This is a genomic window from Pseudomonas sp. E1MeOHC2 (assembly GCF_058745025.1).
The window spans coordinates 4,400,427-4,623,047 of record NZ_CP196675.1 but is presented as its reverse complement, the minus strand read 5'-3'; the positions used below and the strand labels follow the sequence as shown (position 1 = coordinate 4,623,047).

Annotated in this window: 224 protein-coding genes, 5 tRNA genes and 8 pseudogenes (2 of these 237 running past the window's edge); 107 read left to right on the top strand and 130 right to left on the bottom strand. The window is 60.2% G+C overall.

Annotated elements, in window-relative coordinates:
* The 7 genes from ACSSU5_RS21090 to ACSSU5_RS21060 form a co-directional block, all read right to left on the bottom strand.
* A protein-coding gene (locus ACSSU5_RS21090; protein ID WP_492559725.1) for a type II toxin-antitoxin system HipA family toxin crosses the window boundary here: on the bottom strand, window positions 1-553 show its start. Its footprint begins 644 nt before the window's first position; only the first 553 of its 1,197 coding nucleotides appear in the window; its start codon is at window positions 551-553; the stop codon falls past the left edge of the window.
* Entirely contained in the window at window positions 553-804 is a 252-nt protein-coding gene (locus tag ACSSU5_RS21085) for a helix-turn-helix transcriptional regulator (RefSeq protein WP_264313799.1), read from the bottom strand. The genes ACSSU5_RS21090 and ACSSU5_RS21085 overlap by 1 nt, the downstream gene beginning before the upstream one ends.
* Before the next feature lie 62 nt (window positions 805-866).
* Entirely contained in the window at window positions 867-1,856 is a 990-nt protein-coding gene (locus ACSSU5_RS21080) for a hypothetical protein (protein ID WP_264313800.1), read from the bottom strand.
* A 3-nt stretch (window positions 1,857-1,859) separates the two neighbouring features.
* Complete coding sequence (locus ACSSU5_RS21075) at window positions 1,860-3,341, bottom strand: GIY-YIG nuclease family protein (RefSeq protein WP_492559724.1); 1,482 nt, start codon at window positions 3,339-3,341, stop codon at window positions 1,860-1,862.
* 132 nt (window positions 3,342-3,473) lie between these two features.
* Complete coding sequence (locus ACSSU5_RS21070) at window positions 3,474-3,803, bottom strand: hypothetical protein (protein ID WP_264313802.1); 330 nt, start codon at window positions 3,801-3,803, stop codon at window positions 3,474-3,476.
* A gap of 85 nt (window positions 3,804-3,888) precedes the next feature.
* Window positions 3,889-5,559 (bottom strand): ankyrin repeat domain-containing protein, encoded by a 1,671-nt coding sequence (locus ACSSU5_RS21065; RefSeq protein WP_264313803.1) that lies wholly within the window; start codon window positions 5,557-5,559, stop codon window positions 3,889-3,891.
* 360 nt (window positions 5,560-5,919) lie between these two features.
* Window positions 5,920-6,798 carry a helix-turn-helix transcriptional regulator gene (locus tag ACSSU5_RS21060; protein ID WP_264313804.1) on the bottom strand — a complete coding sequence of 293 codons (879 nt, stop codon included), beginning with the start codon at window positions 6,796-6,798 and terminating at the stop codon, window positions 5,920-5,922.
* 349 nt (window positions 6,799-7,147) lie between these two features.
* On the opposite strand from ACSSU5_RS21060, the gene ACSSU5_RS21055 reads away from it, so the two are divergent.
* Window positions 7,148-7,393 carry a hypothetical protein gene (locus ACSSU5_RS21055; protein ID WP_264313805.1) on the top strand — a complete coding sequence of 82 codons (246 nt, stop codon included), beginning with the start codon at window positions 7,148-7,150 and terminating at the stop codon, window positions 7,391-7,393.
* Window positions 7,394-7,453: 60 nt separating this feature from the next.
* Window positions 7,454-8,461: a 5'-nucleotidase gene (locus ACSSU5_RS21050; protein WP_264313806.1), complete on the top strand. Its 1,008-nt coding sequence runs from the start codon at window positions 7,454-7,456 to the stop codon at window positions 8,459-8,461.
* Here ACSSU5_RS21050 and ACSSU5_RS21045 read toward each other — a convergent pair.
* The 3 genes from ACSSU5_RS21045 to ACSSU5_RS21035 are packed head-to-tail and all read right to left on the bottom strand — an operon-like array spanning window position 8,448 to window position 14,211.
* Window positions 8,448-9,491 (bottom strand): hypothetical protein, encoded by a 1,044-nt coding sequence (locus tag ACSSU5_RS21045; protein WP_264313807.1) that lies wholly within the window; start codon window positions 9,489-9,491, stop codon window positions 8,448-8,450. The two genes, ACSSU5_RS21050 and ACSSU5_RS21045, sit on opposite strands and share 14 nt — an antisense overlap.
* Window positions 9,492-9,513: 22 nt before the next feature.
* Complete coding sequence (locus ACSSU5_RS21040; RefSeq protein ID WP_264313808.1) at window positions 9,514-10,677, bottom strand: hypothetical protein; 1,164 nt, start codon at window positions 10,675-10,677, stop codon at window positions 9,514-9,516.
* Between the two features lie 18 nt (window positions 10,678-10,695).
* Entirely contained in the window at window positions 10,696-14,211 is a 3,516-nt protein-coding gene (locus ACSSU5_RS21035) for a hypothetical protein (RefSeq protein ID WP_492559723.1), read from the bottom strand.
* Window positions 14,212-14,433: 222 nt separating this feature from the next.
* Between ACSSU5_RS21035 and ACSSU5_RS21030 the strand changes: the two genes are divergently transcribed.
* The 3 genes from ACSSU5_RS21030 to ACSSU5_RS21020 all read left to right on the top strand — a co-directional run bounded on the left by ACSSU5_RS21030 (window position 14,434) and on the right by ACSSU5_RS21020 (window position 19,303).
* Window positions 14,434-14,892 (top strand): GNAT family N-acetyltransferase, encoded by a 459-nt coding sequence (locus ACSSU5_RS21030; RefSeq protein WP_492559722.1) that lies wholly within the window; start codon window positions 14,434-14,436, stop codon window positions 14,890-14,892.
* 206 nt (window positions 14,893-15,098) lie between these two features.
* A complete protein-coding gene (locus ACSSU5_RS21025) occupies window positions 15,099-16,895 on the top strand; it encodes a DUF262 domain-containing protein (RefSeq protein ID WP_492559721.1) in 1,797 nt (598 codons plus the stop codon).
* Entirely contained in the window at window positions 16,892-19,303 is a 2,412-nt protein-coding gene (locus ACSSU5_RS21020) for a DUF262 domain-containing protein (RefSeq protein ID WP_492559720.1), read from the top strand. Before ACSSU5_RS21025 ends, ACSSU5_RS21020 begins: the two co-directional genes overlap by 4 nt.
* Before the next feature lie 160 nt (window positions 19,304-19,463).
* Here ACSSU5_RS21020 and ACSSU5_RS21015 read toward each other — a convergent pair whose 3' ends face one another.
* Together ACSSU5_RS21015 and ACSSU5_RS21010 are read right to left on the bottom strand one after the other, a co-directional pair.
* Entirely contained in the window at window positions 19,464-19,937 is a 474-nt protein-coding gene (locus ACSSU5_RS21015; protein WP_264313813.1) for an OsmC family protein, read from the bottom strand.
* A 65-nt stretch (window positions 19,938-20,002) separates the two neighbouring features.
* Window positions 20,003-20,719, bottom strand: coding sequence for a hypothetical protein (locus ACSSU5_RS21010; RefSeq protein WP_264313814.1), 717 nt, complete (start codon window positions 20,717-20,719; stop codon window positions 20,003-20,005).
* 255 nt (window positions 20,720-20,974) lie between these two features.
* Here ACSSU5_RS21010 and ACSSU5_RS21005 point away from each other — a divergent pair, with 255 nt between their 5' ends.
* Window positions 20,975-23,020 carry a TonB-dependent receptor domain-containing protein gene (locus ACSSU5_RS21005; protein ID WP_492559719.1) on the top strand — a complete coding sequence of 682 codons (2,046 nt, stop codon included), beginning with the start codon at window positions 20,975-20,977 and terminating at the stop codon, window positions 23,018-23,020.
* A 79-nt stretch (window positions 23,021-23,099) separates the two neighbouring features.
* On the opposite strand, the gene ACSSU5_RS21000 is transcribed toward ACSSU5_RS21005, so the two are convergent.
* Both ACSSU5_RS21000 and ACSSU5_RS20995 read right to left on the bottom strand, forming a co-directional pair.
* Window positions 23,100-23,318 (bottom strand): HNH endonuclease, encoded by a 219-nt coding sequence (locus ACSSU5_RS21000; RefSeq protein ID WP_492559718.1) that lies wholly within the window; start codon window positions 23,316-23,318, stop codon window positions 23,100-23,102.
* A 10-nt stretch (window positions 23,319-23,328) separates the two neighbouring features.
* Window positions 23,329-23,874, bottom strand: coding sequence for a GNAT family N-acetyltransferase (locus tag ACSSU5_RS20995; protein WP_492561348.1), 546 nt, complete (start codon window positions 23,872-23,874; stop codon window positions 23,329-23,331).
* A 365-nt stretch (window positions 23,875-24,239) separates the two neighbouring features.
* On the opposite strand from ACSSU5_RS20995, the gene ACSSU5_RS20990 reads away from it, so the two are divergent.
* The 4 genes and pseudogenes from ACSSU5_RS20990 (at window position 24,240) to ACSSU5_RS20975 (ending at window position 26,440) form a co-directional block, all read left to right on the top strand.
* A complete protein-coding gene (locus tag ACSSU5_RS20990; protein ID WP_492559717.1) occupies window positions 24,240-24,482 on the top strand; it encodes a hypothetical protein in 243 nt (80 codons plus the stop codon).
* A 14-nt stretch (window positions 24,483-24,496) separates the two neighbouring features.
* Window positions 24,497-24,766 (top strand): DUF3077 domain-containing protein, encoded by a 270-nt coding sequence (locus ACSSU5_RS20985; RefSeq protein ID WP_492559716.1) that lies wholly within the window; start codon window positions 24,497-24,499, stop codon window positions 24,764-24,766.
* 258 nt (window positions 24,767-25,024) lie between these two features.
* A pseudogene (locus tag ACSSU5_RS20980) lies at window positions 25,025-25,183 on the top strand (AAA family ATPase); the annotation flags it as partial.
* A gap of 171 nt (window positions 25,184-25,354) precedes the next feature.
* Window positions 25,355-26,440 carry an SRA domain-containing endonuclease gene (locus ACSSU5_RS20975; RefSeq protein WP_492559715.1) on the top strand — a complete coding sequence of 362 codons (1,086 nt, stop codon included), beginning with the start codon at window positions 25,355-25,357 and terminating at the stop codon, window positions 26,438-26,440.
* 507 nt (window positions 26,441-26,947) lie between these two features.
* Here ACSSU5_RS20975 and ACSSU5_RS20970 read toward each other — a convergent pair.
* From ACSSU5_RS20970 to ACSSU5_RS20960, 3 genes and pseudogenes are all read right to left on the bottom strand, one after another.
* A complete protein-coding gene (locus ACSSU5_RS20970) occupies window positions 26,948-28,051 on the bottom strand; it encodes an acyltransferase family protein (RefSeq protein ID WP_492559714.1) in 1,104 nt (367 codons plus the stop codon).
* A 65-nt stretch (window positions 28,052-28,116) separates the two neighbouring features.
* Entirely contained in the window at window positions 28,117-29,262 is a 1,146-nt protein-coding gene (locus tag ACSSU5_RS20965) for an acyltransferase family protein (RefSeq protein ID WP_492559713.1), read from the bottom strand.
* A gap of 401 nt (window positions 29,263-29,663) precedes the next feature.
* Window positions 29,664-29,900, bottom strand: a pseudogene (locus ACSSU5_RS20960) (hypothetical protein); the annotation flags it as partial.
* 39 nt (window positions 29,901-29,939) lie between these two features.
* On the opposite strand from ACSSU5_RS20960, the gene ssb reads away from it, so the two are divergent.
* The gene (ssb, locus tag ACSSU5_RS20955) at window positions 29,940-30,518 is read left to right on the top strand and encodes a single-stranded DNA-binding protein (RefSeq protein ID WP_492559712.1); all 579 of its coding nucleotides are present in this window, start codon (window positions 29,940-29,942) and stop codon (window positions 30,516-30,518) included.
* A 410-nt stretch (window positions 30,519-30,928) separates the two neighbouring features.
* Here the strand turns inward: ssb and ACSSU5_RS20950 are convergent, their stop codons facing one another.
* Window positions 30,929-32,056, bottom strand: coding sequence for an MFS transporter (locus tag ACSSU5_RS20950; RefSeq protein ID WP_492559711.1), 1,128 nt, complete (start codon window positions 32,054-32,056; stop codon window positions 30,929-30,931).
* A gap of 97 nt (window positions 32,057-32,153) precedes the next feature.
* Between ACSSU5_RS20950 and ACSSU5_RS20945 the strand changes: the two genes are divergently transcribed.
* Window positions 32,154-32,918, top strand: coding sequence for an AraC family transcriptional regulator (locus tag ACSSU5_RS20945; RefSeq protein WP_492559710.1), 765 nt, complete (start codon window positions 32,154-32,156; stop codon window positions 32,916-32,918).
* Window positions 32,919-33,630: 712 nt separating this feature from the next.
* Window positions 33,631-33,750, top strand: a pseudogene (locus ACSSU5_RS20940) (DNA cytosine methyltransferase); the annotation flags it as partial.
* Window positions 33,751-33,908: 158 nt separating this feature from the next.
* On the opposite strand, the pseudogene ACSSU5_RS20935 reads toward ACSSU5_RS20940, so the two are convergent.
* Window positions 33,909-34,232 (bottom strand): annotated as a pseudogene (locus tag ACSSU5_RS20935) (DUF3224 domain-containing protein); the annotation flags it as partial.
* 99 nt (window positions 34,233-34,331) lie between these two features.
* Between ACSSU5_RS20935 and ACSSU5_RS20930 the strand changes: the two are divergent.
* Both ACSSU5_RS20930 and ACSSU5_RS20925 read left to right on the top strand, forming a co-directional pair.
* Window positions 34,332-34,515: pseudogene (locus ACSSU5_RS20930) on the top strand (nucleoid-associated protein YejK); the annotation flags it as partial.
* A gap of 420 nt (window positions 34,516-34,935) precedes the next feature.
* Window positions 34,936-35,196 (top strand): hypothetical protein, encoded by a 261-nt coding sequence (locus tag ACSSU5_RS20925; RefSeq protein ID WP_492559709.1) that lies wholly within the window; start codon window positions 34,936-34,938, stop codon window positions 35,194-35,196.
* A gap of 25 nt (window positions 35,197-35,221) precedes the next feature.
* Here the strand turns inward: ACSSU5_RS20925 and ACSSU5_RS20920 are convergent, their stop codons facing one another.
* Window positions 35,222-35,518, bottom strand: a complete 297-nt coding sequence (locus ACSSU5_RS20920; RefSeq protein WP_492559708.1) for a hypothetical protein — start codon at window positions 35,516-35,518, stop codon at window positions 35,222-35,224.
* A gap of 184 nt (window positions 35,519-35,702) precedes the next feature.
* Here ACSSU5_RS20920 and ACSSU5_RS20915 point away from each other — a divergent pair, with 184 nt between their 5' ends.
* Entirely contained in the window at window positions 35,703-36,335 is a 633-nt protein-coding gene (locus ACSSU5_RS20915; RefSeq protein WP_492559707.1) for a polysaccharide lyase family 7 protein, read from the top strand.
* A 143-nt stretch (window positions 36,336-36,478) separates the two neighbouring features.
* Window positions 36,479-36,862, top strand: a complete 384-nt coding sequence (locus ACSSU5_RS20910; RefSeq protein ID WP_492559706.1) for a hypothetical protein — start codon at window positions 36,479-36,481, stop codon at window positions 36,860-36,862.
* A gap of 30 nt (window positions 36,863-36,892) precedes the next feature.
* On the opposite strand, the gene ACSSU5_RS20905 is transcribed toward ACSSU5_RS20910, so the two are convergent.
* Window positions 36,893-37,153, bottom strand: coding sequence for a hypothetical protein (locus ACSSU5_RS20905; protein WP_492559705.1), 261 nt, complete (start codon window positions 37,151-37,153; stop codon window positions 36,893-36,895).
* Window positions 37,154-37,847: 694 nt separating this feature from the next.
* On the opposite strand from ACSSU5_RS20905, the gene ACSSU5_RS20900 reads away from it, so the two are divergent.
* The 4 genes and pseudogenes from ACSSU5_RS20900 to ACSSU5_RS20885 all read left to right on the top strand — a co-directional run bounded on the left by ACSSU5_RS20900 (window position 37,848) and on the right by ACSSU5_RS20885 (window position 40,226).
* Window positions 37,848-38,093, top strand: coding sequence for a hypothetical protein (locus ACSSU5_RS20900; protein WP_492561347.1), 246 nt, complete (start codon window positions 37,848-37,850; stop codon window positions 38,091-38,093).
* Window positions 38,090-38,515, top strand: coding sequence for a hypothetical protein (locus tag ACSSU5_RS20895; RefSeq protein ID WP_492559704.1), 426 nt, complete (start codon window positions 38,090-38,092; stop codon window positions 38,513-38,515). Before ACSSU5_RS20900 ends, ACSSU5_RS20895 begins: the two co-directional genes overlap by 4 nt.
* Before the next feature lie 49 nt (window positions 38,516-38,564).
* Window positions 38,565-38,741: a hypothetical protein gene (locus ACSSU5_RS20890; protein WP_492559703.1), complete on the top strand. Its 177-nt coding sequence runs from the start codon at window positions 38,565-38,567 to the stop codon at window positions 38,739-38,741.
* Window positions 38,742-39,030: 289 nt separating this feature from the next.
* Window positions 39,031-40,226 (top strand): annotated as a pseudogene (locus tag ACSSU5_RS20885) (tyrosine-type recombinase/integrase).
* A 317-nt stretch (window positions 40,227-40,543) separates the two neighbouring features.
* Here ACSSU5_RS20885 and ACSSU5_RS20880 read toward each other — a convergent pair.
* Both ACSSU5_RS20880 and ACSSU5_RS20875 read right to left on the bottom strand, forming a co-directional pair.
* The gene (locus ACSSU5_RS20880; RefSeq protein WP_492559702.1) at window positions 40,544-40,819 is read right to left on the bottom strand and encodes a hypothetical protein; all 276 of its coding nucleotides are present in this window, start codon (window positions 40,817-40,819) and stop codon (window positions 40,544-40,546) included.
* On the bottom strand, window positions 40,816-41,109 hold the full coding sequence (locus ACSSU5_RS20875) for a hypothetical protein (protein ID WP_492559701.1): 294 nt from the start codon (window positions 41,107-41,109) through the stop codon (window positions 40,816-40,818). Before ACSSU5_RS20875 ends, ACSSU5_RS20880 begins: the two co-directional genes overlap by 4 nt.
* 531 nt (window positions 41,110-41,640) lie before the next feature.
* On the opposite strand from ACSSU5_RS20875, the gene ACSSU5_RS20870 reads away from it, so the two are divergent.
* A complete protein-coding gene (locus ACSSU5_RS20870; protein WP_492559700.1) occupies window positions 41,641-41,931 on the top strand; it encodes a hypothetical protein in 291 nt (96 codons plus the stop codon).
* An 8-nt stretch (window positions 41,932-41,939) separates the two neighbouring features.
* On the opposite strand, the gene ACSSU5_RS20865 is transcribed toward ACSSU5_RS20870, so the two are convergent.
* From ACSSU5_RS20865 to ACSSU5_RS20850, 4 genes are read right to left on the bottom strand one after another with little or no spacing between them, the layout of a single operon-like run.
* Window positions 41,940-42,224 carry a hypothetical protein gene (locus tag ACSSU5_RS20865; RefSeq protein ID WP_492561346.1) on the bottom strand — a complete coding sequence of 95 codons (285 nt, stop codon included), beginning with the start codon at window positions 42,222-42,224 and terminating at the stop codon, window positions 41,940-41,942.
* A 47-nt stretch (window positions 42,225-42,271) separates the two neighbouring features.
* On the bottom strand, window positions 42,272-42,634 hold the full coding sequence (locus tag ACSSU5_RS20860) for a hypothetical protein (RefSeq protein WP_492559699.1): 363 nt from the start codon (window positions 42,632-42,634) through the stop codon (window positions 42,272-42,274).
* Window positions 42,619-42,936 (bottom strand): ubiquitination-like system serine protease family protein, encoded by a 318-nt coding sequence (locus ACSSU5_RS20855; RefSeq protein WP_492559698.1) that lies wholly within the window; start codon window positions 42,934-42,936, stop codon window positions 42,619-42,621. Before ACSSU5_RS20855 ends, ACSSU5_RS20860 begins: the two co-directional genes overlap by 16 nt.
* Complete coding sequence (locus ACSSU5_RS20850) at window positions 42,933-43,379, bottom strand: structural protein P5 (protein WP_492559697.1); 447 nt, start codon at window positions 43,377-43,379, stop codon at window positions 42,933-42,935. The genes ACSSU5_RS20855 and ACSSU5_RS20850 overlap by 4 nt, the downstream gene beginning before the upstream one ends.
* A gap of 92 nt (window positions 43,380-43,471) precedes the next feature.
* Between ACSSU5_RS20850 and ACSSU5_RS20845 the strand changes: the two genes are divergently transcribed.
* Complete coding sequence (locus tag ACSSU5_RS20845) at window positions 43,472-45,442, top strand: acyltransferase family protein (RefSeq protein WP_492559696.1); 1,971 nt, start codon at window positions 43,472-43,474, stop codon at window positions 45,440-45,442.
* A 17-nt stretch (window positions 45,443-45,459) separates the two neighbouring features.
* On the opposite strand, the gene ACSSU5_RS20840 is transcribed toward ACSSU5_RS20845, so the two are convergent.
* From ACSSU5_RS20840 to ACSSU5_RS20790, 11 genes and pseudogenes are all read right to left on the bottom strand, one after another.
* Window positions 45,460-47,139, bottom strand: a complete 1,680-nt coding sequence (locus ACSSU5_RS20840) for a hypothetical protein (RefSeq protein ID WP_492559695.1) — start codon at window positions 47,137-47,139, stop codon at window positions 45,460-45,462.
* A gap of 56 nt (window positions 47,140-47,195) precedes the next feature.
* Window positions 47,196-47,630: a hypothetical protein gene (locus ACSSU5_RS20835; protein ID WP_492559694.1), complete on the bottom strand. Its 435-nt coding sequence runs from the start codon at window positions 47,628-47,630 to the stop codon at window positions 47,196-47,198.
* A 17-nt stretch (window positions 47,631-47,647) separates the two neighbouring features.
* A pseudogene (locus ACSSU5_RS20830) lies at window positions 47,648-49,468 on the bottom strand (host specificity factor TipJ family phage tail protein); the annotation flags it as partial.
* A complete protein-coding gene (locus tag ACSSU5_RS20825; protein ID WP_492559693.1) occupies window positions 49,437-49,841 on the bottom strand; it encodes a hypothetical protein in 405 nt (134 codons plus the stop codon). The gene ACSSU5_RS20825 and the pseudogene ACSSU5_RS20830, both read right to left, overlap by 32 nt.
* A gap of 2 nt (window positions 49,842-49,843) precedes the next feature.
* Window positions 49,844-50,323: a DUF1833 family protein gene (locus ACSSU5_RS20820; protein ID WP_060709479.1), complete on the bottom strand. Its 480-nt coding sequence runs from the start codon at window positions 50,321-50,323 to the stop codon at window positions 49,844-49,846.
* On the bottom strand, window positions 50,320-50,772 hold the full coding sequence (locus tag ACSSU5_RS20815) for a transposase (RefSeq protein WP_492559692.1): 453 nt from the start codon (window positions 50,770-50,772) through the stop codon (window positions 50,320-50,322). Before ACSSU5_RS20815 ends, ACSSU5_RS20820 begins: the two co-directional genes overlap by 4 nt.
* Window positions 50,773-50,784: 12 nt before the next feature.
* Window positions 50,785-54,366, bottom strand: a complete 3,582-nt coding sequence (locus ACSSU5_RS20810) for a phage tail length tape measure family protein (protein WP_492559691.1) — start codon at window positions 54,364-54,366, stop codon at window positions 50,785-50,787.
* 56 nt (window positions 54,367-54,422) lie between these two features.
* Window positions 54,423-54,737 (bottom strand): hypothetical protein, encoded by a 315-nt coding sequence (locus ACSSU5_RS20805; RefSeq protein WP_492559690.1) that lies wholly within the window; start codon window positions 54,735-54,737, stop codon window positions 54,423-54,425.
* Between the two features lie 93 nt (window positions 54,738-54,830).
* On the bottom strand, window positions 54,831-55,637 hold the full coding sequence (locus ACSSU5_RS20800) for a KilA-N domain-containing protein (RefSeq protein ID WP_492559689.1): 807 nt from the start codon (window positions 55,635-55,637) through the stop codon (window positions 54,831-54,833).
* Complete coding sequence (locus ACSSU5_RS20795) at window positions 55,634-56,479, bottom strand: BRO-N domain-containing protein (protein WP_492559688.1); 846 nt, start codon at window positions 56,477-56,479, stop codon at window positions 55,634-55,636. Before ACSSU5_RS20795 ends, ACSSU5_RS20800 begins: the two co-directional genes overlap by 4 nt.
* Window positions 56,457-56,705, bottom strand: a complete 249-nt coding sequence (locus ACSSU5_RS20790) for an Arc family DNA-binding protein (protein WP_492559687.1) — start codon at window positions 56,703-56,705, stop codon at window positions 56,457-56,459. The genes ACSSU5_RS20795 and ACSSU5_RS20790 overlap by 23 nt, the downstream gene beginning before the upstream one ends.
* A gap of 32 nt (window positions 56,706-56,737) precedes the next feature.
* Here ACSSU5_RS20790 and ACSSU5_RS20785 point away from each other — a divergent pair, with 32 nt between their 5' ends.
* Entirely contained in the window at window positions 56,738-57,145 is a 408-nt protein-coding gene (locus ACSSU5_RS20785; RefSeq protein ID WP_492559686.1) for a helix-turn-helix domain-containing protein, read from the top strand.
* Window positions 57,146-57,357: 212 nt separating this feature from the next.
* Window positions 57,358-57,645, top strand: a complete 288-nt coding sequence (locus ACSSU5_RS20780) for a hypothetical protein (protein ID WP_492559685.1) — start codon at window positions 57,358-57,360, stop codon at window positions 57,643-57,645.
* A gap of 138 nt (window positions 57,646-57,783) precedes the next feature.
* Here ACSSU5_RS20780 and ACSSU5_RS20775 read toward each other — a convergent pair whose 3' ends face one another.
* Both ACSSU5_RS20775 and ACSSU5_RS20770 read right to left on the bottom strand, forming a co-directional pair.
* Complete coding sequence (locus ACSSU5_RS20775) at window positions 57,784-57,954, bottom strand: hypothetical protein (protein WP_492559684.1); 171 nt, start codon at window positions 57,952-57,954, stop codon at window positions 57,784-57,786.
* Between the two features lie 119 nt (window positions 57,955-58,073).
* Window positions 58,074-58,391, bottom strand: a complete 318-nt coding sequence (locus tag ACSSU5_RS20770; protein WP_492559683.1) for a hypothetical protein — start codon at window positions 58,389-58,391, stop codon at window positions 58,074-58,076.
* Window positions 58,392-58,415: 24 nt separating this feature from the next.
* On the opposite strand from ACSSU5_RS20770, the gene ACSSU5_RS20765 reads away from it, so the two are divergent.
* A complete protein-coding gene (locus ACSSU5_RS20765) occupies window positions 58,416-58,907 on the top strand; it encodes a hypothetical protein (protein ID WP_492559682.1) in 492 nt (163 codons plus the stop codon).
* Between the two features lie 177 nt (window positions 58,908-59,084).
* Here the strand turns inward: ACSSU5_RS20765 and ACSSU5_RS20760 are convergent, their stop codons facing one another.
* The 11 genes from ACSSU5_RS20760 to ACSSU5_RS20710 form a co-directional block, all read right to left on the bottom strand.
* Entirely contained in the window at window positions 59,085-59,306 is a 222-nt protein-coding gene (locus ACSSU5_RS20760; RefSeq protein WP_492559681.1) for a hypothetical protein, read from the bottom strand.
* A gap of 47 nt (window positions 59,307-59,353) precedes the next feature.
* Window positions 59,354-59,827, bottom strand: a complete 474-nt coding sequence (locus ACSSU5_RS20755; RefSeq protein WP_492559680.1) for a phage-derived protein YdaY family protein — start codon at window positions 59,825-59,827, stop codon at window positions 59,354-59,356.
* 76 nt (window positions 59,828-59,903) lie between these two features.
* On the bottom strand, window positions 59,904-61,067 hold the full coding sequence (locus tag ACSSU5_RS20750) for a phage tail tube protein (protein WP_492559679.1): 1,164 nt from the start codon (window positions 61,065-61,067) through the stop codon (window positions 59,904-59,906).
* Window positions 61,068-61,133: 66 nt separating this feature from the next.
* Entirely contained in the window at window positions 61,134-61,655 is a 522-nt protein-coding gene (locus ACSSU5_RS20745) for a KilA-N domain-containing protein (protein ID WP_492559678.1), read from the bottom strand.
* A gap of 121 nt (window positions 61,656-61,776) precedes the next feature.
* Window positions 61,777-62,190: a hypothetical protein gene (locus ACSSU5_RS20740; RefSeq protein WP_492559677.1), complete on the bottom strand. Its 414-nt coding sequence runs from the start codon at window positions 62,188-62,190 to the stop codon at window positions 61,777-61,779.
* Window positions 62,187-62,606: an HK97 gp10 family phage protein gene (locus ACSSU5_RS20735; RefSeq protein WP_492559676.1), complete on the bottom strand. Its 420-nt coding sequence runs from the start codon at window positions 62,604-62,606 to the stop codon at window positions 62,187-62,189. The genes ACSSU5_RS20740 and ACSSU5_RS20735 overlap by 4 nt, the downstream gene beginning before the upstream one ends.
* Window positions 62,606-62,992: a glutamate 5-kinase gene (locus ACSSU5_RS20730; protein ID WP_492559675.1), complete on the bottom strand. Its 387-nt coding sequence runs from the start codon at window positions 62,990-62,992 to the stop codon at window positions 62,606-62,608. Before ACSSU5_RS20730 ends, ACSSU5_RS20735 begins: the two co-directional genes overlap by 1 nt.
* A gap of 1 nt (window position 62,993) precedes the next feature.
* A complete protein-coding gene (locus tag ACSSU5_RS20725; RefSeq protein WP_492559674.1) occupies window positions 62,994-63,365 on the bottom strand; it encodes a hypothetical protein in 372 nt (123 codons plus the stop codon).
* Window positions 63,365-63,709: a HeH/LEM domain-containing protein gene (locus ACSSU5_RS20720; RefSeq protein ID WP_492559673.1), complete on the bottom strand. Its 345-nt coding sequence runs from the start codon at window positions 63,707-63,709 to the stop codon at window positions 63,365-63,367. The genes ACSSU5_RS20725 and ACSSU5_RS20720 overlap by 1 nt, the downstream gene beginning before the upstream one ends.
* Before the next feature lie 59 nt (window positions 63,710-63,768).
* On the bottom strand, window positions 63,769-64,923 hold the full coding sequence (locus ACSSU5_RS20715; protein ID WP_492559672.1) for a major capsid protein: 1,155 nt from the start codon (window positions 64,921-64,923) through the stop codon (window positions 63,769-63,771).
* A gap of 65 nt (window positions 64,924-64,988) precedes the next feature.
* Window positions 64,989-65,231, bottom strand: a complete 243-nt coding sequence (locus tag ACSSU5_RS20710; protein ID WP_492559671.1) for a hypothetical protein — start codon at window positions 65,229-65,231, stop codon at window positions 64,989-64,991.
* A gap of 49 nt (window positions 65,232-65,280) precedes the next feature.
* Between ACSSU5_RS20710 and ACSSU5_RS20705 the strand changes: the two genes are divergently transcribed.
* The 3 genes from ACSSU5_RS20705 (at window position 65,281) to ACSSU5_RS20695 (ending at window position 67,172) form a co-directional block, all read left to right on the top strand.
* The gene (locus ACSSU5_RS20705) at window positions 65,281-65,514 is read left to right on the top strand and encodes a hypothetical protein (RefSeq protein ID WP_492559670.1); all 234 of its coding nucleotides are present in this window, start codon (window positions 65,281-65,283) and stop codon (window positions 65,512-65,514) included.
* Entirely contained in the window at window positions 65,511-65,687 is a 177-nt protein-coding gene (locus tag ACSSU5_RS20700) for a hypothetical protein (protein WP_492559669.1), read from the top strand. Before ACSSU5_RS20705 ends, ACSSU5_RS20700 begins: the two co-directional genes overlap by 4 nt.
* A 303-nt stretch (window positions 65,688-65,990) precedes the next feature.
* Complete coding sequence (locus ACSSU5_RS20695) at window positions 65,991-67,172, top strand: tyrosine-type recombinase/integrase (protein WP_492559668.1); 1,182 nt, start codon at window positions 65,991-65,993, stop codon at window positions 67,170-67,172.
* 79 nt (window positions 67,173-67,251) lie between these two features.
* On the opposite strand, the gene ACSSU5_RS20690 is transcribed toward ACSSU5_RS20695, so the two are convergent.
* The 9 genes from ACSSU5_RS20690 to thrS form a co-directional block, all read right to left on the bottom strand.
* Window positions 67,252-67,328: transfer RNA gene (locus tag ACSSU5_RS20690), tRNA-Pro, on the bottom strand.
* Window positions 67,329-67,427: 99 nt separating this feature from the next.
* Window positions 67,428-67,784 carry a MerR family transcriptional regulator gene (locus ACSSU5_RS20685; RefSeq protein ID WP_008100384.1) on the bottom strand — a complete coding sequence of 119 codons (357 nt, stop codon included), beginning with the start codon at window positions 67,782-67,784 and terminating at the stop codon, window positions 67,428-67,430.
* On the bottom strand, window positions 67,765-68,067 hold the full coding sequence (ihfA, locus tag ACSSU5_RS20680) for an integration host factor subunit alpha (RefSeq protein ID WP_003250679.1): 303 nt from the start codon (window positions 68,065-68,067) through the stop codon (window positions 67,765-67,767). The genes ACSSU5_RS20685 and ihfA overlap by 20 nt, the downstream gene beginning before the upstream one ends.
* A gap of 4 nt (window positions 68,068-68,071) precedes the next feature.
* Window positions 68,072-70,453: a phenylalanine--tRNA ligase subunit beta gene (gene pheT, locus ACSSU5_RS20675; RefSeq protein ID WP_492559667.1), complete on the bottom strand. Its 2,382-nt coding sequence runs from the start codon at window positions 70,451-70,453 to the stop codon at window positions 68,072-68,074.
* 31 nt (window positions 70,454-70,484) lie between these two features.
* A complete protein-coding gene (gene pheS / locus ACSSU5_RS20670) occupies window positions 70,485-71,501 on the bottom strand; it encodes a phenylalanine--tRNA ligase subunit alpha (protein ID WP_264313821.1) in 1,017 nt (338 codons plus the stop codon).
* Window positions 71,502-71,610: 109 nt separating this feature from the next.
* A complete protein-coding gene (gene rplT, locus ACSSU5_RS20665; RefSeq protein WP_009394046.1) occupies window positions 71,611-71,967 on the bottom strand; it encodes a 50S ribosomal protein L20 in 357 nt (118 codons plus the stop codon).
* Window positions 71,968-71,995: 28 nt separating this feature from the next.
* Window positions 71,996-72,190, bottom strand: a complete 195-nt coding sequence (rpmI, locus tag ACSSU5_RS20660) for a 50S ribosomal protein L35 (RefSeq protein WP_028696462.1) — start codon at window positions 72,188-72,190, stop codon at window positions 71,996-71,998.
* Window positions 72,191-72,250: 60 nt separating this feature from the next.
* Window positions 72,251-72,802, bottom strand: a complete 552-nt coding sequence (infC, locus tag ACSSU5_RS20655) for a translation initiation factor IF-3 (protein ID WP_264313822.1) — start codon at window positions 72,800-72,802, stop codon at window positions 72,251-72,253.
* Window positions 72,802-74,724, bottom strand: a complete 1,923-nt coding sequence (gene thrS, locus ACSSU5_RS20650) for a threonine--tRNA ligase (RefSeq protein WP_264313823.1) — start codon at window positions 74,722-74,724, stop codon at window positions 72,802-72,804. The genes infC and thrS overlap by 1 nt, the downstream gene beginning before the upstream one ends.
* 334 nt (window positions 74,725-75,058) lie before the next feature.
* On the opposite strand from thrS, the gene ACSSU5_RS20645 reads away from it, so the two are divergent.
* The gene (locus ACSSU5_RS20645; RefSeq protein WP_492559666.1) at window positions 75,059-75,361 is read left to right on the top strand and encodes a hypothetical protein; all 303 of its coding nucleotides are present in this window, start codon (window positions 75,059-75,061) and stop codon (window positions 75,359-75,361) included.
* A gap of 161 nt (window positions 75,362-75,522) precedes the next feature.
* Window positions 75,523-75,735 carry a cold-shock protein gene (locus ACSSU5_RS20640; RefSeq protein WP_264313825.1) on the top strand — a complete coding sequence of 71 codons (213 nt, stop codon included), beginning with the start codon at window positions 75,523-75,525 and terminating at the stop codon, window positions 75,733-75,735.
* A gap of 61 nt (window positions 75,736-75,796) precedes the next feature.
* Here the strand turns inward: ACSSU5_RS20640 and ACSSU5_RS20635 are convergent, their stop codons facing one another.
* Window positions 75,797-76,114: an I78 family peptidase inhibitor gene (locus ACSSU5_RS20635; protein WP_264313826.1), complete on the bottom strand. Its 318-nt coding sequence runs from the start codon at window positions 76,112-76,114 to the stop codon at window positions 75,797-75,799.
* A gap of 285 nt (window positions 76,115-76,399) precedes the next feature.
* Here ACSSU5_RS20635 and ACSSU5_RS20630 point away from each other — a divergent pair, with 285 nt between their 5' ends.
* Complete coding sequence (locus ACSSU5_RS20630; RefSeq protein WP_264313827.1) at window positions 76,400-76,612, top strand: hypothetical protein; 213 nt, start codon at window positions 76,400-76,402, stop codon at window positions 76,610-76,612.
* Here the strand turns inward: ACSSU5_RS20630 and ACSSU5_RS20625 are convergent.
* The 7 genes from ACSSU5_RS20625 to ACSSU5_RS20595 form a co-directional block, all read right to left on the bottom strand.
* On the bottom strand, window positions 76,584-77,591 hold the full coding sequence (locus ACSSU5_RS20625) for a nucleoside hydrolase (protein WP_492559665.1): 1,008 nt from the start codon (window positions 77,589-77,591) through the stop codon (window positions 76,584-76,586). The two genes, ACSSU5_RS20630 and ACSSU5_RS20625, sit on opposite strands and share 29 nt — an antisense overlap.
* Before the next feature lie 85 nt (window positions 77,592-77,676).
* Complete coding sequence (gene rbsD / locus ACSSU5_RS20620; RefSeq protein WP_492559664.1) at window positions 77,677-78,075, bottom strand: D-ribose pyranase; 399 nt, start codon at window positions 78,073-78,075, stop codon at window positions 77,677-77,679.
* A complete protein-coding gene (gene rbsK, locus ACSSU5_RS20615) occupies window positions 78,072-78,980 on the bottom strand; it encodes a ribokinase (RefSeq protein ID WP_264313830.1) in 909 nt (302 codons plus the stop codon). The genes rbsD and rbsK overlap by 4 nt, the downstream gene beginning before the upstream one ends.
* Window positions 78,981-78,989: 9 nt before the next feature.
* Window positions 78,990-80,012 carry a LacI family DNA-binding transcriptional regulator gene (locus ACSSU5_RS20610; RefSeq protein ID WP_264313831.1) on the bottom strand — a complete coding sequence of 341 codons (1,023 nt, stop codon included), beginning with the start codon at window positions 80,010-80,012 and terminating at the stop codon, window positions 78,990-78,992.
* Window positions 80,013-80,016: 4 nt separating this feature from the next.
* Window positions 80,017-81,012 (bottom strand): ABC transporter permease, encoded by a 996-nt coding sequence (locus ACSSU5_RS20605; protein WP_264313832.1) that lies wholly within the window; start codon window positions 81,010-81,012, stop codon window positions 80,017-80,019.
* Window positions 81,009-82,562 carry a sugar ABC transporter ATP-binding protein gene (locus ACSSU5_RS20600; RefSeq protein ID WP_492559663.1) on the bottom strand — a complete coding sequence of 518 codons (1,554 nt, stop codon included), beginning with the start codon at window positions 82,560-82,562 and terminating at the stop codon, window positions 81,009-81,011. The genes ACSSU5_RS20605 and ACSSU5_RS20600 overlap by 4 nt, the downstream gene beginning before the upstream one ends.
* A 20-nt stretch (window positions 82,563-82,582) precedes the next feature.
* The gene (locus ACSSU5_RS20595) at window positions 82,583-83,539 is read right to left on the bottom strand and encodes a sugar ABC transporter substrate-binding protein (RefSeq protein WP_264313834.1); all 957 of its coding nucleotides are present in this window, start codon (window positions 83,537-83,539) and stop codon (window positions 82,583-82,585) included.
* 343 nt (window positions 83,540-83,882) lie between these two features.
* Here ACSSU5_RS20595 and ACSSU5_RS20590 point away from each other — a divergent pair, with 343 nt between their 5' ends.
* Window positions 83,883-84,971, top strand: a complete 1,089-nt coding sequence (locus ACSSU5_RS20590) for an asparaginase (RefSeq protein ID WP_492559662.1) — start codon at window positions 83,883-83,885, stop codon at window positions 84,969-84,971.
* Window positions 84,972-85,023: 52 nt separating this feature from the next.
* On the opposite strand, the gene hpaR (ACSSU5_RS20585) is transcribed toward ACSSU5_RS20590, so the two are convergent.
* Window positions 85,024-85,446 carry a homoprotocatechuate degradation operon regulator HpaR gene (gene hpaR, locus ACSSU5_RS20585; RefSeq protein WP_492559661.1) on the bottom strand — a complete coding sequence of 141 codons (423 nt, stop codon included), beginning with the start codon at window positions 85,444-85,446 and terminating at the stop codon, window positions 85,024-85,026.
* Window positions 85,447-85,621: 175 nt separating this feature from the next.
* Window positions 85,622-86,527, bottom strand: a complete 906-nt coding sequence (gene hpaA, locus ACSSU5_RS20580) for a 4-hydroxyphenylacetate catabolism regulatory protein HpaA (RefSeq protein WP_492559660.1) — start codon at window positions 86,525-86,527, stop codon at window positions 85,622-85,624.
* 172 nt (window positions 86,528-86,699) lie between these two features.
* Here hpaA and ACSSU5_RS20575 point away from each other — a divergent pair, with 172 nt between their 5' ends.
* The 8 genes from ACSSU5_RS20575 (at window position 86,700) to hpaI (ending at window position 94,172) form a co-directional block, all read left to right on the top strand.
* Window positions 86,700-87,359: a fumarylacetoacetate hydrolase family protein gene (locus ACSSU5_RS20575; RefSeq protein ID WP_264313838.1), complete on the top strand. Its 660-nt coding sequence runs from the start codon at window positions 86,700-86,702 to the stop codon at window positions 87,357-87,359.
* A gap of 11 nt (window positions 87,360-87,370) precedes the next feature.
* On the top strand, window positions 87,371-88,135 hold the full coding sequence (locus ACSSU5_RS20570) for a fumarylacetoacetate hydrolase family protein (protein WP_264313839.1): 765 nt from the start codon (window positions 87,371-87,373) through the stop codon (window positions 88,133-88,135).
* Between the two features lie 5 nt (window positions 88,136-88,140).
* The gene (hpaE, locus tag ACSSU5_RS20565) at window positions 88,141-89,601 is read left to right on the top strand and encodes a 5-carboxymethyl-2-hydroxymuconate semialdehyde dehydrogenase (protein WP_264313940.1); all 1,461 of its coding nucleotides are present in this window, start codon (window positions 88,141-88,143) and stop codon (window positions 89,599-89,601) included.
* Between the two features lie 190 nt (window positions 89,602-89,791).
* A complete protein-coding gene (gene hpaD / locus ACSSU5_RS20560; protein ID WP_264313840.1) occupies window positions 89,792-90,715 on the top strand; it encodes a 3,4-dihydroxyphenylacetate 2,3-dioxygenase in 924 nt (307 codons plus the stop codon).
* A 59-nt stretch (window positions 90,716-90,774) separates the two neighbouring features.
* A complete protein-coding gene (locus tag ACSSU5_RS20555; RefSeq protein WP_492559659.1) occupies window positions 90,775-91,185 on the top strand; it encodes a 5-carboxymethyl-2-hydroxymuconate isomerase in 411 nt (136 codons plus the stop codon).
* A gap of 44 nt (window positions 91,186-91,229) precedes the next feature.
* The gene (locus tag ACSSU5_RS20550) at window positions 91,230-92,537 is read left to right on the top strand and encodes an MFS transporter (protein WP_492559658.1); all 1,308 of its coding nucleotides are present in this window, start codon (window positions 91,230-91,232) and stop codon (window positions 92,535-92,537) included.
* Between the two features lie 17 nt (window positions 92,538-92,554).
* The gene (hpaH, locus tag ACSSU5_RS20545; RefSeq protein ID WP_492559657.1) at window positions 92,555-93,358 is read left to right on the top strand and encodes a 2-oxo-hept-4-ene-1,7-dioate hydratase; all 804 of its coding nucleotides are present in this window, start codon (window positions 92,555-92,557) and stop codon (window positions 93,356-93,358) included.
* Window positions 93,359-93,368: 10 nt separating this feature from the next.
* Entirely contained in the window at window positions 93,369-94,172 is an 804-nt protein-coding gene (hpaI, locus tag ACSSU5_RS20540; protein WP_264313844.1) for a 4-hydroxy-2-oxoheptanedioate aldolase, read from the top strand.
* Window positions 94,173-94,212: 40 nt separating this feature from the next.
* Here hpaI and ACSSU5_RS20535 read toward each other — a convergent pair whose 3' ends face one another.
* From ACSSU5_RS20535 to hpaR (ACSSU5_RS20525), 3 genes are all read right to left on the bottom strand, one after another.
* Entirely contained in the window at window positions 94,213-95,151 is a 939-nt protein-coding gene (locus tag ACSSU5_RS20535) for a p-hydroxyphenylacetate 3-hydroxylase reductase component (protein ID WP_492559656.1), read from the bottom strand.
* A gap of 75 nt (window positions 95,152-95,226) precedes the next feature.
* Window positions 95,227-96,396 (bottom strand): p-hydroxyphenylacetate 3-hydroxylase oxygenase component, encoded by a 1,170-nt coding sequence (locus tag ACSSU5_RS20530; RefSeq protein WP_264313846.1) that lies wholly within the window; start codon window positions 96,394-96,396, stop codon window positions 95,227-95,229.
* Window positions 96,397-96,576: 180 nt separating this feature from the next.
* A complete protein-coding gene (gene hpaR / locus ACSSU5_RS20525; protein WP_264313847.1) occupies window positions 96,577-96,999 on the bottom strand; it encodes a homoprotocatechuate degradation operon regulator HpaR in 423 nt (140 codons plus the stop codon).
* Between the two features lie 241 nt (window positions 97,000-97,240).
* Here hpaR (ACSSU5_RS20525) and ACSSU5_RS20520 point away from each other — a divergent pair, with 241 nt between their 5' ends.
* Together ACSSU5_RS20520 and ACSSU5_RS20515 are read left to right on the top strand one after the other, a co-directional pair.
* Window positions 97,241-98,539 carry an NAD(P)/FAD-dependent oxidoreductase gene (locus tag ACSSU5_RS20520; RefSeq protein ID WP_492559655.1) on the top strand — a complete coding sequence of 433 codons (1,299 nt, stop codon included), beginning with the start codon at window positions 97,241-97,243 and terminating at the stop codon, window positions 98,537-98,539.
* Window positions 98,540-98,568: 29 nt separating this feature from the next.
* Window positions 98,569-98,934: a cupin domain-containing protein gene (locus ACSSU5_RS20515; protein ID WP_492559654.1), complete on the top strand. Its 366-nt coding sequence runs from the start codon at window positions 98,569-98,571 to the stop codon at window positions 98,932-98,934.
* 163 nt (window positions 98,935-99,097) lie between these two features.
* Here ACSSU5_RS20515 and feaR read toward each other — a convergent pair whose 3' ends face one another.
* The 3 genes from feaR to ACSSU5_RS20500 form a co-directional block, all read right to left on the bottom strand.
* Window positions 99,098-100,039: a transcriptional regulator FeaR gene (gene feaR, locus ACSSU5_RS20510; protein ID WP_264313850.1), complete on the bottom strand. Its 942-nt coding sequence runs from the start codon at window positions 100,037-100,039 to the stop codon at window positions 99,098-99,100.
* Window positions 100,040-100,153: 114 nt separating this feature from the next.
* On the bottom strand, window positions 100,154-100,738 hold the full coding sequence (locus tag ACSSU5_RS20505) for a DUF3156 family protein (protein WP_492559653.1): 585 nt from the start codon (window positions 100,736-100,738) through the stop codon (window positions 100,154-100,156).
* Window positions 100,719-102,215 (bottom strand): APC family permease, encoded by a 1,497-nt coding sequence (locus tag ACSSU5_RS20500; RefSeq protein ID WP_492559652.1) that lies wholly within the window; start codon window positions 102,213-102,215, stop codon window positions 100,719-100,721. Before ACSSU5_RS20500 ends, ACSSU5_RS20505 begins: the two co-directional genes overlap by 20 nt.
* A 277-nt stretch (window positions 102,216-102,492) precedes the next feature.
* Here ACSSU5_RS20500 and ACSSU5_RS20495 point away from each other — a divergent pair, with 277 nt between their 5' ends.
* From ACSSU5_RS20495 to ACSSU5_RS20440, 12 genes are all read left to right on the top strand, one after another.
* Window positions 102,493-103,980 carry an aldehyde dehydrogenase family protein gene (locus ACSSU5_RS20495; RefSeq protein WP_492559651.1) on the top strand — a complete coding sequence of 496 codons (1,488 nt, stop codon included), beginning with the start codon at window positions 102,493-102,495 and terminating at the stop codon, window positions 103,978-103,980.
* A gap of 189 nt (window positions 103,981-104,169) precedes the next feature.
* Entirely contained in the window at window positions 104,170-105,480 is a 1,311-nt protein-coding gene (locus tag ACSSU5_RS20490; RefSeq protein WP_492559650.1) for an alginate export family protein, read from the top strand.
* 274 nt (window positions 105,481-105,754) lie between these two features.
* Complete coding sequence (locus ACSSU5_RS20485) at window positions 105,755-106,894, top strand: ornithine cyclodeaminase family protein (protein ID WP_492559649.1); 1,140 nt, start codon at window positions 105,755-105,757, stop codon at window positions 106,892-106,894.
* Between the two features lie 27 nt (window positions 106,895-106,921).
* Window positions 106,922-107,344 (top strand): RidA family protein, encoded by a 423-nt coding sequence (locus ACSSU5_RS20480; RefSeq protein WP_492559648.1) that lies wholly within the window; start codon window positions 106,922-106,924, stop codon window positions 107,342-107,344.
* A 53-nt stretch (window positions 107,345-107,397) separates the two neighbouring features.
* Complete coding sequence (locus tag ACSSU5_RS20475) at window positions 107,398-108,693, top strand: NAD(P)/FAD-dependent oxidoreductase (protein ID WP_264313857.1); 1,296 nt, start codon at window positions 107,398-107,400, stop codon at window positions 108,691-108,693.
* A 133-nt stretch (window positions 108,694-108,826) separates the two neighbouring features.
* Window positions 108,827-109,546, top strand: a complete 720-nt coding sequence (locus ACSSU5_RS20470) for a B3/B4 domain-containing protein (protein ID WP_492559647.1) — start codon at window positions 108,827-108,829, stop codon at window positions 109,544-109,546.
* An 8-nt stretch (window positions 109,547-109,554) separates the two neighbouring features.
* Window positions 109,555-110,484 carry a LysR family transcriptional regulator gene (locus ACSSU5_RS20465; protein WP_492559646.1) on the top strand — a complete coding sequence of 310 codons (930 nt, stop codon included), beginning with the start codon at window positions 109,555-109,557 and terminating at the stop codon, window positions 110,482-110,484.
* Between the two features lie 219 nt (window positions 110,485-110,703).
* Window positions 110,704-112,116, top strand: coding sequence for an amino acid permease (locus ACSSU5_RS20460; protein WP_492559645.1), 1,413 nt, complete (start codon window positions 110,704-110,706; stop codon window positions 112,114-112,116).
* An 11-nt stretch (window positions 112,117-112,127) separates the two neighbouring features.
* Window positions 112,128-113,774 (top strand): thiamine pyrophosphate-dependent enzyme, encoded by a 1,647-nt coding sequence (locus tag ACSSU5_RS20455; RefSeq protein WP_492559644.1) that lies wholly within the window; start codon window positions 112,128-112,130, stop codon window positions 113,772-113,774.
* Between the two features lie 17 nt (window positions 113,775-113,791).
* Window positions 113,792-114,988, top strand: a complete 1,197-nt coding sequence (locus tag ACSSU5_RS20450; protein WP_492559643.1) for an amino acid aminotransferase — start codon at window positions 113,792-113,794, stop codon at window positions 114,986-114,988.
* Between the two features lie 150 nt (window positions 114,989-115,138).
* On the top strand, window positions 115,139-115,381 hold the full coding sequence (locus ACSSU5_RS20445) for a DUF1654 domain-containing protein (protein ID WP_027596110.1): 243 nt from the start codon (window positions 115,139-115,141) through the stop codon (window positions 115,379-115,381).
* Between the two features lie 6 nt (window positions 115,382-115,387).
* Window positions 115,388-116,080: an endonuclease I family protein gene (locus ACSSU5_RS20440; RefSeq protein WP_264313863.1), complete on the top strand. Its 693-nt coding sequence runs from the start codon at window positions 115,388-115,390 to the stop codon at window positions 116,078-116,080.
* A 3-nt stretch (window positions 116,081-116,083) separates the two neighbouring features.
* Here the strand turns inward: ACSSU5_RS20440 and ACSSU5_RS20435 are convergent, their stop codons facing one another.
* The 4 genes from ACSSU5_RS20435 to ACSSU5_RS20420 form a co-directional block, all read right to left on the bottom strand.
* Entirely contained in the window at window positions 116,084-116,509 is a 426-nt protein-coding gene (locus tag ACSSU5_RS20435; RefSeq protein WP_264309257.1) for a GTP pyrophosphokinase, read from the bottom strand.
* Between the two features lie 130 nt (window positions 116,510-116,639).
* Window positions 116,640-117,209: an SPOR domain-containing protein gene (locus ACSSU5_RS20430; protein ID WP_264309258.1), complete on the bottom strand. Its 570-nt coding sequence runs from the start codon at window positions 117,207-117,209 to the stop codon at window positions 116,640-116,642.
* A gap of 168 nt (window positions 117,210-117,377) precedes the next feature.
* Window positions 117,378-117,454 (bottom strand) — tRNA-Val (locus ACSSU5_RS20425).
* A gap of 170 nt (window positions 117,455-117,624) precedes the next feature.
* Window positions 117,625-117,701: transfer RNA gene (locus tag ACSSU5_RS20420), tRNA-Val, on the bottom strand.
* 201 nt (window positions 117,702-117,902) lie between these two features.
* Here ACSSU5_RS20420 and ACSSU5_RS20415 point away from each other — a divergent pair.
* A complete protein-coding gene (locus ACSSU5_RS20415; protein WP_264309259.1) occupies window positions 117,903-119,186 on the top strand; it encodes an NAD(P)/FAD-dependent oxidoreductase in 1,284 nt (427 codons plus the stop codon).
* Between the two features lie 50 nt (window positions 119,187-119,236).
* Here the strand turns inward: ACSSU5_RS20415 and ACSSU5_RS20410 are convergent, their stop codons facing one another.
* The gene (locus ACSSU5_RS20410) at window positions 119,237-119,980 is read right to left on the bottom strand and encodes a peptidase C39 family protein (protein ID WP_264309260.1); all 744 of its coding nucleotides are present in this window, start codon (window positions 119,978-119,980) and stop codon (window positions 119,237-119,239) included.
* 166 nt (window positions 119,981-120,146) lie between these two features.
* On the opposite strand from ACSSU5_RS20410, the gene ACSSU5_RS20405 reads away from it, so the two are divergent.
* On the top strand, window positions 120,147-120,326 hold the full coding sequence (locus tag ACSSU5_RS20405; protein ID WP_264309261.1) for a hypothetical protein: 180 nt from the start codon (window positions 120,147-120,149) through the stop codon (window positions 120,324-120,326).
* A gap of 127 nt (window positions 120,327-120,453) precedes the next feature.
* On the opposite strand, the gene ACSSU5_RS20400 is transcribed toward ACSSU5_RS20405, so the two are convergent.
* Window positions 120,454-121,206, bottom strand: a complete 753-nt coding sequence (locus ACSSU5_RS20400; protein ID WP_264309262.1) for a TerC family protein — start codon at window positions 121,204-121,206, stop codon at window positions 120,454-120,456.
* Between the two features lie 28 nt (window positions 121,207-121,234).
* Window positions 121,235-121,474 (bottom strand): hypothetical protein, encoded by a 240-nt coding sequence (locus tag ACSSU5_RS20395; protein ID WP_264309263.1) that lies wholly within the window; start codon window positions 121,472-121,474, stop codon window positions 121,235-121,237.
* Between the two features lie 135 nt (window positions 121,475-121,609).
* On the opposite strand from ACSSU5_RS20395, the gene nhaR reads away from it, so the two are divergent.
* From nhaR to ACSSU5_RS20380, 3 genes are all read left to right on the top strand, one after another.
* Window positions 121,610-122,503: a transcriptional activator NhaR gene (gene nhaR / locus ACSSU5_RS20390; protein ID WP_264309264.1), complete on the top strand. Its 894-nt coding sequence runs from the start codon at window positions 121,610-121,612 to the stop codon at window positions 122,501-122,503.
* An 82-nt stretch (window positions 122,504-122,585) separates the two neighbouring features.
* Window positions 122,586-123,797 (top strand): serine/threonine transporter SstT, encoded by a 1,212-nt coding sequence (gene sstT, locus ACSSU5_RS20385; protein WP_264309265.1) that lies wholly within the window; start codon window positions 122,586-122,588, stop codon window positions 123,795-123,797.
* An 88-nt stretch (window positions 123,798-123,885) separates the two neighbouring features.
* Window positions 123,886-124,533 (top strand): YceH family protein, encoded by a 648-nt coding sequence (locus ACSSU5_RS20380; RefSeq protein ID WP_264309266.1) that lies wholly within the window; start codon window positions 123,886-123,888, stop codon window positions 124,531-124,533.
* Window positions 124,534-124,538: 5 nt separating this feature from the next.
* Here ACSSU5_RS20380 and ACSSU5_RS20375 read toward each other — a convergent pair whose 3' ends face one another.
* From ACSSU5_RS20375 to ACSSU5_RS20335, 9 genes are all read right to left on the bottom strand, one after another.
* The gene (locus ACSSU5_RS20375) at window positions 124,539-124,727 is read right to left on the bottom strand and encodes a hypothetical protein (protein WP_264309267.1); all 189 of its coding nucleotides are present in this window, start codon (window positions 124,725-124,727) and stop codon (window positions 124,539-124,541) included.
* A gap of 59 nt (window positions 124,728-124,786) precedes the next feature.
* A complete protein-coding gene (gene ahpF, locus ACSSU5_RS20370; RefSeq protein WP_492559642.1) occupies window positions 124,787-126,349 on the bottom strand; it encodes an alkyl hydroperoxide reductase subunit F in 1,563 nt (520 codons plus the stop codon).
* 124 nt (window positions 126,350-126,473) lie between these two features.
* A complete protein-coding gene (ahpC, locus tag ACSSU5_RS20365) occupies window positions 126,474-127,037 on the bottom strand; it encodes an alkyl hydroperoxide reductase subunit C (RefSeq protein WP_428632760.1) in 564 nt (187 codons plus the stop codon).
* A gap of 285 nt (window positions 127,038-127,322) precedes the next feature.
* Window positions 127,323-128,678 carry a glutathione-disulfide reductase gene (gene gorA, locus ACSSU5_RS20360; protein WP_264309270.1) on the bottom strand — a complete coding sequence of 452 codons (1,356 nt, stop codon included), beginning with the start codon at window positions 128,676-128,678 and terminating at the stop codon, window positions 127,323-127,325.
* 97 nt (window positions 128,679-128,775) lie between these two features.
* A complete protein-coding gene (gene galU, locus ACSSU5_RS20355) occupies window positions 128,776-129,615 on the bottom strand; it encodes a UTP--glucose-1-phosphate uridylyltransferase GalU (protein WP_492559641.1) in 840 nt (279 codons plus the stop codon).
* Between the two features lie 48 nt (window positions 129,616-129,663).
* Window positions 129,664-131,025, bottom strand: a complete 1,362-nt coding sequence (locus tag ACSSU5_RS20350) for a UDP-glucose dehydrogenase family protein (RefSeq protein WP_492559640.1) — start codon at window positions 131,023-131,025, stop codon at window positions 129,664-129,666.
* Window positions 131,026-131,229: 204 nt separating this feature from the next.
* Window positions 131,230-132,078, bottom strand: coding sequence for a c-type cytochrome (locus ACSSU5_RS20345; RefSeq protein WP_264313941.1), 849 nt, complete (start codon window positions 132,076-132,078; stop codon window positions 131,230-131,232).
* Between the two features lie 62 nt (window positions 132,079-132,140).
* Complete coding sequence (locus tag ACSSU5_RS20340; RefSeq protein ID WP_264309272.1) at window positions 132,141-132,791, bottom strand: c-type cytochrome; 651 nt, start codon at window positions 132,789-132,791, stop codon at window positions 132,141-132,143.
* Window positions 132,792-132,935: 144 nt separating this feature from the next.
* Complete coding sequence (locus ACSSU5_RS20335) at window positions 132,936-133,295, bottom strand: hypothetical protein (RefSeq protein ID WP_264309273.1); 360 nt, start codon at window positions 133,293-133,295, stop codon at window positions 132,936-132,938.
* Between the two features lie 161 nt (window positions 133,296-133,456).
* On the opposite strand from ACSSU5_RS20335, the gene ACSSU5_RS20330 reads away from it, so the two are divergent.
* The 8 genes from ACSSU5_RS20330 to csrA all read left to right on the top strand — a co-directional run bounded on the left by ACSSU5_RS20330 (window position 133,457) and on the right by csrA (window position 139,234).
* The gene (locus tag ACSSU5_RS20330) at window positions 133,457-133,759 is read left to right on the top strand and encodes a DUF1883 domain-containing protein (protein ID WP_033696846.1); all 303 of its coding nucleotides are present in this window, start codon (window positions 133,457-133,459) and stop codon (window positions 133,757-133,759) included.
* Between the two features lie 7 nt (window positions 133,760-133,766).
* Window positions 133,767-133,937, top strand: a complete 171-nt coding sequence (locus ACSSU5_RS20325) for a hypothetical protein (protein ID WP_264309274.1) — start codon at window positions 133,767-133,769, stop codon at window positions 133,935-133,937.
* Window positions 133,938-133,988: 51 nt separating this feature from the next.
* Window positions 133,989-135,065: an NAD(P)H-dependent flavin oxidoreductase gene (locus ACSSU5_RS20320; protein WP_492559639.1), complete on the top strand. Its 1,077-nt coding sequence runs from the start codon at window positions 133,989-133,991 to the stop codon at window positions 135,063-135,065.
* A 106-nt stretch (window positions 135,066-135,171) separates the two neighbouring features.
* Window positions 135,172-135,930 carry a molybdate ABC transporter substrate-binding protein gene (gene modA, locus ACSSU5_RS20315; protein WP_264309276.1) on the top strand — a complete coding sequence of 253 codons (759 nt, stop codon included), beginning with the start codon at window positions 135,172-135,174 and terminating at the stop codon, window positions 135,928-135,930.
* Window positions 135,930-136,610 (top strand): molybdate ABC transporter permease subunit, encoded by a 681-nt coding sequence (gene modB / locus ACSSU5_RS20310; RefSeq protein ID WP_264309277.1) that lies wholly within the window; start codon window positions 135,930-135,932, stop codon window positions 136,608-136,610. Before modA ends, modB begins: the two co-directional genes overlap by 1 nt.
* Window position 136,611: 1 nt before the next feature.
* The gene (gene modC / locus ACSSU5_RS20305; RefSeq protein WP_492559638.1) at window positions 136,612-137,703 is read left to right on the top strand and encodes a molybdenum ABC transporter ATP-binding protein; all 1,092 of its coding nucleotides are present in this window, start codon (window positions 136,612-136,614) and stop codon (window positions 137,701-137,703) included.
* Window positions 137,704-137,760: 57 nt separating this feature from the next.
* Window positions 137,761-138,783 carry a DNA topoisomerase IB gene (locus ACSSU5_RS20300; RefSeq protein WP_492559637.1) on the top strand — a complete coding sequence of 341 codons (1,023 nt, stop codon included), beginning with the start codon at window positions 137,761-137,763 and terminating at the stop codon, window positions 138,781-138,783.
* Window positions 138,784-139,036: 253 nt separating this feature from the next.
* Entirely contained in the window at window positions 139,037-139,234 is a 198-nt protein-coding gene (csrA, locus tag ACSSU5_RS20295) for a carbon storage regulator CsrA (protein WP_004375914.1), read from the top strand.
* A 45-nt stretch (window positions 139,235-139,279) separates the two neighbouring features.
* Here the strand turns inward: csrA and ACSSU5_RS20290 are convergent, their stop codons facing one another.
* The 3 genes from ACSSU5_RS20290 to ACSSU5_RS20280 are packed head-to-tail and all read right to left on the bottom strand — an operon-like array spanning window position 139,280 to window position 142,257.
* The gene (locus ACSSU5_RS20290) at window positions 139,280-139,633 is read right to left on the bottom strand and encodes a response regulator (protein ID WP_264309280.1); all 354 of its coding nucleotides are present in this window, start codon (window positions 139,631-139,633) and stop codon (window positions 139,280-139,282) included.
* A gap of 12 nt (window positions 139,634-139,645) precedes the next feature.
* A complete protein-coding gene (locus ACSSU5_RS20285) occupies window positions 139,646-141,091 on the bottom strand; it encodes an ATPase domain-containing protein (RefSeq protein WP_492559636.1) in 1,446 nt (481 codons plus the stop codon).
* A 5-nt stretch (window positions 141,092-141,096) separates the two neighbouring features.
* Window positions 141,097-142,257, bottom strand: a complete 1,161-nt coding sequence (locus ACSSU5_RS20280; protein WP_264309282.1) for a two-component system sensor histidine kinase NtrB — start codon at window positions 142,255-142,257, stop codon at window positions 141,097-141,099.
* 327 nt (window positions 142,258-142,584) lie between these two features.
* On the opposite strand from ACSSU5_RS20280, the gene ACSSU5_RS20275 reads away from it, so the two are divergent.
* Together ACSSU5_RS20275 and ACSSU5_RS20270 are read left to right on the top strand one after the other, a co-directional pair.
* A tRNA-Leu gene (locus ACSSU5_RS20275) sits at window positions 142,585-142,669 on the top strand.
* A gap of 103 nt (window positions 142,670-142,772) precedes the next feature.
* Window positions 142,773-143,186, top strand: coding sequence for a DoxX family protein (locus tag ACSSU5_RS20270; protein WP_264309283.1), 414 nt, complete (start codon window positions 142,773-142,775; stop codon window positions 143,184-143,186).
* 1 nt (window position 143,187) lies between these two features.
* Here the strand turns inward: ACSSU5_RS20270 and ACSSU5_RS20265 are convergent, their stop codons facing one another.
* Entirely contained in the window at window positions 143,188-143,385 is a 198-nt protein-coding gene (locus tag ACSSU5_RS20265) for a hypothetical protein (RefSeq protein ID WP_264309284.1), read from the bottom strand.
* A gap of 558 nt (window positions 143,386-143,943) precedes the next feature.
* On the opposite strand from ACSSU5_RS20265, the gene ACSSU5_RS20260 reads away from it, so the two are divergent.
* The 4 genes from ACSSU5_RS20260 (at window position 143,944) to ACSSU5_RS20245 (ending at window position 148,511) form a co-directional block, all read left to right on the top strand.
* Complete coding sequence (locus tag ACSSU5_RS20260) at window positions 143,944-144,471, top strand: sigma-70 family RNA polymerase sigma factor (RefSeq protein ID WP_492559635.1); 528 nt, start codon at window positions 143,944-143,946, stop codon at window positions 144,469-144,471.
* Window positions 144,468-145,403, top strand: coding sequence for a FecR domain-containing protein (locus ACSSU5_RS20255; protein ID WP_492559634.1), 936 nt, complete (start codon window positions 144,468-144,470; stop codon window positions 145,401-145,403). The genes ACSSU5_RS20260 and ACSSU5_RS20255 overlap by 4 nt, the downstream gene beginning before the upstream one ends.
* Before the next feature lie 93 nt (window positions 145,404-145,496).
* The gene (locus ACSSU5_RS20250; protein WP_492559633.1) at window positions 145,497-148,019 is read left to right on the top strand and encodes a TonB-dependent siderophore receptor; all 2,523 of its coding nucleotides are present in this window, start codon (window positions 145,497-145,499) and stop codon (window positions 148,017-148,019) included.
* Window positions 148,020-148,232: 213 nt separating this feature from the next.
* Window positions 148,233-148,511, top strand: a complete 279-nt coding sequence (locus ACSSU5_RS20245; protein WP_492559632.1) for a hypothetical protein — start codon at window positions 148,233-148,235, stop codon at window positions 148,509-148,511.
* A gap of 56 nt (window positions 148,512-148,567) precedes the next feature.
* On the opposite strand, the gene ACSSU5_RS20240 is transcribed toward ACSSU5_RS20245, so the two are convergent.
* The 6 genes from ACSSU5_RS20240 to ACSSU5_RS20215 form a co-directional block, all read right to left on the bottom strand.
* The gene (locus tag ACSSU5_RS20240; protein WP_413470101.1) at window positions 148,568-148,741 is read right to left on the bottom strand and encodes a hypothetical protein; all 174 of its coding nucleotides are present in this window, start codon (window positions 148,739-148,741) and stop codon (window positions 148,568-148,570) included.
* Between the two features lie 90 nt (window positions 148,742-148,831).
* Window positions 148,832-149,056 (bottom strand): hypothetical protein, encoded by a 225-nt coding sequence (locus ACSSU5_RS20235; protein ID WP_264309289.1) that lies wholly within the window; start codon window positions 149,054-149,056, stop codon window positions 148,832-148,834.
* A gap of 1,018 nt (window positions 149,057-150,074) precedes the next feature.
* Entirely contained in the window at window positions 150,075-151,700 is a 1,626-nt protein-coding gene (locus ACSSU5_RS20230) for a hypothetical protein (RefSeq protein WP_492559631.1), read from the bottom strand.
* Between the two features lie 462 nt (window positions 151,701-152,162).
* Window positions 152,163-155,003: a hypothetical protein gene (locus tag ACSSU5_RS20225; RefSeq protein WP_492559630.1), complete on the bottom strand. Its 2,841-nt coding sequence runs from the start codon at window positions 155,001-155,003 to the stop codon at window positions 152,163-152,165.
* A 59-nt stretch (window positions 155,004-155,062) separates the two neighbouring features.
* Window positions 155,063-155,206, bottom strand: a complete 144-nt coding sequence (locus ACSSU5_RS20220) for a hypothetical protein (protein ID WP_492559629.1) — start codon at window positions 155,204-155,206, stop codon at window positions 155,063-155,065.
* 164 nt (window positions 155,207-155,370) lie between these two features.
* Window positions 155,371-155,607 (bottom strand): hypothetical protein, encoded by a 237-nt coding sequence (locus ACSSU5_RS20215; RefSeq protein WP_492559628.1) that lies wholly within the window; start codon window positions 155,605-155,607, stop codon window positions 155,371-155,373.
* 110 nt (window positions 155,608-155,717) lie between these two features.
* Here ACSSU5_RS20215 and ACSSU5_RS20210 point away from each other — a divergent pair, with 110 nt between their 5' ends.
* Window positions 155,718-155,900 (top strand): hypothetical protein, encoded by a 183-nt coding sequence (locus tag ACSSU5_RS20210; RefSeq protein ID WP_492559627.1) that lies wholly within the window; start codon window positions 155,718-155,720, stop codon window positions 155,898-155,900.
* A gap of 680 nt (window positions 155,901-156,580) precedes the next feature.
* Here ACSSU5_RS20210 and ACSSU5_RS20205 read toward each other — a convergent pair.
* A tRNA-Cys gene (locus ACSSU5_RS20205) sits at window positions 156,581-156,654 on the bottom strand.
* Window positions 156,655-156,808: 154 nt separating this feature from the next.
* Window positions 156,809-157,828 carry a protease SohB gene (sohB, locus tag ACSSU5_RS20200; protein ID WP_264309305.1) on the bottom strand — a complete coding sequence of 340 codons (1,020 nt, stop codon included), beginning with the start codon at window positions 157,826-157,828 and terminating at the stop codon, window positions 156,809-156,811.
* 232 nt (window positions 157,829-158,060) lie between these two features.
* Between sohB and ACSSU5_RS20195 the strand changes: the two genes are divergently transcribed.
* The 7 genes from ACSSU5_RS20195 to ACSSU5_RS20165 all read left to right on the top strand — a co-directional run bounded on the left by ACSSU5_RS20195 (window position 158,061) and on the right by ACSSU5_RS20165 (window position 164,989).
* The gene (locus ACSSU5_RS20195; protein WP_492559626.1) at window positions 158,061-158,714 is read left to right on the top strand and encodes a helix-turn-helix domain-containing protein; all 654 of its coding nucleotides are present in this window, start codon (window positions 158,061-158,063) and stop codon (window positions 158,712-158,714) included.
* A gap of 404 nt (window positions 158,715-159,118) precedes the next feature.
* On the top strand, window positions 159,119-160,480 hold the full coding sequence (locus ACSSU5_RS20190) for an amino acid permease (RefSeq protein WP_264309307.1): 1,362 nt from the start codon (window positions 159,119-159,121) through the stop codon (window positions 160,478-160,480).
* Window positions 160,481-161,752, top strand: a complete 1,272-nt coding sequence (locus ACSSU5_RS20185; RefSeq protein ID WP_492559625.1) for an FAD-dependent oxidoreductase — start codon at window positions 160,481-160,483, stop codon at window positions 161,750-161,752. It begins immediately after the preceding gene.
* A gap of 107 nt (window positions 161,753-161,859) precedes the next feature.
* Window positions 161,860-162,570 carry a histidine phosphatase family protein gene (locus ACSSU5_RS20180; protein WP_264309309.1) on the top strand — a complete coding sequence of 237 codons (711 nt, stop codon included), beginning with the start codon at window positions 161,860-161,862 and terminating at the stop codon, window positions 162,568-162,570.
* A 54-nt stretch (window positions 162,571-162,624) separates the two neighbouring features.
* A complete protein-coding gene (locus tag ACSSU5_RS20175) occupies window positions 162,625-162,942 on the top strand; it encodes an SCP2 sterol-binding domain-containing protein (RefSeq protein WP_264309310.1) in 318 nt (105 codons plus the stop codon).
* A gap of 188 nt (window positions 162,943-163,130) precedes the next feature.
* Window positions 163,131-164,198: a phosphotransferase family protein gene (locus ACSSU5_RS20170; protein WP_264309311.1), complete on the top strand. Its 1,068-nt coding sequence runs from the start codon at window positions 163,131-163,133 to the stop codon at window positions 164,196-164,198.
* Window positions 164,199-164,221: 23 nt separating this feature from the next.
* Window positions 164,222-164,989, top strand: coding sequence for an SDR family oxidoreductase (locus tag ACSSU5_RS20165; RefSeq protein ID WP_492559624.1), 768 nt, complete (start codon window positions 164,222-164,224; stop codon window positions 164,987-164,989).
* Here the strand turns inward: ACSSU5_RS20165 and ACSSU5_RS20160 are convergent, their stop codons facing one another.
* The 3 genes from ACSSU5_RS20160 to ACSSU5_RS20150 form a co-directional block, all read right to left on the bottom strand.
* Window positions 164,990-165,811, bottom strand: coding sequence for a class I SAM-dependent methyltransferase (locus tag ACSSU5_RS20160; RefSeq protein WP_264309313.1), 822 nt, complete (start codon window positions 165,809-165,811; stop codon window positions 164,990-164,992).
* 33 nt (window positions 165,812-165,844) lie between these two features.
* Window positions 165,845-166,195 carry a hypothetical protein gene (locus tag ACSSU5_RS20155; protein WP_264309314.1) on the bottom strand — a complete coding sequence of 117 codons (351 nt, stop codon included), beginning with the start codon at window positions 166,193-166,195 and terminating at the stop codon, window positions 165,845-165,847.
* 70 nt (window positions 166,196-166,265) lie between these two features.
* Window positions 166,266-167,426 carry a GGDEF domain-containing protein gene (locus ACSSU5_RS20150; protein WP_492559623.1) on the bottom strand — a complete coding sequence of 387 codons (1,161 nt, stop codon included), beginning with the start codon at window positions 167,424-167,426 and terminating at the stop codon, window positions 166,266-166,268.
* Between the two features lie 224 nt (window positions 167,427-167,650).
* On the opposite strand from ACSSU5_RS20150, the gene ACSSU5_RS20145 reads away from it, so the two are divergent.
* The 4 genes from ACSSU5_RS20145 to ACSSU5_RS20130 all read left to right on the top strand — a co-directional run bounded on the left by ACSSU5_RS20145 (window position 167,651) and on the right by ACSSU5_RS20130 (window position 171,831).
* Window positions 167,651-167,839: a hypothetical protein gene (locus ACSSU5_RS20145; protein ID WP_264309316.1), complete on the top strand. Its 189-nt coding sequence runs from the start codon at window positions 167,651-167,653 to the stop codon at window positions 167,837-167,839.
* Between the two features lie 74 nt (window positions 167,840-167,913).
* Window positions 167,914-168,300, top strand: coding sequence for a glycine zipper domain-containing protein (locus ACSSU5_RS20140; protein WP_492559622.1), 387 nt, complete (start codon window positions 167,914-167,916; stop codon window positions 168,298-168,300).
* A gap of 138 nt (window positions 168,301-168,438) precedes the next feature.
* Window positions 168,439-170,268, top strand: coding sequence for an SLC13 family permease (locus tag ACSSU5_RS20135; protein ID WP_492559621.1), 1,830 nt, complete (start codon window positions 168,439-168,441; stop codon window positions 170,266-170,268).
* Window positions 170,269-170,406: 138 nt separating this feature from the next.
* Complete coding sequence (locus ACSSU5_RS20130; protein WP_264309319.1) at window positions 170,407-171,831, top strand: GGDEF domain-containing protein; 1,425 nt, start codon at window positions 170,407-170,409, stop codon at window positions 171,829-171,831.
* Window position 171,832: 1 nt separating this feature from the next.
* Here the strand turns inward: ACSSU5_RS20130 and ACSSU5_RS20125 are convergent, their stop codons facing one another.
* A complete protein-coding gene (locus ACSSU5_RS20125) occupies window positions 171,833-172,594 on the bottom strand; it encodes a sulfite exporter TauE/SafE family protein (RefSeq protein ID WP_492559620.1) in 762 nt (253 codons plus the stop codon).
* Between the two features lie 98 nt (window positions 172,595-172,692).
* On the opposite strand from ACSSU5_RS20125, the gene ACSSU5_RS20120 reads away from it, so the two are divergent.
* Window positions 172,693-173,598 (top strand): LysR family transcriptional regulator, encoded by a 906-nt coding sequence (locus ACSSU5_RS20120; RefSeq protein ID WP_492559619.1) that lies wholly within the window; start codon window positions 172,693-172,695, stop codon window positions 173,596-173,598.
* Window positions 173,599-173,730: 132 nt separating this feature from the next.
* Here the strand turns inward: ACSSU5_RS20120 and ACSSU5_RS20115 are convergent, their stop codons facing one another.
* The 3 genes and pseudogenes from ACSSU5_RS20115 to ACSSU5_RS20105 form a co-directional block, all read right to left on the bottom strand.
* Window positions 173,731-173,925, bottom strand: a complete 195-nt coding sequence (locus ACSSU5_RS20115) for a hypothetical protein (RefSeq protein ID WP_264309322.1) — start codon at window positions 173,923-173,925, stop codon at window positions 173,731-173,733.
* Window positions 173,926-174,378: 453 nt separating this feature from the next.
* Window positions 174,379-174,786 (bottom strand): annotated as a pseudogene (locus tag ACSSU5_RS20110) (class I SAM-dependent methyltransferase); the annotation flags it as partial.
* 41 nt (window positions 174,787-174,827) lie between these two features.
* Window positions 174,828-175,247 carry a DUF892 family protein gene (locus ACSSU5_RS20105; RefSeq protein ID WP_492559618.1) on the bottom strand — a complete coding sequence of 140 codons (420 nt, stop codon included), beginning with the start codon at window positions 175,245-175,247 and terminating at the stop codon, window positions 174,828-174,830.
* A gap of 491 nt (window positions 175,248-175,738) precedes the next feature.
* On the opposite strand from ACSSU5_RS20105, the gene ACSSU5_RS20100 reads away from it, so the two are divergent.
* Both ACSSU5_RS20100 and ACSSU5_RS20095 read left to right on the top strand, forming a co-directional pair.
* Window positions 175,739-175,924 (top strand): hypothetical protein, encoded by a 186-nt coding sequence (locus ACSSU5_RS20100; RefSeq protein ID WP_492559617.1) that lies wholly within the window; start codon window positions 175,739-175,741, stop codon window positions 175,922-175,924.
* 103 nt (window positions 175,925-176,027) lie between these two features.
* Complete coding sequence (locus tag ACSSU5_RS20095) at window positions 176,028-176,435, top strand: MerR family transcriptional regulator (protein ID WP_264309325.1); 408 nt, start codon at window positions 176,028-176,030, stop codon at window positions 176,433-176,435.
* On the opposite strand, the gene ACSSU5_RS20090 is transcribed toward ACSSU5_RS20095, so the two are convergent.
* Window positions 176,350-177,393, bottom strand: a complete 1,044-nt coding sequence (locus ACSSU5_RS20090; protein ID WP_264309326.1) for an NAD-dependent epimerase/dehydratase family protein — start codon at window positions 177,391-177,393, stop codon at window positions 176,350-176,352. The genes ACSSU5_RS20095 and ACSSU5_RS20090 overlap by 86 nt on opposite strands.
* A gap of 514 nt (window positions 177,394-177,907) precedes the next feature.
* Here ACSSU5_RS20090 and ACSSU5_RS20085 point away from each other — a divergent pair.
* The 12 genes from ACSSU5_RS20085 (at window position 177,908) to ACSSU5_RS20030 (ending at window position 202,551) form a co-directional block, all read left to right on the top strand.
* Window positions 177,908-179,236 (top strand): DUF1302 family protein, encoded by a 1,329-nt coding sequence (locus tag ACSSU5_RS20085; RefSeq protein WP_492559616.1) that lies wholly within the window; start codon window positions 177,908-177,910, stop codon window positions 179,234-179,236.
* A gap of 51 nt (window positions 179,237-179,287) precedes the next feature.
* On the top strand, window positions 179,288-180,967 hold the full coding sequence (locus tag ACSSU5_RS20080) for an AMP-binding protein (protein WP_492559615.1): 1,680 nt from the start codon (window positions 179,288-179,290) through the stop codon (window positions 180,965-180,967).
* Window positions 180,968-181,031: 64 nt separating this feature from the next.
* Window positions 181,032-181,454, top strand: a complete 423-nt coding sequence (locus tag ACSSU5_RS20075; protein ID WP_264309329.1) for an acyl carrier protein — start codon at window positions 181,032-181,034, stop codon at window positions 181,452-181,454.
* 194 nt (window positions 181,455-181,648) lie between these two features.
* On the top strand, window positions 181,649-191,641 hold the full coding sequence (locus tag ACSSU5_RS20070) for an SDR family NAD(P)-dependent oxidoreductase (protein ID WP_492559614.1): 9,993 nt from the start codon (window positions 181,649-181,651) through the stop codon (window positions 191,639-191,641).
* A gap of 34 nt (window positions 191,642-191,675) precedes the next feature.
* A complete protein-coding gene (locus ACSSU5_RS20065) occupies window positions 191,676-194,957 on the top strand; it encodes a beta-ketoacyl synthase N-terminal-like domain-containing protein (protein WP_492559613.1) in 3,282 nt (1,093 codons plus the stop codon).
* 30 nt (window positions 194,958-194,987) lie between these two features.
* A complete protein-coding gene (locus ACSSU5_RS20060; protein WP_264309332.1) occupies window positions 194,988-195,614 on the top strand; it encodes an HAD-IB family hydrolase in 627 nt (208 codons plus the stop codon).
* Between the two features lie 15 nt (window positions 195,615-195,629).
* Window positions 195,630-197,315, top strand: coding sequence for an FAD-dependent monooxygenase (locus ACSSU5_RS20055; protein WP_264309333.1), 1,686 nt, complete (start codon window positions 195,630-195,632; stop codon window positions 197,313-197,315).
* A 52-nt stretch (window positions 197,316-197,367) separates the two neighbouring features.
* Window positions 197,368-199,908: an efflux RND transporter permease subunit gene (locus ACSSU5_RS20050; protein ID WP_492559612.1), complete on the top strand. Its 2,541-nt coding sequence runs from the start codon at window positions 197,368-197,370 to the stop codon at window positions 199,906-199,908.
* Window positions 199,889-200,695: a thioesterase II family protein gene (locus ACSSU5_RS20045; RefSeq protein WP_492559611.1), complete on the top strand. Its 807-nt coding sequence runs from the start codon at window positions 199,889-199,891 to the stop codon at window positions 200,693-200,695. Before ACSSU5_RS20050 ends, ACSSU5_RS20045 begins: the two co-directional genes overlap by 20 nt.
* Window positions 200,696-200,699: 4 nt before the next feature.
* Window positions 200,700-201,527, top strand: coding sequence for an outer membrane lipoprotein-sorting protein (locus tag ACSSU5_RS20040; protein ID WP_264309336.1), 828 nt, complete (start codon window positions 200,700-200,702; stop codon window positions 201,525-201,527).
* A gap of 216 nt (window positions 201,528-201,743) precedes the next feature.
* Window positions 201,744-202,328, top strand: coding sequence for a class I SAM-dependent methyltransferase (locus ACSSU5_RS20035; RefSeq protein ID WP_492559610.1), 585 nt, complete (start codon window positions 201,744-201,746; stop codon window positions 202,326-202,328).
* A gap of 43 nt (window positions 202,329-202,371) precedes the next feature.
* A complete protein-coding gene (locus ACSSU5_RS20030) occupies window positions 202,372-202,551 on the top strand; it encodes a hypothetical protein (protein WP_264309338.1) in 180 nt (59 codons plus the stop codon).
* An 80-nt stretch (window positions 202,552-202,631) separates the two neighbouring features.
* Here ACSSU5_RS20030 and ACSSU5_RS20025 read toward each other — a convergent pair whose 3' ends face one another.
* From ACSSU5_RS20025 to ACSSU5_RS19945, 17 genes are all read right to left on the bottom strand, one after another.
* Entirely contained in the window at window positions 202,632-203,561 is a 930-nt protein-coding gene (locus tag ACSSU5_RS20025) for a LysR family transcriptional regulator (protein ID WP_492559609.1), read from the bottom strand.
* Window positions 203,562-203,567: 6 nt separating this feature from the next.
* Window positions 203,568-204,077, bottom strand: a complete 510-nt coding sequence (locus tag ACSSU5_RS20020) for a flavin reductase family protein (protein WP_492559608.1) — start codon at window positions 204,075-204,077, stop codon at window positions 203,568-203,570.
* A gap of 98 nt (window positions 204,078-204,175) precedes the next feature.
* Window positions 204,176-205,210 carry a methionine synthase gene (locus ACSSU5_RS20015; protein ID WP_264309341.1) on the bottom strand — a complete coding sequence of 345 codons (1,035 nt, stop codon included), beginning with the start codon at window positions 205,208-205,210 and terminating at the stop codon, window positions 204,176-204,178.
* A 28-nt stretch (window positions 205,211-205,238) separates the two neighbouring features.
* A complete protein-coding gene (locus ACSSU5_RS20010; protein WP_492559607.1) occupies window positions 205,239-206,222 on the bottom strand; it encodes a DUF1852 domain-containing protein in 984 nt (327 codons plus the stop codon).
* A gap of 317 nt (window positions 206,223-206,539) precedes the next feature.
* Window positions 206,540-207,211: an epoxyqueuosine reductase QueH gene (locus ACSSU5_RS20005; RefSeq protein WP_492559606.1), complete on the bottom strand. Its 672-nt coding sequence runs from the start codon at window positions 207,209-207,211 to the stop codon at window positions 206,540-206,542.
* A 460-nt stretch (window positions 207,212-207,671) separates the two neighbouring features.
* Complete coding sequence (locus ACSSU5_RS20000) at window positions 207,672-208,148, bottom strand: DUF1566 domain-containing protein (RefSeq protein ID WP_492559605.1); 477 nt, start codon at window positions 208,146-208,148, stop codon at window positions 207,672-207,674.
* Window positions 208,149-208,158: 10 nt separating this feature from the next.
* Entirely contained in the window at window positions 208,159-209,919 is a 1,761-nt protein-coding gene (locus ACSSU5_RS19995; protein ID WP_492559604.1) for a right-handed parallel beta-helix repeat-containing protein, read from the bottom strand.
* Entirely contained in the window at window positions 209,916-210,179 is a 264-nt protein-coding gene (locus ACSSU5_RS19990) for a hypothetical protein (RefSeq protein ID WP_492559603.1), read from the bottom strand. Before ACSSU5_RS19990 ends, ACSSU5_RS19995 begins: the two co-directional genes overlap by 4 nt.
* Window positions 210,146-210,598, bottom strand: a complete 453-nt coding sequence (locus tag ACSSU5_RS19985) for a lysis system i-spanin subunit Rz (protein WP_492559602.1) — start codon at window positions 210,596-210,598, stop codon at window positions 210,146-210,148. The genes ACSSU5_RS19990 and ACSSU5_RS19985 overlap by 34 nt, the downstream gene beginning before the upstream one ends.
* Window positions 210,595-211,041, bottom strand: coding sequence for a structural protein P5 (locus ACSSU5_RS19980; RefSeq protein ID WP_492559601.1), 447 nt, complete (start codon window positions 211,039-211,041; stop codon window positions 210,595-210,597). The genes ACSSU5_RS19985 and ACSSU5_RS19980 overlap by 4 nt, the downstream gene beginning before the upstream one ends.
* 150 nt (window positions 211,042-211,191) lie before the next feature.
* A complete protein-coding gene (locus ACSSU5_RS19975; RefSeq protein WP_492559600.1) occupies window positions 211,192-211,515 on the bottom strand; it encodes a phage holin, lambda family in 324 nt (107 codons plus the stop codon).
* 69 nt (window positions 211,516-211,584) lie between these two features.
* Window positions 211,585-213,417, bottom strand: a complete 1,833-nt coding sequence (locus ACSSU5_RS19970) for a right-handed parallel beta-helix repeat-containing protein (RefSeq protein ID WP_492559599.1) — start codon at window positions 213,415-213,417, stop codon at window positions 211,585-211,587.
* Window positions 213,418-214,107: 690 nt separating this feature from the next.
* Window positions 214,108-214,686, bottom strand: coding sequence for a hypothetical protein (locus ACSSU5_RS19965; RefSeq protein WP_492559598.1), 579 nt, complete (start codon window positions 214,684-214,686; stop codon window positions 214,108-214,110).
* Window positions 214,687-214,709: 23 nt separating this feature from the next.
* Window positions 214,710-214,937: a hypothetical protein gene (locus ACSSU5_RS19960; protein WP_492559597.1), complete on the bottom strand. Its 228-nt coding sequence runs from the start codon at window positions 214,935-214,937 to the stop codon at window positions 214,710-214,712.
* Window positions 214,938-214,939: 2 nt separating this feature from the next.
* Window positions 214,940-215,734 (bottom strand): ATP-binding protein, encoded by a 795-nt coding sequence (locus tag ACSSU5_RS19955; RefSeq protein ID WP_492559596.1) that lies wholly within the window; start codon window positions 215,732-215,734, stop codon window positions 214,940-214,942.
* A complete protein-coding gene (locus ACSSU5_RS19950) occupies window positions 215,724-216,596 on the bottom strand; it encodes a phage replication initiator YdaU family protein (RefSeq protein WP_492559595.1) in 873 nt (290 codons plus the stop codon). The genes ACSSU5_RS19955 and ACSSU5_RS19950 overlap by 11 nt, the downstream gene beginning before the upstream one ends.
* A 13-nt stretch (window positions 216,597-216,609) precedes the next feature.
* On the bottom strand, window positions 216,610-216,816 hold the full coding sequence (locus tag ACSSU5_RS19945) for a YdaS family helix-turn-helix protein (RefSeq protein WP_492559594.1): 207 nt from the start codon (window positions 216,814-216,816) through the stop codon (window positions 216,610-216,612).
* Window positions 216,817-216,888: 72 nt separating this feature from the next.
* Between ACSSU5_RS19945 and ACSSU5_RS19940 the strand changes: the two genes are divergently transcribed.
* The 4 genes from ACSSU5_RS19940 to ACSSU5_RS19925 all read left to right on the top strand — a co-directional run bounded on the left by ACSSU5_RS19940 (window position 216,889) and on the right by ACSSU5_RS19925 (window position 219,705).
* Entirely contained in the window at window positions 216,889-217,578 is a 690-nt protein-coding gene (locus ACSSU5_RS19940) for a LexA family protein (RefSeq protein WP_492561345.1), read from the top strand.
* A gap of 167 nt (window positions 217,579-217,745) precedes the next feature.
* Window positions 217,746-217,994: a DUF1654 domain-containing protein gene (locus ACSSU5_RS19935; protein ID WP_492559593.1), complete on the top strand. Its 249-nt coding sequence runs from the start codon at window positions 217,746-217,748 to the stop codon at window positions 217,992-217,994.
* Between the two features lie 1,052 nt (window positions 217,995-219,046).
* Complete coding sequence (locus ACSSU5_RS19930) at window positions 219,047-219,259, top strand: Arm DNA-binding domain-containing protein (RefSeq protein ID WP_492559592.1); 213 nt, start codon at window positions 219,047-219,049, stop codon at window positions 219,257-219,259.
* Window positions 219,202-219,705, top strand: a complete 504-nt coding sequence (locus ACSSU5_RS19925) for a tyrosine-type recombinase/integrase (protein ID WP_492559591.1) — start codon at window positions 219,202-219,204, stop codon at window positions 219,703-219,705. Before ACSSU5_RS19930 ends, ACSSU5_RS19925 begins: the two co-directional genes overlap by 58 nt.
* A 296-nt stretch (window positions 219,706-220,001) precedes the next feature.
* Here the strand turns inward: ACSSU5_RS19925 and ACSSU5_RS19920 are convergent, their stop codons facing one another.
* Window positions 220,002-221,435, bottom strand: a complete 1,434-nt coding sequence (locus ACSSU5_RS19920; RefSeq protein WP_492559590.1) for an NAD-dependent succinate-semialdehyde dehydrogenase — start codon at window positions 221,433-221,435, stop codon at window positions 220,002-220,004.
* Window positions 221,436-221,589: 154 nt separating this feature from the next.
* Between ACSSU5_RS19920 and ACSSU5_RS19915 the strand changes: the two genes are divergently transcribed.
* Both ACSSU5_RS19915 and ACSSU5_RS19910 read left to right on the top strand, forming a co-directional pair.
* On the top strand, window positions 221,590-222,513 hold the full coding sequence (locus ACSSU5_RS19915) for a hydroxymethylglutaryl-CoA lyase (protein WP_492559589.1): 924 nt from the start codon (window positions 221,590-221,592) through the stop codon (window positions 222,511-222,513).
* A gap of 33 nt (window positions 222,514-222,546) precedes the next feature.
* A protein-coding gene (locus ACSSU5_RS19910; protein WP_492559588.1) for a cupin domain-containing protein crosses the window boundary here: on the top strand, window positions 222,547-222,621 show its beginning. 738 nt of this gene lie beyond the right edge of the window; 75 of the gene's 813 nt are visible here — the first part of the coding sequence; it begins with the start codon at window positions 222,547-222,549; its stop codon lies beyond the right edge, outside the window.

Here is a 222,621-nt window from a genome sequence, read left to right as displayed (position 1 = left end):
GCCCCGGGAACTCGTCCCGCCCGCTTTTGATAATCAGATCAGATGTTTTTGAGGTGAATCGCTGCGGCGTACCGCTGTGCTCCTCTGGCACCAAAACCTTGGGCTGCACGCCCGAAATTCCAGCGCGTAGGATGTAGCGGTCCACGAGACCAGCAAATATGTCTTCTGCACCATCCCAGGTCAGGATTTCCTCCAGTCGCTCGCCAGGGAACTGCTGGCGACGCAAGAGCGCATCCACCTCAGGTGAACTCACTGCTACCCGCCCGATTGGCGAGCTACTACCCGAGAGCGCCAACAGCAGCATCGGATCAACATTCACGACCTTGGCCAGACGGTTACGCAATTGCTCCAGAACATAGCCCTCAGGCAAATTCATCTGGAAGATCGGGTGCAGTTCTCGGTGACGGTATTCATCCAGGCGCAACGGCATCAGAAGACTGATCGCAGCATGAGCCGCAGCGTCTTCACGGTAACGAAACAGGTAGTCGCCAGCGGAACTGAAGACTGTCCCGCTCTCCCCTCCTGGTGTTGCAACCCGCAGCATGGCCGTCATCAGTCGAACACTCCCTGAATCTCATCCAACGTTGGCATGGCCGCAGGCTCTAGCGCGAATTCGCAGTCCAAGGCGCCCACCACTCGAGCATAAGCAGCCATCCCTACAGAGGGGTCGCCTCGCTCGATTGCGATAACCTTCTGCCGAGTAACGCCGGCCAACGCCGCCAGTTTGGCTTGAGTGAACCCGCGATTCAGACGGCGCTGGCGAACCTGCTGACCAAGGCGTGCGATGATAAAAGAAGAATCCATGTTCTACATACGTAACAATTTAAAGTAAATGTAACGTATACCTAACCTTGAAAAATATCAAACTACCCCCGCAGGTTCAGCCCCAGTGCAAACACCGCCGCAGCCAGCGCAACCAGCGACACGGCATTGCGACTCAGGTAGGCAACCCAGCCCGGTGCGGCCAACTGCTCCAGCTGGGCCTGGCAGTGGCGCTGGTTGTCCAGCAGCGTGGCCAGCTGGGCTTCCATGCGGTCCACGCGCTGGGCCTGGGTGCTGGTGGCCAAGGCGAGCTTTTTCAGCGCCGTGGTCACGGTGGTCGACAGGCTTTCCCTGGCTAGCGTGCTGGCGGCCAGGTGCTTTTTCAGCTCTTCGAGCTGCCCTTCCTGGGCCAGTAGCTTGTGCTGGTGCTGTTCGAGGTTTTTCCGGATCACGGCCTCTTTTTGCACGCGGGCCAGGGTGCTGGTCACCAGCTTCTGGTGCTGCGCATCGATCTTGGCGTCCAGGGCCGTCAGTTCGGTTTGCTGGTTGCCCTGGACCCAGGCCAGCCGCTCCACTTCCTGGGTGCAATAGGCGTAGCCATCGGCCAGTGCCAGCAAGTCGTCGATCTGCTGCTTGAACTCGCACAGCACCACCAGGGCCCCTTCCTGGTTGCCCTCCAGCGTCACCGCGTCCGCCTGCAGGCGTTCGATCTCCCGCACCAGCGCGTCATTGAAGCCGCGCAGCACCTTGTTGTTGGCCGTGTGCAACTGGGTCAGCAGTTGCACCACGCTCTGGGTCACCGCCAGGCTCTCGCCCACCTGCCGGACCATGTCGGCCAGGTCTTTGTCGTTTTTGCCGGTGAGGCCGCCCCAGAACGAGTCCCAGGTGCCTTGCTGCCGGAACGCCTCGAGCTGCTCACGCGCGCCCTTGTTGTTGACGATGGCCTCGTGCAGTTTGCGCAGCCCGTGCTCGAAGTCCTTGAGCTGGTCGCGCTCCTCGCGCGGGGCAGGCAGCGCATCAGTGGTGGGAACCGGCTCGATCATCCTGAGTCGACCGGTGAACTGGGTGGCGAGCTCGGTTGTAAGTTTGAACACCTGTCAGGACTCCTGGGTAATGCGGTTTTTGTTCGATTGCAGCAGCGCCGAGTAGTCGATCGCCCGCACTGCCCGATGTTGCGCCAGGCGTTCGCGGTGGGCACTGGCCTCACGGGCCAGGGTGTCCACCGACTGCGCGTATTCCATCAGCCCTTCGGCCATCAGCCACTCGTTCTCTTGCACCTGGATCAACTGCAACGCCGCCGCGCGCTTGGCCTCCAGCGCCTCGTGCCAGCCGGTCTTGAAATCCACCAGGAAGGCGACGATGGGCGGCACGACTTTTTGCAGGTGGTAACTGCACAGCCCGAAACCGATGGCCGCAATCACGCAAGACAGGTACGGCGCGGCCACGCCGACCAAGGGCAGCAGTTGCGCCTCGATGATCGGCTCGATGCCATCCCAGAAAATCAGCGTGCCGCTGACCACGACGGTCTCGACGATTTTCTGGATGAGTTCTTCCCTCGGCAGGGTCTGGGCACCCTTGTAGAGCTGCCAGGCGCCCTGGGCAAGGTCGAACAAGTTGCGGCTCAGGTTGTAGACCTGGCGCACAGCCTTGGACAGTGCGTTGACGATGAACTCGACCACACCGTTGAGCAGCTTCAGGGGCGCAGCGACAATGCGCTCCACCACGGCCCAGATCTTCTTCAGAAAGCGCTCGACACGCGCTTTGAGGCGCGTAGTGCCGCCCATGAACAGGTCGACCAGTTCATCCTTGATGGCGATGATCGCGGCGGCGGTCAGCTGCTCGAAGACCTGCCACCCCGAGTTCTTCAGGGCCTCCTTGCCCGCACCCAGGGCCACCTCGCCGGCACTGCCCATCGAGTCCTTCATTTTCTTCGCTTCGATGTTGCTGCGGATGCCCTGCTCTTCCTTCAGCTCTTCCTTGCGGTTGACCGGAGGCTTCTCGTTCTTGATCAGGAATGCTTCAAGCGCAGCTGCGGTTTCTGCCGAGTCCATGACCACGAACTTGACAGTGCACCCGGCCTCAAGCTGGTCTGCCAGCTTGTAGGGCTTGCGGTTTTCGCTCTTGGCCCGGCCGCGGTACTCGTTCATGTGCCCATCCTGCCAGCGTTGACGCATGTTGGTGCTGTCACCGATGTAGGCCAGGTTGCCGTTTGCGTCGTACACCACGTACACGCCGGGCTTGTCGGGCAGCTCGTTCAGGCTGGAAGGGTCGTTGGCGCTTACCGACAGCGCACCGTCAAATTGCAGCGTGGCCAGCGAGCCGATACCGGCCGACAGGCTCTTGAAAAGGATTTCCTTCCAGGCAACACCCCGGTTGGCAACCTGCATGGCGCTTTGCGCGGAGGTCGCGGCGAGGGTGTCCTTACCTGTTTGGCGCAGATCCGCTGACTTGGCATTGGGCTGGGAATTCTTTTTGTTGCGAAAACCGGCCACGAGCTTGCGGTTGGTGTTCTCGATCGCTCGGTCGACAATCAGGTTGGCGAGCGGCGACAGCGTCCTGTGTTCGTATGGCTGGTTCATCATCCCTATCCGGATAGCTCGGTCATGGGGCGGAAAGCTATCAAAATGACATCACTCGATCTACTGGTGGGATGCTTGAAAAGTCGAAAACTGGCGTTTTGGAGCCGCCCGGCAGCCCCAAAACACGGGTTATCAATCCACCCGCACAAACACCTGCTTGGCCATGTTGTTGCCACCGATCGACTCAAGCCGCTTGCCGTCGTCCAGAACGCGCACGTTGATCAGCGCAACCCCGTTGGCATCACGGGCCACGACCACATCGTCCTTGCGCTCCCACTCGTCGACTTTGATCTTGTTGCCCGCAGAAATGATGTAGCCACTGGAGAACTCGACCGTCTGCTTGCCTGCGCTGAAGCCCATCACGGTGGTCTCGGCCTCGTAGGTGCCATCCAGCGCATCGTTGCCGCAGCCCGCCAGTACACAGAATGGCAATGCTGCCAGCACGTATTTGAAACGACGCATAGGTATTCCTTGTCAGTAGGTCATTAAATGAAACGGTGGCACGCCTTGCGCACAGGGCGAAAGCCGCGTGCCACCTGAACGGCAATCAACCCTTGGCGGTGCCCACCAGGGAATCGATCAACATGGCCGAGGCGGTATCGCCGTTTTCCAGCACCAGTTGGCGGATGGACTTGCCGAAGCCTGCCAGCGGCGTGTCGAAGGTGAAGTCGGACTTGCCCTGGTAGCTGGCCGCGAAGCGGATCACGTTGTCGGACCAGCTGACGCGGTGCCCGCCTGCCGCCAGGTTGTAGCCATTGAAGAAGGCTGCGGCCACCGGCGTGGTGCCATCGACATCGGCAGCATTCAGGTCAGCGCCAGCCGCTACCAACGCCTCGGCATAGCTGTGGTTACGCTGGGCCATGCAGGCATGCAGGGCGGTTTCGCCACCGTAGGCCTTGGCATTCACGTCACTGCCCTTGAGCAGTGCCTGGAACAGCGCTTCAGGCTGTTGAGCGGCGCCAGGGCGACGTTGCAGGGCACCGGCTTTCTGACAGAACACCGACAGGGCGGTGTCGCCATAGACGTTGTGCGCCTTGAGGTCTTCCTTGCCCGCCAGGGTGATCATGTGGGCGAAGCTGCAAGAGCTGTAGTCGCTGCCCGCCAGGCAGTTCATCAGGCGCGTGTTGCCGTTGATATCCCGCCCCATCGGGTCGGCGCCTACCGAGACCAGGTAGTCATAGGCATTGTCGGCGACCACGGTGATCAGCGGCTTGTTCTCATAATGCAGGCGTTGATTGACATTGATGCCGGCGCTTTTGAGCAGGTAGGCAAAGGCGTCCAGGTCCTTGATTTCTTTCGCCCAGTCCGAAGTGCGTGCCTGGCCCTGCGCGGCATCCCACAGGCGCATGGCCATAGGCGAGGTGTCTGGCGGGCTGTCGAGATCCCGCACCTGGGCCGACCCAGGCTGATAGTTGACCCACACGCCTGCCTGCTCGTCGTCTTTGTAGCTGCCCTTCTCGGACACCGTGCCGGCAGGCCAGCCACGAACGAAATACACCTCATACAGGCCGTTCTTCTTGCCCGCGCTGTAGGTCACCTTTGTGGCCGGCACCGAAGTGCCATCGGTGAACGACGTCCAGGTCTCGCGCACGCCATCGAGCTCGCCAGCCTTGTAGGTCGCGCGGTCTTTCAGGACGCCCTGGTAGTCATAGTGCTCCACCAGGCCATCGAGCTTGCCGGAGCCATCGCTGGCGAAGGTCTCCAGCAGGGTGAGTTTCTGCTCGCCATTAACCACCCGCCACTCGCGCTGGGTGCCGACACGGATGGCGCCCTTGCGAAAATCAACGGTCGGGATCTGCGTGCTGTCACCGACCTGCAGGCCGGTGGCGCAATCGTAGCTTTGTTCGCTACGGCGCCCGCCTTCGAGGGTGAGGACGGTTTCCAGGTGGTCAGCGAACTCACCTTTGCACCAGGTTTTCTTGGGGCCGACGAACGCACCGTCCTGCAACTGGCCTTCTACCAGCAGCTTGCCGTCCTGGTCGAACTCCTTCCATTCCCCGACCACTTTGCCGTCTTCTACCTTGAACGACTGCAGTACCCGGTCACCCACCTTGTGCACCACGGTGCCATTGAGCCGCTCGCCCGATTTGCGCTCCAGGTACAGCGCATGCGGCGAACCGACGTTACCGGTGTAACTGGTGACTTCGTCGAAGTTGTATTCAGAGTTGCAGCCTGCCAAGGCAGACGCCAGGGCACAGAGAACGAAACGCTTTTTCATGAATATCCTTGTTGAAATGCGTGCAGCCTGTTGATGAGCATGGCTTCGCCAACGCCCAGGACTGGCCTGGGTGTAAGGGGTTTATGCAATGCGCAGGGTGGCCAGTAGTACGGCGGGAGGGGATCGCCTTTCCATGGTTGACCGCTCTAGGATGCGGGTTGTGGCGGGATTATACATAGCGGCCTAATGATGGCCAAGCTAATGATCCTGGCCTTCGAGACCCATAGGGGGCGCAATGCGGCGCCCCCCCCGCTTCAGTACGGCGCGACAGGCACTGTAGGTAGCCTCGTCACAACCGGCTGCGCGAGAAACGTGTTCCGATCCATCTGTTCACTACAGCTGTCTGTTGCGCGGGATGATTCAATCCAGATTCAACCACGGCTTCAGCTCGGCTCGGTTCGCCAACACCAACTGCTGCGCCTCAGGCCTTGCATCATGCACGTTAGGGTTTACCTGGAAGCGCTTCACCACATATTTCACCAGGGCCTGGGAGCTGCGCACCAACAGTTGGCCACCGGTCATGCCGAAGTCCACTTCGATGATTGCCCGCTGCGCCTGCGTCAGTCGCTCGTCGGGCTTGAAGATCACATCGACCGGCGTGTTCCACTCAAGGTCCTGGTCGATGCCATTGTCCGTTTCACCTTCGTGCAGCTCTGGCACGCCGCGAAAACGGCTGAGTACAAAGTCCCGGTAGGTGCGGTTTTTTTCGCAGTACGCCCGCACGTGCCAGCGCATCCCGGTGTACACCAGGGTGTGCGGCGCGATGGTGCGGCCTTCGGGGTCAGGGCTTGAGAACGACACATACTCGATATCCAGGCGCCGCTTCTCGCGGCAGGCCTTGAGCAGCGGCCGCAGCACCTCAGGCTTTACCGAGCGGTCCGGGACTTTGAGCACCTCGGTGTGGGCGTAGGCCAGGGCCAGGCCTTCGATGTGTGGTGCGCGCTCGTTGTTCTGGTTGAGCAAGTCCAGGTAGGCGCTGGCACTGTCATCGATGAACAACGGCTTGAACTGCCGCGTCGGTACGTAGCCTTTGATCTGCTTGTCGTACACCAGGTTTTTCGACGCGTAGTCGTTGATGTAGGTGTTGATGTCCTTCGACGCCTGCTGACGGCTGATGCCGAAGCTCTGCATCAGGTGATTGGTGGTCAGGCGGCCTTCCCACCACACCACCGTCTCGATCAGGCGGTAGCGCAGGGCCAGGTCCCAACGGGTTTGCTCCATGCGATGCGTGCGTTTCATCCGGGTTCCTGAATCAGGAGCACAGTGCGTGCTCAGACAATTGACGTGTCGTTAAATCCTACATGTCTAGCCAGTTTTAACGCAAGGCTGCCTCGATATGTAAAGTAACCAGGCATATGCAGCTCACGCCGTCCTTGACGCAGCCACGCCCTTGCCACCACGCGAACGCCGCGTCAGCCGCGGCACCGCGTGCCAACGCCACCGCCATGCCGGCCCCTTCACTGCCCTGAAAAAGCCCGTGGAACCTGCACCATTCCTTTACCTGTACAAGTCTCCAATATGGACATGTAGCAAAACTAGACATATTGTTTGGCTTACAGGCAAACCGCCACTACTCAAGGAAGCAACCATGGACGCCCTCGAAATCACCCTGCTTGGCACCACCGGCATTATCCTGCTGATGGTTTGCCTGACGCACGCACGCCAGGGCGAAATGTGGAGCCTGCTGCAAGGCGATCGCGAACTGGAGCGAACCGCGCGCATTCACAAGCAGGAGAACAACGAGCTGCGCAGCGCCCTGCGCGCCGAGCGCGAGCATGTGAGCCAGCTGCGGCGCCAGGTGCAGGTGTTGCTGGGGCTGGTGCCCGAAGGTTGAGGCCTTACCCCGCCTGCATGCCCGTATACTCTTCACCTGCACCCATCACGGAGCACGTTCATGCCCTACCCCATCGAACACAAACTGGTCATCGGCGTCGCCTCCAGTGCACTTTTCGACCTTACCGTGTCGGATGACATCTACAAGACCGAAGGCGTCGAGGCATACCGCCAGCACCAGGAGCAGAACCTGGACGAGCCCTTCCCGAAGGGGGTCGCCTTCCCTTTCATCCGCCGCTTCCTCAGCATCAACCAGGCGTTCCCCGATCAACTGCCGGTAGAGGTGGTGCTGCTCTCGCGCAACTCGCCCGAGACCGGCTTGCGGGTGTTTCGCTCCATCAGCCACTACACACTGGATATCACCCGTGCAGCGTTCATGTCCGGCCGCTCGCCCCACGAGTACATCCCGGCCTTCAATGCCTCGTTATTCCTCAGCGCCAATGAGGACGATGTGCAGCGCGCAATCGACGCCAGCTACCCCGCCGGCCTGGTGCTGCCGACGCGCATCTACGACGATGAGATCGACACCGAGCTGCGGGTAGCCTTCGACTTTGACGGTGTGATTGCCGATGACGAGGCAGAGAGCGTGTACAAGCAGAACGACAACCTGGATGACTTCCAGGCCCACGAGCGCGCGCGCAAAGCCATCCCCCACCAGCCAGGGCCTTTGGCGGACCTCTACCGCAAGCTTTCACACATTCGCACGCTGGAAGACCAGAAGCTGGCACAGGACCCGGGCTACAAACGCATCCTGCGCATTGCCATCGTCACCGCGCGCAACGCGCCGTCGCATGAGCGGGTGGTGACCACCCTGAAGGATTGGGGCGTGTCGCCAGATGAGTGCTTCTTCCTGGGTGGGATGGAAAAACCCAGAGTGTTGTCGATTCTCAAGCCCCATGTGTTCTTCGATGATCAGCGCAGCCACCTGCAATCGCCAGCGGGGGATTTGCCGATGGTGCATGTGCCGTTTGGGGTGGCCAACAGGGTGCCTGGCAAGAACAGTGGTGTCCGTTTGGTGGAAACACGGACACCACTGGCTGAACGCTTACCGGCCCCTAAACAAAGGTAAACGTCAGCTGACTCACAATCGCCATGGCCTTGGGCTGGATCGACGCACTGACCTTGTCATCCAGCGCACCGTGAAGGTGGAGGTTGACCAGGTTGTCGGCAATCGCCCGCTCCAGCTCCGCACCCGGGTTGATCGGGTAGCCAAAGGTCACCGACAGGCTGGCGCCTGGCGCAACCTCCTGGTTGTCCGGGTTCCAGAACTGCACGGCCAGGTTGGCCGAATAGCCGGCGGGCAGAATGAACACGGCACCGGTTTGCGTGCCATCGCTGCCAAGCGTCAGTGGCCCGAGCAGTACTGGGGTTTGTTGCGCTGTGACGGTGTCGCACAACAGGCTCACCCGGGTACCGGCCAGGCCAGAGGCGGACAGCGTGATGGTGATCGGCGAAGTGGTGAAGCTCGGCGGCACCTTAAGCTGCTGACGGCGTATCCACTGCTTGCCACTGACCTGCGCCTGGGAGCGGATACCAATGGTCGGGGTCTGGCCAATCAGCTTGGCCAGGTCGAGCCAGTCTCGCACCGCCGGGATCGGGTCGGGATGGGCCCCGGCGTTCACCTGGGCAATCAGGTTGAAGTAGCTGTTGGCTGGCAAGGCCGGGGGCGTCCAGACGAAGGCCTCCTCGCCTACACCGATATGCCCCGGTGGTGCGCTGACCGGCGTGCAGTCCAGGCCATCGGCTGTGGTCAGCGCGTTGCCTTTGAACGTTGCAGGCAACAACAGCACCTGGGCCGGCGCGTAGTACAGGGAAAACGCATTGCTCTCGGCTTTGCTGCCACCGTTCATACCACGCAGGTAGTAGTAGTTGGGCACGGCGGCGAGCGGCTGCACGTTGTAGGCCTGCTCCCAACTGCTGACCGTGCTGAACGCGTTTTGCGGGTTGTCCACCACCTGGTCGCTCTGGATGATATCCGGGCACAGGCCCAGCGGCCCCTTGAACGGCAAGCTGCCGGTGGAGGCCAGGTTGTTGCGCAGGTAGAGCGTCTGGCTGGCGGCCTGACTGCTGCTGAACAAATTGACGACTGTTTCGCTCATGATGTTTAACTCCTTGTATTCATCAAAGGACGTGCAAGCCGTCTGCACCCAGCGGTACCACCGGGCGTGGACGAATATCGGCGACTTCGGTACCGGCATAAGCCCGGTGCAGGGCATGCGACAGGGCGTAGTCCACCAGGCCGCGGTCCAGTGCTTCCTGCACTTCCAACGCCGAGCCATCAGAGAAGTACGACGGGGTGATATCGATCGCGGCGCCCGGCTGTGAGTCCGGCCCGTTGTTCTGGTACAGGTTGAGCGTGAGCAGCGCGCTGTAGCCCGGCGACAATGTGCAACGCACGCCAACGAACTGCCCCACGGCTGGCATGGCGACGTTGCTGATAGTGATCGGGTTGCCTTTCGAGTCTGGCTGGCTGCAGGTCATCGACAGCGTCCAGCCAGTGGCCGGGAAGCCCGTATTGGTGACCTGCAGCGAGTACTCGCGGCTGCCCGCAGTCACGTCGCTGGGGATGATCAACTGTGAGCTCATCTGCCGCGTCGGCGAACGCCCCGTCTGCATCGACACGTTGCGCCAACCGAACTGCAGGTTGTTTCTGATCAGCGCGGCCATGTCCAGCTGCGAGAACACATCCGGGAACGGGTTGCCGGCGTTGTTCATCCAGGTGATGAAGCAGTAGTGGTCACTGCCCCCGCCTGGCGGTTGCGGGTTGCTCCAGACAAACGTATCAGCCGCTACGCCGATACCCGACGACGCCAGATTGATGATCGATGAGTCATAGTACGGCTGCGTACCGTCCGGGTGGTCGCGGTCGGTGGGGATACCGTACTTGGCCCATTCGCTGGGCCACTGGATGGACGCGCAAGGCACGCCGTACAGCTGCACCTTGGTGGTGCTGCTGACAGCGGCGCCGTTGCGCCCGCGCACATAGATGTAGTTGGCCGTACCTTGGGTAATGGTGCCAGGCGACTGCGTTGCATAGCTGGTCGGCGTGGCCAGCGCGGTCTGGAAGTTGTACACCGGCTGCGTGCCTGCGATCCAGATATCAGGCGATGCCGACAACGGCGAGTTGGCCGGCACCGTGCCGTCGCTGCTCAGGTTGGGGCGCATGTAGATGCCCTGGTTGTAGGCCCCCTGCAGGGCAGCGACCCGGCTGGGTGGCTGGGCAGAAGGCCCGCGCAGCACCTGGCCATGGCCGACCACGGGTGGATTCTTGGTTACGATCAACATTGCCAAACTCCTTTTTGACTACATCGAACGAGTACCGGTGCGCAGCGCACTGGCATCGACGAGGGTGGGTTGTGTTGCAGCAGACACCGACACCACATTCAGCACCGTGGTCGAGGTGTAACAGATCGCATCCAGGGCCGCCTGGCCCAGCAGCGAGAAGCCTTCGGTGGCCAGCACCACCCGTTTCAAGCGCAAGGGTTTGCACACTTCAGGCAGGCACGGGACGATGTTCAGCGCCACGACCGAGCCGCTTTGCCCAAGCGATGCCGGTATGGCTGCGCCGAGGTGGCCCAGGCCATAAAGGAACGTCGCGACCACGCCTATGTCGTCGCGGTTCTCGGGCATCTTCTGCGAGAAGTAGACGAAGATCCCGTCCATCAGCACACCCAGGCAGGTGTAGATCCACAACGTGCGGCTGGCCCCATCGGCCGTGGCACACCCCGGCGCACCACTGGAGAAGATCCACGGGCAGCTGCACAGCTGCGCAGCGGTTTCCAGGGTAAGCGCCACGTAGCCAAGGATTTCGGGCGGCCCCGACTCCGGTGGCAGGCTGTCGCTCAGGGCCGTCAAACTGCCGTAGAAGAAGTAGGCAACCGAGCCCAGCACGCCGGTCACCAGCGCCAGGTCGCGTGGCAACCATCCGCTCCAGCCATCTGCCGCCTGCACCAGCACCTGGCGGCCAGCCGGTTTGAGCCCGGTGGCGACGAGCAGCGAGTCGGCATTGAACGCGGCCTTGAAGCGCAACACGCTCGCCTCGTCCGGGAACGGGGCCTTGTTTTGCAGGATCTTGAACAGCACCGTGCCCGGCACCGCCAGCACCAACGACATCAAGTCCAGCGTGGTGAGGTCCGAGCCGTTGGTGATCAGCCGGTACAGGTCACTGACGAACGGAATGTTCCACTTGGCGTTCATCAGCGTCTTGAGGCCCGTGATCAGCGTCGCGACCGTTTTCAGCATCGCGTCGATCACCGCCTGCACGCCCGACAGCACCGCCTGCAGCACGCCTTCGACAACGCTCATCAGCGCTGCCAGCAGCTTGCGGAAGATCTCGTCCGGTGCCGTGCCCAGGTCTTGCAGGTACGCCAGCGCCTGGGCAAACGCCTGGGACGACTCGGTAAAGTCGACCAACTGCGCCAGCTCTTCCAGGAACTGGCTGAACGGGCCGTCGGCCGTTTGCATCAGCGCTGCGGCGGCCATGCTCGACTGCGCTGCTGGCGCATTGTTGATCAGGCCGTTGTAGACGATGTTGTTGGCCACCGCCCTGGACGTGGCCGGGTCATCCGGCGTGTTGGCCTGCTCGTACCCTCCCAGGCTGTAACTGCCGGCCAAGGTGTTGCGGGCCTCGGCAAACCACTCCTGCAACTGGCGTTGCAAGGTGTCGATGCTGCCATCGACGATTCGCTGGATACCCCCCGTGGCGCCCACCAGGAAGTCGAAACCGCTGTTGACGATGTGGGCAATGGCCTCGTGGGTGCGCAGAATGTCGCCCCAGTTGAACAGAAACGCCAGCCACTCATAGAGCTGCTGGAAAAACACCTTCACCGCCGAGAACACCGCCTCGGCCAGGTCGAACGCTTTCTCGACCGTGTCCACCAAGGTTTCGAACAGGTACGTGACGCCGTCCACCACAAAGTGGAACGCTGCCTGTATTCCGGCACTGACCGTGGTCACCACGAAGTCGACCACCTTGATGATGCCCTGGGCGACGCCGGCGATAAAATCACCGATGTCCGTCAGCCAGCTGAACCACCCGCCCGACAGCGAACTGCTGCGCAAGGCCATCAACAGCCCCGACGCCGCATCGGCGGACAAGTCGGTAAAGCGTACCTCGCCATCGCGCACACTCAAATGCCAGTGCTGCTCCGGCACCACCGCCAGGTCGAGCAAACGGGCGCCAGCAAGCGCATCGCTGCGCACCGACACCCCGGCGCGAGGCCGGCGCGGGTCCACATAGGGGGTTGCCGCCGAGGCCTTGCGGTACACGGGGCTGGTCAACTGCAGGCTGCGGCTGACCGCCTCGGCCACCGCGTTGGCGGTGTACTGCTTGTGGTACTCATCGCGCAGCAACGGCGCACCACTGGCGAGCTTGGCGTTCATCAGCTCATCGCCCGTGGTGACACTGAGCCTGTCCTGCACCTCGGCATCCTGGCGAATTTCGATGCGCTCGCCGGGCGACATCAACGACGGCACTGCGACCAGAATCGCCGGCGCAGCCAGCGCACTGACCTGCTGGGCAATCGACAGCACCCCCGCGCTGTTGGTCAACAGGCGCACCGGCCGGCGCGGCGTGACGTAGTAGACCCCACCGTTGATGGCCAGCCGCGAAGGCTCCTCGGTCCAGACCTCGACCGGCGTGTCGCCCAGCGGTGTGCCCACCTCGCTGAACAACGTGACATCCGTGCTGTACGAAGCGAAGTCCTCGATCTTGCCACCGGCCTGAACCTCCAGCGCCGCAATATTCCAGTTACCGCTGAGGGTTTCGCGGGTCAGTTGAGTGACGGTGTTTTGCTGCGCTTGGATCGCGAACACCGCCAGGCCGCCCTCTTCCACTGTGGCCTGGAACGACTGCACGCCTTTGTACACCGGCGTCGGCTGCGCCCAGCCCGTGGCCGAAGGCGCGGTTTGGCTCGCGTGGTACAGCGTGTTGTCCACGCCCAGCAAAAGCGCATTGAGCGCCGGGCGCGATGGCAGCACGGCCACCTGCTTGAACGACGCCCCCACCGTCAACTGCGCCCAGCTGTACGGCTGCTTGCCCCCCCCGACCAGGCAATAGGCATTGCCATCGGCAAGCACCGCCAGCACCTGGGTATTGCCCACCCCATCGGTCGCCGCCGCCACGTCCAGGCTGCGAAAATTGGCGGCAATCGCCGGCCGGCTGAGCTGCCCGGTGCTGAGGGTGTATTCGAGAATGACCGTATCGAACACCGAGAACGCCACATTGGCGTCGCTGTTGCCCGTCCACACCGCGTTCAGGGTCTGCAACTGCAAGGTGGTGCCATTGAGCGAGGCAGGCGCACGGCCAGCCCACACGCCCCAGCTGAAGTTGTACAGCGTACCGACCAGGCCCTTGGCCTCGATCAGCACCCCGATGTAGAGCTTGTTGTTGATGCGAGTGGTGGTGATGCGCGCAATGCGTATGGCATTGGAAGGCAGCGGCACATCGATCATTTTCACCGCCGACCAGCGCACCGCCGATGTCGGCTGCTCGACGCAGTACAGCAAGTTGGTGCCTTGGGCGGCGAACAGCACGATGTCACCGCCCGGCGTCAGGCCGGTGGCGATCACCTCACCGGTCAGCCCGGTTTGCGTCGCGCTGTTGGCTGTGGCGCTTTGCGGGTCGGGGTAGATGTTCCAGACCTGGGTATTGCTGCCGCTGGTGAACAGCTCCACATCACCACGGCCGTTGACGATGGCCGAAGCAGAGCTGCCACCGTGCACGGCGCTGGCCATGCGGTAGTTCTGCATGAAGCGCGATTCTGGGACGACGGTGACGGGAGTACGGGCGTGCGGGGGCGACGACGCTAATCTTTCCATGATTTGCTCCGGGGGGCGGGTTGATCCATCGACGAAGAGAGTAGGAGCGATTTGGGAAGAGGCTTCGTTTATTTTGGAATACCGGGAGTAGCGATTTGCTATCAGCTTGTTTACAGAAGCTCACACGAAGCCCCGCGAACACCGGCAAAGCCGGTGCCACACCCCGCTAGTGCAAGAACTATGTTTTGATCTGCTAGGAGGCACTCCACAAGGAACCCAGTGATGAACTGCCATATCCGCTTGGCGAAGCCAGACGATGCCGACGACATGAGCCGTGTCGTGATAGCTGCATTACACCGGTCGAACGCAGCTGACTACGATGCCGACACGCTCTTGCGCGTGGAAGGATCTTTCAGCGCGACCGCCATCGTTGAACTGCTCTCTCGACGTCTGGTTTACGTGGCATTGATCGAAGGTGAAGTGATTGGTACCGCCAGCCTTGACGCCGACGTGGTCAGGAGCGTGTTCGTTGACCCTGAATTCCAGGGGCATGGGATCGGCAAACGGCTGATGGCGGTGATCGAGAATGAAGCGATTTGCCGGGGCCTTGAAGGGTTGCGTGTGCCCTCCTCCGTTACTGCAGAAGGGTTTTATGCAGGGTTGGGGTTTTACAAGGTGCGGGATGCGTTTTATGGCGAGGAACGTACGATTGTGATGCAGAAGCAGCTGCTAAGGAATTGATTGCCACACACCATTTTTAACCCCGACTAGAACTACCAGGAAGCCGTAAATTTGCAGTGAAAATCGATTGTTGGCGTATTTGGCGTGCGCTTGATGGGCAACCTTCAACTGCCACGCTTTTTTACGTGCAACTGAATGGGCATAATGATGGCAAACAGCCTTCATTCAGCGCTCTCGCAGCACTGAGCCGCCCCGAAAGGAATCGAATGAACCATTCCGATTTATGCCTCAAACCCATCCACGAACTGCTCACCGATGAACAGGGCAACCCGACCCGCTTCTGGATCCCCGCTTACCAGCGCGGCTACCGCTGGAAGCCTCTGCAGGTTACTCAGTTGCTGGAAGATGTGCGCGAGTTCAGCCGCCGCCGCAATCCCCAGCCAGAAGATTTCTATTGCCTGCAGCCACTGGTGATCAAAGCTACCGCCCAGGGTCAGCTCGAAGTGGTCGATGGCCAGCAGCGGCTCACCACGCTGCTGTTGGTTCTTCGTCATTTCAATGAGCGGCTGGCGGAAAAGTATCGGCAGAAGTTGTTCACCCTCAATTACGAAACCCGCCCAGAGCTGCTGGCGTTTCTGGAGGACCCCAATGAAGCCGATGCCGACAGCAATGTCGACTACTTCTACCTGTTCAATGCCCTGAAAACCATTGAAGACTGGTTCAGCCGCCGCGCTCACGAGGTCGATGAGATAAAGACAGCATTGCTGAACAAGACCCGAGTCATTTGGTTCGAACTGGACGCTCAGGACAATGCGGTAGACGCATTTACCCGCCTGAACGTGGGCAAGATTGCCTTGACCGATGACGAGCTCATTCGGGCACTGTTCCTCAAACGCGGGGACTGCACCGAACCCGATACCGCCGCTCGGCAATTGAAGATCGCCCACGAATGGGACCAGTTGGAAAAAGCCCTTCAGGCCGACGAGTTCTGGTTCTTCCTGAGCAATCAGCAAGGGCGCACACAGAACCGCATCGGCCTGTTGTTCGATCTGGTCGCCAAAGCCGACGGGTTGGGCAATGAGGCGGGCCAGGATGAGCATGGGGTCTTCCATGCCTATAGCCGCAAACTCGAGGAGACTGGCGCCACCTCGAAGGTGTGGCTGCGCATCAAGCAAACCTTCATGATGCTGGAAGAGTGGTTTGAAGACCGCACCCTCTACCACATTGTCGGGTTCCTGATTCATCACGGCATGGATGTCGCTGATATCTGCAAACTCTCGCAGCAAACAACCAAGAGCGCATTCGAACGCAAACTGCGCAAAGAGGTATTTGCCCGCACCGTCGGCGACGAAGACCTCGACACCCTGAAACCCGAAGCGCTGCACTTGTGCATCAGCGAACGCCTTAAAGAGCTGGAATACGGTCGCCATTCACCGGCCATTCGCTCGTTGCTGTTGCTGTTCAATCTGGCCACCCTGCTGGACAGCCCACGCTCCAACTTGCGCTTCCAGTTCGACAGTTTCAAGAACGGTGAATGGGACATCGAACACGTACGCTCGATCGCCTCCAGCCGCCCGCTGCGCCTGCACGACCAACTGAGCTGGCTGAACCTGTGTGCGGGTTACCTTGAAGCACTGCGACCCGAAGAGAAAGCGGGACTGGCCAGCCAGCTGTTGAGCAGCATTCACGCATTCATCAAACAATCAAAGAAAGCCCATTCCGACGAAGCGTTCGAAGCGCTTTACAACAAGCTGCTGGCCTTCTTCCAGGAAACCGATGAAGCGCCTACGGACCATCGTATCTGCAACCTGGCCCTGCTCGATAAAGCGACCAATCGCAGTTACAAGAACGCCGTGTTCGCGGTCAAGCGCAAAGCGCTGCTAGCCCTAGACCAATCGGGGATCTTCGTGCCGCTGTGCACCCGCAATGTATTCCTCAAATGCTACAGCCCACAAGCCGACAACGTGATGGTCTGGAGCAAGGACGATCGCGACGCCTATCAAGCTGAAATCAACCGGGCCCTGGTGGGCTTCTTCAGTGCAACCCAGGAGATTACCCGATGAGCGAGTCAGGCACTCAGATCACCCTGAAGCAGCTGATGAGCCACCATCAGCGCATTCAGATTCCGATGATCCAGCGGGACTATGCCCAGGGCCGCCCAGCCGTCGAAGATGTGCGTGAAGAGTTTCTCGGCAATCTGCAGCATGCATTCTCGTTGGCTTCAGATGATGCCGCATTGCCCCTGAACCTCGACTTCATCTACGGCAGCGTCGACATCGAAGGGCCGCCACGATTCCTGCCCCTCGACGGCCAACAGCGACTGACCACCCTCTTCTTGTTGCACTGGTACCTGGCCTGGCGTGACGACTGCCAGGCCGAGTTCTGCCGAATTTTTTGTGAAGGCACGGGCTCGCGCTTTTCTTACAGCGTACGCCCTAGCAGCGCCGAGTTCTTCGATGAGCTGGTTAATTTCTGGCCGGCGCGCAACGCCGCAGACGGCACTTCATTGGCCAAACTGATCAAGAACCAAGCCTGGTATTTCCGTTACTGGCGCCTGGATCCGACCATTCAGTCCTGCCTGATCATGCTGGATGCTATTCACCAACACTTCAGTGACGTCACCGGGGCCTACTCACGGTTGATGGACGAAGAACAACCGGTGATCACATTCCAGCTGCTTGACCTTGATCACTTCGGGCTCTCCGACGATTTGTACATAAAAATGAACGCCCGGGGTAAGTCGCTCACCGCCTTCGAGACATTCAAGGCTCGCTTCGAGCATGAATTAAAGGGCCAGTTCGGCGACGAGACTCGCGATATCGGCGACCAAGCGTTCACCGTCGCAGATTACTTCGCACGCTGCATGGATACCCGCTGGGCTGATTTCTTCTGGAGGTATCGCGACAAGGAAACTCACCTTTTCGACGATGCCATCATGAACTTTTTCCATGCAGTGGCATTTATCTGTCGTAACCCGGAGTCCGCAGGGTACCTGGAGGACATCAGCACCTTCAGGACCACGCCACTGAAGTCAGCCTATGCCTTGTACCATAAGGGTGGATGGCTGGAGCGCGAGTTCTCCACCACACTCATGTTGCTGCTGGAAACCTGGAGTGCACAAAGCACCCAGTTCACGCCGGTACTCCCACCCAATCCGTACTTTAACGAAGCGGCGATGTTCCAGCGTCTGGTCCACGAACCGATGACACTCGCCTATAACGACCTGGTGCAGATCTTTGCCTACGTCGCCTTCTTGCGTGCAGCGGGCAAGCAGCCAGAGCCAGAAGCCCTTCTGGCGTGGATGCGGGTAATCTACAACTTGTCGATTAATTCCAGCTTCGAGCGGCCAGCCGATATGCAACGTAGCCTGCTGGCGGTGCAGGCCCTGCTGCCCCATGCCAGCGACATCCTTGGCCACTTCGCGACCAGCGAGAAACCCACTACCGGCTTCTACTTGCAGCAGGTCAGTGAAGAGCAGCTTAAAGCCGAGCTGCTACTCGCCCACAGCGGGTGGCGCGCACTGATCGAGCGCGCAGAAAAACATGGCTACTTCAAAGGGCAAATCGAGTTTCTGCTTGAGTTCAGTGGCGTTCTGGACAAGCGCCGTAAGGCGGCACTGCCGCAATGGACAGCCAGCCAACATGTTGCGCTGCAGAAGCGTTTTTCCGAATACCTGAGCAAGGCGGAAAAGATGTTCAATGCGCGCGGCCTTGATAGCCGACCGGACTACCGCTGGGAACGCGCATTGCTGACATTGGGCGACTACCTGTTGCCAAGTGGCTACAACTATTCGTTCCTCGTCAACTCGGCGTCGGAGCAAGCCAGTTGGAAGCGGCTGTTGCGCGGCGGTGTTGGGGAGAACGTTCAGGAAGCGCGCGCGCTGTTACATAAGCTGCTGGATCAAATCGACCTTGACGCTTCGCTCGATGACCAACTCGATGAGTTGATAGCCAGCGCCAAAGGCCTGGAACCTTGGCGCCAGATCATGGTGCAAACGCCGGCGATCTTCCGCTACTGCGGTGAACATGCACTGCGCTGGGAGGGAAACTACATCTACATGCTCACCAAAAGCCGCATGAGTGGCATGCATGCCGAGCTGTTCAGCTATCACCTGCACCTTCAGCTTGCTGAGGAAACTGTCCAGAAATCCCTCTTGCCGCTACGAGCAGATACCTATGAGGCCGCCAGTGGCTCGGAGTTTGAACCGTTCCTGTACATCGCACTCCCCTTCCAGAACCACACCGTGTACCCCTGGATTTTTTCACGCGCAGGCGCCTTCAGAATCGAGGTAGGTCGAAAAGCGTTGAAGCCTGTGCCTGACCTGGAAAAAATGCTGATCAATACCTTTGAGTTTGAGGTGCAGAAAGAAACGTTGAAGCTAGACGTCACACAAGCCGCCATTCATTCCAAACTGCGCGCCATGGCTAAAGCGGTCAAAACCCTGGAAAAACAGATGACTGCTACCTTGTAAGGTTAAATGATCGAGGGAAAGCGGGCACAACTTCGCGACTGTGCCTGCTTGACCCGAAACACGTATTCAGTTTGATCCCGGTCGCGACAGCCACCAGTATCAGGTCCACCCCCGCCTTCCTGCAGTTGGGCAGTTCAAGCACTTTTACGGACCGAGCCGATCACCCCTGGGCAGTGATGACCGGCTCGCAGCTCACAGGGAAGTTCACCGAGTTGGCGATAAAGCACTCATGGTGCGCCTGCTCATGCAGGCGCACGGCGAAGTCCACGTCCGAGCCTGCGCTCACGGTGATATGTGGGCGCAGCACCACTGAAATGAAATGCCCTTTGCGCTCGCCATCCCCCTCGACCATCACACCCTGTGCCTGGTCGATATAAGCCAGTACCGTCACTTTGTTGACCGCACACAAGTGCAGGTACCAGAGCTTGTGGCACGCCGACAACGAGGCCAGCAGCAGGTCTTCCGGGTTCCAGCGTTGCGGGTCACCGCGAAAGGCAGGGTCCGCCGAACCAAGCAGCGCCGGCTTGCCAGAGGCCTCGATTGCGTAGTCACGGGTGTAGGCCGTATAGCTGGAGGTGCCTGTGCCCTGATTGCCTGTCCAGGTTACCGATACTTCGTATGTGTGCTTGCTCATCCTTTACCTCATCTTCATTCATGGCACCGTTCAGGGTGCTTTCCATTGCCGGTTAATGCGTGACTTCATGGCCGCATCAAAGGCTCGATACCGATCCATTTCTTCACGGGCTGGTAGCAGAGTTGGAGCGGTGGAATTGGCAGTTTCTGACCTTGGACCTCCAGTGCGCCCAGGTGGATGGTCCACTGGGAATCGGCATCGAACTTATCGGTCTGGAAGATCACATAGGCCGAGCCGTAGCGCTTGTTGTTGGTGATCCTGGGGATGTTGCGGTGCACTTCGTCGCTGTTGATGTCGTAGGGCGATGGGCGCGCGGAAGGCGGGTAAACGAGCGGATAGTCGTAGGTTTTGTTGATGCCCAGGTAAAGCTCGGGCCGCGCCTGCAGGCGTGAGCCGTCTTCGAAGGTGATATAGGCCTGGCGGCTGTCGTAGAGGATCGGGATCGGTGGCTCGCCATGGTTAGAGCCGGTCGATGGGCGCTGGCGGTTTTTGTTGTAGGCAATCAGTTGCACATAGAACTCACGTCGCGCGTATTTCTCGCCCGGGTACTCGACGTGCAGGGCTTGCTCGACTGGCCGGTCGCTCCATTGGGCAGCGTGGTCGTAGAGGTAGGTTTCCAGGTACAGGGTGCTCTCGCCCTGTGGACCTGGCACTTTGAACTGAAACTCGGATTGGCAGAGGTCTGCGTAGGCGGGGCGTTCGCGCTGCCAGGGGACGCAGGCGGTGAGGGAGGCGGCGGCCAGCAATAGCAGCAGGGAGCTTGTGCACTTGAGGTTAGTCATGGCCTTCCTTGGGGTTTTGCCAGACGGGCTAGTTTCGAACCCTGAAGGGAGAAAGTCCATGGTGAGGAACGCGGCTAGCCGTCCAAGCAGCCCTGGCCGCAAGCCTGGAATGCCCATTCGCTGGGTCATTTTTTTGTAAATTCTAGGTAAATTATTTTTCACATTTTCTTTTAAACAATTCTCATTTGCGTTAATGTCCCGCCCCGATTGCATTCTGCCCCTGGAATCCAACCGATCGACAAGGACTGTTCCACAATGCCATACCCACCTTTTTCCCGTGCCCTGCTCACCGTCGCACTGCTCGCCGCGACTGCGGTCCAGGCCGAGGAAATTCACGAGCTTGAACCGCTCCCCGCCACAGAACTGCAAGCCTCGTTCGTCACCGCCACTGGCGGCGGCACGGATGTGCGAGATGCACCGGCCAGCGTCAGCGTCATTACCCGGGAAGAGATCGAGCGCCAGCCGGTCTACGACCTAAACACCCTGCTACGCCGCATCCCCGGCGTCACAGGGGGTTACGGCCCCGTGGGCGAGCAGTCGAAGATCAAGCTGCGCGGCCTTGACGACAAATACACCTTGATCCTGGTGGACGGTAAACGCATCGGCAGTTCCGCCGACACAAACTACCGCCGTGATCTGGGTCGCCAGGACATCAACTGGATCTCGCCAAACATGATTGAGCGGATCGAGATCGTGCGCGGGCCGATGTCGTCGTTGTATGGCTCGGACGCCATGGGCGGCGTGATCAATATCATCACCCGCAAGGTATCCCGTGAGTGGAGCGGCTCGCTAAACGTCAATACCACGATCCCAGAAGACTCCGATCGTGGTCAGACCAACCAAACCAGCGTTAACCTCTCTGGCCCTGTCACCGACGCCCTGGGGCTGCGCCTGGGCGCCAACATGACCCGGCGCGCTGCCGACGAAGCCGCGCCGCGCCTCGACGCACTAGGTGACTTCGTTTACAACGACGGCGCCGGCGGTTCCAAAGACCACAGCGTCAACGCCTTGCTTAATTGGCAGATCAACGACAACCATGAGTTGTCCTTCGAGGCTGTCCAAGGCGTGGAGCGTTCGTGGTCGTCGAAGAAAACCTTCGGTGACTGGGGTGACACGGTCGGTGAGGGCTTCGGTGCCGGGCGCCTGACCCGTGATAGCTTCGTGGTCTCTCACCACGGCGACTGGGGCTTTGGTACCTCGCGTATCGACGCCTACCTGAACAAGTTCAACAACGAACTCAGCGAGGGCAAGGCCAACTCGGAAGAAAAAATCGTCGAGGGTAGCCTTAACATCCCGTTTGACCTGCTGGTAAACCAGCGCCTCACCGTTGGCGGCCAGTGGAAACGTGAGCAACTGACCAACACCGACACCCTGGGCACCGTACCGGTTGATTACCAAGGGGCAGTGGTGGGCGGCGCGGAGCTTGAGGGCGACTATTCTGCGCTGTTCATCGAGGACGAGCTGTTTCTGCTCGACAACCTATCGCTGACGTTGGGCAACCGCTTCGACCACAGCGACGAATATGGCAACCACAACAGCCCACGTGCTTACGTGGTCTATCACCCTCACCCTGACTGGACCGTACGCGGTGGTGTGTCACGAGGTTTCCGCGCCCCCAGCCTGAAAGAAGGCAGTGCTGGCGCGGCGACCAACTCTGGCGGTCGCGGTTGTACATCGCTACGCCCGCTGGGTTACGTGACCGGCAGTTGCTGGATGGCAGGCAACCCGAACCTGCGTCCGGAAATCAGCACCAACAAAGAGATTGGCGTCTCCTTCGACCACGACGGTTGGGAGGCCAGCCTCACTTACTTCCACACCGACTTCAAAGACAAAATCGAGTATGCGCCGCTGGGGTACTTCCAGGGCCGCTGGTGGACCATGCTGGAAAATGCTGACAAAGCCCGCACCCGCGGCTGGGAAGGCAGCACCAAAGTGCCGTTGTGGGAAAACGCCAGCTGGCGCACCAACGCCACCTACATGCTCGAAAGCCGCAACCTGTCGACCGGTCGCGACCTGATCAGCTCGCCGAAGCTGTCGTTGTTCAGCGCCATCGACTGGCAGATCACCGAACGAATCGGCACCGAGTTGTCAGCTCAGCACGTGGGCAAGCAACGCGGCCTGGGTACCGACTTCGTCAAGCCGTACACCACGTACGACCTGACCGCCAACTGGGCAGCCACCCGCTGGCTCACCGTGAACGTCGGCGTGCAGAACCTGTTGGATGAAGACCCCCGTGATGACTCGACCAGCTATTACGTACCCGGGCGGGCGTATTTTGCTGGGATAACCACCTACTTCTAATTGGCAGCGGACAACCCAGAATTCGCGCTTCTACGCGAATTCTGGCTTAGGTGGATAGCCACTCGCTGGCGCATGGCGCTCAGCCGAAATGCGCCTGGCGATGGCAGTTAGGACAAACTACACAGACGTTATCCAAATCATCCATGCCGCCATCCGACAGCCTGACGATGTGATGGATTTCAAGATAAGGGCTCGCGTCCGATTTCCTTTTGAAGGGCGCAGGTTTTTGGCAAACCTCGCATGAACCGTCAGCCCTGTGAAGAGCCTCAGCCACTACATCGGGATCCCTGAGCTGCATCAGGCCTGCATTATCCGGGGCGCTTCAAGTGCAGTTCCATGGGTTGCGACGTCAAAGCGGAACCTGGCCGCAAAGGCTCCGGCTCCCCGACAGGACGGAAGCCACTTGATTGATACAGATGCATTGCCGGGCTGTCTGCGAGGGTAACGCCCAAGCAGACACGCTCTGCATCGCGCGTTACAGCCCAGGCGATGGCTGCATCGAGTAAAGCTCTTCCGGCGCCTGTTCCGCGAGACGACGGGGCTACCCACATCTGGAAAAGCTCAACGACAGGGGATTCAGCGTCTAAGGATTTACACCACACCAAGCCACAGGGTTCAGTCTGCTGAAAGGCAATCAAGACTTGGGCGCTTGCGGAACTGGCAACTGCAGAGACGCGTGTTGCCCACGCTGAATCGTCTCTGGCAGCCTCATCTTCGTATCGGCTTGCGAAGGCATCGGGTGAGTCGATCAGGGCCTGTAAACGTAGGTCTCGGTAGACTCGCCATTCACTCGCCGCCAATGGGTGTATGGACACTATGCTTCCTCCGGGTGATTTCCATATGCACGTGTACATGAGAACCGGCGAGCTTGTCGAAGTGTGTGAGCTGATTGCCGGATTTCGCGCGACACATACAGTTACGCGTAATGGCAGAAAAATCAGATTCAGCCCCTTTCCTGTAGGGCATTTCCCAAAGATACTCCCGGCGCCTGTTTTTCGTTGCGGTCGATTTTTCAGCGTTCTAGTCTCGGCGGGTCGTTGCACATAAACGACTAGCTTTGACAGGCTGATGACGACCAAACACGCGGCTTTGCCCTATGGCAGTTGTGTGTGGGGCACCCTGTGTGCGCCGGTTTGGTCTTCACCGGTCTGTCAACCCATGCACAGCTGCCACCACTTGTTTGACAGCAAGCGCTGGTCGCTCTACTGAGGACCAAAAAATGCTGAAGATAGTCCCCGACCCACCCCACAACTTCCACTCCCTGGAAGACACGCTGATGATGGCCGCAGACTACGCACTCTGTGCCGAAGCCGTTGCCCAGCAGGCGATGTTGATGCAACCCAAGTCGCCCTCCTCCTTGTTGATCATGACCTCAGTGCATGAGCTAGAAGCCCTGCGCAGAATACTTGAAGTGGCATTGGCGCAGCTGCAAATGCCGTCGGATCCGACGAGCCAGCACTGAAGGGAGATCAAACAATGGCCACCGAAGAATCCAAATTCACTGTCGGCAAAACCACCTTCTACCAAGGTGAGAACCAGACCCACCCCTTGTTCCGCATCGAACCCGGCATCCCCTGCCAGAGCGCCCGCGAACAAGCCTCGGAACTGATGGGCTACGCCCGCGACCTGTCCATCGACGGCCTCATGGAAGACAAACCCCAACTGCTCTGGGCCTCGCACTACCTCTGCGCCCTGGCCAAGGCACTGCTCGACGATGCTGAACTGGGCATGCTTACAACTTCTTGAATACAACCCCTCTACACGCCCAACGCCGCCCCCTGTAGGAGCGGCCTTGTGTCGCGAAAGGGCCGCATAGCGGCCCCAGCGATCCATGCCCTTCGTAGACGACTTCCAAGAGCCCCATTAATGCCGAAAGACGGCATCGCAACCGTCGCTCGTGAATGCAATCCATATTCCTCCTACGGCCTACCTCAACAGCTCTTCACCGCCGCCCCCCCCCGGAACCACCCAGCATGCCAAAAACCAAGCCTCCAAACTGATGGACTGCGCCTGCTCGCCGAAATTGCCCAGGGCGGCGTGATCGAAGCGCTCGCCCGCGAAGGCGGATTAGATTCGACCTGGTGGGCCGGGCCAGAGATGAGCGCACGCATGAAGCGCGGTGAAGTGCCCATCAAAGACCATCATCCTTGCAGGTTGAGCCGGGCAACACCGCGCTGAGGACTCCTGCATGCCTTTGAGCCCGCCGGTCAAAGCAATCAGCACACCCTCGGGCTCTTCGGTGGTGGCTCTTCGCCTGTTAAACGTTGAATCCCTTTGCTACTTTGGTGACGATAGGACATTTCCTACAACACTCGTCGACAAAGGGCGGCAATCGTGGCGATCAAAGCGGTATCGAAGGAACGAATTCATGAAGCCTTGCGAGAATTTGACCGTGAGCTGAGGAGCAAGCAAGAGTGGCTGGGCTGGGAAGTAAACTCGGCACACCGTTACTCCATCGACCTAGAGGGGGTTCAGTACCCAGCCAAACAAATTGTATCTCTCGCTACCGGCGTACCCGTTAGTGAGTTCTCAGGTAGTGCGACTAACAGCTACTTAGAGAAAAGAGGCTTCAAGGTTGTTCTACTGCGGGTGGATAGCGAAGTTGCTTTGCAATTCACCCCTGGAGCTGTTTATGACCGTAAGACAGAGATAAATGGCCCGTTCGGTGGCAGCCGGCAAAGCGGTATCTCCGCATCCGCTACACATCCTGCAATTTTCATTTTCACAGGGGACAGCGGCGAGCAATACGGTTATGCCGATGATTGGGAGGACGGTGCTTACCTTTACACAGGGGAAGGCCAGCGCGGTGATATGACACTGACCCGTGGCAATCGAGCGTTAGCGGAACATGCGGAAAACGGCAAAGCAATCTATCTGTTTGAATCGCTAGGTAAAGGCAACGGCAATCGCTACAAAGGCGAGTTTTCTTGTGCCGATATCCTTGAGCGTATCCAGCCAGACGTGGATGGACACGACCGTACGGCGTTCGTATTTCGCTTGGTACCAGTAGAGAATGCCGAGCAATTTATTGGGAAGGATTCGCAGGGTGAGGCTGAGCTTCCGCTCTCACTGGCGGCGGCTAGGGAGGCAGCGCTAGCGGCCTGTAAGCCCGTCACCGACAATTTGGGCCAATCCGCCCCACGTAAAATTTACTTACGTAGCCGAAAGATTGCTCACTATGTATTGATGCGAGCAGATGGCACATGTGAGAGCTGCGAAAAGCCGGCGCCCTTCAAAAAGAAGGATGGCTCACACTATCTAGAGCCGCACCATGTTAATCGGCTTTCTGATGGAGGCTTAGATCATCCACGCTATGTGGGAGCGGTATGTCCGAATTGCCATCGGGAGATTCACTCTGGGGTGCACGGCGCAGCGGTGAACGATCGCTTGAAACAGCGGATATATGCCATTGAAAATTAAGGGCTGATTTGAGCGCCCTGTATGCTAGTGCGGGCGTCAACGAACAGGGAACTGAACGTTAGAGACCTATCGAACAAGCGTTCAGCCCAGGGGCGGATGCCACCAGAACGGCACTAGATTGGATTCTGCATACCTGATTTACAGATTTCAGCCATAAAAAAACCCAGCAATGATTAGTTGCTGGGTTTTTTAGGGATTTTTTGGTCGGGACGGAGTGATTCGAACACTCGACCCCTTGCACCCCATGCGTGCGGGATGTACTGAAAGCCTTTAAATCCAAGGCCTTGAGCGGGCGCTCGCTGCAAATGGTGCCGCACTGGACAGGACCGGTTTTCACCATCCCCCGAAAATCTCCCACGGGCTTCGACCCGCCTTCGGCGTTCTGCCGACCGTTTCCTTCATCTATATTGCCACGCACAGACGGGTGGCTTGCGGGTCAGCGAGGCTAGTGCAGAGCAGGCAAATCCTGCCGTGGGTCTGCCTGCACCCAGAATCTGCTAGTTCACCCTACGCAGGTTTCTTATCAGCACCAATGCTAAGTACTGCTGACAACCAAGCCTTGTTTTCAAGCCATCGGCTTAACACCCAAGATACGAGGAGCGACACGACGACTACTGCGCCACTCACGAGCAGAGACCTGATGCTGTGGCCATAGATGTAGGGCTGTGATACCCCCAAAGCAAAAAGCATTATCGGGAAGTGAGTGACGTAGAGGGTATAAGAGTAACTCGCGTGTCTGTGCAAGTGTTTGGGAAAACGCAACCTCCCACCCAGAAGCAGAGCTAGGAAGCATGCGAACCAGAGCCCAGAAGCCAAGCGGAAAAGGTTAACTTTATCGTAGATAATTTCGTTACCCGACGGGTTAGGATACAAGGCGTATGCAACTGAGGCCGCAGCAACACCGCTCAGCAACAAGAATGCAAGCCTAAACACCCCGCCTTTCATCATCGGATTTTTCTGATGAATAAATGCCAGACCAAATCCCGCAAACCATACTGGGGCCAGCATATAGAACAACATGTTTCCATAGCTTACAAAAGCCACCACCAAAATCAGGAAGGTCGACAATACCTTTCGCCGCGCCCACAAAACAAACGCTGCAGCAGTTATGTAGTACCACGCCTCAATAGACAAGCTCCACAACGGACTATTAGCTGACGGGTTCTCGACTTTGAATCCATTGAGAAACGTTAAGGCGCCCCAAACATCACGAAAAGACACGACAAACTCAGACCTGACAAAATTCACCCCATCAATCTGCAAAAAAGAGTTAGAAGCAGATGGAAAAAAGAAATAAGCTAGCAGGTCAAGCACTACCATTAACACTAAAGCAGCAATCAATGGCGGATAGAGACGAAGCGATCTATCTACAATAAAACGACCAATATCAAAACATCTATTCTTGGAAACATTGTTGCACACAGATTTCCCAATGAGGAATCCGCTCAAAACAAAGAATGCCATCACGGCAAACTGAGACAACAGAACGACCGCAGTAAACCAAACATTCAGCGTTGGCAAAAGCAAGGTTTGATAAGTGTGCCCAAACAACACTGCAAAAGCCGCCAGCGCTCGAATCGAATCTAGCTGCTGTGATTGGTCCAACGTCATTCGCGACATTCTTCACCTATCCATTAAACTCACGTATCACTTCAAATTGGCCACACGTGGAATTTCTACTGGCGGCTGTCATTCATTTTTGTGGCATTAGAAATCAAAAGTTCAGAAGCATGCTTAGCCTCAAGCCTTTCAATCAATCTCCGCCCCAACGCAATACCTGGCTTCTCGATAACGTTGTAGGTCACCCATGACACAACTGCGGTAATTGATAGGACAAACAAGAAAAACAAAACACTATTGACATCCCCCTCACCCATTGCTGTCGGAATTCGTGTGCCGCTCAACAATTTCAGAATCGCGATATGCACGAGGTACATACTAAAACTTAACTTCCCAAGCAGTACCATCAACGGATTCACTAGCAAAGAAATTGGCTTTCTAGCTAAAAATATCGAAAAGATGGCAAAAATGGCCCCTGCAATTACATGGCTTTGGACAAAAGCCTGCTGTGGGTGCCAGAATTCGATTGACAGGACAAAAAATACGGCCAAGGCCACCATCACAGTTTTTGCATCAACCTTCCGTTGCTCGGCCAGATATCGATATGTAATCAGCCCCATCACAAACACCGGAAACTGGGAAATAAAATTATAGAAGGCAAAGACATCAATCAAATATCTCTGAGCAGGTTCATACTGAAAAAACAATCCTGCGATCGGTGCATTTACCTTCTGAAGAAGCAATGAAACCGCCAGAAGCAGAAGCAGATACTTGAGCTTTTCTATGCGAACCAAGAGAGGGAAAATAAGATAAAAGGTCATCTCAACAGCTACTGACCAACCTCCAGGAACAACCGAATTTATAGTTTCGGGATGAAAACCATGCAAAAACAGTGCGGTTACTGGAACAAACCACCAACTGATGCCATTGGGAGCAAAATATGATGCCACCGCACCATTCAAAAAGAGGAACAACACAATAGCCAAGTAGAACATCGGTGCGATTCTGAAAATTCTGCGCAAATAAAAATCACGCACTGGCCTTAGATCATCTTTCCGTCGAGCGCTCCATGACATACAAAGTGTGATAGCGCTAGCAATGTAGAAAAGCTGAACACCTCTTGCCCCCTCGGCCATTATTCGCATCAGCACATCAGATAATGGCTTTACGGACTGGGAGGCGTGAACAAGAACCACTAAGGCTATCGCGACCCCACGAAGGGCATCAATGTAATCATATTTTTTTATATTATTACCGGACATAGATTTTCTCTGATGCGTTGAAGCAAACCGCCATTATCGAGATTTCCTAATGGCGGCGCCAGTCTAATGACAAGCGGTAACCGCGGAAACCAGCTGTCTCTCGTACCCAATCCGCTGTCGCCGCTCGGCCAGCAGCGCCCTCACCTTCAATTCCACGTCATCTCCCTTCTTCAGCCCAGCAGCGGCCCAAGACGGTACTTCAACGTTCAGCGCGCGGCACGGCACCTGCACTGGTACCTCAACGCGTACGTACTGCACCTGTGGCTCGGTGCGGCCGGCGCACCCAGAAATGGTTAGGATAATCGCCACCCCGCTCCTACAGATGAAACCACGGATTACGCGGCTTGCAGCCTGAGAAAGGCCTATTCCGCTCCCGTAGGACCTTGAGTTACCCGCCAATCTCATAGGTCCAGCTCTTTGTCGATGATCGAGGCGGCAGCGGCGCACTGGTAGCCGCCGATGCGCTCCTGCTGCAGACGGTTCGCCGCGGCATAGTCGATATCTGCACTGGCCTTGGCTTCGCCCACTGCCCTTTCGGCCCGGGCCTGGCGAGCGTTAGCCGCCAGGGTCAGGTCGCCCAGGGCCTTTCCCTGCTCCGTCGCCAAACCTGCTAGGTTGTCGCGCGCGGAGGTGCACGCGGCCCTCAAACGACTTGATGAGGCTCAAGCCGCGTTGCGATGTACGCATTTGGTTTTCTCCAGGCACAAAAAAACCCGCGCTGGGCGGGCATTGGGGAGGATCTGCAGCAGTTGCTGCTCTGTGATTGGCATTCGTCTCTCCAGAAGGTCGCCCCTAGCCTGGCCACCAGCGAGCAGTGGACCGACAAGCAGTCGGGCCAGAAGGTTGAGCGTACCGAGTGGCACCGTGTATCGCTGTTCGGCAAGGTTGCCGAGATCGCCGGAGAGTACCTGCGCAAAGGCTCGCAATGCTACATCGAAGGCAAGTTGCAGACCCGTGAGTGGGAAAAGGACGGCATCAAACGCTACACCACCGAAGTCGTCGTCGACATCTACGGCACCATGCAGCTGTTCGGCGGCCGGCCTGATAGTCAGGGTGGAGGCCAGCAGCAGCAGCAACAGCAGCGACAGCCTCAGCAGCAACGCCAACAACAGCGCCAGCAGCCTCAGCGCCAGCAGTACCAACAGCAGCGCCAGGCGCCTCAGCAGCAAAACCAGCAAGGCACGAACGGCCCCGACTACGAAAGCTTCGACGACGACATTCCGTTCGCGCCCATGCATTACCTCGCCGGGGCTTAGCCATGAAGCGCAGGCAGAGGGTCTACCCCGTCGCGTACTACCTCGGCCGCATCTGCCGCGACAACGACAAGTCACGCGAAGCCCAGCCCTATGCCTTGATGACGGTCAACTGCGGTTGGTGGCTTGCTGGCGGGCATGACTCTGATATGGAACTCACCCATGAAACTCAAACGAATGGCCCTGCAGCGCCACCAGCAGCGGGCACACTTTCACTTGCCGCCTAGCGGATGGAAGGAAGTGGTGTATGGCGATGACGCCGCGGGAGCGGAACGACAAATCCGCCAAGAAGAAAAAGGCTGCTGGAGAAAAGGAGCTTCGGCACAAGGTTCGCCCAGGCATCCAAGAGGCCCTGAATCGGACCATGGCCCGAGCTCAAGTGTCGGTCACCAGCGAACTGCTACAGATCGCCATCATGAAGATGGACTTGAAAACCCTAGCCATAACGCCGTCAAGGCACAGACCAACAGTGTCCAGCCCAGAGCTTGCCCCCAGGCTGCCAGGGTCAAGCCGGCGCCGATCACCAGGTAATACAACAAGCCAAACAGGGCGCCTGCCGTGCCGAGGCGGTCGCGATAAGCAACCAGCGCCGCTCCGAGCACATTGGGAATCGCCATGCCGAAAGCCATCACCACCAACAACATCGGCAGGACGAACAGCCAGTGGTCCTGCAGCACTATCACCAGAACGCTGCCCAACAACGCCACGGCACCAGCAGCTAGGACCAGTTTCTCACTATTCAATCCGCGCTTGAGCAGCCCTTTGTTCAGCCATGCCCCCATACCAGACCCCAGCGCCAGCAACACACCACTGTAGCCGAACTGTTCGGCGGACAAACCCAGTCGCTCGAAGATGAACGGTCCCAGGCTGTAATAACTGAACAGCGCAATGTTGAATACCGCCACCAACCCGACCGAGCGCCACAATGCGCAGTCCTTGAGCATCAGGCCCAAAGTGCCAAACAAGGGCGCAGTCGGCAGCGAAGCTGGACGGGTTTCAGGCAAGGCCCAGAGGCACCAAGCCCACAACGCCAACGCTAGCAACAGCAGGCAGGTGAGCATGCCGCGATAGCCGAAGTAGTGAACCAGGCTTGCCCCGGTGTACAAGCCAATCGCAGGACTGGCCGCTAGGGCAATGCCCATTACCGAAAACACCTGGGCCAGTTCGGCGCCGCTGAAGCGATCACGCAGAACCGTTTGCGTCACCACCGACCCCACTGCCGCACCAAAAGCTGCCAATGCCTGAGCCATCAGCAACCCGCCAAAAGTGCTGACGCTCAATGCCAGGCAGGAAGCCCCACCGTATAGGGCCAGCCCCAACAGCATTATCGGACGCCATCCGCAGCGGTCGCAAAGCCGCCCCCACACCACCACGCCCAAGGCGAATGCGAGGAAGTATACTGAAAGAACTTGCCCAGCCGCCTGAGGGCTCACGGCAAACTCCTGGCCGATATCCGAGAGTGCAGGGCTGTAGAGTGTTTGGGCGATTTGCGGAAACATCAGCAACGCCACCGCCAGCACCAGTAGATTTTTCAGATTCATTGAAAGGGACTTCTTGGGAAACAGAGAGGTATTTTAAAGAGCGGCCAACGGCGTATGATCCAAACTTCGACAACTTATCGCTGAAATCGGACAATCTATGGCCTGGCTCGCTGCCGATGCGGATTTCGACCCCGACACGTTCAAGAGCCCGGTCATCGGTATCGGCGCCCTGCTTGGCAATCATGATTCAGGGATTCACCAACACCAACGCGGCCAGTTACTGTTTACCCAACAGGGCTGCACACGTATCAGCCTGGCCCACCAGTTGTGCCTGTTACCTCCGACTCGGGCGGCGTGGATCCCTAGCGGTGTGCCACACCGTGCGGTGATGCAACAGTCCGTCGACTACCGTTCGGTGTATGTGTGTCCGATATTGGCCGAGCAGTTGCCGGCCCAGGTACGGGTGATCGAAGTCAGTGGGTTGCTCCGGGCAGTGTTGGAAGCAATGGCCATGGCCCCTTTCGACACCGATTGGGATCAGGGTAAATATGCGCATTTACTGGAGCTGTGCCTCAGCGAGATCAACGAGGCCCACGAACAACCGACACTTCTGCCACTGCCCCGAGACAAGCGCTTGGCGCCATTACTCAAGAACCTTGAACAGCTGCCACCCGAGTTGCAAGTACTGCAACAGCAGGTGGGCGCCAGCGGCAAGACCATCGGCCGCATTTTCCTGCGGGAAACCGGCATGGGTTACCAGCAATGGCGCCAGCAGTGGCGGCTGATGCGCGCCATTGAGTTGCTCGCCACCGGGCGCAGCATCGCCTGCTGCGCCTTTGAGCTGGGTTTCGCCAGCGACAGCGTGTTGATCGCCTTCTTCAAGACCATGACCGGCACCACGCCACGGGGTTATTTCAAGTAACGGCCGACACCTTTATTGGGCATCTTGCGAAAGCCTAGCGCCAGGCGGTTCAAGCAGTAGATCGTGGCAATCGCCACACTCCTCCTGCTGAGCCGGACTAGCCCAAATCCTTAGCGTGCGATTTTTCCCGAATTCTGCGGGTTCCCCTGCTCGACGCCGTCCGTAACAATCCCGAGTGAAAGAAAGCGTTTTTTTATTCGGAGAGTGTCGCGCCGTCCTTTGCTCCACAGGCAACCTGTATTTAACCAGCCACAAAGAGCTGGGAATCGGAGTAAAGCGTAATGACTGACGATCTTATTTTCATCAAGGCCGCTGGCTGCCTGACCCTCGCGTTTGTGGTGTTTATGGCCTCGCGTCGCCGTAAGAAGCCGTCTCCTGACTGGCCGCCCGGTGACTACTAAAATCGCCCTGGGTGAACCTGACGATTGCGCATAACCGGGCTTTGTAAAATCGAGACCCACAAACAAGAACCCGCCTTGGCGGGTTTTTTGTGCTTGCTCCCAGTAGTCCAATCGCCTCGATCAGTCAGGCCGAGTCCAAATCTCAAAATGCATGCCTTCACCGAAGGCGCATTACGTTCTTTAGGGTGCGTCATTTGTAGAAAAGCCAGCGCGCACAACCGCCCCAAATAACTTTGTCTTTAACCAATGCAAGCGCTCCATAGCTGTCCGGTGATTATGCTGGACTGATGTGTGCGTCGCGAGGTATCCCCATGCCCACAGCAATTGACCTATTCGCCGGTCTTGGCGGATGGAGCACCGGCGTGCGCGCCGCTGGCGTCCAGGTTCTCTGGGCGGCAAACCACTGGCCGGTGGACGCTGAGTGGGAGAGCCCATCTGGTGTTTGTTCGACTTCATGGTCCGCTGGGCCTGAGCCCCCGGCACTGCCCGCCCCGCCAGCGACCAATAAGCAGCTTTGATCTGGTAGCGCATACTCAAAATTATAAGAGTGCTGCCCATCTGTGATCGTGATGACCATGCTACCAGTCAACCCCGAAAGCGCGTCAGTTCCGGAATCAGGTACCACGGTGATGGACTGAGCGGGTGTTCCACGATTCATAGACGAACTGTGTTGAAGTACGAAGCTCCCGCTGCGACCGTGCAAGGTTCCACGCACAACCTCCATGGCAACGTAGCCGGCCGAGCCTTGAACTCTGCTGCGGAAAGACAACATCTCACCTTGGCTGGTGGCTTCTAGATCACCCTGAAACTGCTTGTCCAAAGACAATCGACCCAGGCCAGATTGCTCAGCGACGCTGCTCAAAGGTTCCGGATTGAGCGTGATGTCGAACGGCCCTATGGCGGTGTAATGCATTTCAAATTCCTTTTGACCCGGCTCGATGCCGGCCAACCGTAATACCCCATCACAAACCAAATTGCCACCATCCCGCCCGCCGGCCACGGAGAGCCAAGCATGCCTATCCGCAACGCAGTAGTTCACTTCATCGACAAGAAGCCAGACGGTAGCCCAGCGGGCTTGCACATGGCCAGCGCCAGCTTGCCGGATAGCGGCGCCATCGAGAACCTGGTGAACGACGGCTACAACGCGGAGACCGGTAAAGCCTGGGGCTTTACACGGCAAATCCGGCGCCTACCCAGGTAATCGCATCAAGTGATCCGAGATAGTTACTTGGCAGTGCGCTCCTCCGCCTGCCGGCCACTGTAGACGCAGAACGCTGAGTTGTAGCTATTGAAGGCAACGGCGTGACTGAAGTCGCAGAAGTACGCCGGATTTTTGGTGCCAATGATATCGCCCGCTTTGCACTGACCGGGCATTGACTCTACGAGAGTGTCTCCGTTGCTTCCGAGACAGGCTTTCCCACTAGTGGAATCATTGCATCCAGCTAGGGCAAGTGAGACCAGGGCCAAACAGAGAATACGGTACTTCATTCGAGACTCCTTTCAATAAGCTGCAGATGGTACCAAGTTACCGGCAACCGACGCGACCCAACTAAATCCAGACGCAAACCACCATGCCGCATCCGGCCACGGAGGGCGGCGCATGCATGGAGAAAGCCATGAGCGATAAGCAGACGCCGATGGGCCGTATGGACCACGGAAAGACAGCGTGCGGACGCATCGTCATGAGCCGCTGGGATCAGCCTGAGCGGTCGGATAACGAGGCTGACCGCCAGAGATTCATCAGGGATGTGTATCGAAGCGGATTCATCCACTCCACGCAGATTCGATATGAAGGCGACCAGATGCCTGACTGGGTTGGCCAAAGCCATTGCCAGGACCTCAACTGCAGGTGCCAGGAATTCCTGAATCGAGCCTGACCCTCCAGCGCTGCCCGCCAGCGCCTCAAGAGCCTTCGCTTTTCACCTGGCAGATCCCATTGGCTCGATTCTTCCCGGTATAGGAAACGCTCGGAGAACCGTCCGGGTTGATCGACAGCGAGATAGTCACACCGCTGCCCTTGGCTTCGAAGTAGTTCTCGTTGAACTTCTTCAACTGGCCTTCCTTGCCATTGATGTAAATCGGTCCGCCCTTATCGGCGTGCACCTCGATGTTTCCTGGGCATGTGGCGTTCACCAGCGGAATACCTGCCTGGGCCGCGCCCGACGCTGCCAGCAAAGCACCAATCATTAGTCGCTTCATCTCACGCTCCTTGAGTGGATTAATCGAGAGGGAAGCAATAGCCCAACTCGGCGTTACCCGCCAGCGCCCTCCCCTATTCAACGATAACGCCTCCCTGGCGAGGCATCCGAATACCAGTCGCCTGGCGGAAGTCGCAGAGGCGGCGCCCTACGAAATTCACCCCCCAAACCACAAAGGAATGACCATGAATAACTTTGGAAACATCACCGCGCACGGCACGCTTTATCTCTATCCAGAGCGACCGCCGCAAGACCTCTTCTGGATCGACCAACTGGGCCACACCAACTACTGGTGCTCAGTCCAAGGTGGCACATCGGGAACCTCTAAGACCCCACGCACAGAGAGCCGCCAGACACTTCCTGACTCCCCTGTATCGTTCAACTGGATTCGCGGCAGCGCCAAGCACTCTATGGCAGGCCGGGTACGGGTCGAGAGCGCTCCATCTAGCGGTAAGGTTATCGTCGGTCAAATCCACGGACTGAATGCCCCGAACCCATTCCTGATGGTGATTTGGTGGAACGGCTTTGTTCGGATCGATGCCCGCGATAAACCAAGTAGCACAACCCGGACGCTGTTGAAGAAGGCAATCCCACTGGGCCAGCCCTTTGAATACAGCGTCCAGGTTGATAGCACCGGCGAGTTGAGTGTTCAGCTCGACACACTGTTCGGCAATGCAACAGTGAACACGGCATGGGACAAATTCCCGTTCTACTTCAAGGCTGGTTCCTACGTGATCGACAACGAAGGCCCGGTAACCGAAGGCGGCTGGGTAGTGTACGAGTCTTTCGACGTGTTCAACGGCGCGTTGCAACCCTAAAATCCAATCAGCCCCGAGCTGACTGACCAGATCCTGGAAGAGTCCAAGTCAGGCTTCCCTTACTGACTCTTCCAACTGGCCTAATCAAAAAATCCACCATGCCGCATCCGGCCACGGAGGGCGGCGCCTGCATGGAGAAAGCCATGAGCAACTACAACTGCGACTACGTTCGCCGACACTACGACGTACCGGCTGAGATTGGGCGGCGCGTGATCGCCAACGGGGAGCCGGGCGTAATCATCGCCGACCGTGGCCACTATATCGGCGTCATCCTCGACAGCGACCCGAAGAAGCGCATCCGCAACTACCACCCAACTTGGGAGATGCGGTACAGCGAAATGGCCGAAACGCTGCCGCTGAAGCGCTACCAGGTGCTCGTCGCCGGCTGGGGCTGGTGGGACATCACCAATCGAACAATTGTCGATGTGTTCGCCAGCACACCTTCGCAAGCCAAGTACAAGGCTTACGAGCGGTGCGAGTACCACGACATCGAATGCATGTTCGGCTTCAAAGTTCGCCGGGCCTGACCCTACGGCGCTGCCCGCCAGCGCCTTCCCCTATGCCAGCTTTACTGCCACTTGAAGGGAAACCGCAGCAGCTGCAGCCAATGCGGCGGCGCTATTCCACCGAGCTTGAGCGCTCAGCGTCTTGATGAGATCCGCGTCATTCACGACGATGCCTTTCCAGTACTCACCATCCGGCTTCCCTTTCAGCTCATCGGGTGGATCAACCTTCACAAGCGCGGCGACCACCCAGCACAACGCTGAGACCGCCCCAGCTGCAATCGACCCGTAATCCGCGAGCATCACCCAGTTCATAGCGATCTCCTTTATCGAGACGCCAGCAATACCCCACTTCAACGAATCACGCCACCCCCGCTCAGTGGATCTCTGCCGTGGAGATGACCTGTGCGACTGTCCAGGTGATTATGGGGAGCTCGTCTTTTTTCGCATGGAGCTGAATCCATTGTCGCGCGGTGGCTAGATCGAACCTGCGGTTGCTATCCAGCATCTTCTGCTGAGCTTCAAGGGTTATCACATAGGCGCCACAGCCCTTGCACGATACTCCTAAGCCTTTGATACCGACCTCTATCTCCTCTGCATCGTCTCGTTCACAGATCTCGCAGACGCAAGTTTCCATACCGAATCCCTCAGACATATCGAATAACTCTAGTCGATAGAAGGCATCCACATGCCCACAGAAAACCGATCCAGCAACACAGAGATGGTCAGCGACAGCGAAATGACGGAGTGCCAGTTCCACAATAACTGCGGCGGCTGGTGTGAGACACGCCGAGAGCTGGAGCACAACCTGTGCGAGCACTGCCTTGAGTCGCACGACGAAGAAATGTCCGAGCCAGCGACACCATATGGCTGGCACGTTGAGTGGGCTGACTCAGGCGATCACTACCTGTTCACAAAGGTCGAGAAGCGTATTGAATCCCTGCGCCTTGATTCAGACGTCAAGGTCGTCCAGCTCTACACCCACGCCGATACTGGCGAGGTTGAGCGACTGAGCAAGGCGCTCACGCTGCTGCTGACCACCGGCGCCAGCGCGCAGGACAACGTCATCGACATCGAGCACGACAGCCAGCGCGGCGTCACCTGCTACATCCTCAACGGCGCGGGGATCAGCTGCATCCCCGACAGCCAGCTGCAGGCCGGCAACCAGCGCCAGCTCTCCCCGCACGAAACCCAACCCGAACCTACACCCGCTCTGGCGCCTGGGCGCTGGATTGATGAGAGGTATCAGCTGTGAGTCGAGCAGTCACTGAGCAAGATTTCCGCCGGCCCGAGTTCCGCGAGGCCAAGGTCGAAGACTATGAGTTTCGCGCAGATGGCGCCCTGGTTCGCAAATACCGCTGGGAGCAAGGCATACACCGGATTCACAACATCGTTGGACGGATCGGTCGAGAGTTCGAGATCCACGATGTGGTTGCCTCCGTCGAAAAGCTGAAGGGCCAATGGCTCGACGCCGATCCTGACGATGATCCGATAGCTGAGCGAATTGACGTCCGGCTGTCGTGCGGCAGCGTGCTGGCAGGCTGCGTACGCACCGGCACCTTCGCCTATCAATGGCCGTTCGGTCAGTTCAACTTCACCAGCAAGGACTTCGGCGGGGACGTGATCGAGTATCAGCCGCTGCCTGAGCCGGAGCAGAATCTGGAGGCCCAATCATGATCATGCCCCTGATGTACATGGCCTACCTGATCTACAAAGGACCTCGCCCATGAACCTGATCGACTGCTACGTCACGAAGATCCTCGGCGAGCCGTACCGCAAGTTCGGCCACTGGTGGGTATCGGTGGAATACACGGCCGAGGGCTGGCCGGGCACCAAAGAAATCATGTTCCGCACCGAGGAAGCTGCCCGGGCGGCGAAGGTCGGGCACCACTTTTTGGCCTGAACGGCACGGAGATCCATATGGCAAACGCCACTGCCGCATTACAGCCTGGCCTGCTGCCCAGAATCCTACGGGTTGGCGAAGCACCCGGCTACCTCGGGATGTGCAAGGAAGAATTCAAAAACATGGTCAGACCCTATGTTCGCGAATTCCCTATCGGGAAACAGGGCGTTGGGTTCGATCGTTTGGAGCTGGACGCCTGGATGGATGCATACATCGAGGCCATGGCCGTTGGAAAGGCGAGCAATCAGGACAACAATCGGCCCCGCAGCGAGCGCCGAGGAGGTAGTACATGGCGCAAAAACGAACCCCGGGCCTCTACGAGAGGAACGGGATCTGGCATATCGACAAGGTCGTCAGAGGAACGAGACTTCAAGAAAGCACTGGCACAAGCGAAAGGCACGAAGCAGAGCAGTACCTAGCTCATCGGCTGGAGAAACTGAGGCAGGCAAAGATCTACGGGGTCCGGCAGGTGCGCACCTGACGGGAAGCCGCAACGCGGTTTCTCGTCGAGTTCAACCACCAGGCATCCATTGGGCTTTCTGCGACGTACCTGGAGCAGCTTGATCCGTTTATAGGTGACCTGCCGGTGACTCACATCGACGACGGGACACTTGCTGCGTACATCAAGCACAAGTTGAAGCCTGGGCTCAGTTCGACAGGGAAGGTCAAGCCTCCCGCATCAAACAGGACGATAAACATCGCCTTGCAGCGGGTGGTGAGGATATTGAATCTGTGTTCAAGGAAGTGGCGAGACGCAGAAAAGCGCCCCTGGCTAGACACCGTGCCGATGATCACGATGCTAGAGGAGAAACGATCGAGCAGGAAGCCTTACCCGATGTCATGGGATGAGCAGTCGATACTGTTCGCCGAATTGCCGGATCACCTTCCGAGGATGGCCCTCTACAAGGTGAATACGGGCTGTCGCGAACAAGAGGTCTGCAAATTGAGGTGGGAGTGGGAGATCCGGGTACCGGAGCTGGGGACAAACGTTTTCCTGATCCCGGCGGGTTTCGGCGGGATCAGGAAAAGTCAGGGGTGAAGAACGGTGACGAGCGCCTAGTGGTGCTCAACAGTGTGGCGATGTCAGTCATTGATGGGCAACGCGGCCTTCATCCTGACATCGTCTTCCCCTATGGAGCACCCGATCAGTACGGCCCCACAGCGGTTCATAGGATGAATGACTCGGCATGGAAAAAAGCTAGGGTGCGCGCCGCGGTGAAGTGGGAATCGCTTCACGGATCGCAGGCGCACCCCGGGTTCCGATCAATCAGGGTGCACGACCTGAAGCATACCTTCGGACGGAGGCTTCGGGCGGCGGGTGTTCTGGAAGAGGATCGGAAGGCGTTGCTCGGGCACAAGAATGGCAGTATCACCAGCCACTATTCAACAGCGGAGCTTGGGGCGCTGATTGAGTCAGCCAACAAGGTTTCCGCGACCGACTCTCGCGGGCCGGCATTAACCATACTGAGGAGGAAAGCAGGCTAAACCCCCGCAAAAGTCCCTGCGGGTATAAATGAAAAAGCCACCCGTAGGTGGCTAAGTCATTGGGATTATTGGTCGGGACGGAGTGATTCGAACACTCGACCCCTTGCACCCCATGCATGCAGGACCTAGCAACACACAGTAAACACGGCACTTTTCTTGGCGCTCGCTGCAATCGACTGCTCATAGGTGCCAACCGCTGCGTGAGAGTGTCACGCAAAAATCACGCAGGCATTTTACCCGCCTGTGCCCGCCTTCGGCGTCCTGCCGACCGTTTCCCTTCCTTTATATAGCTACTCACAGGCAGGCGGTTTCTTGCCCTACCCATTGATCACCTCGATCCCCCATTCCGGCAGAGGCTCGTGGTAGCCGAACAGGCCGCAGGCGTACATGTCCTCGTGCTCATTTAAGCCATAGAGCCGCGCCGCCTCGGCAAACTCCAGCATCTCGCACAGTTGGTCGGCGTCCACTTCCCCGCGCCGGTGGGCAGCCATGGCCATCTCGCTGAGGACGGCAGCCCGACTATCTGGATCGGTAGCCAGCGCGCATTGGTCGTTGAGCTCATCCAGCCAGGCTCTTGGCAGTCCGTCCATCATTCCGCCCTGCACCACCACGACTGCGCATACAGCACGCCGTCGACCTCTTCTATCCCGTTAATGTTGATGCCGAGCTGAGCCATGCCGTTGACCCTCGCGTCATGCAATCGGGGGATGATGTCGGGCCCTGGCGCGGGGCTGAACACCCAGGCCTGGGTCGATACACGGCCCAGCGGCTCGCTATGGTGATCACCTATATGGATGTCGGCCCGCAGGGGCTGGATCTTCCTGAGCTGATCGGAGGGGATGGCCACGCCCTTCACGCGGCGGCGAAGTAGGAGGAAGTACATGCTGCACCCAATACTGTATATAGATACAGTATCGTATCCACCAAGCCAGCAACTGGGCAACTGCCGGTCAGCGGATCAATTCAGCGGCGGCAGATACTATTCCCGAGTCACGATCCCCCTGACGCGCTGAATCCCTCAGCTTCGTGGGGCCGGGGCATCACATCGATCGCCTGCTGAATGAGAGGATCTCCAGCCTTTAGCTGTATAAAAATACAGCTTCTATCTGGCCGCGCTCAGGTTTAAATTTTGTAAACCATTCGATGGAGGTAGCAATGGCAGGTTTCTTTTTCGGACCGGGCACTAAAGTACACATCATGGATATGGCTTTCACGAATCATGACGCGGCTATAGAAGGCGACAAGGCCGACATATCCATGACTAATGTTCATGCATACAAAACAAAAACAATGGTTAGAGGTCGAGACCTATACATAAACGCTAACAGCATAATCCATGACGAGCACAAAGCACCGCAATCACTTTACTTCACTCAGTTATCCACGCTAACGAAACTTATAAGGGAGTTTAACAATGGCACTATTTGAAGTCGAAGGAAAGAGCAAAATAGAGGCGGATCATTTTGTCACCACGGCTGAGACAATCGTTAAATCAAGCGAACCAAACAGCCAGACAGACATTAAGGCTACGAACTTCGTATCTGGTGAGGTCGCGAAAGATTTTATAGCAAAACTGAACACTACTGATAGCAGCTGGAAGCACAAGATAATGGATTACGCTATCAACCACTCGATAGGTACTATATTCACTGTAATCGCAACTATTGTTGCGGCAGTACTTGTGGTAGCTCTAGGAATAAAGTAGGTGTAACGCTACTGGCACGCTGCCAAGGCAGCCCTAATCTGCGTTTCGTATCCAATTCTTTGGCGCCTTTCTGCCAATAGCGCCCGCACTTTCACCTCCAGACTGTCGATCTTGCGCAGCCCGGCGGCAGCCCATGTCGGTACGTCCATGTCTGGCGTTCGACACGGAACCTGAACCGGAACCTCGACGCGCACATAGCGGATTTCTGGCTCCGTCTTTCCCGCGCAGCCGACCAGGATCAAAGCCGCCCCGCTCCCACAGGCAAACCCAAGAATTACGCGGGCTGCGACCATGAAATACCCAATTCCGCTCCCGCAGTCTGGCTGATTCAATACCTCCCTCATAAGTCAAGCTCCTTGTCGATAATCGAGGTAGCTGCCGCGCACTGTTCGCCACCGATTCTCTCCTGCTGCAGGCGGTTTGCCGCGGCGTAGTCGACTTCCGCGCTGGCCTTAGCCTTACCCACCGCCTGCTCAGCCCCGGTCTGGCGAGCCTTCGCCGCCAGAGTCAAGTCGCCCAAGGCCTTGCCCTGCTCCGCCGCCAGCCCGCTGAGGTTGTCGCGGGCTGCCCTGCAACTCGCAACCTGGTCCTGCTCGGCGTCTAGCAGCGGCCGGAAGTGACCGGTGGCAGCCCAAGCGCCAACCGCAATTCCGGCCAGCATCAGCAGACCGGCGCCGATCACCCGAATCACCAACTGCTCCATGACGCCTCCCAATCCGGCAGTTCGACCGTCTGGCCGGCCAGGTCGTGGGTGCAGTCGGCGAGATACTGGATGCGGCCATCAGTAACGAACGAGTGGCACACCTTGGCCTCCTCCCGCTCATTCCGGCGCACCAGCACCGACGGGGTGAAGGTCGGCGCCTCGGGGTTCTCGTTGTAGCCCCATCGCGGACCTGGCCCCGCGCCGACCTTCAGGCTGTGCGGCTGGTCACAACCTTTGCAGAAGAACCACAGCGAGCCGTCGTTCGCCTGGCCCAGGCAGCGGCCTATCGTCTTGATCGTCATGCCAGCGCCCTCCGTACACCCTCGTCAATCACCTGGTCCGGGTACGGGTTGCCGCCGTTCTCGTGGACGATGATCCCGACCACGGCTTCGCGCAGCACCTGCGGCTTGGAGATGTCGATAGAGTCGCGCACGCCAACGCCGAGGCGCTTGGCAATGGCCTGGGCGTAGGCCAGGGTGTTGTTCTCGCTGGAGGGTGCCCAGCGGCTGATGAACTCCAACGGGGTGTCGATGCCAGGACGACCGACACCTGGCATACCGTCCTTGCCCCGGTAGTTCAGCAGCAGCTTGCCCAGGGCGCGGATGCCGTTCTCGGGCTGGTCGAACCTGGCGAAGCGCGGCTTGGCCACTCCCTCCTCCATGCCCAACTGGCCCTGCCACGCGTTCCGTGGGTTGAAATCGATGTTGCCGGGGTTTTTGTTGCGGACACCGCGTGGTGTTGCCATAGGTTTTCTCCAGGCACAAAAAAGCCCGCGAGCGCGGGCAAAAAGGTATCATTCGTCGTTTATTCAGCGGCCCCATGACAGGGAAATCAGAGATGCAAGGCAAACATTTGGCCTACCGCCCGGATATCGACGGGCTCAGGGCATTGGCCGTTTTGGCTGTGGTAATTTTTCACTTCAATAAAAAATGGCTACCCGGCGGATTCGTTGGTGTTGACATTTTCTTTGTGATTTCGGGATTCCTCATTACCGGGATCGTGGCGAGACAAGCGACCGCTGGAAATTTCTCGTTTACTGACTTCTACATGCGACGAGTTCGACGCATTCTGCCAGCAGCCTTGTTTGCAACTCTGGCTACCCTGGTGTTCGGGTCTGTCTTCATGCTTCCGGACGATGCGAAGGCGCTATCTCTTTCAGCAATCGCATCGACTCTGTCAGCCGCAAACATCTACTTCTGGAAGTTCCTCGATACGAGCTACTTTGCAGCGTCCTCTGACACCGTTCCGTTGCTCCACATGTGGTCTCTAGGTGTCGAGGAGCAGTTCTATCTTATCTGGCCCGCCCTGCTACTCCTTACCCTGAAGGTTGGCGGTCGGGCTTTGACAGTGGGTCTTGCGTCAGTGATCGCCGCCGCCTGCTTCTGGTATGGTCAGAGCAAGCTTGCTGCAGATCCAACCTTTGCCTACTACATGCTCCCATCTAGGGCCGGCGAGTTATTGATCGGTGGCATGACCTTCTTCCTGACCGAAGCAATCAAAGGTCGTGTAGGTCAGCGCACTGCTCAGGCCATGGCTTTGGTGGGAGCTCTAGTGCTTGCATGGTCGCTCGCCTACATCCGAGAAACTGAAGGCTTCCCAGGATTTATATCGATAGTTCCTGCAGTCGGCGCATCGCTAGTACTGGCCGCCGGCAGCTTCGGCAAAACTCTGGTAGGTAACATCTTGGCCGTGCGCCCGATGGTATCTATCGGACTGGTCTCGTTCTCGCTGTATCTGTGGCATTGGCCGGTGTTGGCGTTTTATCGTTATGCCTACGGCGAGCCTGACATGCTGGGCAATCTGATCTGCCTCTCAGTAATGGTGGCAATGACGCTGTTCAGCTATTTCTTGATCGAGGTGCCGTTCCGGGCCAACAAAGGGTTGAAGTTCACCTTGGCCACCCCTGCATCAGCAGTCCTTGCCCTGTCATTTGCTGGAGTAATTTATGCCAGCAACGGCATCATTTCACCTTTCAGCCCAAGTGGTTACCAGGAGTCCTTGGCGGAAAAACGCTCGGGCTCCGCGCCAGCTTCATCTGCTTCGTACGTTTGCCAGAGCGTTTTCAAGCCTGAGTATTTTTCTTCGGAAAAATGTATTGCTGGGGACACATCTAAGCAGCCAAGTGTACTTTTAATCGGCGACTCCAACGCCGCTCACTACGTAGGCTATTTAGGTGAGATCGCAAAAAATGAAGGCGTAGCAATTAGAAACGTTGAGCATCATGCTTGCCCACCCTTCCCTGGGCAACGCAGTACAAGGTATGTCAAGGACGGCTACAAAGTAAGCTGCCCTGCATATAATGTGGAAGCATTTAAGCAAATCAGCAACTACGACACGATAATCTTAGGCGGCAGCTGGACAGCATACGAAGCCGTTGACAGGGCAGCTTTCATTGCTGACTTCGACGCCATGCTGGACGCGTTGAGCCAGAGCGGAAAGAACGTAGTAATCGCCCTCAAGGCCCCTACATTCAATTCAGTAGATCGGCAGTGCTCTGAAAAGGCATTGAAAATCCCATTCATCAACTGCGAACAGAAAACTGTCGTATCTGATAATGGTGAACATCGTCTTAACCGGGAGATTATCAAGCGAGTATCTGGTCGGGCGAATGTCTCTTACTTTGGAGTCCGCGACCTTATCTGCGATGGAAAAACTTGCTCGGCTTTTTCTGGCAAGACACAACTTTATTACGATGGCGGCCACCTGAGCCACTCCGGATCAGAGAAGCTTGGGCAGATTGCGATTAAGACCGGGGCGATACCAGCGTCCCTGCGTAACCTCTCTCGCCAGAATATTGCGAACAACTGATCGTGTCAGAATACCGGCTACCGATATTCGGTCAGCCGGTATGCAACAGCAGCCGTAACCGCCCCCCTGTTGTAAATTTCCAGCGTACAGCTCGAAGCGAATGAGAACGGTGGAATATAAGCAACTGACTTCTGACTCCCGCCAATTACCCTGCTTGTATCATCAATCAGTACGGACCCATCGCACGTTAGCTTAAAACCAACATCATCGCCAAATACAACCCCTCCCGCAAAATATCCGAAGTCAGTCCTGGAGAATGCCGCTGCATATGATAGAGGGGCAACTGACAGAGACCCTGATATCTGCCTGCTTGGTGCGCCGTTTGAAAGGAAAAACGGGTGGGAGTCTTGTGCGTGCTGTGCATAGATCACGCCGCGACCAGTGACCTTGTTCAGGCCGGTGGACAGGTAGCAATCCGCCTTGGTCAGCAGTGACCCGTTAACGGTTGCATCAGTAGCGTCAATTGATACGCCGCCAGCAATCTGGATATACCCGAACGTCGGTCGAGGACCGGTGAACACGGCGCTACTTGCTTCGATCTTGGACCCAAAATTGCCTAGGATAGCGTTAGCCACGCAAGAGCCGCAAACGAGGCCTTGGGTAGAAACGAAAGAGCGTCGAGCGTAGAGGCCCTGGTTTCGGCCGCTGACGTTCGCAAGGTTGCAATACACCGTCGACCCACGAGATACATCGATCCCAATTCCGCGAGCGCCCTGCGCTTGCAGCTCTGCGATGTTAGCGTTAGATCGATGCGTTACGGTGATTCCGGAGAAGTATCCTTCTTTGGCAATCCCGTGCATTGCGTCAAGCGTGCTGTTGCCGCCAACTACAATATTGGTGCCGGCAGCCGCCGCGACATCCATCGTTCCTTGTACACCCTTGTTCGACCTGATATAGCCGTAACTACCTGCGTTAAGGACGTAGCCGTAGACGGTCGGGCACGGGCTCATGTCTACAAGAATATCCCACACTGGTGCCTTGGATCGAATCGACAGGAAGCCAATCTTGTTGGTCCTGGCAACGATCTGATCCAGACCAATGTCGTTGTTTGAGGTGTGGACGAAGTCAGGTCTCACCGCCACCACCGCATCAACTGACTTGATGGTTACAAATGACATATCCTTATCCACGATGCGGAAGCCACGGCGCAGGGCATGACCCGCCGCAATAAGGATATCCACCCGATTCTCAAGGGTTGCACCCTTGGTCGCCAGGCTGTCCATGGCTTCCTGTAGATCTGGGAAATCTCCCGGAATGTTGAGCGTTACGTTTGCCGCGAAGGGGGCAACAGACTTCTCCAGCTCAATAACCATGGCGCGCAAGTCACGATCAACCTGCGTGACTAGCTCAGCCTGATCATCCAGCCACTCCCCTGACAGAACGACTGGAAATGTTGCTGGAAGCCTTGCGCTGTATACGATGCCGGCACGCTGAATCAACTGCGTACTCCGATCTATAACTAGCTCCTGACCATCAACATACTCAAGAACGACAGGCTCGTATCCTTGATTGGCAAGGAAGTCATTTACTTGTTGCTCCATGCCCCAGATGGTTTTTCGGCGCTCCCCTGTACGGTCAAAAAAGAAACTAGATGACCTGTCATTAGCAGCAAGATCGAGGTTGCCAGTGTTGTCATAAAGGTCGCGCGGGTCGCTCGACCCATCGGTTCCAACCGGGTTGCCAGTGTTGTAGCGCATAGATTCTCCGGGCATAAAAAAGCCCGCACTTGGCGGGCATGCTCGCTAGGGGCCGCTCAATCCTCTGGGAATTGATCGTCGTAGGTGTAAACGCGGGCGTCGTAGGGCATGCCCTTCATGGCGACGTTGCCGTCCTTCCCTGGATCAGAACTGGTGATCAGGGTTGGGTAGGCCCAGCGTGTTGCGGGGCCGAACAGAATGTGAGGTGGCTCAAGGGGGCCATCGGTCACGGGCGTGAAGCCCAGGGCATCGACCCTGACCACGTACTCGTTCACTTGGGTGGCGGTGAATGGCCCAGCCAGCGTGCCGTCAAGCTTGCGCACGCCCACCAGGTGCTCGCCTCCGGCCGCCCAGTTGTACGGCTCGGACGAGTGCAAGTAGGTGCCGAGGTCGGTCACTTGGACGTCGAGCAGGATGGCGCTCTGGCACCGCCTGGGAGCGTCATCGGCAACCGCAGCAAAGCTCAGGTAGCCGCTGTTGCTGCCGTCCATCTCGGTTTCCCAGGTGTATACGTCGGGGTAGTTCGGTTGGTGAAGCCCTGCGCATCAAGAGATCCGCCGGTGTGGGCCTTCTCAATGACGGTCCAATCACCAGCTACATCCATGTCTCGGTATTCGAACACATGGTACGCGGTGACCTCGTAGATCTGCCCCTCTCGACCAATGCCGCACAATCCGTTGGCAAAAGTGACCGTCCACTCGATCTCAGTGACCTTCTCACCCTCTGGGCAACATGCAACCGGGCCGCGATAGCCACCCTGCAGGTTCGAGGGGTCCAGCGTGATCAAGCCATTCACCGTCTGCATGGCGTTGAAGCCAGGCCATCCGGTGTCGGGAGAACCTGACGAGCTCAGGCGTTCTACCTCGAGCAGGCTGGTACTGAACGCTGTGATCCGATACCTAAGGCCGCGCGGGCCGATGGTGGCCAGGCCCTGTCCCAGCGCCAGGCCAACCACTGGCGAGCCGCCGTCATAGTTCAGCGTCATCTCGGCTGGCTGCTCAGGTACGGCGCTGGTGGTTGCGGTGCCAGTTACGCCGACCGGCGACGATCCAAGAATGGCCGAGGCGCCTGTTGCGGTAATGGCCTGTCCGGTGAACGGCGTCAGCTCTACGAAGCGCAAGCGCCCGCTGCTCTGCTGGGCCTGGAATGGCATGCCGGTAAGTAACGAGTTGAGCGCCGAGACCAGTCCGGCGAGATCGGTTGTGGCAGTGTTGAGCGTGATCGGGTAGGTAGAAGCGCCGCGCACCAGACTGAAACTGAGTGGAGTGACGTTGAAGTCGAAGCGCGTCGGCGCAGCCGAACCGGTCAGAGTGGAAGCGGTTCCTGGGTTTGCCGGCACGGCGGGGCTGAATGGTGTGTAACTGTTCACCACATACAGACCTGCGTTCGCTCCAGCGACCTCGATCAACATGCCCGGGGCTGGATTCAGCATCTCCAGCGGACCGCGCACGATGTCTCGACCCACTCCACCGTCAATCACGGTGTAGGTGTATGGGGAGAGCACGCGAATGATGATGCCGTTCGACCAGTCAGCCGGGAACTGGCCGGAGCCGGCCGGCACGCTGATAGTTTCACCAGCAAACTGATAGGCCGAAGCTGTGACTGATCGAGTAATGTCGGTGGCTACGGTCAATTCTAGGCCTGCAGAGCCGCTGGAGCTGGCCCCAACCTCTGGCGCATTGAACCAGTTGATATGGGCAGGATCGGCGCTCAGGTCAGCCCCTGGCGGGTATATGGTGAAAGTGGCATCAGAGCCCAAGGAGATCAGCGGGGTTTCGCCAACCCTCACCTTCGCCAGGGGGATGTCGTATTCGCCCTCGCCGATGTACAGCAGCATTTCCACGCGCAGGTCTCGCGGTGCGACATGGGCGCTACGCGGCTGCGCGAGGTAGGAGCCATAGGTGCGCTGGTGGCCGGCGATCTGCCGTACGGGATCGCCCAGCTTGACCTTGTTGCCCTTGGCGCTGGCATCCATTAGCGGGTCGCCCTGCTGGGTGCCGGCGCTGGATGGCATACCCGGCATCTTCGGCATGATCGCCTTCAGCACCGCCTTGGCGCCCTTGAACAGCGCAAAGGTGATGGAGAATGGGTCGGTGCCCTTCGGCTCGCGGTAGATCTGGAGCAGGTCGCTCGGCTTGAATTTAACCTTGTGCCACAGGTGGTGCTCTATGACCTCGTCGTTCAGCACAACACTGATCGGTGGGCTCTCGCGGCGCTCGTAGGATGGGGCCAGGGACTTCAGCCATTCCTCGATGGTCATACGGCGGTCGGTGGTCCAGGTGCCGAGCGGCGCCGTGTCACTCAGCTTGTTCGGATAAAATTCGATCACGGTAGTAAACCACCTTCGGGTGAGTGGCTTCGAATTCGCCAGTTGTTCGGAGGCAGGCGCCGCCGGGGTTGGTGTCGATGACCTTCAGTCGGCCCTCGCTGAGAAGAACCGTCCCTACATGCAGAAGTGCTTTGCCGCGCAAGACCGCTGCAATGGCTCCAGGCTCCGGATTGCACTCCTCCATCGCCATGCGGAGCACGCGGTAGGCTTTCGTGTTCGCTCGGATCTTGTCCTTGCCCACACCGCCCAGGGATGGCAGCAAATCCAGCCCAAAGAATTCGTGCCGGATAGCCCGACACAGCCCCCAGCAATCGAAGGCAATAGGCCCCCGTGCACCCTCGCGATACGGGGCGCGCATGAATTTCTCGATCATGGTCAGATGTACTTCAGGCCAGGTGCCAGAGAGGTGGTCAGGACGGTGCGCAGACCGTTGGTGTTGAGCAGGTCGAAGAATCCCGCGGTGAGCTTGGCTACGTCGTCCTCATACTCCCGGCTGAGCAGCGTCATGCGGTACCGCTCGCTCGGGAACGACAGGTCTTCGGCCAGGTAGCGCCGGAAGGTGATGATGAAGCGCTTGTCGGCAGCCTTTGCCGCCTCCACCACCTCCTGCACCTCGCCGGTCACGTTGTCCAGGCCCAGCACCAAGTTCTGGAATGCGCTGTTGTCGTTCTTCGGCAGGGCCAGGTCCATGGCCATCGCGATGAAGGTGAGCGTCCGCCCGTCCTCGGTCGTGCATACCCGGTCTTCCCAGCCAGAGCAGTACAGGTGGGAGACGGTGCCGCCCTCCTCCCGCGCCTCGATGGTATCGACCAGCTCGCCTCTGCCCGAGGCATAACACTCCTCGATCAGGCTCATGCTTCAGGCCACTCCCTGTTTATCGCCACGTCGATGACGTTCTTGTTCAGCCAGTACTGCGGGAACTGCTCCCATCCTGCAGGAATCAGCGGGCGCTGCTTCAGTTGTAGGACTGCCGAGTAACGCCAGCGGCTGATCTGTGTTAGGTCAGGCCCCTGGTAGATCGCCTTGAAGTGCGCTTCGTACAGCCTGAAGCCGGCCGGCGTCTGCAGCTGGATCTCGAACCACTCCAGACCGTTATTGATCGTCCGCGCATACCAAGCCTCGAAGATGCCAGCCTCGTCCTGACTGAAGTTGAAGTTGAACCTCAACTCAGTCGGAACGTAGTTGTGCCGGACCCGGTACCGCGTGCGCCCGGTCACCATCTGGGTAGCCCGCATCGGATCAACCGTGCTCAGGCCATACCCCTCCTGCAGAGGAAGTGGCAATTCTGCCGGGTATTGAATCATTGCCATTCCTCATTAGGAGCCAGAACGCCGCGACCCGTAGGCGCCTTCATAGGAGTCAACAACATCGCCGTAGCCTGAGGAGAACTGCCCAGCAACCTCTTGAACAGCCCGGTCGGTTGCCTCTCGGATAATGAAATCGATGTCTCCGTTAGGCATGCGGCGCTGCTCAACCTGTGCGCTGGAGTAGTTGTGGACGTTGATGTTTTGCTGGATTCCAGCCGCGCTGGTGGCTCCAGACTGGGAGCGGCCGACCGTACGCGCCGCGGTGATCGGCGTGACGTTGCCGGTGCGCAGCGCCTCGACCGCCGACACGCCGCCGAAACGACGGATATCAGCCTGAGACCAGACCACCTCACCCTTGTGCACCACTCCCGCCGGTTCGTATTTGCCGCCTGAGCCGGTGTAGCCGCCTTCGGAGAATCCCTTGAGCAGCGCATAGGCCGCGACCAGCGCGGTGCCGCCCACAACAGCAGCGGCGCCGAATGTACCGATCGATGCCACGAGTGCGGCTGGAGCCCAGGAGGCCAGAGTTTCAGCAGCTGCCGCCAGGTTGGCAGTAAGCACGGTCCCGATGGATGCCAGGCTGCTGGTGGTGGTGACCGCGTCCGTTGTCAGCTTGGCGGTGGTCTTGACCCCCTCCGCCGCTACCGTCTGCGTGGCTTCCGTCTGAATTCCGGCGAGTTTCAGAGCCTGCATGACAAGGAAGCGCGCCGTGATGTCGGCGAATGCACTGAGCATCGAGTTGGCGATGGTGCCCGCCAGATTGCCGAAGGCATCGCCCAGGCTTTCCGTGCCCTTGATGATCCCTTGAATGCTGCCGGAGATCGACGAAGTGGTGTCGCCAAGGATCGACTCGGTAGCCGCCCGGGCCTGCTCGTTGTAGTTGGTGGCGATGTCGACGTAGTTCTGCCACGACTCGGAAACCCCAATCAGCCATTCGCCACGCATCGCGTCCTGCGCGGTGTAGTAGTTCTGCTGATCGACCAGCCGGGTGGCTAGCGCAGCCCGCAGGGCCTCTGTCTCACCCTTGTAGAGATCCGTGTCCTCGGACGTAGGGTTCTTGATCTGGTTGTAGTCGCGGCTGAGCTTGTCCAGTTGCTTCTGATAGTCCTGGCGGATTTTCAGATCGTCCTGGAGTCGCCGGCGCAACCTGTCGCTTTGCCCTGCCCCGGCCAGCTCAACCTCCTGCCCCTCGCGCGATAGCTCCAACTGTGACTGGAGGTTATCCGTGAAAGCCTTCAGCTTGGCCTCGTTCTCCAAGCGGGTCTGGGTCAGCTGGTTGGCCTTTTCAAGCTCAGCGTTTTGCTTCTGCTGGGCCAGGTTCAGCTCAGCCATCGCCAGAACCTGCTTCTGCGAGGTGGTGAGGGTCTTTTGCTCCTTGAGGTTGGCGATCTCGGTTTCGAGCTCGATCAGCTTCTTCGCTTCGGTGCCGAGTTTCTGGGTCTGGTCGATCTCGCCGGCAATGACGCGGCTCTGCTGCTGCAGCACGGCGTAGCGCTGGCGGGCCTCGTCCAGCATCCGCTGTCCGGCGTCGTCGCGAACTGTAGGCGCCTTCGGGTCCTTGAACTGGTCGGAGATATTCGCCTTTACCCGGGCCACGGTTTCTGGAGCCAGGCGCGAGTCATTCGGGTTGTTTTTCCGGATAACCTCCAGCGACTTCTCGTATTCCTTCAGGGCCTCTGTGCGCTTCCTTGTGTTCGTCCATGCGGACTTCTCAAGCGCATCCACCTTGGCCATCGCATTTACGGTTCGCTCGTTCGCATCAGCTGCGTCCTTGTCGAACTTGGCGATGTCATCTTGGGCGGCCTTCTTGTCTTTGAGGAACTGGAGCTCGTCAGTGTAGAACTCCACCATCTTGTCTTTGTCTTGGAAGAACCCAACGTCGCCACGCTGAGCGCTTTCCAGGTTGGCTTGGGCCTGTGCGATGTCTGCCTCAATGTTGGGACGGCCGATATCCTTCAGTCGGTCTGCGGCATTAGCTACCGCGTTGTAGCCACGCTCCCAGAAACTCAGGTTTTCGATGATCTTGGGGGTGCGATTATTGATCGCATCAGCAAATGCATCTGTCGCCAGTTTGACCGCATCCGCATGCTTGCCCTGTTGCTCAAGAGCAGTGATCTGGGCGTACACCGATGCCGTCAGGTAGTGATACTGCTTGTTGAGCGCTGCCGATGCCTTGACCGGCTCATCCGCAAGTTTTGCGAACTCTGCCACGGTTTCGGATACGGCCTTCCCTGTGGCAACCTCCATTGATACCGCCGCTTGGGCGACCTGCTGGAAGCTATCTCCAGCAATCTTCCCGCCAGCTGCTATCTCTGCCAGGGCTGAAGCTGCCGCACCGGTTGAGCCAACCGTCGAACTGATCTGCCTGGCCATGCTGCCGAGCTGATCCGCCGTAACGCCTGATGCGCTGCCGGTGAGGATGAGTGCATTATTGAAGCGGTCGGCCTCTTCTGATCCTTTGTAGAAGGCGTAGCCAAGTGCTGCAGCGCTTGCCACCGCAACGCTAAGAGGCGTGATAAGGCCAAGGATGTATCCGCCCATGGCCCTGGCTGCATCACCGATGCCTCCGAAGGAGTCCTTGATCTGCGATCCCTGCTGAAGGAAGACCGTCAAAGGTGCTTGACCACCCTGCAGGCTGATGAAAATGTCAGAGAACTGCGCGGGAAGCATACGCAGAGCGGCTGCGTTCTGCTTTGCAGTGTTGCCCGTGCGATTGAGGCTATCGTCAAACCCGGTGAGCGCGGCCCGCGACTGGTCAATACGAGTTTTGTACGATGCGAAAGTATCGGCATCAAGGTTGCCAAGCTTGTTTTGCTGGGCCAGCTTTCGCTCCTGCTCATCCAGCTTGTTCAGCGCCCGGGTGGTTGGGTCAATGCTGGCAAGAAGGCCTTCCAGACTTTCGACCTGGCTGACGGTCGCAGATTCTGACTGCTTGGTGGCTGCTGTGACTTTCTGGGTGGACTCTGCCAGGCGCGCCTGGCTCGACGACAGGACCATGTTGCCAGACAGCAGGCCCTGCTCGGCCTCGGATAGCCCAGTAGCCACGTTGGCCAGGTTCCGCTGCTCCTGGGCTGCACGAACCGAAGCATCAGCAATCGCAAGGATCCGGGCCCGAGCCTGTTCAGCGGTCTCGCCTACTTCAGTCTGCGCTCGAGAAACGCCAGAAAGTGATGCCAAGGACTCTTGGATCTTTCTGCTGTAGGCGTCATACGCTGCACCATTGATCTGCCCTGATTCCCGAGCCTGGGCCAGAGCTGTTTCCTGCGCAGCAAGGTCATTAAGTTTCTTGGTGAGCGGGTCAATCTTGCCCAGCAGGCTGTCGAGCTCTTTGCGCTGATTCGCGGCTGCCCTCGCTGCGGTGTCTGCGCTTTTTGCGGCAGCGTCAGTCGACGACGATGCCTTGTCGTTGGCTGCCTGAACCTTTGCCAGGGACATCGCAAGGTTGGAGTAATCCCCGCCAGACTTCCGCAGGGTTGAGCTTGCCCTGATGCCAGCCTGCTCCAGCGCTTCCAGAGCCGCCCGGATATCGTTTACCTGCTGCTCTGCAGTTCGCCCATCTACTTCCAGTTCGAGGCGGGATTTCAACGCCATGGCTTTCTCCAGGCATAAAAAAACCCGCCGAGGCGGGCGTGTTGTTCATGTGGTGGTTATGGAATTTCACACTTGACCATCGGGCCGCCTGCTTTTTGGAAGAAAAAAGCCACTGGCTTTGATGCCTTGGTGTAAAGCACTGATCCGTCACTGTATGGAACTGCCGACATTCTCACCCCATCAGGGAAAGTTCTTGTTTCGCCGCCAACACCTCTGACTATTTGACCATCTGGCATTTTCACAACTTTGAATCCGTCGATTCCAGTGACAATTCCTTCAGTCCCGCAATCCAGCGTCAAATCCGCTGCGCTTGCCCCAATAGGGGCTCCGACGATGGCAATCACCAAGCCAAGACAAATACGTCCTTTCACAACTTCCCCTCCTTTTTAGATGGCTGGAATCTACCACCATCGGGAGGAAGCGCCAAAACCCCGCGTTGGCGGGGTTCGACTTTGATCTAGCGGTTACCTCGAAAGGCCGTGCGCGACAACCTCTGACATTTCGGCCTGAAGCTTCTCAGCCAAGCGCTTCAACGGCTTGGCCACCGACTCCTTCCAGAGGATCTGCTGAATAGGCTTGCCGTCGCTGTGCTTCTTGGCGGTGTCGGTGATCACGGCGAACTCCTTGCCTTCCGGCGTGACCTCCCAGCGTTTCTTGCCGGGTTTGTAGGTGACGTGATGCTGTAGCCCGCACTGGGCAAGCAGCTTGTTCATGCTGACCGCGCTCATGCCAAACTTCACGCCAAGCTCGGTCGGTGTGTAATTCAGCTCTTGCGCTTCGTTAACCAGTCGCTGCACACCGGCCATTTCCATCAAGTCGATGCCGATGGCGGAGCGGACCATGCTGTTGGCGCTCAGGATGGCCTGATTTCCTTCGAGACCAAGACTTTCAGCGATTCGCTTGGCCGCGTCAAAGTTGTCGGCCGCCACTGGAAGACGCCGTTCCTGCGGGATAACTGCATCGTTCGCTGCCGCCGAGTCGAAGGTCCGAATTACGTGCAGGCTGAATGTCGGGCTGACCCACATGGCGTAGGCGTAGACCAGTTCCTTGCATGCGTAGGTTCCCGGCGAGCTACCACCACGCACAACCCTCAAAGCGGGAATTCCCGCTTTGGCGATTTCATCGGCAAGCTCCTGAGCCTGCCCAACTCGCATCCACTCGCTTGGCTTGTGCCGCGGCTCGCCACCGGCAGCCCGGTGAAAGTCGTTGAGGCTGAACCGGCCGTCATGATCCTGGTGAATCTCGATACCTGCAATCATCAGCGCGCTCATGCCGAAGCCCCCTTAGAAGTGACTGGTGAAACCTGGCCAGCAAGAGCAATCCAGTCTACGCGTGGAGGCAAAATGACTTGGCGTTGGAGCTGCCTCGACAATTTTGATTTGATGGTCGGAGTCCACGGCATCCCAGCGCCAAGAACCTCTTTCTCGACCCACGCTCGAACGTCCAGCACGAACGACATGAACTGGTACTTCGCTTCACGCATGTCGCGAAGCATCAACATGACAAGATCGAATTGATCGTCTGGAACGTCCTGGACTCGCGCGACTTGGAAAACAACCCGCATACGGTTGTAAATCCAGTTTTTGGAGTCTTCGCTGAGAGCCCATCCAAAGGTGATCGAGCCAATTTCTTGATTGATAACAGTCCAGTGCTCCTTGGTTAGGGCTGGACGCATCGCTGGCTCATGGATGTAGCCCCCGGTCTTCCTGATGGCTGGCAGAACTTCGGAAGTCACCCATTTCTTGAAGCGCTTGGCCTCGGCTTTTCGGCTGCGGAGGATCGCGGAGTACAGGCCAGACTCGTTGATAGCCAGCATTTCCTGCGCTCCGCCAAGGGTACTCACAATTTGAGTACCCTTTTCGTCGTCGTCGAGGTTTCGGCACATGTTGGACGAATCGCGGTATTGAAGAGCTGCCGAAATGTCGGTAGCGACGAACCATGGCTCACCTTCGATGAGCATGGTGCGAACCTGCTGCTCGCCAAAATTGAACGGAACTACGTTTGTGCTATTATCGCTCATGACGTTGTTTTCCTGATCGATGACTGCGTTGATTCCCAAAGCCCTGGCCGTTGGCGCGACCGGGGCTTTTTCATGCCCGCTGTTTTTGCTCATCCTGCATCTCCTGCTCTAGCGATTTCCTGAGTCGGAACACAATCTCTCCACTCAGGCTTCGCCCGTTGTTCACCGCGCGCTCCTCAAGCTTCTTGCGCATTTCGCACATCATTCTTACCGCAGTCGTGATCTTCTCGGGACTCATGATCGCCTCCTTGTTTGCGTTTTGTGAGTTTATTGCGTTTAATGAGTTTGTCAAACATTTCTTGCTTTTTGTGAGTTTCATGTACACTCCTAGGGATGTTCACGAGGCTCAACATGTCCCAAGAATTCGCAGACAGGCTCATCCACCTAAGAGGCCAGCTAAACCTTACCCAGCAAGACCTGGGAGAGGCGGCTGAGGTCTCACCGTCTCAAATATCCCGATATGAGTCAGGCCTGGCGATGCCCAGAAAGACGGTGATGAGAAAACTAGCGAGCGCACTCGGCGTCACCACGGAAGAGCTGGCCGGCCCGCAACCAAAAGACAAGAGGCTGACTCTCGACATCCCCCCTGAAGTGTCGGGCCAACTCAGGCAAGTGGCCGAGGAGACCGGCAAGACTTTCGAAGAAGTGGTGACCGAGGTTCTCGAGTGGGGAATCAAGAAGTTCGATGAGGATCCCGAGTTCGCAGCAAGAGTGCTGAAGGGTATAGAGGCTCGGCGACACAAGGACCCAAGAAAGTAACCCCAAGCCCGGCCAAGAGCGGACCGGACGATCGGTTGCAACCACTACAAGGAGTTCCACATGCTTGACGTACTAGTCAAAATTTTCAGTTCGCTATGGCAAATCTGGTCATCTCTATCCGACCAACAAAAAGACAGCATCTGCAAAACCTTCACCGATCTCTTTGAGAACCTATTTCGGGCGTACTACAAAGCGAATTCGGGAGCTGCACAATGAAATCGTTAGTCGAGATCATGCGCGCGAACTCTGGGTCTGAATCTCTAGCCGTCACCACCAAAACGGAGATGGGGCTCGCAACAGTTGCCACGCTCGGATCGGTGCTGGGTAAGTCCAAAGCGACTCAATTTGCCGACGATGCGTCCGACCTAATCACAAGCGATGATTTCCTGAACGAACTCGAATCTGAGCTAGGTTTGCCAAAAAAAGGCGAATCAGAAGACGAGTTTGTCGCTCGAGCGAAGGCAAGCATGCTCCAAATGCTAAAAGCCAAACTCAAGTAACCTGGTCCCAAGCCCGGCCAAGCGCCGGGCTTTTTGCGCCCCTAACTCTCTCCCCCTATCGTGCTTCACGAGCAGTGGCACAGAGGCGCTTAGATGGCTAGATAAAGAAAAGGCGCCTCACGGCGCCTTCAGTATCAGTCAGAAATCCTCATCGAATGGATCAGGCACGTCTTGATCCGGAACTGGCAACCCACGCGCGTATGCATCCGCAGCAGCCAAAAGACCTGGATCAAGATCATCCGGATAAGGCGGATATATGCCATTCTGTTGCAAATAGTAGTCGAACAGCGATTGATCAAAACTGCTCATGCTCATTACTCCCATGGTCCACTGAGCATGTGGAGCATACCATGCAGAAAGAATGTACCGCACGGGTTGCACCCTAGTCGCAAAAAGCCCAGCGCGGGGCTGGGCTTTCGTGCACTTAACTAACGCAACACGTCCTTGGCAAGCCCTCGACCGAGGGCAATGTCATCGTCGTCTAGCTCATCAAGAGGAACACCTGGAAAAGTAGCCTCCAGTTCTTCTTTGGCTTGCTTGTCCAGTACAGCCTCATCATGGCTGCCAACCATTTCGTCTTCTTCCATTTGCTCATTCTCATTTGCTTGATGAAGCATGGGCACCATAGCATTTGGCTGCTTCTGCTGACCACTGTAAGGAGAATGGCTCGCCCCCCTGTCCACCCATCCACCCTGGACAAAAACCCAGTAACCGGCCATGCCGGCACAGTAGTAGCGTTGCCCCATCAAGCCATCACCAAGGAAAGGTATATGAAGCTGGATAGAGAGCTGCAGCTAGAGATTCTCAGGAGGCTTGAGGCGATTTACCCTATGCAGGCCGACAACATGCATCTGCTTTTCCATGAACCCAGCGTGGCATCTGCCAACATTCATTACCTCAGCGAGCATGGACTGGTTGATGCGAAATTCAGCAGTTGCATAGGCTCCAGCGTACCGGAACCGTTCCTGACAAAGATCAACCATCGCGGCATGGACTTCCTCGCTGACGACGGCGGACTCAGCGCCATACTGGGCGTGGTAACGATCAAGCTGCATGAGGACACAATTAAGGGCCTTATCGAAGCCAAGATCGCAGCATCCGACCTCGCTGAGGAGGAGAAAACCTCTATCCGCTCCGTTATCCGAGGATTGCCCGCCGAGGCCACAAAACGCCTGACAGAGAAACTACTGGACCTGGGCATGGAAAACCTGCCGGCAGCAGGTCCACTACTTCGTACGTTCCTGCAGTCCCTCGTGGGTTAGTCGAGTCATTGGCCACATAGCGAAGCTCAACGAAACCGACCTGCTTCCCGGAGCTCGCCCACAGATCCAGATACAGTAGTGGATCTGTGCGGCCAACAAAGCTCAGGTAGCATTCCGTCGACTCCTGTTCGCGTCGGCCTGCGACAAATACAGCTGTCATGTCTTGCTGGCTGATCTTCATTCAGCGCACTCCTCGTCGCCCTCGGTCAACGCAACCTCGTCCAGGGCGAACATCACTTCATCGACGAGACGCCTCGGCAATGGCAACGGGTGCACCTCAAGCCAGTCGGTGATCTCCCGCGCAGATAGTCTCAGCGGCTGCACTGCTGCTGCGCCAACCAGGTAGCGCCGGCCGCGCGCCGCATTTCGGAACGCGTTCAGCAGGCTGCCGGTGATCACATCCAGTTCCGGCTCATCCGGTACCGCGATGCGCAGCTTCTGGTAGATCAGGCTTCGCTTTGCGGTTCGCTGGCCCCATTCCCGCTCCCATTCGAAGCGGGCGACAGCTTTCCCTTGATCTCGTCCTGCTCCGCCCGGTTGTCGGCGGCGATGGCCGCGGCGCGGCGCAGAACGAAGTAGAAGAAGTCGGAATCGCCGCGCAGCATCTCGGCGCAGATGTTCTCGCTGTAGGCAAGCGGATTGCCGTTCTCGTCCTGGGCGCCCTGCCAGTCCTGAACGATGAACGAGGCCAACAGCAGGCAGTGGTTATCGTGCTCGGTCTTCTCGCCTTCGATCACGCCGACCGCGTCTTGACCAAACTGAGCGTCGTTGCGCGCCAGGCGGCGGCGCATGCGCTCCAGGGCGATCTGATACTGCTGGTTATCCAGCGGCATCAGTTGGATCTGGGTTTCGTCGTCGAACTTCTCCCAGCGCGCCTCTGCGTTCTTGCTGGAGTCGACCTTTTTCAGCTTGAGAGCCATGTGAATTCCTCACGCCACGCCATAAAAAGGGCCGCTCCGGGCGGCGTTTACCCGGAGTGGCCAAAGGTGATGCGAGTTATGCGGTGACCGTGATCGCCGAGGTTGCGGTCTTGGTCGGGTCCGACACGCTGGTGGCGGTGATGACTGCCGATCCTGCAGCAACGCCGGTGACCAGGCCGGACGAGTTGACCGTGGCGATCGAAGGCGCCGAGCTGCTCCAGGTGACGTTCTGGGCGGCGCCAGATGGCAGCGCAGATGCGGTCAGTTGGCGAGTCGCTGCCACGGCGATCGAGGCGGTGGTCGGCGTTACCGAAACACTGGTGACCGGAACGAATGGCACCCGGGTGATGGTCGGGGCCTGCTTGGCGACGGTGTAATTCAGCGTGACCTCGATCAGATCACGCTTGCCGCCGTTCGGCAGGTCGCCATCGACCTCCAGCGCCGGGAACGACAGGTCGTAGCGGTTGCCGAGGTTGTCGGTGATCGGGAAAGCGACCGCGATGGTTTTCCGGGTGAAGGTGTTCTTCCAGATCTGCCATGCCCGCGGCGACCAGGCCAGGGTGATGGTGCCGGTGATGGCCGCCTCGGTGGCGATCTGCGCACCTGGGCCGAGCTTGCCGCTACCGATGCAGCGCTGGGCCTGCAGACTGTTGTCCAGATTCACGGTGAGGGCCGACACACATGCAGCACCTTCCAAGCTCTGCCCATCCACCGTGATGCTGCCCACGTTCTGGTTCGACATGAAGGGAGTGGTCGTCGGCGGGGTGATGGTCGCGACGGTGTTGGTGTCGCCGTCGGCGTAGTCCAGGCCGGCCATGGTGAAAGTGGCCGTGATCTTGCCGTCGGACGGGATATCCAAGGCAAAGACCGAAGCGTGCATGCCCTTGAACAGGGTGTAGACGTTCACGTCGTTGAAGTTCTTCGCGACGGTGAAGGTGCGGCGAGTGCTGCCTACGGTCAGGACGTTGCTGGCCCAGGTGCCGTAAAAGGCGGCCTCCAACAGCTTGTCGAAGGCCCCATAAGAGAGCTCACCCACCAGATCGCCCTGAATGTCGGCACTGGACACAACCGAGCCCTGGCTGATGCGGGAGTCGGTGATTTCATCGCTGACCTGGGTGTTCACGGTCGGCGACAGAGTGTTGCTGGTCAGGCGCAGGGTGTCCCAGGCGCCGGTGGTTGGGGTGACGCCCGGGGTGATCTCGGGAATCAGGTAGCTGGTGACTCGTGCGCCAGACGACATGTGAATGTCTCCTTTCTGCGGGCATAAAAAAACCCGCTCGCGGCGGGGGCTTCTAGATTGGTAACCTCAGGCAGCTTCGAAGCCTAGGGTCATTTGCAACTGGTCACGCCAGTATTCGACCTGGTGCTCAAGGCCTGGCTTCTTGTTACGCCAGCGGGCCAGTTCACGACCGCTCAGGCTTGCAACAGCCTTCGCGTCATCAAGAACACGGCAGGCGCGGTCAAATTGCTGCTTCTCGTTCAGCTCGCCGCGCAGCAGGGCGTCAATGTGCAAGTCGCACCAGACAGCGAAGTCATCATCGAGCCAGCGGGCGAACGCTACAGCCAGCTTTGGATGGAGCCAGGTGCCCGCCTTACCACGCACTTTGGAGGACTCGACAAGCTTGAGGTCGGATTTTCCGACATCAAACCCAGCGCCCAGATGCTTCCTGAGTGCGTTCATGTAGCTCTTGGTGCTGGGTAGCTCCAGCCAGTGCGCTGGCCGCTTGGCGAACCGCTTGGCTACATCGGTTGCATTGATCCAGCCGTCGCCCTTGAAGCGAACTGCCTGGCCTTGGTAGTGAAACGGAATGACGTTGCTCTCGATCATCTGTGACACCTCGTTCATCAGGCGAATAGAAACGCAGCCGGGGCGGACGGATGAACGAACATCCACCGTTCGGCTGTACGGGCCTAGGCTGCGTGTTTGGTTGCCTTGCGGCAGAAATTGGTCAGCCGGCGCGGAACCGGACGTTCACGTTGATTTGGTAGTAGCTCTCGAAGTCGCCCACCACATGCGGGGATGCCTCAAGGCACTCAATATGGCCGTCCTGCCAGGACTGGAAGTGATCAGAAAGGCCGTCGGCCAGCTTGTTGATGTCCGACAGACCAGTGGATCTGCGGCAGAAGCACTGAATCACCACCTGTCCAGGCCTGCGGTAGTGCGGCTTGTCCGCCATCCCTGCAAACCCGGCGGTGGCGTACTGGATCTCGAAGGCGCACCAGACACCGGTTGCTGGCGGTTTGAATACACCACCACCCGGCTGTTCGCCGTTCGCATACTCAATCCGCGACTGCTCGATGCCAGTGAATGCCTTCATGCGCGCCGTGAGCGTCTTGCGGACTGTCTGGAAGGGTACGGTCATATCAACTTCTCGGTGACGGCGATGAAGGAAATCCCGTACACGCCTTTGGGTGCCATGCGGCTGTAGCCATCAGGCGTGATCTTGACGCTCGGGCCGCTCGGATAGCCGCCGAACTCGATGATCTCGCCGTACACGCTGTTGTTCTGCACGAAGACCGTGCTGAAAGGTTTCAAATCTGTCAGGGCAGCACGGGCCGCGCTTCGGGTCTCAGTCCCGAGGATGTCCAGCCTGGTGTTGACGCTGTAGTCCTCGGCGCCAATCGACACGATGTTGTTGGCCATGTAGTTGCCGCTGTCGATAGGCGCTCGGACCGTTATCTCTTCAATCAGCTCGATGACGATGCCTCGCTGCATCTCCACCAGGTCTTCTTCGATCTGATCAGCGAACAACACGGGCGACAGGGACCAACCGGTCATCACGACCTCCGCAGCTGGAGCCGATAGGTTGCCGAGGCTGCATCGGATCGAGCTGTCTTGACCTCGTATGTCAGCTGCTTGGTGCGGTCCATTAGGTCGGGAGCGGTGATCTTGTGCCCAATGGCTGGGATGTCGGTTACCTCGTTGGCTAGTGCCGTAAGGCGCATATCGCCGACGAGAATATTGATGTTGTCGATCCGCCGGTCTTCGTAGCGAGACAGAACGCCACGACCCGTGTACATCACTGGCTGCGCCGTGCTGACCTCCTCGACCGGATCCCAGTCGCCAGGCCCCATATACTCGCCCGTGAAGCCCACTACCGCATCAGCCAGGTCTGTATCGAACGCCTCGGCCAGGTCGGCCTGCAATTCCTTGCGAAGTCCCATGTCAGCCCCTCACGATCTTGGTCTGGCCGCTGCCGTTCAGGTAATGCGCCAGCAAAGCCAGGGCGAACGACTCACCCGCGCTGATGGTGCGGGATGATTCCGAGTAGGTCTTGCTGCTGGACACGCCGTCAGCATCGACCGACTTGCTCAGCACGCCGGTTTCCTTGCGGCCGTAGATGTTGCCAGCCGCAGCCTCTCGGGCGATCTCGGCGCCTGCCTGAATCACGTCATCCGGAACCGGATCGAACTCAGGCAGGCCGAGATTGGTAAGCCAGGTGTTGGCCATCAGCACCGCCCGGGCCTTCTGGTCGGCGGGCGCCCAGGACGGCCCAAGCAGGGCGTCTACCTGCTCGACGGTGATGTAGTTGGTCATTACTCGGCCTCGCCCAGCAGCTTCTGGAGGTCTTCCAGGGTGGCGCCGTCGGCGAACTGAACGCCTTTCTCGGTCAGAGCCGCTTTCAGCTTGGCAATCAACTCGTCAGCCGCGGTCGCGTCATCGAGCAGCTTCTGCAGCTCTGGCTTCTTGGCCTTGGCGTCGAACTGGATGTTTCGGGCGGTCAGCGCGGCACGGATATCGTCGATACCCGGGGCCTTGCCTGGCTTCTCGGCCTCGCCCAGCAGCTCATGGAGCTCCGGATCAAAGTCAGCCTCGTTGATCACAACGAAATCGCCCTGACCATCGCCCCACGGCTTCACTTTCAGCGTCTTGTTGCTCATGAACTTCTCCTGGAGATTCGGGCCAGCGCACACAGCGCCGGCCTCCACCGGTGATGGAATCAGCCCAGCAGGCTGGCGATGTGCTCGGACTTGACCGCCTTGGTGCCCCAAGCCAACGACACTTCGTACTGCATCTGGCGGTACTGGGCGTACATCGCCACCTCGAAGGTCAGGCCGCTGACAGCGTCAGTGACCAACATGCGGTCGATAGCCGAGTCACCTTGCGGTGGCAGAGCCGGCGCACGGGTAGCCAGTGCGATCGCCGAGCGGGCGAATGCAGCGCTACGGGTGCTGGCGGATACGACGGTCAGCGCTGTGGCTGCGGCCGGGATGGCTTTGCGCAGGCCCGGAGCGGCCAGGATGATGGTGCCACCGTTGGACACGTCAGCATCGCCGGCAGCGACGACGTATTTGTTGCTATCGCCGGCGAAGGTGATGATGTCGCCCGCCAGAACACCACCGGTACCGGCCGAGGCCAGCACGATGGCGGTCGCACCTACGGCGTAGCCGGCAGTGTTGGTGGTCGCAGCGGCAGCGCTGCCGATGATCGGGGTCTTGACCTGGGCCGACTCGCGGATAGCGAAGCCGTGCACATCCAGCAGCACGCCGCGGCGCAGCAGGCTGTCGTCGTTGGCTTCGTTCGCCTTCGACAGTTGGGTCAGGGTCCGCATGTTCGCGCCGGCGGAGGTGTCGATCACCATCTGCAGATCGCCCAGCGGGGCACCGTTGTCCGACAGGATTCGGCGCAGTTGAGCGCTGTCCGCCAGGTTGCTGGCGAACGGGGTGGTACCAGCAGTGCCGTAGGCGCGGGAGGCGTTGATGGCCACTGCGGCCAGGTCGGACTCGACTTCGTTGACCAGGGTGCGCATGCCCTGAGCCATCTGGTCGCGCAGGATGACATTGAACGAGGCGCCGTTGTTGTCCAAGCCCAGCTTTTCCTCGCCGTTCCAGCGGATCGGCACGCGGCGGGCCTTGTTGATGGTCATCGACACGGCGCCGATGTTCTGGTCACCGTCGTTTGGCGGGGTAACGGCCGGGGTGATGTCGGTAGCGGTCGCGCCATTGGTTACCGGAGAGGTAACGGTCTGGCCGACGGCAGCGCGGGCGAAAGTCATGTCCGAGGACACGGCCGGGATGAAGCCAACCAGCTCACGCGACACGACATCGAGCGCGTTGTAGATGGTTGGAATCAGGCCAGTAAGGGTGTTAGCCATTTGGATCTCCTAAGGATCGGCGTTTGGGTTTGTGAAGACGGGTCATCCGACCCAAGCGCCGACCCCTATGCGATCTGATCGTCGGCGCCCTGGCCATGGGCAAGCAGAACAACAACCATCCGCCAGAAGGCCATTGGGGCCAGCAGTTCTGGGATATCGGCCGGGCCGAGGGCCAACAGCGGGATGAACTGGTGGCGGCTCTTGAGCACCTGGTCACCGTCACCACGCCAGATGCCAACGGGCAGATAGGTGCAGAGGAAGAGCATGTTGCTTCGCTTGAGCATGCCCGCGCCTTGATCCGTCTGCATCGAGCCTAACCACCAACCTTCCGCCACTGGCGGCGTGGAGACCACGCCTATGCCATTGATCACCGTCAAAACCACCATCACCACCAGGTTCGTGATACCCGAGGGCCTGAGTATCGACATGATCCGCCACCAGGCCCTGCCCGTGCTGTCCGAGGACGAGGAAGGCACCGATGAGGTGGGCCATCTGCAGGAAACTGCGCTGAACATGGTGTTCCTGGGTGATGCCGATCCACAGTCGCGCACCGTCGAGCACTCCATCGTTGAGGGAGGCGACCATCCATGAACCTGATCGACTGCTACGTCACGAAGATCCTCGGCGAGCCGTACCGTAAGTTCGGCGCCTGGTGGGTGTCGGCCGAGTACGAATCGGAAGGCCGCCCAGGCAAAACTGAGCTCATGTTCCGCACCGAGGAAGCCGCCCGGGCGGCGAAGGTCGGGCACAAATTCACGGCCTGATCTGGCCGCCTAGCCTGGAGATCACCACATGACAGCAGCCAGCGCGGCACAGCTCGCGCCTGCCCTGCCGCGCATTCTCCGCGCCGGTAAGGCCCCCGCCTACCTCGGCATGAGCCGCGCCGAGTTCAACAAAACTGTCAGGCCCTACGTCAGCGAGTTCCCCATCGGTGAGCGCGGCATCGGCTTTGACCGGCATGAGCTCGACGCCTGGGCAACTGACTACATCCTGACCACAGCAATTGCGAAACAAGGCGCCAAGGGAACAGAATCCCCCTGCAGCGAGCGCCAGGTTGGAGGAAATACATGGCGCGAAAAACCATCACGGGCCTCTCGCAGAGGAACGGAATCTGGCACATCGACAAGAAGGTCAACGGTGAGCGACTTTACGAAAGCACTGGCGCTCGCGAAAGGGAAGAAGCGGAGCGCTACCTGATATTCCGGCTGGAGCAGTTACGGCAGCGGAAGATCTACGGCGTCAAGCAGGTCAGGTTGTGGCGGGAGGCCGCCACGAAGTACCTGGTGGATTTTTCCGACCAGCCATCGATCTGGCTGACCGCCACCTATCTGGAGCAGCTTGATCCGTACATCGGCCATCTTCCCGTCAGCCACGTTGATGACGGGACGCTGGCTCAGTACATCAAGGACCGGAAGATGCCAGGGAAGAGGAAAACCGGGAAGATCAAGCCGGGCGCATCGAACAGGACTATCAACATCGCCTTGCAGCGAGTGGTCAGGGTTCTGAACTTGTGCGCCAGGAAGTGGCGGGACTCCGAGCAGAGGCCGTGGCTGGACAACGTGCCGATGATCTCGATGCTGGAGGAGAAACGGTCAGCACGGAAGCCCTACCCGATGTCATGGGAAGAGCAGGCTGCGCTGTTTGCGGAACTGCCTGACCACCTGCACAAGATGGCCCTGTTCAAGGTGAACACGGGCTGCCGGGAGCAGGAGGTTTGCAAGCTTCGCTGGGACTGGGAGATTCATGTGCCCGAGATCGACGCCAGCGTTTTCCTGATCCCCGCCGACTTCGGCGGTCGGACGGAGAAGTCCGGGGTCAAGAATGGCGACGAGAGGCTGGTGGTGCTGAATAGCGTGGCCAGGTTGATCGTCAACCGACAGCGCGGGATCAGCAAGGAATGGGTATTCCCGTACCACGATGAGACGCCGATGCATCGAATGAACGACTCGGCATGGAAGAAGGCCAGGGCCAGGGCGGCCAAGGTTTGGCAGGAGAAGAACCTGAGGCCGGCGCACGACGGGTTCGCATCGTTCCGTGTGCACGATCTCAAACACACGTTCGGCCGGCGACTGAAGGCTGCAGGTGTTTCGGAGGAAGATCGAAAGGCGCTGCTCGGACACAAGAACGGCAGCATCACCAGTCACTACTCTGGCGCAGAGATCGGACAACTGATCGAGGCAGCCAACAAGGTGTCCGCAACCGATTCGCGCGGACCGGTACTCACGATGCTGACCAGGAGGAAGGCATGAAAAACGGAGAAGTCACGCAAAAGTCACGCAAATGAAAAAGGCCAATGCTCTGAACATTGGCCTTTCCCATTGGGATTATTGGTCGGGACGGAGTGATTCGAACACTCGACCCCTTGCACCCCATGCAAGTGCGCTACCGGGCTGCGCTACGCCCCGACTCTAATTCTCGATACCGCTGAGAACGATGAAGAATCTACCCTAACCTTTTGATAAATGGAAGCTTTTTCTCAAAAATTTTCCATCCGTCAGAGCAAATCACTTCTTCAACACCACTAACACATCTTCCAACTCAACAATCATCTGCCGAATCAGCTGCTTGTACTGGCTTGACTCATCCTTCACCTCATCACTGGAGAGCCGCAACCGCGCCCCGCCAATGGTGAACCCTTGGTCATAAAGCAGCGCCCGAATCTGGCGGATCATCAGCACGTCCTGGCGCTGGTAATACCGCCGATTCCCCCGCCGCTTCACGGGGTTCAACTGAGGGAACTCCTGCTCCCAATACCGCAGCACGTGCGGCTTTACCGCACAAAGCTCGCTCACTTCACCAATGGTGAAGTAGCGTTTGCCCGGTATGGGGGGCAGTTCGTCGTTATGGCTTGGTTCCAGCATAGGCCTCAACCCGGGCCTTCAACTTCTGCCCTGGACGAAAGGTGACGACGCGGCGAGCGGTGATCGGGATCTCTTCCCCTGTCTTGGGGTTGCGGCCCGGCCGCTGGCGTTTGTCGCGAAGGTCGAAGTTGCCGAAACCGGACAGCTTGACCTGCTCGTTCTCTTCAAGTGCGTGCCGAATTTCTTCGAAAAACAGCTCGACCAACTCCTTGGCCTCACGCTTGTTAAGCCCCAGCTCCTCGTACAGCCTTTCGGCCATCTCAGCTTTCGTCAGAGCACCCATGCCGTTATTTCCTTAACGTGGTGTTCAACCTTTGTTCGAGCGAGGTGAGGATATTTTGCAGGGTTACGTTCACCTCATCGTCGTTAAGAGTGCGCGATGGATGCTGCCAGGTCAAGCCGACGGCCAGGCTTTTTCTATCAGGATCAATGCCTTTACCTTGGTAGACATCAAACAGCCTGAGGTCTGTAAGCCATTCGCCTGCATTGTCACGAATTAATTCAAGCACCGCGTTAGAAGCTACATCACGTCCTGCAATCAAAGCCAGGTCACGACGGGTTTCTGGGAACTTGGACAGTTCGCTGAACTTCGGCAGGCGGCCTTCGACCACGTCACCCAACACCAGCTCGAACAGGAACACCGGGCGGTCCAGGCCCAGGGCTTTGGCAAGCTCGGGGTGGATGGCGCCAAGGTGGCCGACTGGCTTGCCGTCGCGCTCGATGAGGGCGGTCTGGCCGGGGTGCAGCGCGGGGTGTTTACCGGCGCTGAAGGTGAAGTCGCTCAGGGCGCCGGAGTAGCCCAGCAGGGCTTCAACGTCGGCTTTTACATCGAAGAAGTCGATGCCGTCGCGGCCGTTCGCCCAGCCTTCTGGCAGGCGGCTGCCGGTAACGACGCCGGCGATCATCGGTTGCTGCTCAAGGTTACCGAGCTGGCCGACGAAGCGCAGGCCGCTTTCGAACAGGCGTACGCGGTCTTGCTGGCGGTTGAGGTTGTGCTGCAGTGCCTTGACCAGGCCCGGCCACAGGGACGCGCGCATGGCGGCCATGTCGCTGGAGATCGGGTTGGCCAGCAGCAGTGGCTCGACGCCAGGGGTGAACAGTTCGAACAGCTTCGGGTCGATGAAGCTGTAGGTAATGGCTTCCTGGTAGCCGCGGGCGACCAGCAGGCGGCGCAGGTTCGGCAGGTCACCGCGGGTTTCCGGCTTGCCCTGGGGCGCGAGGCGCGCCTGTGGGTAGCGGACCGGCAAGTTGTTGTAGCCGTACAGGCGGGCCAGTTCTTCGATCAGGTCGACTTCCAGGCTGATGTCGAAGCGGTGGCTCGGGACGTTGACGGTCCACTGCCCTGCCCCGTTTGCCGTGGTGGTCAGCTCCAGGGCGTTGAGCAGTTGCTCCACCTGGGCGGCTTCCAGCTCCATGCCGAGCATCTGGGTGATGCGTTCGGCGCGCAGGGTTACCGGGGCGACGTTCGGCAGGTGCTGTTCGCTGACGGCTTCGATGATCGGGCCGGCTTCGCCGCCGACGATTTCCAGCAGCAGCGCAGTGGCGCGCTCCATGGCTTCGCGGGCCAGCTGCGAGTCGACGCCGCGCTCGTAGCGGTGCGAGGCATCGGTGTGCAGGCCATAGGAACGGGCCTTGCCAGCGACCGAGATTGGCTCGAAGAAGGCGCTTTCGAGGAACAGGTCGCGGGTTTTTTCGGTGTTGACGCCGCTGTGCTCGCCACCCATGACGCCAGCAATGGCCAGGGCGCGGGTGTGGTCGGCGATGACCAAGGTGTCGGCGCGCAGGGCGACTTCCTGGCCGTCGAGCAGGACGAGTTTTTCGCCCTCTTCGGCCATGCGTACGCGGATGCCACCGTTGATTTCGGCGAGGTCGAAGGCGTGCATCGGCTGGCCGAGTTCGAGCATCACGTAGTTCGTGATGTCGACGGCGGCGTCGATGCTGCGCACGTCACTGCGGCGCAGGCGTTCAACCATCCACAACGGGGTCGGCTTGGACAGGTCGACGTTGCGGATGACGCGGCCCAGGTAGCGTGGGCAGGCAGCCGGGGCAGAAACCTCGACCGGGCGCACTTCGTCGTGGGCAGGCGGTACAGCCGGGACGACTGGGCGGGTGACCGGTACGTTGTACAGGGCGCTGACGTCGCGGGCCAGGCCGGCCAGGGACAAGCAGTCACCGCGGTTCGGGGTCAGGCCGATCTCGATGCTGGCGTCGTCAAGGCTCAGGTACTGGCGAATGTCTTCGCCAACCGGGGCGTCAGCCGCCAGCTCCAGCAGGCCGTCGTTCTCTTCGCTGATCTGCAGCTCGGCAGCCGAGCACAGCATGCCGAACGACTCGACGCCGCGCAGCTTGGCTTTCTTGATCTTGAAGTCGTCCGACAGTTCGGCGCCGATCATGGCGAACGGGATCCTGATACCCGGGCGCGCATTGGGGGCGCCGCAGACCACCTGGAAGGCTTCCTGGCCGTTGCTGACCTGGCAGACGCGCAACTTGTCGGCGTCCGGGTGTTGCTCGGTGGCGAGGATTTCGCCCACGACGATGCCGCTGAACTGGCCGGCAGCGGGGGTCACGCTGTCGACTTCGAGGCCGGCCATGGACAGGCGGGCGACCAGTTCGTCACGGGAGACTTGCGGGTTTACCCAACCGCGCAGCCACTGTTCACTGAATTTCATGCTGTTCTCCTAGAAGTTGCGTCGATTGGGCCTAGCGGAATTGGGCTAAGAACCGCAGGTCGTTGTCGAAGAACAGACGCAAATCGTTGACGCCATAGCGCAGCATGGCCAGGCGCTCGGCGCCCATGCCGAAGGCGAAGCCCTGGAACTCTTCAGGGTCGATGCCGGACATGCGCAGCACGTTCGGGTGGACCATGCCGCAGCCCATGACTTCGAGCCAACCGGTCTGCTTGCAGACGCGGCAGCCCTTGCCGGAACACATCACGCACTGGATGTCGACTTCGGCGGACGGCTCAGTGAAGGGGAAGAACGACGGGCGGAAGCGCACGGCCAGTTCTTTTTCGAAGAAGACGCGCAGGAATTCTTCGATGGTGCCCTTGAGGTCGGCGAAGTTGATATCGCGATCGATCAGCAGGCCTTCGACCTGGTGGAACATCGGCGAGTGGGTGATATCCGAGTCGCAGCGGTAGACGCGGCCTGGGCAGACAATGCGAATGGGCGGCTGGGTGGACTCCATGGTCCGCACCTGCACCGGCGAGGTGTGAGTGCGCAGCAGCATGTTGGCATTGAAATAGAAGGTGTCGTGCATCGCCCGGGCCGGGTGGTGGCCGGGGATGTTGAGCGCTTCGAAGTTGTGGTAGTCGTCTTCGACCTCTGGGCCTTCGGCGATGCCGTAGCCGATGTGGGTGAAGAACTGCTCGATGCGCTCAAGTGTACGGGTGATCGGGTGCAGACCACCGGTGGTCTGGCCACGGCCTGGCAGGGTCACGTCAATGCATTCGGCAGCCAGGCGAGCGCTGAGCTCGGCTTCTTCATAGGCGGCCTTGCGTGCGTTGAGCACCTCGGTGACGCGTTCCTTGGCGTCGTTGATCAGCGCGCCGACTTTCGGCCGCTCTTCGGCTGGCAGGTTGCCCAGGGTCTTCATCACCTGGGTCAGCTCGCCTTTCTTGCCGAGATATTGAACCCGGATCTGTTCCAGGGCATTGATGTCTTCAGCGCGCTCTACGGCCTCAAGGGCTTGGGAGACCAGCGCATCCAGGTTTTCCATGTACAGACTCCAGATACGAAAATAGGGGAAGAGCTTTGAAGGCTCTTCCCCTATCGATGACGTTCAATGCCCGACGGCGCACGCGCCGCCGGGTGATTGTCGCGGGTACTTAAGCCAGAACGGCTTTAGCTTTCTCGACAATCGCAGCAAACGCCGCTTTTTCGTTCACTGCCAGATCGGCCAGAACCTTACGGTCGATTTCGATCGACGCCTTTTTCAGGCCAGCAATCAGACGGCTGTAAGACAGACCGTTGTTGCGTGCACCGGCGTTGATACGAGCGATCCACAGTGCGCGGAACTGACGTTTTTTCTGGCGACGGTCGCGGTAGGCGTATTGGCCTGCCTTGATGACAGCCTGCTTGGCAACGCGGAATACGCGCGAGCGTGCACCGTAGTAGCCTTTAGCCAGTTTCAGAATTTTTTTGTGACGCTTACGAGCGATAACGCCGCGCTTTACACGAGCCATGAGTAACTTCCTCTATCTTTGACCAGAATTAACGAACGCGCAGCATGCGCGCGACTTTCGCGACGTCAGACGGGTGCAGCATGCTGCTACCACGCAGTTGACGCTTACGCTTGGTCGACATTTTGGTCAGGATGTGGCTCTTGAAAGCGTGCTTGTGCTTGAAGCCGGTAGCCGTTTTCAGGAAACGCTTCGCAGCACCGCTCTTGGTTTTCATTTTTGGCATGTTGGAACTCCGCATTCGATAAAATTACACATAATCATCAGGCCTGCCGTGCCCGGGAGATTACTTCTTTTTCTTGGGGGCGATGACCATCATAAGCTGGCGTCCTTCCATCTTAGGATGCTGCTCAACGGTGCCGTATTCGGCGAGGTCAGCTTCGACCCGCTTCAACAGCTCCATGCCCAGCTCCTGGTGGGCCATCTCACGACCACGGAATCTCAGAGAGATCTTGGCCTTGTCCCCATCGGTAAGGAAACGTACCAGGTTGCGTAGTTTTACCTGGTAATCCCCATCCTCCGTCCCTGGACGAAACTTGATTTCTTTGATCTGGATGATCTTCTGGTTCTTCTTCGCTGCAGCCTGCTGCTTTTTCTTCTCGAAGAGGCTTTTGCCGTAGTCGAGGACCTTGCAGACAGGTGGTACGGCGTCGGCAGAAATTTCTACCAGATCCAGCTTCGCTTCTTCAGCGATACGAAGCGCTTCGTGGATCGAGACGATGCCCAGCTGCTCACCGTCAGCACCGATTAACCGAACCTCTTGAGCCGAGATATTCTCGTTGATCGGGGCCTTCGGTGCAGCACGTTTATCGTTTCTCATATCACGCTTAATAGTCATTACTCCGATTCTTGGCGACCACGCCGGGAAACCGCTTGTGTCAGAAGCTCAGCGAATTGGGCGACGGGCATGGAGCCCAGGTCTGCGCCTTCGCGAGTACGCACAGCGACGGTTTGCGTTTCGACTTCGCGATCCCCTATAACCAAAAGGTACGGGACCTTGAGCAAAGTATGCTCGCGGATTTTAAAGCCGATCTTCTCATTTCTCAAGTCCGACTTGGCACGGAAACCACTACCGTTCAGAGATTTCTCAACCTCAAGGGCAAAATCGGCCTGTTTGTCGGTGATGTTCATGATCACCGCCTGGGTCGGCGCGAGCCATGCCGGGAACACGCCAGCGTAATGCTCGATGAGCATGCCGATGAAGCGTTCGAACGAACCGAGGATGGCGCGGTGCAGCATTACCGGGCGCTTACGGCTGTTATCTTCGGCGATGTAGCTGGCATCCAGGCGCTCTGGCAGGTTCGGATCGTACTGCAGGGTACCACACTGCCAGTTACGGCCGAGGCAGTCGCGCAGGGTGAATTCGATCTTCGGACCGTAGAACGCGCCCTCACCCGGCTGGTATTCCCACTCCAGGCCCGACTCGTTCAGAGCGTCGGCCAACGCACCTTCGGCGCGATCCCACAGCTCTTCAGAGCCCACACGCTTGGCCGGACGGGTCGACAGCTTCATGGCGATGTCGCTGAAACCGAAGTCCTTGTAGACGTCCAGAGTCAGCTTGATGAAGTCGGCAGCCTCTTTTTTCACCTGATCTTCGGTGCAGAAGATGTGCGCGTCATCCTGAGTGAAGCCACGCACACGCATGATGCCGTGCAGGGCGCCAGACGGCTCGTTACGGTGGCAGGCACCGAACTCGGCCAGACGCATCGGCAGGTCGCGGTACGACTTCAGGCCCTGGTTGAACACCTGCACGTGGCACGGGCAGTTCATCGGCTTGACCGCGTAGTCACGGTTTTCCGAGGACGTGGTGAACATGTTCTCGGCGTAGTTGGACCAGTGGCCGGAGCGTTCCCAGAGAATACGGTCAACAACCTGCGGGGTTTTGATCTCGAGGTAGTTGTTGTCGCGCTGGACCTTGCGCATGTACTGCTCAAGCACCTGATAGACGGTCCAGCCGTCCGGGTGCCAGAACACCATGCCCGGGGCTTCTTCCTGCAAGTGGAAGAGGTCGAGCTGCTTGCCGATCTTGCGGTGGTCGCGTTTTTCGGCTTCTTCGATGCGCTGGATATAGGCGGCCAGCTGCTTCTTGTCGGCCCAGGCGGTGCCATAGACCCGTTGCAGCTGCTCGTTCTTGGCATCGCCGCGCCAGTAGGCACCGGACAGCTTGGTCAGCTTGAATGCCTTGAGGAAGCGCGTATTCGGCACGTGCGGACCGCGGCACATGTCGACGTATTCTTCGTGGTAGTACAGGCCCATGGCCTGTTCATCCGGCATCTCTTCGACCAGGCGCAGCTTGTAGTCTTCGCCACGGGTCTTGAATACGTCGATGACTTCGGCGCGCGGGGTCATCTTTTTGACGACGTCGTAGTCCTTCTCGATCAGCTGCAGCATGCGCTTTTCGATGGCGGCCATGTCTTCTGGGGTGAAGGGGCGCTCATAGGCGATGTCGTAATAGAAGCCTTCGTCGATCACCGGGCCGATCACCATTTTGGCGGTCGGGTACAGCTGTTTCACTGCGTGGCCAATCAGGTGGGCGCACGAGTGACGGATGATCTCCAGTCCCTCTTCATCTTTAGGGGTGATGATCTGCAGGGTGGCGTCGTGAGTGATCAGGTCGCAGGCGTCGACCAGCTTGCCGTCGACCTTGCCGGCCAGGGTGGCCTTGGCCAGGCCCGCACCAATGGAGGCTGCGACTTCGGCTACGGATACGGCGTGATCAAACGAGCGTTGACTGCCATCGGGAAGAGTAATAGTGGGCATGGCGCCTCCTCTCCTAGTGGTGACCCCTACCAAAGGTCACGTGGGTTGGGATGAGCCAGTACAAGATCCGCGCTGTCTTTCTCAAGAGAAAGCCTGCCTCACAGTGGCAGAAGCCTTTCGGCTTACCAGGGGCGAACCAGAGTGACTGGAAGGTAAAAAAGCTGCGAGCTGCGCATTGTCAGCTACAAGCCGAGCATGCTAGCACGCGGGGTTGGGCGCTATGCAGAAATATTTGGAAATTACGCCACCAGGGTGAACTAACTCAGAAAAATCCCTATCAGACCTTGGGAAGCATCCTACTCTTGATGAGACCTAAACCAAGGAGTGTCTGGTTATGAGATTTCCGTCTCTTCTGGCCCTGAGCGTTGCTGGCGCCCTGCTGCTACCGATTGCGGCCAACGCGGGGTCATTCCCGGCGGGCGCCAAACAAACGTACATGAGCCAGTGTATCGAGGCCGCCACCGGCCAGGGTCTGGACGCCAAGTCGGCGCAGCAGCACTGCACCTGCGGCGCAACGGCCATCGAAAAGAACTTCAGCGATGAGCAGATCAAGGACCTGGACAGCAAGGACGGCGTCGATGCCGCGCTGATGCAGAAGGCACAAAAGGTCGTGCAGCAAGCGTGCATGAAAGGCTGAAACCATAAAGCCGGGATTCGCCACCCATTGTTTGCGCTGGATCAACATCCTGCGAAGGTAAAAGGCGCTAGATGCGCAGAATTAGACTATGATGTGGCCGGTGCGTCGTAGCCTCGGCAACATCGCACCACTGAAAAATTAAATGTTCTGGAGATTCACCCATGTCCAATCGCCAACAAGGCACCGTCAAATGGTTCAATGATGAAAAAGGCTACGGTTTCATCACCCCACAAAGCGGCGGCGACGACCTGTTCGTACACTTCAAGGCCATCGAATCTGACGGCTTCAAGAGCCTGAAAGAAGGCCAGACTGTTTCCTTCGTGGCCGAAAAAGGCCAGAAAGGCATGCAGGCTGCACAGGTTCGTCCGGAGTAATTCGGACAGCTGTAAAAAAACCCGCCCTTGTGGCGGGTTTTTTTATGGGCTTTACGCAGGCTTAGCCGCAGTTGACGCGGGTAACCACACCCTGCTCGTCCACATTCAGGTTGAGGCGCTCGGAGCGGTACTCAAGGGTCACCACATCGTGCGGCTTGAGGATACGTGCCATCTGCGAGCCACTGGCCTTGCGCGCCTGCTCCAGCAGGTCTGCACTGCCCGGCTTGCCGATGGCGAAATCAGCGCCGCTGGCTTCACAGCGACCGTCGTTGCCTGCCGACGCGCCAGGTGCACTGCCGGCGGAATTGCCGCCTGTACTGCAACCAGCCAGGACAGCAGCCACCGCCAGGGTCGCCAGGTAAGCACGGGTACGGAACATGAATCCTCCTAAAATCGATCTGGGCACTGTCTGATCCGACAGCTACACGCATAGTTTGTTGCAAAACCGCACAAGTCTGCCTGAACGGGGCCTAGGAGGCGAAAGGCAATCGTGACTGGATTTTGCACAAGAGACTTGGTTTGCCGCGCAAAGCTTTTTATCCTTAAGCCGCAGAGTCATTGACGCAAAGGCATGACTTACTGCAAAAAGTGGGCGCGCCGTGCGCCCATCGAACACTAGGATCCGGTGTTCGCCCCTCCGCCCCAGCCCCCAGTGAGACCGTTCATGAGCAGCCACAGCATCGACGCCGATATCAAGGTCAAATGGGCCGAGGGCCAGAGCGCCTACAGCCCCAGCACACCGGAAGAGTTGCTACTGATTGCGATCGACCTGCTGGTGCGCGATCGCGGCAGTGAAGCGGCGCGCAGCTTCATCGACCAGGTGTTCGAACGCTTCGCACCGCACACGGCTATTGCAATCGAGCCAGGCGCGCGCTGAGCAAGTCGAAGAAACCCTGGGCGTCCCCCTCCCCCACCCACATCACATTGGCGGGCTGCTTGAGCACGCCGTACCAGTCGGCGATGGTCTGACCGAAGGTCGGGCCTTCGCGGCTGTCGACGCCCATGTGAATACGCCGGCCAGTGAACAGCTCGGGCTTGAGCAGATAGGCGATGACGCTGGCGTCATGTACCGGGCCACCTGGCATGCCATACAGGTCCATGTCGTGGGTGATGTAGGCATTGAGAATGTCCACGACACGCTGGCTGGCCTGGTTGTTCACCGCCGCGATCTGCTTCAGGCGTGCCTCGCTGGTGAGTAGTTTGTGGGTGACATCCAGCGGCAGGTAGGTCAGCGGCACGCCACTGGCCAACACCACCTCGGCGGCATGCGGGTCGGCGTACAGGTTAAATTCTGCTGCGGGCGTGATGTTGCCGCCATTGAAGTGGGCACCGCCCATGACCACCACCTCCTTGATACCTTTGGCGATTTCTGGGCGCTGAATTAACGCCAGGGCCAAGTTGGTCTGCGGGCCGAGCATGGCGATGGTGATGCTGTTGGGCTTGGCGGCACCGAGGGTATCGACCAGGTACTGCACGGCATTGCCTTGGGCCAGCGGCTTTTTCGGCTCATGCACCGGGACGCCGGTCAGGCCTTCTTCGCCATGGACGTCGGCAGCATAGATGGGCGCGCGCACCAATGGCCGCCCTGCACCGGCGTACACCGGGATGTCTTCGCGGCCAGCCCATTCGCGGGCCAGGCGGGCGTTGCGCGACGTTTTATCGAGGCGCACGTTGCCTGCCACAGTGGTGATGGCGCGGATGTTCAGCTCCTCGGGCGAGGCCATGGCCAGGAACAGCGCGACCACGTCGTCGGCACCGGGGTCGGTGTCGATGATCAGGTCATGCGGGGCGGCCTGGAGGGTGGTGGTGGCAGCTGCAGCCATGAGGGTGAGTCCTTGTAGCAGGGGTTTGAGCATGGGGCACTCCTGTTGCCTGGGCTTAGATACCGCTGTAGCACCGCACATCCTGTGGGAGCGGGTTGCATCAGGCCCGCGAATGCGATCAGAACGTAACGCCTGAGATCAACGCAATGTTGCTGTACGGCTGGCACTCCCCCGTGCGCACCACGGCACGCGCACTGCGCGACAGCACTTTGAAATTGTCATGACTCAGCCATTCCCGCTTGCCCAGCTTACCGCGCAAACGTTCGATCTCGACCAGCCCGGGCGGCACCACTTTTTGCATTTCCTCGGCCAGCACATGCCGCTCCACCTGCATCTCGCTCAGCACCACCCGCAGCACGCTGGCAAAATCCGGTATGCCCGGGGTCAACGCCAGGTCGATCAACTCGACGCCAGGCGGCACCGGCAGCCCGGCATCGCCGATCACCAGGATGTCGCCATGCCCCAACCCGGCGATGGTTCGTGACAAGGCGATATTGAGCAGCGCGGTCTTCTTCATGGCTGCAGCTCCGAGAGGTAGGGAATTGACGGTTGCGCCCCAGCGCGGGTGACCGACAATGCTGCAGCGCGCTGGCCGAAGGCGATCGCCTCACCCTCTTCCAGGCCCCGCACCAGGGCCGCTGCAAAACCACCAATGAACGTGTCGCCTGCGGCCGTGGTGTCCAGCGGCTGCACCTTGGGCGCAGGGAAGTGCTGATGGCCCTGCGGGGTCACCCGCAAGGCGCCTTGAGCGCCGAGGGTGATGATCACCTTGCCGGCCCCCAGTTGCAGCAGCCGCTCACCGGCGCGAAGCGCACTGCCCTGGTCGCTGACGGCGATACCGGTCAGTGCTTCGGCCTCGCTTTCATTGGGGGTCAGGTAATCGATATGGGCGAACCAGGCAGCTGGCAACGGGCCTGTGGCGGGCGCCGGGTTGAGGATCACGCACTTGCCCAGTTCGCGCCCTCTGGCCAAGGCCCAGGCCACCGTCTCGGCCGGCACTTCCAGCTGGCAGATGATGACGTCGGCCGCCTGCAGCAACTTGTCGAAGCGCTGCACCGACTGCGGCGTCAGCAGGCCATTGCCGCCAGGGATGATGACAATGCAGTTCTGGCTGGCGGCATCGACGGTGATCAGCGCCACACCGCTACAAACCCCTTGGCACACGCTCACCGCCTGGCAATCGACGCCTTCGCGCTCCAGCGCCTTGCGCAGTTGCTGGCCGTAGGCGTCATCCCCGATGTTGCCGATCATCGCCACACTGCCGCCCAGCCGTGCCACCGCCACCGCCTGGTTGGCGCCCTTGCCACCGGGCACGGTGAAAAACGCCTCACCCGGCAGGGTTTCGCCGGCCCGTGGCAAGCGCTGGGCGCGGGCAACGAGGTCCATGTTTAGGCTACCGACCACCACTACCTTGGCATGCATGGGAATTCCTTAGCGGTAATCATTGAACAGGTCCGGGCGTGGCCCAGTGGACTCGCGCTGGACGATGCGCGGGGCAACGATGCGTTGTTCCGCCGAACCTTGCCGGGGCGTGGCGATGCGCGAGAGCAGCAGTGCTGCGGCGTTTTCGCCCAGCTCGCGGATCGACTGGCCCACGGTGGTCAACGGCGGGTACACGTAGCGGCTGAGCTCGATGTCGTCGAAGCCGATCACCGACAGCTCGCCCGGCACGTTGATGTTGCGCTCGGCGGCGGCACGCAGCACGCCAAAGCCGATCATGTCGTTACCGGCGAAGATCGCCGTAGGCCGGGCGCCATCGAGCAACTGCGCCGCCGCACCATGGCCGCCTGGGCTGGTGAAGTCGCAATGCAGCACGCGGGTTGGTTGCACTGTTGCGTCTGCCTCACGCATGGCCCGACGGAAACCGGCCAGGCGCAGTTGGCTGACGCCAGTCGCGGCGGGGCCGCCGATGTAGGCGATGTCGCGATGGCCAAGCTCCAGCAGGTGCCGGGTGGCGAGGTAGGCGCCATGTTCGTGGTCGATGCGCACCAGATCGGCGTCAACCCCCTCCAGCTCGCGGTCGACAATAACCATGGGCGTGCGCACGCAGGCCAGGCTTTGCAGCAGGTCGCTGTCTTCGCCCACGGACGCCACCACCAGGCCGTCGATGCGCTTTTCCAGCAGCACACGCAGGTAGCTGCGCTGCTTCTGCGGGTTGTCATCAGAGTTGCACAGGATCACGCAATAGCCGTTGCGCTCGCAGGCGTCCTCGATGCCGCGCGCCAGTTCGGCGAAATACGGGTTGACGCTATTGGGCACCAACAAACCGATGGTGGCGGTGCTGCGCGCCTTGAGCGAGCGCGCCACCGCGCTGGGTACATAGTCGAGCTCGACAATGGCGGCCTCGACTTTGAGCCGCACCTGCTCACTGACAGGGCGGGTCTTGTTTAGTACATGGGACACGGTGGTGTAGGAAATACCCGCCAGTGCCGCGACGTCTTTGATGGTGGCCATGTTTTCAGTTCCGCCGGCCTGCACGCCGGCTACGGTAAGTGTCGAGCACCACGGCGATGACAATCACCGCCCCGGTGATGATGCGTTTCGTGGGTTCAGATGCGCCGATCTGCGCCAGCCCCGCGGCCAGCACCGAAATGATCAGCACGCCAAAGAAGGTGCTGATCACCGAGCCGCGCCCGCCCATCAGGCTGGTACCGCCAATCACCACGGCGGCGATCACCTGCAGCTCCAGGCCGGACCCAGCATTGGGGTCCGCAGCCTCCAGGCGCGAAATCTGGAACAGCGCAGCCAGCCCGGCAAGCAAGCCCATCAGGGCGAACACCAGCACTTTGTAGGGGCGCGGGTCGATGCCCGCCAGGCGCACGGCCTCTTCGTTGGTGCCGATGCCGATCAGGTAGCGGCCGAACACCGTGCGGGTCAGCACCAGTTGCGCCAACACGATCACCAGCAAGGCGATGATGAACGCCGGCGAGATGCCGAACGCGACCGGGTTGGAGAACCAGGCGTAGGCATCGCCGATGTACGCGGTGCGCGAGTCGGTGAACTGGTAGGCCAGGCCACGGGCCATCTCCAGCACACCGAGCGAGACAATGAATGACGGGATACGCCAGGCCACGGTGACGCCCCCGGTGATGCTGCCAGCCAGGGCCGCAACGGCCATGCCGAGCAACGCCGAAGGCAACACGCCCCAGCCCCAGCCGAGGATGGCCACACTGACCGTCGAGGCCGCCAGCGCCAGCACCGAGCCAACCGACAGGTCGATGCCGCCGATGATCAGCACGAAGGTCATGCCGACTGCCAACACCATCAGGTCGGGGATCTGGTTGGCCAACGTGCTGAAGGTGGCATAGGACCAGAAGTGGCTACTGAGGAACGAGAACAGCACAATCATTGCCAGCAAGGCGCCGGCCAGGCCCAGGTACGTGCCCAGGCCGAAATACGTGCCACTGCGGCGCACGGGGGCGGCGCCTTGGCTGTCGAGGGGAGTGGTTTTCATGCATCCGTCCTGGGCGCTGCGTCATGCAGCAGTGCGTCACGTTTCTGATAGCCGGCGAAGGCGGCAGCAAGCAGCTGGTCCTGGCTCCAGTGGTCGCGATCGAAAGTGTCGATCAGGCGGCCGGCAGAGAGCACGGCAATGCGGTCGCAAATCAGCATCAACTCGCGCAGGTCGCTGGACACCACCACCAGGGCCTTGCCCTGGCGCGCCAGTTCGGCCAGCAAACCGTAGATGTCGAACTTGGCGCCGACGTCGATGCCACGGGTTGGCTCATCGAACAGCAGCACCTGGCAATCACGCTCCAGCCAGCGGCCGATCACCACCTTCTGCTGGTTGCCGCCCGACAGTTCACCCACGGCCTGGTGCGGGCCGGCGCTGCGGATGCGCATGGCCTGGATCTGGCGTTCGGCCAGGGCTTTTTCAGCCTCGCCGTCGAGCACGCCGGCACGCGATACCGCCCCGAGGTTGCCCAAGGCGATGTTGGCGCTGATCGACTGGGTCAACAGCAGGCCTTCGCCTTTACGGTCTTCGGTGATCAGGGCGATACCGGCTTTAACGGCGGCTTTGGGTGAATCGATCGTCACCGCCTGTGGCGGTTGGCCCAGCGCGATGCTGCCACTGTCGGCGCGGTCGGCACCGTAAATCAGGCGCAGCAGCTCGGTGCGGCCGGCGCCAATCAGCCCGGAAATACCGAAGATCTCCCCTGCCCTGACCTGGAACGACACCTCACGCACCTTGTCGCCACGGCTAAGCCGGTCGACCTTCAGCAACGGCGCGCCGATCTCGCGCCGGCCCAGGTCGATGTGCTCGCCCAGCTCGCGGCCGACCATCAGGTTGACCAGCTCGGTGCTGCGGTAACGCCGGATCGGCTCGTCGCACACCAGCTTGCCATCGCGCAGCACGACGATGCGCTGGGCCACGCGCTGCAGCTCTTCGAGGCGATGGGAGATGTACACGATGGCCACGCCGCGCTGACGCAGGCGCTCGATCTGGGTGAACAGCAGCTCTACCTCACGGGCGGTAAGCATCGCCGTGGGTTCGTCGAAGATCAGCACATGGCAATCGCCGATCAGGTTGCGGGCGATCTCGACCATCTGCTGATGGCCGATGCCCAACTCGCCGACCGGGGTGTCCGGGTCGATGGCGTCCAAACCGACCTGGGCCATGGCGGCGGTGGCCAGTTGGCGCAGGCGTTTGTGGTTGATCCAGCCAAAGCGGCTGGGCAGGTTGTCGAGGAACAGGTTTTCGGCCACGGTCAGGGTCGGTAGCAGGTTGAGCTCCTGCATGACCATGCGCACCCCGAGGCGCTCGGCCTCGCTACGGCTGCCGGGCGCGTAGGCCTGGCCGCGGTAGGTCATGTGCCCGGTGGTGGGCACCTCCAGGCCACTGATGAGCTTGGACAACGTGCTCTTGCCGGCGCCGTTTTCACCCGTCAGGGCCAGCACCTCACCGGCGCGCAGGCTCAGGCCGACATCACCGAGCACCGGCTGGGCGTAGGTCTTGCCTAGCCCACTGGCGGCGAGCACCACTTCATTGGCCGTTGCAGGCATGGCCCTCTCTCCTGGGGCTATCAGGGCTGGGTGATGAGCTGGACCGGGGTCTGGATGACGTTGTCGGCATCCACATCGGGCTTCTCGCCGTTGATCATCTTCAGCGCCGCCTGGATACCGTACACCGCCTGCTGGCTGGCGGCCTGATCGAGGGTGGCGAGCACGCGGCCATCCTTGAGCATCGGTTTGATGGCATTGATGTTGTCGTAACCGACCACTTGCACCTGGCCGGCCTTGCCCGCTGCACGCACAGCCGAAACGGCGCCCAGGGCCATGCTGTCGTTACCGGCCAGCAGGGCTTTGAGCTCGGGGTATTCGTTGAGCATGGAAGCGGCGACAGCGTTGCCTTTGTCGATTTCCCAATTGCCGGACTGCACCGAAACGATCTTCATCTGCGCGGCCTCCATGGCGTCCTTGAAGCCGGCGGTGCGCTGCTGGGCGTTGGTGGTGGTCGGCACGCCTTCAATGATGCCGACCTGGTCACCGGCCTTGAGTTTTTCATTGGCCAGGTAGTCGCCCACCAGGCGTGCGCCTTTGCGGTTGTCGGGGCCTACGAAGGGTACGCTGATGCCTTTGCTCTTGAGCAGCGCTGGATCCAGGCGGTTGTCGATGTTGATCACCACCACGCCTTGGTCCATGGCTTTTTTAACGGCTGAAACCAGGGCCTTGGAGTCCGCCGGCGCAATCACCAGGGCCTTGGCCCCGGCGTTGACCATCTGCTCGACAATGCGAATCTGCTCGCCGGTGTCGGTTTCGTTCTTGATGCCGTTGGCGATCAGGTCGAAATCATTGGCGTGGCTTTTTTGGTAATCCTTAGCGCCATCTTCCATGGTGCGGAAGAATTCGTTGGCCAGGGACTTCATCACCAGGGCGACTTTGGGCTTTTCTTCAGCGTGCGCAGCACTGAGCGGCAGGGCCAGGGAAAGTGACGAGACGACAGCGAGGGCCAGCAGACGACCGGGGAACGGCAGTTTCATGGACGATGACTCCGAATCTTGTGTTTTTTATCGGATCGCAAACGTTTGCGTTGACTCACTATGGAAACAGGACCTGGTTTTGTCAAATCCGTTTGGCTGTTAAGGGCGAGTCACGCCTGGCGCAGATTATCCGGAATTTTTCCGAAAAACCGAACAGGTTTTCCTATGCTTGTTCGGGATTCCGAATGAATAGGGCCGCTGCGCGCCCCATCGCGGGCAAGCCCGCTCCCACAGATGCAGGGTTGCGCAGGCAAATACTGGCTCTAGCCAGGGATGGTACGAAACATGCGTTGTTTCTTGTGCGATACAGCAATCGCCTCAATAAGAAGAGAGAACAATAACTATGAATGCTGCACTTAAATCCTTCGCTCCCAGCGCACTCGCGCTGCTGCTGATCCTGCCGACCGCTGCTTCCGCCAAAGAAGCCGAAACCCAACAGAAGCTGGCCAACGTGGTCATCCTCGCTACCGGCGGTACCATTGCCGGCGCGGGCGCCAGCGCGGCCAACAGCGCCACTTACCAAGCGGCCAAACTGGGCGTCGACAAGCTCATCGCCGGTGTGCCCGAGCTGGCCGACCTGGCCAACGTGCGCGGTGAACAGGTGATGCAGATCGCCTCCGAGAGCATCACCAACGAAGACCTGCTGAAGCTGGGCAAGCGCGTCGCCGAACTGGCCGACAGCAACGACGTCGATGGCATCGTCATCACCCACGGCACCGACACCCTGGAAGAGACCGCCTTCTTCCTCAACCTGGTGGAAAAAACCGACAAGCCAATCGTGGTGGTCGGCTCGATGCGCCCGGGCACCGCGATGTCCGCCGATGGCATGCTCAACCTGTACAACGCCGTGGCCGTGGCCAGCGACAAGCAGTCGCGTGGCAAAGGCGTCCTGGTGACCATGAACGATGAGATCCAGTCTGGCCGTGATGTCAGCAAGTCGGTCAACATCAAGACCGAAGCGTTCAAGAGCGCCTGGGGCCCGATGGGCATGGTGGTGGAAGGCAAATCCTACTGGTTCCGCCTGCCTGCCAAGCGCCATACGGTCAATTCGGAATTCGACATCAAGCAAATCAGCAGCCTGCCTGCCGTGGACATCGCTTACGGCTACGGCAACGTGACCGACACCGCCTACAAGGCGCTGGCGCAAAACGGCGCCAAGGCAATCATCCATGCCGGTACCGGCAACGGTTCGGTGTCGTCGCGGGTGGTGCCGGCGCTGCAGGAGCTGCGCAAGAACGGCGTGCAGATCATCCGTTCGTCCCACGTCAACCAGGGCGGTTTCGTGCTGCGTAATGCCGAGCAACCTGACGACAAGAACGACTGGGTCGTGGCCCATGACCTGAACCCGCAGAAAGCCCGCATCCTGGCCATGGTCGCCATGACCAAGACCCAGGACAGCAAAGAGCTGCAGCGGATCTTCTGGGAATACTGAGTAACGCCAAGGCCGGTGCAGCCGCTGCACCGGCCCTCCCCTTCAGCCAGGCCTACGGCGCGATGCGCTTGAGCTCATTCAACAAGCCCATCAGTTGCTCCAGCTTGGCTTCGCCGAACTGGGCCTGGATCTTGCGGTAGTTGGCCTCCATCCCCTCGCGCATCGACTCGAAACAGGCCTCGCCGCGCTCGGTGAGGGTGACGAAAACGCGCCGCGCGTCCTGCGCGGCCTTCTGCCGGTGCACCAGGCCGTCGCGTTCCAGACGGCTCAACACCCCGGTCATGCTCGGCTTGAGGATGCAGGCCAGGTGCGCGAGCTGGTAGCTTTCCAACTCACCCTGCTGGCTAAGAATACGGATGACGCGCCACTGTTGCTCGGTCAGGTCATGTTCGTTCAGCAACGGCCGGAAAAATGCCATCGCGGCCTCTCTGGCCTGCAGCAGGCTCAGCGTCAGCGAGGGTTGCGTCTTGGTCATGGTGGCGCCTGTGTCAGGGATACAGCGGGCAAGATTAGGGGCATAGGCGAAAAGGGACAAGTCGCCTGGAAAGTGCAAGCTCTTCCATGGAAAACGCATTCAAGGCCAATGGGCAAGCTGCGACCATCCGGATCAAACAACAACGACGCGATCCGGGCGACCCCACGTGGCCACATCATTGCAACTGCGCTTGCCGCTGCCGGTATTCGCCCGGCGTGAGCTTGGCGTAACGGTTGAAGAACCGACTGAAATAGGCCGGGTCCTTGAAGCCAAGCTGGTAGCAGATTTCATTGGCCGTACTGCCGGAAAACAACAGCAGACGCTTGGCTTCCTGCATCAACCGTTCAAGCACCAGGCGCTTGGAAGGCAAATCGGCGATGCGCCGACAAACATCGTTGAGCCGCGCCTCAGTCACGCCGATCTGCAGCGCGTAGCGCGCCAGGGGCCAGTGCTCAAGATAGTGCGCCTCGATCAGTGCGTTGAAGCGATGGAATATCTTCAGGTCTTCATGCCTTGCGGGCGTGGATTCCAGCGAGTTGGGGCACAGCCGCAGCAAGCTGATCATGATCAGCCGAGTCAACGACTGCAGCGCCGCATCCCGCCCCGGATGGGGGGTGGCAAATTCATCGCTGAGCGCGTCCAGCCAGCGTTCGAGGCGGCGCGCCTCGGCCTTGTACTCGGCCGGCACATTGGCCAGGGCAACGCAGGCAGGCCGCACCTGCACTCCCGCCGGCAGCAGGCTGGCGTCCGCTTCGATCAGCTGCCAAACCAGTTGCTGGCGCACCGTCAGCACATGCCCGTCACTGTCAGCTTCGGTGACGAAGGCATGTGCCACCGTCGGCGGCGTCAGGAAAAACATCGGCCCGGACTCGATGTACTGCTGATCATCGAGGTACACCCGCACCGTGCCGGATTTGACGTAATGCACCTGAAAAAACCGGTCGTGCCGGTGCACGGGCATGTTGCGCCCGAAAAACCCGGCAAGGTTGCCCAGGCGGTCGTAATGCACCTCGCTGTCACTGTAGCGCTGGTCGTAGACCTGGCCGATGTTGATGTTCGGAATGGGATGCCGATCGCTCATGGCTGCTTACCCGCAAATCGCTTGACCGTGTTGACGTTCACCCATGGTGCCCCGGCTGTCCGGCAGATACCACTGGCTGAAGCCTTGACCTTCGTTAACATATTAACTATAACATTAACACGTTAACAATCTCGGCAGGACGACCACCGCCCTGCACCGCCTGGAGAAAAGCATGAGCCATGCCCTGCATGACGTTGCGACCGGCACCCTGTTCGGCGTTGCGCTGAACTACCAGGGTCTGCTGCAGCAGCACGAAGCGGCGTTTCACGAAGCGCCCTACAAGCAACCGCCCGTCAAGCCGGTGCTGTTCGTCAAGACGCCCAACACCCGCAACCACCATGAGGGCAACGTAGTGTTCCCGGCCGGTGTCGAGCGCCTGCAACCGGGCCCAGCCCTGGGTGTGGTGATCGGCAAGGACGCCAGCCGGGTCAGGGCCGAAGACGCGCTGGACTACGTGGCGGGCTACACCATCGTCAACGAAGTCAGCCTGCCCGAGGCCAGCTACTACCGCCCTGCGGTCAAGGCCAAGTGCCGCGATGGCTTCTGCCCGGTCGGCCCCGAACTGGTACCGGCCGCCAAGGTGGCAAACCCGGACGCCCTGGGCCTGCGCCTGTGGGTCAACGGTGAACTGCGCCAGCAAAACACCACCGCCAACTGCGTGCGCACGGTTGCCCAGCTGATCGCCGAAATCAGCGAATTCATGACCCTGCATGCAGGCGACATTCTGATCACCGGCACCCCCGAGGGGCGCGTCGATGTCCAGCCTGGGGATCGCGTCGAGGTCGAGATCGACGGCCTGGGCAAACTGACCAACCACATCGTCGCCGAATGAGGATTGCACCCGTGAAACACGCCCGTATCCAGTTCGACGGCCAGGTCCACAACGTCACCGTCGAAGACGATCACCTGCGCCTGGCCGACGGCCGCCTGGTGCATGAAGACCAGGTGACCTGGCTGCCACCGGCCACCGGCAGCATGTTCGCCCTGGGCCTGAACTATGCCGACCACGCCGCAGAGCTTGCCTTCTCGCCGCCCACCGAGCCGCTGGCGTTCATCAAGTCGCCGGGCACCTACACCGGCCACAAGCAAGTCACCTGGCGCCCGGACAACGTTGCCTACATGCATTACGAGTGCGAGCTGGTAGCGGTGATCGGCAAGCAGGCGCGCAACGTCAAGCGCGAGGATGCCCTTAAGTACCTGGCCGGCTACACCGTGTGCAACGACTACGCCATCCGCGACTACCTGGAAAACTACTACCGCCCCAACCTGCGGGTGAAAAACCGCGACGCCACCACCCCGGTCGGCCCGTGGATCGTCGATGCGGCCGACGTGCCAGACCCGTCCAACCTGAAGCTGCGCACCTGGATCAACGGTGAGCTGAAACAGGAAGGCAGCACCTCGGACATGATCTTCGACATCCCCTACCTGATCGAATACTTCTCCAGCTTCATGACCCTACAACCGGGCGACATGATCGCCACCGGCACCCCAGAAGGCCTGGCCGACGTGGTGCCGGGCGATGAAGTGGTGGTGGAAGTCGAAGGCGTCGGCCGCCTGGTCAACCGCATCGTCAGCGAAGCTGACTTCTTCAAGAACAACAAGGCATGAGCAGCATGATCAAGCACTGGATCAACGGCCGTGAGGTCGAGAGCAAAGACACCTTCGTCAACTACAACCCGGCCACCGGCGATGCCATTTGCGAAGTCGCCAGCGGCGGTGCCGAGGAAGTCGCCCAGGCCGTTGCGGCGGCCAAGGAAGCCTTCCCCAAATGGGCCAACACCCCAGCCAAGGAGCGTGCCCGCCTGATGCGCAAGCTGGGCGAGTTGATCGACCAGAACGTGCCGAAACTGGCCGAGCTGGAAACCCTCGACACCGGGCTGCCGATCCACCAGACCAAGAACGTGCTGATCCCACGTGCCTCGCACAACTTCGACTTCTTCGCCGAAGTGTGCACACGCATGGACGGCCACACCTACCCGGTCGATGACCAGATGCTCAACTACACCCTGTACCAGCCGGTCGGTGTATGCGGCCTGGTCTCGCCGTGGAACGTGCCGTTCATGACCGCCACCTGGAAGACCGCACCGTGCCTGGCGCTGGGCAATACTGCGGTGCTGAAGATGAGCGAACTGTCGCCGTTGACCGCCAATGAACTGGGGCGCCTTGCCGTTGAAGCCGGCATCCCCAATGGCGTGCTCAACGTGATCCAGGGCTATGGCGCCACCGCCGGCGATGCGCTGGTACGTCACCCCGATGTGCGCGCGATTTCGTTCACCGGCGGCACCGCCACCGGCAAGAAAATCATGCAGACCGCAGGCCTTAAAAAGTACTCGATGGAACTGGGCGGCAAGTCGCCAGTCGTGATCTTCGAGGATGCCGACCTTGAGCGCGCCCTGGACGCGGCCTTGTTCACCATCTTCTCGCTCAACGGCGAACGCTGCACCGCCGGCAGCCGCATCTTCATCCAGGAAAGCGTGTACCCGCAGTTCGTGGCCGAGTTCGCCGCACGTGCCAAACGCCTGATCGTCGGTGACCCGACCGACCCGAAAACGCAAGTCGGCTCGATGATCACCCAGCAGCACTACGACAAGGTCACCGGCTACATCCGCATCGGCATCGAAGAAGGTGCGCGCCTGGTCGCAGGCGGCCTGGAGCGCCCAGCCAACCTGCCTGCGCACCTGGCCAAAGGGCAGTTCATCCAGCCCACTGTGTTCGCCGACGTCAACAACAGCATGCGCATCGCCCAGGAAGAAATCTTCGGCCCCGTGGCGTGCCTGATCCCGTTCAAGGACGAGGCCCAAGCGCTGCAACTGGCCAACGACACCGAATACGGCCTGGCCTCGTACATCTGGACCCAGGACATCGGCAAGGCCCACCGCCTGGCACGCGGCATCGAAGCCGGCATGGTCTTCATCAACAGCCAGAACGTGCGTGACCTGCGCCAGCCCTTCGGCGGCGTCAAAGGCTCCGGCACCGGGCGCGAAGGCGGGCAATACAGCTTCGAAGTGTTCGCCGAGATCAAGAACGTGTGCATTTCCATGGGCAGCCACCACATACCGCGCTGGGGTGTATAAAGCCGTCTCGATCGAGCGGGTAACCCTGTGGGAGCGGGCTTGCCCGCGAAGCAGGCACCACGGTGAATGGCACGGGCTTCGCCCGTGTTCGCGGGGCAAGCCCGCTCCCACAGGGGTTGCGCAGGCTTCGAAGTCTTGAGCAAGTCGTTTGCTCCTACACCATAACAACATCCTCTTACCGGAGATTTCCATGGGCAAACTCGCTCTCGCTGCCAAGATTACCCATGTACCGTCCATGTACCTGTCCGAGCTGCCTGGCCCGCGCCAGGGCTTTCGGCAAGCTGCCATCGACGGGCACTACGAGATCAGCCGACGCTGCCGTGAGCTCGGCGTCGACACCATTGTCGTGTTCGACACTCACTGGTTGGTCAACGCCAACTACCACGTGCTCTGCGGCCCGCATTTCAAGGGCGTCTACACCAGCAACGAACTGCCGCACTTCATCAGCAACATGGAATACGAGTTCCCGGGCAACACCGCGCTCGGGCAGTTGCTGGCAGCAGAGTGCAACCGCTTCAACGTCGAGACCATGGCCCACCACGCCACCACCCTGGGCCCGGAATACGGCACCCTGGTACCGATGCGCTACATGAACCAGGACCAGCACTTCAAAGTGGTCTCGGTCTCGGCGCTGTGCACCTCCCACTACCTGGCCGACAGCGCCCGCCTCGGCTGGGCCATGCGCAAGGCGGTGGAAGATCACTACGACGGCACCGTGGCGTTCCTGGCCAGCGGCTCGCTGTCACACCGCTTCGCCCAGAACGGCCAGGCGCCGGAATTCGCCACCAAAGTGTGGAGCCCGTTCCTGGAAACCCTGGACCACCGCGTGGTGCAGATGTGGGAGAACGGGGAATGGGAGGCGTTCTGCGGCATGCTCCCGGAATACGCCGCCAAGGGCCACGGCGAGGGATTCATGCATGACACCGCGATGCTGCTCGGTGCCCTGGGCTGGTCGAAGTATGACGGCAAGGCCGACGTGGTAACGCCGTATTTCGGCTCGTCGGGCACCGGCCAGATCAACGCGATCTTCCCGGTCACCCCGCAGGATGGCGCTGCCATTCCCGCTGCGCAGGCCGCCAACCCGGCAGCCGTGGTGTCCACCAGCCGCCTGTGATCCCGCTGCCTGGCCGCTCTGCCGGGCGGCCAGGCGCTTCAGCTACGAGGATGCCCTTCATGCCACACCTGGTTCTGCTCTACACCCCAGACCTTGAAACCGACGCCGACATCCCAGGCCTGTGCCGCGCCCTGGCCGACACCATGCTCGAACAGCGCGATGCCGCCGGCAAAGCGGTGTTCCCCACCGGCGGTACCCGCGTGCTGGCCTACCCCGCCGCGCACTGCGCGGTGGCCGATGGCAACGGCGACTACGGTTTTTTGTACGCCAACCTGCGCATGGGCAGTGGCCGCCCCGCTGACGTTCACAAGGCAGTCGGCGACAGCCTGTTGCACGTGCTCAAACAGCAGCTGGACGCGCTGCTCCAGCAACGCCCGATCGGCATCACCCTGCAGATCGACGAGAGCAACGCGCAGGTCTACGACGCCAAGCACAGCACCCTGCACCCGCTGTTCAACAAGCCGGCCTGAGGCCGGCACCTTTCACCGCCTCATCCCACAATAAGTACAAGAATATGAGCACACTAGAGCATGCCTCGCGCACCACGGCGCAAGCCACACTCCTCGACAGTACACACCGGGCCGTCACCTGGCGGCTGATGCCGTTGCTGCTGGTGTGCTACCTGTTCGCCCACCTGGACCGCATCAACATCGGCTTCGCCAAGATGCAGATGAGCCAGGACCTGCACCTGTCCGATACGGTCTACGGGCTGGGCGCCGGGCTGTTCTTTATTGCCTACGCGCTGTTCGGCGTGCCGAGCAACCTGATGCTCGACCGCTTCGGCCCACGCCGCTGGATCGCCAGCCTGATGGTGGTGTGGGGTGCACTGTCGACCAGCATGCTGCTGATCGAGAGCAGCAGCGCGTTCTACCTGCTGCGCTTCGCACTGGGCGCGGCCGAGGCCGGGTTCTTCCCAGGCATTCTGGTGTACCTCAATCGCTGGTACCCGGCAGGCCGCCGGGCGCAGATCACTGCATTGTTCGCCATTGCCGTGCCGCTGGCAGGCGTGGTTGGCGGGCCGCTGTCGGGCGGCATTCTGGCCTTCATGCATGACGCCGCGGGCCTGCGTGGCTGGCAATGGATGTTCCTGATCGAAGGCGCACCGGTCATCGTGCTCGGCCTGGTCGTGCTGGCCGTCCTGCCGGAACGCTTCGAGCAGGTTGCCTGGCTCGATGCGCAACAAAAAGCCGCCCTGCGCGCCCAGTTCGGCCAGGAAGAACAACGCAAATCGGTCACGTCGTTCGCCGGTATCGTTGCAAGCCCTGCGGTGTGGCTGCTGGTGGCGGTGTACTGCGCGGTGATGCTGGCGGTGAACACCTTGGCGTTCTGGATGCCCAGCCTGATCCATACCGCCGGCATCGGCAGCGACGCCAGTGTCGGCCTGCTCAGCGCGGTGCCGTACTTGGCCGGCTGCGTGTTCATGCTCGCCTGCGGACGCTCGTCCGATCGCCATCGCGAACGCCGTTGGCACCTCTGCGTGCCGCTGTTGATGGCGGCGGCCGGGATCGCGATCGCCGCCCTTGCGCCCCACCAGGCGCTGCCCGTGCTGGCCGGCCTGGTGCTGGCAGGTATGGGCGCAAGCGCTGCCTTGCCGATGTTCTGGCAACTGCCACCGGCCTTTCTCAATGGCCGTACCCAGGCAGCCGGCATCGCCCTGATCAGCTCGCTGGGCAGCATCGCCTCGTTCGCCACGCCCTACTTCATCGGCTGGGTTCGCGACACCACCCAAAGCGCCAGCCTTGCGCTGTATGTGCTCGCCGCGCTCATCACCCTCGGCGGCTTGCTGGTGCTGCGCACTCGCGCCGCCATCGTCAACCCTTGAACCCTGAGACTCTGACCATGCTTGATAACGCTTTCATCCAACAGGCTGCCGAGCGGCTCGACCAGGCCGAGCGCACTCGCGAACAGGTGCGCCAGTTTTCGCTCGACCAACCGGCTATCACCATCGAAGATGCCTACGCCATCCAGCGCGCCTGGGTCGCCAAGAAGATTGCAGCCGGGCGCAAGCTGGTCGGCCACAAGATCGGCCTGACCTCCCGCGCCATGCAGGTGTCTTCGAACATCACCGAGCCAGACTACGGCGCGCTGCTGGACGACATGCTGTTCGATGAAGGCAGCGACATTCCCTTCGAGCGGTTTATCGTGCCGCGCGTCGAAGTGGAGTTGGCCTTTATTCTCGGCAAGCCGCTCAAAGGCCCCAATGTCACGGTGTTCGATGTGCTGGACGCCACCGAATGGGTCATCCCTGCGCTGGAAATCATCGACGCACGCATTCAGCAGGTCGACCCGCAGACTCAGGCCACGCGCAAGGTGTTCGACACCATTTCCGACAACGCCGCCAACGCGGGCGTGGTCATGGGCGGGCGCGCCGTGCGCCCCACCGAGATCGACCTGCGCAAGGTACCGGCCGTGCTCTACCGCAACGGCGTGATCGAAGAGTCCGGGGTCAGCGCCGCGGTGCTCAACCACCCGGCCAAGGGTGTCGCCTGGCTGGCCAACAAGCTGGCCGCGCATGACGTCACACTGCAGCCGGGCCAGATCATCCTTGGCGGCTCCTTCACGCGCCCGGTGGCCGCACGGCCTGGCGACACCTTCCACGTCGACTACGACCTGCTCGGCTCGATTGCCTGCCGTTTCGTTTGAGGACTTGCCCATGGACATGCCCGTCAACCACTTCAAACAACGCCTGCGCAGTGGCGAGCCGCAGATCGGCCTGTGGCTCGGCCTGGCCGATGCGTACTGCGCGGAGCTGGCCGCCAATGCCGGCTTCGACTGGCTGCTGATCGATGGTGAGCACGCGCCTAACGACCTGCGCGGCATGCTCGCGCAGCTGCAGGCGGTGGCTCCCTACCCTAGCCAGGCGGTGATTCGCCCGGTGATTGGCGATACCGCGCTGATCAAGCAAGTGCTGGATATCGGCGCGCAAACCCTGCTGGTGCCCATGGTGGAAAGCGCCGAGCAGGCGCACCAGCTGGTGCAGGCCATGCACTATCCACCCAAGGGCATACGCGGCGTAGGCAGCGCACTGGCGCGCGCATCACGCTGGAACAGCATTCCCGGCTACCTCGACCAGGCCGACGCGCAGATGTGCTTGCTGGTGCAGATCGAGAACAGGCAAGGGCTGGCCAACCTGGATGAGATCGTTGCCGTCGAAGGGGTCGATGGCGTGTTCATCGGCCCGGCCGACCTGAGCGCCGCCATGGGCCATCGTGGTAACCCTGGGCACCCTGAGGTGCAGGCGGCCATCGAGGACGCCATCGTGCGTATCGGCAAGGCGGGCAAGGCTGCGGGGATTCTCAGCGCGGACGAGAAGCTGGCACGGCGCTACATTGAACTGGGCGCGGCATTTGTGGCGGTTGGGGTGGATACCACGGTGTTGATGCGTGGGCTGCAGGATCTGGCGGGGAAGTTCAAAGGTACTTCGGCGTCGGTCAGTGAGGGGGGCGGCGTTTACTGAACATCCTTGGGGCTGCTCTGCAGCCCCAGCTATCAATGGCTCACATCTGAATAATCGCCTTCAGCACCGTCTTGAAGGTATCCAACTGCTCATCACTGAACTGCCCAAACACCTGGTCCTGCTGCTCCCTGGCAATGGTCCACAGCGCCTCGGTCTCATCCACCCCCTTCACCGACAGCCGCACCCGCCCCTCGTCATCAGCAATCAGGCCCTTGCGCTTGAGGTTGGCAACGGCCTCCTCGATTTCACGCGCAGGCATCGCCACTTCACGCTGCAGGTCGTTCATCCCAAGCCCAGCATCGTTCTCCAGCACCATCAACATGCGCGCCTCGCTGGTACGCAGCCCGGTACTCAGTTGGCGTGGCTGATAGTCGCCCTGATAAGCACGCAACGCCTGGGTCATCAGGTAGTACAGGTTGTGTTGCAGGCGGCCCTGGAAGTGGCTGCTCGGCGTCTGGCCCTCTGCCCGCTGGGTCATGCGCGTGTGTGGCAGCACCATCGAATAGGCGCCCTGGTGGTACAGCAGTGGAGAACGGCCAAAGTCATCGAACGCCACCACCTTGCCGACCAGAATCCAGTGGTCGCCACCGTCGAGTTGCTGAAACTTCTCACACTGAAAGCGCGCCGAGCAATCGGCCAGGAGCGGTGCGCCCCCCGCCCCTTCCTGGTAATCGATCCCTGCAAACCGATCATCCTTGGGCCGCGCGAAATTGTTGGACAGCTCAATCTGGTCCGCCGCCAGAATGTTCACGGCGAAGTGCGACGCTTCTTCGAATACTTCATGGCTGGTGGAGCGTTTGTCGATGCTCCACAAGATCAGTGCAGGCTCCAGCGAGACCGAGTTGAAGCTGTTGGCGGTGACGCCGACCTTGCGCCCGCTGGGTCCAGCGGCGGTGACAACGGTTACGCCGGTGGCGAAGTTGCCCAGCGCGCGGCGGAAGGCTCGGCTATCGAAGGCAGTGGCGGTTTCATTGGACATGCAAGACTCCCGGGCAGGCCAAGGGCCTGCCCTGTTTGTTGTTGTGTTTGTAAGGGGGAACGGCCAGCCGGCGGCTCAGACCATCGCCGGATCAGGCTCCAGGCCCATCAGCTCGCGGCCGAGGATCTGCGCGCAAACGTCATAGTCGGTGTAGGCGTGGGCACCGGTCAGGTGCGCATCACGGAACAGGCGCTGCATCTCGTTGCTTTCAAACCAGGCGCCGCCACCGGCCGCTTCCATCAGCCGGTCCACCGCCTGTATGCACATCTTCACGGCATAGCCCTGGTTGGTCCGCCAGAACGCCAGCGTGGCGCGTGTCGGGTATTCATGGCGCTCGCTGTACTCGGCGATTTCATCCCAGCTTTTTTCTAGCAGGGCACGCGCGGCTGCCACCTGATGAGTGGACTCGGCCAAGCGCATGAGTGCAGGCGTTGCCGCCCCCACTGCCGCGCCGGTGTAGGCACGCACGCGGTTGCGGGTTTTCTCGCGGAACACTTCCAGCATGCGCTCGGCGACACCGAGGCTGACGGTGGAGAAACCACTGGCGAAATACGGGCGGTATGGGGCGAAGAAGATCTTGCTGTCCGGGTACAACCCAAAGCCTGCCGACTTGCCTTCCATCATGTCCTTGGCCTTCTGGATGCGGTGCTCAGGCACGAAGGCGTCACGCACGATCAAGGTCTTGCTGCCGCTGCCGCGCATGCCAACGGCGTACCAGTCATCACGGATTTCATAGTCACTGCGCGGCAGGACGGCAAAGCAGTAGTCCTGCGTGCCTTCGGCATTCTTGCGACGGAAGCCCATGATCGCCCACTCGGCATGGTCACAGCCGGAACTCCAGCCCATCTCGCCGCTGAACGTCACGCCGCCTTCGACTTCTTCGGTACGGCCAAAGGGCGCAATGCTGCTGCTGGCCGTCGCATCCGGGTTGGTTTGCCAGACCTCCTGCTGAAGCGTGGCCGAGAACATCGCCATCTGATGGCTGTGGGTGCACAACAGGCTCATGGCCCACGCGGTACTGGCACAGGCGCCCGCCAGCAAGGCAATGCACTGGGCAAACTGCGGCAGCGAAATCTCCATGCCGCCATAGTGCTTGGGCAAAAAGGCACGGTGCATGCCGATGCTCTTGAGCAGCGCGATATTCTCTGCCGGGACACTGCGATCCTGCTCCGCACGTACGGCATTGGCGGCAATCGTCGGCAAGATCGACTTGAGGTCTTCGAGCAGGGGATTTGGCTTTTTCATGAACGGTCTCTTTATTATTGGAGAGTCGACTGCGGCTGCACCAAGCCCTGTCGTGCGGGCGTTTCGGTGCGATGGAACAGCCGGAAAGTCTGTAAAGACACGTTCAGTATGTGAGGTAGGGCTAAACCTCGAAATGCACGTTACGGCGGGAAAATTGCACTTTCCATGGCCGCTGGCGCGTCACGGTTTGATCTTTTTCATTTCGTTGAGCAGCTGCATCAGTTGCTGCAGTTTGTCTTCGCCGAACTGGCTGAGGATCCTTTCATAGTTGCGGGCCATTTCCTCGCTCATTGCCAGAAACGCCTGCTGCCCTTTGTCCGTCAGGCTGATGAACACCCGTCGCTGGTCTTCCGGCGACTTTCGCCGTGCAACCACCCCATCACGTTCGAGCCGCTTGAGCACACCGCTCATGCTGGGTTTGAGAATGCAGGCAAGCTCGGCGAGCTGATGGCTTTCCAGCTCGCCCTGCTGGCGCAAAATACGAATGACCCGCCATTGCTGTTCGGTCAGGTCATGGGCATTCAAGGCCGGTCGAAAGAACGCCATCGTGGCTTCGCGAGCCTGCAGCAGGGTAAGGGTCAAAGAGGGTCTTGGTGTGGTCATGCGTGCCCGGGCATCATGGAAAGTGGCGAGCAGGCCAGTATGCCAGCACGGGCTCATTAATACATTAACCAATCAGCCGATGACAGGCTCGGTCAACCGCTGCCAGCGGCACTGGCAGGCTGGTTACACTCGCTGGCAGGCAAGCACAAGACACCTGACGACAGCCAGGCGCTCAATGACCCCATGTGCCAGTGCGCTTGCGAAACGGCCCTATCACAACTCCAAATCAGCAGGCTGCGCCATGATCACCCTCGAAAGCCCGACCTATTACTGCGCGACCAAAAAGTACAACCTGAACTTCCCCACGCTGGAAAGTGACATCGAGGCGGATATCGTGGTCATCGGTGGTGGGTTTTCGGGGATCAACACTGCGCTGGAACTGGCAGAAAAAGGCGTGACCAACATCGTCGTGCTCGAAGCCCGCTACCTGGGTTTCGGCGGCACCGGGCGCAATGGCGGGCAGATCATGGCCGGTATCGGCCATGATCTGGAAAAGATCAGACACAGCGTCGGCGACAAGGGCTTGAAAGAGATCTTCGAGATCAGCGAACTGGGCGCCGGCATCATCAAGGCGCGCATCGCCCGCTACAACATCGATGCCGACTTCTGCCACGGTTACGGTTACATGGGTTTCAACAGCCGCCAGGCAAAAACCCTGCGCGCCTGGGAAAAGCAGTTCAAAGCCATCAATGCGCATGACGAGATCCGCTACCTGGAGGGCTCGCAAGTGCGCCAGATCATCGGCAGCAACGCCTACAGCAGCGCCCTGCTGCACATGGGCGGTGGCCACGTGCATTCGCTCAACCTGCTGCTCGGCGAAGCCCAGGCCCTGGTCGGCCACGGTGCGCGCATTTTCGAGCACAGCCCGGCGCTGGAAGTGACCTACGGTGAGCGCATCAAGGTGCGTACCGGGCGCGGCTCGGTGCGTGCGAGCAAACTGCTGTGGGCCTGCGACAGCTTCCTCAACAAGCTGGAGCCCGAGCTGCACGCGCGCACCATCAACACCTACGCCTTCCAGATGATGACCGAGCCGCTGCCAGACCCACTGATCGAGCGGATCAGCCCGATCCGTGGCGCCTACAGCGATATCCGCCCGGTAATCGACTACTACCGGGTCACCCGCGAGAACCGCCTGCTGTTCGGCGCCGCCACCTCCTGCATCGAGCACATCCCGCTGGACCTCAAGGCGTGGAACCGCGCCCTGATGCTGAAGATTTTCCCGTACCTCAAGGACGTGCGCATTGACCTGGCCTGGGGCGGCCCGATGGCCACCAGCGCCAACCTGTTCCCACAGATCGGCACGCTGAGCAATCGCCCCAACGCGTTCTATGTGCAGGGCTATTCAGGCTTTGGCGTCACGCCCAGCCACATCATTTGCAAGATCCTCGCTGAAGGCATGCTTGAAGGGTCGGCACGCTATGAGCTGCTGCGTTCGATCAAGCATGCACAGATCCTCGGCAAGGACCATTTTCGCCCACTGCTGCTCACGGCCGGCAAGGCCGTGCACCAGCTGTCGGGCTACTTCAACGGCCGCCGTTGAACCTTTCCTCTCACCACTGGAGAACTGCCATGACCCTTACCGCTGCCAAGCAAGGCGTACAACTGTCCGAACTGGACCCCTGGGGCACCGTTGCCGATCTGGGCTCGGAGATTCTCGAAGGCGAAGTCAACGCCTTTGGCAAGATGACCCACGGCGCCCCGACCGACCCGGTCAGCAGCGCCTACTTCGGCACCACCCGCGGCAAGTTCCGCATGGTCTATCCCTTCGACGAGCAGGCGGTGATCGTGACCGGCGAAATTCAGCTGACCGATGAGTCCACGGGGCAGGTCACCCGCTTCAAGGCCGGTGATGCGTGGTTTGTCAGCAAAGGTACGCCGGTACTCTGGGAGGTGCTGAGCGAATCGTTCGTCAAGCATTACCTGGCGGTGGCCTGAGGCTTGGCTCTCATAGAACAACACTTAACTTAATCAAACAGACGCCCCCTGTGGGAGCGGGCTTGCCCGCGAACACCGGCGAAGCCGGTGCCCGTTACCGCGTCGCTTTCTTCGCCGGCAAGCCCGCGCCCACAGGATTGGTGACGTGCTACAAAATCGCCGATCAGGCCATGGCCTGTGCGCGGAAATCCTTGGGCGATTGCTCGAACTGCTTCTTGAACGACCGGCTGAAATGCGCCGAGTCGGTGAAGCCCCACTTGTAGGCGATCGAGGTGATCGAATCGCGCTTGAAGAACGGGTTGGCCAGGTCGTCCGCGCTGCGCTTAAGACGCGCACGCTGGATGTAACGGCAGACGCTGTCGCCCTCCTCCTCGAACAAGCGGTAAAGGTGGCGAACCGAAATGTTCAGCCGGCCGGCCAGGTTGGCCGGGGTCAGCCCGGGCTGTGACAGGGAGTCGTCGATCACCTGTTGCACATAGCTGCGCAGGTTGGCGCCACTGAGCGGGCCAAGTGCATGCGGCTGGTCGCCATTGCGTTCGAAACCCGGTTCGAGCAACGCAATGAAGGCAGTCTGCAGCGCATCGCCTTGCGCCCCGTCACCGCTGGCATGGTCTTCTTTGCACAGTTGATCCATCAGCACATGCAGCATGCGCCCACAGGCATTGGTCGAGGAAATCTTGCCGAACATCGCCCCGGAGCCTTGCACATGCTTGCGCACCTGCTCGCGGGAAAGGGCCAGCGAGACATGCTCGATCAGGCCGTTGGGGGTGATCTCGCAACGCCCGACAGAATCCATCAGCAATAACTCGCCCGGCGCCAGGCTGACACGCATGCCGCCCTGCGCCACCGTCGAATACCCCATGCGCTGGCTGACCAGAAAGCAATGCTGATCATCGTCCAAGGTCGGGTTTTCACCCAGCCGGCGGATGTTACCGGCATTGGTGCGCAGATTGGCCAGGGGCAGGCCCGCACGGGAAAACGTAGAAACCTCGCCGATGAACAAGGAATGGTTGGAGGCAAGCGCTGTCTCGAAACGGCCGCAGATCTGCTGCATGGCCGTGGTCCAGCGTTCCAGCCCCTGACGGTTGGGTTGTTGAGTGTGCATGGATGCCCTCGACGCAGAATTTGTTGTTATGCGGCCATTGTTAACATGTTATCAATGGTCGCACAACTGTGATCTTTCGCCTGGAACATGAGCAAGGCACGTGCCAAAAAGGGGTCAGAGACGGGGCAGTGATTGCCCGAACAGGGCGAGGCAGGCCATCAGGTGCGCCCGTTGCGGCGGGCTGATCTGAATGTAGCGACGAAACGCCGGCATGCGGTTGACCACCTCGCTGCCGCCCATGTGCTCCAGGGTCAGCCACCAGTGGCCTGCGCGGCACTCCAGGGTCAGGCGCTTGAAATCCAGCGGCATGAGCGCGGCGGTCAGTTGCTCATCGCTCAATAGCCGATCACGTACCTGGGTAAAGCGCGCCTTGTCGCCGTCGCGGTACACGCAGGCAAGGCCAGTACGGCGGATTGCACCCGTATGACGCATTTCAAGGGTAACCCCGCCCTCTTGCAGGGCAGGCATGCACAACTGGAATTCACAGGTCACCACGTGCATCAGCAGGTGGGCCTCGACGCACTCGCGCACCTCGGCATGCCAGCCTTGCGCCGGGTTGTCGATCACCCCGTGGGCGGGTTCCAGCAGGTGCATCTGCACCTGCCCCAGGTTACGCGACAGCAGCCCCAGCGTGGCCCCAGGCCGGTAACCGGCCGGGGCACGCGGTGCCAGCAGGCGCTCACGCAAACGTCTGATCATGATGCCTGTGCTCCACTGCATGGCCTGGCTCTGCCGCGAACTCTTTCTCCAGCACATCCTCCACCCGCGCAGGCTTGAACGGGTTGACCTTCTGCACGCACAGCGTCCAGAACAGCGCATAGGTTGCGGTACAGGCCAGCATGATGGCGAACGGTACGTAGATATCGGCGGGGTTCATGCCCGGCGGGGTGATGAACGCCATGCCGATGACGATACCGCCGCTGGAAATGATCTGCGGCAGCGGGAACAGCGGCGAGCGGTAGGCACGCGGCAGGTCGGGGCGGCGGATGCGCAGGATCACCACCGACAGCGTGACCAGCAGGTAGGCGGTGCTCCAGGCACACACTGCCGCGAGTACCAGGTGCAGGATGTTGTCCGGGTTGCCGCCCAGGTACCAGGCGTGCAGGCAAGGGATCAGGGCAACCACCAGAATGCACAGCAACGGCGTCTTGAAACGTGGATGCAGGTAGGCGAAGGCCTTGGGCAGCGCACCATCCACCGCCATGCCGTAGAGGATGCGCGGCACCCCGGCCATCAAGGTGTTGATGGTGGCGGCGCCGGCAAACAGAAAGCCGATACCCAGCCACACGGGGCCGATATCGCCCATCACCTGCTCGGCGAAACGCGGGATGGCCATGGGCGTGTCGAGTAAGTGCACACCATTGGCGGCATCGAGCACGACGTTTTCCACCTGGCGCTTCATGGCCGCACCGTAGATGAACATGCAACTGGCCACGCCAAACAGGCCCAACGCCATGGCCCGCGGCAGCACCCAGGCCGAACGGCGCAACTCCGGCGCCAGCGGCGTGACGAACTCACAGCCGACGAACATGAACATGGCCATGCCGATCAGCGAGAGGATGGTCATCAGGTCGGTCCCGACCAGCGACGCCCCGAACGGCCCTTCCAGCTCAACCGCCGGCGCGGCAATCAGGCCCAGCACGCCAAACACCATCAACGTGGTCCACATGCCGAAGGTGAGGATCACTTCGGCCCGGCTGAACGCACTGACCCCAAAGGCATTGAGCACCGCGAACGACAACACGAAGCAGACACCCAGCAGCCACGAACCGCCTGCGGACTCAGCCAGGGTATTGAGGTGCTCGAAGTTCACCAGTGCCATGACCCCGGACAGGATGGTTTCGGCGGTACCGGCGAACACATGCACGATCAGGTAGGCCGACAACGTGCCGGTAATGGCGAAGAACCGACCCATGCCACAGTTGATGTAGTCGTACACCGAACCTGTGGTCGGCAGGATCGAGGCCGCCTCGGCAAAGGTGGTCGACTGCGCCAGCATCATCAATGCCGCGATGACCATGGCCAAGGCGAAGGCACTGCCGCCAATGCCAAACCCCATGGTCGCGGTGAGGATCACCGGGCTGGCCATGATCAGCCCGACGGTGCTGGCCAGCGCCGTGGGGAACCCGACACTGCCCCGGTTGAGATGCTCGGTGAGCTTGTTGTTGAGTGACATCGTTATGCCCCGGCTTGTTTTTGTGGCGTTGAACGCGGCAAGCGAACCTGCACGCACGGCTGTTGGTTGCCTCCCTGCGTAATCACTGTGCGCCGCCACTGGCGGGGCGTCTTGCCCATGGCTGCCGTGGCCCTTGTTGCTGCCTGCCAGCACCAGCATGCCTGGCACGCAGCGTCATGCCGCCGTCACGCAGATGCAAGATCAACACCGTGCCCACTCACTATGCTCGACGCTTTGGCGGCCTGCCAGGCCGCGCCCTTCTGCCTTCGGAGTCAGCATGAGCGACATTACCCTTCTTCCCGCCGTCACGGCATTCATGGCCCGACAACATGGCGTGTTCATTCACGGCCAGCACATCGCCAGCCAGTCGTCCTCGACCCTCGGCGTAGTCAACCCGGCCAATGGCGAAACCATCGCCCACATCGCCGACGCCAACCAAGCCGACGTGGACCATGCCGTGCGCTCAGCCCGTCAGGGCTTCACGACGTGGTCACGCACCAGCCCTGCCGCACGCGCCGCCGTGCTGTTCAAGCTGGCGGACCTGCTGGAAGCCAACCGCGAGGAACTGGCCCAGCTCGAAACCTTGCAGTCGGGCAAGCTGATCGGCATCGCGCGGGCGTTCGAAGTCGAGCAGGCCGCGCACTTTTTGCGCTACTACGCAGGCTGGGCCACCAAGATCACCGGCCAGACCATCACCCCATCCCTGCCCTCGTTTGCCGGCGAGCGCTACAGCGCCTTCACCCTGCGCGAACCGATTGGCGTGGTCGTGGGCATCGTGCCGTGGAACTTCGCCACCATGATCGCCATCTGGAAGCTGGCCTCGGCCCTCACCACCGGCTGCAGCATCATTCTCAAACCCAGCGAGTTCACCCCGCTGACGTTGCTGCGCATTGCCGAGCTGGCCAGCGAGGCCGGCCTACCGCCGGGCGCACTCAACGTGTTGACCGGTGGCGGCCTGGTGGGCAAGGCGCTGATCGAGCACCCCGGCACCGACAAGGTTTCGTTCACAGGTTCCGTGCCTACCGGCATCGCCGTCGGCCAGGCCGCCATGGGCGCGAAGCTGACCCGGGCAACGCTGGAGCTGGGCGGCAAGAACTCGGTAGCGTTCCTGCCGGATGTGGCGCTCGACAAGGCCGTCGACGGCATCATCGAAGCGGGCTTCCTGCACTCGGGGCAGATTTGCGCCGCAGGTGAGCGCTTCTTCGTCCACCGCTCGCGCATCGACCCGCTGCTCGACGCGCTGTCCCAGCGCCTGGGCCAACTGAAAATCGGTTCGCCGCTGGATGAGTCGACCCAGTTCGGCCCCGTGGCCAACAAGCCACACCAGCAAAAACTGGCCGAACTGTTCGCCACCGCGCGCAGCGAAGGCAGCCAGATCATCCACGGCGGGCACATTGGCGATGGCCCAGGCTGCTTTGTCGAGCCGACGGTGATACTCGCCAAGTCGGCAAGCGACACCCTGCTCAACCAGGAAACCTTTGGCCCGGTGGCCACCTTCCTGCCTTACGATGACGAAGACGAACTGCTGCACCTGATGAACGCTACGCCCTACGGCCTCAGTGCCAGCCTGTGGACCAACGACCTGGGCAAGGCCATGCGGCTTGTCCCAGAAATCCAGGCCGGCACCCTGTGGGTCAACATGCACACCTTGCTCGACCCGGCCGTGCCTTTCGGCGGTATCAAGGCGTCCGGCATCGGCCGCGAGTTCGGCTCGGCGTTCATCGATGATTTCACCGAGCTCAAGTCGGTGATGATCCGCTACTAAAAGCAGCCCACTGAGTAGACCTGGCCAAGGCGTGCAAGCGCCTTGGCAGCCACGAACAAGACCCCACCCAGCCATCCACGCGCTAATAGGCCGTCGCAGCCAACCGCGACGGCACCTCGCCCCCACGAGGATGCCCCCGAAAAACAAAGGCTGCCTTGCAAGGTGCCGAGAACAATCGAGGGAAGTGCTATGTTCAAACCGCAACGGCTGTCCGCCCTGGCCCTGGCCACTCTTCTGGCCAGCCAGGCAGCGCCGGCCTACGAGCTTTACGCCGACGACGACAGCCACTTGAATGCCGACATGCTCGCGGTGTGGGGCATGTTCAACAGCCGCAAGAACTATGACGGCACCACCGGTGGCTCGACCTGGCGTGAGGGCTTCATCAAGTACGGCCTGAGCGGCGATCAGGGCCTGGCGGACAATGGCACCCTGTATGGCGCATTGAACTGGGTGAGCTCCGCCACCTGGGGCGATGGCGATGCCGCTGGCAATACCGATGGCTCCGAACGCACCACCAAGATCGAGGACGCCTACCTGGGCTGGCGTTCAGGCGATCTGTTGCCCTGGTTGGGCAAGGACGGTGTGGATATTTCCGCAGGGCGGCAGGTGATCCGTCTGGGCAGCGGCTTCCTGATCAACGACGACGGCCCCAACCTGGGCAACGGCGTGGCGGACGGCACCCTGGACCGCGGCGGCGCCTACTACCTGGCTGCGCGCCATGCGTTCGACCGCACGGCGATCCTGCGCCTGGGCGGGCAAGATGGGCTGCATGGCAGCCTGTTGTGGCTCAAGTCCGATAACCGTGCCCAAGCCGAGACCGAACTGGCCGCAGGCACCCTGGACTACACCCATGCCCTGGGCACCTTGGGGCTGACCTGGGTGCATGGCATCGACGTCACCGACCAATGGGCCAGCGCATTCCAGCAAGCGCGGGAAGGCATGGACGTCTACAGCCTGCGGGGCGAAGGCAGCGCCGGTATCGACAATGCCAGTTTCGCCTTCGAATACGCCTGGCAAGACAAGCAAGGCGGCCCGGAAAAAGCCTGGTACCTGCAGGCTGGCTACACCTTCGCCGACCTGCCATGGGCGCCTCAGGTGACCTATCGCTACACCCGCTACTCGGCCGGCTGGGACTCGCTGTTCAGTGGCCTGTCCAGTGGCTACGGCACCTGGTTCCAGGGTGAAGTCGCCGCCAACTACGCAGGCCCATTCAACAGCAATACCGGCATCCACCATGTTGGCGTGAAGGCTACTGCGCTGGAAAACCTAACGGTCGGCGTGCTGTATTTCGACTTCGATACCGTGCGTACTCGCGACAGCCTCAACCTAGACGCCCGGGAACTTGATGTCTACCTGGAATGGGCGGTCAACGACCACCTGATCATCAGCCCGCTGGTGGGCCTGTATCAGCCTCGCAAGGATGAGCGCAGCGGCGGCAACCAGGTGGGTGGTAACGGCACCAACGTCTACAGCCAGTTGACTGTCGCGGTGCCGTTCTAAACCACCTGCGAATGGGGCTACGGGGTGCATGGCACCGGCTTCGCCGGTGTTCGCGGGGCAAGCCCGCTCCCACAGGTATTGCGTCAATTTTTAGAACTTGAACAAGACAGTGCTCCCACATTTAGAGATCGCTCATCCCACCCTGGCACAACGGGTCAAATCGCCTGGCACGCTGACGCAAGACGGCCTGCCGGTCGTTAGCGAAACTGACGGCACGAATCACACCCCAGCCATAACAACAACACCTGACAACGGCCGCCCTGCGAGACTCGCCATGACCCTCGATACCCGAATTGACTTCATCTACCTGTCTGAACAGGACATGATCCGCGCCGGCGTCACCGACATGCCCGCCTGTGTCGACACCATGGAAGAAATGTTCGACCTGCTCTACCAGGGCGATTACCGCATGGCCGGCCCGAACAACGACTCCCACGGCGCGATGATCACCTTCCCCGAGCAATCGCCGTTCCCGCACATGCCCAAGCCGACCGCAGACCGTCGCATGATGGCCATGCCCGCCTACCTGGGCGGCAACTTCCGTACCGCAGGCGCCAAATGGTACGGCTCGAACATCGCCAACCGGGAAAAGGGCCTGCCGCGCTCGATCCTGATGTTCACCCTCAACGACGCCGACACCGGCGCGCCCCTGGCGCACATGTCGGCCAACCTGCTGTCGGCGTACCGCACCGGCGCCATCCCCGGTGTCGGCGCGCGCCACCTGGCCCGTAAGGACGCCAAGGTCATCGGCCTGGCCGGGCCCGGTGTGATGGGCAAGACCACGGTGGCCGCGTTCATGGCCGTGTGCCCGCAGGTGGACACGATCAAGATCAAGGGCCGTGGCCAGAAGAACCTTGATGAATTCGTTGCCTGGGTCAAGGCGAGCTTCCCGCAGATCACCACCCTCCGCGTCGTGCAGACCCTGGAAGAGGTAGTGCGTGACGCCGACCTGGTCAGCTATTGCAGCTCGGGCGAAGTCGGCGACCCCTCCACCTATCCGCTGGTGCGGCGCGAGTGGGTCAAGCCCGGCGCGTTTCTGGCAATGCCCGCCCCCTGCAGCATCGATGAAGGCATGGAGCGTTCGGATGTGCGCAAAGTGGTGGACAACACCGGGCTGTACGAAGCGTGGTTCGAGGAACTGCCCAAGCCTGCGCACAACCATGTGCCGCTGGTAGGCGTGCGCTTCATGGACATGATCGCCGAAGGCAAGCTCGACGCCGCGCACGTCGAAGACATCGGCAAGATCATCAGCGGTGATGCACCAGGGCGCCTGAACGACGACGAAATCATCCTCATGTCAGTCGGCGGCATGCCCGTCGAAGACGTCGCCTGGGGCACCGTCGTGTACCGCAACGCGGTCGAGAAAGGCATCGGTGTGAAGCTCAACCTCTGGGAAAAACCCGTCCTCAGATGATCCCCTCAACTCAAAAAGGTTACCCCCATGACTCAAATCACCAAACTGAAAACCGGCTCGAAATTCGAAGACATGGCCAGCTACTCCCGCCTGGTGGCGGTGGACAACTGGATCTACGTGTCCAACACCGCCGGGCGCAACCCGCAAACCCAAGTCATCCCCGAAGACGTGATCGAACAGACCCACCAGGTGTTCGCCAACATCGAAAGCGCACTGGCGGCAGTCGATTCAAGGCTGGGCGATGTCATCAGCTCGCGCGTGTTCATCCAGGACCCGGCCGATGTGCCCAAGGTGATGGAAGTGATCGGCGAGAAATTCAGAGGCATTGACCCGTCCACCACCGTCACCTGCCCACCCTTGGGCTCGACCGTCTACAAGGTCGAGCTGGAAGTGACGGCGTACCGGGGTGCCTCGCGCGCGCAGGTCACGCTGATCCGGCTGGGCGAGTGATACACCAGCCTTGAACCCGCAACGTTCCGTTCACACTGCCGCCGAGTGAAGCCATGTCCCCCGTCATTGATCCTGTGCACACCCCGACCACCCACCCTCAGGCCACGAGCGTGGTGATCATCGGGGGAGGCATCATCGGCCTTACCGCAGCCCTGACCCTGGCCGAGCGCAACATCCCCGTGGTGGTGCTGGAGAAAGGCCGCCTTGCGGGCGAGCAGTCTTCGCGCAACCTTGGCTGGGTGCGCAAGACCAACCGCCATGCGCACGACATTCCGTTGGCCCTGGCGGCCGATCAATTGTGGGCGAAGATGGCAGAACGGGTGGGCTGCGATGTGGGCTACCGGCAAGCAGGTATCATGTTCGTCGGCCGTAACGACACGCAGATGGGCATGCACGAGAGCTGGCTCAAGAGCATCGAGCACCTGGGGCTGGACTCTCGCCTGCTCAGCAACAAGGAGATTGCCAACAAGGTGCCAGGTGGCCGCGCCGACTGGGCCGGCGGTATTTACACCGCCTCGGACGCCCGCGCGGAACCGACCCTGGCGGCCAGTGCCATCGCCCGTGCAGCAATCGCCAAAGGCGCGGTAATCGTGGAGAACTGCGCCGTGCGCACACTGGTCACCGCCGCCGGCAGGGTCAGCGGCGTCGTCACCGAGCAAGGCGAAATCCGCTGCGAGCAGGTGTTGCTTGCCGGTGGTTTGTGGTCTCGCAAGTTTCTCGGCAACCTCAACATCGACCTGCCCACCCTGCCGCTGACCTGTTCTGTGCTGCGTACCCACCCACTGGAAGGCCCGACCGACATTGCCGTGGGCGCACCGGACTTTTCCTTCCGCAAGCACAAGGATGGCGGCTACATCATTACCCAGCGCGGGGCGCTCGATGCGTTCCTGACCCTGGACCACCTGTTGCTGGGCAGGCGCTACCTGCCGCAACTCAAAGCACAGCGTGACTTCTTGCGCATCAGCTTCGGCAAGTACTTTTTCAAGGACCTGGCCCTGGCCCGGCGCTGGGGCGCCTCGCAGGTCACGCCCTTCGAGCGCGTCAGGGTTCAGGACCCGCAGGCCAACACGGCACTCAACGACGAAGCCCTGCGCAACCTCAAGGCCGCATGGCCCGTGTTCGAGCAGGCACGGATCGCCTCTGCCTGGGCGGGCACGATCGACGTCACCCCGGACTCCAACCCGGTAATCGGCCCGGTGCAAGCCATTCCCGGCCTGACGCTGGCGACCGGGTTTTCCGGCCATGGCTTTGGCACCTCGCCGGCGGCGGGCCAATTGGCGGCCGACCTGGTTTCGCAGGCGCCACCGCTGATCGATCCAAGCCCCTACCGGTTCGAACGCTTCGCCTAAGCCCGGCGTTGGAGCGATTCAACTATCCACCTTGTGCATAGTTGAATCCCGGCTTGCGCTACCGGCAGCGCGCTGCCCCGGTGCTATATTCGGGGCCTCTGCACAGCGGTCCATGTCCCGAACAGGAGCAAGCGTGAGTTCTTTCACCTACACGATAAACCCAGACATTTTTGCCGATCACCCGCAGTACCGGCGCGGCGTGATCGTCTTCAAGGCATTGGACAACAGCCGCCCCGACGCGGCGCTGACTGCACTGCTCAGGCAAGCCGAGGTCGAGCTTCGCCAGCGGATCGAGGGCAACCCGGCCGACTATCCGCCAATCGCAGCGTGGCGGGACGCCTACCGGCTGTTCGGCGCCAAACCTTCGGAGCATCGCAGTTCGATCGAAGCGCTCAGCCGCCGCGTGCTCAAGCCAGATAGCCTGCCGGACATCAACCCACTGGTCGATATCGGCAACCTGGTGTCCCTGCGCCATGTGCTGCCAGCCGGTGTGCACCCTGTCGGCCCCGAGTCCAAACACCTGACCTTGCGCAAGACGGTTGCCGAAGACCGCTTTCTCGCAGGCCCAGGCGACGCACTGGAAACCCCTTCCCCAGGTGAAGTCGTACTGGCTGCCGGCAATCGGGTACTGACCCGGCGCTGGACCTGGCGCCAAGCGGGCGACACCCGCACCCTCGCCGACACAGACTGCGTCTTTTTCGACATCGATGGCCTGCCTCCAATCAGCCGAGAAAACGTACTGGCCGCGATATTCGACATCGTCTCGCTGGTCGAGCGCTACTGCGGCGGCCTCTGCGTTGGGCATGCCGTGCTGGATGCCGACCACCCCACGTTCACTGTCAGCCTCGACTGAGGGCAATGATGAACAGTGCCTTCAGCCATTTGAGCATTGCGCAACTGACGGCACTGTTGACGATTCTTGAACTGCGCAACCTGAGCCAGGCGGCCCTGCGCCTGGGCACCAGCCAGTCCGGTGTCAGCCGCCATCTGGCGCAGTTCCGCGAAGCCTTTGCCGACCCGCTGATGATCAGGCAACAGCGTGAGTATGTGCTGACCGAGCGCGGGGAAGCGTTGATCGAACCGATCAAGACCATCCTGGAAAAACTCCAGGAAATGAGCACCCCCACAGCATTCACCCCCCTCACCTGCGCCCGGCGTTTTCGCCTGGCAGGTTCGGACTATGTCGCACAGCACATCCTGCCGGGCTTGCTTGCACAGATGGCAGACCTCGCCCCAGGGGCCGATATCGATTTTCGGCTGTGGCAGCCCGACCGTTTCGAGTGGTTGGCGACGGGTGAACTGGATGTCGTCACCAGCATGCTGGAAGGCACTCCCGCCGCCTATCACGGCAGGATCATCGGTGAAGACCGCGCCGTGTGCTGTATGCGTGACGACCACCCGCTGGCGTCCCTTTCAACGTTGGATATCACCGCCTACCTGGCGTGGCGCCATGTCAAGATCACCACCGGCGGCGACAAGGACGGCTTCCTCGAAGCCTACCTGCGAAGGCACAGCCTGCAGCGCGACCTGAAGCTCAGCGTCCCCTTCTACTCTGCAGCCCTGAGCGTGATTCGCGACAGCGACCTGTTGTTGATGCTGCCCGAGCACATCGCACGAAAATGGTCGGAACAAGGGGGTGTCTGCTATCGCCCCCTGGACTTCATGGCGCATCAATTCCGCTACTGGGTGGTGTGGCACAGCCGCACCCACAGCTCACCTGAACATGCCTGGTTCCGGCGCCTTGTTCATACCCATTGCCAGCAATCGCACTCCCTTAGCCCGGGCACTTGAACCCGTTGAAGCTGACTATCCAGTATCTGCATAGTCCGCATTTAATAACTGAAACTTCGTTGGAAACTTTTGGTGTTAACGTAGTTGCCAGCCAGGTGACACGTTAAACCCGCTGCGCCTCGCTTAATCCACTACCGAGCACGTCCCTTATTACTCTGCCAAATCATTCAGATTCGCGGGCAGGCGCCCGTGCACCTGAAAACAATCGAGAATAAAACGATGAGCAGAACCAACGTTTCACAACCCGCGTTCGAGCGAAACCTTTCAAACCGGCATATTCAAATGATCGGGCTGGGCGGGGCCATTGGCACTGGCCTGTTCCTGGGCAGTGCCGGTGTTATCAAGTCGGCGGGGCCAAGCCTGCTGATTGGCTACATGATTGCAGGGCTCATCGCTTTTCTGATCATGCGCCAGCTGGGCGAGATGCTGGTGGATGAACCCGTCTCCGGATCGCTTAGCCATTTTGGCAATAAATACGGCGGTGGCTTCATGGGCTACCTCACCGGCTGGAACTATACCGTCACTTACTTTCTGGTGGGCATGGCCGAACTTACCGCACTCGGTAAATACATGCAGTTCTGGTGGCCCGAACTTCCAACCTGGGCAACGGCCGGGTTCTTTCTGGTATTGATCAGCGGCATCAATACCCTCAACGTCAAGGTTTATGGTGAGTCGGAGTTCTGGTTCGCAATCATCAAAGTAGGCGCAGTTGTGATGATGATCGCGATGGGCAGCTGGTTCATTTTCGGCCCCAACACGCCGCCGCAGGCAGCGGTCAGCAACCTGTGGAGCCACGGTGGTTTCATGCCCCATGGCTGGCATGGGCTGATCATGGCGCTGCCGTTGATCATGTTCGCCTTCGGCGGCCTGGAGTTCATCGGTTTCACCGCGGGCGAAGCCAAGCACCCAAGCAAGACCATCCCCCGCGCCATCAACGCCGTGCTGTATCGCATCGGCTTGTTTTATGTCCTGGCGTTGGCCGTGCTGTTGGCACTGACCCCGTGGGACAACCTGGTCGCTTCGCTGACTGCATCGGGTGACCCCTACAGCGCCAGCCCGTTCGTCAAGATTCTGAGCCTGCTGAACATTGATTACGCGGCCCACGTACTCAACTTCGTGGTGCTGACGGCTGCCCTGTCGGTTTACAACGCGGTGGTGTACTGCAACTCACGCCAACTGCATGCCATGGCGCACCAGGGCCATGCCCCCCGTGCGTTGATCAAGTTGAGCGAGCGGCGTATCCCGATCAATGCACTTCTGCTCACCGGCCTGGTGACGGCAAGTTCGGTTGTTATCAACTACCTGTCGCCGGAAGGTGCACTGGAAACACTGATGTCGCTGGTGGTTGCCACCACGATGATGAACTGGGCGCTGACCAGCTTCATCCACTTGAAGTTCCGCAAGGCCAAGCGTGAAGCAGGCCAGCTCACCGCCTACCGCTCCCCGCTGTACCCGTTCACCAATTACCTGTGCATGGCCTTTATTGCCGGGTTACTGCTGATCATTGCCTTTATCCCAGGCATGCGTATTTCGGTACTGCTGATGCCGTGCTGGTTATTGGTCATGTTCCTCAGTTACCGAAAGTTGAAAAGCAACCCGGCCGCTACTCACATTGTTTCCAGCCCTTCCTGATAGGTACCCCGATGAAAACTGATCAAGCGAACGTGCAGACTCTTACCGGGGGCGACGCCATCGTCGAGAGCCTCAAAGCCCATGGCGTGGATACTGTGTTCGCGCTGCCGGGCGCGCAGATCTATGGCCTGACCGATGCCCTGGCCCGTAATAGTGACAGCCTGCGTATCTACGGCGCGCGTCACGAGCAAACCAGTGCCTACATGGCATTCGGTTATGCCCGCTCCACCGGGCGCCCAGGGGTCTTCACCGTTGTGCCCGGCCCGGGCATCCTCAACGCCAGCGCGGCGATGCTGACCGCGCAGGGTTGCAACGCCCCGGTGCTGGCCCTGACCGGCGACGTCATGAGCCCCTTCAAGGACCGCGGGCGCGGCCAGTTGCATGAACTGCCACGACAGCTCGAAGTGCTGCAAAGCATTGGCAAGTGGGCGGCCCATATCGAGCAACCTGCCGAGACCTCTTGGCGCGTCGCCCAGGCCTTCCAGGCGATGCAATCGGGCCGGCCAGGCGTGGTGTCACTGCAAGCCTCGTGGGACTTTTTCACCCAGCGCGCTGCGGTGCAGATCCAGCAACCTCTCGCGCTGCAGCCAAAGCCTCCAGTCGACACCGATGCCGTGGACGTCGCAGCGAAGCTGCTGAGCCAAGCCTCGAACGCGATGATCTTCGTCGGTTCGGGTGCTTTGGACGCCAGTGCTGAAGTCAATCAACTGGCCGAGGTATTGGGTGCACCCGTCGTAAGCTTCCGAGGCGGGCGCGGTGTCGTCTCCGACGACCATCCCCTGGGCTTTACCGTCGCAGCAGGTGCACGGATCTGGGCACAGACCGATGTCGCCGTGGTCATCGGCTCACGCTTCGAGCTGCTGGATATTCGCTGGCGCCACCGCCCTGCAGGGCTGAAGCTGATTCGTATCGATATCGACCCGGCTGAAGTGCGCCGCATTGCAGCGGACGTCAACCTGGTGGCCGACGCAGCCGATGGCGCTGCGGCCCTGGCCCAGGCAGTGCTCAAGCACGGCGCTCCCAAACGGCGTGATGCGCAGCTGGCTGAAACCAAGGCCGCCGCCGAGCAGGCCATCCAGTGCGTGCAACCGCAACTGGACTACCTGCGCGTGATCCGTGATGTCTTGCCACGAGACGGCTTCTTCATCGAGGAAATTTCCCAGGTGGGCTTCACCTCGATCTTTGGCTTCCCAGTGTACAAACCGCGCACCCTGGTCACCTCGGGCCACCAAGGCACCCTGGGCTTCGGCTTCCCGACTGCACTGGGGGTAAAGGCAGCCCACCCGGACAAAGCCGTGGTCTCGATCTGCGGTGACGGCGGCTTCATGTTTGCTGCCCAGGAGTTGGCAACGGCAGTGCAGTACAAGCTCAATCTGGTCACCTTGGTGTTCAACAACAACGCATTCGGCAACGTCTATCGCGACCAGCAGGAAAGCTTCGGTGGGCGCCTGCTGGGCTCGGAGCTGGTCAACCCGGACTTCGTCAAATTCGCCGAAGCCTTCGGCGTCGAGGCACACCGTGTAGACAGCCCGGCACGCCTGCGCCCGGTGCTGGACCGTGCCTTCGCAGCCGACAAACCCGTGCTGATCGAAATCACGGTCCCGCGCGGCAGCGACTCAAGCCCGTGGCAGTTCCTGCACCCAAGCTTCTCTCACTAAAATTGGAGGTAACCCAGATGTTCGAGCAGGTCGAAGCCTACCCAGGCGACCCCATTCTGTCCCTGATGGACGACTTCCACGGCGACAACCGCGCCGAGAAGGTCAACCTGAGCATTGGCTTCTATTACGATGAAGCAGGACAGGTACCGGTGCTGGACACAGTCAAGGCAGCCAAGGCGAAACTCGATGGCGTCGCCCCCGCAGCCAACCTGTACCTGCCCATGGATGGCCACCCAGCTTTTCGCAACGCGGTTCAAGCCTATTTGTTCGGCGAGATCGCCCCGCAAACAAGCGATCGCATCGTCACCCTGCAATCGGTAGGTGGCTCCGGGGCCTTGCGCGTGGGGGCCGACTTCCTCAAGCGTTACTACCCCGAGGCGGGCGTGTGGGTCAGCGACCCAACCTGGGACAACCACCTCGCAATCTTCAGCGGCGCCGGCTTCCCGGTTAACCGCTACCCGTACCTGGACGAGACGGGTAGCCACGTCGCGTTCGAGCGCATGCTGGCCTGTTTCGAGCAACTGCCCGCGCACGCCATCGTGCTGCTGCATGCCTGTTGCCATAACCCGACCGGCATCGACCTGACCCCGCAGCAGTGGGACGCGGTATTCGACCTGTGCCGCCACCGCAGCCTGATTCCGTTCCTGGATGCGGCCTATCTGGGCATGGGCGACGGTGTCGACCAGGACGCCTACGCCATCCGCGCGCTGGCCAAGGCTGGCATTACCGGGCTGGTGGCGAACTCGTTCTCCAAGGTGTTCTCCTTGTACGGCGAGCGCGTGGGTTCGTTGTCGGTGGTCTGTGAAAATGAAGCGATTGCCGCGTGCGTTGCCGGCCAGCTCAAGGGGACGGTGCGGACCAACTACTCCAACCCGCCAAGGCACGGGGCCGAACTGGTTGCCACCATCCTGACCGACGATGACCTGCGCCAGGCATGGCGCGCCGAGCTTGAGGCGATGCGCCTGCGCATGGTCGACATGCGCCATGCACTGCATGCCAAGGTCAAGGGCATCGACGCTTCACTGAATGTGAACTACCTGCTCGATCAGAAAGGCATGTTCAGTTACACAGGCCTTAGCGCGGATGCCGTGGACAGCATCCGCGAGCAGCATGCGGTGTACCTGATTCGAAGCGGCCGTCTCTGCATCGCGGGCCTCAACGAGGCCAACCTGGACGCTGTCGCCAACGCTCTGGCAAGCCACTCGGCAGGTTGATTTACGCTGGCGCCCGCAAGGGCGCCTTCAGCGGCGCGGCGCATCAGCGAAATTGCGCGTAGCTCTCACACTCTTTCGCCTCACAGGCAGTTGCGAATTTGCTTACAGTGAAATACTGTATGCACATACAGCAAAAACAAGGAAATGCCTGTGGCCAGCACCTCCTCAGCAACGCCGAGTAGCTATGAGCAACTGGGTGTTCGTATCCAGAAGATCATCAACAGCCCCACCGCCCAGCGCAGCCGTGCCGCGCTCATCTTCCGCCTGGAGCAGGAGTCCCCGGATGATTGGGAAACCCTGCTCGAAGAAATCGCCGAAAACGACAACGTCACCCTTGCCCATCGCGACGATGGTGGCGTACAGATTTTCTGGACCGTACCCAAGGAAGACTGACCACGCATGAGAGTTTCGTTTTTCGCTGCCGCCTGCCTGCTAGTGTCCATCCCGTTCGCCCATGCCGATGCTCCACGCACCTTCCAGGAGGCCAAGAAGGTCGCCTGGAAGTTGTACGCGCCACAGTCGACGGAGTTCTATTGCGGCTGCAAGTACAAAGGCAACAAGGTCGACCTGGCCTCTTGCGGCTATACACCGCGCAAGAATGCCCAACGGGCTTCGCGCATCGAATGGGAGCACATCGTGCCAGCCTGGCAGATCGGCCACCAGCGCCAGTGCTGGCAGGACGGCGGGCGCAAACAGTGCTCGCAACACGATGAGGTGTACAAGCGCGCCGAGGCTGACCTGCACAACCTGGTGCCCAGCATCGGCGAGGTCAACGGCGACCGCAGCAACTTCAGTTTCGGTTGGCTGCCCGAGCAGCGGGGCCAGTATGGCAGTTGCCTGACCCAGGTCGACTTCAAGGCCAAGAAGGTCATGCCACGCCCATCTATCCGGGGCATGATCGCACGCACGTACTTCTACATGAGCAAGCAGTACAACCTGCGCTTGTCGAAGCAGGACCGCCAGCTGTTCGAGGCCTGGAACAAGACGTATCCGCCGCAGGTTTGGGAACTGCAGCGCAACCAGCAGGTGGCCTGCGTGATGGGGCGCGGTAACGCGTTTGTCGGGCCGGTCAACCTCAAGGCCTGCGGCTGAGGTTCACGCCAGTGTCTGCAGGTAGGCGCTGGCTTCCCGGTAACGGGCCAGCCGCGCAAGGTCAGCGGGGCCTGGGCAGGGGATGCGCGAAAGGTCGCTGTTGTCGGCCAGGTCGGCCAGTTTGACGGTGCGCGCCAACGGGTCTACCCCGAGGCGTACGACGAAGTCCTGGTAGGCCTCGCCGTCACGTCGGCTCAGTGCCAGCAAGGCGGCGAGAATCTTCAGTGCAAAACCTTCACGCGCCAGATCAGACAACGTCAGCGGCGTGTCTTCGATAACATCGTGAAGCACCGCGACGATCCGCTGCTCGGGTGTGGCGACCCGCATCATCACGCGTAACGGGTGGAGGATATACGCCGCCCCACCCTTGTCGTATTGCCCTTCATGCGCCCTGGCAGCCACAGCAATGGCCCGCTCCAGTGTAGACATGAGGCCCTCCCCGTTCAGCTCTCCCAGTGCAAGCATAGCCCGCACGGGGGTATCACGCCCACCCTTTGCAGAAGCAGCCTTGTGCTGCGAAGAGGCCGGCGCAGACGCCCTGGCGGATCGCGTTGCGGGGTTAACGCTGGGCGCCGTGCTGGATAACCACCGAGTCGGTCCCCAGTTTGGCCATCACTTCGGCCTTGCGCGCCTCGGCCTCTTCCTTGGTCGGGAACGGCCCCATCAGCACAACCGGCTTACCGTTGCGGTACTCGACAGAAGACGGAATGCCCTTCTCGATCAGGCGCGCGGTCATGTCGCTCAATGCGCCCATGTTCGCGCCCTGCACCACTTCGACATCCCAGCCTTCAGGGGCCGGCTCACCGGCCAGCGCCTCGGCGCGGCGCTGCAGGTCGGCGCCACCGCACAGCTCGCGGATGCGCAGGTTGTTGCCGCTGTCGTCGACGATGATCTCGTATTGGCCATCACGCTTGATTGCCACATAGCTGCGGTAGGCTTCGTACTGCCCGGCGTCGTCCTTGCCGCGGACCTGGCCGCAGAGGGTGCCTTGCGTGTCGATCCGCACGTTGCCGAACTTGGCGGTCTTGGGGTTGTGCAGGTGCTCGGCCACCTGCTTGTGCACGCCTTCGACCTCGTTCTCACAGCCCGCCAGGGCGAGCACTGCCATTACCACAGCCAGTTTGCGCACGCGTGTACCTCCAGATTCGAAGGGGCGGAGTCTAACATGGCGGCACTCGGCCGCCGACGTCCACGCTGATACAGCGCGTTACACGCCGGTAAGGCTTTTTCAGGCACAAACAAAAAGGGCGACCCTTTCGGATCGCCCTTTTCATTGCCCGAAGATCGGGACTTTGTTTGGTAGGCACAATTGGACTCGAACCAACGACCCCCACCATGTCAAGGTGGTGCTCTAACCAACTGAGCTATGTGCCTGTCGTGTGGTGCGCATATTAGACATCGAATGCGTACCTGTAAAGCTTTTTTTCAGAAAAATCAAAAACTTTGGTAATTGACCCTGGGGGCTGCTTCACACCCCTTCCCGACCGGCAAAACCGTACCAGAATGAAAAAAGGGTGACCCTTGCGGATCACCCCTTTTCGATTTGGTAGGCACAATTGGACTCGAACCAACGACCCCCACCATGTCAAGGTGGTGCTCTAACCAACTGAGCTATGTGCCTGTCGTGTGGTGCGCATTCTACGCATTCCAAAAACCATGTCAACACTTTTTTTCGCGCTAACTTACTGAATCTTAACCTCTTTATAGAGAAGCCTCGGCGACGGCCGGGTAAAGGATTTTTAACGGACGACTAGCGGGTGTTTATTATTATTGATAGCATCGCTACATTCGTTAAAAATATAAAACACGAGGTTCCTCGAGCATGGCCAACACCCCCTACCCCCAGTCCTACTACGCCGCCTCGGCTAACCCGGTGCCGCCACGTCCGGCGCTGCAGGGTGAGGTGGAAACCGATGTGTGCATCATTGGCGCCGGCTACACCGGCCTGTCCAGTGCACTGTTCCTGCTGGAAAACGGCTTCAAGGTCAGCATTGTCGAAGCGGCCAAGGTCGGTTTCGGCGCATCTGGCCGCAACGGTGGCCAGATCGTCAACAGCTACAGCCGCGACATCGACGTGATCGAGCGCACGGTTGGCCCTAAACAGGCACAACTGCTGGGCCAGATGGCGTTCGAAGGTGGCCGCATCATTCGTGAGCGCGTCGCCAAGTACAACATCCAGTGCGACCTTAAAGACGGTGGCGTGTTCGCTGCCATCACCTCTAAACAGATGGGCCACCTGGAATCGCAAAAGCGCCTGTGGGAACGCTTCGGCCACAACCAGCTTGAGCTGATGGACCAGAAGCGCATCCGTGAAGTGGTCGCGTGCGACAGCTACATCGGCGGCATGCTGGACATGAGCGGCGGCCACATCCACCCGCTGAACCTGGCCCTGGGCGAAGCTGCAGCGGTCGAATCGCTGGGCGGCATCATCTATGAGCAAACCCCGGCCGTTCGCATCGAGCGTGGCGCCAACCCGGTCGTTCATACACCACAGGGTAAAGTGCGCGCCAAGTTCATCATCGTCGCCGGTAACGCCTACCTGGGCAACCTGGTGCCGGAGCTTGCCGCCAAGTCCATGCCGTGCGGTACTCAGGTGATCACCACCGAGCCACTGAGCGAAGAACTGGCGCGTACCCTGCTGCCGCAGGATTACTGTGTCGAGGACTGCAACTACCTGCTCGACTACTACCGCCTGACCAGCGACAAGCGCCTGATCTTCGGCGGTGGCGTGGTTTACGGCGCGCGCGACCCGGCAAACATCGAGGCGATCATCCGTCCGAAGATGCTCAAGGCCTTCCCGCAGTTGCAGAACGTGAAGATCGATTACGCCTGGACCGGCAACTTCCTGCTGACCCTGTCGCGCCTGCCTCAGGTCGGCCGCATCGGCGACAACATCTATTACTCCCAGGGCTGCTCGGGCCACGGCGTGACCTACACGCACCTGGCAGGCAAGGTGCTGGCCGAAGCGCTGCGTGGCCAGGCAGAGCGCTTCGATGCGTTCGCCGGCCTGCCGCACTACCCGTTCCCGGGTGGGCAGATGCTGCGTGTACCGTTCAGCGCCATTGGTGCCTGGTACTACAGCCTGCGTGACCGTCTGGGCTTCTGATGCCTCAGTAACATCGCACCGGCCTCTTGGCAAAGAGGCCGGTGTACTGCTTACCGCCCCAGGCTGTTCACCGCCTGCTTCGCGGCGATTTCCTGCCCTGCGCGGGCCAGTTCATCGGCAGCCTGCAACCAACGTTGCCGGTCTACCTGGGCTGGCAATTGCCGCGGCGGCTGCACCAGCACTGCCCAACTCCCCTGCTTGGCCCAGGCCGAGGCAAAGTCGTCAAAGGCCATCAGTTGCCGACGGTGCATGCCTGAGCGCAACAGTACCCGCTGCTTGTAACGGTCATAACCGATCAGCACTGCGTAGCGTGGCTCGCTCCACCAGGCCGAACCCTCCTCGTAACGCAGCAACACCGGATTGCCCGCCGCCACCTGCGTTAGCAACGCATCCAGTTGCTTGTCCAGCGCATACACCACCATGCCGTAGTCCCGCGCCACGCGGGGGATGCTGGTGTCCAGCGTTTCGGCGCCCTGGGGCAGGTTCAGCGGCTTGTCCAGCAAACCAGGGGTGATGGGCGCGCCCTGCTGAGAAAGCAGCGCGGCCAGGGCCATGGCCCCGCTATGGTTGGCGTTGCCACGGTAGAACGGCACGCTGCTGATCTCGACCCGTTGCGGCAGGCCTTTGAGGCTTGCGGGCGGTGCGCTGGCACATCCGGCCAGGCTGGCCGCCACCAGGCACGCCAGCAGCGCCCGGCGCGGGGCTGAGGCCAGCGATTTTAAGGAAACTTGCTGCATGGGCACTCGCTTGTTCCGACGCCAGGCAGGCAGCGCCCGGCTCTGGGCACCGATCATAGGGCCCCTGGGTGCGCGGGTATAGTCCGACACTGGCTTGTAGCCAATCGGACCAAGCAATAGACCTTTGGTCAATGGAACGTCACAAGGGGCGAGCTAGACTAAAGCAGTGTCTGTAAGGCGAGCCCTGGCTCACAGCGCGCTGGCCCGAGAGAAGGAGGCACACATGAGCCTGACCGTGGCAATCCTCATGTTGGTGGGTATGTGGCTGAGCGTCGCAGCCGCCATGCTGTGGGGTGTACTGCGTATCGTGCGGCGTCATTCCCATCAGCACCACCTGCCACCGCAGGGCCTCGCCAAACCTCAGGTTGGGCGCAGGGCGCGGCGGCATGTGGAGGCACATTAAACTCAAGTATTTGATGTCTACCTGTGGGAGCGGGCTTGCCCCGCGAATGGGGCCACGCGGTGGTTGGCACCGGCTTCGCCGGTGTTCGCGGGGCAAGCCCGCTCCCACGTGGCCCCGCTTCCCTCAATCAACCCTCAGCCGCTTCGCGCTTCAACCGCGCCCGGCGGGCCATGATGTTGAGGACCTCGATCAAGGTCGAGAAGGCCATCGCCGCATACACATACCCTTTGGGCACATGAGCCCCCATGCCTTCGGCGATCAGGGTCATGCCGATCATGATCAGGAAGCCCAGGGCCAGCATCACCACGGTCGGGTTGTCGTTGATGAACTTGGCCAGCGGGTCGGCTGCCACCAGCATCACGATCACAGCAGCGATCACGGCAATGATCATGATCGGCAGGTGTTCGGTCATGCCCACGGCGGTGATGATGCTGTCGATCGAGAAGACGATATCCAGCAGCAGGATCTGGCCAATGGCCGCGGCAAAGCCCAAGGTGATGGTGGAACCGGCCTTGGACTCTTCCTTGGCACCATGCGGGTCGACGTTCTCGTGGATTTCCTTGGTCGCCTTCCACAGCAGGAACAAGCCACCGGCGATCAAAATCATGTCCTTCCACGAGAAGCTATGGCCGAATACATCGATCACCGGCTCAGTCAGCTGGACGATCCAGGCCACCGTGCTGAGCAGCGCCAGGCGCATGACCAGGGCCATGCTGATACCAATGCGCCGCGCCTTGGAGCGGTACTCCAGGGGTAGCTTGTTGGTCAGGATGGAGATGAAGATCAGGTTATCGATACCGAGCACGATCTCCATGGCCACCAACGTGGCGAGGGCGACCCAGGCGGTCGGGCTTGCGGCGAGTTCCAGCAAATATTCCATTTAATCAATCCTGCATCGGGTCTTGGGGTCAGATGTCCTGGGTCTTTTCTTTCTTTTCAGCATCTTTTGGCGGCTGGCCTTCGCTGCCGATGGCATCGCTCAGGGCCTGCTGGGCCGCTTCGTTGGTCTTGTCGATGGCCTGCTTGGCCGATTGAGCGGCTTGGTCGAGCATCTGCTGGGCGGATTTTTCGGCCTGATCGCAGCCGGCCAGGGTGAACAGGGCCAGGGCCAACACCAAAGGCGTGCCGATGGATTTAAGCTGCAACATGGGTTCCTCGCTTGTCGATATTCCGACGGCGCACACGGCGCCTGATGGAGTCGCATTCTAGAGACGGCAATACATCAGGAAAATTCGTATTTTCAGCGGTTATACTTCGGTTTTTACGAATCGAGAAACACACCGATGCTCAACTACCGCCAGCTGCATTACTTCTGGGCCGTGGCCAAGACCGGCAGCATCGCGCGTGCCAGCGAGCAGCTGAACCTCACACCGCAAACCATCAGCGGGCAGATCAGCCTGTTCGAGCAGACCTATGGCCTTGAACTGTTTCAACGGGTCGGCCGGCAACTGGAGCTGACCGAGACCGGCCGCCAGACCTTGGTGTATGCCGAGCAGATGTTTCAGATCGGTGGCGAGCTGGAAGCCATGTTGCGCGCCGGCCCGCAGGAACAGATCCTGTTCCGTGTTGGCGTGGCCGATGTCGTGCCCAAATCCATCGTCTATCGCCTGCTGGCGCCGACCATGGAGCTGGACGACGTGCTGCGCATCAACTGCCGGGAAGACAAACTCGAACGGCTACTGGCGGACCTGGCGATCCAGCGCCTGGACCTGGTCATTTCCGACAGCCCGATGCCTAACCACCTGGACATCAAGGGTTACAGCCAGAAGCTGGGCGAGTGCGGCCTGAGTTTCTTTGCCACCCAGGCCTTGGCGCAGCGCCACGCTGGCCCTTTTCCTACCTGCCTGCAGGATGCGCCGCTGTTGATTCCGGGCCAGGAGACAGTGGTGCGTAGCCGTTTGTTGCGCTGGCTGGGCGAGCAACAGGTGCAGCCGCGCATCGTTGGCGAGTTCGATGACAGCGCACTGATGCAGGCGTTTGGGCAATCGGGCAGCGGTATTTTTGTGGCGCCCAGCGTTATCGCCGAGGAGGTGTGCCGCCAGTATGGCGTGGAACTGATCGGGCAGACCGAGGCGGTACATGAGTCGTTCTATGCCATTTCGGTGGAGCGCAAGGTCAAGCACCCGGGCATCGTGGCCATTACCGAGGGGGCGCGTCGGGAGCTGTTTCACTGGTAACTTTTCCGACTTCATTGCCGGCAAGCCCTACAGCGGTCTGTGGTAAAGTCCCGCCCTTTCAAAAACCGAGACTGCGCTGCACATGACCCCTGTCTTCCGCCTCCTCAACCGCACCAGCCTGGTGACGCAGATCGTCATCGGCCTGCTTGCCGGCATCGCCCTGGCACTGCTGGCGCCCGACGTCGCCCGCGACCTGGCCTTCCTCGGCAAGGTATTCGTCAGCGCCCTCAAGGCGGTGGCGCCAATCCTGGTATTCATCCTGGTCATGGCCTCGATCGCCAACCACCGCCACGGTCAGGAAACCCACATCCGCCCGATCCTCTGGCTTTACCTGCTGGGCACCTTCGCCGCAGCCGTGGTGGCTGTGGTCGCCAGCATGCTGTTCCCGTCGAACCTGGTACTGAGTACCGGCGAGGCCACCCTGAGTGCGCCGGGCGGCATCACCGAAGTCATGCAGAACCTGCTGCTGAGCGCGGTAGACAACCCGGTCAACGCCTTGCTCAACGCCAACTTCATCGGCGTGCTGACCTGGGCTATCGGCTTGGGCGTGGCCCTGCGCCATGCCGGTGAAACCACCCGCACCGTGGTCGAGGACCTGTCCAACGGCGTGACCCTGATCGTGCGCGTGGTCATCCGCTTCGCCCCGCTGGGCATCTTCGGCCTGGTCAGCGCCACCCTCGCCCAGTCGGGCCTGAATGCCCTGCTCGGCTACCTGCACCTGCTGGCCGTGCTGATTGGCTGCATGCTGTTCGTGGCCTTGGTGATGAACCCGCTGATCGTGTTCTGGAAGATTCGCCGCAACCCTTATCCGCTGACCCTGCTGTGCCTGCGCGAGAGCGGTATCACGGCGTTCTTCACCCGCAGCTCGGCGGCCAACATCCCGGTCAACCTGGCGCTGTCGGAGCGCCTTGGCCTGCATGAAGACACCTATTCGGTATCGATCCCCCTGGGCGCGACCATCAACATGGCCGGCGCGGCGATCACCATCACCGTCCTGACGCTGGCTGCCGTGCATACCTTGGGCATCCCGGTCGATCTGCCGACGGCGGTGCTGCTGAGCGTGGTGGCAGCCGTCTGCGCGTGCGGCGCGTCGGGTGTGGCCGGTGGCTCGCTGCTGTTGATTCCGCTGGCCTGCAGCCTTTTTGGCATCCCTAGCGAGATCGCCATGCAGGTGGTTGCCGTGGGCTTCATCATTGGCGTGCTGCAGGATTCGGCCGAGACTGCGCTGAATTCTTCGACCGATGTGCTGTTCACGGCGGCGGCGTGCCAGGCTGAAGAGCGGCGCGGGGCTTGAGAATGCTGGGGCCGCGTTGCGGTCCCAATTGCCTAATTCAGCGGCTTTACCTACGCTAGTGGCCTTTTCCTCGCAATGAGACTGGGCCATGTCAGAACACGAAACCGCAGGTGAAGGCCGTTTCAACAGCACCGAGATCCGCATCCTCGGCTCGCTGATCGAAAAACAGGCCACCAGCCCGGAAAGCTACCCACTGACCCTCAATGCCCTGGTCCTGGCCTGTAACCAGAAGACCAGCCGCGAGCCGGTGATGAACCTCACCCAAGGCCAAGTCGGCCAGGCCTTGCGCGCGCTCGAAGGCCAGGGCATGACACGCTTGCAGATGGGCAGCCGCGCCGACCGCTGGGAGCAGCGCGTGGACAAGGCCCTGGAGTTGGTGCCGGCGCAACTGGTGCTGATGGGCCTGATGTTCCTGCGCGGCCCGCAAACCCTCAACGAGCTGCTCAGCCGCAGCAACCGCCTGCACGACTTCGACGACACCGAACAGATCCAGCACCAGCTGGAACGCCTGATTTCACGCGACCTGGCCCTGCACCTGCCGCGCCAGGCAGGCCAACGCGAAGACCGCTATACCCATGCACTGGGCGACCCGGCAGAAATCGAGGCGATTTTGGCCGCGCGCCAGCAGGAAGGGGGCGCCCGCAGCAGTGGCGGGAGTGTTTCGGAAGAGCGCATAGAGGCCTTGGAAGCCCGGATTGCAGCGCTGGAGGCGCGCCTGGCCGAGCTCGAAGGCTAAGCCCTTCAGTGCTCGGGGGCGGGGAAGTTGCGGCAGCTTTTGCGCTCGGCCAGTTCTTTATCGCTGGGGCGCTGGTCGACGAACACGGTACGGCCGTCGGCGTAGATTTCCAGGTAGCCCCAGTGCAGGTCCTGCTCCTTTTGCCCGGGCTTGGGTGGCACTAGCCACCAGGGTTCGCGGCTGATCAGGGTCATGGGTGAGATTCCTGAGGGTGTCTGGGGTAATGATAGACACCCTCAGGCGTGCGCTTGGCTTACGCCGGCGCCGAGGTGCGGATCAAGTGATCGAAGGCCGCCAGCGAAGCCTTGGCGCCCTCGCCCACCGCAATCACGATCTGCTTGTACGGCACCGTGGTCACGTCCCCCGCAGCAAACACGCCGGGGATGTTGGTCGCGCCCTTGGCATCGACAATGATCTCGCCACGCGGCGACAGCTCGACCGTACCTTTCAGCCAGTCAGTGTTCGGCAACAGACCGATCTGTACGAAGATGCCCTCCAGCGCCAGGTCATGCAGCTCATCGGTGGTGCGATCCTTGTAGCGCAAACCGGACACTTTCTCACCATTACCCAGCACTTCGGTGGTCAGCGCGCTGGTGATCACCTTGACGTTCGGCAAGCTGTGCAGCTTGCGTTGCAACACGGCGTCAGCACGCAACTGGCTGTCGAACTCAATCAGCGTCACCTGGGCGACGATGCCGGCCAGGTCGATGGCCGCTTCCACGCCAGAGTTGCCGCCGCCGATTACTGCCACACGCTTGCCTTTGAACAACGGGCCGTCACAGTGCGGGCAGTAGGCCACGCCGCGACCGCGGTACTCCTGCTCGCCCGGCACGTTCATTTCTCGCCAGCGGGCACCAGTGGCCAGAATCACGGTCTTGGCCTTGAGCGAGGCACCGCCCGCCAGACGCACTTCGTGCAGGCCGCCATCGGTGGCCGGGATCAACGCTTCACCGCGCTGCAGGTTCATGATGTCGACGTCGTACTGCTTGACGTGCTCTTCCAGCGCAGTGGCCAGTTTCGGCCCTTCGGTTTCCTGCACCGAGATGAAGTTCTCGATAGCCAGGGTATCGAGCACCTGGCCGCCAAAGCGCTCGGCGGCAACAGCGGTGCGGATGCCTTTACGCGCGGCATAGATAGCGGCTGCGGCGCCAGCAGGGCCACCGCCGACCACCAGTACGTCGAAGGCGTCCTTGGCGTTGATCTTCTCGGCCTGGCGGGTGCCGGCACTGGTGTCGATCTTGCCAAGAATCTCTTCCAGGCCCATGCGGCCCTGGCCAAACACTTCACCGTTCAGGTAGACGCTCGGCACCGCCATGATCTTGCGCGCTTCGACTTCGTCCTGGAACAGCGCGCCATCAATGGCCACATGGCGAACGTTGGGGTTGAGCACCGCCATCAGGTTCAACGCCTGGACCACGTCCGGGCAGTTCTGGCACGACAGCGAGAAGTAGGTTTCGAAGGTGAATTCGCCTTCCAGCCCTTGGATCTGCTCGATCACTTCGGCGCTGGCCTTGGAGGGGTGGCCACCGACTTGCAGCAGCGCCAACACCAGGGAGGTGAATTCGTGGCCCATGGGGATGCCGGCGAAACGCAGGCTGATGTCACCCCCTGGGCGATTGAGCGAGAACGAAGGACGACGGGCGTCGGCCCCATCCGCGCGCAGGGTAATCAGGTTCGACAGGCCGGCGATTTCCACCAGCAGGTCATACAATTCGTGGGACTTCGCGCCGTCGTCGAGGGAGGCAACGATCTCGATCGGCTGGGTGACCCGCTCCAGGTAGGTTTTCAGTTGCGATTTAAGCGTGGCGTCCAACATACGGGCGATTCCTTTTTCAATCTTCGGATACAAAAACGCCCAGGCAGTAGCGCCCGGGCGTTTGGCGGGGCAGTAAGTACTTCAGCTTTGGCGGCTGCTTACCGCCCACGAGTAGCGCATGGCCTTAGATCTTGCCGACCAGGTCCAGCGATGGCGCCAGGGTGGCTTCGCCTTCTTTCCACTTGGCCGGGCAGACTTCGCCTGGGTGAGCGGCAACGTACTGGGCAGCCTTGACCTTGCGCAGCAGCTCGCTGGCATCGCGGCCTACACCACCGTCGTTGAGTTCGACGATCTTGATCTGGCCTTCCGGGTTGATCACGAAGGTACCGCGATCGGCCAGGCCGGCTTCTTCGATCAGTACATCGAAGTTGCGCGAGATGACGTGGGTTGGGTCACCGATCAGCGGGTACTTGATCTTGCCGATGGTTTCCGAGGTGTCGTGCCAGGCTTTGTGGGTGAAGTGGGTGTCAGTGGACACGCCGTAGATTTCCACGCCGAGCTTCTGGAACTCTGCGTAGTTGTCAGCAAGGTCACCCAGCTCGGTTGGGCAGACGAAGGTGAAATCGGCCGGGTAGAAGAACACGACAGACCACTTGCCTTTCAGATCGGCTTCGCTTACCTGAACGAATTCGCCGTTGTGGAAGGCGGTGGCGTTGAACGGTTTGACCTGGCTGTTGATGATAGGCATGAGAGACGCTCCTTCATGGGGTTGGAATCAGTTGATGGAGAGAATCCTAACCGTTCATCCCGCTGAAGGCTCATTGGCAAAGCTGATGCTGCTGATTGGTTTTGGCTATAACCAAGGTTTATTAATAGAAGAGATAGCGCTGAACAACGCAGCTGCTGCTTTGTGTAGGAGAACCCTGTGGGAGCGGGTTTACCCGCGAACACCGGCAAAGCCGGTGCCATACACCGCGTTGTATTCTTCGCGGGTAAACCCGCTCCCACAGGGTGGTGTCGTCACACGCGATTATCAGCGGGTAACGGTACGCATGGTCACGAACTCTTCCGCCGCCGTCGGGTGCACGCCGATGGTCTCGTCGAATTGCTGCTTGGTCGCCCCGGCCTTCAGCGCAATCCCCAGGCCCTGCACGATCTCGCCAGCATCCGGCCCGACCATGTGACAACCCAGCACCTTGTCGGTCTCGGCATCGACCACCAGCTTCATCAGGGTCTTTTCCTGGATGTCGGTGAGGGTCAGCTTCATGGCCCGGAAACGGCTTTCGAAGATTTGCACCTTATGGCCGGCTTCCAGCGCCTGCTCCTCGGTCAGGCCGACGGTACCGATCGGCGGCTGGCTGAACACCGCCGTAGGGATGTTCTGGTAATCCACCGGGCGATACTGCTCCGGCTTGAACAAACGCCGCGCAACGGCCATGCCTTCGGCCAGGGCCACCGGGGTGAGCTGCACGCGACCGATCACATCGCCAATGGCCAGGATCGACGGCGCGGTGGTCTGGTACTGCTCATCGACACGAATAAAACCGCGCGCATCCAGCTCGACGCCGGTGTTTTCCAGGCCCAGGTTATCGAGCATCGGCCGGCGCCCGGTGGCGTAGAACACGCAGTCGGCAACCAGCTCGCGGCCGTCCTTGAGGGTGGCCTTGAGGCTGCCATCGTCCTGCTGGTCAATGCGCTGGATGTCAGCGTTGAACTGCAGATCGAGGCCACGTTTTTCCAGCTCTTCCTTCAGGTGCGTGCGCACCGAGCCGTCGAACCCGCGCAAGAACAGGTCGCCACGGTAGAGCAAGGTGGTGTCGGCACCCAGGCCCTGGAAGATGCCGGCGAACTCGACGGCAATGTAACCGCCACCCACCACCAGCACACGACGTGGCAATGCCTTGAGGTAGAACGCCTCGTTGGAGGTAATGGCCAGTTCCTTGCCTGGGATGTCCGGCACCTGTGGCCAGCCACCGGTGGCGATGAGGATGTGCTCGGCCGTGTAGCGCTGGCCGTCGACTTCTACCTCGTTGGCACCGGTCAGCCGTGCATGGCCTTGCAACAAGGTCACACCGCTGTTGACCAGCAGATTGCGGTAGATGCCGTTGAGGCGCTCGATTTCCCGGTTCTTGTTGGCAATCAGGGTGCCCCAGTCGAAATGCCCTTCTTCCAGGGTCCAGCCAAAACCTGCAGCCTGTTCCAGTTCGTCAGCGACGTGCGCGCCGTACACCAGCAGTTTTTTCGGCACGCAGCCGACGTTGACGCAGGTACCGCCCAGGTAGCGGCTTTCGGCAACCGCCACCTTCGCGCCGAAGCCCGCGGCAAAACGCGCTGCGCGCACACCGCCGGACCCGGCACCAATCACGAACAGATCAAAATCGTAGGCCATTTATTCAGTCTCCTAGGCTGGCGCCCAGCATACCGCCGTTGGCCGCCGCAAACAAAAAAGCCACCCCGAAGGGTGGCTCTCAGACCTGCCAGGCTTATCAGTAAGCCTTGCCAGTCTTGTAGTAGTTCTCGAAGCAGAAGTTGGTCGCGTCGATGTAGCCTTCGGCGCCACCGCAGTCAAAACGCTTGCCCTTGAACTTGTAGGCGATCACGCAGCCATCTTTGGCCTGCTGCAGCAGGGCGTCGGTGATCTGGATTTCACCGCCCTTGCCCGGCTCGGTGTTGGCGATGATATCGAAGATGTCCGGGGTCAGGATGTAGCGACCGATGATTGCCAGGTTCGACGGCGCGTCTTCCGGGGCCGGTTTTTCGACCATGTTGGTCACGCGGTAGATGTCGTCGCGGATCATTTCGCCGGCAATCACGCCGTACTTGTTGGTTTCCTGCGGGTCGACTTCCTGGATGGCAACGATCGAGCAGCGGTACTGCTTGAACAGTTTGACCATCTGGGTCAGTACACCGTCACCGTCCGGGTTGACGCACAGGTCGTCGGCCAGGACGACGGCGAACGGCTCGTCGCCGATCAGCGGGCGGCCGGTGAGGATCGCGTGGCCCAAGCCCTTCATTTCGGTCTGACGGGTGTAGGAGAAGGAGCACTCGTTGAGCAGACGACGGATACCGACCAGGTATTTTTCCTTGTCGGTGCCCTTGATCTGGTTTTCCAGCTCATAGCTGATGTCGAAGTGGTCTTCCAAGGCGCGCTTGCCACGACCCGTGACGATGGAGATCTCGTTCAGGCCGGCATCCAGCGCCTCTTCAACGCCATACTGGATCAGTGGCTTGTTGACCACCGGCAGCATTTCCTTGGGCATGGCTTTGGTAGCGGGCAGGAAGCGGGTGCCGTAACCGGCGGCCGGGAACAAGCATTTCTTGATCATATACGTCCTTAAACAAAGGCTAGGCCTGTGGAATTCGGCGCAGTCTAATCAGGCGGCAGTCACCTTACAATGCCCCACCTGAGGCCGACCGATGCCATGATAGAGATAACCCAGTGTAGATAGTTCCAGGGGATCGTAAATATTGCGTCCATCAAATACCACTGGCATGCGCATAAGCCCCCGCATCCGGAGGAAATCCGGCTGGCGAAACTGCTTCCATTCGGTCACCAGCACCAGGGCGTCCGTGCCCTCGACACAGGCATAAGGGTCTTCGGTCAGGCGCAACTGACCATTGGCCACGGCGTGCGGGTAGCGCCCCGCCATGCCGCCCAGGGCCACCGGGTCGCAGGCCTGCACCCGAGCCCCCGCCGCCAGCAAAGCGTCAATCAGCACCAGGCTGGGCGCCTCGCGCAGGTCGTCGGTGCCCGGCTTGAAGGCCAACCCCCACAGCGCCACGGTACGCCCGCGCATGAAGCCGCCAAAGTGCTGGTGCAGCGCCTTGAACAGCAAGGTCTTCTGTTCTTCGTTACGGGCCTGTACCGCCTGCAGGATAGCGGCCTGGTAACCCTGCTGTTCGGCAGTACGGATCAAGGCGCGGACATCCTTGGGGAAACATGAGCCGCCGTAGCCACAGCCTGCGTAGATAAAATGGCTGCCAATACGCCGATCACTGCCGATACCTCGCCGCACCTGCTCGATGTCCACATCCAGCTGCGCGCACAGCCCGGCCAGTTCGTTGATGAAGGAGATCTTGGTGGCCAGGAAGGCGTTGGCAGCGTATTTGGTGAATTCGGCGGCGCGTGGCGCCATCAACAGAATGCGTTCATGGTTGCGCACAAACGGCGCATACAACCGCTGCAGGCACTGGCCGGCCGCTGCGTTGTCGCTGCCAATGATGATGCGGTCCGGGCGCATGAAGTCATCGATGGCGCTGCCCTCCTTGAGAAACTCGGGGTTGCTCGCCACCTCGACGGCAAAGCCTGCACCACGCGCGCGCAGGCCAAGCGCAATGTGCCGGGCCACACGCGCTGCGGTGCCTACCGGCACTGTCGATTTGTTCACCACCAGGCACGGGCGGGTCAAATAGCGCCCCAGGCTGTCGGCCACGGCCAGCACATGCTGCAGGTCGGCCGAGCCATCCTCCTGGCTGGGCGTGCCTACGGCGATGAACACCACCTCGGCGCTGGTCAGGGCCTGCTGCCAGTCATCGCTGAATGCCAGCCGGCCCGCTTGCATGCCACTGTGCAAGAGCGCCTGCAGGCCAGGCTCATGGATCGGGCTCTGGCCCTGACGCAACAGCCTCAGGCGCTGCGGGTCACGCTCCAGGCAGACTACGTGATTGCCCATTTCGGCAAAACAGGCCGCCGTCACCAAGCCGACATACCCCGCCCCGATCACACAGAGTTCCATGGCCGCGCTCCTTGAGGATGATGGCGGTCATTGCAACCCGGCAGTGGTTGCAGGGCGGTGACAGGCAGATGACAAAAGCAGTTGTTGCCTGTGCTGGCCTCTTCGCGGGCAAGCCCGCTCCCACCGGTACAGCGCTACCCTCCAAACTGGCGGAGATGCTGTGGGAGCGGGCTTGCCCGCGAAGAGGCCGGTACAGGCACCCTATCAGCTACCCGTTCCCTGCCCGATCAGCACCCCCTCGACCTTCTGCCCATACAGGTTTACCCCGTCATTGGCATGAAACTTCAGCCGCGTCTTCTCAACCGACCCCTCGACCAAACGCGGGTCTTGCGGCCGTTCATGGCGGTTGATCCACGCCGCCACATCCCAGGCCTGTTCATCGCTCAAGCTGCCAGGTTTGCCCAGTGGCATGTTGTATTTGATGAAGGACGCTGCCGTATTGATACGGTGCATCCCGGCCCCCCAGTTGTAGGCGTCCTTACCCCACAGCGGCGGCATCACATACTCGCCGGCCACCTTCTGCCCTTCGCCATTGTCGCCGTGGCAGATCGCACATTGCTCACGGTATACCTGCTGGCCGCGCTTGAAGTCGTAACCACCTTTGGGTTGCGCCACGTCCGGGTAGCCGCGCCCGGCGATCTCCACGCCTGTAGGTGCCTTGGTCGACAACCAGTAGGCATACACCGACAACGCCGTCATCTGCGGGCTGTCTGCCGCCGGAGGCTTGCCGTTCATGCTGAACTGGAAACACCCCTGGATGCGCTCGGCATAGGTGTTGACCTTGTCGTTTTTCTTGCGATACGCCGGGTACATCGGGTACGCACCCCACATCGGCGCAGAGTGGGCCAGACGCCCCTGGTCGAGGTGGCAGTTGCTGCAGTTCAAGCCATTGCCCACGGCCTCTGGCATCAAGCGGCGAGTATCGACGAACAGCGCATGGCCCTGGCGGACCATCTTGCCAAAGGCATTGTCCGGCAATTCGCTCTCGGCAGGCGGCACGAACTGCGGCGCAGCTTGCACGCCGGGCACTTTCAACTGCGACTGGTCTTCCATGGCGATCGGGGCCGCCTGGGCAGTGCCCATGGCCAACAGCAACAGGGCGGGTATCAAGGGCTTCATGGCGTGACCTCCTGGCTGGCGGGGCGGGCAAAGAACTCGGCGATCGCCTTGACCTCGTCATCGGTCATGGCCTTGGCCACGCCAACCATCAACTGGTTGGGGTCATTGCTGCGGCTGCCGTCGCGCCAGGCATTGAGCTGCGCCACCAGGTAAGCCGCAGGCTGGCCGGCCAAGGGAGGAAAATGCTCACCGACACCGCTGCCACCGGGGCCATGGCATTGCACACAACCTGGGATCTGCCGCCCCCAGTCACCGTATAGCGCCATGCGCGTGGTGGGGTCATCGGCAATCTGCTGTCGGCGCAGGTCACTTGCAGGCTCTGCCGGGAGGCTGGCCAGGTAGGCGCTGACCGCTTTGATTTCGTCTTCGCTCAAGGCTTTTGCAAGCGGCTCCATGACCGGCTGCTTGCGGGTGCCGGCACGCCAGTCATGCAATTGTTTGCTGAGGTAGCCGGCCGGTAGCCCGGCCAATCGGGGGAATCCAGCAGCGGCAATGCCCTTGCCGTCTGGTCCATGGCAGCCAAGACAGGCCATGGCAGCGGGGTTCTCCCCGCCCTGGGTGAAGACTTTCTGGCCATCGGCGGCATGCGCCGTGGGCCAGGCCAGGATCAGCAGGCTGCCGATCACGACTCGACTCAACGGGGTCATCACGAATCTCCATTTCTTTTGTTATAAGCTTAGGCTCAAAAAACATAAGCAAATGGATACTAGCCCCGTAAGGCAAATCGCAACAATGTCAGAGGGGCCAAGCGAGGGCGATTGGCCTTCTAACCGCGAATCACTTGCGCCAGATCAATGGCCAGAAATGCATTGCGTCGCTGCCGTGCGCACATCGCCCAGGCGCAGCGGGAAGTTGTTCAACCGTTCACGCAACTTGATGCTGCTGCCGCTGCCCCGTTTGTCGATATCGACCAGCGCCGCAGGCCCGGCCCCTGAGGTGAGCTTCTGCGGTACGATCAGGCGCAGGCCATCGCCGCGCTGCTCCTCGACCAACGGATCACGGGTATCGGCCAGTTTCTGCTTGACGCAATCGGCGTACTCACGCGGCGTCTTGCCAGAGATCACACCCAGTGTCTCGCGGGATTGCTCAAGTTCCGAAACGCTGACACAGCCACCTAGCGTCAGGGACAACGCCGCCACCATCCACTTCATTTGCAGCACCTCTGCCTTTCAAGAATCCCGTTCGACCACGGCCAGGCCGTTTTGCTCCCTGCTCTGGCAGATTTATCTACGCCCGACCATCGAGCGCGGCAGTGTAGCGCTACATCGTGGTATCTTTCGCCTTTGCAGATCCAAACTTTGCGGAGCATCACATGAAATTCGTACACCAGCGCGAGCACCTGAACGAGGACGATATCGTCGTCATCGAGTGCTCCCAGCGCTGCAACATCCGCCTGATGAACGACGCCAACTTCCGCAGTTTCAAAAATGGCGGCCGGCACACCTATCATGGGGGAGCCTTCGACCAGTTCCCGGCAAAAATCACTGTCCCAAGCACTGGTTTCTGGAACATCACCCTCGATACCGTGACCACTCGCCCGATCTCGGTAACGCGCAAGCCGACCTTGACCCACAAGATCAAGATCATCCGTCGCTCGTCGTCGAAACTCAGATAAGACCGCCATGACCCAGACCATCAAGTACGTCATCAAATACAAACTCGACGGCGAGCGCCGCTGGGATTTCGCCCTCATGCCCGATGCTTCCCAGGAGCAGGCTCTGCAGGCACTGCGCAAGATCCACGGCGACGATGCCGAGAAGATCAGCGACATCCAGGTCAGCAAAGCCCTGTAAACGCCCCGCGCGTACTGCCGCACCGATCACGCCGCCCGCATGGAGAATCGCATGAGCCACTGGCCCGACCGTCGCATCCTCGATCTGCTGGGCATCGAGTTGCCCATTCTCCAGGCGCCGATGGCAGGTGCGACCGGCGCGCCCATGGCCATCGCCGTGGGCGCTGCGGGTGGCCTGGGTGCGCTGCCCTGCGCCATGCTTACCGGCGAACAGGTGCGTGCCCAGATCGCAGCATTCCGCGCCGCCTGCCCTGGGCGGCCGTTGAACCTGAACTTCTTCTGCCACCAGCCACCGCCACCCGATGCGATGCGCGATGAACGCTGGAAGCAGGCACTCAAGCCTTACTACAGCGAAGTGGGTGCCGACTTCGAGGCCCCTACCCCGGTCTCCAACCGTGCGCCTTTCGATGAGCAAAGCTGCCAGCTGGTCGAGCAGTTGCGCCCTGAAGTGGTGAGTTTCCACTTCGGCCTGCCGGAGGCGCAGTTGCTGCAAAGGGTCAAGGCCAGCGGCGCCAAGGTGCTGTCCAGCGCCACCACGGTAGAAGAAGCGGTGTGGCTGGAGCGCCACGGTTGCGACGCGATCATCGCCATGGGCTATGAAGCCGGTGGCCATCGCGGCATGTTCCTCAGCGAAGACATCACCAGCCAGATTGGCACGTTCGCCCTGGTGCCGCAGATTGCCGATGCGGTCAAGGTGCCGGTCATTGCCGCCGGCGGGATCGGCGACCACCGCGGCCTGATCGCCGCCCTGGCCCTTGGCGCCTCGGCCGTGCAGATCGGCACGGCCTACCTGTTTTGCCCCGAGGCCAATGTGTCTGCGGCCCACCGCCGCGCACTGGACACTGCGCCAGCCAGCGACACGGCGCTGACCAACCTGTTTACCGGCCGCCCGGCGCGGGGCATCAACAACCGCATCATGCGCGAGCTGGGGCCGATCAGCGACCTGGCGCCGCGCTTCCCGCTGGCCGGTGGTGCGCTGATGCCACTGCGCGCTGTCACCGACCCACAAGGCAACAGCGACTTCAGCAACCTGTGGTCGGGCCAGGCGCTGCGCCTAGGTAGGCACATGCCAGCGGGTGAGCTGACCCGGGACATTGCCTTCAAGGCGCTGGAACGGGTTGGGCGCTGAGCAGGTTTGCGAACGCATGTAAGACTGTTGCCGCCAGGCCTCTTCCCGGCAAACGGCCTATCGCTATATAGTTCACGCTATAACGATAACCCAAGGAGCTGTCTTCATGCGTATCCGCCCGTTCCACCTGGCCGCCACTGCCCTGGCCAGCCTGATCTGCCTCAACACTGCCTGGGCCGACGAAGTCCAGGTCGCGGTCGCAGCGAACTTCACAGCACCGATCCAGGCCATCGCCAAGGACTTCGAGAAAGACACCGGCCACACGCTGGTCGCGGCCTATGGCGCCACCGGGCAGTTCTATGCGCAGATCAAGAACGGTGCACCGTTCGAAGTGTTCCTCGCCGCCGACGACAGCACCCCAGCCAAGCTTGAGCAGGAAAAAGAAATCGTCCCCGGTTCGCGCTTCACCTACGCCATCGGCACCCTGGCCTTGTGGTCGGCGAAGGAAGGTTACGTGGACGCCAAGGGTGAAGTGCTGAAGAAGAACGCGTACAAGCACCTGTCCATCGCCAACCCTAAAGCCGCCCCTTACGGCCTGGCCGCGACCCAGGTGCTGGACAAGCTGCAGCTGACCGAGGCCACCAAGGGCAAGATCGTCGAAGGCCAGAACATCACCCAGGCCTTCCAGTTCGTTTCCACCGGCAATGCCGAGCTGGGCTTTGTGGCACTGTCGCAGATCTACAAGGACGGCAAGGTCACCACCGGTTCGGCCTGGATCGTGCCGTCCACCCTGCACGACCCCATCCGCCAGGACGCCGTGATCCTCAACAAAGGCAAGGACAGTGCCGCCGCCAAGGCGCTGGTCGAGTACCTGAAGGGCCCGAAAGCTGCTGCGGTGATCAAATCCTATGGCTATGAACTCTGATGCCACTGGACGCCAGTGACCTGGGTGCCATCTGGCTGACCATCAAACTGGCCAGCCTGACCACCTTGATTCTGCTGGTGGTCGGCACACCCATCGCCTGGTGGCTGGCGCGTACGCGCTCATGGCTGCGCGGGCCGGTGGGCGCGGTGGTGGCATTGCCGTTGGTGCTGCCGCCGACGGTCATCGGCTTCTACCTGCTGATCGCCCTTGGCCCTCATGGCTGGCTTGGCCAGGCTACCCAGGCATTGGGCCTGGGTAGCGTGGTGTTCAGCTTCTCGGGGCTGGTGATCGGCTCGGTGATCTATTCGATGCCTTTTGTGGTGCAGCCGTTGCAAAACGCCTTTGGCGCCATTGGCCAGCGGCCGCTGGAAGTCGCAGCCACCCTGCGCGCCAGCCCCTGGGACACTTTCGTTCATGTGGTACTGCCGCTGGCCCGTCCCGGCTTCATCACTGCGAGCATCCTCGGTTTCGCCCATACCGTGGGTGAGTTTGGCGTAGTGCTGATGATCGGCGGCAACATCCCCGACAAGACCCGTGTGGTCTCGGTGCAGATCTTCGATCACGTCGAGGCCATGGAGTATTCGCAAGCCCACTGGCTGGCCGGTGCCATGCTGGTGTTCTCGTTCCTGGTGCTGCTCCTGCTGTACGCTGGGCGCCGCGGCAAGGCTGGTTGGAGCTGAAATGACTGGATCGATTGTGGCGCGCCTGAAGCTTGCGCGCGACGACTTCACCCTGGATGTCGACCTGCAACTGCCGGGGCGTGGGGTCAGCGCGCTGTTCGGCCACTCTGGGTCTGGCAAAACCTCTTGCCTGCGCTGCCTGGCGGGGTTGGAGCGCGCCGCCAGCGCGTACATCGAAGTCAACGGTGTGGTCTGGGAAGACAGCGCGCGCGGCTACTTCCAGGCGCCGCACCTGCGACCGGTGGGCTACGTGTTCCAGGAAGCCAGCCTGTTCCCGCATTTGTCGGTGCGCGGCAACCTGGAGTTTGGCTGGCGCCGGGTGGCACCCGGCGAGCGCAAGGTCAACCTGGAACACGCCTGTCAGCTGCTGGGCATCGGCCAGCTGCTTGCACGCCGGCCTGCGACGTTGTCTGGTGGCGAGGCGCAACGGGTCGGTATCGCCCGCGCACTGTTGAGCAGCCCAAGGCTGTTATTGATGGACGAGCCACTGGCCGCCCTCGACGGGCCACGCAAGCGTGAGATTTTGCCGTATCTGGAGCGCCTGCATGACGAGTTGGACATCCCGCTGGTGTATGTCAGCCACGCCCAGGACGAAGTGGCGCGCCTGGCAGACCACCTGGTGTTGCTGGAACAAGGCCAGGCCATGGCCAGCGGCCCGATTGGCGAAACGCTCGCGCGCCTTGACCTTTCGTTGGCCCAGGGCGAGGACGCCGGGGTGGTGTTCGAAGGCCTGGTGGTTGGCCATGACCCCCATTACGACTTGCTCGACCTGCGCCTGCCCGGCAGTGGCGCGCCCATACTGCGCATCGCCCACCCCGCGCACGTGATGGGCACCACCCTGCGGGTAAAGGTGCAGGCCCGCGATGTGAGCCTGGCCCTGACGGCAGACAGCACCTCCAGCATCCTCAATCGGTTGCCGGTGCGGGTACGTGAAAGCCGCCCGGCAGACAACCCAGCCCATGTACTGGTCAGCCTGGACGCTGGCGGCAACGCCTTGCTGGCACGGGTCACCCGCTTCTCGGCGGACCAGCTTGGCCTGCACCCAGGCCAGGCATTGTTTGCCCAGATCAAGTCGGTGGCATTGTTGGGCTGAGCAACCACCACGCGGCCGTTGTCCACTGATCAGTGACCTGATCGAGGCTTGCCGCCGATGCTCGACTGCCCCCTGCCCCGGACTTTGCATTACGTTGACGACAGCCAGCCAGGCCTGAGCCGGCGACGCTGGCGCGACCGCTTCATCTACTTCGACGCCGAAGGCCAGCGGGTGCGCGACCCCGATACCCTCACGCGCATAGCCGCCCTGGTGATCCCACCGGCTTACCGTGAAGTGTGGATCTGCGCTGACCCGCAAGGCCATTTGCAAGCCACCGGGCGCGATGCCCGTGGCCGCAAGCAGTACCGTTACCACGAGCAATGGCGCGAACTGCGCGACCAGCACAAATATGGGCGGATGCTGGCCTTTGCCCAGGCACTGCCGAAATTGCGCTCGCAACTGGAAACCCACCTGGCCCGCCCGGGCCTGGACCGGGAAAAGGTCATGGCACTGGTGGTGAGCCTGCTGGACCACACCCTGATCCGCATCGGCAACCAGCGCTACCTGCGCGACAACCAGTCGTACGGCCTGACCACACTGCGCAACCGCCACGTCAAGGTGCAAGGCGGCACCATCCGCTTCCAGTTCCGCGGCAAGCGCGGCGTCGAACACGATGTCACCCTGCAGGACCGGCGCCTGGCCAACCTGCTCAAGCGCTGCATGGAGCTACCGGGCCAGGCGCTGTTCCAGTACCTGGACGAAGACGGCCAACGCCACAGCATCGGCTCCAGTGAGATCAACCAGTTTCTGCAGCAACTCACTGGCGCCGATTTCACCGCCAAGGACTACCGCACCTGGGCCGGCAGCAGCCTGGCGCTGAACCTGCTCAGGCCGCTGGCCTGGGAGCCGGAGAGCGAAGCGAAGCGCCAGGTCGCCAGCATCGTCAAGCAGGTCGCCACCCGCCTGGGCAACACCCCGGCCGTGTGCCGGCGCTGCTACATCCACCCGGCAGTGCTGGAACACTTTGCCCTCGGGCGCCTGACCAGCTTGCCGCGCAAGCGCAATCGCAAGGGCCTGGACCCCGAGGAAGTGGCATTGCTGTTATTTCTTCAGGCATTGGAGGAACAGGACGATCATTGACACTGTCTATTTAGCCCATGATGCAGAGAAATTTCCCATACGGGCTGAACCCCCCTATTCTTGCCACCGAGCACCTTCGCCGACACTCCGCTTGCAGTGGGGTTCGGCGCCTGCAACTCAGGACACGCAACAGAATTTGTCTGTCGGGGAATTCCTATCCGCCGAAAGCGTCTTTAATGAGAAGGAAGAGGGACTGGCTCCCACCGCCGCGGCAATTAGCCCGACGGATTTCAACATTACCAAGGAGAACTACATGCTGATACTCACCCGTAAGGTTGGCGAAAGCATCGTCATCAACGATGACATCAAAGTCACCATTCTGGGCGTCAAAGGGATGCAGGTGAGGATTGGTATCGATGCACCAAAAGATGTCCAGGTGCACCGCGAAGAGATCTTCAAGCGTATCCAGGCTGGCAGCCCAGCCCCGGAAAAACACGACGACTCGCACTGAGCGGACCTGCCTCAAGCCGCACGGACGCGCTTGATCGACGGCGCCTCAGGTGCCCAGCAGTTCGCGCACCTTGGCGATCATCCTGTCCATGTCGAAGGGTTTGTCGAACACTGCGGCGAACAGCTCCGGGCACCCTTGGCTGGCCTGAGCGCCGCTCATCAAGATGACCGGCAGGTCGCTTAGCTGCAGCTCATCGCGCATCAAACGCACCAGCTCTTCGCCATTGAGCAGGGGCATCATGTAGTCGGTGATCACCAGTTCGACGCGCTTTTCCTTGAGCGCTTCCAGGGCTTTGAGGCCATTGCTCGCCTTCTCCACCAGATACCCTTCATCCTCCAGGGCAAAGCCGAGGATGTCGGCGATCAGGTATTCGTCATCAACGATCAAAATTGTGTTCATCAGCCAGCCCCGTCACTCGCTCCCTTGCGGCAGCGGGGTCCCCGAGAGCACACCGCTGGCACCCTCGAAAGCCTTGCGCAAGGTAATGCCCTGCTGGCCGAGCAGTAGTTCGTACAGCGCAGGGTCATGGTGGCTGTCACGCACCTTGAGGATCGACAGCATGCGCCGCAGCTGCGAATCCAGCTCGACGAAGCGCATCAACATCAGGTTGTCGACGATGCTCGACAGGTCCGGTGCCGGGGCAGTGATTTCCGACCCGAAGATGTCGCGCATTTCCCAGGTAAGCAGCACGCTGACATCGCGCGCGCGCAACTCGCCGATCAAGGCAGGCAAAAACGCATTGAGCCGCGCCGGGTCGATCGCCAGGCGGCTGAACGCGCCCAGGCTGTCGATGACCACACGCTTGCTGCCTTGCGCCTCGACGCGCTGAAGCAAGCGCGCACCGACCTGGTCCAGCAAACCGTCCGTGATCGGTTGCCAGCACAACTGCACAGCGCCTTCGCGCTCCAGTGCAGCAAAGTCGTAGCCCAGCGACGCAGCCTTGAGCCGCACGCGTTCCGGTGTCTCGTAGAAACCGAAATGCACCCCAGGCGCCTGCGGGGTGCATGCACCGAGAAATGCCAGGCCCAGGGACGTCTTGCCGATGCCTGACGGCCCCATCAGCAGGCTGACCGAGCCCGTCGCCAGCCCGCCGCCGCACATGTCATCCAGGGTCGATATACCAGAAGAAATCCGGTTCAAGGCGGCGCGGCCAATCTGCGTGGGATGGCTGAACAGCGTCTCCAGCCGCGGGAAGACATGCATGCCTGCTTCATCGATCAGGCATTCGTGTCGCCCCGACAAGGCTGCACTGCCACGTGTCTTGCGCAGCTGGATATGGCGCACCGCACGGCTGCCCACCAGTTGTTCGCCCAGCTCGATCACGCCATCGACCATGGTGTGCTCCGGGCTCCCCTCATCCAACCGTGCGCTGGTTAACAACAGCACGGTACAACCGGCGAAGGCCGCATGGCCTTGCAGTTCCGAAACGAATTTCTTGGTATCCAGGGAGGTCTGTGCGCGCACGCGGGCATTGAGTACCCCGTCGACGATGAGCAGACTGGCTTGTTGGCGGCTAATTTCCTGGCGCAGCAGCTTGACGACGGCATCGAGCCCTTCCTGTTCCAGGGTGTCGAAGGCACTGACGAACTGAATCTGGTCTCCGACCAGAGTCGGATCGAAAAACTCCAAGGTCGCCAGGTATTGGAACAGCCGCTCATGGGATTCACTGAGCAGCGTCGCCACCAGCACCCTGCCGCCACCCTGTACGTGGTGACAGGCCAACTGATTGGCCAGGATGGTTTTGCCAGCACCCGGCGGGCCTTGAATGATGTAGGACGCACCTGCCACCAATCCGCCCCTGAGCAGCGCATCGAGCCCTTCGATCCCCGTCACCAGCCGCTTGAGTGCCTGTGCCATGGTGTCTACCTGTCGAGTTGGCAATCCGCTTGTTGGTCACACGCTGGCAAATAAAGGCGCATGCAGGTCCCTTTGCCGAGCACGCTGTCAACGCTGATGGTGCCATTGCTCTGCTTGGCGAAGCCATAAGCCTGGCTGAGGCCCAAGCCAGTCCCCTTGCCGAAAGCCTTGGTGGTGAAGAAAGGCTCGAAAATACGGGGCAGCACTTCGGGGGCGATCCCGCTTCCGCTGTCCTGCACCTCGAAGCACACGTAGCGGCCACGCAACCCTTCCACCTCCCCGGCAAGCTCGACAACGTCAACCGCCAGGCGAATGCTGCCTTGACCCTCGATGGCGTCACGGGCATTGAACAGCAGGTTCAGCAGCACCATCTGCAACTGCCCGGCATCCACTTCTATGGATGGCAGGTTCGGTGGCAGGCGATGCTGCAGGTCGATGTCGCTCGGCAGCGCATGCTCAAGCAGCCCACGGGTGGCGGCGATCAACTCCAGGGGCGCAATGCGGGCGATATCGAGCTTTCGGTTGCGGGCAAAACTGAGCAACTGCTGGGTCAGTTCGGTGCCCCGCTGGCCGGCGTCGAGAATGTGTTGCAGCATGCGCTGGATACGCGCCGGGTTCTGAGTGGTCAGGGCCAGCCGCGCCGAACTCAAGATGATAGTGAGCATGTTGTTGAAATCGTGCGCCAGGCCACCGGTCAGTTGGCCGAGCGCTTCGAGCTTCTGCGCCTGGAACAGCTGGGCACGCACCGCATCGAGCTGCAGCGCCGTTTCGCGCCGGTCGGTGATATCCCGGGTGACCTTGGCCAAACCGACGATCTGCCCAAGGTCATCGCGGATCACATCCAGCGCCGCCAGTGCCCAGAACTGCGAGCCGTCCTTGCGCACGCGCCACCCCTCATCCTGCGCCACACCCTGTTCCAGCGCCTGGCGCAGCAGGCGTTCAGGGCGCCCTTCGGCACAATCCTGAGGGGTGAAGAACAACGAGAAATGCTGGCCGATCACTTCATCGGCGCGATAGCCCTTGATACGTTCGGCGCCGGCGTTCCAGGACACCACGTGCCCGGACGGATCAAGCATGTAGATGGCGTAGTCCACCACCGATTGAACCAGTTGTTCGTAACGGTGCGCGGGCATGGCAGGGTGGTCGATGCAGTCAGCTGAAACCATGCAAACTCCACAGGCACAGCGGAAGGGAGGAATTAGGCGTGGCCAGGAGTGCCCCCCTGCATCCGCCCCCGTGGCAACTGATTGGTCGCATCGGACGAGTTGCCCCGAGTCATCGTTTCACAACCATTGGATCCAAATGAGGGGGCAACAGTGGCGTAATGATAGCAAGGTGTCAATCACCCATTCGATTGCCCCTTCACTTCCTTGATCATAGGTGCTGCGGTTGACTCAACTATAACAATGGGTTATAAAGCGCGCTTGAATGCAAGGCGCTTCTGCTTATAAGCATGGCTTAGAAGCACACCGGTCGCCTGGACCCATTCAAGTGCGAGTGTGGTGGAATTGGTATACACAGCAGACTTAAAATCTGTCGGCGTGAGCCTTGCGGGTTCGAGTCCCGCCACTCGCACCAAATTCCTTCGAAAAGGCGCCTTTGTGGCGCCTTTTTCTGTCTTGCGGAAATTCCCGGTGCAACTGCTAGAGTGGAGTTTGTCCCCGTCCACTGGAACGCCGCCATGCGCTACTCCCTGTTCGATGGTCAACGCGACATCATCATCCTGATTGCCCGCATTTTGCTGATGATTCTGTTTGTTGTGTCCGGCTGGGCCAAGCTGACCGGTTTTGAAGGCACGGTCAGCTACATGACCTCTCTGGGCGCCCCTGCCCCAATGCTTGCCGCGGCAGTCGCGGTGATCATGGAGTTCTTTGTCGGCATCGTGCTGATTCTGGGGTTCTACACACGCCCACTGGCCTTTCTGTTCGCACTGTTCGTGCTGGGCACGGCGCTGATCGGCCATCCCTTCTGGAACATGGTCGACCCCGAGCGCAGCGCCAACATGACTCAGTTCCTGAAAAACCTGAGCATCATTGGCGGCTTGCTGTTGCTGGCGGTGAGCGGCCCAGGGCGTTTCTCGCTGGACCGCCGCTGACTCATTCGTCTTCGCAGTCGTCGTACCAGGCTGGGTGATCGCGATCTTCGTCATCGAGGTCATCCAGCGTTTCCTCATCTTCCTCGACTTCGTCTTCGGCGCCCTGGGCGTCTGCCTCGCGCTCTATATCGTCGTAAAGGAATTCGTGGTCGAGCAAGTGGTCATGCTCGGGTTCGTGCAGGTCGTCTTCGTCGCGCATGCTGGCTCCTGGATTGGCGGGAGGCCTATATAGGCTGAACAAGGGGCAAGGTCAATGGATGGCGGCTTAATGCTGGGTTAACCAGGCAAGGGCAGCCTGCAGGCTCTCCCTTCAAGCGTTTATTGCCCGCCTTTCATGGCGGGCTTTTTTTGGCCGGCCTCACAGGAATGGCTACGGTCCAAGATCCAACAATGCCCGCACCAAACGACAGGCTCATGACCTCATCTTCACGGATTACTGACAACCTGCCTGGCACACTGACCTTGCTCCGTACGTTCCTTTAGCCCGCCCCTTTTCGGCGGGTTTTTCTTTTGCCGGCAGATAATCGCACGGCCTCAGCCCTGAGCAATCTGATAATCCCGCCAGATACGGTGCGTGCCATCGGCGTCGATGGCGATGCCCCCTGCCCCCCCCCGGTGCTGCCCTGACCTGAACAAGCGCTGAGCGACTGCCACGCGCACGGCAAGGGACTATAAACCCTGACCATATTGCAAAGTCCAGCCCCACCCCTATAATCGCGATCAATTCTTATCCGCATATACGATCAGGAACCTTCCGGTGTCTTACGCGCCTTCGCCCGCGTCCTCCCCCCACGACGATATGCACACGCTTTATCGTGACCACAGCCAGTGGCTGCATGGCTGGATCCGGAGGCGCCTGGGCGACACCGACCGCGCAGCCGACATCACGCATGACACCTTCCTGCGCCTGATCAGCAGCGCGCTGCGCAACACCCCCCGAGAGCCCCGTAGTTATTTGGCCACCGTGGCCAAGCGGGTGATGATCGACCAACTGCGTCGACGCAAGCTCGAGCAGGCCTATCTGGAGTTTCTGGCCAACCAACCGGTATTGGAGGAGTGTTCGCCCGAGCAGCGGGTGCTGATGCTGGAAACCCTGATGCAGTTGAACACCATGCTTGACGGCCTTGGCCACAAGGCGCGCCAGGCCTTCCTGTACGTGCAGCTCGACGGGCTGACCTACCCACAGGTGGCACAACGCCTGGGGGTGTCGGTGAGCTCGGTGACCAAGTACATGGCCAAGGCCACCGAGCAGTGCTTGTTGTTCATCTTTGACGCGCAACTGTGAAACACGCTGAACAGCGCCAGGCGTTACGGGCGGCCGCGCAATGGCATGCAAAACTGTGCGCAAAGCCCGATTGCCCGCATAACCGTTCACGATGGCAGGCCTGGCTTGAACACGACCCGGTGCATGCCTGGGCCTGGCAACAGCTGGAACGGCTTCAAGCCGATCTGCTCGGCGTCCCCGGCCCGCTGGCACGCCACGCGCTGGCTGCCGGCATGGTGGCGCCTGCCCGGCGCACGGTGCTCAAAGGGCTGGTGCTGGGTTTCGGCGCCGCCGGGCTGGGCTGGTCGGGCTATCGAAGTGCCCCTGTCTGGCTGGCAGACACCCACACCAACATGGGCGAACGGCGCCACCTGACCCTGGAGGACGGCACACGCCTGGCACTCAATAGCGACTCTGCCGTCGACATTCGCTACACCGACGAACAGCGGCTGATCATCCTGCGACAAGGCGAAATCTTCGTGGAGACCGCCGCTGACCCACGCCCTCTACGGGTGCGAAGCGTGCATGGCGACATGCGTGCTCTGGGCACCCGCTTCAATGTGCGCCTGCACCCTCAACACACCGAACTGACGGTGGTGGAGCACGCGGTCGCGGTGCATAACGCTGCGACAAACCATGCAGTACGCGTGGAGGCTGGCATGTCCCTGACGTTCGACGAGGGGATGCTAGCCGAGCCCCGCGTGGCCGACCTGGGCCGTACCGAGTGGAACCAAGGCCGCTTGGTGCTCGATGACTGGCGACTGGATCAGGCGCTCGCCGAGCTGCAGCGTTATCGCAGGGGCGTCCTGCGCTGCAGCGACGAGGTCGCCGGGCTGCGCATCTCAGGTGTGTACCCACTGGATGACACCGACCGCATCCTCGCGGCCATCGCCCAGGCGCTGCAGCTGAAGATCCAGACCTGGACCCGCCTGTGGGTCACGCTCACACCCTGACGTTGAAAAATAGTTCGCTGGCCATTGTCGGTTTCGCACCCCTCGTTCGAGCTCTCTTGCAAACCGCCCACACAGGCATTTGAAGGAGCTGTCATGCCGCGAAACATTCACTGTCCGCATCCACGTCGAAAAATCTTCACCCCTCTGCTGTTGGGTGGGGCAATCTCGCTGCACGCAGGGCTCTTGTACCCGTTGCTGTCGCCCGCCGCACAGGCCCACGCCGAGGCCACGCGCGTCTATGACATTGCTCCCGGGCCTTTGGGGCCCATGCTGAACCGCTTTGCCAAAGAAGCCGGGGTGCTGCTGTCATTCGATGCGGCGCTCACCCAGGGGCGGCAGGCGCCAGGCCTGCAAGGGCGCTTCAGCGTCGAACAGGGGTTCGCGCAATTGCTGGCGGGTAGCGAGTTGCAGGTGATGCTGGCCGGCAACAATTACGTACTCACCACTCGGGTCGAGGCGGGCTCGGCGCTGCAACTGGGTGCGACCAGCATCACCGGCCAGTCTTTGGGCACCACGACCGAAGGCACTGGCTCCTACACCACTGGCGAAACGGCTGCGGCAACACGCATGAGCCTGAGCCTGCGCAAGACGCCACAGTCGATCAGCGTGGTCACGCGCCAGCAAATGGACGACCAGAACCTGCGAAGTGTCTCACAAGTCCTTAAACAGACGCCCGGTGTCACCGTGAACCAGGAAAGCTCGGAAGCCTTCACCTTCTACTCGCGCGGCTTCAAACTGGAAAACTTCCAGTTCGATGGCGTACCCAGCCTGTCTTCCGACGGCGGCTCGCTGCGCGATAACTACAGCATCGGCAACAGCCTCGTTTACGACCGCGTAGAAGTGCTCAAAGGCGCTACCGGCCTGGTCAATGGCTCCGGCAACCCATCGGGTGTGGTCAACCTGGTTCGCAAACGCCCAACGGACACATTCCAGGGCCACGTCGGTGCAGGCGCCGGCTCGTGGGACACGTACAACGCCGACATCGACCTGTCCGGCCCACTAACCGACAGTGGCAACATCCGTGGGCGCCTGGTTGCCGGCAGCCAGTCCCAACACAGCTACATCGATTACCTGACAGGCGAGCAGAACACCCTTTACGGCGTACTCGAAGCCGACCTTACGGAAAACACCCTGTTCACGGTCGGCTATGACGTCCAGAAGAACCATGACAACGGCAGCACCACCGGTTCATTACCCGCGTTCTACAAAGACGGCCGCACCGTCGAATTTGACCGCAATACCAACGCCGCCGACCGCTGGACCTGGCGCAACCAGGAAACCCAGCGCGCGTTCGCAGAGCTCGCGCACAGCTTCGACAACGACTGGGTGATCAAGGGTGTCGCCAGCAGCCGCGACTACCGCTCTCGCGAACTGACATCTGGCATCAGCAGCGAGGCCATCCAGGCCAACGGCAGCATTTCTCATGGCTTCATCGGCGGCAACATAGACCCCACGACAGGCGCCGTGGACAACAACGGCATTGCGACCCGCTTCAACACCACCAGCAAGGAAAAAGGCCTGGACCTTTATGCTCGCGGCCCATTCACCTTAGGGGGGCGTGTGCATGAAGCGGTGTTCGGCTACAGCATCGCGCGTACCGAAGCCACCTCCAAACGCCAGGACGGCGACACCAATGGCATCATCGACGATGTCTTCCAGTGGGATGGCTACGGTGACGTACCCGCCCATTTCAAATGGCGCTCAACGTTCGATATCGAGGCGCGTCAGAAGGTCGGTTTCGCTGCGACGGTGCTTAAACCAACCGACGCACTGGCCGTCATTCTGGGGGCGAGGATCGTCGACTACAAATGGGACATCGACACCCTCAACAGCGCTGGCAGGAAGTTCCCTGCCAGCGCCACCAATACCAGCGAAATCGTCCCCTACGCAGGCCTGACCTACGACCTGGACACCTACCATACTGTGTATGCCAGTTATACCGACATCTTCAAGCCGCAGGCCTATAGCCTCGGCACTGACGGCCAGCCCATCGACCCGCTTACCGGTGAAAGCTATGAAGTCGGCATCAAAGGGGCCTACTTCGAGGACCGCCTGAACGCCAGCCTGGCGCTGTTCGAGCTCAAGCAGGACAACTTCGCCGTGCTCACCGGCGGCACCAGCCCTTCAGGTGGCGATGCTTACAGGGGGATCGAGGGTGTGACTACCCGCGGCGTCGAGCTGGAAGTGAGCGGCGAGGTGATGAAGGACCTGCAATTGATGGCCGGCTACACCTTTGCCGAGTCCCATGATGCCGACGACACGCGCGTGGCAACCAACCAGCCACAGCACCTGCTTAAAGTGGCGACCCACTATCGCCTGCAGGGTGACTGGAACAAACTCACCGTTGGCGGCAACCTCTACTGGCAGAGTTCGACCTTCTTCAAGCCCAGCGATGAGGACTGGTATTCGATAGACGATCCAGCCGCCAAGTTCGAGCAAAAGTCCTACGCGCTGGTCGGGTTGGTGGGCGGCTACGACGTCACCCGCAACCTGAAAACGACAGTCAACGTCAACAACCTGTTCGACAAGCACTACTACAGCGGCATCGGCAATTACGGCACCGTGTTCTGGGGCGCGCCGCGTAACATCATGTTCAATGTGAAGTACAGCTTCTGACCCCCCCGCCAGCGCCAGGTAAACCCCTGACGGCACACGTCAGGGGCCCTGCCCACGCGTTGACCACTCATTGCCCTGGCTGCAGCACAACCCTGAAAACACGCTAAGCTCGTCTATCCGATGCCTTGGTATTCGGCGCTTCAACACGCTTGTCTATCGTCGCTCTGGCGATCCACACCGACGGGCCGATGTCGGCTCAAAGAGGGTGTTCCAATGGCGACAATCGAGACAGCAGCGTTCGCTCACGGGCTGCTGAAGGTAGAAAACTGCTGGCAGGCCTATATCCTGTCACGCCAATCCACCCTGGGGCTTGCCGGCCAGGAATTCCGGGCCGCGCAGGACGATTGCGACCGGGACTTTGTCCGGTTCCAGAACCAGAGCCAGCAGTTCTACGCTGAAGTGCGCAAGCGTGTGGGAGACGCTGAAAAGCTGGAGGCAGACATGGCCCTGTACCCACATCGCTACCCTATACAGCCCTCTTCGAGCAGTTGAATGCGCACAAAAAAACCGGCCATTGGCCGGTTTCCCTTTAACGTCAAACTAAAGGCCTAGCCCTTTGAGTTGGGCCATCTGGCCGAAGGCTGCCTGGGGCCGACACGATCGGACGCGCCAATGCCAGAAGCCACCTCCTGGATGGATCCACCTTTTGAGAGGAAGGCTTTGATCTGCTCGTCGAGCCGCAGGTGGGCTTTGTGCGTGGGGGACTGATGGGAGGCATTCATGACTGAACCTCGATAGGGAAGTCACTGAAATGCAGCAACTCGTTAGTCACTATACGCTGCATCCAGCAATCAATGGGCGAATTCCCCCCCTTACAGTGCCTCCACCCGCCGATCACCGGAAGGCGGCGGCGCCTTCAAGATGTGGGTAAAACTACCGGTCAAACCGAACCGTAGCTCTTTGGGCATCACGAACGTGAAGTGGATCAGCCATGAACCGTCGCCAAGTAGCAAGGTATCGCTTCTGTACCGTACGACTTCCGCTTCGCTGATTCCGATCGCCACTGCGACTTCCTGATTGCTAGGCTTGCAATCCATTGAGGTGACTCCCTCCGACATTGCGCCGGGAAGCCATCAATACTCCTCCAGCATCAGAAGCGCCACCTATAAATTCGCGCTCACAGGGGCGCCGGGCAAAGCGGTGTATACGTCGGCAGTGTTTCGGGGCTCGGGCAGTCCGCTCGATCTGTAGGGCAACAAACCGCCGATTAAAACCGACGCGGCAGGCAGCCCCGCCAAACCACTGTTTGCCCGCCACCTCGGCGGACAGCTACAGGCCGAGAACGAGCGCCTGCTCTCCCCGCACTCCCCTGGCGCCTGTACGCTGGATTGAAGAGAGATATCTGCTGTGGAAGCAATATGCGGGGCTTTCGAATAATGGAGGCCGAGGTCGGAATCGAACCGGCGTAGACGGATTTGCAATCCGATGGAAGAAATCCCATTTCATGCGGCCTTGGCTAGAAAATCAGTTCCAAAACGAATATGGATGTACCAGGCTACAACCCGCATTCTACAAGGGCTTCCGTTTTAGTTTTGGAACCAATTTTTCACCCCTCCTCCGGCGTTCTGCCGACCGTTTCCCTTTCTTTATATAGCTGCTCACCCACCCGACGAATTCCGTCGTTCACAGCCTCGCACGCCAGGCCGGCTATTCGACTTCGCTCAAGCGCTGTCGCGAGGTCTCCCGCCATTCGATCAGCCACCAGCACCAGGCCGGTACTGCGCTGAGGAAGTTCAAGCCGCGTTGCGATGTACGCATTGGGTTTTCTCCAAGCAAAAAAAAGCCCGCGCTGAGCGGGCCTTAGGCTCTGTACGAAAAGTTTTGTGGGAGCGGGCTTGCCCCGCGATGGAGTGCGAAGCGCTCCTGTACCCGATATCAAATAGTGCAAAGACGCCGCGAATTCAGGCTTTGCTGCCGCGTTGCGGCAGATCGCGGGGCAAGCCCGCTCCCACAACGATGGATGACCAAACTTTTCGCACAAAACCTAATATCGATATAATGGAAGCAATACAAAGCTTTAAATCAACCAGGTCCGGACATTTACAGCGAAAGCCGTTAAAGCTGCGCGTCAATAATTTCTATACACGTTTCAAACAACAATTTCCCGCCAATGGCTTTTTGGGTTAACTCGTAACAGGGGTCTTTTATCCCAGACTTTTGCGAAGACCAGCCACGAGGACGCTCCCCCTCAAGCCCTCTACAAAGCGTTAGACCGGAGCTAACTTCCTTCATAGTAACTACGACCCTAAAATTTTTGTCGTGAAGCGTCAACACGCCAGGCTGATTAAATTCAATTTCATTTAAGTTCTTGCCAAACAAGAACCTCTGAGTTGTTTGCACCTCACAATCTTCAGAGTCGACCTCATCCCTAATGACAATAAGCCCAGGGAAAATTACACTAACTGTTCGGTTAACTGCATAGCCGTGATCTGGAAAGCTGAGCTGAGCTGAAATATCGACTGATGCATCGTTTTTGGAGATGTTTGTTATTGATGCGGCTTGCTTAACTGCGAGATAAGAGTGAGACGGTATACCCTCAATGAACTCAGGAAAAACACCAGAATGCCCAAGACTAGATTCGAGAGATAGGCGATGAGGATCCAGCCTGTCATAGCTCAAATGGCCACCATCAATGACGATATCCGTGTTTTTGTACCTTACAGTTATTGAGGTATCATCAACTTGCTTGTGTGCATCGCCTCGCCTGCCACATATCAAAGAAACATACAGATCATCATCTTTAATGACAGCCATTCCACTTTCGGAAAAAACCTTGCTGATATTTAAAGATTCTGCCGCATTCTCATAGACGGCGGAGTCACCTATAGGGGGAATGGATCCGTCTTGCCAGACACATATCTGAAAGGCGCGCAAAGCTTTATCGATAATTGGGGGGGCGATATCACCAAACCTGCTTTCGACACCCCAGTCGCTGAACTTACTTATCACCGACTTAAATAATTGCACGTTAAACCGATGATACCCAACCGTATTTTCATTGGCATACCCATCGGAATCGAAAGTACGCAACACGCTATCGATCAGCCTATCATTTGCTTTCTCAAAAAATACTCGACCCAGCTCGTTTGAAAGCCCAGCAAGAACACCGATTTGAGACAATGCAATGTCGGTCATGACCCCATGATTTGATTCGCTATGATTACGATCGTCATACATAAAAATTGCAGCATCATGGATGCACGAAATAACCGGAGAAAGGTCAACCTTGCGATCAGACTTAATAACCGCGCACAGGTATCTTACAAGAACATTTGCCCTCGTTGAGGTCGCATGATCGTAGCTCGCTCCAGACTTATTCAAGTAAGCAACTTTTGTTTTGTTGCCTTCTGACTCATGGTAAAAGCGACAAAATGACTCAACTATGCTAATAGCACAGTCAAGATATATTTCGCCAAAACCCCTAGAGTATGCATCTACAAGCGTACCCACGTAGTCAAGCGAATAGAGCCATAAATAATTGGCATTCCTATTTAAGGAAAACTCTAGACCCCACTCGATATCATGTAAAGATTTACACTCAACCTTAACCTTATTCCGAAGTGTAATTACTCCAGAAAGCAGGGACTCAGCATTGCATCCTTTATGGTAGCGCTGCCAATCAACAACAAAATGATTTAAGCCTGAGGCATTCCCATAAACCAAATCAGCAAACAGTTCCATTGTATACCATGGCAATATCAAAACCCCCGATATTACCATCAAGCAACACAAGGTGCTACCTATGGCTAGCGGACCTTCGATCGTAGATAGGCACATTCAAGCACCAGGGCCTCTTCGTAGCGGCTACCAGCACGACGTGCTGGGGGCGCAATCTCCTCAATCTCATGGGTGCGCACCCATTCGATGGCTGGCTCCAAGACTGGCGGCTCAGCACCCTCGGCCATTACTTCGCCGGTGAAAGTGTTTCGGATAGTGCAGACCTTGCGCACTACGACCCCGGCAGGAATGTCTTGCGGACTCCGCGTGGTGTGGCCATGTTTTCTCCAGGCAAAAAAAAGCCCGCGCTGAGCGAGCATTGGGGAGGATCTGCAGCAGTTGCTGCTCTGTGATTGGCATTCGTTTCTCCAGGCATAGCAAGCCAGCAAGCGCGGTAGGCTTTGCAGGTCTGCCGCGCTCGTAGGATTAAGGGTTCAAAACTGCCAGCGCGCTTACGGCATCCGCACGGCGGATTCGGTCGCCGTCCAGGTAGCGAGTGGAAGCAACAAGTCCGGCCTTCACATCTACTGGCCCCCACGAGTATCCGCCGCGCCATTTGTACGTTTTCCCTGCATTCAGCTGCATGTAGTTGGGGCTTCCTCGAACCAAAAAGCGGTGGATAGCCGTTGTGTATTGCTTGGCAGAACCACTCCCACCCACAATCATGCCGTACCCTGAATAGACCTCCGAACCGTCGGCGATGCCGTAGCTTCGGTCCATCCATGCCATGAGCTGGCCTGCAGATCCAGCGGTCAGGACCGCCCATGCACCGCGATGTTCCGCCGCGAGCCCCGAGTTCTTCGTGTTATCGAACGGGGTCGGCGCCGGGAACTGACCTCCGAGATAGAACAGAGTGTCATTGGCCCCGTCCGTGACCATCTGGCATCCGTAATCCACATAGATCTGCAAGTCTTCAAGGGCCAGGACCTCGCAATGGACGCTGGCCGCACCTGGAGCGAAGTCAACTTGCAGACTCTGCAAAAGAGCGTATCTACCAAGGCTCACCGTGTTATTGGCCATGAGCTTGTTCAGAACTCGGAATGTGAGCCTATCGATGGTCCCGGAATCCCCGATCTTCAACGGGACGCCGTCTGCTTCGATCACGAACGATACATTTACCGCGGTCTGGAGTCCGTCAATGAGATGGTTGCCGCCAGTGAACTCAAGCGGTGTCCTACCGTCCCCATTCTCTGCGGTTTCAAACGTGATCGGAGGTAACCAGTCCGTGCCGAAAGAGCTGATCACGCCGCCGTTCCTAAGCACCTGAACGAAGTTCGGGAGGTTGTTATTCCCATTCGGGCCGAACACGTAGCTGCGGGTTCCGACACCGTCAGACCAGCTGATGGTAGTTCGGCCCAAAGAGTCAACCAGATAGGTGATCTTGGGAGACCCGCCCCCCGACGACGCTACAGCACCCTCATAGCAGGCCGGGTCGATGACGTGCGAGTAGCCCGTCTGACCGACTGCGTTCATGCCGTACTGAGTGCCGTAGGCTTGTAGCTTCGAGGCATCGAGAGTCACCTCGATACGCACATCAGACTTTGTGTTCAGCAGAACAGTCTGGATTCCGAGCATCCGGTCTATTGCAGGTTGCGGGTCGGCCAAAGCCGTGATGGTGTTCCCTGCAACAATGACCGATGCGTCGTAGCCGACAATGTCGACCTCTTCGATGATCCATCCGTCGGCCGCGGGAACCACCGCATCGTTGCCGTTCTGGAAGTAGCGCAGGCCGTAGAACTTGCCGCGCTTGGCATTGATCACTCGTGCATTCAGGATCACGTTTGTCTGCAGAGCATTCGGGGTAGATACGACCCCGCCTCTGCTCATGGATCTGAACGGCACCAATTGCCCAGAGTTGATGCTGATTGAGCTTGCGCTTTCGCTTTTCGCCGGAATGTATCGACTTGGATCGATGATGTAGCTGTAACCAGCTTGAGCCGATCCGTTGGCCTGAATTGCCGTTCCGTACGCAGGCAGTTCCGCAGTGTCTAGGGAGATCAAGACGCGGAGGTCGTTGATGACAGAGCTCGACAGCACCACCGACTGAATGCCATCCCAGGTGATAGTCGGAGTGGTGACATCCGTGATGTCTATGACACTGGTAACGGGGTTGGCAGCGCTCGCGTAGTTCGCCTGGTCGACTTCCTCAATACGCCATCCGTCTGCCTTGGCCCCAGGCACTGCAGTGCTGCCGTTCACGTAATACGCGAGACGGTAGTACTTGCCGGCGCGCGCGCCGATAATGCAGATGTTCAGAATGGCCTTGCTGAATGCGGCGGGCTCAGCGCTGGTGATCGCGCTCCGGATCATCTTGCGTAGCGGGTAAACTCGACCACGGTTTATGGTCAGAGAGTTACCCATACCACGGACGGACTCGTAGCACGACTGCTCGATGATCCACGAATAGCCGGACTGCTCGGAGGTCTGCATGTTGATTGGAGTCCCTGCCGTTGGCAGAGAGTCCGCATCAATCGTGATGATGAAAAGAAGATTGCTCCGCTGCTCTGGGACAATGGTGAATGTCTGCACGCCCCCGCTTCGCGAATAGCTCCCTGGAGCATTGCCGATGGTGTGAATTACCGTAGCGGTGCCAGTGGCCTGATACGTTGCCGCATCAAACTCTTCCAGGATAATACCCTGAGCTACGTTCCCGCTGACGTTTGCCTCGTTCTGCAGGTATGCAATCCGGAAGTACTTCCCATCAATGTACTGAGCGTCACCGATAACTTTTACGCCAAGAACCACCCTGTTAATAACAGAGTTAGCTGTCGATGTAACTCCGGCGCGGTTCATTTGTTTCAAGGGGAAAGCTTTACCCCGGTTGATCGGTAGCGCGCCTAATGCCCACGGCATGACTGATCCGATCTTCATCGCTACGCCGGAATCGTTTCGGTAAAGGTCGGTGAGGGTTTCTCCAGCGCCCGGGACCGAGAAGAATCGGCTCGTGGCACCCGACCCTGACGTTCCGGAGACACCATCTCCGACGGTGGGGAATGGGTTTGTCACGGCCGCAGCTTGATCCGCAGAAGACTGAGCGCTTGCCACGGCACCGGTCAAATCTACGATTCCATCAGCTACCGCTTGGTCTACAGCCTCCTGTCCGACAGCGCGAATTTCCGCAGCTTCTTGCTTCAGGTTCTTGATGTCACCCGAAGCAGTGGGAATCGGCTCCGCGTCGATCGGGTCATTAGAGAATCGGCTGAGAATGTTGCTACCGATCTCCGCTTTCACGGTGGCGATCTCGTGCCGCTGTGTCTGGTCAGTCATGTCATTTCCTTGGGGCGAGTTTGAGGAGCGCGACCAGGCGTGGTCTGCGGAATGTGTGGTTACAGCCAGTTGCTGGAGAAGAAGTCGCCGCCGCCGGAGATCAGCATGTCGGCTACAGCGTCGAAGATCGTGTCAACCTGGTCGTCGTGGTCGTGGGTATCGTCAGCCGTAAAGGCGGCGGCCTCGGTGAGGAAGGGGGCCACCCATCGGCCGGGCCAACGACCTCGCCACGGTGGTCGCGTACATGTTCAATTTTTCCGCCTTGGTCGTCGTACAGCGCTGGCACAAATACCCGGCCGATTTGAACCAAGGCACGGTATCCATACAGCGAACGACCTTGTTTGAATTGGGCCCGCGCGGCTGGGGCTCAATCTGGATTGAACCCTTCTTGCTTATGGTCGGGATGTCCCAGATTCAGCCCCAACAGCACTTCCAGCTCGGGGCGATGGGTGTGGTAGAGCCGAAAACGAAAAAGCCCCGGCGAATGCCAGGGCCTAGAAACGACAAAGCCCGACATGATGGCCGGGCTGTCTAATGCGCGCTTTCCTTTTTCGTCACTCCTCAACACGCGCAGGAATGACATGATGGGGAAATAATCGGTCATGCGGCCATCTGATGTCAACCCCCTTCACCAGCTGTAGTATTAAGCAATCTGCGGGATGATCGGACAGGACACACAGGTATCAGATGAATCACCCAAGCAAGGAGCGCTACATGAAACGAATTCTAGCTTTCGCATTTGCCGCGACAGCCTGCACTAGTGCTAACGCTAGCCTTTGGCATCAGTTCACCCCGGAGTCCTACTTTCTTATCCCGTCTAATAGCAAGGATATTCTCGCAGGCGAAAACTTTGAAGCTGCGAGAAAAGCGATGTTCGAAGCACAGTCAGCACTCTGATCGACCTTCGGCAAGCGCTGGACACCAATTGATGGACTTTATCAGTCAGCACCCACAATTTATGCCGCGCTTCTCATTGAGACTGCCTGACAACAAGAACATGCAGCTAATTTGCATTCAATTTACTGGACTGGCGCCCGCGAGCTACAGGTTTCGCCGTTACTCGATATCTAGGTCTGCTTCAATCCGAGCAGCCACAGACGGAGCCCAGTTTTGCCCCGTCAGTTGGTAGGTGGAGCGCGTTTTGCTCACGATGTGAATGGTATAGCGGTCTGATGTTTTGGTCGCTGGGCTGATGAAGAGGCCAACCACTTCACCCCACGTCGCCATTCCAGCGGGGCCTCAGACTTAATCACGCCAGCCCTTTTATCCATCTCCACTATCGCAAGGTTGGTGCTCATGGCATTCACCGAGGACCTCCAGACCGCGTATGGTTTGTGTGCGACTTCCAGGGTAATTCCACTGTCAGTAGGTTCAAGGCTATCGATGGTTGAGCATGCAATTGCGCCAGCAGCCAATACACAAACCCCCCATAGTCCGCAGCCAGCGCTTCACGCAAGCTGATTGCCGATGGCGAGGTGGTCAGCCCGACCAAGTAGAGGGCTGATGCGGAAACGATCCGGTTTTTCTGCGCACAAAGAAAAACCCCGCAGACGTTAATCTGCGGGGCTTTCGAATAATGGAGGCCGAGGTCGGAATCGAACCGGCGTAGACGGATTTGCAATCCGGAGCATAACCACTTTGCTACTCGGCCTCAAAGTTCGGAGTTAGCGGCTTGCGCTTCGCTATCTCCTTGAAACACTGAACCTTTTTCAAAGTTCGCTGCGTTTCGATGGGCGCCATTATGTCTGCATTCATTGAACCTTGCAACCCCCTGAACAGAAAAAAATTTCAAGGGGTTCAAGGTGTTAGCGCAAGCGACCGAGTTTGCTCCAAAGGCCGACCACGGTGTTCTCCACCGTGCCGCTGGCAGCCATGCCGATGCGCTCCTGCAGGCTCTTGCGTTCGGCATAGTGCAAGTGGAACAGGTTGGCATTGCGGGCGCGGTCGCTGAGGTATTCGTCGCTGGTCTGCAACTCGTCCACCAGCTTGCGGTTTAGCGCTGCCACGCCCAGCCAAACCTCGCCGGTGGCCACTTCGTCGATGTGCAGCTGCGGACGATAGCGGGCGACAAAGTCCTTGAACAGCTGGTGGGTGATGTCCAGGTCTTCCTGGAACTTCTCCCTGCCCTTCTCGGTGTTTTCGCCGAACACGGTGAGGGTGCGCTTGTATTCACCGGCGGTGAGCACCTCGAAATCGATGTCGTGCTTCTTCAGCAGGCGATTGACGTTGGGCAGCTGTGCGACCACACCAATCGAACCCAACACGGCAAAGGGTGCGCTGACAATCTTCTCGCCAATGCAAGCCATCATGTAACCACCGCTGGCAGCCACCTTGTCGATGCACACGGTCAAGGGGATACCGGCCTGGCGAATGCGCGCCAACTGCGAAGCCGCCAGGCCATAGCTGTGCACCAGGCCGCCGCCACTCTCGAGCCGCAGCACCACTTCGTCACGCGGGGTGGCGAGGGTCAGCAGCGCAGTGATCTCGTTGCGCAGGCTGTCGGTGGCCGAGGCCTTGATATCGCCATCGAAATCGAGCACGAAGACCCGGCTCTTTTCCTCAGCCTTGACCTTTTTCTGCTGTTTTTCCGCCTTCGCCTGCTGCTTGCGCAGAGCCTTGAGCTGGGCCTTGTCGAGCAGGCCCGATTCCAGGCGCTCGCGCAGCTCTTTATAGAACTCATTCAGGCGCGTGACCTGCAATTGCCCACCCGGCTTGCGCCGCCCTTTTCCGCGTAAACCGGCAATGGCCGACAGCACCACCAGAATGGCAATCACCAAGGTGGCGGTTTTGGCGAGAAAGCTTGCGTATTCGGCAAGAAACTCCACAGTAATCCTCGAAGCCCGGAATCAAGGCTTCATCGTACCTAAGCTTGGGGCTGTTTGGTACGGCCTTGTGACATTCCGAAGCAAATCCTTCGGCCGCTTGGGGCCAGGCAGAGCCTATGCCGCTACCTGCCCTTCATGGCTACACGATCACGCTGGAGTTTTGCGTAAACGCGAAGTATTGACGGCTTGATCCCGCTTGAATGGTAGAATGCCTGCCAACAAAGGAGGAACCGTGAAGAGCACGCCAACCCATGCCGCAGCAACGCCAAACCTGCTAACCCCGGAGTCGCTCGGGATGCGTCTGCGCACCGCACGCAAACAGAGGGGCTGGACGCTGGTTCAGGTTGCCGAACGTTCCAAGGTTTCGATAACCACTATTTCCCGCGCCGAACGCGGCCAGCTCGCTTTGGGGTACGAAAATGTCGCTGCCCTGGCGCAGGCGCTGCAGCTGGATATCGGAACACTGTTCTCGCATGAGTATGAGGAGCCGCCCGCCAAACAGGGCCCGGTGGTAACGAGGGCCGGCGAGGGGGTGGCCTACAAAGGGCTGTCGTTTACCTATGAGTTCCTGGCCACATCAGCCAGCGGCAAACCAATCAACCCTGTACTGGGTACGATCCACGCACGCAAGATCAATAGCCCCGAGGATTTTGCCCGGCACTCCGGCGTGGAGTTCATCTACGTGCTTTCGGGCAAGCTCGAGGTCCATTTCGAAACAGGTGAAGTGACCAGACTTGGGAAAGGTGACTCGCTGTATTTTGACAGCCGCATCGGCCACGCCTACATCAGTGTCAGCAAGCAATTGGCCAGAATCGTTGGCGTGATCACCGCTGAAAGCGACCAGATGCTGCTTGCGCGACAAGGGCACGATCAGCTTGAGCAATAAACCTTCCCCTTCTGTAGCCTGCCCAGCCTGAGTAGCGCCGCCTTCTGCGCCCTGCTTCAGGCTGTGCCCTTCAAAAAACCTCCCTTGCACGACTTGCTCTCTACCCGTGAGCCTGAATCGTAATTTGCGTTTACGCAAAAATCACTTGTAATCTCACGCTAATGGTAGTTCCATGGCGACTTCGCGTATACGCAAATTTTGGGATCATCCGCATACCGCTGCGGCGGGCTGCGGTTTCACTGGGCAGTCTCGGTAACGCGCAGGAAGAGCGACCAGAAAGGAGCCTTTGGCGATGGAGAAAAGCAGCGTGCGGGCAACCGGGAAGAGCGGCCTACATCGGTCGCTGTAAACGGGATAAAAGCCAATTTTCAATAACAATTAGGCTATGAGCAGGCGGTAACAACATGGGAAGTAAACTTTTAAGCGCTCGCCAGATTGCATTCATGGCATTGGGCATGTCTATCGGCGTAGGGCTTTTCCTGGGATCGGCATCAGCCATCCAATCGGCTGGGCCGTCTGTGCTGTTGGCCTACACAATCAGCGGCGGCATCATTTTTTTAATTCTGCGCGCCCTGGGTGAAATGACCGTCCACAACCCGGTTTCGGGCTCATTTGCAGCTTATGCGCATGAGTACCTTGGCCCTTATGCGGGCTTTCTCTCCAGCTGGAACTACTGGATTTTGATGGTCGGGGTTGGCGTAGCCGAATCGACCGCTGTAGGCATCTACATGAAGGCCTGGTTCCCGGATGTGCCTCAGTGGATTTGGGTATGCGCATCGATAGCCTCAATCTGTGCATTGAATCTGCTCGCCGTACGCGCTTTCGGTGAAGCCGAGTTTTGGTTCGCACTGATCAAGGTCGTCACAATCCTCGCCCTTGTGGTCGGCGGTGGCATGATGATTTTTGCCGGCTGGGGCAACAACGGCGAACCACTGGGCCTGGCTAATCTTTGGCAGCACGGCGGGTGGTTTCCCAATGGTATTAGCGGAATGCTCATTGCGTTGCCGATCGTAGCGTACTCCTTTGCGGGTGTAGAAATGATCGGCATCGCGGCAGCAGAGGCGGAAAACCCTAAGAAAACCATACCGCGCGCTATCAACTCCGTGCTGTGGCGAATTCTGCTTTTCTACGTGGCGGCCATCGCAGTGATCTTGGCAATTTATCCCTGGAATCAGATCGGCACCCAAGGAAGCCCGTTCGTGACTACCTTTGAGCGCCTGGGCATCAGAGAGGCAGCGGGCGCCATAAACTTCGTGGTGATCACGGCGGCCTTATCAAGTTTCAACTGCATCCTGTTCAGTGGCGCGCGCATCCTGAAAAAACTCGCAGATGAAGGCCAAGCCCCCAGCATGTTGCGGAAAGTGGGCAGTAATGGCATCCCGACTAGAGCGGTATTTGCAACCGTCGCGTGCATGGCCTTCGGCGTGCTTCTTAACTTTGTGATGCCAGACCGTGCCTTTGGCTACATGATGTCCATCTTGGCTTTCAACGTGGCCTGGACCTGGGGAATGATCGCCCTGACCTACGTGGCGTTCCAACGCCGCATGAAGCGCTCTGGTATCGCCAGTGAATTCCCAATGCCGTTACGCAAGGCATCTCCCGCCATCTGCTTACTGTTTGTCGCTTTTGTACTGTTCATGCTCGGCTACCACCCAGAAAGCCGAGTTTCGCTGTACGCCGGCGGTATCTGGACTGTAGCCCTGTCGGCCCTGTACTTCATGGCCAATCGCGCCGCGAAGCGTGACGCAGCAGAGGCAGGATTCTAAATGCACATCATTGTTGTGGGCGCGGGCATCAGTGGCACCGTCACTGCGCTGACACTCGCGCAAGAAGGGCACAGCGTCGAAATTATTGAAGGGGCTCAGGCTCCAGCAACCGGTGCAAGTTTCGCCAACGCGGGCCTTATCTCTCCGGGGCACTGCTTTAGCTGGGCCGAGCCTGGCGTGGTAGGTGTTGCCTTGAAGTCACTGTTCGGCATTGGCGAAGGCCTAGGCATCTACGGCCCCTGGACACCTGCACTTGCGCGGTGGGCCACCCTGTTCGCCCGCGAGGCGACACAAACGCGTTGGCTAACGAACTCGAAAGCGGCATTGGCGCTTGCCGGCTACTCGCGCGACCTTCAGTTCGAACACGCGGGTATTTCGCAGGATGAATATGGAGGGCGGCATAAGGGTATTTTGTATCTGTATGGTGAGGGACAAACGCCAGGCCCCCACGATGCCGCACTACTGCGCGCCGCTGGAGAACCCTTTGAAGCGCTCGATCCCCCTGCTGTACTGGAGTGCGAGCCTCTGCTGAAGACAGCCCGGGTCAAGTTTGCGAAAGGCATTTACTGCGCCCAGGACGGTACAGGCGACGCCGCTCGCTATGCGACTGCCGCACTGAAAAAAGCTATCCAGCTCGGCACGACGGCGCGGTTTGGCGAGCGCGTGCTCGGGTTCGATATTCGCGGCGGCGTTGCCAAGGGTGTACACACAGACAAAGGCTATCGTCATGCAGACCTGGTCGTCGCAACAGCAGGCCTCGCGTCCCGACAGTTGCTTGCATCCATTGGGCACAACCTGCCCATTCACCCCGTCACGGGTTATTCGATTTCGTATGAAAGCCCGCCAGGCCAAAAGCCCAGTGTCGGGGCTGTCTCGATCCCACATAAAGTTGCTTGGGCGTCATTTGGTGAAACCCTTCGATTCACAGGGTTTGCAGATGTCGGGGTCCCCGGTGAATCCACCGTGCACAAACGCTTTGCGGAACTTGGGCGTTTCGCAGAAGAGGTTTGCCCAAGCCTTAAAGACCGCACAGCACTAAAGTGGGTGGGACAGCGCCCGATGACGCCGGACAACTTACCCTTCCTGGGCGTGAGCCATATACCGAATGTCTTGCTCAACTGTGGCCACGGCGCCATGGGCTGGACCATGGCTTGCGGCTCTGCACGGATCATCTGCGACCTCGCTGCTGGTCGTAGGCCCGCCCTCAACCTTGAACCGTACCACTGGAATCGCTATGGGCTGCTAGGACGCCGCACGGCCCTGCAAAGCTGAGCCGAAACAGTTCAAACAACCTTTTCAAACACTTGTATGTTTTTTCGTTGACAGCCTGTGTGGCACATCCTAACCTCGCAACAACCTCCAACAGGCCGGATACCTTCGTGGGCAACCTCTACCTGATCCGACATGGCCAAGCCTCCTTCGGTGCCGAAGACTACGATGTCCTCTCACCCATCGGTGTGCGTCAGAGCCAGGCCCTGGGCGACCACCTGGCTCAGCTGGGTGTGCAGCTGGATCGTTGCGTGGCCGGTGACTTGCGCCGCCAGCAAGATACCGCACGTCTGGCGCTGGAGGCCTTGCACGCCAGCGGCTGCCCGGTTCCGGCTGTCGAGACCGACGCGGCGTTCAATGAGTTCGATGCCGACGGCGTGATCCGTGCCCTGCTGCCTGGGCTGATCGGGGAAGAGCCCGACGCCCTGCACATCTTGCGCAATGGCGCGCAGCACCGCAGTGAATTTCAGCGCCTGTTCGCACTGATGGTGCAGCGCTGGCACGCTGGCGATCATGCCGACGACGGGCTGGAGAGCTGGCAGGCGTTTACCGCTCGGGTCCAGAAGGGCCTGCAGCGCGTGCTCCAAGCCGCGGGCAGCGGCGACAACATCGCCATCTTCACCTCCGGCGGCACCATCGCCGCCCTGCTCCACCTGGTTACCCAAATTACCCCCAGCCAGGCCTTTGCGCTTAACTGGCAGATTATCAACACGTCGCTCAGCCAATTGAAGTTCCGCGGCCGCGACGTGGCGCTGGCCTCCTTCAATAGCCAAGCCCACTTGCAGCTATTGAGGGCGCCGGAGCTTGTCACTTACCGATGAGTCCGGCTTGTTGTGTCCCTGCGGACGCGAAAATAACTTAATAAGGATTACGCCATGAGCGATGTAGCTAAAGCCGTCGAAGCGATGAAAGCAAAGTTCAACCCAGCCGCTGCCGCCGGCCTGGACCTGGTGTTCGGCTTCGACATCACCGACGAAGGCAAGCAGTACGCGCTGATCGTCAAGGACGGTACCTGCGACATCCAAGAAGGCGAAAACCCAGACGCCAACTGCACCCTGGTGCTGGACAGCGAGACCCTCAAGGGTATCGTCAGCGGCGAGACCGACGGCATGCAGGCCTTCATGGGCGGCAAGCTGCGCGTCGAAGGCGACATGATGCTGTCGATGAAGCTCAGCGAGCTGTTCCCTTCCTGAGTGACGGGCACACCGAGCGATGAAAAAACCGAAGCCTGACCGGCTTCGGTTTTTTTTTGCCCGGCCACATCAAGGCAATTGATCCAGCGGCAACACCCTCACCTATATGACGCTTGGCACGCTTGTTCCAAGGCCGACAGGCCATTAGATTAGCCAATAGTAATTGCGCCAGAAAATAAGGAAAACGCATGACGCTCACCGATCAGTCCACCCAGGTACGCCCCGGCGAAGAGCTCGACGCGGCCGTCATCGACCCTTATCTCAAGGCCCACATCCCCGGCCTCGATGGCCTGCCGACCATCACCCAGTTCCCCGGTGGCGCGTCCAATCTCACTTATCTGGTCAGCTATCCGGGCCGCGATTTCGTGCTGCGTCGCCCGCCGTTTGGCCATAAGGCCAAGTCGGCCCATGACATGGGCCGCGAGTTCCGCATTCTCAATCAGCTCAACAGCGGCTTCCCGTACTGCCCCAAGGCGTATGTGCACTGCACCGACCCAGCCCTGATCGGCGGCGAGTTCTACGTGATGGAGCGGGTCAAGGGCATCATCCTGCGCTCGGACATCCCGGCTGAACTCAACCTCGATGCAGCCACTACCGAAGCGCTGTGCAAAAGCTTCATCGACCGCCTGGTGGAACTGCATCAGGTTGACTACCAGGCCTGCGGCCTGGCTGACCTGGGCAAGCCAGAGGGCTATGTGCAGCGCCAGATCGAGGGTTGGACCAGCCGCTATGCCAAGGCCATCACCGAAGATGCACCACGCTGGGAGCAGGTTATCGCCTGGCTGCACGAGAAGATGCCCGCCGACCACCCCCGCCCCGGCATCGTGCACAACGACTACCGCTTCGACAATGTGATCCTCGACGCCGACAACCCGATGCGCATCATCGGCGTGCTGGATTGGGAAATGGCAACGATCGGCGACCCGTTGATGGACCTGGGCAACAGCCTGGCCTATTGGATCGAAGCTGATGACCCAGCGCCGGTACAGCTGATGCGCCGCCAGCCCAGCAACGCACCCGGCATGCTCAGCCGTCGCCAGTTCGTCGATTACTACGCCGAGCGCGCCGGCATCCGCCTGGACAACTTCGATTACTACTATTGCTACGGGCTGTTCCGCCTCGCCGGCATCGTCCAGCAGATCTACTACCGCTACTACCACGGCCAGACCCAGGACAAGCGCTTCGCTCAGTTCATCCACATGAACCGGCTGCTGGAGCAGATGGCCTTGCAGGTGATCGCCAAATCCACGCTCTGACGACAGACAACAAGGAAAACAGCATGTCCAAGACCCACTTGTTCGACCTTGACGGCAAGATCGCCTTCGTTTCCGGCGCCAGCCGCGGCATCGGTGAGGCCATCGCCCATTTGCTGGCCCAACAGGGCGCCCATGTGATCGTCTCCAGCCGCAAGCTGGACGGCTGCCAGCAGGTCGCCGAGGCGATCATCTCCGCCGGCGGCAAGGCGACGGCTGTAGCCTGCCACATTGGCGAGATGGAGCAGATTCAGCAGGTGTTCGCCGACATCCGCGAACAGTTCGGGCGCCTGGATGTATTGGTCAACAACGCCGCTACCAACCCGCAGTTCTGCAACGTGCTGGACACCGACCTGAACGCCTTCCAGAAGACTGTGGACGTCAACATCCGTGGCTACTTCTTCATGTCGGTGGAAGCCGGCAAGCTGATGCGCGAACACGGCGGCGGCAGCATCATCAACGTAGCGTCGATCAACGGCGTCTCGCCAGGGCACTTCCAGGGCATCTATTCGGTGACCAAGGCCGCAGTGATCAACATGACCAAGGTCTTCGCCAAAGAGTGTGCGCCGTTCGGCATCCGCTGCAACGCCTTGCTGCCGGGCCTGACCGACACCAAGTTCGCCTCGGCGCTGGTGAAGAACGACGCCATCCTCAACGCCGCCCTGCAACAGATCCCGCTCAAGCGCGTGGCCGACCCCAAGGAAATGGCCGGCGCGGTGCTGTACCTGGCCAGCGACGCATCCAGCTACACCACCGGCACCGCGCTCAACGTCGACGGTGGTTTCCTGTCCTGATCAGGCCTTGATCGCCTGCAAGGTGTAGCTCAGGGGCAGGCGTGACGGCTGATGGCGCAAGCGCCATTCGCCATCGGCGCCCAAGTCCATCTGCCCCGGCAGCGCCTCCCAGGGCAGGCTCTGGTGCTCGACCAGGCCTGTCAACTGCAGCCCGTGCGCCAGCAAGGCACTGATCACCTCGCCCAGGCCGTGGTTCCACTCGTGGGTTTCGGTGTGGACGAGGCGCTGATCGGTTTCAACGTACGTCTGGTCGTTGTGCCAGACCGTCGGGGCTTCGTGCTCGAAGTACGGGTATTCGATCTGCAAACAGTCCTGGTGGTCTTCGTTGACGGCCATCAGCATCGGGTGGCCATCACGCAGGAACAACCGCCCACCCGGCTTGAGCAAGGCTGCCACCGTGCGCGCCCAAGGTTCGATGCGGGGCAGCCAGCACAGTGCGCCGATGCCGGTGTAGACCAGGTCGAAGGTACCTGCCGGTAGCACTTGATCGGCCGCGTAGACATCCGCCTCCACATACTCGATAGGCACCGCGCAGCGCTCGGCCAGCGCCCGCGCCTCGGCCAGCGAAGCCGCGGAATAATCCAGGCCGCAAACCTTCGCACCAAGGCGTGCGAGCGAGAGGGTGTCGGTACCGATGTGGCACTGCAGGTGAACGGCGTTGAGCCCGTTGATATCACCCAGCAGCGGCAGGTCGAAGCGAACGGTTTCGGAAAGGTGCGTCGGGCGCTCGACCAGCAGCTCGACCTCATAGTCTTGCGAGGCGGCATGCAAGGGCGCGCGTTCGTCCCAACTGGTGCGGTTGAGTTGCAGTGATCGGTCCATGGCTAAAAATGTCCTTTTACGTGTACTGGTTTACTACAGGCAAGTTGCCGCAGCTGCACGTCGCTGCAGTGCCACGCCGTCATTTTTTTGCGCGTAATAGTCGACCCGCGCCCCGCCCGCCTGCGGATACACATCCACGAACGCCTCGGCATCGCGGGTATACACAGTCAAACCACCCTGTTTGCGCGGCTCCAGGTAGCCACTGGCATCGTCCCCGAACACCGCCTCTTCCTGCCAGCTGAACTGGATGCACTGGGCGACCAGCTCTGGCGCTTTGTGCGAGTCGAGCTGCGCGGTCGGCTTGCCGCCGCGTGCCGTCTCCATGGTCGCTGAAGCACAACCGGCCAGCACCAGCGCCACAGCTATCGGCAGAATCGCACGCATGTTCCATCCTCGGGGTAAAAAAGAATGCGACTCTAGCACTGGCGGGCATTGCGCGTGAATGGCCGTGTGGTCAACCCACTTCGCCCAGCGCCGCCATGTGCACGGTGTTGCGCCCGGCGGCCTTGGCCTGGTACAGCGCCGCATCGGCCTGGGCAAGCAGGCTGGCGGTGCTGTCCTTGGCCCCGGGCACCCCACACCACAACCCGACACTGAAACGCAGCTCGATTTCATCGCCGGCGAAGCGTGCCGGGCTGCGGGCGATGGCCTCACGCAGGCCCTGCAGGGCTGCCATCGCGCCAACGTGGTCGGTGCCGGGCAAGAGCAGCAGAAACTCCTCGCCGCCATAACGACCGAGGCTGTCCCCCTGGCGCAAGCGTTGCTGCAACTGGCGCACGCAGTGGCACAGCACCTCGTCACCGGCCAAGTGCCCGTAGAGGTCGTTGATGCGTTTGAAGTGATCGATGTCGATCATGGCCACGGCCAAGCTGCTCTGCGTGCCCCGTGCGCGGTCAAGCTCCAGGGCGAAGCGTTCGAGGATCGCCCGACGGTTGAAAGTGCCGGTCAGTACATCGCGCAGGGCCAGGTGCTGCAGACGTGATTCGCTGCGTTCCTTGGCCATCAGCACCAACCCGATCGAATACATCATCACCGTGACCGTGCCGATCGCCACAGAGATGCTCTGCTTGAGGTTGCTGGTGTCGTAGCGCATTTCCACAGCCGTGCCATTGGCCACTGCCACGGCGCGCATGCCCAGCCCGACCAAGCTGATCAGCGCACCGATTTGCAGCAACAGGTGCGCCCTGCCCGGCCGCTCGACGTAACGCCGCGCCCAATAGAGGATCATCGAACACTGCAGCATCAGTACCAGTGTCGCCAGCAGCATGCGGGGTTCAAGGGTATCGAGCAGCAGCATCACCCCCACCAGCATGAAAGCCGGAATGATGAAGATCAGCCGCCACGGGATCACTTGCTCGCGCACCCTGAACAGGCTGGCCGAATAGAACGCCAGGGCCAGTGACAACAGACTGTTGCCCAGCCCATAGCTGAGCCACAACGGGGCCTGGGCATAGAGTGTGTAGCACACATAGGCCAGGGCATGTACCAACAGCCCGCAACCGGTCAGCAGCAGGTTGTCGCGGCGGTTGCTGCGGCCGACCAGCAACAGGCAGAAGGCCAGAATGGTTGCCACCAGGGCAACCGCGGCGAACAACGTGGGGGTGTGGGCGATCATCGTGATTCACCGTGTGGCAGTTTGCCGTCTTGGCTGCGGCTTACTGTGAAGTTTAGGTGCCAGCCACCGGCTCGGCCATGACCGAGCGAGACAGAACAGCAGCCGGCAGGCACGCCGCTTATCGCGAGCATGACAAATTTTTGCCTGCCAAGGAAACCAAATGGATCGATCCCAGTCTCAGAAAGTGTCCCGTAAACCTTTGCGGATCAAGGACCTATATCGTGATGACCCGCCTTGCAAGCTTTTCGTTGATTGCCGCCATCCTGCTGACCGCTGGCTGCCACAGCCATCGCTATCATGACGACGACGATGGCTGGCGTGATCGCGACCGTGGCCACCGCCACCACCATCGGCATGACCGCGACGATGACGATGACAACCGTCAATACCGCGGTGACCGTTACTACCGCTGAAGCGTCTTTGCAACCCTGACCCGCCGCCCGCTGCGCGGCACCTTAACCTGATGATTCCTTTTGAGGTTCGTACCATGCGTCTGACTCTGCCTTCCCTTGCTCTCGGCCTGCTGCTGTGCCAGGGCGCTTTCGCCGGTGACGGTACCGCCGCCATTGGCGGTGGCCTGGGTGGTGTTCTGGGTAATGTTGTCGGTCAACAGATCGGCGGCAGCACCGGCGCTGCCATCGGTGCTGGCGTTGGCGGCGCTGCGGGCAGTGCGGTCGGCGCACGCAAGGGCAACCGCACCGAAGCCGTCATCGGCGGTGGCCTGGGTTCAGCTGGCGGTTCGCTGCTGGGCGGCAAGGTCGGCGGCTCTGCCGGTTCGACCATCGGTGCTGGCCTGGGCGGCGCGGCCGGTGGTGCCATCGGCAACCACATGGGCGACAACAACGGCAAGAAACATCGCCGTCACCGTCACTGATCCAGGTGACCGAGGGGCTGCTCTGCAGCCCCTTTTGCTTCTGAAACCCTGCAACACGTCAACACACCCTTCACCCCAAGCTGGCACACTGGCTGCTAATGTCTACCGTGCCCCTGTGTGAAGGAACACCCCCTCCCCATGAACCAAGAGCTGCTCTGGGTCCTCGGCCTGCTGGCCATCGTCGTCGTCCTGTTCATCATCAACCGCCCGCGCATGGACGTGGTCGCCCTCATGGTGATTCTCGCCCTGCCGTTGTCGGGCATCCTTACCGTGGAGCAGGCCCTGGCCGGCTTCAGCGACCCCAACGTGGTACTGATCGCAGCCCTGTTCGTGATCGGCGAAGGCCTGGTGCGCACCGGCATCGCCTACCGCATTGGCGAGTGGATGAGCGAGCGGGCAGGCAACAGTGAAGCGCGCCTGCTGGTACTGCTGATGGTGTCGGTCGCAGGCCTGGGTTCGGTCATGAGCTCGACCGGGGTGGTGGCGATCTTCATTCCGGTGGTACTGAGCATCGCCGCGCGCCTCAAGCTGTCGCCCAGCCGCCTGATGATGCCCCTGAGCTTCGCCGGCTTGATCAGCGGCATGCTCAGCCTGGTGGCCACCCCCCCCAACGTGGTGGTGCACAGTGAACTGGTACGCCATGGCGAACAGGGTTTCAACTTCTTCAGCTTTACCCCCTTCGGCCTGGTGGTGCTGGTGCTGGGCATCGGCTACATGCTGCTCACCCGCCACTGGCTCAACGGCGAAGTGCGCAAGGACGGCCGTGTAGAAACCCGTCGTACGCTGCTCGACCTGGTGCTGGACTACAAGCTCAATGGCCGCGAGCGGCGCCTGCGCATCCGCCCCCACTCGCCGCTGATCGGTCACACCCTGGGCGAGCTGGAACTGCGCACCCGGCATGGTGCCAACGTGATCGGCATCGAGCGCCAGCACAAGTTCACCACGCGGGTAATCGCGGCCGACTCCAACACGGTGCTGCACCAAGGTGACGTGCTGCTGCTCGACCTATTCGCCAACCGCGACGACCTGCGCAGCCTGTGCCAGACCATGCAGCTGGAACCCCTGCACTTCAAGGCGGCCTACTTCATCGATCAGTCCCAGGAACTGGGCATGGCCGAAGTGTCACTGCCCCCCGGCTCACAGCTGATCGGCAAGAGCATCCTCGAACTGGCGTTTCGTAGCCGCTTCGACCTCAACGTGGTCGGTTTGCGCCGTGAACAGGCGGCCATCGAGGAACAACTGGTGGAAGAAAAACTGCGCCTGGGCGATACCCTGCTGGTGGTAGGCCCCTGGAAAGCCGTGCGGCAACTGCAAAGCAAACCCCACGACTTCCTGGTGTTGAGCCTGCCCGCCGAGATCGATCAGGTGGCCCCGGCCCGCAGACGAGCGCCGCAAGCGTTGCTAAGCCTGGCGGTGATGGTCGGGCTGATGGTCAGCGGCGCGGTGCCCAACGTCATCGCTGCATTGATCGGCTGCCTGCTGATGGGCGCGGGCCGCTGCATCGACATGAACAGCGCCTACCGGGCAATCCATTGGCAAAGCCTGGTGCTGATCGTCGGCATGCTGCCCTTCGCCCAGGCCCTGCAGAAAACAGGCGGTATCGACCTGGCGGTGACCGGGCTGGTCAGTGTGCTCGGCAGTGCCGGGCCGAGTGCCATTCTTGCCTGCCTGTTCGCCGTGACCGCAGTGATCGGCCTGTTCATCTCCAACACCGCCACCGCAGTGCTGATGGCGCCGGTGGCAATCAGCACTGCCACGCAACTGGGCATGTCGCCCTACCCCTTTGCCATGACCGTGGCACTCGCCGCATCGGCCGCGTTCATGACGCCGGTCTCGTCACCGGTCAACACGCTGGTGCTGGGCCCTGGGCAATACCGGTTCGGTGATTTCGTCAAAGTCGGCGTGCCATTCACCTTGTTGGTGATGCTGGTGACCGTGCTGATGGTCCCGTGGTTCTTTGGATTGTAGAGAAATCGACAGGGGATGCAGGCAATTTGGCATTATCCTGCAGGATCGCGGCAGATTGACATCAAGTACCCTGTCGAAACACACTGATACGTAATTGCCCCAGGTGCTTTAAGCCGTTGTCCTGGATTTCGTTTCCGCTTGCCGGTCGAGTTCATGGTTTTTCCAGCCCAATCGCGCTTGTTGCCCTACCTCGCTCTGCTTTGCCTGACTTTTGCCCTGACCCTCGGTGGCATCCTGGCACGTCCGATCGAGTCCCTGTCGCTGTTCTGGCCAGTCAACGCGGCCCTGGTCGGCGTGCTGTTGCGCTACCCCCGCCAGGCCAATGCCCTCGGCTTTACCCTGGTCTGGCTGGCCATGGTGGCGGCCGACCTGCTGTGTGGCAGCGACTGGAAGCCGGCCCTTTGGTTCAACCTGTGCAACCTGGGCATGGTGTTCACTGTCTGGCAGTTGCTGTCGCGGGTGCCGCGCCTGCACCGACGCATGCGCAGCCCGCATGGCGTACTCAGTGTGTTTGGCGCTTGCGCCGCCGGCGCGATGGTCGCGGCGAGCCTGGCGTCGATCATGGCCGCCCCGTGGTTCGAGCAATCGCTGCAGGCCACCTGGCTGGCCTGGTTCAGTGAGCAATTCTCAACCAGCGTACTGGTGCTGCCAGTGCTGCTGACGGCGCCCTCGGCGCGGGCACTGCTGCGCGGTGGCGCCCAGGCGGTGCGTTTGCCGCCCTTGCTGGTACTGCTTGCCTCGCTGGCCTTCAGCATCGCGTTCGGGGGGCCAGGCGCCATTGCCTTCCCGATTGCCGCCCTGCTGTGGTGTGCCTGGACCTACCCGCCGTTTCTGGTTTCGCTGCTGACGTTGACCGCCGGCAGCACGCTGATTGTCGCGGTCGCGCAAAACCTCATGCACTTCAGCGTGCCGCAAAGCGAACCGGGAGTCACCACACTGATGTCGGCCCGCCTGGGCATCGCCATGCTGGTGCTCGGGCCGCTGGTGGTGGCGTGTGTCAGCCAGGCCAACCGCAGCCTGATGGCGCGTCTGGCGCATCAGGCCACCATCGATCACCTGACCGGTGTGCTGACCCGCAGCGCATTCACCCGCCGTGCCAACGCGCTGCTCGACAGCCGCCAGCAACATGGCCAGGCGCTACCGCTGACCTTGATGATGCTGGATATCGATCATTTCAAAGCGATCAACGATGTGCACGGCCACGCGGTCGGTGACAAAGTCCTGCGCCAGTTCGCCCGCACCCTGCAGGACCAGTTGCACGAAGGCCAACTGTTCGCACGCATGGGGGGCGAGGAGTTCGTCGTGGTCCTGCCTGGCCTTGCGCCGGAGCGGGCCAAATTCACCGCCGAGCGCCTGCGCCGAGCGGTGCAGGACCTGCACGTGGTGCAGGCCGACCATCGCCTGCAAATTACCGTGAGCATCGGCCTGGACGGTTGCGCCGCCGATACGCCGGCACCGAGCCTTGACGAGTTGCTGGCCCGCGCCGACCAGGCGCTGTACCGGGCCAAGGCCCATGGCCGCAACCGTGTCGAGCAGGCCGAAGCACAGCGCCAGGTGGTCTGATTCAGCCGGCCAGCAAGTCCCAGGACAACTTGGCAATCAGTACGCACAGCAGGATCAAGAACAGCCCACGCACGAAACCTGCACCCTTGCGCACCGCCAGCCAGGTACCCGTCAGTGCACCGAGGATGTTGCAGGCCGCCATCGGCAAGGCGATGGCGTACAGCACATTGCCCGACGGCACGAAGAACACCAGCGCCGCCAGGTTGGTCGCGATGTTCACCACCTTGGCCGAAGCCGAGGCATGCAGGAAGTCCAGGGCGAAAAAGCGAATGAACAGGAAGATCAGGAAGCTGCCGGTACCCGGCCCGAACAAGCCATCGTAAAAGCCGATCGCCCCGCCGATCACTACCGCCAGGCACTGCTCTTTACGGCCGATCCGGGTGGGTTTGTGCAGCGTGCCGAAATCCTTCTTGCAGAATGTGTAGATCGCCATCAGTACGATCATCACCAGCACGGCCGGGCGCATCACACTGGGCGGCACCAGCGATACCGTGGCGGCGCCGGCAAACGACATGACGAAAGCACTGAGTGCTGCAGGCACGATCAGCCCCCAGTCCAGCGTGACCTTGCGGATGAACGAGCGCGCCGCAAAGGCCGTACCGCATACCGAGGCCAGTTTGTTGGTACCGAGCAAGGCCGCCGGTTGCGCGGTGGGCAGCACGTTGAACAGCGCCGGGATCTGAATAAGCCCGCCACCGCCCACGGCAGCGTCGATCAATCCGGCGGCGAAAGCGAATACAGAAAGTACGGCGATATCCATCATGACGCGGCTCCAGGCAGTGAGTCAGGCTGCAAGGCTAATCAAAGTGCCGCGCTTGTGTTGAAATGCCACATTGCGAAAACTGCAATGAGGGCCACGCAATGGCATTGGACATGCTCAGGGAGATTCAGGCGTTCGTCAGTGTCGCGCACAAGCGCAGCTTCGTCGCCGCAGCACGCGCCCTGGGGCGCTCACCCAGCGCGGTGACACGCGCGATACAAACCCTGGAAGACAACGCAGGCAGTAAACTGCTCAACCGCAACGCCAATACCGTGACCTTGACCGAAGCCGGCGAGCGCTTGCTGCCCCATGCCGAACGCTTGCTGGATGTGCAACGTGATGCGGTCGATGAGTTGGCCGCGCTCAGCGGTAGCGCACAAGGCTGGATCCGTTTTGCCGTGCCGCAATTGCTCGGTGAGCATGTGCTGCCCCGGGTGCTCGCCGAGTTTTCCCAGCGCCATCCACAGGTGACCCTGGACGTGCAGTACAGCGATGCCGCCCTGGACCCGCTGCTGGACAAGTTCGACTTCGTGGTGCGCGGGGCCTTTCCGCAATCCAGCGAACTGATTGGTTATCCGCTGTGGGGCTACCCACGCCATCTCTATGCAAGCCCAAGCTACGTAGCCGTGGCCGGCAACCCGCAACACCCGGAGGCGCTGCAGAACCACGCACTGATTGTGCATACCGCCCCACGCATTCTCAAAGCCTGGCACTTCTGCCGTGATGGCCAGATCACCAGCCTGCGCCCGACGCCACGGCTTCGCCTGGGCTCAGGCGACGCGGTCTACCACAGCACGCTGGCCGGAGCCGGCATCGCCCGCCTCGCAGCCTGGGTAGGCGAAGCCCAGGTCAAGGCCGGGCGCCTGGTGCGGGTGTGCCCTCAATACCGCTTGACCTCCAGCACAGGCCAGGACCCACAAATGCACGCGCTGTACCCTGCTGGCGAGTTGCCCGCACGGGTGCGCGAGCTGTTGCAGGCCTTGCGCCGCGCCGGGCTGTCGGCCTGACGCAAACGCTGCAAAAGGACTGTTCAAATTCTGCTCAATCTAACAGAGCCCGCTGCAGGCTTGGCTTACAGCATTTTATCCACAGACCTACCCACGTTTTTTGTGGACAGATTTCCCAACGCAAAGAAAGACTTATCGCACCTGCAGCAACGCAGTATTGGCCAGCTTGACCAATTCGATCCACTCAAGGGTGCTGATCACTCCCGACTGTTCCAGCGCACCGGCACTGCGTAGCGCCTCATCGTAACCCTCCTCATCGAGGGCACCTTGCGCGAGAAAACGGCTACGCCACTCCAGCATGGCTGAAGTGCCTTCCTTACATTCCATGTGTGTATCGACTCCAGGGCAAAAGACCGGCCCGCAACGTGGGCCGTATGGGGGCGGGGCAGACTACACGAGCCATTTGCACTTGAGAATTAATTTCACCTACCGCTGATGTAGCGATGGCAATTAATAGAAGTTGCCGAGCAGGCAGGGGTGGGCCCATCTGGCGAATCAGACGGGCCGCAGAGGGGAAAGTGTGGAGAATGTCAGCTTGGCGGGATAGTGCCCAAAATACCTATCAGAAAGGCCAGTAGCAGAAAACCACCCAGGAACAGCGTCAGCTTGCCCATCGGAACCTCTACAGTGTGATACGGGAATGGGCATATTGTCGTGCCTGGCCTGATACGGTTACAGATTCAGGTTTGCAGAAAAAAAGCAGATCAGATGCAGCCAGCCCCCCACTCACGCTGATCAAAAGTCGCAGTCTGCACCAAGCCCGTACTCGCCAAGCCAACCTCAACTGACCCGCTGATAACCACCAACCACCCCGCCTCTCGACATCACCCACTGCCATAACTGAATGTCCCGTGCGCGAAACGCGCCTGCACACGACAGCAGGTAGTAGCGCCACATCCGTCGAAAGCGCTCGCCCAGTTCATTGGCAAAATACTGCCAGTGCGCCTCGAAATTTGAGTACCAGGCCATCAACGTACGGTCGTAGTCGGCGCCGAAGTTGTGCAAGTCCTCGACCACCAGCAAACCGTCGGCGGCATCACCGATCTGGCCAATCGACGGCAGGTCGCCATTGGGGAAGATGTACTTGTCGATCCAGCGGTCCGGTACGTCACGGCGGCGATTCTTGCCGATGGTGTGCAACAGCAGCAGGCCTTCATCGTCGAGACAGCGGGCTGCTACCTCCATGAAGCATGGTGTGTCCTTGTCGGTTTTGGAGATCGGACGCGCTGTCAGCGGTCACCCTGGTGCAGGTACAGCACCACTTCCAGTTCCTTGCGCAGCCAGGGCTGTTCGATCTGCGGCAAACGGGCCTGCAGTTGCCGGGCGACCCAACGCTGGCCGCGGGCAATGAACAGCAACCGTTCTTGCAGGTTGCTGATGGCCATGGCCTTGGCATGAAACTCCCCCATGCCTGCGCCCGGCTTTGCGTCCAGGCGTTCCAGGCAATGGCGCAGCCGTCGGCAGCTTTCTGCTTCGCCGTGGTGCAGTTGTTCCAAACGCAGCAACAGCGCCGGGTCGTCGGTTTCGCGCGCACTGTCGAGCATCAGCCGGGCACCGGCCCGCTCAGCCCGCATGAGCATGCGCAACCAGTCAATCAGGTCATCGGCGGGCGGTTGGGGAGAAATCGGTACTTCACAAGCATGTGACATGAGAAAGCTCCTGAAGCCGCTCTGGGACGCGGCGACAGGAGGAGCTTAGAGCGCTCGGGCGCTGAAAATAATTGAAATTAAATGGGCTTTGGCTGCATTAAATTGAATACAAGTGCTGCAAACACTAATTTGATGCATTTTTTTTGCAGTTATAGCAAAAGCTGCCTGACACGCTGCGCCGCAACAGGCTCAAGTGCCTTAATTGCTACATAAGGTTTCACAACACACGGTGAACCTGCATCACTCCGCTGCAGGAGCATGGCGCTATCAAAATCTTTCCAAAACCCACAAACCCGCGGCCTTGAGCGCCATCTGAAATACACGATTTGAAACGGACGGATGCAAGATTTGTAGGATCTTTTCCCGCTATCTGTAGGGAGAATCCAGGCGGTGACGTTTCCCTGTATGTAACATCAGTTTCATCGGCAAATTCGAGCTGCTACGGTCAGGTTTTCCTACAACGGCATGGACGCCCACCGCATGAGAAAAGCATGGACCCGTTAGACGCTTCAGCCCTGAAACTGCAGAAAAACCTGCTGACACTGCGCCAGGCGCGTGATCGCTTAAGAAGGGAAGGCAACCACACGCAAGCCGATGAACTTGCACAGCAGATCGCACGGATCGAGACGGTGTTGGCCACCGTGTCAGGCGTGGTCAAACCGCCGACTTTGCAATAAGCGCCCACTGCCGCACCATCGGTGCCAACTTTTTCTTGCGTACAAGGCTCGAACCTGTGCAAACGCCCGTAGAATCTGCGTTCTCCAACAAAAGGATTCTGTGATGTTCATTGGAAGAATTGCCGAACTGACTGGCTGCACCCCGAAAGCCATCCGACTCTACGAACAGCTGGGCCTGATCAATGAGCCCGAACGTCAAGGCCGGTACCGCCTGTACGATGCCCACCACCTGGAAATGGTCCGTCTCATCCGCAAGGCGCAAACCGCCGGCTTCAAGCTGGCCGAGATGAGCCCTTTGATTGCGGCAAAGAACGCACTCAAAACCTTCCCGCTGGCATTGGCCAATGACGCTGTCGACGCCAAACGCCAACAGGTCAGTGAGCAGATCGCGACGTTGCACGCGCTGGACCGTCACCTGATCGAACTCAAAGGCGAGATGAACGCCCTGTTTGGCCAGCAAACCCAGGCATGTCCTCGTACGGCTGGGTCGCTCGCCTGCCAAGATAGTTGAATGCCGACCTCAAGCTGTCGCCAGGAGACCGCGGGCTGTAGCCCAGTTCCCGGCGAGCCTTCGCGATGCTGTATTCCTGCCTGACGTCATGGAACAGCCGCACCTGGCTCAGCATCAGCTGAGCCGGTCTGCCGGTCAGGCTCGCTATGCGCTCCTGTGCCCAGGCGACACACATCAGTAACCAGCGCGGCGCTGGCGGTGGCAAACGATAACCCGCCCCCTCTGCATTGGCGGCCTCCAACAGATCAGCCAATGACGAGGAGTGCGCGTTCGCGAGGATGTAGCGCTGCCCGGCGCGCCCCTTCTGTGCAGCCAGAATCAAGCCCTGCGCTACGTCTCGCACGTCCACGAAGTTGAAATGGAACCCCGGGTCCAGTGGCATCTGCCGTTGACGCACGGTTTCGAGAAAATTCATGGTGTCGGTGAGTTGGGTCGCATTGGGCCCGATCATGGCCGAAGGCAGCACCGCGACCATCCACAGGTCCAGCTCCCGGGCGGTCTGCCAGGCCATTCGCTCGGCAAGTATCTTCGACTTGTAGTAGGCATTCTCGGCCTCGTCGTTCCAGCTGTGCTCATCCAGCGGCTCACCATCGTGCCCGATCGCCGCCACCGAGCTCACATACACCACCCGTTGCACACCCGAACGAGACGCGGCCTGCAGCACCGTGCGGGTGCCCCGCACATTGGGCTCGACAATCTCGGTTTCTGGCTGTCGGGCCCAATGCCTGAACACGGCGGCGACCTGAAACAGGATTTCAACGCCGGTCATGGCCTTGAGCAAAGACGGCTCATCTTGCAACTCGGCATAAACCAGTTCGCAATCCAGCCCGTCAAAAGGTTCAGTCCTGGACGTATCGCGCACCCCGGCCCGCACACGGTAGCCCTGATCGAGCAACGCCCGGACCAGGGTATTACCCAGATGCCCATTGGCGCCTGTCACCAGACATAACTTGCTCACAGCACCTCCTTGTGACGGAACTCGGCCGCACTTGATCGCCACAGCTTAAAGTCTGTCCCTAAGGGCATAGTCAAGCGAAAAACGGGGCGTTAGTTGCAACTTCTCATCAAGAAACATTTTGATACATCTACACAGCAGCTTATTTATAAGGGGCAACTTGAGACGAGCGTTCCACTTAAGAGCAAAGCCCATATAAAACAGGGCTTTGAGCATCTGCCCTATAGGACAGATGATGACAATTCTTCACAGACTTATTTCGAAAGTCACCGATTGAGTTAATCGGAAACCACTGATAGCATTTCGACACAGCCCAACTTAACCCCGCTGACTGACCCTGCATGGACGCATCAATGGCTATCAAACTCTATAATCACGCCACGCTCTAGCTCCTCACACGGACGTTCCTGCTTCGCCCCACACCCTTAGCCACACCTGCAACTTGCGCAGCGACTTTGCTGCGCGGCATCGGCGTGAGCAAAATAAAAAAGTCACTCTTCGCTCCAAGGCGTGCTCCATGTTAAAAGCATTCACCTTCGCACTTTCAGCGCTGCCTGTTACTGTGCTCGCTGGAACGCTCGACGTCGATTCCAAACTCTCTTACCAGGCCGCCGAAAACCTGGCAGTGAAGAAACTTTCAAAGTCAGAACTTCGCTTTTACAACGCCCTGTCTTATCAAACCGATACCGATGCCCGGTTTTTTCTTTCCACCCGCTTGCGCTGGAACATGAGCGGCCAACTTGAGCCGGGAGCGCCCGACCAAACGGCACTTTCGCCCCTCAGCGATGGCCGTAAAATCTACGACAATTACCCCTTTCAGTTCGAACTCCGCGAAGCCTACTTCAGGGACTCGCTGGGTGAAGCCGGGACCCTGACGCTGGGCAAACAGCAGGTGGTGTGGGGCCAGGCGGACGGTGTCACGGTACTGGATATCGTCAACCCCATGAACTACCGGGAGTTCATCCTGGAAGATCCAGAAGAGGCGCGGATCCCGCTGTGGATGGCCAATGTGGTGGTGCCCGTAGGCCCGTTCGACATGCAGGTATTGTGGATTCCCGACCAGACCTACACTGACTTTCCCAACTACAACGAAGGCGAATTCGCCATTCGCTCTCGCCGCCTGATCCCCCAGGCGCCTGCTGGCCTGGGGATCCCGGTAAACCGGCGCAGGGCCGAACGCCCTGATCGGCCCGTCAAGGATTCGGACATCGGCCTGGCCCTGACAACCAGCGTCGAGTCATGGGACTTCTCGCTCAACTACATGTATCACTACAACGACGCGCCGTTCTTCGAATCACGCCTGACCTTTGAAAATATGGGGCCGGTGATCGAAGTACGCGAACGCTATGAGCGGACCCACACGGTCGGTGCAAGTGCCAGTACCTCGATCAATGACTTTGTCCTGCGTTCAGAGCTGGCACACGCCACCCAGCGTTCGGTCATCGATTATGACCCCAACAGTGCCAATGGCCGCTTTCAAACCAACGAAACCAGCTACGTCATCGGCCTGGATTACTACGGCATCACAGAAAGTGTTCTCAGTGCGCAGTTCTATCAAAGCATACTGGGCGACACCAACGCCTATTTGCCACGCGATAAAGTCGACAACATCATGACCTTTCTTTATCGCAAAGACCTGATGCACCAACGGGACACCTTCGAAGCACAATGGTTGACCAACCTGAATGATGGCGATGGGCTTGTGCGCCTGGAATATGCATCAAAGCTGTCAAAAAGCCTAAAAGCCACCGTGAGCCTGGATATCTTTCATGGCGACCCGAATGGCCTGTTCGGACAGTTTCACAACAATGATCGCGTGCAAGTTAAACTCGACTATTTCTTCTGACCCGGCCCACCGCTTTGTGTGTTTCGTCACCCCTTTCTGCGAGCGTAAACCATGCCTACCATCAATGATAAATTCAAAGATGCTGTTACCCAGAATAAAGCCCTCTGGACATTCTGCGACAGCAATCGTACTTACCCGATTGCCGAACTGGACAGCCAGGTAGCGGTCTGTGCCGCGAAGCTGTCGGCATTGCAACTTGCGCCGCAAAGCCGCGTGGGCCTGGTACTAAATAACAGCATCGAATTGGTCACTTACCTGTTGGCGTGCTGGCGCCTGAATCTGGTGGCCGTACCCTTGCGAACCAAATCGGGCAAATACCTGAACTACGCCGAGTTTCTTGCCGGTTGTGACCGTTCCTGCGGGTTCAGCCTGGTGGTGTGCGATGCCAGCATCGCTGCAGAAGACATCGCGGCGTGGCGCTCGCACACAGGCCTGGCCATCCACTCGGAGCCGGGGTTCAACCCTCAAGGCGCACCTGGTCAGCCGTTGCCTGCCCAGGCCCAGCCCGCCGATATGGCGATCATCCAGTTCTCGTCGGGCAGTACCGGCTTCCCCAAGGGGGTCATCGTCACCCACGAGATGGTCATCAACCAGCTCAGGCATATCGAACGCGCCCACACGGCCAGCCGGGATGGCGTTGCGCTGCGCAACTGCGCCTCCTGGACGCCGATCCATCATGACATGGGGCTGTTCACCGGCGTGCTGCTGCCCATCTACAGCGCCTGCAACCACCTGCTGGCCACCCCGGATTACTTCATGCGCAACCCCGCGCGCTGGTTCCGGCAGTTGTCCGAGCACCAGGTGGACCTGAGCTTCATCACCAACTCGGCGCTGGTCGCGGCCCTGCGCACGGTCAAGCGGCTGTATGGCGATGAGCAGGTCGATCTGTCGCGCCTTCACCTCTACATCTCGGCAGAAAAAATCAGCGCGCAGGTGCTGAACAAGGTCAAGGAGCGCTTCGCGCCACTGAAGTTGCTGGCAGAACACATCCACTCGGCATATGGCATGGCGGAAAACAGCCTGGGGGCAAGCTGCAGCAAGCGCGGCGAACTCAATACCCTGGCCGTGACCATCGGCGCCGATGGCGATGTGCACGTAACGACCGCCGGCGCCGAAGGCAGTGTCGAGCTGGTTTCAGCAGGTTACGCCAACCTTCATCACCGGATCACCGTGCGTGACGCTGACGACCAACCGCTGCCGGCACTCAAGCTGGGTGAAATCCACATCGAAAGCGACTGCCTGACCCCAGGCTATCTGAACATGCCCGAAGCCACGCAGGCCAAGCTTGCAAACGGCCGTCTACGCACGGGTGACCTGGGCTTCTTCCATGAGCAGGAACTGTACTTCTACAGCCGCCAGGACGACTTGATCGTCATCGGTGGGCGCAACATCGTCCCCGACGATATCGAAGAAACGGTGGAGGATTTCGAGTTCGTCAGAGCCTCGGGTAGCGCGCTGTTGGCGATGGAGAACACCCAGAGCGGTTTGATGGAGCTGCACCTGGTACTCGAAGGCGATGCGAACGCCAGCAGCGAGGCACGCGCAGAAATGCAAAAAGCCCTCACGCTGGCCGTGCTGGACACCCACGACGCCCTGTTGAACCGGGTTCATTTCTGCCCGCGCGGCAGTGTCGAAAAGACCTCAAGCGGAAAAAAACGTCGCCGGGTCATTCGCCAACGTCTGCTCGACCGGCAACTGGTTCCCTTCGCGGCCCAGATACCTGTGCCGTAATCGTTCAACGCCAGCCCAATACCCCGCTTTCATTTCCTGCGCTCACACATGGATCAGTGACCCGATGAACACGTTCGCAATGGCCCCCCTGCCTGCCCTTTCGCCGCTTACCCAGACCACCGTCAGCGAGTGGATTTTCCACTGGTTGGCAGAGCGAGATTACGACGAATACCTGTCGATCTGCGCCGATACACCGTTCTCCGAGATGGGCCTAAGCTCTATCGATGCCGTTGAGCTCGCCAGCGAGCTCGCCCACGCCTCTAAGGTGCCCCTGGACTCCACCATCGCCTGGCATTACCCGACCCCGGCCACCCTCGCCGGCTACATCGCCGGTGCCTCCGCGCCCCTTGAGCCAGAGCAGCCCGCGCCCACAGGGCTACCCGCCGCCGCTGCCAATACCGCGTTCCAGCACCTGGACGAACAGGCGATGGCCGACCTGCTTGAAAGCCTGCTAAGCCCTGCCGGCCAGGCACCCCAGGCCCGCTGACTGCGGATCTGCACCCGGGGTTCCCGGGTGTTTTCGGCGATAGCGCTCGAACGCCATCCCTTTTCATCGGGCGGGTTCCTGACTGCGGCTGAACGCCTGCCGCAGGCCGGCCCGTGCTCGTCGCCCAGAGCAACACGCACAACGTCCAGCTCGCAGCCGTGCGAGTGATGGTTAAATTCTTGAGAGCAAACACATTGAAATCGACAGACACTCAGCCTTCGGGCATCAAGGCGCTTCTGGCAAACTCTGTCTCTGAAATCCTCAGCCTGAGGCAAAAAGTCGAGCACCTGCAGGCCGGGATCGACGAGCCCATCGCCATCGTCGGCATGGGTTGCCGGTTCCCCGGCGGGGCCAATACGCCCGAGGCGTTCTGGCAGCTGCTCAAGGAAGGCGTCTGTGCAGTGCGTGACATGGGCGACGCGCGCTGGTCATCGGCCGATTACTACCACCCCGATGCCGAAGCCGCCGGCAAACTCTACAGCCAGCATGCCGGGTTGCTCGACCGGGTCGATCATTTCGACGCCCAGCGATTCAAGCTGCCAGCCCATGAAGCGAACGCGATGGATCCACAGCAACGCCTGTTGCTGATGGTCTGCTGGGAAGCCCTGCGTAACGCCAACCTCGACCTGCCCGCGCTGAAGGGCAGCAAGACCGGCGTATTTCTAGGCATGAGCACCAGCGACTACTCACGCTTGGCCGTCGACCCCCTGGTACCAGAGGCCATTGACGCCTACGCCTGCCTTGGCAATGCGCACAGCGTGGCGGCCGGGCGCATTGCCTATCTGTTCGGCTTCCATGGGCCGGCATTGGCGCTGGATACGTCCTGTTCCTCCTCGTTGCTCAGCGTGCACCTGGCCTGCAAGAGCTTACGAGCAGGCGAATCGACAATGGCCCTGGCGGGCGGCGTCAACCTGATCCTGTCGCCGGAGAACAGCATCGGCCTGTCCAGAATGCAGGCCTTGTCCCGCCATGGGCTCTGCCGCACCTTCGATGCCGAGGCCGACGGCTACGTGCGCGGCGAAGGCTGTGGTGTGGTCGTGCTCAAGACCTTGAGCCAGGCGCGCCTGGACAATGACCACATCTACGCGGTAATCCGTGGCTCGGCGGTCAACCACGACGGCGCCAGCAATGGCCTGACAGCCCCCAACGGGCGCATGCAACAGGAGGTGATCGAGCAGGCACTCAAGCAGGCCCGGCTCAGCCCCGGCGACATCGACTATGTGGAAACCCACGGCACCGGTACCCCGCTGGGCGACCCCATCGAAGTCAACGCCCTGCTGCGCGCCTTGCGCCAGGCCCCCGCCGAAAACCCATTGCTCATCGGCTCGGTGAAGACCAACATCGGCCACCTCGAATCGGCCGCGGGCATTGCCGCGCTCATCAAGTTGTGCCTTTCGCTCAAGCATCAACTGATTGTGCCGCACCTGCATTTTGCCAAGCCCAATCCGCATATCAACTGGGCGACTGACAAGCTCGAAGTGCCCACCCAGTGCCGCCCCTGGCCACAGCAGGAGGCACTGCGCCATGCCGGCGTCAGCGCATTTGGCCTGAGCGGCACCAATGTGCACATGGTCCTGTCCTCGGCAGAAGAGGCGCAACAGCCGCCAGCCGAGCACTTCCCAGGCGTGCTGACCTTCTGCGCCACGAGCGCCGAAACCCTGGCACAGACCAGCGTGCGCTGGAGCGACTTCCTGCGCGACAGCACCCTGCCCTACGCCGACATCTGCAGCAGCAGCAATGCCTACCGACACAACGCCAAGCACCGCCTGAGCGTGGTCGCCGACCGTGCAGAAGACGCTCAGGCGCTGTTGCAGCGGTTTGCCGCCGGCGAACGCCCCGCCCAGGTTCATCAGGGTGCAATACCGGGCGCGCGCGCCGAGATGTGCATGCTGTTCACCGGCCAGGGTTCACAGTACGCCGGCATGGGCCAGCAGCTCTACGCCACCCAGGCGGCATTCCGCGAAGCACTGGAGCAGTGCGATGCGCTCTACACCGAGGCGCTCGGCCATAGCATCAAAGACGTGCTGTGGGGCGAGCGCACGCAGGCGTTGAGCGAGACCCAGTACACCCAGCCTGCGATTTTCTGTCTCCAGTATGCCCTGACCCGCCTCTGGGCCAGCCTTGGCATCGCGCCTGCGGCCGTTATCGGGCACAGCCTGGGCGAGTACGCTGCAGCCTGCGCTGCCGGGGTCTTTTCGATGGAAGATGGCCTGCGCCTGATCATCCAGCGCGGCCACTTGATGCACAGCATGACGGTTGCAGGCAGCATGCTCGCCGTCAAAGCCGAGCGGTTGGCCATCGAGCAACTGATCGCCCCGTTTGCCGGGCAGGTCTCCATCGCCGCCGATAACGGGCCCAATGACCTGGTGATCTCCGGCAGCAGCCCGGTGGTCGAGCAGATCAAGGCCGAGCTGGATCAACGCGGTATCCGCAGCAACGCACTCAACGTGTCGCGGGCATTCCATTCGGCGCTGATGTCGCCGATGCTCGACGCCTTCAAGGCATACGCCGCACAAGTTCACTACAGCGCCCCTACCGTGGCGTTCTACTCGACCGTGCTCGGTCGACGTGTCGACGCCGAGCTGTGCGACCCCGCCTACTGGGCTCACCAGGTGGCAGCACCCGTTGAGTTTCACCAGGCCCTGGTGACACTGGCGCAAGAACAACCGCACGGCCTGCTGGAAGTCGGCCCGAGCCCTACCCTGGTCGATCTGGCCAGCCGCAGCCTGCCGACCGATGACCTGCGTGCAACGCTGTACTCGCTGCGCAAGGGCCAAGATGAGCAACACCTGCTGCGCGACAACCTGGCCCGGCTGTATGTGCAGGGCGTGCTCGCCCGCATCCCCGGCAGCCCTGCGCGCAAGCTCGCCTTGCCAGTCGAAGTGCTCGACGAAAAGCCCTATTGGGTCAACGGCGGCAAGATGAGCCCCGTCCGGCTGCGTGACGCGCGCCCGTCGAATTCGCCCGAGGTCGTGCACCTGCGGGCTCAGCGGCAATGGCAGGTCAGCGCCAGCCTGGGCGAGCCACTGGCGCTGGACGGGCGCTGGTTGATGGTCAGTGAGTCGGCCGATTTTCTGGCAGCCGTCGAGGATGGCGCAGTGCGCAAAGTCCTCGTCAGCGATGTGGACAGCGCCCTTGACCAAGGCCTCGAACGGTTTGACGGTGTGCTGTACGTGGCCTGCGCCAGCGGCACCGACATCGGTCAGCACGCACCTGAATCCATCAACTGGTTCATCGCGCTGAGCACGCGCATCTGCTCGGCCAGTTGCCTCGCGGCTGGGGCGCGTTTCGTGGTCGCGCACTACAACACCGACCCGCTCGATCGCCTGGTCCACAGCGGCGGTGTCGGCGTAACCAAGACCCTGGCGCAGGAATACCCGCAGTTGCGCTTCAACCAGATCGACCTGCGCCCCGCACGTTCGCTGGCTGACGATGCCAAACGGTTGCTGGCCTGGGTCGCCCGTGCGGCCGATACCGGCGTGCCTTTCGAAGTGCGCATCGAGCAGAACAAGGTCTACGAATGCCGCCTGGAAACGCTCGCGCCGGCCAGCCCGGCCGAGGCGCTCAGCCTCAAGGCGGGGCGCAGTTACCTGATCACCGGTGGCCTCGGCGCGCTGGGCCTTGCCATCGCCCAGGGCCTGGCCCGCCGTGGCGCCGGGCAGTTGCTGCTGGTGTCGCGCCGTAGCGAGCCGAGCGCCACCCAGCAAGCGTTGCTCGAAGGCTTGGGCGCACTCGGTTGCGATGTCCGGCTGTTTACGCTGGATGTCTGCGATCGTCTGGCCTTGGGCGCACTGATCGCCGAATGTGGCCAGTCATTACTGCCCCTGGCCGGTGTCGTGCATGCGGCCGGCGCCCTGAGCGACGGCCGGCTCGACCAAATGACCGCTGCGGCCACAGCGTCTGTGCTGGCGCCGAAAATCACCGGTGGCTGGCATCTACATGAACTGACCTGCCCGCTGCAACTGGACTTCTTCGCCCTGTTTTCGTCCGCCTCGGCCGTGTTTGGCAACTACGCCCAGGGCGCTTATTGCGCTGCCAACAGCTTCCTCGACGAACTGGCCGCCTACCGTGTCGCCCAAGGCCTGGTGGCCACCAGTTTGGCCTGGGGGCCTTGGGCGGGTGCCGGCATGGCCAGTGCAGGCACCGCCGCAGCCACCCTGCGTGCTCAGGGCCTGGCGTTGATCGAGCCAGATGAAGGGTTCGATCTGTTCTTGCGCCTGTTGCCGAGTGCCCCGTACAACCCGGTGCTGCTCAATCTTCAGCCCCAGGCGCTGGAACAGCTGTCACTGGATCAAACGGGCCCCGCGCTGCTGCGTCTTTATGCTCAGGCACAACGCCCGCGGCCGTCTGCGGCCGCCAACACCGACTCGCCCCTGCGCGCCTACCTGCAGCGCATGCACCCGCAAGCCCCGGCCAAAGCGATCGAAAGCCTCTTGCGTGAAAGCATCGCCGATGTGTCGGGCAATGAAGCCATGGCCGGCTTCAGCAGCGACGCGCCGTTGATCGAGATGGGCCTGGACTCGTTGATGGCCGTGCAATTGCGCAATCGCCTGTCGGCACTGACCGGCGAAGCGCTGCCGGTCAGCCTGCTGTTCGACTACCCAAGCCTGGCCCGCCTGGGCGACTACCTGCTGTCGCTGCACACAGCCGGCAGCGGCCCGGACACTGCCGCACTGCCAGCGCCAGACGCCAGCCAACGCGCCACCGCCGTACAGGACATCGCGATCATTGGTATCGGCTGTCGCTACCCTGGCGGGGTGAGCGATGCCGAGTCCTTCTGGCAGATGCTGGTCGATGGCGTCGACGGGGTCGGTGAAGTCGGCAATGCACGCTGGAATCACGACGAATACTACGACGCCGACCCCGATGCGCCAGGGAAGATGTACAGCCGTTGGGGTGGTTTGCTCGATGACGTCGGCCATTTCGACAACCGTTTCTTCAACATCAGTGCGCAAGAAGCCATCAGCATGGACCCGCAACAACGCCTGTTGCTGGAGGTGGGCTGGGAAACACTGGAAAACGCCGGCATCACCCCGGCAGCGGTGGCCAACGGCGGCATATTCGTAGGCTGCGGCCCCAATGAGTACAGCCACATTCTCAATGCACCGGGGGCGCCGCAAACCAGCGCCTATTTCGCCACCGGCAACTCGATCAGCGTCAATGCCGGGCGTCTGGCGTATTTCCTGGGCTGGGAAGGCCCTGCCATCGCCATCGACACAGCCTGCTCTTCGAGCCTGGTCAGCGTCGCCCTCGCCTGCCAGAGCTTGCGTCACGGCGAATGCTCGGTGGCGCTGGCCGGCGGGGTAAACCTGACCCTGTCGCCACACACCAACATCGCCTTGTCCAAAGCGCACATGCTGTCGCCCGACGGGCGCTGCAAAACCTTCGACCAGCGTGCCAACGGCTACGTGCGTTCCGAAGGGTGCGGGCTGGTCCTGCTCAAGCCGCTTGAAGACGCACTGCGCGACGGTGACCAGGTGCTGAGCGTGATCAAGGGCTGCAGCATCAATCAGGATGGCCGCAGCCAAGGCCTGACCGCGCCCAGTGGGCCGGCGCAGGAGCGGGTCATGCGCGCTGCGCTGGGGCAAGCCGGCATGGAGCCGGCGCACATTCAATACCTGGAGGCGCACGGTACCGGTACCCCGCTGGGCGACCCCATCGAAATGCACGCCATCGAGGCGGTGTACGGCCAGCGCGCAGGCACTAGCCCGCTCTATGTGGGCTCAGTCAAGACCAACCTGGGCCATACCGAGGCGGCGGCCGGGGTTGCCAGCCTGATCAAGCTGTCCTTGATGCTGCAACACCGCACCATCGCCCGCAACCTGCACCTGAACACGCTCAACCCGCACTTCAGCGCAAACCTGCTGGGGCAAACGCCCAGCGTGATCGTCGCCGACCAGCCACGCCCGTGGCCCGCCACCACCGGGCCGGCGACGGGTGCTGTCAGCTCGTTCGGTTTCAGTGGCACCAATGCTCACCTGATCCTCGCTGGCGCCCCAGAGGTGCAACAACAGGTGCCTGCCGAGCCTCTCGACGAGCCTTGCCTGCTGGCGCTGTCGGCACGCAGCACAGCAGCACTGGAGGCGCTCAAGCGCCGTTATGTCGCACGCCTGCAAGGGGGCGTCAGTGACCTGCCCAGCCTTTGCCACAGTGCCAGTACCCGGCGCGTGCATTTCGAGGTACGCGAGGCGTTCGTCGCCAGCACAGCCGACGAACTGTGCCAGCAGTTGCAGCACCCCATGCTCGAAGCACCCCGCCGCAGCGCCACCCGGGTGGTCTTCCTGTTTACCGGCCAGGGCAGCCAGTACCTGGGCATGGGCCGTGCCCTTTATGTGCAGGGGTCGTTGTTCAAGCAAGCGCTGGACCAGTGCGCGGCGCTGATGCAGGCACAGTTGCCAGGCTCGATCCTGGAGGTGCTGTGGGCCGAGGATGCCGCACGTCTGGACAACACCTACTACACCCAGCCGGCGCTGTTCGCCCTGCAATATGCCTTGGGCAAGCAATGGATGGGTTGGGGCGTGGTACCGGACTACGTGCTGGGCCACAGCGTCGGCGAGTACGCCGCTGCGTGCCTGGCCGGCGTGATGAGCCTGGAAGATGCAGTGCGACTGATCTGTGCCCGTGCACGCCTGATGGTCGAACAGTGCGAAACCGGCTCGATGCTGGTGGTGCATGCCAGCCGCGGCGAAACCCAGGCCTTGCTGGCCAGGCTCGGTGACGTGGCACAGCAGCTGTCGGTCGCGGCCCACAACGGCCCGGCGAACACTGTGGTTGCCGGTTGCTCGCAGACGCTGCAGCGGTTGATCGCGCTGTGCGCCAGCGAGGCCATCGACACCCAGTCACTGCGCGTTTCCCATGGTTTCCATTCGCCCTTGATGGCGCCGATGCTCGACGCCTTCCGCCGCGTGGCCGAAGGTATCCGCTTCAAGCCGGCCACTATCACCTTCGTATCGACGGTGACCGGCACGGTGCTGAACGGTGAAAACGCCTGTGCCGATTACTGGGTCGAGCATGTACGGGCCCCGGTGTTGTTCAACGAAGCCTTGGCGACGCTGGCCACCCTGGCGCCCCAGGTCGGCCTGGAGGTCGGCCCTGGTACCCAGCTCATCGGCATGGCCAGGCGTTGCCTGGACGGTTCACAGATAGTCTGGCTGTCTTCACTGAAGGCCAAAGCCGAGGCTCGCCGGCACATGCTGAGCACCCTGGGCGCACTCTATGCCCAGCAGGTCACACCCGACTGGTCGGCCGTATTCCCTTCGACTCGCCCCTACCTGCGCACCGCCCTGCCTGCCTATGCCTTCCAGCGCAGCCACTTCTGGCCGCAACAACAAGGCCCGGCGCTGTTCCCTGCGCAGCGTTCGCAGGGCAACAGCCGGCCGGCCGAGCTACCGGTACTGGGGCAAAAAACCGTCAGTGCCACAGGCGAGGTGATCTACCAGACCCGCTTCGACGCACAGGCGCCGTTCCCGATCGCCGACCATCGCCTTTACGGGACGATCGTCATCGCCGGTGCCACACACCTGGCGCTGAGCGCGCTGATTGCCGAAAACCTTGACCAGGCCCTGGGCTACGAGTTGAGCGACATCACCTTCCCGGCCGCCATGGTGTTCGCCGACGATGAAGCCAAACAGTTCCAGTACCTGGTCAGCCGCCAGGCCGACCAGCGCCTGTCGATCGCAGGCTACAGCCGCACCGAGGGCGACGAGGGCCCGTGGCAGCAGCACTTCACCAGCACCCTCAGCCCCCGGTTACCCGCAAGCGCGGCTGGGGTTGAGCACAGCTTTGACCCGCAGCAACTCTGCCAGGGCCTTGAGCAGCAACTGGATGGCGAGCGCTTCTACAGCGAAATGGCCGCTGCCGGCTATGCCCTGGAAGGGGGGTTCCGCTGGGTCGAGCGCATTTGGCGCCGCCCTGGGCAAGCGCTGGCACGTCTACGTGCGCCACAAAACGCCGAGACCGCCTACATCGTGGCGCCTGGGCTGATGGATGCCTTCTTCCAGACCAGTGCCGCCGCCTCGTATGACACGCACCTGAGCCTTGGCGGGCGTGACACCCTGTACATTCCGTTCGCCATCGATGCCATGCGCGTTCTCAAGCAGGTCAAAGGGCCGTTGTGGTGCCACGTGCAATGCCTGTCTGCAGCACCCCAGCATGCCGGCGAAGCAGAACTGGAGGCGTACAGCCACCGGCTGACGGTTTATGACGAGGCCGGCGAGCCGGTGGTGACCGTCGAGGCGCTGCGCAGCAAACGCGCGCCGAAATCGGTGCTGATCGATTCGCTCAAGCACAAGCCATCGCTTGCCTATCACATCGACTGGGTGGCAGGCGCCACGCCCTTGGCTCACCAGCCATTGGCGGTCATGGGCAGCAAACCGCTATGGCTGATCCTGGCTGACCGCAGCGGCCATGCCCACGCCTTGCGCCAACGGCTGGAGCATGCCGGGGTGCGTTGCCTGCTGCTCGCTAGCGATGCGGACAGCGAGCAACCCGGCCTGGTGCGCTATGACCTGGATCGGCTGCCAGAAGGCCTGGCGGCGCTGCTGGAGCCATTGACCCAGGGGCACGCGATCCAGCAGGTCATCCACTTGCAAGGCCTTGATCATCTGCCGGCAGATGCACAGGACCTGTCGGCGCAGCAACGCGCCCTGCTGCTGCCGGTACTTGCGGTCCAGCAGATGTGCCTGAAGGCCGGGAGCGAGCCGGACTGGACGTTTGCCGTTGCCCACGACACCCACACTGCCCCCGCAGCGCCAATCGCGGGCATGCTGCGCGGGCTGGCCAAGGTGATGGGCGAAGAGCATCCGCAGGCCCGCATCAAGCACGTCAGCGTAGCGGCTCAGGCGCTGCAAGAGCGTGTCGATTGCCTGTACAGCGAGCTTGGGCTGGACGACAACGAAAGTGAAATCCGTTACACCGGTGATGCTCGCCAGGTTGCCCGCCTGAGCGCACTGCCCTATGCGCCTGTCGCCCCGGCGCAGGCCGTGTTCCACGCCGACCGCAGCTACTTGATCACCGGTGGCCTCGGCGCCATCGGCCTGAGCCTGGCGGACCTCATCATCCAGCGTGGTGGCCGCCATCTGGTACTGGTGGCCCGCACCACCGAGGTGGCGAAAATTGCGCCGCAGCTCGCACGCTGGCAAGCACTGGGCGCCTCGGTGCTGCTCAGGTCTTGCGACGTCGCCCAGCAGCCCCGCGTGATGGCGCTGTTCGACGAGATCGACCGTACCCTGCCGCCGCTAGACGGGGTATTCCACTGCGCCGGCAGCCTGCGTGACGGCTTGCTCGGCGCGCAAACCTGGGATGACTTCCAGGCACCGCTCGCCGCGAAAACCCAAGGCGCCTGGTGGCTGCACCAGGCCACCCAGGCACGCCCTTTGAGCTGGTTCGTGCTGTTCTCCTCGGCGGCCACCGTGTTCGGCTCCCCAGGCCAGGGCAATTACGCTGCGGCCAATGCCTTCCTCGACCAACTGGCCACCCAGCGCCGGGCCAACGGCCTGTGCGGGCTGAGCATCAACTGGGGGCCATGGAAGGGTGACGGCATGGCCCATGCGACCGGCCGCGCGGCCAACTTCCAGCGCGCCCCCGGCGTGGGCTTGCTGGCCCCCCAGGAGGCGCTGGAGGCGATGCTGGCCTTGGCCGGCACGGCGCACGCCAACCCCACGGTGATCGACATCGACTGGACGCAGATTCACGCGGCAGTCAGCCAACGCGCACAACATTCGCTGCTGTCCGGGTTGGTCAGAAGGCCCGCCGACAGTACCCGCTACCTGGCCGACCTGGCCGCCTTGCGCAGCGAGTGCGATCAGTTGGCCGCGCCGCAACGTCGGGCCTGTATCGAGCAGTTCGTGTTGAAGATGGCCAGGGACATCATGGCCATGAACGACCGCCAGTTGCTGGACGTCAACGAGCCGCTGCAATCGGAGGGCCTGGATTCGCTGATGGCACTGGAGCTGCGCAACAAGTTGGCGCAGATCCTTGGCCGAAAACTCCCCGCCACCTTGCTGTTCGACTACCCCACCGTGCGCGCGATGAGCGCGTTCATCGCCGACCAACTGTACCCGCCGCTTGACGCACCGCGTGATGCGCAGGCCCCAGCGCGAGCCGCGACCGCCCCCGTCAGCGAAGACAATTTCAGCGACCTGAGCGATGCCGAACTCCTGGCCATGCTGGCCGATGAAGCCCTGTGAGCCGCCCCCACCCCACGTGAAAGGAACCCCACGCATGACGCAACACAACGATAGCCGGGCGCTCATGGAAAACGCGCTGCGAAAAATAAAACGGCTCAACCATGAGCTGGAGACGCTCAAGGACCAACAGCACGAAGCCATCGCCATTGTCGGGATCGGTTGCCGCTACCCCGGCGCCGACAGCGGTGTCGAACAGTTCTGGGCCAACCTCTGCGAAGGGGTCGACAGCGTATCGCCGCTGACCTACCAGCGCTGGGACCAGCAACGGCATTTCGATGCGCAGATGCCGTTGCCGGGCAAGACCTACTCCCCCAGTGCCGGGTTGCTCGACGACGTGCTGCGCTTCGATGCCGAGCTGTTCGGGATCACCCCGCGCGAAGCCGAGTGCATGGACCCGCAGCAGCGCATCCTGCTCGAAGTGACCTGGCAGGCGCTCGAAGATGCCGGCATGGCGCCCGACACCGTGCGCGGTGCGAATGCCGGGGTGTTCACCGGGATCATGAACAAGGACCACTCCGACCTGCTGGTGCGCCACCTGGGACTGGATGAAATCGCCGCGCACATGAATGCCGGCAACCATGAAAGCGTGCATTCGGGCCGGGTGTCGTACACCTTTGACTTCAAAGGGCCGTGCATCACCCTCAACACCGCCTGCTCGTCCTCACTGGTCAGCGTGCACCTGGCCTGCCAGAGCCTGCGTCAGAACGAGTGTGACTTCGCCCTGGCCGGTGGCTGCAATGTGCTGCTCGCGCCGGCCACATCAATCGCCCAGTCCCAGGCGATGATGCACTCGCCGCAAGGCCAGTGTAAGGCCTTCGACGCGTCGGCCAACGGCTATGTACGCGCCGAAGGCTGTGGTGTGCTGGTGCTCAAGCGCCTGTCCCGGGCGATTGCCGAGGGCGATCGCGTGTATGCCGTGATCCGCGGCTCTGCGGTGAATCAGGACGGCTTGAGCCAGGGCATCATGGCCCCGAACGGGCCTGCGCAGGTCCGGGTCATTCGCAGTGCGCTGGCCAATGCCCGGGTCGCCGCCAAGGATGTCGCCTATGTCGAAGCTCACGGCACCGGCACCAAGCTCGGCGACCCGATCGAACTGCAAGCGCTGGGCAATGTATACGGGCAAGCCGCGGAGCGCGCCGCGCCGTTGCTGGTGGGCTCACTTAAAACCAACATCGGCCACAGCGAATCCGCCGCGGGTGTCGCCGGCATCATCAAGGTGGCCAAAGCCTTGCAGCAGGGGCTGATCCCGCCTCAACTGCACTTTCACGATGCCAACCCCTTTGTCGACCTGCACGCCGAGAACATCCAGATCTGCGTCGAGCGCCAGGCCTGGCCGTGCTCCACTCAGCCCGCTGAGGCAGCGGCTGCCCCGCGCCTGGCGGGGGTGAGTTCGTTCGGCTTCAGTGGCACCAACGCGCACATCATCCTGGCGTCCTACACCCCGCCAGCGCAGGGCGATGCCGCCCAGGCAAATCTGCCTCATCTGCTGTGCATCAGTGCCCGCGAAGAGGCCGCGCTCAAGGCCTACGCCGGCCAGTTGCTCGGCCTGTTAGCGGCCAGTGACGAGCAAGCTGCAGCCGATATCTGCTACTCACAAAACAGCGGGCGCCGGGTATTCGAAAAGCGTATCGCCGTCAGTGGCAACAACCGCAGCGAACTGGTCGAGGCGTTGCAGCGAGCGCTGGCCGGCGAGCCGCTTGCTGCCGGCCAGCACGGCGCTGCTGCCCTGACCGGCTGGGCCATTGGCGAGTTCGACGCGCAGAGCAGGCAGCACTACCAGCGGTTGTTCGAGCAGCATCCAGCGTTCCGCCCAGCGCTCCATAAGTTTCTGCACACTGCGCAGCACCAACTGGCCCGCGACCTGCCCGAGGACGCACTGGCGCAGGCCCACGACCACCGCGACCTGCGCCTGTTCGATGCCGCCTTGTTCTACGGCGTTGCAACCCTTTGGCGTTCGCTGGGGATCGAACCGCGCTGGATCCTCGCGCAAGGCGCGATGGCGCCGGTGGCGGCCGCCATCACCGGCAACCAGACACTGCACCAGGCAATCACCGCGATCGACAGCCTGCCCGACGATACACCGGGGCTGACCCACCTTTATGGCAACGGCGCAAAAAGTGACCCGCAGGTGACTCAGGCACTGGGCCCGCAAGCGCTTGCACAAGCGTTGGCCAGCGACACCGTCGGCAGCGTATTGCTGATGGGCCAGGCATGCACCCTGTGCGCCGGCCCAGTACATCACGCCGCCCCATGCTTGATACCGATTGCGCCCAGTGGGCATGAGGCTGCCTGGGCCAGCCTCGCCGCTACACTGGCCGCCCTGTACCAAGCGGGCGCTGCGATCAACCCTGCGGCGTGGGACCAGCACCCGCAACGGCGCAAGCAGGCCTTGCCCACCTATGCCTTCCAGGGGCGGCGGTACTGGCTCGAACCGCTGGCCGCGGCGGCCGAGGACGCGCCACGGACAACCGCCCGGCCGCAAGCCACGCCTGAGCCCTTGGCCCTGGCCAGCCTCAATGCCCGCGATTACGTGACTGGCCTGATCCGCTTGCTGGCGAAGATGGAGGACCAACCGCTGCCCGAAGACAGCTTGCTGATCGACGACATCGGCTTCGATTCACTGATGCTGGCCGAACTGCGCACACGTGTCGAAAAAGCGTACCCCAACGCCGTCAAGATTCCCCTCGACCTGCTGCACAGCGGGCCACTCGGGGAACTGCTGAGCTTCGTCGAAACGGCAGCAGGCAATGCTCAGGCTCACCCCACCGAGCACGCACATAATGACCAAAGCCGGGCGCTGGACTGGCTGGCCCGATGGAAAGGCCCACAGCACTCGGGGCAGGTCGAACGCATGGACAAACGCCACGTTCACAAAGCCTGTGAACGCAACGTGCTGCTGGGTGATATCGCCGCCGTCGACGATACCGGTTGGTATGCCGCCGAACTTTTCCATGACGCCGCTCACCCGTTCTTCTACGAACATGCCCAGGACCATATCCCCGGCCTGTACCTGATCGAGGCAGCCCGCCAGTTCGGCATCGCCTGCACCCACCTGTTCCAGGGCGTGCCCCACGAATTCCCGTTTGTTCTGGACGACATGCGTATCCGTTTCGACGCCTTCGCCGAGCAGGACAACCCGGTCTACCTGCTCGCCGAATACACCGACCTGATGTTCAAGGACGGCCACCTGCATCGCAGCCACAGCCGGTGCCACATCGTCCAGCACGGCAATGTGCTGGGCACGATCGAAGGCCACGGGTTGATTCTGCAGCCGGACAGCTATCGATCGGTACGCGCCCCGCAAAGCGCCCTTTAACCCTTCACCCCATTCCAAGGAGGCCCCTTCGTGCACGCACAAACGCCCGAAAAACCCGTCGTCGCCATCTTCGACTTCGACCGCACACTCACCGACCGCCACACCTTCTGGCGCTTTCTACAGCGCCTGGTAGGCACGCCGCGATTCATCCTGGTCGCCATCAGCCTGGTGCCTACGGCGCTGTTGTTGGCCCTCAAGGTGATCCCGCTGATGGCCGCGCGTGAAGTGATGATCCGCCGCTGCATGACCGGCGTCAGCGCCGAGAAATACCGCGCACTGGGCCAGGTGTTCGCGCGCCAGGACATCGATGCCTGGGTCAAGCCCGAAGCCCTGGCACGCCTCAAGTGGCACCAGGCCCAAGGCCACCGTTGCCTGTTGATCAGCAATTCTGCAGACGTCTACCTAGAGCCCTGGGGCCAGGCCGCAGGGTTTGATGGCATCAGTGGTTCGCGTTTCAAGGAGCACAACGGGGTATTGACCGGCGAACTCGATGGCCCGCACTGCCAGGCCGAAGAGAAGGTCGTCCGGGTTCGGCAGATTCTCGGCAACCCGAGCGACTACGTGATCCATGCCTACGGTGACAGCGACGGCGACCGCAACCTGCTGGACATCGCCGAGTACCCCTACTACCGGTCGTTCGAACACTGCACCCAGTGACCAGGGAGGTCATCCATGAGCCATTCAGAACACACCACCACCGCAGTGTTGATCGTCGGCGCCGGCCCGGTCGGGCTGCTGCTCGGCATCCAGTTGCAACGCTTCGGCATCCCACACCGGCTGATCGACAAGCGCCTGCAGCGCCAGCCGTTTTCCAAGGCCTTCGCGATTCACTCGCGCACCCTGGAAATCTTCGAAGACCTGGGCCTGCTGGGCGCACTGCTCGAACGTGCCGTGCAGGTTGAGCAGATGCACATCTACAGCAAGCGCAAGCGCTTGATCAGCTATGACCTGGGCCAGCTCCAGGTGCCCTTTCCGTTCACCGCGAGCATTGCCCAGAACACCGTCGAAGACCTCCTCGAAGCCCACTACCAGCAAGCAGGCGGGCACGTGGAGCGCGGCGTTGAACTGCTCAGCCTTGAGCAGAACGAGCAGGCCGTGTCGGTCACCCTCAAAGGCATCGATGCGGACCTTGAGCAGGTGCAATGCGACCGCCTGGCAGGGTGTGACGGTGGCCAGAGTGACGTGCGCCAACTGACCGGGATCACTTTCGACGGGGGCATCTACCCCCAGCCTTACATCATTGCCGACGGCACGCTGGCATGGCGCGGCGATAACAGCAGCGGGCATGTCTTCACCTCGGGTGACGGCTACCTGATGCTGTTCCCACTGCCCGGTGGCAAGCACCGCGTGGTGATCAACTGCCAAGACCCCACGTTGACCAGCGCCGACCTGACCTGCGAAAAGGTCAATGCCAGCCTGCAGCAGCGTGGCTTCGGCGACATCAGCCTGAGCGACCCGGTATGGCTGTCGGTGACTACCTTCCAGCATCGCCTGGCCAGCGACTACAGCGTGGGCCGGGTGTTCTTGGCCGGCGACGCGTGCCACGTGCACAGCCCGATCGGCGGCCAGGGGCTCAACACCGGTTTTCAGGATGCCTACAACCTGTCGTGGAAGCTCGCCCACACACTCAACTATGGCGCCCGACAGGCGCTGCTCGACAGCTACCAGGCAGAGCGACGGCCGGTGGCACAAACCGTGCTGAAGAACACCAGCCAGCAAATGCGCATGCTGAACGTGAAGCGCCCGTTGCTGCGTTTTCTGCGTGATGCCGTGGTGCCAAAACTGGCCCGCACCGCACGCTTTCAAGCACGCATCGTAAACCAGGCCACCGGCTTCCAGATCGACTACCACACCAGTGCCCTGAGCGTTCCCGCTTCGACGCCAGGCACCTCGCCCCTCAAGGCCGGGCAACGGATGCCCGATGCGCTGCTGCGCGATAAAGCCGGCAACGCCCTGCGCATTTTCGACCTGCTCCAGGGCACCCACTACTCGCTGTTCGTGTTCACCGGGCCCGCCGCTGACAGCAAAAACCAGCTCGACTCGATCAAGCGGGCGCTGGAGACATCGAACTGGCCCAAGGACTTTTTGCGCACCTACCTGATGGGCGCACCGAACCTTACGACTGCCACCGCGGCTCGCGGCCTGGCGACCCGCTATGACCTTACCGACACCCTGCGCGAAACCCTGGGCGTCGAGCACGGCCGCCTGCTGCTGGTAAGGCCCGATGGCTACCTGGCGCTGCATTGCCCGCTGGCAGAGGTCGAGCAACTGCACCGTTATTTCGCACTGTTCTACCCCACCCGCCGCACACCGACCTACGCCGGCGAAGCCCTTGCGGCGCTGGAGGCCAGCGAATGAGCCACCCCGCGCGCTTCTGCCCTGCTCACCCATCACGACAAGGAACCGTTCTGTGACGTCCTATTCTCAGCGCTACGCTGCTTTCATATTGAGGCACAAGAAGGCCACCCTCGGGACGCTGGCCCTGATCACGCTGTTCTTCTGCGTGCAACTGCTGTGGCTCCAGGTGAACCCCTCTTTGTTCCTGCTGGGCAAGGACTTCAAGGGCCGCGTGCTCATGGCCGAGGCGCGCCAGCACTTCAGCGGTTCCGGTGAACAGATCCTGGTCGGTGTCGTCACCTCCGAAGAGAGCATCTTCAACCCCCGTTCCCTGGCTGCAATCAAAACACTTACCCAGCAGTTCAGCGAAATGACGCTGGTGGACGAGGATGACGCACAACAGCTCGACAGTGCCGCACTCGACCCACAAAGCCAGGCCATGGTCGGGCGGATTCTGGCCGACGGGATCACCGCGCGGGACAAGAACGACCTCAAAGCACTGTCGGCCCATCTCGCCACCCTGCCCGACTGCCCGCCGGCGGTCAGGGACTATGTGGCAGACCTGACCATTCGCGTGGCCCCGGTGGTGAATGTCAGAAGCCTGGCCGACGTCGAGAACATCGAACTCAATGGCGACGCGCTGGACGTTCACGACCTGATGACCGACGTGCCGGTCGATGCCCAGGCCTTGAGCAAGCTGGCAGAAGAAGTCTTCGACAACGAGATGTTCGTCAACTCGCTGATTTCGCCCAAGGGCAAAGCCTCGATGATCCAGATCGAACTGGCCGTGGACGAAGAAGACTCGCGCAACCTGCAGCGCGCCTACGCCGAGGTACTGCGCCAGGTCAGCGAAATCGCCTCGCAGGATGCCTTCCCAATCGGTGGTACCGCCACGTATTACGCCGCCATCACCGACATCGTCGAGAAGGACAACAACACCTTCCTGCCGTTCGTGGTGCTGGTGATCTCGCTGTTGCTGTACATCAGCTTCCGTCGCTGGCAGGGCGTGTGGATCCCACTGATGATCGCCGTGCTGTCGCTGATCTGGACCATGGGCCTGGTCAGCGCGACGGGGTTCAAGCTGAACATCATCACCAACATGATCCCGGTGTTCATCATCTCCATCGCGGTGGCTGACTCCATCCACTTCATCACCGCCTATTACGAGCGCGCCGCCGAAAGCGACCCGCACACCGCGATCGAAGAGACCATGCACCACCTGCTCATCCCGATGAGCATCTGGTCCTTCACCACGGTGGTCGGCTTTGCCGCCATGGCCTTCACCAACCTGACCTTCATCAGCGAATTTGGCATCTTCGTGTCCATCGGCGTGGCCTTCGCCTTCGCCATCACCATCACCTTGCTGCCCGCCCTGCTGCCGTACCTGAAGGTGCCCAAGCAACAGATCAAGAAAGCCAACGACAACAGCTTCATGCTGTTTGTCGACCGCTTCAGCAGCGCAGCCAACCGCTTGTCGCGCAAGGCACCGTGGGCCCTGATGAGCCTGAGCCTGGTGCTGCTGGTGGCGGCTACCTACATGAGCTTCCAAGTACGCGTCGACAACGAGAACATCTCGTCATTCTCCAAGTCCACCGCCGTGCGCCAGGACAACGACGTGCTCAACCAATACTTTGGCGGCACCGTCCCTGCGTCCATCTGGCTGCGCTCGGAAACCAAAGACATGGTCAAGCGCCCAGAATTCATCAACGCCCTGCGCCTGATCGAACAACGCCTGAAGCAGCATGAGCAGATCGGCTACACCCTCTCACCAGCCGACTACCTGAACCGCATCAATGAACTGATGGCCGACGACGGCAGCCCGCAGCTACCCGCCAATGCCTCGGAAGAGCTGATTTCGCAGTACTTCCTGCTTTACGAATTCGGCAACGGCAGCGAGATCAAGGACGTCGTCGACTACAACTACAGCAGCGCCCGAATCATCGCCACGGCGTATACCGACCGGGGCACCACCTGGGAAGCGATCATCGATGACGTGCGCAATTATGCCGCGACCGTCGTCCCCAAGGGCGTCACCGTCGAGGTCTACGGTACCGGCGAGCTCCAGGCCAGCAACATCCCCGAGATCGTCAAAAGCCAGGCCTACAGCTTCGGGTTCTCGTTCCTGATCATCGCCGTGATGATGCTCGCCATCTTCCGTTCGTTGAAGATGGCCATCGTCAGCATGGTGCCCATGACCTTCACCCTGGCCCTCATTGGCACGCTGATGCTGGCCCTGGACATCCCGCTGGACATCGGTACGGCGATGATCTGCGGCATCTGCTTCGGCGTGGGCATCGACTACACGATTCACTTCCTGAGTGTTTACAACACCTACGCAAAAATACCCGGCACCAATCATGAACAAGTGCTGGCCAAGACCGTCGTGTCGGTAGGGCGCCCAATCCTGATCAACTCGCTGTCGCTGGCCAGCGGCTTTGCCGTGCTGTGCCTTTCGAGCTACGCCGCCATCGTCAACCTTGGCTTGCTGACCGCAGTTTCGATGGTGGCCTGCGCCTTCTTCACGATGTTGCTGATACCGGCCACGCTGCGCGTCTGCGTCAACTTCGTACCCGTCGAGCAGGGGGAAGATCATCTTGAACCCGTTGCCAGCTGATCGCGGCCAGCGGCCGGCGATGCAAACCGCCCCACTGAACCGCACGTTGATGGCGTTCGGCGAACGCCCCCAAGGCGCACCGGTACTGGTGTGTTTCGGGCCTGCCGGCTGTGGTCCGAGCTTTTATCGCCGCTGGGCGAAGTCGCTCGATGCGCCGACGCAGTTGCTGGCCGTGCACCTGCCCGGCCGCGAGGGGCGCCACCGTGAAGCGCGCGTGACCGACTTCTCGCAGTTGGTGACGCAGCTTGCCGATGACATTCACGCCCAGGTCAGTGGTGAGTATTCGTTCTTTGGCCACAGCCTGGGCGCCGCCCTGGGCTTCGCCGTGGCCCAGGAAATGGAAAACCGCCACGGGCGCAACGCCAGCAAAGTGCTGATTTCCGCGCGTACGGTGCCGGACGAAACCCGCCTCACCGACGTCGACCCTGAGTGCTCGAACGCGCAGATGATCGAGTTTTTGGTGTCTCTGGGTTGCCTGCCGCCGCAATTGGCGGCCGACACCGAGGCGATGGCGATGTACCTGCCGATCATCCGCGACGACCTGCGCCTGAACCTCAATGCCCAAGGCCACCGGTTCGGTCGCGTGCAGGCCGACCTGGTGGCGCTGGCAGGCACTGGCGACACCCTGGCGACGCCCAGGCAGATGCAGCGCTGGGCACAGCACACCCATCGCCACTTCGAACAGCATGTCTGCCAGGGCGGGCACTTTTTCATCCTGGAGCAAGAGCGGCAGGTCATCGACCTGCTGCGCCGCCTCGTCCACCCAACCCACACAATGGAACTGTAAAAACATGAAAAAGCTCAACCTGGCCGCACTGCTGCTCAGCGTCGTACTGCCGTCAGCCTTTGCCCAGACCTACACCGGCGAGCAGGTCATGCTGCTCAACGAAGACTCGCGCAAAGGCCTGACCGAAAGCAGTGACGTGTTCATCACCATGACCGATGCCCGCGGCAATGTGCGTGAACGGACCTTGAAGCTGCGCATCGACGACGGCAACAAGGCGGCGCGCAAATCCTACCTGGAGTTCGTCGAACCCAAGGATGTGAAAGGCACGCGGGTGCTGGCGCTGGAGAACGCCGATGCCGATGAAGACGCAGACCGCTGGATCTATCTGCCCGCGCTGCGCAAGGTCCGGCGCATTGCCGGGGCAGACCAGACGCAAAGCTTTGTCGGCACCGACTTCACTTATGAAGACATGTCGATCAGCGATGGCGTGGTGGGGGTGAAGAACCACAGCTACAAGATCCTGCGTGAAGAGACCATCAAGGACAACAGTGGCGTAGACCGCCACTGCTGGGTAGTCGAAGCCATCCCGACCAGCGCGAAACAGATCGCGCAGGGCTTGTATGGCAAACGCATTATCTGGGTTGAGCAGCAGTACTACACAGCCATTCAGGAACACTACTTCAACAAGAACGGCGAGCATTTCAAGGTCCGCACCAGCTCGGATATCCGCCCGTTCCCAGCTGCAGGGGGCACTACCGAGTGGCGGCCGAACCTGTTCTCGATGAAAAACCTGGAGACCGGCCACAGTACGAATGTGCGCTTTGAACAAGTGCTGGACCAACCCATTGACGCGAAGATTTTCACGCGGCGGTTCATGGAGATCGGGTTGTAACAAACCGGGCAAGGCTGCAGGTGGGGGCTGGGTTCCCCACCGTTTGCAGCCGTGGATGAAGGCATCGATCCTCATCGTTCCCCTGCACATCGGAAACGTGTGGAAATACAGCCAAAACCAAGACAAGCGTTTCCCTGGGCTATGATCAGCCTTTTTTAGCCTGGCTTTATCCGCCATGGCCTGAATTCACATGGAAAGGTAAGGACGCTTGAATCCATGACGAGCTGGAATGCTTTCTATGAGCGCACGGACAAACGAGCCCCCTCACCGCTGCTCAGTTGCGCAATTGATCACGTCAAACATCAACACCCGCGTCACGCCGTAGACCTGGGCTGCGGCGCCGGAAACGAGGCGTGGCAACTGATCCAGGCTGGGTGGCATGTCCTGGCCATCGACAAAGAGCCTGAGGCCGTCGCGCGGACGATCAGCAAGTGCTCGATGAACGACGCGGCCATGCTCGACGCAAAAGTGGCGGACTTTGAGTACCTCGCCGAGCTGCCGGCGTCGATGCTGATTCATGCGGGGCTTGCCCTGCCCTTTTGCCACCCTGCGCGGTTCGATCACCTCTGGGGCCAGATTCGCGACGCCCTGCTACCAGGGGGTGTTTTCGTAGGGCATTTCTTCGGCATGAGGCACAGCTGGGCAAGCCAGGAGCAGATGTCTTTTCATGGCGTACCGACTGTTCAGAGGCTTGCAGAAGGGCTGGACATTCTCCTGCTGCGTGAAACTGAAACCGCTATGGTCATCGACTCCGAGTCAGTGAACTGGCATCGGATAGACGTCATCGTGCGCAAGCCGTAGTGTTCCCCCTTTAGCCTTTTGTCATTCGCTGTTGGAAGCCCCAATGAATAAATTGATCCTGCCTGTCGCCATCTTCGTTTGCGTAATCATCGCTGGGAAGGTAGCCGAGCATTTCGAGGTGCAGGGCAGTTGGAGAATCGGCTTGCTGTGCCTCGTGGCAGCCGCCGTCCAGATCGTCGTGAGTCGTTTCCAGCGCTCGCGGCAGCAAAAAGCCCAACGCTGACAAGCCTGCTGCCTTGCTCCCCAGAGCAGGACCTCACTTGCCCGCCTTGGCGGGCTTTCTTGTGTCTTGAGTCGTCGCAGTCAGACGCAGCGCCCCGGCACAGCATTGACGCCCGCTAACGTGGCAAATGAAATGTCTTTTGCCGTGAGCAGAAAATCACTCACATAAGGCACTTCGAGCATGTCGCTGCGAACAGCCGCAAATAGCATGGCCTGCAACCCTTCCTCCCCCAGACGCTTGGCGATCACATAGCCGCGCGAGGTGTACTCATGCACGGCCCAGTTCGGCAGACAGCAAACACCACGGCCGCTGGCCACCAACTGCATCATCATGACCGTCAGCTCTGAGGTGCGCACCTGAGCCGGCTCGATGTCGGCAGGGTCAAGGAAGCGGGTGAAGATGTCCAGGCGGTTGCGCTCGATCGGGTAAGTGATCAGGGTCTGGCTGGCGAGGTCGGTGGGTTCAAGGTACGGCTTTTCGCGCAGGGCATGATGCTTATCAATGGCCAGCAGTGCCTCGTAACCGAAAAGCGGCACATAGGTGATCCCTGGCAGGGTTACAGGGTCAGAGGTCACCACCAGGTCAAGGTCCCCCCGTTCCAGCGCCGGCAGTGGCGCGAACGACAACCCGGACGCCAGGTCCAGTTCAACCTCCGGCCATGCACTGCGAAACTCATCAACCGACGGCATCAACCATTGGTAGCAACTGTGGCACTCGATCGCGATGTGTAGCCGCGCGGCCGCGCCGCCAGCCAGCTTGCCCAGGTCGCGCTCTGTCTTGCGAATCAGCGGCAGCACCTGGTCAGCCAACTGCAGCAGCTTGAGGCCGGCGCTGGTGAAGCGCACCGGCTTGGACTTGCGCACGAACACTTGCATGCCAATGCGATTTTCCACATCCCGAAACTGATGCGACAGCGCCGACTGTGTCAGGTGCAGGCGTTCGGCGGCGTCGTGCAGGCTGCCCGTTTCGCGCAAGGCATCGATAGTGCGCAGGTGTCTCAAGTCAATCATAAGCACTCAAGCCGTGCACTGTGCGGCGAGGTTGAAATACTGCCCTTTGAAATACAGCAATGGCTGCGCAGTAGCCGCCTCTTGCAGGTTCAACGCTTTCACTTCACCGATCACAATCAGGTGATCACCGGCAGTGTGTTCCGCATGAATCTCGCAATCAAACCAATGCAGGCTGCCGGCAATGATCGGATTGCCAAGCGGCGAATGCTGCCATTCGACGCCACGCCACTTGTCCGTGCCTCGCCGAGCAAACTGGTTGGAAATCTTGACCTGCTCACCCGACAGGATATTGACTGCAAACCGGCCTGCCTGGCGAATTTTGGGGTAGCTGGCCGAGTTGGACATCACGCTGAAGGACACCAGCGGCGGGTTCATTGACACGCTGTAGAATGACTGGCAAGTGAAGCCCAGCGGCGCGTCATCAAGGTGCGATGTAATGACCGTGATACCGGATGCGTAGTGCCCTAGCGCCTCGCGAAAGCGCAGGGGCTCGATAGCAGTACTTGCAACAGACATAGTAAGTCCTGAATAGTGGGTGCAACCCAGCGCATCAAGGAAGTTCTGAAGCAGCTGTAGACTGCCTCCCCCCTTCCCGCACACGTTCTGGGTTTAACTCAGTTCGGGTTCTGAAGTTCTCTTCGAACAATTTCCGCGCCTGCACTCAACGCCTTTAACTTGCCGCTTGCCACGCGACGAGGCAAAGGGGCCATGCCGCAGTTGGTGCAAGGGTAGAGCTTGTCGGCCTCTACAAACTGCAGTGCTTTTCGCAGGGTATTGGCCACTTCCTCGGGTGTTTCGATGGTGTGGTTTGCCACATCAATGGCCCCGACCATTACCTTCTTACCTCGAATGAGTTCGATGAGGTCCATGGGAACACGCGCGTTGTGACACTCCAGCGAGACGATATCAATACTGGATTGCTGCAGCTTGGGAAAAGCCTCTTCGTACTGGCGCCACTCTGACCCCAGCGTCTTTTTCCAATCGGTATTCGCCTTGATGCCGTAACCGTAGCAAATATGCACAGCCGTTTCGCATTTTAGCCCTTCGATTGCCCTCTCCAGGGTGGCCACCCCCCAATCATTCACCTCATCGAAGAACACATTGAAGGCAGGCTCGTCGAACTGAATGATATCAACACCCGCCGCTTCTAATTCCCTGGCTTCTTGATTGAGAATTTTCGCGAATTCCCACGCCAGTTTTTCGCGGCTTTTATAGTGATTATCATACAGCGTATCAATCATCGTCATGGGGCCCGGCAACGCCCACTTGATGGGCTGCTTGGTTTGCTGACGCAAGAACTTCGCATCTTCAACAAATACCGGTTTTTGACGGGTGACCGCGCCCACGACCGTCGGCACGCTCGCCTCATAGCGATCACGAATTCTTACAGTCTCACGTTTCTCGAAATCAACGCCGCCGAGGTGCTCGATAAACGTCGTCACAAAGTGTTGGCGCGTTTGCTCACCATCGCTGACAATATCGATACCTGCCTGTTGCTGTTCGTGCAACGACAACCGCAACGCATCGTGTTTTCCTTCAGCCAATTCATCACCCTGAAGTTTCCAAGGCGACCAGAGCGTCTCAGGTTGTGCAAGCCAAGCGGGTTTAGGCAAGCTGCCAGCAGTTGAAGTAGGTAGCAATTTTTTCATGACATAGGGCCTTGTGCATTTGGATTATTCAAAGCGCGAAATTAGACGCCCATTGCTCAAGACGTGCTTGATAGGGCTTGATGAAGTGCGTTTCAACAAACTTGCCTTGCTCAACCGCCAGGCGGCCACGCTCTTCTCGATCATAAACAATGCGCGTCAACGAGTAATCCTGGTGCGTCAAGCTTGGCTGGTAGGATTGCCCTGCCGCAGAATTTGCGTTGTAGATTTCAGGTCGATAAATTTTTTGGAAGGTATCCATCGTACTGATGGTGCTGATGAGTTCAAGATTGGTGTAGTCCGCGAGCAAATCGCCGGCAAAATAGAACGCCAACGGTGCCGCACTGTTGGGCGGCATGAAATAGCGAACGTTCAACCCCATTTTCTTGAAATATTCATCCGTTAACGAATATTCATCCTGCGCGTACTCAACCCCCAATACAGGGTGCTGGTTTTCCGTTCGATGATAGGTCTTGCTACTCGAAACGCTGAGGCATATCACGGGCGACTTACTAAAGTAATCCTTGTACGCATCTGAGTTCACGAAGCTCTTGAATAGTTTCCCATGCAGGTCCCCAAAATCCTCGGGCGCACTGAACTCAGGTCGATTTTTATTATGCTCCAGCAACAGCACGCTAAAGTCATAATCTCGCACATAGGATGAGAAATTATTCCCGACAATACCTTCAATGCGCGCGTTGGTTTTTCGATCGACAATCGTCGTTTTCAACAGTTCAATCAACGGCAGCGCAGGACCACTGCGTTCGACACCGACATGCATCTCAACGGAAATGATTTCAAGCTCGACCGTATAACGATCGCCATTGGGGTTATCCCAATGCGCCAGCGCATTGAAGCGATTGTCAATCATCCCCAAGGTATTGCGCAAGTTTTGCTGCCGGCTCTCGCCCCTCGCCAAGTTGGCAAAGTTGGTGGTGATACGTGTATTGTCCGACGGGCGATAGTGCTCATCAAAACAAATGCTCTTAATAGCGAATGCAAAGTCATTGCTCATTGGTCTAGCACCCTAATCCCTGATGTTTTTTCAGCGCATCCTGTGACTTTTTCCAGCGGTTAACCCACTCGTGTTTGCGCTGTCATTAAGGGATATTCTAGGCCCGCCCACTGAGCGAGCGCTAATGAATTGATTTCACAAACTCTTTAGTCATATTCATGCGGTGATGGCAGCGTGGTGCACCCCTATATGAATAAGTATACCCATCAAAAAACATACCCCCAAAGCAACGGGCAATACTGTAGCCGGTAGTCTTTACCTGCTGAATAATTGCTGGAGGCTGCGCGAGTGGAGGCTTTCTACAGGCCGACCAAAGTTCAAGCGTGATTTTCATCGCCCTGTTCATCGCCGTAGTAGCTCACGCCAATACGAATGATATCCCTGCCTTGAGCCTTGCGGTGGTGGTTGGTGTCTCGCAGCGAGTAGATACAGCCGCAGTACTCCTGTTGGTAGAAGCGCTCACGCTTGCTGATCTCGACCATACGGGCTGCCCCGCCGCCCTTGCGCCAGTTATAGTCCCAGTAACTGATACCCGGATACTTGGCCGCCGAACGATAACCGCACCCGTTGATCTGCTGCATGTCCTTCCAGCGTGAGATACCCAGCGAGCTGCTGATTACCGAGAACCCGTGCTCATGGGCATACAAGGCGGTGCGCTCGAAGCGCATATCGAAGCACATGGTGCAACGCTCACCACGCTCTGGTGCATGCTCCATGCCTTTGGCACGGGCAAACCAGTTATCGGTGTCATAGTCGGCATCGACGAACGGCACGTTGTGCTGCTCGGCGAAGCGGATGTTCTCTTGCTTGCGCAGCAGGTACTCGCGCTCGGGGTGAATGTTGGGGTTATAGAAAAAGAGGGTGTAATCGATCCCGGACGCCGTGATGGCCTCCATTACCTCACCTGAGCACGGCGCGCAGCAGGAGTGCAGCAGCAGGCGATCAGCACCGTTCGGCAGGGTAAGTGTTGGTCGATCGATGATACTCATGCCATTCCTCGCAAAAGCACAACGGGACGCCAGGCGCCCCGTTTGCACATCCTTCCTGAATCAGGGGCTTCGCCACGCAGTTCACGGGCGGCCCCAAGCCTGATCATCCGGGCTGCTTCAGTCTCCGGTGAGGCCGCGGTCAGTGACGAAACATTCAAGAGAGGGATTGTCAGGAACAAATGATCATGTGGCAAACTCATTTTTTTTGCACACAACTGTAGTTTTGCTCATGATCAATCAGCGCATGCATTGGCCGCGAGGGGGCCTACAGGCAGAATTTAGGCTGTGGCGGAGCAGACACAAAAAGCCCTTAAAAATGAAGGGATAGCCACATAAGTGGCTATTTTTTGGACAGGAAAAAGGTAGCACTCCGGTATGGCACTGCTGGTGTTTCTCGCTAATCTCTGAGGGGCTTAACAAGGTCCATAGCAGCGCGGGCCGGGTTCGATCTATCAAGCCCTCAGTCAATCAAGATCTTCCGCACCGGGCGCACCGGGAACTCGGTTGACTTGGCAACCAACTGGTACTGGCCGATGTCCACAAAGTCCATGGTGAAGGCACCGCACTCGTTGCTCTGCGTACTCGACCACGGCCAGCCCCATGCCTGCTCGCCCAGGTTCATTCGAATCTCATTCAACTCACCAATGGCTGGCAGGTAGAAATCGCTATGGCCGTCGGCCTCGTACGCAACCGCGGCCTTTACTGCGAGGTATTCGCCACCGTCGGCGATCAGTGCGGCAGTGTTGCCTGGCCCATCGAACATACTGGCTGCAGGTGACTGAACGTTGTACGGCCCCCATGCCATGCGCCCCAAGTCTTCGCCGATGATGACGTAATAGGAGCGTTCGCCGTTTCGGCCGGGGATGATGCCGCCATAGATGCCGCCTTGGCCTGGCCAGACTTCGCCCAGTGCGGGGATGGTTTGAGTTGTGCTCATAGTGCCTCCGTTAATAAGCCGTATTGTCAGCCAGGAATGTTGCTGAGTTGGTGAGGGCGCTATTGCCAGTCCAAGTGCCTGTTGGGTAGTAATTGCCCTTGCCGAACACGTTTACAAGAGTGCCGCCCGTGCTAAATGCAGAACCTGTTATGTCCCTAACGACGTTACCAGCGATCGGTACATCATTGGCCCCGCTGGCTATTGCTATGCCAGATGCGCCGGTTACTTTTCGAATACGGTGACCGATCAGCGTGCCACCGGTGAAACTTGCGCCGTTGATACGGATTACTGCTTGAGTCCCGCCCGCGCCTGTAACGTCCGTCGCGATGAAGTCTTCGATGAATATGCGTTCATGCGCTACGACAGGTGCTGGCAGCGTGATCGAGATACCGCCACCCATGCGCGTGGCTTTGTTCCCCCTGATGGTCAGATCGGTGCAGTCCCTGGCACCATCCCATGTGCCGAGAATAGCGCTGCCTGGGATGTTCTCGAATTCGTTGCTCTCGATGAGCAGGTTTCTTGGGTGAGATGTAATCACGACACCTTGTCCGCACCGATGGAAGTTGTTTCCGGAAACCTCAATATTGCGCTCGCGCGGGTTAATACCCTGGAAGCAGCCGACCAGCATATTTTTATAGATCCGGACCCGGTCAGCATCGTTGTGTGTGGCAATGCCGGCGTGCCAGGTGTTGATGATGTAGTTGTTGTAAATATCAAGCTCGCGAACCACGCCGATGATACCCAGGCCCAAGCCAGCCGAAAGGTGTGAGGTCACGACGGCATGACGCATGTTCTCGAAGAAGTTGTGGTGGATCTTCACCCAACTGCTTGAACTGCTTGGGACGATTCCATAGTTCACGGTCGTGTTCGCGCCCTGCGGGTCGTGCTTCACCCTGCACCAGGACGCCTCGGCGTCGTAGCAACTCTCGAATCGGACAGCGGAAGAATCGACGCCCAGGAACTTGCAGTGCACCTTCACGGTTTCGCCGTAGAAGAACACAATGCCGATGTCGCCAGAACCTGAAGCTGGTCGCCCCTTGCCCTTGATCGTCACGCCCTCGCGAATGGTCACGTTCTTCATGGTACTCAGCAGGCGTACCTGGCCAAGGTTGGCAACGCTGTAGCCGATCTCGTCGACGATTGGGTCGGACAGTTCCAGCTGGCCAGCGCTGATGATGCGCGCCACCTTGCGCGTTTCAGCGTTGCTGACCGCGGTCGAAGTATCGATGAAGTCGGCGGCATTGCCAGGCGTGCCGATTTCGATGATGTCGCCGGCAGCGATCCCCGCTGTGTCGACGGAAATGACCTTTGTACCTGGCGTTGCGTTTGTGGTGAGCGCGCGTGCCGCTCCTGCGGTTCCGGGAAACCTGAACAACGGATCGGCGACGGCGCTTGCGTAGCTCGCGTTTGAGCTGAAATCGAGCGTGCCTCGCCCCTGCAGGTCCAGGTTGCTGCGCCCGGTCAGCCGAGACACGGTGAAGCTGGTGCCGAACTCACCCAGCGACAGTGCACCCGAGGTGCCGTTGATCGCCGCCTGGATCGTGGCAGTGTCGTAGATGACGTCGCCCGTGCCCAGCCGATGCTCAGTGTCGAACTCAAACACGGTCGGCACCTGGTTGTCGGCGAAGCTATTGAGCGCGCCCACGCTATGCCTGGTCTGCGGTTCAGCTGCTGGGGTTGGTACAGGCTCAGCGGCACCAGATGGCGCACCATCTGCCGGGGCTTCGCTCATGAGGAAGTGGCCGAGACGGCCGTGGATGAAGAGGTTCATGCGTTTGCCTCGTCGGGTTTAGCGTTCTCCGCGACCATCACCTGGCACAGGTGCGGGTGCGGGTCGTAGATCTGGTGAAACAGGCACGCAGCCTCAAGCTGCCGCCAAATCAGCCGACGGCCTCGTGAATCGGGCATCAGCCACTTGAAATCCTGTTCGTCCTGGAAATCCTTCAGGCGCTGCCCGTCCTCCCGCTTCTGCAGGATCTCGGCGCCATGGGAATTCCTTACTTCGCGATGGGGCAGGCCCTGCTGACCCATTCCTGCAGGGCCGTCAGTTGGCGGATGGCGGCGTCACCGTCGTTGGCGATTCGGACAATTCGTTCAGCAGCCGCTGGGTCAAGTCCGGCTCGCGCTTCTGCATGACCCAGGCCGGCGGCAGTGGAAGATCCGGCGGTGCTGTAACTGGTGGCGAGGACTGACAGCCGCTTGTTGCCAGCAGCAACAGAAGCACGCAGATCGGCATTGGTCTGGTTCGCACGTTCGCGCTCCTGGGTGTGTTGGGTGTCGAGGTCGGCCAACAGGCGGATGGTGTTGCGGCGGGACTCGGCAGCCGCCTCCAGCGTGCTGACCTGCTGGGTGGCGTGGTCCAGTGCCAAGGACTGGGCCTCGATCTTCTGCCAGCCGGCGTAGATGACCACGCCGCAGGCCACCAGGGCGGCTACCAGGTAGTTGGTCACGCCAGAGCCCGCCGCACACCTTCATTGATAATGGCGTCCGGATATGGATTGCTGCCGTTCTCGTGAATGATGATGCCGAGCACCATCCCGCGCAGAGTGGCGGGGTCTTTGATGTCGATCAGGTCCCTAGCCCGAACGCCCAGGCGCTTTGCAGCAGCAGCGGCGTAGGCCTGGGTGTCGTTCTCGTTGTTTGGCGCCCAGCGGTTGATGGTTTCGAGCACTGTGTCGATGCCCTTCCCGCCCACGCCGGGCATACCGTCCTTGTCGCGATAGTTGATCAGCAGCTTTCCCAGGGCACGAATGCCGTTTTCAGGATGGTCGAAGCGAGCGAATCGCGGGTTGGATACACCTTCCTCCAGCCCGAGCTGGCCTTGCCAGGCGTTTCGCAGGTTGTAATCGATATTGCCGGGATTCTTGTTGCGAACCCCGCGTGGTGTAGTCATGGCTTTTCTCCAGGCAAAAAAAATCCCGCAACATGTGCGGGATGTTGATGTTTGATATTTCTTAGGGGCTCAGATAAATCGTTCCACCTCCAACGATGATCATGCCGAAGCCCTCATGGATGTGTGTGCCGAGCGTCTTGAGCCTGGCCTTCAGCCTTGGGCCTTACGCGACAAGAACTGATCGGAGTAGCAGCGAAGTTTCTCCACACCCATGAACCCTACAGCGCCCCCGGCGAACGTGGCCATGCCCTGCGGCAAACCCATCCATTCGAGCAGCGGCACCAAGGCCAAGGTAATCAAGCCGCACAGCGCGCCCTCAAGCAGCATCTGTCGGCGGTTGCCTTCCCCATACACCACACGAAGCACGGCGATTGCGACGGAAAGGCCGGCAGCCCCCAGGTGAGGCTGATGGGCGATCACCCAAGCAATCAGGGCGGCCCAAAGGCCGGGATCTTTCTCTGTCATATGGCCCATCTCGATTCCTCCCGCTGTGGGGAGTGGATATGAAAAAGCCCGCTTCATCAGCGGGCTCAGTGAAGCAAACTAGAAGTTGGTAGGTGCCCAGGTACCAGGCGTGCCTGCCGCGGTACAAGTCTGCTCACGCACCGAACCGGCTACCCCAGTAGGGTTGATGTTCTTGATGCGATCTCCACGCTTGAACGTGCCAACTGTCGGAGCAATACCGGCTCCCCAGAAATCCGCAGGCTCCCAGCTGTTCTCACTGGATAGGTTGCGCGAAGTACCTACCGATACATACGGGGTAGTTACTCCAGCGCCCACAATGTTGCCATGAATCCGGTTCAGTGCACCCGCTGAGTAGAAGCCTCGGCTATTACCCGAAACATCCGAAACAGTATTCTCCTCCAACACAATTTCTTGTGCTGATGTGGTGTTGGCAAAAATGCCGTAGTTCACAGTGTTTTTAGTTACGCAACGAGACATCCGCACTTTGCCGGTACAGTAGGAAAGGTTGATACCCTCACCACCACAAGCCTCGACGTTTGCGGTGATGTTGACGTCAGTGCAGCCCGTAACGTGTACACCGATACGGCCGCAGTTCTTGATTCGCGCCTTGGCGATGGTCAAGTCCTGAATGCTGGTGCACGTAACGCCGTGTTCATCGCTCTTATCAGAGTAGACGGCCTCTACTGTACACACCTCGATGTTACGAAGACGCACCACACCGGTGAGGTTAACACCGACGTTTGCCTGGTTATCCTGGCCCTTCGAGCTGGTACAGTGCACGGACTCGATAGTTGCTATGGGAATTGACTCAGCTGGGGTAGAACCCGTCACTTCGATCACTGGAATCTTGCAATCAATAGTCCGGATCTGCCCAATCGACACGGTACAACGAACTGGGCCAGTGGATGATGGTGAAATGTTGATACCGCCTACGCAGTTTTCGAAACGCCCCTTGAGCGCAGTGAACTCCTTCAGCGAGGACTTGCCCCGCAATGGGATGCTGTAGCAATCAATGGCACGGACATCTTCAACGAAGAGGTTCTCCCCGTTACCGTAAACATCGATGCAGCCGATACCATTCATTGCAGTTGCCCAGCTACCATCGTAACCCGGCCCACCGCGCCCCATGCGGCGCAAGTTAGTCCTACCGGTCAAGGTAATGGAACACTGGCCGGAGGTCAGTGGATCCCGCCCGACGTAGGTGCCCAGAATCGCAGTTACCGAATACTTTCCTGTGCTGATTGGATTTTCGAAGTCGGCCCAAAAGTTATGGCAGCTCAGCTGAACATAGTCGGCACACAAAATGTAGTTCGGCGAGTAACCCAGTGCGGTTGGCGTGTTTGGGTCACCGCGGCCGGCACCGTAGCGAGTGGCGTGGAAGAAGCAATCCATCACTGAAACCAAGGTGTTGAACTGGCGAGCCACGTCAGTACCTCGCAGGCAGAGGTAACCGGAGGTACCGTTACGGAAAGTGCCACCCGAAATCTTCAGCTTGGTGTCATCTTGCGGGGCTAAGGACTTAGGCATGCACTTTACAAAGAAACCGGTAGGCTCCTTCTTGATCATGGAGGCTTCGTTGCCATCGTAGGTCCATTGCCCTAGGAACTCGACATTCAGGCCTGGGGCACCCAATTCAAACACGGCAGCGCCGTTCGACCAATAGGATGTACCCTCGCCATCGAAGTTGGCCAATCGCTGGATGACCGTGCCTACTTGGAAGCGAATGCGACAGTTGGCCAGGATCTGCACAGAGCTGATGATGTACGTCTGGTTGCCAGTGAATTCAATTTCACCGCCGACACGTACAGCCTCGGCTACGGCTGGGGTCCAGTTCCAGGTATTCGGGTCAGCCATGTTCGGCTTTGATGTGACAAGGTGGGCATAATCCCAGATGTTGATTGCATTAGTCATGGTATATCCTCATGGTAGACAAGCCGAGATCCGGCCCGGTTTGACGAATTGAAAAGAGAAGGGGAAGGGGAAGGGACACTTATCAATGTTGATTGATAAGCGCTGATGGATATCGATCTACAGGGAGTAGATACGTTTGTGTTGCCGCTATGCGCCTCAGGCGCTTAGTACTTCGTGGTGCATCGCAAGCTATAAAAGTTATTGCCCGGATTTACCGCAACAACCCTCAGAGCAGCCATATACGACACAGCGCCCTGAGGGTTTCGTTAGTTGGAGCGATTGAGAAGCAGGGCTTCTTTTTTGGCAAGTTCACGTGAGTGCATTAACACTGATTTTTGGGAATGGTCTAATCGCGTCAGTGGCAAGCGTATTCCGTGTTGGGGCAGTCCGCGACCATGCAGTGCTTATTTGTGCGCATCTGTGCTCAACACCCGCCTTATACATTCGACAGGTTCAGTTGATTGCCGCTTGCGCAGGCGACGGGTTTCTCAAGGGAGGCAGCACTGTATGAGCACGGATGGCTAGGCTCTGTACAAAAATGGCCATACCGAGGTTGCAGCACAACTCCAGAAACGAAAAAGCCCAGCTTAATTGCCGGGCTCTCAAATGCGCGCTTTCCTTTTTCGTCACTCTTAAAAACGCGCAGGAATGACAGGATGGAGAAATAATCGGCCATGCGGCCAGTAGATGTCAAGCGGCATTTTCCATAGACAGGCCTTCATGGTTAAGGATGGCTCCAGCTGCTTCCAGGGCCTCCCCTACCATTCCCTCCAGCACGTCTTCGATGCCCTTCTTCCATCGGCGTCGTGTGCGCTCAGGGCGGGCATCCGGGTCCCACCGGTTCATGTCGTAAAACTGGGACGGCAACACGATAATGTCGTTCGAGCGCTTGCCATCGGCGCCCTTCATTTTGGGAATCGCCCAAGCGGTAATAGCGCTGTTGATAAACAGCTTTGGCGCATGTGAGGCAACCATTGGGCATAGACGACCAATCGACTGCACCTTTCGGCCCTTATGTGTGCTGAACTTGGCCACCAGCACATCCCAATAGCGTGGCTTCAGTTGGCTATGCAGCCGGGCGAAGACCCAGCAATCAGCATCCATCCGGCTGATCTCACCGCGCTTTACCGAACCGCTCAGGATGGCCATGTCATGGCCGTTTTCGCTGCCGGGCTCGTAGAGCTTCTGCCAGGCCTGCTTACTGGTGTTGTCGATCGCTTCTGCAGCTAGGGCCGAGACGACCGCCGCGAGTACGCTGCTGTAAATCATGTCCTTCCCCTTCAATCCCCGGTTTAGTTGGTGCCGCCGGCGCCCAGCCGGCTGCCTTCCTGGTACTGCGCCTCTGGCCCAGTGGCCCGAGCGCTCTCCAATTGCTCAATCTTCTCCAGCGCGGCCCGCAGGTTCATGCCCAGCTGGGACGCCAGCTCTTGCAGCAGGAGGGGCTGGCATTGCGCACGCTCGGGATTCGCACCTGGCATTTCCCGAGCGCGTGCGACCCTCGTCACCTTGGACTGACGCATGGTCAGATGCCCTCCCGGCCGCGATGGGATGCCCAATCGAACGGCAAGGCGATGCCGCCACCTTCGCGCAACCGATCGGCGGAGCGCTCGCCCATTGCGGCGGGTAGTTCCTTCGCTCCGAGGTTGGAAATCACGATGGTCGGCAGCATCCGCTCATAGCGCCCATTGATGATCGAAAACAGGCGACTCAGCTCGAAATCGCTTGGGGCCTCCTTGCTGGCACCGACCTCATCGAGTACCAGTAGCGCCGGGCGGACCAGCGCATCAAGGATGCTTCCCTCGGTCTGGCCTGAACCGCCATCGAACGTCGCGCGGATGGACTGCAGAATTCCTCCGAGGGTCCGGTAGGCAGCCGTGTGCATGGAGTTGGCCATGACAGCCTGGGCTATCGACACCCCCAGATGCGTCTTGCCTGTGCCAGGGTTACCCACCAGGATCAGGCATCGGCCCGATGCCAGGTTGGCTTCGAATTCGGCAGCGTACCGCTCGCAGCGCGCTTTGACCTTGTGCTGGCCGTCGCAGGTTGCCGCATAGCTGTCGAAGGTCTTGTCCTTGAACCGCTTAGGTATCAGGGAGCCCCCTAGCTTGTAGGCCAAGTCCACACGCTGACGCTTGATGTCCTCGGCCTGGGTCTTGGCAATTTGCGCTGCCTTGCAGCCAGGGCATGGCGAGCGAAATGTGTGACTGAGTACCTTGTGTGTGGTCGCCTCATAGGGGCCGTGCTCTTCGCATACAGCCATCGAAGTTACTTGCGGCCCGGCAATGCTGGACAGGTGAACCTCTTTTTCAGAACGCATACGAGCCATCCTCCCGCTCAATCAGGCCATCGCGGTAGTCGCGGTCGTTGAAGCCGTGATGACGGCTGCTGGGTTTGCCCTGGGCGGGCAGCTGGGAATCTTGTTCGGCGAGACGCTTCGCGATCCAGGAAGCCTTGAAGCCCTGCCACCCAGCGGACAGGGCCTCGGTCAACGCGGTGGAAACGCTGATTCCCAGATCTGAGCACGCCTTCAGTTCGTCGTTGAGCGATTCCCAAACGGTTTCTGTGATGGCGGCCTTCTTCGCCTTGCGCAGTGCCATCCAGTCCTTGAGCAGCGACTCAGGCAGGCCATGCGGGTTGTTGGCCATCAGGTCGCGAATCCCGAACGGCTTCTTGCGATCAGGCTTGCCTTCGGGCGTCGTGCCAGGCTCATCTTTGGGGGGGGATGTAATCTCTTCCGAAGGAAGAGTTACATAGGGGGTTTCTTTCTTAGAATAAAGAAGGAAGTCGGCGTTTTTGGTCTGTCTCGCCTCATCGCCGAATCGGACTACTTCAGCCGAATCAACCGTCTTGGTCTGTTTCGGCTCAACGACATAGACCCAGTCTTTCGGATCGTTAACACCAATGTCGCCCCTGGCACCGCCCTCGCGGAACAGCACGCGGCGACGCAACAGGCTGGAAACCGACTTGGATACCGTGTCAGGGTGAGCGTGGATGGCTTTCGCGATGTCGGTAGCCGGGATGCGTTGAGCGCCCGCACCGAAGTTGATGGTGGCCTTGGCCACGTACAGCACAATCTTCATCTCCCGGGCCGGGAGATCGATAGCCAGCAGGCCATCCATGAGCTGGTTGTCCATCCGGGTGAACCCCCTGGACTTATCAAGTGGGACGATGCTTGTCATGCTTCATCTCGATCTAAAGCTGTAGAGAAAGCCGCCCTGCCAGGCGGTTTTTTTCGTCTGCGTTTTCCGCTACTGAATGGATTCGCTGGTGTGGAATCTTCTGGTTTCGGTGTACGCATTGCCAGATTCGCGGCTGACTCGTGTTGCATCTCCTGGCGAGTTCGGCTTGGCCACCGGCCAAGCGCACGACCTCGTCAATGGGTCTTTCTGTGTTCGGCATGTCTGCGTGCCTCAATGGATCGCGCACTCGATGATAACTCAAGTTATCAGAAAGGCAAACAAATGTTATTTGATGGCTAATAACTTATGTTTTATCTTTGCAGCCATGACTAAAGCCCCCGAAATGCTCAAAGACCGCATCCTGGAACGCCGCACAGCGCTGGGCCTTAGCCAGGCTCAGCTTGCTGAAAAGGCCGGCGTCAGCCAGGTAACCATCCAGCACCTGGAGAGCGGCAGAAATTCCACCTCGAAAAAGCTGCTTGAGATCGCCAGGGCGCTCGGCGTTACGGCTGAATGGCTGGGCTCTGGTGAAGGCCGCTCGCGAGCTTCGAGCAATGTCCAGGCATCCAATGTCGAGCCGGAGTCGTATAGGTATCCGGTGATCAGTTGGGTAGCAGCAGGCGCGTGGGCCGAAGCCGTTGAGCCTTTTCCTCCGGGTTACTCCGATCGGTACGAGATGTCCGATTACGACTCCAAAGGAGCGGCCTTCTGGCTTGAGGTGAAGGGCGACTCGATGACGTCGCCAGTCGGAACCAGCATCACAGAGGGGATGCTGATCCTGGTAGACACCGAGGCTGAAGCCACTTCAGGAAAGCTGGTGATTGCCAAACTGGCCGACAGCAATGTGGCGACCTTCAAAAAGCTGGTCGAGGACGGTGGAAGGCGCTTTCTAAAACCGCTGAACCCGGCCTACCCAACAGAAATGTGCATGGAAGGTTGTCGGATCGTGGGAGTCGTTGTTCGAGCCATGATCAAGCTGTAACGTTTCCACATCCAAAAAACCGGCTTTGACGCCGGTTTTTTTGTGCATTGATAAAATAATCTGCTTGAAGTGTTGACCCGTAAACAATCTTTACATGCTGGAAGAGATTGCAAAGCAGCTCAATTAAAGATAACTGTATGCACATACAGTAAAAGGAGTTACCTGCAATGCTTCCCCTCGCCTTCTCATATTCTCCGGTCCTCTCCTACGAGAGGCTTGGCCACAGGATTCAACAGGCCATCTCCTCCCCGCACGTGCAGAAAAGGCAGTATGTCGAGGTAAAGCCAATACCTGGAGACTCCCCTGAAGACTGGGATCGGCTCATCACCGACCTGGAAGAGACATCCGGCATCAAGATCGACCTACTGGAATCAGGCTCGATCCGCATCGGATGGCGAGAATTCACCGAAGGATGAGCACCTGCCCGCATAACGCGGGCTTTTTCGGCCTGATTTATAACTTGAGTTATTGCCTCCAGGAGGCCTGCGTTGTTATCTCACAAATAACACAAGTTATATTACGCCATAGCAAACACCGCTCTTTACACAATCAGACGTGACCACCTCGACGCACCCAGGGACAAGCTGAGTCGTCGACCACGCCGCCTCTCGATAGCTGACGGACTCCCCCATGGGAGGACGCCAAACCATGCGAGCCACCTGATGCGTAGCCAGTAGCTGCAGCAGACAGAGGTGGGAAAACCCGGCGATGAGCATGGCGCGGATCAAACACAAACGGAGGAAATAGCTCATGAAGTAGTAAGCCCAGCCGGAACACAGACCGGCAACCCACAACGGACTGCCCCACCCGTTGAGGGCGAATGGGCGCCCACGGCAGCGCTCGCCAAGACCCGCTGCAAAGCCGCGCTGGTCAAGCTCAGGGCTGATGAGCGCGAGAGGAAGAATCGCTTCGCAGCCTGACCCTCCGGCGCTGCCCGCCAGCGCCTCAACACTTTCAGCGCCTTTTAGGGAGCCAAGTGGCGATCAGCCAAAGAACACCTATAGCGAGCACCCAAGACCACTTACTTACCGGGTTCGAGACCATCCCAATCAGGGCGAGGATGATCAGCGCTACGCCAGCCCAGCGCCTGCGCTTCGGTGTGAACCACACCTGGAACGCTCTGTGCCTATCCCGCAACCGCATTACCACTCTCCATTTTTGGTAAGCGGCGAAGCTTATCACCCCTATTCAGTGATAACGCCGACCAGGTGAGGCTGGTGGCTGCCGATATTCCAAATAAGCTTGCTCCCCCTAGATTCAGGCGGCCGAGGCCCAGCCGAAACACTGCGTTTGGAGGGTATGACGCGGCGCCCTGTTCGAAGAGAACTACTGAGGGGAGGACCAGGAGAAAGCTGCCGACCACCTGGTGCATATCTTCAAGGAGCACTCCTCCACCGAGCGCTACAGCCAACCAACCCAGTCCATCTCTCAAAGGATGGGCTGGAGGATGGGCTGAAGGGAGGAAGTAATGAAGTCGAATCTACTCACAGTGAAATCTGTCGAGAGGCTCTTGCGATCAGGAGAAGGGGCCATGCACAACGACGGGCAAGGCCTTTTCTTGAAGGTTCTGCCCTCTGGCGCAGGTAGTTGGATTTATCGATACCGGATCAATGGAAAGCGGATGTGCTCACAATTCTCACACCTATATGGGGTACCAAACCAGAAACCGCGAGCCGCGTAAGAAATCGGATTGAGCTGGTACTGGACGCAGCAAAAGCACACCAATTACGTAGCGGGGAGAATCCTGCCAGATGGCGGGGACACCTGGATAAACTCCTCCCCAAAAGGAAGGTCTCTGATCGAGGGAATCACGCTGCTCTTCCATGGCAGCAAGTGCCGGAATTTATGGCGGAGCTCAGGAAGTCAGAAGATCTCAGCTCTCTGGCGGTCCAGCTTACGGTGCTGTGCGCAATGAGAACAAGCGAGGTTTTAGGTGCAACTTGGGGTGAGATAGACCTGAAGGCAGAGATTTGGACAATTCCCGCAGCCCGGATGAAGGCGAGCCGCCCCCATCGCATTCCACTTTCGAAAGCGGTGATTGCAATTCTCTACCATTTGTCGCCCGATACACAAAACAGGCTGCTATTTCCTGGGACACATGATCACGCTCTCTATTTTGTTAGATGAGGCCAAAATCCAATCGAGGGGCGGTCAGCTATTTAGCCGCCCCGGCCATAAACCGAGGTCTCTACTTCGCGGGCAAACCCGCTCCTACAAGATGTGCGCAAGCCGCCACACACCGCCGTCGCTATAGGAGCGGGATCATCCGCAAACCAAGCCCCAGCCCTGGCCATGCACCGCGGCGTCTGCAGCGCGGGTAAACCCGCTCATACAGGGTATGTGCTGGCCGTCAGACCCAGCCGGCCCTGAAGGAGCGTGCTCGCTCGCGAGGCATCCACCGCCATGAATGGACGGGGTAAAACTCAGCAGCCGATCTGGCTGATGAACTTGGTGGTGAGGTAGGCATCCAGGCCTTCGCTACCACCTTCACTGCCATGGCCGCTGGCCTTGATCCCGCCAAACGGGGTTTCTGGAAGCGCTAAACCGAAGTGGTTGATCGATACCATGCCGCTTTGCAGGCGATTGCCCAGTTCAGTGGCGGTTTTCAGCGACGCGGTGAATGCGAAGGCGGCCAGGCCATATTCAAGGCTGTTGGCCTGACGGATCACCGTGTCCAGGTCATCGAAGCGCAGCAACGGCGCTACCGGGCCGAATGGCTCCTCACTGAGCAAACGGGCCTTGGCCGGCGTGTTCGCCAGCACGGTCGGCGCGAAGAAGTTGCCCTTTTCGCCAATTCGCTTACCGCCGGTCAGCAAGGTCGCACCCTGGTCGGCAGCATCGGCAACCAACTCCTCGACAGCAGCCACGCGTCGGGCGTTGGCCAGCGGGCCCATCTGGCTCGACGGGTCGAAGCCGTCGCCGACCTTGAGTTGACTGGCCAGGTCTGCGAAGCGCTTAGAAAACGCCTCGAACACGGCGTCGTGCACGTAGAAACGTGATGGTGATGCGCACACCTGGCCCGCGTTCCTAAACTTCAGACCACAAGCCAGGGCTGCGGCGGCATCCAGATCGGCGTCGGCGCAGACGATGAATGGCGCATGCCCGCCCAGCTCCATGGTAGTCAGCTTCAGGTGTTCGGCCGCCAGCGCGCCCAGTAGACGCCCCACGGCTGTGGAACCGGTGAACGACACCTTGCGGATGATTGGCGAGCGGATGAGGTAATCGGACACCTCTGCTGGAACACCGAACACCAAGTTCAGCACGCCTTTGGGCACGCCCGCATCGTGGAAGCAGCGCACCAGTTCGATCACCGAACCCGGTGCTTCTTCCGGGGCCTTGATGATGATGCTGCAACCGGCCGCCAAGGCGCCGGCGATCTTGCGCACGGCCTGGTTGATCGGGAAGTTCCACGGCGTGAATGCTGCGACGGGGCCGACCGGCTCACGCACCACCAACTGACGCACCGCCGGGTTACGCGATGGCACGATGCGGCCGTAAGCGCGGCGCCCTTCTTCGGCATACCACTCGATATGGTCCGCAGCGCTCTTGGATTCGAGGGTGGATTCGCTCAGCGGCTTGCCCTGGTCGAGGGTCATGCAGCGGGCCATGTGTTCGTGGCGCTCGCGCACCAGCGCAGCGGCGCGGCGCAGAATCGCCGAACGGTCGTAGGCCGAAGTAACCGACCAGGACTCGAAGCCCCGGGCTGCAGCGGCCAGTGCGGCGTCCAGATCAGCGCGAGAGGCCAGTGGCAGGCGCCCGATTTCCTCGCCGGTGGCAGGGTTCAGCACGGCACCGGTGCGCTCGGTCTCGCCCAGTGTCCACTCGCCGTCTATGTAGAACTTCAGCTCGGTATACATCGCTCTTTTCTCCTGCTGTGAAATCGGTGGCGCCACCAGGTTAGCCCAGCAGGCTTAGGTTTTGGCGGCGAATAAGGTTGACAAAGTGAACCATATATCAGTAGATTTTGTTCACACTGTCAACCATTTTATCCCGCAACCTGGAATGCCTTCGATGAAAGACGTGATTCTGTGCGAGTGCTTTGCCCGTGACGGGCTGCAACACGAACCCGACTTCCTGCCAACGGCGACCAAGCGCAAGCTGATCGAGCAGTTCGCTCGAATTGGTTTTAGCCGGGTCGAAGCCACGTCCTACTCCAACCCGGCGGTGGTTCCGCAGTTCGCCGATGCCAGTGAGCTGCTGGCGGAGCTGCAACGTGAGGACAATGTGTTTTACAAAGCCACCTGCGCCAACGTCCGCGCGGTGGAACGTGCACTCGCCGACCTCGATGCCGGACGAGGCGCCAACGAGATCAGCCTGCTGGTCTCGGCCTCGGACTTCCACTCCCAGCGCAACCTCAAGCGCAGCCGCGAGGAGCAGTGGAGCAACATCGAGCAGATGGCCCGGGCTGCGCAGGGCCGCTTCCGTTTGATCGGCACCATCTCCGTGGCATTCGGCTGCCCCTTCGAAGGGCGAGTGGACGAAGCCAGCGTGCTGCGTGATGTGGCCGCATTCGTGGAGCGTGGCGTGAGTTTCGTCACCTTGGGCGACACCACTGGCGTTGCCACGCCGCAGAGCGTACGCAGCCTGTTCGGCAAAGTGATCGCCGAGTTCCCCGAAATCACCCCCATCGCGCACTTCCACGACACCCGCGCAACCGGCCTCGTGAACTACGTGGCCGCGCTGGAAGCCGGCGTGCGCTACTACGACTGTGCCTTGGGTGGCGTCGGCGGGCACCCGGCCAAGGTCAAGTACGGCGGTGGTCACACCGGCAACGTCAGCACCGAGGACTGGGTCAACCTGCTGGAGTCCATGGGCGTGCGCACCGGCATCGACCTCGAAGGCCTGCTCGCCGTCGCCGCCGAATGCGAAACGGCACTGGGCCGCGAGCTGCACAGCCGTGTGCTGCGCAGTGGGCTCAATCCGCTGCTGAGCTGATCGCCTCACAACAACCACAACAGAGGAAGCAGCATGATCGGTAACTTCGCAAAAGCCACACCGCTAGCACTCATGTTCGGATTACTCGCAGGCATCACCCAGGCTCAG

Coding starts and splice junctions, on each gene's coding strand:
- ACSSU5_RS21085 (WP_264313799.1), bottom strand. CDS start 804: ATGGATTCTTCTTTTATCATCGCACGCCTTGGTCAGCAGGTTCGCCAG.
- ACSSU5_RS21075 (WP_492559724.1), bottom strand. CDS start 3,341: ATGAACCAGCCATACGAACACAGGACGCTGTCGCCGCTCGCCAACCTG.
- ACSSU5_RS21070 (WP_264313802.1), bottom strand. CDS start 3,803: ATGCGTCGTTTCAAATACGTGCTGGCAGCATTGCCATTCTGTGTACTG.
- ACSSU5_RS21065 (WP_264313803.1), bottom strand. CDS start 5,559: ATGAAAAAGCGTTTCGTTCTCTGTGCCCTGGCGTCTGCCTTGGCAGGC.
- ACSSU5_RS21060 (WP_264313804.1), bottom strand. CDS start 6,798: ATGAAACGCACGCATCGCATGGAGCAAACCCGTTGGGACCTGGCCCTG.
- ACSSU5_RS21055 (WP_264313805.1), top strand. CDS start 7,148: ATGGACGCCCTCGAAATCACCCTGCTTGGCACCACCGGCATTATCCTG.
- ACSSU5_RS21050 (WP_264313806.1), top strand. CDS start 7,454: ATGCCCTACCCCATCGAACACAAACTGGTCATCGGCGTCGCCTCCAGT.
- ACSSU5_RS21045 (WP_264313807.1), bottom strand. CDS start 9,491: ATGAGCGAAACAGTCGTCAATTTGTTCAGCAGCAGTCAGGCCGCCAGC.
- ACSSU5_RS21040 (WP_264313808.1), bottom strand. CDS start 10,677: ATGTTGATCGTAACCAAGAATCCACCCGTGGTCGGCCATGGCCAGGTG.
- ACSSU5_RS21035 (WP_492559723.1), bottom strand. CDS start 14,211: ATGGAAAGATTAGCGTCGTCGCCCCCGCACGCCCGTACTCCCGTCACC.
- ACSSU5_RS21030 (WP_492559722.1), top strand. CDS start 14,434: ATGAACTGCCATATCCGCTTGGCGAAGCCAGACGATGCCGACGACATG.
- ACSSU5_RS21025 (WP_492559721.1), top strand. CDS start 15,099: ATGAACCATTCCGATTTATGCCTCAAACCCATCCACGAACTGCTCACC.
- ACSSU5_RS21020 (WP_492559720.1), top strand. CDS start 16,892: ATGAGCGAGTCAGGCACTCAGATCACCCTGAAGCAGCTGATGAGCCAC.
- ACSSU5_RS21015 (WP_264313813.1), bottom strand. CDS start 19,937: ATGAGCAAGCACACATACGAAGTATCGGTAACCTGGACAGGCAATCAG.
- ACSSU5_RS21010 (WP_264313814.1), bottom strand. CDS start 20,719: ATGACTAACCTCAAGTGCACAAGCTCCCTGCTGCTATTGCTGGCCGCC.
- ACSSU5_RS21005 (WP_492559719.1), top strand. CDS start 20,975: ATGCCATACCCACCTTTTTCCCGTGCCCTGCTCACCGTCGCACTGCTC.
- ACSSU5_RS21000 (WP_492559718.1), bottom strand. CDS start 23,318: ATGCAGCTCAGGGATCCCGATGTAGTGGCTGAGGCTCTTCACAGGGCT.
- ACSSU5_RS20995 (WP_492561348.1), bottom strand. CDS start 23,874: ATGTACACGTGCATATGGAAATCACCCGGAGGAAGCATAGTGTCCATA.
- ACSSU5_RS20990 (WP_492559717.1), top strand. CDS start 24,240: ATGCTGAAGATAGTCCCCGACCCACCCCACAACTTCCACTCCCTGGAA.
- ACSSU5_RS20985 (WP_492559716.1), top strand. CDS start 24,497: ATGGCCACCGAAGAATCCAAATTCACTGTCGGCAAAACCACCTTCTAC.
- ACSSU5_RS20970 (WP_492559714.1), bottom strand. CDS start 28,051: ATGACGTTGGACCAATCACAGCAGCTAGATTCGATTCGAGCGCTGGCG.
- ACSSU5_RS20965 (WP_492559713.1), bottom strand. CDS start 29,262: ATGTCCGGTAATAATATAAAAAAATATGATTACATTGATGCCCTTCGT.
- ssb (WP_492559712.1), top strand. CDS start 29,940: ATGTACGCATTTGGTTTTCTCCAGGCACAAAAAAACCCGCGCTGGGCG.
- ACSSU5_RS20950 (WP_492559711.1), bottom strand. CDS start 32,056: ATGAATCTGAAAAATCTACTGGTGCTGGCGGTGGCGTTGCTGATGTTT.
- ACSSU5_RS20945 (WP_492559710.1), top strand. CDS start 32,154: ATGGCCTGGCTCGCTGCCGATGCGGATTTCGACCCCGACACGTTCAAG.
- ACSSU5_RS20925 (WP_492559709.1), top strand. CDS start 34,936: ATGAGCGATAAGCAGACGCCGATGGGCCGTATGGACCACGGAAAGACA.
- ACSSU5_RS20920 (WP_492559708.1), bottom strand. CDS start 35,518: ATGAAGCGACTAATGATTGGTGCTTTGCTGGCAGCGTCGGGCGCGGCC.
- ACSSU5_RS20915 (WP_492559707.1), top strand. CDS start 35,703: ATGAATAACTTTGGAAACATCACCGCGCACGGCACGCTTTATCTCTAT.
- ACSSU5_RS20910 (WP_492559706.1), top strand. CDS start 36,479: ATGAGCAACTACAACTGCGACTACGTTCGCCGACACTACGACGTACCG.
- ACSSU5_RS20905 (WP_492559705.1), bottom strand. CDS start 37,153: ATGAACTGGGTGATGCTCGCGGATTACGGGTCGATTGCAGCTGGGGCG.
- ACSSU5_RS20890 (WP_492559703.1), top strand. CDS start 38,565: ATGAACCTGATCGACTGCTACGTCACGAAGATCCTCGGCGAGCCGTAC.
- ACSSU5_RS20880 (WP_492559702.1), bottom strand. CDS start 40,819: ATGATGGACGGACTGCCAAGAGCCTGGCTGGATGAGCTCAACGACCAA.
- ACSSU5_RS20875 (WP_492559701.1), bottom strand. CDS start 41,109: ATGTACTTCCTCCTACTTCGCCGCCGCGTGAAGGGCGTGGCCATCCCC.
- ACSSU5_RS20870 (WP_492559700.1), top strand. CDS start 41,641: ATGGCACTATTTGAAGTCGAAGGAAAGAGCAAAATAGAGGCGGATCAT.
- ACSSU5_RS20865 (WP_492561346.1), bottom strand. CDS start 42,224: ATGGTCGCAGCCCGCGTAATTCTTGGGTTTGCCTGTGGGAGCGGGGCG.
- ACSSU5_RS20860 (WP_492559699.1), bottom strand. CDS start 42,634: ATGGAGCAGTTGGTGATTCGGGTGATCGGCGCCGGTCTGCTGATGCTG.
- ACSSU5_RS20855 (WP_492559698.1), bottom strand. CDS start 42,936: ATGACGATCAAGACGATAGGCCGCTGCCTGGGCCAGGCGAACGACGGC.
- ACSSU5_RS20850 (WP_492559697.1), bottom strand. CDS start 43,379: ATGGCAACACCACGCGGTGTCCGCAACAAAAACCCCGGCAACATCGAT.
- ACSSU5_RS20845 (WP_492559696.1), top strand. CDS start 43,472: ATGCAAGGCAAACATTTGGCCTACCGCCCGGATATCGACGGGCTCAGG.
- ACSSU5_RS20840 (WP_492559695.1), bottom strand. CDS start 47,139: ATGCGCTACAACACTGGCAACCCGGTTGGAACCGATGGGTCGAGCGAC.
- ACSSU5_RS20835 (WP_492559694.1), bottom strand. CDS start 47,630: ATGGACGGCAGCAACAGCGGCTACCTGAGCTTTGCTGCGGTTGCCGAT.
- ACSSU5_RS20825 (WP_492559693.1), bottom strand. CDS start 49,841: ATGATCGAGAAATTCATGCGCGCCCCGTATCGCGAGGGTGCACGGGGG.
- ACSSU5_RS20820 (WP_060709479.1), bottom strand. CDS start 50,323: ATGAGCCTGATCGAGGAGTGTTATGCCTCGGGCAGAGGCGAGCTGGTC.
- ACSSU5_RS20815 (WP_492559692.1), bottom strand. CDS start 50,772: ATGATTCAATACCCGGCAGAATTGCCACTTCCTCTGCAGGAGGGGTAT.
- ACSSU5_RS20810 (WP_492559691.1), bottom strand. CDS start 54,366: ATGGCGTTGAAATCCCGCCTCGAACTGGAAGTAGATGGGCGAACTGCA.
- ACSSU5_RS20800 (WP_492559689.1), bottom strand. CDS start 55,637: ATGAGCGCGCTGATGATTGCAGGTATCGAGATTCACCAGGATCATGAC.
- ACSSU5_RS20795 (WP_492559688.1), bottom strand. CDS start 56,479: ATGAGCAAAAACAGCGGGCATGAAAAAGCCCCGGTCGCGCCAACGGCC.
- ACSSU5_RS20790 (WP_492559687.1), bottom strand. CDS start 56,705: ATGAAACTCACAAAAAGCAAGAAATGTTTGACAAACTCATTAAACGCA.
- ACSSU5_RS20785 (WP_492559686.1), top strand. CDS start 56,738: ATGTCCCAAGAATTCGCAGACAGGCTCATCCACCTAAGAGGCCAGCTA.
- ACSSU5_RS20780 (WP_492559685.1), top strand. CDS start 57,358: ATGAAATCGTTAGTCGAGATCATGCGCGCGAACTCTGGGTCTGAATCT.
- ACSSU5_RS20775 (WP_492559684.1), bottom strand. CDS start 57,954: ATGAGCAGTTTTGATCAATCGCTGTTCGACTACTATTTGCAACAGAAT.
- ACSSU5_RS20770 (WP_492559683.1), bottom strand. CDS start 58,391: ATGGGGCAACGCTACTACTGTGCCGGCATGGCCGGTTACTGGGTTTTT.
- ACSSU5_RS20765 (WP_492559682.1), top strand. CDS start 58,416: ATGAAGCTGGATAGAGAGCTGCAGCTAGAGATTCTCAGGAGGCTTGAG.
- ACSSU5_RS20755 (WP_492559680.1), bottom strand. CDS start 59,827: ATGGCTCTCAAGCTGAAAAAGGTCGACTCCAGCAAGAACGCAGAGGCG.
- ACSSU5_RS20750 (WP_492559679.1), bottom strand. CDS start 61,067: ATGTCGTCTGGCGCACGAGTCACCAGCTACCTGATTCCCGAGATCACC.
- ACSSU5_RS20745 (WP_492559678.1), bottom strand. CDS start 61,655: ATGATCGAGAGCAACGTCATTCCGTTTCACTACCAAGGCCAGGCAGTT.
- ACSSU5_RS20740 (WP_492559677.1), bottom strand. CDS start 62,190: ATGACCGTACCCTTCCAGACAGTCCGCAAGACGCTCACGGCGCGCATG.
- ACSSU5_RS20735 (WP_492559676.1), bottom strand. CDS start 62,606: ATGACCGGTTGGTCCCTGTCGCCCGTGTTGTTCGCTGATCAGATCGAA.
- ACSSU5_RS20730 (WP_492559675.1), bottom strand. CDS start 62,992: ATGGGACTTCGCAAGGAATTGCAGGCCGACCTGGCCGAGGCGTTCGAT.
- ACSSU5_RS20725 (WP_492559674.1), bottom strand. CDS start 63,365: ATGACCAACTACATCACCGTCGAGCAGGTAGACGCCCTGCTTGGGCCG.
- ACSSU5_RS20720 (WP_492559673.1), bottom strand. CDS start 63,709: ATGAGCAACAAGACGCTGAAAGTGAAGCCGTGGGGCGATGGTCAGGGC.
- ACSSU5_RS20715 (WP_492559672.1), bottom strand. CDS start 64,923: ATGGCTAACACCCTTACTGGCCTGATTCCAACCATCTACAACGCGCTC.
- ACSSU5_RS20710 (WP_492559671.1), bottom strand. CDS start 65,231: ATGCAGACGGATCAAGGCGCGGGCATGCTCAAGCGAAGCAACATGCTC.
- ACSSU5_RS20705 (WP_492559670.1), top strand. CDS start 65,281: ATGCCATTGATCACCGTCAAAACCACCATCACCACCAGGTTCGTGATA.
- ACSSU5_RS20700 (WP_492559669.1), top strand. CDS start 65,511: ATGAACCTGATCGACTGCTACGTCACGAAGATCCTCGGCGAGCCGTAC.
- ACSSU5_RS20695 (WP_492559668.1), top strand. CDS start 65,991: ATGGCGCGAAAAACCATCACGGGCCTCTCGCAGAGGAACGGAATCTGG.
- ACSSU5_RS20685 (WP_008100384.1), bottom strand. CDS start 67,784: ATGCTGGAACCAAGCCATAACGACGAACTGCCCCCCATACCGGGCAAA.
- ihfA (WP_003250679.1), bottom strand. CDS start 68,067: ATGGGTGCTCTGACGAAAGCTGAGATGGCCGAAAGGCTGTACGAGGAG.
- pheT (WP_492559667.1), bottom strand. CDS start 70,453: ATGAAATTCAGTGAACAGTGGCTGCGCGGTTGGGTAAACCCGCAAGTC.
- pheS (WP_264313821.1), bottom strand. CDS start 71,501: ATGGAAAACCTGGATGCGCTGGTCTCCCAAGCCCTTGAGGCCGTAGAG.
- rplT (WP_009394046.1), bottom strand. CDS start 71,967: ATGGCTCGTGTAAAGCGCGGCGTTATCGCTCGTAAGCGTCACAAAAAA.
- rpmI (WP_028696462.1), bottom strand. CDS start 72,190: ATGCCAAAAATGAAAACCAAGAGCGGTGCTGCGAAGCGTTTCCTGAAA.
- infC (WP_264313822.1), bottom strand. CDS start 72,802: ATGACTATTAAGCGTGATATGAGAAACGATAAACGTGCTGCACCGAAG.
- thrS (WP_264313823.1), bottom strand. CDS start 74,724: ATGCCCACTATTACTCTTCCCGATGGCAGTCAACGCTCGTTTGATCAC.
- ACSSU5_RS20645 (WP_492559666.1), top strand. CDS start 75,059: ATGAGATTTCCGTCTCTTCTGGCCCTGAGCGTTGCTGGCGCCCTGCTG.
- ACSSU5_RS20640 (WP_264313825.1), top strand. CDS start 75,523: ATGTCCAATCGCCAACAAGGCACCGTCAAATGGTTCAATGATGAAAAA.
- ACSSU5_RS20635 (WP_264313826.1), bottom strand. CDS start 76,114: ATGTTCCGTACCCGTGCTTACCTGGCGACCCTGGCGGTGGCTGCTGTC.
- ACSSU5_RS20630 (WP_264313827.1), top strand. CDS start 76,400: ATGAGCAGCCACAGCATCGACGCCGATATCAAGGTCAAATGGGCCGAG.
- ACSSU5_RS20625 (WP_492559665.1), bottom strand. CDS start 77,591: ATGCTCAAACCCCTGCTACAAGGACTCACCCTCATGGCTGCAGCTGCC.
- rbsD (WP_492559664.1), bottom strand. CDS start 78,075: ATGAAGAAGACCGCGCTGCTCAATATCGCCTTGTCACGAACCATCGCC.
- rbsK (WP_264313830.1), bottom strand. CDS start 78,980: ATGCATGCCAAGGTAGTGGTGGTCGGTAGCCTAAACATGGACCTCGTT.
- ACSSU5_RS20610 (WP_264313831.1), bottom strand. CDS start 80,012: ATGGCCACCATCAAAGACGTCGCGGCACTGGCGGGTATTTCCTACACC.
- ACSSU5_RS20605 (WP_264313832.1), bottom strand. CDS start 81,012: ATGAAAACCACTCCCCTCGACAGCCAAGGCGCCGCCCCCGTGCGCCGC.
- ACSSU5_RS20600 (WP_492559663.1), bottom strand. CDS start 82,562: ATGCCTGCAACGGCCAATGAAGTGGTGCTCGCCGCCAGTGGGCTAGGC.
- ACSSU5_RS20595 (WP_264313834.1), bottom strand. CDS start 83,539: ATGAAACTGCCGTTCCCCGGTCGTCTGCTGGCCCTCGCTGTCGTCTCG.
- ACSSU5_RS20590 (WP_492559662.1), top strand. CDS start 83,883: ATGAATGCTGCACTTAAATCCTTCGCTCCCAGCGCACTCGCGCTGCTG.
- hpaR (WP_492559661.1), bottom strand. CDS start 85,446: ATGACCAAGACGCAACCCTCGCTGACGCTGAGCCTGCTGCAGGCCAGA.
- hpaA (WP_492559660.1), bottom strand. CDS start 86,527: ATGAGCGATCGGCATCCCATTCCGAACATCAACATCGGCCAGGTCTAC.
- ACSSU5_RS20575 (WP_264313838.1), top strand. CDS start 86,700: ATGAGCCATGCCCTGCATGACGTTGCGACCGGCACCCTGTTCGGCGTT.
- hpaE (WP_264313940.1), top strand. CDS start 88,141: ATGATCAAGCACTGGATCAACGGCCGTGAGGTCGAGAGCAAAGACACC.
- hpaD (WP_264313840.1), top strand. CDS start 89,792: ATGGGCAAACTCGCTCTCGCTGCCAAGATTACCCATGTACCGTCCATG.
- ACSSU5_RS20555 (WP_492559659.1), top strand. CDS start 90,775: ATGCCACACCTGGTTCTGCTCTACACCCCAGACCTTGAAACCGACGCC.
- ACSSU5_RS20550 (WP_492559658.1), top strand. CDS start 91,230: ATGAGCACACTAGAGCATGCCTCGCGCACCACGGCGCAAGCCACACTC.
- hpaH (WP_492559657.1), top strand. CDS start 92,555: ATGCTTGATAACGCTTTCATCCAACAGGCTGCCGAGCGGCTCGACCAG.
- hpaI (WP_264313844.1), top strand. CDS start 93,369: ATGGACATGCCCGTCAACCACTTCAAACAACGCCTGCGCAGTGGCGAG.
- ACSSU5_RS20535 (WP_492559656.1), bottom strand. CDS start 95,151: ATGTCCAATGAAACCGCCACTGCCTTCGATAGCCGAGCCTTCCGCCGC.
- ACSSU5_RS20530 (WP_264313846.1), bottom strand. CDS start 96,396: ATGAAAAAGCCAAATCCCCTGCTCGAAGACCTCAAGTCGATCTTGCCG.
- hpaR (WP_264313847.1), bottom strand. CDS start 96,999: ATGACCACACCAAGACCCTCTTTGACCCTTACCCTGCTGCAGGCTCGC.
- ACSSU5_RS20520 (WP_492559655.1), top strand. CDS start 97,241: ATGATCACCCTCGAAAGCCCGACCTATTACTGCGCGACCAAAAAGTAC.
- ACSSU5_RS20515 (WP_492559654.1), top strand. CDS start 98,569: ATGACCCTTACCGCTGCCAAGCAAGGCGTACAACTGTCCGAACTGGAC.
- feaR (WP_264313850.1), bottom strand. CDS start 100,039: ATGCACACTCAACAACCCAACCGTCAGGGGCTGGAACGCTGGACCACG.
- ACSSU5_RS20505 (WP_492559653.1), bottom strand. CDS start 100,738: ATGATCAGACGTTTGCGTGAGCGCCTGCTGGCACCGCGTGCCCCGGCC.
- ACSSU5_RS20500 (WP_492559652.1), bottom strand. CDS start 102,215: ATGTCACTCAACAACAAGCTCACCGAGCATCTCAACCGGGGCAGTGTC.
- ACSSU5_RS20495 (WP_492559651.1), top strand. CDS start 102,493: ATGAGCGACATTACCCTTCTTCCCGCCGTCACGGCATTCATGGCCCGA.
- ACSSU5_RS20490 (WP_492559650.1), top strand. CDS start 104,170: ATGTTCAAACCGCAACGGCTGTCCGCCCTGGCCCTGGCCACTCTTCTG.
- ACSSU5_RS20485 (WP_492559649.1), top strand. CDS start 105,755: ATGACCCTCGATACCCGAATTGACTTCATCTACCTGTCTGAACAGGAC.
- ACSSU5_RS20480 (WP_492559648.1), top strand. CDS start 106,922: ATGACTCAAATCACCAAACTGAAAACCGGCTCGAAATTCGAAGACATG.
- ACSSU5_RS20475 (WP_264313857.1), top strand. CDS start 107,398: ATGTCCCCCGTCATTGATCCTGTGCACACCCCGACCACCCACCCTCAG.
- ACSSU5_RS20465 (WP_492559646.1), top strand. CDS start 109,555: ATGAACAGTGCCTTCAGCCATTTGAGCATTGCGCAACTGACGGCACTG.
- ACSSU5_RS20460 (WP_492559645.1), top strand. CDS start 110,704: ATGAGCAGAACCAACGTTTCACAACCCGCGTTCGAGCGAAACCTTTCA.
- ACSSU5_RS20455 (WP_492559644.1), top strand. CDS start 112,128: ATGAAAACTGATCAAGCGAACGTGCAGACTCTTACCGGGGGCGACGCC.
- ACSSU5_RS20450 (WP_492559643.1), top strand. CDS start 113,792: ATGTTCGAGCAGGTCGAAGCCTACCCAGGCGACCCCATTCTGTCCCTG.
- ACSSU5_RS20440 (WP_264313863.1), top strand. CDS start 115,388: ATGAGAGTTTCGTTTTTCGCTGCCGCCTGCCTGCTAGTGTCCATCCCG.
- ACSSU5_RS20435 (WP_264309257.1), bottom strand. CDS start 116,509: ATGTCTACACTGGAGCGGGCCATTGCTGTGGCTGCCAGGGCGCATGAA.
- ACSSU5_RS20415 (WP_264309259.1), top strand. CDS start 117,903: ATGGCCAACACCCCCTACCCCCAGTCCTACTACGCCGCCTCGGCTAAC.
- ACSSU5_RS20410 (WP_264309260.1), bottom strand. CDS start 119,980: ATGATCGGTGCCCAGAGCCGGGCGCTGCCTGCCTGGCGTCGGAACAAG.
- ACSSU5_RS20405 (WP_264309261.1), top strand. CDS start 120,147: ATGAGCCTGACCGTGGCAATCCTCATGTTGGTGGGTATGTGGCTGAGC.
- ACSSU5_RS20400 (WP_264309262.1), bottom strand. CDS start 121,206: ATGGAATATTTGCTGGAACTCGCCGCAAGCCCGACCGCCTGGGTCGCC.
- ACSSU5_RS20395 (WP_264309263.1), bottom strand. CDS start 121,474: ATGTTGCAGCTTAAATCCATCGGCACGCCTTTGGTGTTGGCCCTGGCC.
- nhaR (WP_264309264.1), top strand. CDS start 121,610: ATGCTCAACTACCGCCAGCTGCATTACTTCTGGGCCGTGGCCAAGACC.
- sstT (WP_264309265.1), top strand. CDS start 122,586: ATGACCCCTGTCTTCCGCCTCCTCAACCGCACCAGCCTGGTGACGCAG.
- ACSSU5_RS20380 (WP_264309266.1), top strand. CDS start 123,886: ATGTCAGAACACGAAACCGCAGGTGAAGGCCGTTTCAACAGCACCGAG.
- ACSSU5_RS20375 (WP_264309267.1), bottom strand. CDS start 124,727: ATGACCCTGATCAGCCGCGAACCCTGGTGGCTAGTGCCACCCAAGCCC.
- ahpF (WP_492559642.1), bottom strand. CDS start 126,349: ATGTTGGACGCCACGCTTAAATCGCAACTGAAAACCTACCTGGAGCGG.
- ahpC (WP_428632760.1), bottom strand. CDS start 127,037: ATGCCTATCATCAACAGCCAGGTCAAACCGTTCAACGCCACCGCCTTC.
- gorA (WP_264309270.1), bottom strand. CDS start 128,678: ATGGCCTACGATTTTGATCTGTTCGTGATTGGTGCCGGGTCCGGCGGT.
- galU (WP_492559641.1), bottom strand. CDS start 129,615: ATGATCAAGAAATGCTTGTTCCCGGCCGCCGGTTACGGCACCCGCTTC.
- ACSSU5_RS20350 (WP_492559640.1), bottom strand. CDS start 131,025: ATGGAACTCTGTGTGATCGGGGCGGGGTATGTCGGCTTGGTGACGGCG.
- ACSSU5_RS20345 (WP_264313941.1), bottom strand. CDS start 132,078: ATGGAAGACCAGTCGCAGTTGAAAGTGCCCGGCGTGCAAGCTGCGCCG.
- ACSSU5_RS20340 (WP_264309272.1), bottom strand. CDS start 132,791: ATGACCCCGTTGAGTCGAGTCGTGATCGGCAGCCTGCTGATCCTGGCC.
- ACSSU5_RS20335 (WP_264309273.1), bottom strand. CDS start 133,295: ATGAAGTGGATGGTGGCGGCGTTGTCCCTGACGCTAGGTGGCTGTGTC.
- ACSSU5_RS20330 (WP_033696846.1), top strand. CDS start 133,457: ATGAAATTCGTACACCAGCGCGAGCACCTGAACGAGGACGATATCGTC.
- ACSSU5_RS20325 (WP_264309274.1), top strand. CDS start 133,767: ATGACCCAGACCATCAAGTACGTCATCAAATACAAACTCGACGGCGAG.
- ACSSU5_RS20320 (WP_492559639.1), top strand. CDS start 133,989: ATGAGCCACTGGCCCGACCGTCGCATCCTCGATCTGCTGGGCATCGAG.
- modA (WP_264309276.1), top strand. CDS start 135,172: ATGCGTATCCGCCCGTTCCACCTGGCCGCCACTGCCCTGGCCAGCCTG.
- modB (WP_264309277.1), top strand. CDS start 135,930: ATGCCACTGGACGCCAGTGACCTGGGTGCCATCTGGCTGACCATCAAA.
- modC (WP_492559638.1), top strand. CDS start 136,612: ATGACTGGATCGATTGTGGCGCGCCTGAAGCTTGCGCGCGACGACTTC.
- ACSSU5_RS20300 (WP_492559637.1), top strand. CDS start 137,761: ATGCTCGACTGCCCCCTGCCCCGGACTTTGCATTACGTTGACGACAGC.
- csrA (WP_004375914.1), top strand. CDS start 139,037: ATGCTGATACTCACCCGTAAGGTTGGCGAAAGCATCGTCATCAACGAT.
- ACSSU5_RS20290 (WP_264309280.1), bottom strand. CDS start 139,633: ATGAACACAATTTTGATCGTTGATGACGAATACCTGATCGCCGACATC.
- ACSSU5_RS20285 (WP_492559636.1), bottom strand. CDS start 141,091: ATGGCACAGGCACTCAAGCGGCTGGTGACGGGGATCGAAGGGCTCGAT.
- ACSSU5_RS20280 (WP_264309282.1), bottom strand. CDS start 142,257: ATGGTTTCAGCTGACTGCATCGACCACCCTGCCATGCCCGCGCACCGT.
- ACSSU5_RS20270 (WP_264309283.1), top strand. CDS start 142,773: ATGCGCTACTCCCTGTTCGATGGTCAACGCGACATCATCATCCTGATT.
- ACSSU5_RS20265 (WP_264309284.1), bottom strand. CDS start 143,385: ATGCGCGACGAAGACGACCTGCACGAACCCGAGCATGACCACTTGCTC.
- ACSSU5_RS20250 (WP_492559633.1), top strand. CDS start 145,497: ATGCCGCGAAACATTCACTGTCCGCATCCACGTCGAAAAATCTTCACC.
- ACSSU5_RS20245 (WP_492559632.1), top strand. CDS start 148,233: ATGGCGACAATCGAGACAGCAGCGTTCGCTCACGGGCTGCTGAAGGTA.
- ACSSU5_RS20240 (WP_413470101.1), bottom strand. CDS start 148,741: ATGAATGCCTCCCATCAGTCCCCCACGCACAAAGCCCACCTGCGGCTC.
- ACSSU5_RS20235 (WP_264309289.1), bottom strand. CDS start 149,056: ATGGATTGCAAGCCTAGCAATCAGGAAGTCGCAGTGGCGATCGGAATC.
- ACSSU5_RS20230 (WP_492559631.1), bottom strand. CDS start 151,700: ATGGAACTGTTTGCTGATTTGGTTTATGGGAATGCCTCAGGCTTAAAT.
- ACSSU5_RS20225 (WP_492559630.1), bottom strand. CDS start 155,003: ATGACTGACCAGACACAGCGGCACGAGATCGCCACCGTGAAAGCGGAG.
- ACSSU5_RS20215 (WP_492559628.1), bottom strand. CDS start 155,607: ATGACCGATTATTTCCCCATCATGTCATTCCTGCGCGTGTTGAGGAGT.
- ACSSU5_RS20210 (WP_492559627.1), top strand. CDS start 155,718: ATGAAACGAATTCTAGCTTTCGCATTTGCCGCGACAGCCTGCACTAGT.
- ACSSU5_RS20190 (WP_264309307.1), top strand. CDS start 159,119: ATGGGAAGTAAACTTTTAAGCGCTCGCCAGATTGCATTCATGGCATTG.
- ACSSU5_RS20185 (WP_492559625.1), top strand. CDS start 160,481: ATGCACATCATTGTTGTGGGCGCGGGCATCAGTGGCACCGTCACTGCG.
- ACSSU5_RS20175 (WP_264309310.1), top strand. CDS start 162,625: ATGAGCGATGTAGCTAAAGCCGTCGAAGCGATGAAAGCAAAGTTCAAC.
- ACSSU5_RS20170 (WP_264309311.1), top strand. CDS start 163,131: ATGACGCTCACCGATCAGTCCACCCAGGTACGCCCCGGCGAAGAGCTC.
- ACSSU5_RS20165 (WP_492559624.1), top strand. CDS start 164,222: ATGTCCAAGACCCACTTGTTCGACCTTGACGGCAAGATCGCCTTCGTT.
- ACSSU5_RS20160 (WP_264309313.1), bottom strand. CDS start 165,811: ATGGACCGATCACTGCAACTCAACCGCACCAGTTGGGACGAACGCGCG.
- ACSSU5_RS20155 (WP_264309314.1), bottom strand. CDS start 166,195: ATGCGTGCGATTCTGCCGATAGCTGTGGCGCTGGTGCTGGCCGGTTGT.
- ACSSU5_RS20150 (WP_492559623.1), bottom strand. CDS start 167,426: ATGATCGCCCACACCCCCACGTTGTTCGCCGCGGTTGCCCTGGTGGCA.
- ACSSU5_RS20145 (WP_264309316.1), top strand. CDS start 167,651: ATGACCCGCCTTGCAAGCTTTTCGTTGATTGCCGCCATCCTGCTGACC.
- ACSSU5_RS20140 (WP_492559622.1), top strand. CDS start 167,914: ATGCGTCTGACTCTGCCTTCCCTTGCTCTCGGCCTGCTGCTGTGCCAG.
- ACSSU5_RS20135 (WP_492559621.1), top strand. CDS start 168,439: ATGAACCAAGAGCTGCTCTGGGTCCTCGGCCTGCTGGCCATCGTCGTC.
- ACSSU5_RS20125 (WP_492559620.1), bottom strand. CDS start 172,594: ATGATGGATATCGCCGTACTTTCTGTATTCGCTTTCGCCGCCGGATTG.
- ACSSU5_RS20120 (WP_492559619.1), top strand. CDS start 172,693: ATGGCATTGGACATGCTCAGGGAGATTCAGGCGTTCGTCAGTGTCGCG.
- ACSSU5_RS20115 (WP_264309322.1), bottom strand. CDS start 173,925: ATGGAATGTAAGGAAGGCACTTCAGCCATGCTGGAGTGGCGTAGCCGT.
- ACSSU5_RS20105 (WP_492559618.1), bottom strand. CDS start 175,247: ATGTCACATGCTTGTGAAGTACCGATTTCTCCCCAACCGCCCGCCGAT.
- ACSSU5_RS20100 (WP_492559617.1), top strand. CDS start 175,739: ATGGACCCGTTAGACGCTTCAGCCCTGAAACTGCAGAAAAACCTGCTG.
- ACSSU5_RS20095 (WP_264309325.1), top strand. CDS start 176,028: ATGTTCATTGGAAGAATTGCCGAACTGACTGGCTGCACCCCGAAAGCC.
- ACSSU5_RS20085 (WP_492559616.1), top strand. CDS start 177,908: ATGTTAAAAGCATTCACCTTCGCACTTTCAGCGCTGCCTGTTACTGTG.
- ACSSU5_RS20080 (WP_492559615.1), top strand. CDS start 179,288: ATGCCTACCATCAATGATAAATTCAAAGATGCTGTTACCCAGAATAAA.
- ACSSU5_RS20075 (WP_264309329.1), top strand. CDS start 181,032: ATGAACACGTTCGCAATGGCCCCCCTGCCTGCCCTTTCGCCGCTTACC.
- ACSSU5_RS20065 (WP_492559613.1), top strand. CDS start 191,676: ATGACGCAACACAACGATAGCCGGGCGCTCATGGAAAACGCGCTGCGA.
- ACSSU5_RS20055 (WP_264309333.1), top strand. CDS start 195,630: ATGAGCCATTCAGAACACACCACCACCGCAGTGTTGATCGTCGGCGCC.
- ACSSU5_RS20040 (WP_264309336.1), top strand. CDS start 200,700: ATGAAAAAGCTCAACCTGGCCGCACTGCTGCTCAGCGTCGTACTGCCG.
- ACSSU5_RS20035 (WP_492559610.1), top strand. CDS start 201,744: ATGACGAGCTGGAATGCTTTCTATGAGCGCACGGACAAACGAGCCCCC.
- ACSSU5_RS20030 (WP_264309338.1), top strand. CDS start 202,372: ATGAATAAATTGATCCTGCCTGTCGCCATCTTCGTTTGCGTAATCATC.
- ACSSU5_RS20025 (WP_492559609.1), bottom strand. CDS start 203,561: ATGATTGACTTGAGACACCTGCGCACTATCGATGCCTTGCGCGAAACG.
- ACSSU5_RS20020 (WP_492559608.1), bottom strand. CDS start 204,077: ATGTCTGTTGCAAGTACTGCTATCGAGCCCCTGCGCTTTCGCGAGGCG.
- ACSSU5_RS20015 (WP_264309341.1), bottom strand. CDS start 205,210: ATGAAAAAATTGCTACCTACTTCAACTGCTGGCAGCTTGCCTAAACCC.
- ACSSU5_RS20010 (WP_492559607.1), bottom strand. CDS start 206,222: ATGAGCAATGACTTTGCATTCGCTATTAAGAGCATTTGTTTTGATGAG.
- ACSSU5_RS20005 (WP_492559606.1), bottom strand. CDS start 207,211: ATGAGTATCATCGATCGACCAACACTTACCCTGCCGAACGGTGCTGAT.
- ACSSU5_RS20000 (WP_492559605.1), bottom strand. CDS start 208,148: ATGAGCACAACTCAAACCATCCCCGCACTGGGCGAAGTCTGGCCAGGC.
- ACSSU5_RS19995 (WP_492559604.1), bottom strand. CDS start 209,919: ATGAACCTCTTCATCCACGGCCGTCTCGGCCACTTCCTCATGAGCGAA.
- ACSSU5_RS19990 (WP_492559603.1), bottom strand. CDS start 210,179: ATGGGTCAGCAGGGCCTGCCCCATCGCGAAGTAAGGAATTCCCATGGC.
- ACSSU5_RS19980 (WP_492559601.1), bottom strand. CDS start 211,041: ATGACTACACCACGCGGGGTTCGCAACAAGAATCCCGGCAATATCGAT.
- ACSSU5_RS19975 (WP_492559600.1), bottom strand. CDS start 211,515: ATGGGCCATATGACAGAGAAAGATCCCGGCCTTTGGGCCGCCCTGATT.
- ACSSU5_RS19970 (WP_492559599.1), bottom strand. CDS start 213,417: ATGACTAATGCAATCAACATCTGGGATTATGCCCACCTTGTCACATCA.
- ACSSU5_RS19965 (WP_492559598.1), bottom strand. CDS start 214,686: ATGATTTACAGCAGCGTACTCGCGGCGGTCGTCTCGGCCCTAGCTGCA.
- ACSSU5_RS19960 (WP_492559597.1), bottom strand. CDS start 214,937: ATGCGTCAGTCCAAGGTGACGAGGGTCGCACGCGCTCGGGAAATGCCA.
- ACSSU5_RS19955 (WP_492559596.1), bottom strand. CDS start 215,734: ATGCGTTCTGAAAAAGAGGTTCACCTGTCCAGCATTGCCGGGCCGCAA.
- ACSSU5_RS19950 (WP_492559595.1), bottom strand. CDS start 216,596: ATGACAAGCATCGTCCCACTTGATAAGTCCAGGGGGTTCACCCGGATG.
- ACSSU5_RS19945 (WP_492559594.1), bottom strand. CDS start 216,816: ATGCCGAACACAGAAAGACCCATTGACGAGGTCGTGCGCTTGGCCGGT.
- ACSSU5_RS19940 (WP_492561345.1), top strand. CDS start 216,889: ATGGCTAATAACTTATGTTTTATCTTTGCAGCCATGACTAAAGCCCCC.
- ACSSU5_RS19935 (WP_492559593.1), top strand. CDS start 217,746: ATGCTTCCCCTCGCCTTCTCATATTCTCCGGTCCTCTCCTACGAGAGG.
- ACSSU5_RS19930 (WP_492559592.1), top strand. CDS start 219,047: ATGAAGTCGAATCTACTCACAGTGAAATCTGTCGAGAGGCTCTTGCGA.
- ACSSU5_RS19920 (WP_492559590.1), bottom strand. CDS start 221,435: ATGTATACCGAGCTGAAGTTCTACATAGACGGCGAGTGGACACTGGGC.
- ACSSU5_RS19915 (WP_492559589.1), top strand. CDS start 221,590: ATGAAAGACGTGATTCTGTGCGAGTGCTTTGCCCGTGACGGGCTGCAA.